Genomic DNA, 230,686 nt, shown 5'->3' with positions numbered 1-230,686 from the left:
CCGGCTCGGCCAGCGCAGCCGCCGCACGCGGCGGCGAAGTGGTCGGGAACGTGGTCAGCACCATGGACGCCATCTCCGCCAGCTCGCGCAAGATCGTCGACATCATCGCCGTCATCGACTCCATTGCATTCCAGACCAACATCCTCGCGCTGAACGCCGCCGTTGAAGCGGCCCGCGCGGGCGAACAAGGCCGCGGCTTTGCGGTCGTGGCGAGCGAAGTGCGCGCACTGGCCCAACGCAGCGCCAGCGCCGCCAAGGAAATCAAGCAACTGATCAGCGACAGCGTCGGCAACGTTGAAGCCGGCTCGAACCTGGTCGGCGAAGCCGGCAGCACCATGAACGACATCGTGACGCAGGTGCGCCGCGTTGCCGACCTGATCGCCGAGATCGGCGCCGCTGCGCACGAGCAGGGACAAGGCATCTCGCAAGTGGGCGATGCCATCAACCAGCTCGACCAGACCACGCAGCAGAACGCCGCCCTGGTGGAAGAATCGGCCGCCGCTGCGCATAGCTTGAATTCGCAGGCGGCGACGCTGGTGAAGTTGGTCAGTGTGTTCCGTCTTGCCGAGGATGATGCGCCGCGTTTTGTAGCGCAGCCGCAGGTTGCTCAGGTGCGGGAGGTGCAGTCTGTAGCAGCCCAGCCCGCAAAGCCGCAACGCACGCTGGCCAAGCCGGCGTCTTCACGTGCGGCCGCTGGCAAGCCGGCAGAGACTCGCCGCGCCGACGCCAAGCCCGCGCCGCAAGCGAAAGCGCCGCTGCGCGTGCCGGGCGACAACAAGCCCGCGCAGTCGAATGATGAGTGGGAGAGTTTCTGATCGGTAGGCGGTGACACCGCGCGCAGGATCGGCGCAAGCCGATCCTGCGCGTTCACCAGGCACCAGCGTGGATTCGCAATGCCAGAGCGCGTATCCCCACGTTGCAAATCGAAGCGCTCTCGCCCGCCCCCTCACCTATGCTGACCTCTCCGGCCCACGCGGCCGCCTTTTCGAGGAGCAGCGTATGTTGGACCACATCGAGATTCACGTCAGCGACTTCGCACGCAGCCGGGCTTTCTAGCTGAGCGCGCTCGCGGCGGTAGGTTATGTGCCGCGCAAGGGGTTGGCGACGGGCATGGGCTTTGGCGTTGGCGAGGCCGACGACGCGGGCGACCCGGGCGGCGAGTTCTGGATTCATGAGGGCACGCCCAGTACGCCGCGCGTGCATGTGGCGTTCCGCGCGCGCAGCCGTGATGAGGTCGACGCCTTTCATCGCGCGGCGCTGGCGGCCGGCGGGCGCGACAACGGCCCGCCGGGGTTACGGCCGAAATATCATCCGCATTACTACGGCGCCTTCATCCTGGACCCCGACGGCTACAACGTCGAGGCGGTGTACCACCGCCCTGTCTGACGCCCTACGCGTGTCCCCATCGGGTTCAAGGCTGGCCGGGCGGGCGCACGCCCAGCGCGCGCATCCACGGGTTGTCCGGCAGGCCCTGAATGGGCGCCATGCCGGGCATCGGAAAACCGACCGGATTAAGGGCGGCGTCCTGCAGCACCTTGGCCCACTCGCGCGGGTCGATCGGTTCGCCCATGCGCGCGCGCACGTCCAGCAGGTCCATCGCCGCGCGCCGGTGCCCGGCCTCGGCGGCATCGCGGAACAGGCGTTCGGCCACGGCGTAGTTCTTGGGTACGCCCCGGCCCATGCCGGTCAGCTCGCCCAGATACGTCTGCGCGGGCGCGAAGCCTTGATCCGCGGCGCGTTGATACCAGCGGGCGGCGACGGGGTAGTTCTGTTGCACGTGCTCGCCGTTCTCGGCGATCAGCCCCAAGGTGGTCATGGCGACCACATCACCCGCCTTGGCGCGCGCCTGCAACGACGCCAGCCGGGGCTCGTCCACATACTGTGCGCCGCGTTCGATTTCGTATTCCCAGGCGCTCATGCGGGCCTTGATCAGATCGCGGCCAAGCGTGGGGGACGGGCCTCTGCCCTGCGCCGTCTGACCGCCGGATGCCCCCGGCGTTGCGGGCGTCTGGCCGTCCGCCAGCGTGGTGAACGTGACGGTGCCGACCAGGCTGCTGGCGTAGTGCGGAATCTGCCGGTAGGAGGTAGCCACCTGCACGTCGGCGGTCAATTGCTTGAAGAAGGTCTCCACCGGCGCGGAACCGGGCAGCGTGCGCAGTCCTTGCGCGAAGTAGTACGCGTAGGGGCTGTGGCGGGGGCCGTCGTTGCCGAAGCCGTCTTCGGCCGTGGCGCCGGGCTGCGTGGAGAAGGCGATAAGCTCCCCGCCCGCAGGAACGGCATGCACCAGTCCCGCGCCGGGCGTGCCCCGCGTCAGGTTGGTGCGGCAGGCGTCCAGCACCATCAGGCGCGCGCGGACATTGGCCCGCCGCAGCGCTTGCGACACGCGCTTGAGGCTCAGCGAACTTTGCTGCGCCGTGCGGATGCGCACCTCGCCCAGCGGCAGCGGCAGGTCCACGCCGAACAGATAGTTCACGTCGTCCACCGCAACAGCGTGTCCGGCGAAGTACATCAGCGCCAGATCTCCGCCCGTGGCGCGAAGGGCGAAGTCGTCGACGGCGGCTTCCATCTGCGCCGTGGTCAGGTCCGTGAGCAGGGTCACATCGACCTGGCGCTGGCGCAGCGAGTCGGCGATGAGGCGGGCGTCGTTGACCGGGTTGACCAGCGCGTTTGCGGGAACGGCGTAGCGCGCGTTGCCGATCACCAGCGCGTAGCGGCGCTTGGCGGGCGTGGCTTGGGGGTCGGCTTGGGGTTCAGCTTGCGCCTTGGCATCCGATTCGGCCTTGCGATCCGTCGCCGCTGCGGAAGGCTCGTCGTCCGGCGCTGGCGCAGGCGTGGTCGGCTGGGGTGCCGGCGCGCCCGAGCGGGCCGGCTCCTCGTCCATCATGTTCCGGTTGTTCAGCCCCCGCGCATTCGCACCCGCCGCGAGCACGGCGCCAGCGTGCCCGCCGCAAAGCCCCGCGCCGACCAGCGCGGCCAGCAAGCGCCGCCGCATCAGAGTTTGCGGCCGCGCATCCGGCATGCTGGCAAGGGCAGGTTCTTTGTTGGGCTTCATACAGAATTGGGGGCCTGACTTTTGTTCGGGAGGGACTGGACGTTATCTCGGGCTTGCGCCGGGCCTTACGGTTTGGGGCACGCGCCCGCTGGCGCCGCCGTGATTGACAGCGCGCCCAGCGCCGTCGCGGCATCGCGCAGCGACGACTCACGCGCAGCGGCCAGGACGTATCGCCCGTCCGCATCAGGCCCGTCGACGATGGACACCGCGTACTGGGACAAGGTATTGCGCAACTGCCGCGCCGTCAGGGCATCGGGAAGATCGACCACCAACCGCGGACAAGATGCACCGCCGCGCGTCAGGACGTCGTCGGACAGGACAACCGCGGGACCTTGCACCGGCGCCTGCTGGATCACTACGACGGACAGCATGATCGCGAGCGCCCAGCCCAGCGGCATCAACGGGCTGGCGGGCGTAGGCCACAGCCATTGCCACAAGCGCCGCACGCGCGATACCGGCGCGTGCGAAGACACCGGCGCGCGCGCAGATGCAGGTTCCGACGATGACGCACGCGCAGACTTGGCAGAAGCAGGCTCAGATGCGGACGCAGATTCGGCAGGCGCCCGCGCAGGCGCCGCCTCCACGCCCTGCCCCAGCGCACGCAAGAAAGCCGCATCGCGCTCCCCCTGCCCAATCTCGTTATGCGCAAGCTGGCGCGCCTCGGCAAGACTTCGCCACGCCTCCAGTTCCTCCCGCAATGCGGGATCCCTCGCGAGATCGGCTTCGAAGGCCCGGCGGGCATCGGCGTCCAGCTCGCCGGACAAATACGACAGCACTCGGTCTTCAGCCATCATCAGTCCATCCCCTTGCGGGTGCATTCCGTCACCAGCTTGCGCGCGGCGTGCAGGCGGCTCTTCACGGTGGGCACGTGCAGGTCCTGCTGCCGGGCGATCTGTTCCATCGGCATGTCGTCCAGGTACAGGAACATGGTGGTTTTCAGCGTGTCGCTGAGTTTGTTCAGGCAGTCGCGCATGCGCTTGACGACCGACAGGTGCTCGTACGCCTGCGCGGGGTCGGCAAAGGGCGAGGCATCCGCCACATCCCGCGCGTCGTCAAACGCCGTGTCGTCCCGATCGCCGCCGTCGTCGGGACCCGCCCACTGCACCTCGTGCCGCGTGCGGCGGTGATACTGGATCAGCTCGTGCAGCGATCCGCGGTACAGGTAGCCGCCCAGCTTGCTGACGGCCAGTTCATGCGCCGTCCATCCGCCCTCGGGCTGGCCGTGCAGCAGGACCTCGTCCTTGAAACTGCGCGTCTGCAGGAACTTCATGAGCGCGTTGTTGAACGCGTCCACCACACCTTCGGGCGGCGTGTTGAAGAACTTTCTGCGCAGTTTCAGCGTGATGTGCTGCTCGGCCTTGTTCCGGAACGCCAGCGCGTAGCGCGGGTCGGCATGCATGATGCGCAACAGCGCGTCGACGTTGTCGATGACGTAGCGCTTGGATTCGAGCGTGTTCATGATTCAGGTTCTTGGGGCTGCGGCACCTTAGCTGCGCAGGGGCGGAAAATCAAGCGCGGCGGCGCAGCGCGGCGACCCCGCGGACAGTGAAGGCCAGCGCGATGGCGACAGACAGATAGAAGCCGAACCCGAACGACAGGCCGCTCCACAGGTTGGACGCCATGTCGCCCGCCAGGCTGCGGCCGGCGCGCGAACTGCCCATGAAACCCGACAACTGGCGCGTCGCACTCATGAACTCCTGCACCTGCGAGACCACGCCAGCCAACGCGATGATCCACAACGCCAGCGGCGCAAAGTAGCCCAGGCGCGCCGCGCGATGGTCCAGCAGCGAAGGCAGCAACTGCCCCACGACGGCCAGCAGCCACAACACGGCATAGAATCCCGCGCCGGCCCCCTGCCCTGCCATCGCCCCCTGCACGCTGCCGCCATTCTGCAAGCGCAGGAGGTCGTAGAAGCTCAGACTGACGCCCGATCCCATCATGCGCACGGAGACCACCGCGAAAAGCGTGGTGCCCAGAAGAAACAGCAACGCGCCCGCCGCGTCGCCCCGGTTGACGCGCTGAACCGCAATGGCTGCCCACCGGGTTGCGTGGGTCTTTGCCTGCGTCAGTACGTCTTGTGCTTTGTCCTGCATGGTGTTTCCTTTTTTGCGTGAGGCGGATGCCGGTAATGACCCCTACGCGCCACAGCGCAAAAGGTTCGATTTTTTTTTCGCCCTTTTTTCGGCCAATTGATTTGCCGGGTTCGGTTTATCCTTCGACGCTAAATTTTTTCGAACCTTTTTCAAGACGGCGCGTAGCAAGGGTCATGGGCTCGTCTTTTTTCCCACTTACCACCAACGGAGCGTTGAATCATGTCCACCCCCACCCCGCTGTCCACCCTGTACCAGACCGTGGTGCAAGAAGAACTGGGCCTCGTCGCCAGCTTTGACGAGCAAGGCGATGTGGTCTTCAAGCATCCCGACATGGGCATCATGTATTTCAGCCTGAGCGATTCGGACCCGGAATTCCTGCGTCTGGTCTACCCCGCCTTCGTGCAGGCAGATGAACTGAACCTGACGCGCGGCCAGTTCCTTGAAGTCATCAACGTCGTGAACAACCGCTGCAAGGCCATCAAGCTGACGCTGCCGCAAGAGGACGCCGATCGCCCCGCGCGCGTGTCGGCCTCGGTGGAAAGCTTCGTGGCCGCGCCCGACACGCTGCCCGACATCGCCCTGCTGCGCGCCACCGTGGCCCGCACCGTGTCCGCCATCCGCAATGGCGTGCACGAACTGGTGAAACTGTCGATGGAACTGAAGCAGGCCGCCAACTGACGCGCCAAACCCGCGCCTGGTTTGCGACGACGCACAGCGCGACGCGCCCGGCGCAATTGAAACAAGTCTGGTCCTGCGCTGTAACTTTGCGATACATTGCAGGGCTTTGACGAAAAAGGCGCCCGTGTGGCGCCCGGTTTTCCGCCTTCCCATGATGTCATTGCGCCTGCACGTATCCCGTTCGTTGATCCTTCGACTTGCGGCCAGCTTCCTCTTGCTGGCGGGCCTGTCCGCCTGCGCCGTCAAGACCAATTCGCGGGGCAACTACGTGTTCGGCGTGGACACCGCCGCCCTGTTCGGCACCGAGATCGGCCAGTTCCCGCTGCAGGACGGCGGACTGGGCACCTTGCGCCGTGAAGGCAAGAACTTCTCGGTGAAGCTATCAGGCAACCAGCGCGTGGTGCCCCTGAACAATGTTGAGTCCGCACGCATCGCCCGGACCGAAAACATTGGCCCGCGCACCGTGGTCGTCATCGAGACCCAGCGCCGCAACTGCGATTACCGCTATACCGTGCTGGCCATCGAGGGGTCCGACGTGTTGTCGTGGGACGTGGGCAATTGCCGTGACCGGCCCGTCGTGCTGGTCCAGGACGACCGCAGCGCGCTGACGTTCGACTTTCCCAAGGGCTCGGCGATCGAGCGCTTTGTTTACACGCAGGATGGCCGGATGCGCCGCGGCAACGTCAAGAGCGTCGCGGGCTTGAATCCGCGCGCCAAGCCGTTTGCCGACGAGTCGCTGTATCCGCCCGGGTACATGGATTCGATCCGGCTGCATGGCGTCTATCCGCCGCCCGCCGCGCCGGCCGCGCGATCGGGCAAGGCGGCTAAGCCGGCCAGCGGCGGCCGCCGTTCGCCACCCAATGCGCCCGCCGCGGTGCAGACACAGACGGCCGGCAGTGACACATCCGCTGGCCGCGTGGTGCCGCCGCCCCCGCAGCGCGTGTCCACGGGCGACGCGCCCGCAACACCCCGCGCGGGCGCGGCATCGCGCACACCCGCCAAGCTGGACCTGCCCGAAGAGGAAATCACCTCGACCCGTCTGGACCTGAGGGATTGATCGTGCGCCAGGCCCAGATTCGCCAGATTTTGTTCCTGATCGTCCTGACGGTCATCTACCTCAGTTTTGAACTCGGCTTCAACGCCCGGTTGCTCGATGTGGTGGGCAGCCGCGCCACGCCGCACGATATCGAGGAACTGGAGTTCTTCGGCCGCACCCTGTCCGGCATCGCTGCCGCGCTGGTGGTGTTGCAGCTGATGCTGACCCGGCGGCTTGCCACCGGCGGCCGGCCGTCGTATCTGAAGATCGCCGTGGCCTGCGTCGTGACCGCGCTGCTCGTCTTCAGCGCCATCAAGATGATGGTGAACGTGCTGGTCGACTCGCGCGACGGCGAATTCCGCCGCATTGCCACCAACGCCGGCCTGCTACAACGCTCGCTGGTACAGGGCGACCTGCATCTGGACGGGCTGGTGGACGACGGCATCTACGCGCGGCCCGAGGGCAAGGCGTTCCTGGCGGTGTTCCAGGTGCTGCTGACCAACATCGACAATCTGGACGAAAAGGTCGAGCCCAAAAAGCGCCAGGTCATCCGCACCGACCTGCAGCGCCAGATGAAGACCTTCACCTTCGATGACCGCGAAGTCCGCATGACGTCCCCGGGCATCCGCGGTTATCACCAGGTCTACACCAGCGTGATGCAGTCCGTGGCCGAGCGTTGGAAGAAATACGCCGGCGTGCCTGTCCCGTCGGACATCGGCCTGGCGCGCGAACAGGATCGCGCGTGGGGTGACTACCGCCGTAACCTGTCGCGCCGTGGCTGGACGCCCGACAGCGTGCCGGCCCGCTACCAAGGCCGTGTGGTGCAGGACGTGCGCAAGCGCATTCCCGTGCCGGCCGGCTGGCAGCCGCACGACCGCGCCACCTTCAATGAAGCGGTCGCGCAGCAATATTGGAAGACCATGCGCAGCCGCACCGTGCATGTCGAGGGCGATGCCATTCCGCCCGGTCTGTCGTACGAAGACTTCGTGGCGCGCCCCGGCGTGCAGAAGCTGCTGCGGCAGACCTTGATGGTGCCGGCCACCATGAGCGTTGCGCCCAATTACACCGACGCCGCCAGCTTCAAGCGGCTGTACGACGGCATGCTGGACCGGGCCGTGGACGAAGCCATGCCGCGCTTTTCCGCCAGCAGCGCGGACTTTGCGCGCGGCGGCCAGCATCAACAGCTGGGCCAGGACGCCGCGCGCGCGGCCATCGTGCCGCCGGTTGCGCTGCTGTTCTCGCTGCTGGGTGCGGTGGGCCACTTCGGCAAGCTGCTTTACCTGATCGTCAAACTCGTCGTCTGGCTGCGCACGCCCGCCGGCCAGCAGCCGGGGCGCACCGCCACGCGCGCGGCGGGTCTGGCGCTGGTGCTGACGCTGGCCTGCGTCTGGACGGCGTTCTCGTTCATGCAGAACGGCGTGACGCAAAGTGAACTCTTCCAGCAGATGTCGCGCGTGGAAGGCGGGCGCGATGACGAGTCGATCGGTCAGGCGCTGCGGCGCCGCGTGCTGGCCAACGTGGCGCACGTGATCGTCGTGGGCCAGGCCTACACCTATCCTTTCAACGAAGCCGTGCGCACGACGGTGCTGGGCGGCTTCCGGTTCGGATACCACGGCGATGCGGGCTAGCCGTCTGATAGCCGCGCTGCTGGCCGCCGCCCTGCCCTGGTCCGGCGCCAGCGCCGCGTGCCTGGGCATGCAGGTGCATGCGCACCGCGGCGCGCCCGCGCTGCCCGAGAACTCGTTGGCCTCGATTCGCGCGGTCTACGCCGGCGCGTGGGATGGCGTCGAAATCGACATGCAGCGCCTGAAGGACGGCGTCTGGGTGCTGCACCACGACCTGCTGACCGGCAGGACGGTAAGCGGCGTCGGACGCCGCGCCGTGCTGCAACTGTCCAGCGACCAATGGCGCGACGCCAAGTTGACGGGTGCCGGCGGCGGAGCGCCCCCGCCCTTCCTTAATGATGCGCTGCGCGTCGCCGCCGCTCAGCCCGCCAAGACCTTCAATGCGGAACTGAAGGTCGTCTACCGCGACTGCGCGCCGGTGTCCAAGCTGGTCGCCGGCATGAAGACCGCGCTGCCGCACGGCAACTGGATGATCACGTCCGCCTTCCCCGAGGCGCTGCGCTGCGTGCGCGGCACCGACCGACAGGGCTATCTGGGCCTGATCGTTTTCGACCCGCGCCACGCGGATTCCCTGGGCGCAAGCCCGCTCGGCAAGTATGTGTCGCAGCGCGCCACCGCGCCCAAGCTGACGCGCCAGTGGCTGGCCAATCTGGCCGCCACCGTCGGCGCGCCCGTGGGCGTGCATGTGGATGCCCTGACGCTGTCCGCCAACCCGCAACTGCTGCGCGACGCCGCCGCGCAATCCGTGCGCGTCTTCGTGTACGCGGTGGGCGGCGATGCGGCGCTGGCGCAGCAACTGCGCGCCACGAAGCAACGCGAAGGCTATCTGCCGTCCGGCGTCATCATCGACGGCGATGCGCAGGCGTTCTGCCGGGCGGTGGGCGGATAGCGTCAATAGGCGGGCGGCTTCGCCTCGCGTCCGGCCGAGGCCGCCTGCGCCAGCGCGCGCGTGATGATGCTGGTCGACACGTTGGCGAAATAGCGCGCGCCCATGGCCCCGTACTTTTCCTCGTCCTGCGGCGTCAGCGCGATGATCCCTGAGCACTTGCCTGCCCCGGCGATCGCGCGCAGCCCGGCCTCGATGGCGCGTTGCACGGGTTCGGCATTCCAGTCGCTGCCGTGGCCCATTGCGTGCGCCAGATCGTTGGGGCCGATGAACACTGCATCCACGCCGTCCACGGCCGCAATCTCGCCCGCCGCCGCAATGGCCTCGGGCGTTTCGATCATGGCGATGAAGCCGATGCCGTCATTGCTGCGCTGCGTGTGCCCGGCGCCGCCGAATGCCCCGTAACCCGCGGCGCGTGTGCTGAAGGCGCTGCCGCGGCGGCCCACTGGCGGATAGTGGATCATGCCGGCGAGGCGCCGCGCCTGCTCGGCGCTTTCCACCATGGGCACCTGCACGGCGCTTGCGCCCATGTCCAGGATGCGCGGCAGGTCCTGCTCGAAGCAGCGGACGATGGGCACGATGCCCGTGGCGCGTGCGGCGCGCAGCATGTGCTCGGTCATGCCGAAATCGGCACTGCCGTGCTCGTTGTCAAGGATGATGAAATCGAAGCCGGCATACGCACACATCTCGACGATGGCCGGGCTGGGCAATCCGTTGAACAGGCCGCGCAGCGGCTTGCCAGTGCGCAGCATGTCCGGCAGACGGCCGTCCAGCGGGAAGCGGGGATCGGTCATGCAAGTCTCCTGTGTCGGGGCGGGGTCAGTCGGCCTGGATGCCGGCGTCCTTGATCACCTTGCCCCACTTTTCGATTTCGCTGCGTTGGAACTGCGAAAACTCCGCCGAGCCGCGGCCGTCGGGCGCCACGCCCAGCGTCAGCAGCTTGGCGCACACGTCGGGGGTGTTGACGATGGCCGCAATCTCGCGTCCCAGGCGCTCCACCACCGGCGCGGGCGTGCCCGCCGGCGCAAAGATGCCTTGCCACGACTGCATCGCAAAGCCCGGCAACCCCAGGTCGGCCAGCGGCTTGACACCCGGCAGATCCGCCAGCGGCGCGGCCGATGTAACGCCCAGCACTTTCACCCGCTTGGCATCAATCATCGGACGCGCGGCCGCGACCGTTTCAAACACCATGTCGATCTGTCCGCCGATCAGGTCCACCATCGACTGCGATCCGCCTTTGTAGACGATCTGGCGCAGGCGCGTATCCGAAATCGATTGAAAGAGCTGCCCCGACAGATGCTGCGACGTGCCCGCGCCGGCCGTGCCGTACGTCAGCCCGTCCGGATCAGCGCGGGCGGCGTCGATCACCTGTTGCACCGTGTTGAACGGGCTGTCTGCCCGCACCACCAATGCGTTGCTGACCATGCCCACCAAGCTGACGGGCGTGAAGTCCTTGACCGGGTCATAGCCCAGCGACTTGATGAAGAACGGATTGACGGCATGCGTGGTGATGGTGCCGCCCACGATGGTGTAGCCATCGGGCTCGGCGCGCGCCACCTGTTGTGTGCCCACAATGCCGGAAACGCCCGGCTTGTTCTCGACGATGACCGACTGCCCGAGACGAGCGCTCAACTGCTCGGCCATCAGGCGCGCGACGCCGTCGGACACGCCGCCCGGCGAGAACGGCACGATGTATCGGATGTTCTTGGTCGGCCAGGCGGGCTCGCCGCCCTGGGCGTGGGCCAAGCCGGCGGTCAACCCGATGGCCGCGACGGCGGTCAGGGTGCGTACAAAAATGCTGCGCATGCGTTTGTCTCCTGGAGTCGATGAGCGCGGTCTGTGCGCGCTTTCATGGGGTAGTGCCGGAAAAAGGGGAATAGCGAATCTTCAGGGCCCCGCCCGGACCGTCGCGCGTTCAACCAGGCAGCAGGGAATGACGATGTCGCGCGGCCGCAGCTCGGCCTGCATCTGTTCGCGCAGCAGGGCGACGGTGGCGTCCACCATGGGTTCGACCTGCTGACGCACGGTGGTCAGGCGATACGCGCCCCAGGCAGCCTGCGGCACGTCGTCAAAGCCCACGACGGCCACGTCCTCCGGCACGCGCAGGCCCAGTTCCTGACGCAGCACGTCAAGCGCCGCAATCGCCATGTGGTCGTTGCCGGCAAACAGCGCGTCCGGCGGGTCGGCGGCAAACATTCGGCGAACCGCAGCCTGCGCCAGATCGAAGTCGTAGTGGCCCACTTCGCGGCAGGCGATGTCGTGGCCGAGTTCGGTCAACGCGTCCCGATAGCCCCGTTCGCGTTCGATGCTGGTCGACGAATCCTCCAGCCCCGCCAGAAATCCAAAGCGCCGGTAGCCGCGGTCCACCAGCAGTCGCGCCACCAGTTGGCCGCCCGCATAGTTGTCGGACGTGACCGAGCTGCTGGCGTGACGTGCCAGGCCGCCCAGGATGGACACCCGATTGAACTGCACCACCGGCACGCCGACTTCTGCGCAACTGCGCGCCACGTTGGACGACAGCATGGCGGAGGCCATGACGATGCCGTCGACCTGGTATTGCAGGATCTCGGCCAGCACGCCGTCGGCCGCCTCGTCCACCTCGGCGATGAACATCAGCACGTGATAGCCCTCTTTCTGCAGCTTTTGCGACAGCCGCTCGATCACCAGCGGATAAAACTGGTTTTCCAGATAGCTCATCACCAATGCGACGATGCGGCTGCGGCGGGTGATCAGGCTGCGTGCCAGCGCGTTGGGCCGATAGCCCAGTTTCTGGGCGGCCGCCAGCACCTTGCGACGTGTCTCTTCGGACACGCTGGCGCCGGGCGTGAACGTGCGGCTGACGGCGGACTGCGACACTTGCGCCAGATCCGCCACGTCCTGCGCGCGGGGCGCGGTCCTCATGCCGCGGTCCATCCTGCGTCCAGCATCAGCGCGCTGCCCGTCATCAGACTGGACGCGTCGCTGGCCAGGAACACGATGGCGCCCATCATTTCGTCCAGACGGCCGACGCGGCCCAGCGCGTTGCGCGCGCAGACCCACTCCCGGAAGCCGGGCTGCTCCAGCATGCCCGCCGTCATGGGCGTTTCGATGAAGGTCGGGCACACGGTGTTCACGCGGATGTTGGCCGCGCCCAACTCCCACGCCAAGGCACGCGTCATGCCTTCCAGCGCGTGCTTGCTGGCGCAATACAGCGTGCGCCGCGGACTGCCCACGTGCCCCATCTGTGACGACACATTCACGATGGACCCTGCACGGCCTTCCTGCAGCAGGCGGCGTGCCACGGCCCGGCTGGTATAGAAAGCCGCCTTCACGTTCAGGTCCAGCACGGCGTCGATGTCCTCGTCGGACTGCTCGACGAGCGGCCTGGGACGATTCATGCCCGCGTTGTTGACCAGGATGTCAAAGGGCTCGGCGCGCGCGACCGCCTGATCCACGGCGGCGGAATCCGTCACGTCCAGCACCAGCGGCGCACATCCGATGCCTTCGGCCCGCAAGGCTTCGCACACTTGCGCCAGTTCCGGCTCGCGCCGGGCCGCCACCGTCACATGCGCGCCCGCGCGGCCCAGCGCGGCGGCCGCCGCCAGTCCGATGCCGCCGCTGCCGCCCGTCACCAGGGCGCGGCGTCCGTCCAGGCGGAAGTCCGGTCCTTTGGGCAGCGCAATCATGCCTGGGCCTCCACCGGCCGATACCACGGCAGGTCGGGGCGATTGCCATAGCGGCGCACGCGGATGTTGGCCTGTTCGCCGTGGCCCGCAAAATTCTCCATGTGGCACAGGCGCGAGCAATACTCGCCCATCGCCGCGCTGGCCTCGTCCGTCAGCACGCGCTGATAGGTGCAGGTCTTGAGGAACTTGCCCACCCACAGGCCGCCGGTGTAGCGGGCGTTGCGGTTCGTCGGCAGCGTGTGGTTGGTGCCGATCACCTTGTCGCCAAAGCTGACGTTGGTGCGCGGTCCCAGAAACAGCGCGCCGTAGTTCGTCATCCGGTTCAGGAAGTAATCGGGATCGCGCGTCATGACCTGCACGTGCTCGAACGCCAGTTCATCGGCCACCTGCAGCATTTCCTCGTCGCTGTCGCAGACGATGACCTCGCCGCAATCGGCCCACGCCTTGGCCGCGATGCCGGCCGTCGGCAGTATCGAAAGCTGGCGCTCGACTTCGGCCAGCGTGTCGCGCGCCAGTTGTTCGCTGGTGGTCAGCAGCACCGCGGGGGACGTGGGGCCGTGTTCCGCCTGGCCCAGCAGGTCGACGGCGCACAGCTCGCCATCCACGCTGTCGTCGGCGATCACCAGCGTCTCGGTCGGTCCCGCAAACAGGTCGATGCCCACCCGGCCATACAACTGCCGCTTGGCCTCCGCCACGAACATGTTGCCCGGGCCGACCAGCATGTCCACCGGCGCCACGCTGGGCGTGCCCACCGCCATCGCCACCACGGCCTGCACGCCGCCCAGCACCAGGATCTCGTCGGCGCCCGCCATGTCCATCGCGGTCACGATGGCCGGATGCGGCTTGCCCTGATACGGCGGCGCCGTGGACACGATGCGCTTCACGCCCGCCACCTTGGCGGTCAGGACGCTCATGTGCGCCGAGGCCAGCAGCGGATACTTGCCGCCCGGGATGTAGCAGCCCACCGCGTTCATCGGCACGTGCTTGTGGCCCAGGACCACGCCGGGATAAGTCTCCACTTCCACGTCGCGCATCGAGTCGCGCTGGATCTGCGCAAAGTTGCGGACCTGGCTCTGGGCAAAAGCGATGTCCTCGATCTCGCGCGCCGACAACTGCTTGCGCGCCGCCTCGATCTCGGCGCGTGACAGCCGGAAGTCCGCCGGGTCCCAGTTGTCGAACTTGCGGCTGTAATCGCGCACGGCGTCGTCGCCACGGGTTTCGATGTCGCGAATGATGTCTTCGACGGTGGCGCGCACCTTGGCGTCGTCGTCGGTCTTGACGGCGGCGGTCCGGCCGCGCTTCAGATAACGGATCATGGTCTCGGGTCCTGCAAGCGTTGAAAGTTCATCGATGGAGGGCACTTTCAAATCCTTGCATACGTATGCAAATAGGGAGAAACCCGGAGATCGCGTACACGCCGACCTTCGCTTCCCCTCGCGCGGGATCGCGGCGCCATCGCGAATGCGCTGCCAGGCTGCTGACAGCCGGGCGCCGAGCGCTTTCGCTACACTCACGGGATTCCGCATCGATGACCGCCGGGCCGGCCCACGCGCAAACGCGAGGCGGACGGCAAGCGGCCGTGCTCACGTCCTCCCCTCATGTCGCATCCCGAATCGTTCAATCTGAAGCAGATCGCCGTGCCGGCGTTCGGCCCGTCGCTGCTATATGGCATCAGCAACGGCGCCATCCTTCCCGTGATCGCGCTCACCGCGCGGGAACAAGGCGCGTCGTTTGCGGCCGCCGGTCTCATCGCCGCGCTCATCGGCGTCGGCTCGCTGCTCTCCAACATTCCGTCCGCGCTGATCACTGAACGCTTCGGCGAAAAGCGCGCGATGGCCGGCGCCGCGCTGTTGAGCGTGGCTGGTCTGCTGCTGGTGATCGGCGTGCCGCATCTCTGGGTGCTGGCGCTGGCCATGCTGATGCAGGGCTGCGCGCAATCGGTGTTCCAGCTGGCGCGCCAAAGCTACATGATCGAGGTCGTGCCGTTGACGTACCGTGCGCGCGCCCTGTCCACGCTGGGCGGCACAACCCGCATCGGCACCTTCATCGGCCCCTTCGCGGGCGCGGCGCTGATTCACTTCATGGGGCTGGACGGCGCGTACTGGATTGCCGTCTGCGCCATGCTCGGCGCGGGCTTCATCGCCATCAAGGCGCCCGACATCGAACCCTCGCACGCCAAGGCCGCAGGCGCGCCGCGCGCACGCATCGGCGAAGTCGCGCGCGACCATCGCGGCGTGTACGCCACGCTGGGCGTCGGCGTGATGCTGATCAGCGCGCTGCGCGCGTCGCGCCAGGTGGTGATACCGCTGTGGGCAGACCATCTTGGGCTGGACGCCACCACCACGTCGCTCGTTTACGGCCTGGTCGCGGCGGTCGACATGTCGGTGTTCTATCCCGCGGGCAAGGTGATGGATCAGCGTGGCCGGTTGTGGGTGGCGCTGCCGTGCACGCTGCTGATGGGCTTGAGCTTGATGGCGATCCCGCTGACAGGCGGCGTGACGAGCTTCATCCTGGTGTCGCTGCTACTGGGCTTTGGCAACGGCATCGGGTCCGGCATCGTGATGACGCTGGGCGCGGATGCCGCGCCGCCCGGCGCGCGCACGCAGTTTCTGGGCATCTGGCGTTTCATGGCCGATCTGGGTGCGAGCGGCGGGCCGGTGGCGCTGTCGGCGCTGACGGCCTTGTTGTCGCTGGGTGGCGCGTCGTTTGGCGTGGGAACGTTGGGGCTGGTGGCGGCGGGGGTGTTTTGGCGGTGGCTGCCGCGGCGGGCGTCGGCATAGCGCCCGCCTTCGCTGGCAAGATGTGCTGGTCCGCCAGGCACCCAGAGCGCGCGATTTTCGCGGACACTGACCAGCTCCCCGCTCAATGTCCGCTCGTCGACGCCATCAATCCAGCGTTGAAAGCCGGCGCGGCCTCGCCAGCCAGCGATACATTGATGCAAGCTGGCAGACCGCTGTCGGCGGCTCCTTTCAGCGCGTAGGCCAGACTATCCACGTCGTGTGCCGCAAACCCCGCGCCGCCCAGCGCAGTCGCCACGTCGTGATACCGCGCGGTCGGTGAAAGCTCGCAGCCGATCAGCCGCTGCGGACCATAGGTACGCATCTGGATCAGATGTTCGGCGTTCCAGCGCAGGTCGTTGCCGATCACCGCAATGACCGCCGCGCCTTCGCGCACCGCCGTATCCAGCTCCATCAAATGAAACCCGGCGGTGCCGTCGCCCATCATGACGACCACCGTGGCTTCGGGCCGTGCGATCTTCGCGGCGATCGCGTAGCAGACACCTGCCCCGATCGCGCCGGACATGCCGTTGATGATGCGTACCGGCGCCTGGCAGAATGCCTGCGCCCACTGGCCGAACTCGCCGCCGTCGCAGATCAGGATCGGATCCGGCGCGGACGTCAGGAATGCCTGCACGGTCTCGCACAGCGCGCGCGGGCCCAGCGCGCCCTCGACAGGCGCGGACGGCGCCTTGATCGTCCGGCTGCGCAGCGCGTCATCCACCTGTTTTTGCCACGCCAGACGTTCAGCCGAAGCTTGCGCCGCCCGTATCGCGGCTAGCGCCGCAACCGGGTCGGCTTGCAACGCCAACACCAGACGCTCGCCGAGAAGACGGCCCGCGCGTTCCAGCATGGCGGGATCCGGGTCGATCACCGCGACGCGTGCATTGTCGCCAAGCGCGCCCGTGCCGCCGAATCCCAGCGTGAAGTCCAGGCACTTTCCCGCCAGAACGATCAGATCCGCGCTTGGCATGATGCCGGCCAACGCGCCCAGCGAAGGATCCTTCAGCCCGCGCGGGCTTTCCATCGGAATGATGCGCAGGCCAAGCGTGGCTTGCGCAGCCGCGCGGGCGGAACGGCCGTGCGATCGCGCGCTTGTCGGTCCCGCCAATACCAGCGGGCGGCGGGCGGCATTCAACAGTTCAGCCAATTGACCCACATGCGCCGCATCCGGCGCGACAGCCAGCCGATCTGCGGGCGCCTCGGGCAGATCCGCGATGCCCGATTCGGCCGTCAGCAGATCAAACGGAAGCGCCACGTGGACAGGGCCGCGACGAGGCGCAAGCGCCTGCGTCATGGCATCTTCAAGCGCGGGGCAAAGTTCTGCCGCGGACTGCGGACGCACCGACAACTTGGTCAACGGCCGCGTGATGGCGACCTGGTCCAGCTCCTGGAACGCACCCGAGCCGTCCTCCGACACCGACGAATCGCCCGAGATAAGCAGAACCGGGCTTTCCGCCTGTAAGGCCGAGTACAGCGGCGCGAGGCCATTGGTCAGGCCCGGCGCCGCCGTAACCATCGCCACGCCGAGCTCGCCCGTGACCTGCGACCACGCATCGGCCATGAAGACGGCGGCCGCTTCGTGCCGCACGTGGACGATGCGAATGCCGGCGTCGATGCACGCGTCGTAGAGCGGCATGATCTGATTGCCGGACAGGCTGAAGATGGTGGTGACGCCCCGTCGGCGCAGCGAGCGAATGATCAGTTCAGAACCCAGCACGTAAGTCTCCTTGAGATTGCGTTTAGGACTTATGCCACCGACAGCGCTTGCGACAGCGCATGCTTGACGAATCGCGCGCCGCCGCTCATGCCTTTTCCCTGCGGCCATACCAGGCTGAGCGAAAGCGTTCTTCCTGCATTCAGGGGAACCGGGACCAAACCCAGGCGACGGGCATATTCCCCCGTCACGCTCTCCAGCACCGCCGGACCGCACCCTGCATCCGTCAGCGCGCACGCCGCGGAGAACTGCATCACTTCAATCGCGGGGCGGCAAGACAGGCCAGCCTCCTCCAGCACCTGCGCCGTCAGCGCGCCGACCGGAAGGTGCCGGCTGTGGCCGATGAACCGTTCCGACGCCAGCATATCTACGGTGATCGCCGGCAGCGACGCCCACGACGGTCCTGGCCTCGGCATGGACTTCACGCCGGAACAGTTCGAACCTTGGACGGTGCGGCACTGGCGCATCGAACCCTGACGCGCCGCCTGCACGCCCCCAATCAAAACCAGAACAGGAGACAACATGCACAACCTCAATGGCAACCGCGCACGGCTGTCGCGCCGCCGCTTTTGCGCAATGCTTGCGGCGCTGGCCCTGCCAGCCGCATTCGCGGCCCCCGTACATGCCGCCGACGCGTGGCCCAGCCAGCCGATCACGCTGATCGTGCCGTTTCCACCAGGCGGCACCACCGACGTCACGGGGCGGATCCTGGCTCGCGCGCTGTCCACGCAGCTCGGCCAGTCGGTCATCGTGGAAAACCGTGCGGGCGCCAGCGGCAATATCGGTTCGGCATTTGTCGCCCGCGCCAAACCGGACGGCTATACCCTGCTGATGTCCGGCGTGGGTACCCACGCGGCCAACGCTGCCCTGTACGCGTTCATGCCGTACGACCCGCTCAAGGACTTCACCCACATCAGCAGCATTACCTCCAGTCCGAACGTCATTGCCGTGAACCCCGAGTTTCCGGCCAAGACGCTCGCGGAACTGGCTAGCTTGCTTCGCCAATCGCCGGACAAATACAACTACGCCAGCCCGGGCGCCGGATCTTCCGGCAACCTTGCCTTCGAACTCCTGAAACAACGGGCCGACCTGAAGGTGCAACACATCCCCTACAAGGGCGCCTCGCAGGCGGTGACCGATGTCATCGGCGGGCAGGTTCCCATCCTGGTCATGGTCGCTGACACCCTGGAGCCGCATGTCCGCGCAGGCAAGCTGCGCGTGCTGGCCTCGACCGGCGCCTCAAGAAGCCTGCTCTTTCCCGATCTGCCAACCGTCGCCGAATCCGGCTTTCCGGATTTCGACGCCGTGTCGTGGACGGGGCTGTCCGCGCCGGCCGGCCTGCCGGATGCCATACGCGACCGGCTGGCGCAGGCCACCCGGGCCGCATTGACCGACCCGGAAGTGGTCAAGCCGCTGAAGGCCACCGGCAACGCCGTCACCTTGCGCAGCCCGCAGGATTTCACCGCGTTCATTACCGGCGAGGTTCAGAAATGGGCAACGGTCGCCAAAGCCGCGGGGTTGAAGATGGACTGATGTGATCCGCGGGAAGTCCTGCCGGGCGCCGGCTGTCGTCTGAGCGCACCGGCGTCAGGCTCCACCTCCGCAAGTTCAAACGCAAAGATGCAGTAGCAGATCGAAATCGTCGTCACGGTGCCGTATCAGTACCGACTCAGCGGGCCGCCTTCAGCAGCGTGCGCACTTCCTCCCGCCGGCCCTCGTCAGCCACTTCGCGACCGGGCCGGGGCGGCGCTTTCAACGCCTTTTCCAGATAAGGAACCGCCTCCGACTTGCGGTTCCGGTACACCAGGTAATCCGGCCTGGCCTTTTCTCCCTCGGAGATCTCGATCGACGACCAGGGGCCGGGCGTCGCGCCCGAAGTGTTGCCGCGGCTGGGCGACCGGTTTCTGCGCGCCGCCGGCAACGAGGAAGCCGGCAGCGGCTTGGGCGTCTCCATCGCCCGCCGCATCGCGCACGCGCACGGGATGCGCATTGCCTTTGCCATGCGCGATGCGGAAAGCGACTTCGGCCCGGGCTTGCGGGTCACGATACGCCGCGGCGCGTAGATGGCAACCCCGCCCGAAGGCACTAGAATCTGCGCTTCACGTTTCCCTTCAGGCCGCCCTGAGCGGCCGCCGCCGGCCTCACCATGCCCCCCAAGCCCGCACCGCCCGCGCCGACGACCGGCGAGCTGCTTTCCCTGCCCGAAGCCCTGCGACAGGCTCACGCCCACTGGAGCGCCGGGCAGGCGGCCCAGGCAGAAATCCTGTGCCGGCGCATTCTGGCCGCGTCGCCGGGACAGGCGGAAGCCTCCCATCTGCTGGGCCTGATCGCGCATACGCATGGCCAGCCGGCACTGGCGCTTGAACTGCTCAAACAGGCATGCCGGGCAGACGCCGCGCCCGCGGTCTACTTTGGCAACCTGGCCGAAGTCTGCCGTCAGCAGGGCCTGCTCGCGGAGGGCGAGGCCGCCGCGCGCGAAGCCACGAAACGTGACCCCGGCTTGGTCATGGCGTGGAACAACCTGGGGATCATTCTGCAGGAAGAGGGCCGCTCGGCCGAAAGCGTCAATTGTCTTGAGCGGGTGGTGGAACTTCAGCCGCACAGCCCGGAAGCGCTCAACAACCTCGGCAATGCGTACGTGGGCGTGAATCGCCTGGACGAGGCGCGCCGGTTGTACGTCCAGGCGCTCACCTTGCGGAGCGACTACGCCGAAGGACACAGCAACCTCGCCTTCGTGCTGGGTGAACTGGGTGACTACGATGCGGCGGCAGACGCGGCGCATCGCGCCATCGCGTGCAACCCGCGCCTGATAAACGCCTACATCAATCTCGCGGGCATCGAAGCGGCGCGGTCGCGTCCTCGCGAAGCGCTGCAGTGGACCGAGGCGCTGTTGACCTTCGCGCCAACCCACCCGCAGGCGCTCGAACTTCGCACGCGCCTGCGGACGGCATGCGGCGCGCAGGCTGCAACAGCCGAAGCACCGGCGGCTTCAACAGACGCGGCGTCCGCCGGGGCGCTCCCGGCCGCAACAACCGCCCCAGCCGCAGCGCAGGCGCAAGACGTGGACGACTTGGCTCACCGCGTCCGCGCGCTGCTGACTGAGCGACAGCACGCCGAAGCCGAGCGTCTGCTGCGCGAGAACATGGACCCCCGCGGCGCGCCCGCCGCACTATGGCGGCTTCTCGGCCTGACGGTGAAATTTCAAGGGCGCGTGCAGGAAGCCGTTGACATTCAGACGATGCTCGCCACAGCCATGCCGGGCGACCTGTCCGCTCGCTTCGACCTGGCTGAAACGCTCTTGCTGCAAGGGGATTTCGACCGCGGCTGGCCGGAATACCGTTGGCGCTACAGCCTTTCCCATACCGCCGCCATGGACCGCAAGGTGCAGCGGCCGCGCTGGGACGGCAGCCGCATCGCGGGTCAGACGCTGCTCATTCATGACGAACAGGGCTATGGCGACACGCTGCAATTCATGCGACTGATCGACGCGGCCCGGACCCGCAGCGGCGCGCGTGTCGTGCTGGAAGTCCATGCCGACCTGCTGCCCTTCGCCCGGCGCCTCGTCGGCGAGGACGCCTTCCCGCGCGGCCAGATCCCCCCGCCATTCGACCAGCACTGCGAACTGATGTCCCTGCCCATGGCGATCGGCCTGCGCATGACCGACCTGCCGTGCCAGGTTGGCTACCTGTCGGCCGACGCGGACCGCGTGGAGAAATGGCGGCAGCGGCTGGCCGGCTTGCCGCGCCCTTGGGTGGCGCTGGCCTGGGCAGGCAGGCCCACGCATTCGAACGATGCCAACCGGTCTCTTGCCTTGGCGGACTTGGCGCCGCTGGCCGTGCCCGGCATTACGTATCTGGCCATCCAGAAGGGGCCGGCGGCTGCACAGGCGGCCGAGGCGCCGCCCGGCATGAACCTCGTGCCGCTGGACGCGGAGATCGCCGATTTCGAGGACACGGCAGCCATCCTGTCCCTGGCCGACCTGCTCATCTCCGTGGACTCCTCGCCGGTGCATCTGGCGGGCGGGCTCAATCGCCCCGCCTGGGTGATGCTCCCCTTCCTGCCCGACTGGCGCTGGTTGTTGCATCGGTCCGACACACCTTGGTATCCGTCGCTGCGCCTGTTCCGCCAGCCCGCTCCGGGCGATTGGAAGACGGTCCTGCACGACGTCGGGCAGGCGCTGGCAAAGCGCTTTCCGGGGTCCGAGGCCTGACCCGCAGGGTTCAGTCGCTGGCCGGGCCGGAGCGCGGACCGCGCCAAGCGAAGTTTAGGCCTGTATTTCGCCCTTATTGCGCGTTTTGAAGATGAGCCTTCGCCGGTAATGTGCGGGGTGAGATCGTGCGCCCACAGAACGGCCGCCAGTCCGACCCCACACTGCCGCCTACCGCGTGGATTCCCCTGCTTCTCCGGTTGCCGCCAGATATCCCATGACATCGCCCCAGCCGGGAGCCTGCCTTGAAGCTGAAACACCAAAAAAAACGTATCAACTCCATTCACATGGCATCCGCGCGGGCCGGCTGGACGGCGATCCCTGCCCGGTCGACGCAAATTCTATCGGGTGTTTCCCTCGTGGCCGCCAGCCTGCTTCCCGGCATGGTCCATGCCGCGCCGTGCGTCGCGCTTAACGACGCGAGCAACTCGACCGTCACAGGCCCCGTCAATTGCAACGATTGGACGCTAGGCAACATTACGATCACCGGCAATGGACGCCTTTCCGGCGAAAACATCGGTTTGCACGCCGCCATCGCCGCCCCTGGCGCCTCACTGGCGAACTCCGGCACCATCGATGGCGCACTGGCGGGCCTGCAGAACGACGGCGTTCTGGCTCAGGTGCAAACCAATGGCTTGATCAGGTCCAACGGAACGGGCGTCACCGTGGCCGGCATTCGGAATACAGGGTCCGGAAGCATCACCAGCGTGGTCAACAATACGGGCGGCTCCATCGCCGGCGCACGTGCCGGCATTTTCAATGAAGGCAGCATCGCCACGATCAGCAATGCCGGGATGATCAACAGCAACAGTTCCTCCGGCGGGACGATTGCAGCCATCTGGAACGATGGCGGAACGATCGGCAACCTGACCAACACCGGCACCTTGCAAAGCGCCGACATGGGCGGTGTCCTCGAGGGATTTGGAGTGGCCACCGAAAACGGGACCATCCAAACATTGGAAAATAGCGGGACCATTGCCGGCATGGTGGGCGTGCTGGTGCAGGAAGGCGGCCGGGTGGGCGCGCTGACCAATTCGGGGACCATCTCGGGCGACAGCGCAGGCATCTCCCTGGAGAACAGCACGGCCGGCGCCATCACCAACACAGGCCTGATCGTGGGCGCGCCCGGCAGTGCCATGGGTGGGACGATCGGTACCGGCATTTACCTTTCCCGCTCCAGCTTCGTGAACCTGCTCGACAATAGCGGCACCATCACCGGTGGCAGAGCGGCGATCCAGATCGACGGCAACAGCTCGATCAGTACGATCACCAACAGCGGTCTCATCGCGGGCGACCTGACCTCCACCAGCAGCGGCTACCTCGGCATCGCGGGCGGCAGCGGCAACGTCGTCGGCACCCTCACCGGCACGAGCGGCGGCCTGGGCGTGGCCGACAAAGGCCTCATCACGGTGACGGGCGCAAACCTGATGTTTTGGCGCGGCAACCTGCTGCTGAACGACGACATCAACGTGGCGGGCCGTTCCGTCATCAACTACGGCGCGAACCTTCAGATCAACAATCCCATCACCGTCACGGGCAACTACTCCCAGACCGGCGGTGGACTGGCCTTCAAAGTCGTCGACACCAGCAGCTACGGCTACATGGATGTGAACGGCTCGGCAGCCATCAGCGGCGCCGCGATCAGCCTGGCCGGCACCGGGTTGGCGTTCGGTCAATCCTATACCGTCGTGCGTCCGACAGGTTCCAGCACCTACGGCAACAACACGGCCTTCGTCTCCGTCAACAATGGCCTGCTCGCACGACTGAGCAATGTGAACGGCGCGCTGACCGTGACGCTCCTCCCCGACCCCAGCACCCACTACTGGGACGGCGCCAACACCGTGCCGGACGGCACAATTGCCGGCGGCTCCGGCACCTGGACGGCGAACGGCACAAACTGGACCACGACCGACGGCACCACCAACTACGAGCTCGACCAGACCTATGTACGCCCCGTGTTCGGCGGGAAGGCGGGTACGGTGACGGTCGATGGCAGCCAAGGTGCAATCGCGGTAAACGGCATGCAGTTCTCCACGGACGGCTACCGCGTCACCGGCGACGACATCGGGTTGGCGGCGGCCTCCTCGGCCATTGAAGTCGATGGCAATGCCACCGCCATCATCGATTCCAGACTGACCGGGACCGGCGCGCTGGCCAAGACCGGCAGCGGCATGCTGATCCTGAACGGCGTGAACACCTACTCGGGCGGCACCTCGGTGTCGGCGGGCACGCTGGAAATCGGCGATGCCGCCCATCCCACCGCCAGCATCCTGGGCGACGTTGCCGTCGGCACCGCCGGCACGCTGCGCGGACATGGCTCGATCGGCGGCAATGTGACCAACGACGGCATCGTGCGTCCCGGCGGCTCCATCGGCACGCTGACGGTCCTGGGCAACTACACGCAGTCCCCCACCGGCACGCTGTTCATCGACGTCAGCCCCACCTCCGCTTCGCAACTGAAGGTGGGCGGCACCGCCACCCTGGCCGGCACGCTGAACGTGCTGTACGGCCCCGGCACCTACAGCCCCACGTCCTTCCGCATCGTCGACGCGGCAAACGTCACGGGGCGGTTCGCTTCCGTCACGAGCAACGCGCCGGCCGAACTGGCGCAGAGCGTGCAGAACCTGGCCGACGGCAGCACCCTCGACCTGGCCGCCAGTGGCACTGACGGCGGCGGGCCGGTCATCATTGCCCCCACCAACGCCTCGATCTTCGGCGCTGTCGCCTCGGCCGCCATCCGCGAAGGCCAGCGTGTGAACGACACGCTGCTCGCGCGACTGGGTCAGGACTGCGCCGACGCCGCGACGGCCGCCAATTGCGCGCGCCCGGGCCGCCAGGCGTGGGCCCAGATCGTCTCCAATACCGCGAACGTGCGGGGCAACGATGAGGCCTCCAGCTACAAGGATCGCCATTACGGCTTTCTGGCCGGCCTGGATCAGCAGGTTGGCGCATGGACGCTGGGCGTCGCGGGAGGCTACAGCCACGTCGATGTGACCGAAGACGCCGCAACCGGCAAGATCGACACCCTGCGCATCGCGGGCTACGGCAGCCGCCGCGTGGGCGCGGTCACCATCGCCGCGACGGTCGGCGCCGCCTACGACTTCCTCCAGACGCGCCGGTCCTTCCCCGGCCCGGGCAAAGCGCGGGACGATTCGGACGGCCAGGAGATCACGGCCGGCCTGCAAGCCAGCCTGCCGCTGGCTGTGGGTCCCGTCACGATCACGCCGCGTCTCGGCCTGCGCTATCAATACCTGCATACCGACCGCTTCAGCGAAACGGGGCCGACCAGCCAGAACCTGGATGTCGGCGCTCAAGACTTCAACAGCTTGCAGCCGTATGCGCAACTCGCTGTGGGCCTGCCCTTCAGCATGAAATCGGACAAACCTGCCCTCGTCGAAGCCCGCGTCGGTTACGCCTACGAAACCCTCGACACCAACCGCGCGTTCCGCGCAACGGCGGGCGATGGCACCGGTTTCACGCTGCCCGGCGTGGCGCCTTCGCGCGGCATGTTCTCGGCAGGCCTGGGCCTGACGCTGCCCGTCAGCAAGGCGATGGACCTGACCGCCAGCTACGACCGTCTGTTCGACACCGGCAACGTGTCGGGGCAGACGTTCCAGCTGCAAGCGGCGTACCGGTTCTAAAGCGCGGCAGCATTCGCGCTTTCAGCCGCGGTAAGCAACAAGGCCCACGCAATTGCGTGGGCCTTTTCTTTGAACTCAGCCAAGCACCTGCTTCGCCGTCCGCCGGCTCCGCCGGCGATACCACCACGTCAGCCCCGCCCAGACCAGCGCCCACGCACCCAGGATCGCCGCATAGAAGGGCCAGAAGATAAAGGTGGAAACGTCCTCCCACCCTGACGCCGTACGCTTCAACCCGATGGGCGCGCTGACTTCCAGTTCGATCTGTTCGCCCTGAAGCGCCGGCCCGGCTTCTTCCACTGTGAAGGTCAGATTGGATGTCCCCTTCGCCAGCATCGGAAAGCCCGGCGCGGTTTCAAGCTGCGTGCCGTCGGCAAAGCTTTCAGGCCACAGCTTGCGATAGAAATGCGTGGCGCTGGCGCCGCTGCGCGGCGCCGCGCTCACCACGACGTCCAGCCCCTTGCCATCGCGCACGCGGATTCGCACCGGTTCTCCGGGGTTGATGATGCGCGGCGTCGCGTCCGGCGCGACGATTCGCGTTGCGGAATCACCCAATTCAGGCCGGTCGCGGCCCATCGGACCGCCAAATCGCGCTTCCATCCACAGCGGCGCTTCGCGGATGCGGTAGATCTCGGCGCGCGCTGTCTGGCCGGGCGTCAGCGTGATGGGCGTCAGCGTCGCATCGGCCGACGGTATGTATCGCGCCATGCCCACCGCAAACCACGCCATGACGGCCCGCCAAAGCACCCAACCCACCGTCAACGACATCTTGAAGAACGTGCGCCACATATCGACTCTTCCCGGATTTGCGAGCGTCAGAGCGTACCTGATTTACCGGGGACAGTCTGACGCGCAATCGGACGACGCATGCTCGCAAACCAGATCGGCCTCCACAACAGAAGCCGATTTACGATATGTTATAACATCTCAATTTAGCGCCGACATCAAAAACCTGCCTTGACGGCAACCGACCCGACATCATGAAAGCAGACACGCTCCTCACCGCCCAACCCAAACTGCCCGTCACCGTGCTGTCGGGTTTTCTGGGCGCCGGCAAGACGACCTTGCTCAATCACATCCTGAACAACCGCGAAGGCCGGCGGGTGGCCGTGATCGTCAACGACATGTCGGATGTCAACATCGACGCATCCCTCGTGCGCGAAGGCGGCGCCGAGCTGTCGCGCACCGACGAAAAGCTCGTGGAGATGAGCAACGGCTGTATCTGTTGCACGCTGCGCGAAGACCTTCTTGTTGAAGTGGACCGGCTTGCCAAGGAAGGCCGCTTCGATCAGCTGGTGATCGAATCGACCGGCATCTCCGAACCCTTGCCCGTGGCCGAAACCTTCACCTTCGAAGGCGAAGACGGACGCAGCCTCGCCGAAGTTGCCCGACTGGACACGATGGTCACCGTTGTCGACGCCTTCAACTTCCTGCGCGACTACGGTTCTCAGGACAGCCTGCGAGCGCGTGGCGAATCGATGGGCGACGAAGACGAGCGCACCGTCGTCGACCTGCTGATCGACCAGATCGAATTCTGCGACGTCATTCTGCTGAACAAGGTGGACCTGGTCTCAACCGAAGAACGCGAGCGGCTGATGGCCATCATGCGCAAGTTCAATCCCCGCGCCCGCATCGAGATCACCGAATTCGGCAAGGTTGCGCTGGACCGCGTGCTGAACACGGGCCTGTTCGACTTCGACGAAGCCTCCAAAGCGCCGGGCTGGCTGCAGGAACTGCGCGGCCAGCACACGCCTGAGACCGAGGAGTACGGGATCCGCAGTTTCGTCTACCGGGCGCGCCGCCCGTTCCATCCCGAACGCTTCTTCGCCTTCGTCGAAGGCGAGTGGCCGGGCGTCGTGCGTTCCAAGGGCTACTTCTGGCTGGCCAGCCATCCCGAGATGGCCGGCTCGTGGTCACAGGCAGGCGCGGTCGCGCGCCACGGCGCGGCGGGCTACTGGTGGGCCGCCATGCCGCCGGAGCGCTGGCCCGAGGATCCCGAGTACGTCGCCATCATCCGCAAGAACTGGGACGAAGGCGTGGGCGACGCACGCCAGGAACTCGTGTTGATCGGCATGGACATGGACGAGGCGGCCCTGCGCGCGCGCTTTGACGCCTGTCTGCTGACCGACGAGGAAATGGCGCAAGGCCCGCAAGCCTGGAAGACCTTGCCCAACCCGTTTCCGGACTGGTCCTGAGACCCAAAACGAATCCCCGCGCGCCGAACCGGGCGGGGATATGTATAAAGCGATTCCGAGCATCATTGTGGACACCGTACTTCCCGACGTTTCGACAACCGAGCATTCCCCCAGCCTGAGCGCGCTGGAATGGGTAGGCATGCAGGGCATCGATCTGCCCATCATGCTTGCCGAGTCCGGCTATCGGCATGCGCTGCATGCCCGCGCCGATGCCCAGGTGGACCTTCCCGCCCGGCACGTCAAGGGCATCCACATGTCGCGGCTATACCGGGAACTGGACCACCTTGCCGACCCGCATGACCTCACGCCCCACGTGCTGCGCGCCGGATCCAGGCCGCCTTGCGTGGCCGCTTTTCGCACGTGCGAACCCATGTCTGCCACATGGAAAGCCTGCATCCGCACGACGCCGTCGCGTGGGCCCGCGAGCAGAGCGACGAGCCGCAATGACCTGGGCGCCTCATCCCTTCCCGCCGCCGCAGATAGCTCGGCACGCGACGGGCTCACGCAATGACCCGGATGCCATGAACCCGCCCTGTTGACACGCTTACCTGTTTAAAGGAACCCATCATGAAAGTGCTTGCCTCCCTGAAGGATGCCAAGACGCGCCACCGCGACTGCCAGGTCGTGCGCCGCCGCGGACGAATCTACGTCATCTGCAAATCGAACCCGCGCTTCAAGGCTCGCCAAGGCGGCGCAAAGAACAGGAACGCGTAATGCATCGCGTGGATGTTGCGGTGGTCGGCGGACACGCTGCCGCCGCTGGAACCGAACCCGTTGTTTGAATTGACGCTGGAACCGGCCACCGGCTCGCCCACCGGCAAGCCGACTGGCCCCATCCAGTTCATCGGGCGAGCGGTAAAGGTGGTAGGACTTGAAAATTCTTGTGACAGGGCTGAATGACTTTGTAGCGTGTTAAGCAAATGGAGGGCATATCATGCGTCCCCTTCATTGCAACCCGTCACAGGAAACAAAGATGTATATGCCGCGCCCCTTGCGCCTGTCCGCCGTTCTGCTCGTCACGCTGGCGCTTGCCGCGTGCGGCGACGATAGCGCCAAGCCGGAAGCGAAAGCGCCCGAGGCCAGCACCGCCCAGGCGGAAATCCTCAAATACAACCAATACGTGGATACCGCCAACAGCATCTCCACGACGTTCGCGCAGGCGCTTGACCGCTACGAGGCCTACGCTGTCCCGGCGCTCAAGAGCAGCAAGCCGCTCAAGGATTTCGTCATCAGCAATGACACGACCATCCTGCGCACCAAGGAGAAACTCGACCGCGCGCTGGCGCTGCCCACACCCATCGCCGAGATCGACGCACCGGCCAAGGCTTTCTCGGACGCGCTGGGCAAGCTGGCGCCGCTGAGCAATGAACTGCAGAACTATTCGGCCGCCAAGACCTTCCTGTCGGACAACGGCGCATTGGCGCGCGAGAAAAGCCCGGCCTACGTCGCGGCGCTGACGGAAGTCGTGAAGGCGGAAGACAGCTTCTACCGCGGCATCTCCGTCAAGGACACAGCCAACACCAAGGCAGCCTTCGAGAAGGCCAAGAAGGACACGGTCGCCTACTACCGTGCCGGCATGGTCTATTACGGCAAGTCCACGATGGACAAGGCGGTGGGCGTGTTCGAGGGCAAGGGCCTGGGCGCCGACCAGGAGGCGTTCAAGCAGCAGTTGGACAAGATGAATGAAATGGCGCTGGGTTTTGACAAGAAGACGCGCGAGGCCGACCCCAAGGGCTGCAGCGGCATGATGATGAACGTCAACGGCTTCCTGGCTTCGGGCCGCAAGATCCTGGAGCACACCGACAATGGCCGCTACAAGGAAGACGCGGCGCGCACCGGCGCGTTCAAGATGATGCGCCCCACGATCGAAAACGACGCCAACGACTTGCGCCAAAACTTCAACAACCTGATCTCCGACTTGAACGTCGGCCGTTGCTGATCGCGTCGCCCCAAGCGCGGATTGCGCGCTGTGCCGTATGATTTCGACGATCAAGCCTGAGATATCCGCATGGCACGCACGCGTCATCCCTCGCTCGCGCATTGGGGCGCCTTCACGGCGATCACCGAAGCCGGCCGCCTGGTCGGCTGCGAGCCTTTTGGTCCGGATCCGGCTCCCTCGCCCATGCTGGATTCCATTCCCGAGATGGTGCATTCGCCATTGCGCGTGCGCCGTCCGTCGGTGCGGCGCGGCTGGCTGGAGGGCCGCCGCGACCGCGAAGGCGACGACTACATTGAAATTCCGTGGTACCGCGCGCTCGACCTCGTGTCTGGCGAGCTGGCGCGCGTGCGCGCCAAGCATGGCGCGGCCGGCGTGTTTGGCGGCTCGTACGGCTGGTCTTCGGCCGGCCGGGTCCACCACGCGCGCAGCCTGATCCGCCGGTTCCTGTTTCTGGGCGGCGGCTGCGTCGATCAGATCGGCAACTACAGCTGGGGCGCGGCGCAATTTCTCCTGCCGTATGTCATCGGCACCACCTCGCCCGTCAGTGGCGATGTGACGGATTGGGATAGCGTGCTGGAACACACCCGGGTGCTGATCGCCTTTGGCGGCATACCCGTCAAGAACAGCCAGGTGACGTCGGGCGGCGCCGGTCTGCACAACCTGCCCGGCTGGTTGGGCGAGGCACAGCGCCGCGGCATCAAACTGGTGGTGATCAGCCCGAGCCGGGCCGACATCCCCGCCGAGATGACCGCTGAGTGGCTGCCGATACGGCCCAACACCGACACGGCGTTGATGCTGGGCATGGCGCACACCCTGCTGACCGAGAACCTCCACGACGCGGCATTCCTGGCCAGCCATTGCACCGGCTTCGAGAAGTGGGCTGCGTATCTGCGCGGCGATACCGACGGCCAGCCCAAGAATGCGGCGTGGGCCTCGGCGATCACCGGCATTCCGGCGGCGCGTATTGCGGCGCTGGCGCGCGAGGCCGCGCAACAGCGCAGCCTGTTGACCGCCGCCTGGGCCTTGCAGCGTGCACAGCATGGCGAGCAGCCGTATTGGGCCGTGATCGGGCTGGCGGCCATGCTGGGCCAGATCGGCTTGCCGGGCGGCGGCTTTGCCTTTGGGCATGCCTCGTTGAACGGCATCGGCCAGCCGCGCCGCCAGGTGCCCGGGCCGGAGGTCCCGGTGCCCAGGAATCCCTCGGGCCTCGCCATTCCCGTCGCGCGCATCGCCGACATGCTGCTGGCGCCCGGCACGGCATATGAGTTCAACGGCGGGCGGCATGTCTACCCGGACGTGAAGCTCATCTACTGGGCCGGCGGCAATCCCTTTCATCATCATCAGGACCAGAATCGCCTGCGGCAGGCCTGGAACAAGCCTGAGACCGTGATCGTGCATGAGTCCTTCTGGACGCCCTTGGCCCGGCGCGCGGATATCGTGCTGCCCGCCACGACGGCGCTGGAGCGCGAGGATGTCGGCGGGTCTTCACATGATCCCTACGTGTTCGCCATGCATCGCGCGGTCGAGCCGCAGGGCGAGGCGCGAAACGATTTCGATATCTTTGCCGAGCTGGCGCGGCGCGCGGGGTTTGGCGAAGCATTCACGGCGGGGCGCGATGTCCCGGGCTGGTGCCGGCATGTCTATGACGGCATGCGGGCGGGATGCCAGGCGCGAGGGGTCGCGCTGCCCGACTTCGACACCTTCTGGGCGCAAGGACATGCCGAAGTGCCGCCGCCGGAAGCGCCTTATGTGCTGTTTGAGCGCTTCCGGCAGGATCCGGCCGCCAACCCGCTGTACACGACGTCCGGCCGGATCGAGCTGTATTCCGAAGTCGTGGCGGGTTATGGCTATGACGATTGCCCCGGCTATCCGGCCTGGCTGCCTCCGACGGAATGGTTGGGCGCGCCAGCGGCGAAACAATGGCCGCTGCATCTGCTGACCAATCAACCGCGTACCCGGTTGCACAGCCAGTTGGACCCGGCCAGCCTGTCACGCGCCGGTAAGGTGTCCGGTCACGAACCCATTGCGATCCATCCGCTGGATGCCGCCGAGCGTGGCATCGGCAATGGCGATGTGCTGCGGGTATTCAACGACCGTGGCGCCTGTCTGGCGGGCGCGGTGCTGGACGAAGGGCTGTCGCGTGGGGTGGTGATCATGGCGACGGGCGCCTGGTCGGACCCCGACGGCGAGCTGGACAGGCACGGCAATCCGAACGCACTCACGGCGGACATCGGCACCTCGCGGCTGACGCAGGGGCCCAGCGCGCAGACCGCACTGGTGCAGGTGGAAAAGCATGTGGGCGAGCCGGTGCGGCATCGGGCGTGGGAGCTGCCCGTGTTGTTGTCGGGAGCGGCGTAGTACCTCGATGGGCCGTTAGGGACGGATCGCAACCGTATACTTCGCGTTCTTCGAAGCCTATCGGAAGCTCATCGCATGTCTTACACGCCCGGCGATATCTACGTCACGTTCAACCGCCGCCTGCAGGCCTACACCGCCTCGCAGATCACGCATGTGAAGGGCGACGGCGCGGGCGCCGAGATCGCCGTGCTGAGCCTGGACTGGGTGGGCAGCGCGTTGCCCGGCGACGCCGACATCGCCGCGATGCGGCCGGCGCACTTCGACTTCTACTTCTGGCGCGACCGCGTGGACCATACGTGGATCAGCGGGCCGGTACCCACGCACGCCAAGCACGTGGGCTGGCGCGAGCCGCTCGTGACCGAGGAGTCACGCTCGTATTCCGGCGGCTGGTCCAGTGGCGACATGCTCTACAACCAGCGCCGCTGGAACGCGATCGACGCCGGCGTCCGTGCGCGATTCAAAGCGGCCGCCCACGCGGATACGCCCGATAACACCGTAGTGCTGGAGCAACCGGGCCGCACGATCACGCGCGCCATGCGCGGCCTGGACAGCGCGGCGCTGCTCGCCGCGCCGTCGCTCGCGACGTTCGACGACATGCCCTTGCTGATCAAGCTGCACGTGGATGCGCCCGTGCCCGGGCTGATCGAATGGGCCCGCACGAAGCCGATTCTCAGCGAACTGGAATACGCCAGTTTCGGCGAGCCGGTCGTCGACCTGCGCGGCACCTCGTTCGGGCGGGTCGCGATTGACGTGACCGGCGTGCGCGAACTCTATTTGAATGACGGGCTGAACACGCTGTCGCTGCGCGGTGAAGTGCATCCCGACCTGGTCGTGCACGCCGAAGACGACGGCATGTGGTTGCGGCTGGAACGCGAAAACGCCATCTGGTCCGGCGCCGGATTGACGCGCCTTGGCGCGATCTCGCTGCGCGGCATGAAGACGCTGGACTGCGCCGAGGTCGCGCGACTCTTTCCGCACCTGCATTCGCTGTATGTATGGGGCGCCCCCGGCGTGGCCACCGGCATCGAGCAGCTGGCGGCCCTGCGCGAGCTGGCGATGATCCTGATCAACGACGTGTTCCCGCCTGCCGAGAGCCGCCTGCCCGGGCCGGACGCCTGGCCCAAGCTGCAATCGCTCTGGCTCACGAGCATGCCCGCTGAGATCCTGGCGCAGGCCAAGAAGGACTACAAGAAAGCCGCAACGGCAGGTCTGGATCTGGAAGTCAGCAAGCCCCGCAAGCCCGAATGGCTGGCCGCGAACCTGGACAATCCGTTTCGCGAATGGGACGGCAGCGAGCACATCACGGCCGCCCAGGCCAAGAAAGCCGCCGCGTTGTACCGCAAGACCCGCGCCGACGCCCTGAAGGCCGCCGCGACCCACGCCGCGGATGCGCAAGCGCTGATGGCGACCCTGTCCGAGATCGTTCGGACATATACCGAAGGCTTCAACGCGCTCGACCGGCGCACCGGCTTCATCGAAACCGTGGAACGCGATCAGATCTACGTGGCGCTGATGGGCATCCTGGATGCCGTCCAGGCCAAGCTCATCGAGGACGCGGGTGAAGGCGCGGCCGTGCTGGATCGCGATGCGCTGGATCGTGCGGTGGATGAGGTGCGGGACTTTTAAGTGCGGCACGCTCATCCTTGTGCGATCTACTGTTCCTTCAACCCCAACGATTTCATCAGCGGCGCGAACAGCTTCTTCTCTTCCTGCACGCGCGCGGCATAATCGGCCGCGCTCAGCGGTATTGCTTCGGCGCCCGCATCCAGAAAGCGCTTCTGGATGTCCGGCCGCGCAAGCACTTTATTGAGTTCGGCGTTCATGCGCTCGACCACATCATCTCGGGTGCCCGAGGCGGCATACACGCCGAACAGGCTGTCCGCGAAAACCCCGTCGATGCCGACCTCGGAGAACGTTCGAATGTCGGGCGCCACGGCAGCGCGCTGCCGGCTTGCCACCGCCAGCACTTTCAACTTGCCCGCTTGCACCATGGGAAAGACCGTCGCAGGGCCAAACGCGAAGTCGATCTGGCCCGCTGCCAGGTCTTGTATCGCCGGCGCCACGCCGCGATACGGCGCATGGGTAGCTTGCATGCCCGTCGCCTGCTTGAGCAGTTCGCCGGCCAGATGCGGCGTCGTGCCGTTGCCGGCCGAACCGTAATTGAACGGATCGGGCCGCTTGCGCGCGAATTCCACGAACTCCTCGAGCGTATTGACGCCGAGCGAGGACCGGACAAACAGGAACAACTGGCTGTTGGCCAGCAAGCCAACCGGCCGCAAATCCTGCTGCGGATCGAACGGCATGTTGGCGAACATCAGCGGGTTGACCGACTCGGTCGTCGAGGGATTGAGCAGGAAGGTGTGGTTGTCCTTTCCGTTGCGCACCACCTCGGCGCCCGCCACGTTGCCGCCCGCACCGCCACGGTTCTCCACGATGACGGTCTGCTTGAAGGCCTCGGCCAAGTGCGGTTGCACGGTGCGCGCCAGCACATCGACCAGCCCGCCTGGCGCCAGTCCCACGACCAGGCGCACAGGTTTGGTGGGCCAGGCCTGAGAAGGCGCTTGCGCATGGCTACCCGTCGTCCAGCCAGTCAGCGCCAGCATCATCACGGCCAGACAACGTCTACGCAGCAGCATGCGATTCTCCAGATGGGGCGTCACCCCGCAATGTCGCGCACGGTGCGTCACGTGCCGCACCACGGTGAGCCGCCTTCATGCCTTATCGGCGGCGGCCCTGCATCCGCCGCCCATTCTTCACAAAAGTTTAAGCATAAAGAATCCCGGAATAACCCTAATTCCCCGGGTAAGAGTGAGGCGCCTCGTGGTCCTGCTGTTCACTGAATTCAACCTTCTGAGCGGACGTGGGCGCAATGTCACGGTATGGCGCGCGTGCTCGCATATACGCCATCGGGCTGCACTTCATCTCCGTGCGAAACGCAAAGATGAACGACGACGTGGAACCATAGCCGAGTTCCAAAGCAGTCCCCGTTACGTCGAGACCACTCTCCAATAGTTCGATGGCTCTGAACAACTTCAGCCGGCGCCGCCAGTCGCGCAGCGTCAACCCGGTTTCCGCAAGGAATTTTCTGGCCAGCGTCCGCCCGGACATCCCCAACTCCCTGCCCCAATCATCCGGGCTTCTTTGATCGGCCGGCCGGTTGTACAAGGCTTCGCAAATGGTCAATAGCGGGCCGCTCGCCGGCCACGCCAGCACCAGTGAAATCGGGGCGGCACGGCACAGTTGGTCGAGCACCAACCGATATATCCGACCGAAATATTCGTCTTCGTCCGAGCGCCCTTGAATTGCCGCCGCCTCAACGATCAACGCTTTCAACAACGCAGACACGCCAAAGACTGCCACCCCGCCCTCGGAAAGCGTTTCTCCGGGATGGTCGGCAAGCCACAGGCTGCGGTACTCGGCGCCGAGAAAAGAACCGACGCTATGGACTGTCCCGGACGGAATCCAGGCGGCCTGGTTTGGGGAGATGGCGAAAGAATGGTCGTCTGCCGTGACCATGAGGACGCCGGAGACGGCATATACGACCTGGTGCCATTCATGCGTATGCGCGGCAAAGTAATCCCGCGCGCCAATGGACTGCACCCTCATGGTCATTGGCGCCGGCGGCCGGACGTCGGCGGGGGCCGTAATGGCTTTCCATTGCATGAGCGCGTTCATATGTCGCCGATTCTATATAACTTGGCAATCTGTCGATAGATCGCCTACGTAACTTTGCGTTGTAATGCCAGCTCACCTAGCCCGTCCCCCACCGTTCACCGCAATGACACAAAGTAGCGCCTCCCCAGGGCATGATCGCCCCGCCGTTCTGCCCGAGGGCGTTCAACAAGGCAATATCTGGCGACTGACCACCGCCCAAGCCCTGGCGGGCGCAAATTCGGTGGTGGTCTATGCAACCGGCTCCATCGTTGGCAACATGCTTGCCCCGACGCCCATGCTCGCGACCCTGCCGATTTCCATCTTTGTCGTCGGCATGGCGACGTGCACGCTGCCGATGGGCGCCGTCGCCAGGCGCCACGGCCGGCGTGCGGCATTTCTGCTGGGCACCGGAGCTGGCGTGCTCACCGGCCTGCTGGCGATGCTGGCGGTCATGATCGGAAGTTTCTGGCTGTTCAGCCTGGCCACGTTCTTTGGCGGTGTCTATGCGGCAGTCGTCCTGTCCTTCCGCTTCGCCGCCGCGGACGGCGTGGAACCCAAGCGACGGGCGCGCGCGCTATCCCTGGTCATGGCGGGTGGCGTCGCCGCCGGGGTCGTCGGGCCACAACTCGTCACCTGGACGATGAACCTGTGGCCACCGCACATGTTTGCCGCCACGTTTCTGGCGCAAGCGGCGGTTGCAGCGATTTCCGCGTTCATTCTTCTCGGCGTCAGATTGCCCGCGCCCACTGCCGCGGAGGTCGCGGGCGGACGCCCGCTTTCCGAGATTGCGCTGCAACCGCGGTTCATCGCCGCAGTGATCGCTGGCGCGGTCTCATACATGCTCATGAACTTCCTCATGACGGCCGCACCGCTGGCAATGCACATCTGCGGCCACTCGCAGGAGTCCGCCAACCTGGGACTGCAGTGGCATGTCATTGCCATGTACGCGCCCAGTTTCTTCACCGGCAGACTGATCTCCCGCTTTGGTGCGGGACGGATCGCAACCATGGGCCTCGTGTTGATTGGCGTGGCGGCTGCGGTAGGTCTCGGCGGTATCGACGTCATGCATTTCTGGTGGTCACTGATCCTGCTCGGCGTGGGATGGAACTTCGGGTTTCTGGGCGCATCCGCGCTGGTGCTGGAATGCCATCGGCCCGAGGAAAAGACACGCGTCCAGTCCCTCAACGACTTCATCGTCTTCGGCCTGATGGCCATCGGTTCCTTTTCATCGGGGGGCTTGCTGTCGGCTTTCGGCTGGAACACGGTGCTGTGGGTGTCATTCATTCCGCTGGCGCTGTCCGTCGCCGCCCTTGGCGTTGCCATGCGGAGAAAGGCCGTCGCACTGAGCCGGTGAAGCCACATGCCACAAGCAATTCGCGCCTGACTGGCGCGAGCTGACATTCGAACGCGGCCCCCGGTTGACGCCCGCCTACTCGGCGGCGAGCGACAGCTCATGCACCAAACCGGCCTCGAGCTGCCGCGCCACACGCCCCAGCCCGCGGTTCAGCGGCCACACGATGTCCAGATCAAGCCCGCCTTCCACATCGACGGGCACGACAATCAGCCCGTGTCGCCGCGCATACAGGCCGCTCATGCTATCCAGGATGGCCACGCCCAGGCCCCGCTCCGCGAAAGCGCAGGCGGCCGAGTACTGATTCACTTCGATCACCGGCAGAAACGGCAAGCGCTCCTGCTCGAACTGCCGCGCCGTCAGCGCCCCCACCTGCAAGTGCCGGCTGAGTGAGATGTAGGGGATGTCCGCCAGGTCGGCCAACGCAAGACGGTGTCGATCCGCCAGCGCGTGGCCTGCCGGCATCACGGCCTGCAGGCTCAGCCGCGCCAGCGTGCGCTGGCCCACGTTCGGCAGCGCCGCAGAACCGATCACGATGCCGATATCGATGCGCTGATCGGCCGCCAGCCCCGCCACGCCCAGCGTCATGTCCGTGCGCACGCTGACGCGCACACCGGCCTCGCGAGCCTGCAACCAGGCCATCGCGCCAGGCAGAATGCTCGCGCCCACCGCCGCCACCGCCCCGACGTCGAGCCGCGCATGCGCCCCGCCCCGCATGCTGGCCGCCACCCGTTCGGCGTTGTCCATCGCCGCCAAGGCATGGACGATCTCCGGCAGCAGCATGCGTGCCTCGGCGGTCAGCGCCAGCCGGCGCTTGTCGCGGTTGAACAGGGCAAAGCCCAGCTTGTCTTCCAACGACTTCAGCATCGCGCTCGCCGCCGGCTGCGACATCCCGGTGGCGGCCGCCGCCAAGGTGACGGAGCCAGTGCGCCCCACCGCTTCGAAAAGCGCCATTTCGCGTTTGTTCATGTGAACCTCGGTGCTCATACACATTCATGTATGAAATGACTCAATTTATATATTTGACTATATCAACTGGCGCATCGGACACTGGCTCCAACATCACAACAGCCGGCCCGGCCTGGATGCGGCGCACGGCAATACAGCGAGGAGACACCGATGCAAACGAAACCTGGGGCACACCCTCGCAGGCTGCTGGCTAGCCTGTTCGCGCCGCTGCTGGGAAGCGCTTTGCTGGCTTGCGCAGCACCCGCGCTGTCCGAGACCCCGGCGGGCGGCACGATCCGGATCGTCGTCGGTGCGCCGCCGGGAGGCGCGCCCGACACCGTGGCCCGCATCGTCGCGCAGCACATGCAGGTGGGCGGGCGCGCCGTGATGGTCGAAAACAAGAACGGCGCCGCCTCCATGATCGCGGCGGCCTACGTGGCCCGCGCGCGGCCCGATGGCAACACCCTGCTGCTCGCCAGCCAGACGACCGTCGCCGTCGCGCCCACGCTGCAGAACGTGACAACGTTCGACCCGATGAAGGACTTCACCGGCGTGGCACTGGTGGGCAGTGCGCCGCAAGTGCTGCTGGCCGGGCCGAAGCTGCGCGCCAACTCCGTCCAGGAGCTCATCGCCCAGGCCAAGGCCGCGCCGGGCGAGATCGATTTCTGCTCGGGCGGCATCGGCACCTCGCCCTACATGGCGGCCGTGCTGTTCGCCCAGACCGCGGGCATCGAATTGCACAGCATCCCGTTTGCGGGCGAACAAGCCTGCATCACCGAAATGCTGGCGGGCCGGTTGCCGTTCATGTTCGCCAACGCCTCGACGGCCCTGCCGTACATGAAGGACCAGCGCCTGCGCGCCCTGGCCGTGACGACCAAGGCGCGCGTTGACTTCGCGCCCCAGTTGCCGACCACAGCAGAGGCGGGCCTGAAGGACTATGAGGTCGCGACGTGGCTCGGCCTGCTTGCGCCTGCCGCCACGCCCCCAGACGTCGTCAACGCGCTGAACGCGGAAGTGCGTCGTGTGCTTCGCCTGCCGGATGTGCGCGAGAAGCTGGAGGCGCAAGGGTACGCGCTGTCGGACGACAGCCCGGCGGCCTTCACCCGCTATTACCAGGCGGATCGCGACAAATGGGTGCGGCTGATCCAGACCGCCGGCATCAAGCAGAACCCCTGAGCGCGGCCGCGTGCCCGCCCTTCCTCACCCTAGGTTTCCCGAGCATCCCATGAGCCGTACGCAGCCCGACTTTTCTTCCGACGACCCGCGCACCGTGCTGGGCGTCCGTCACAGCCCGGTAACCGGCGCGATACCGCCAGGCGCCTGCGATTGCCATGTGCATATCTTCGGTCCCTTCGACCGCTATCCGCTGGCCGAGAACCGCGTGTTCATGCCAGGGCTCGCGTCAACCGACGACTTGCTTGCGCTGCACGCGGCGCTTGGCGTTGACCGCGCAGTGGTCGTGCAGGCCAGCCCGCAAGGCACCGACAACCGCTGCATGACCGATGCGCTTGCCACCCTGAATGCGGCAGGCCATGCGTCGCGCGGCGTCGCGGTCCTGGCGCCCGATATCTCGCGCGATGGCCTGCGCGCGCTGCACGCGGCGGGCGTGAGAGGCGCTCGCGTCAACTTGCAGTCGTTCGGCCAGCACGACCCAGCTATCGCGCGCGATGCGCTGTCGCGCACCGCCGAACAGGTGGCCGACCTGGGCTGGCACGTGCAGATCTACACCACGCTGCCGGTCGTCACCGCGCTCGCCCCCGCGCTGCGCGACTGCCCCGTGCCCGTCGTGATCGATCATTTCGCGCTGGCGAGCGCCGTGGCCGGCACAGGCCAGCCCGGCTTCGATGCGCTGCTGGAGATGGTGGCGACGGGCAATGTGTACGTGAAGCTGTCTGCGCCGTATCGCCTCACGGTCTGGCAGGACGGCCGCCCGCCCATCGAGGCGCGCGAGATCGCACGTGCCCTGATCGATACGCGGCTTGATCGCATGCTGTGGGGCACAGACTGGCCCCATTCGGGGGCCTGGCCCGGCGTGGCGCGCACGCGCGATCGCAGCGAACCGCTGCATCCCATCGACGATGGCGAACAACTGTCGGCCTTCTGCGCGTGGGTGAACGAGACGGAGAAGCAGGCGATCCTGGTCGATAACGCGGCGCGGCTTTACGACTTTTGAGGACGGCGCCAGGCAACATTTGGCGCGGGTCGTCTTCGATCTGGCTGGGCCCTGCGTGTATTGCACCCGGCCGAAGTCACGCATGCCCGACATGTAAACCTTGTCGAACAGGTTGTTGACGTTGGCGCCAATCATCAGATTCCGATCGCCCTGATATCGGGCCATCAAGTCCATCATCCGGAATGGCGGCTGCTTCAGCTTGCCCGCCACGGCCTTGCTCTGCCAACGCGCGGCGGCGGTTTTTTTTTCCGCAGGAATGCTGAATTCGTTTTCGACGAAGACGGAGATGCCATGCCTGAACGCGCGATTATTCGAAAAGGGGATAAAAGCTCGCATGGCGGGACGGTTGCTGAAGGCCTTCCCACCGCGATGCTATTCGGAAGGGAAATCGCCTTGGTGGGCCACAAGGTCGTATGCCCGAAATGCAACGGCGCCTTTCCGATCCTGCCAGATCCGGGCCGCAATCATTCCTTCATGGGCCACGACACCGCCGTAGAAGGAATGCGTACCGCATGCGGAGCAATATTGATTGCTTCGCAGATGATGGCTCGCATCAGTGAGGCTGAAGGCCTGTCTGCCTCCCAACCGGAGACAACCCCACAGAGCGAAACCCTCTGCCAGGAATGCTTGGAGTCGGCAGCACGCACTGCCGCAACGACTGTGGCGCGAGGGTGACGCAGTGACGGCTCAAGTCGAGGAATACCTGCGCTCGCGACAACAGAAAATAGCCTTTCCCCTGCGGTTATATGGTCTGGTGGACGGGTTGCTATATCGAGACCATGCAGGTGGGTCTCCCTTGTCACGGTCCTCCTCCCGCATTGCACTGTTTTACGGCACGCCCGATGAAGCGTTGGCCCATGCCGGCCCTTGGTTGCTAGATTGCTCAGCCGATCACGACAGCTACTTGCCCGCGCTGCATCGGATGGACAACAGCGCGACGGGATGCATCTGGATTGTCAGCGCTTACGCGCCTGAAGACTTGGCGGCAGCGTTACGCGCCCGACTAAATGTGCGCATGCCCAGCGGCGCCATCGCACTATTGCGTTATTACGATGCGAGAATCACGAGCGATATCATCGCGCTACTGACTCCCGTCCAACTAGCTGCCTTTTTTGCACCTGTCCTGGACTGGCTGATTCAACGGGACGGGATACTTACCAGGATTTACCAGAGCCATGGAACTTGAACTCTCAATGGAGCAAGTCGCAGGCCTATGCGCAATTGACGCAAAAGGCTTTGTTCAGGCCATCGAGAAAGATATCGTTCGAGACTATCCTGGTCTTGCCCAGGCGGGCTTGACCGAGCGGCTCGCCGCCGCCTTGACACGATCGCGAGCCATCGGGATTGATGAAGATGTGAATTTGGTTCACTTTCTAAGAACGGAAGCACTGGCGCCGAGTTTTTACAAGCAACCGGGGTTCTGCCGCTGGATGGAAAAGCCTGGCCGTTCGGCCGATCAGCGATTTCATGACTTCCTGCAAGTGATCCACTGGAAATTGCGACACGAAACTCGCCAGCAACAAGCGGAGTAGATCAAGATGCCGGGCCCCTTGGCTTTCCCAATTGCAGGTTGGATAGCAGAAGCTATTGCCGCGGCGACGGCCAGAGCAGCCGCGAGTGCTGCGACGACAGCAGTACTGGGTGGAGTGGCTACCCTGCCTGGCGACACGCCACGCGAGAACAGCGAAGCCAAGCCTACCGATCGTGCGTTACCCCGGACTGAAGAGCCTTGCAAGAAGTGCCCACCGGATTTGGGGATGAAGGTCAGGCGCAGGCATGGAGTGAATTGGAACGCCTATCGATACCAAGCCAGAGTATCGGGATTCGCCTATGACGCCGAATATTGCCAATGGAGCGACGAATGGAACTGGGAGGACACGTACTTTGACGGATTCGTATCCGCAGAGTGCTTACTCCAGGAAACCAAGGGAAACTATGACCAATTCCTGGACGGTTCCATTCGGGGCTCGGAAGATTTTTTTCGAGGTTTTGATGCCATGGAACGGCAAGCGATCATGCAAGGGACGCAAGTGCGGGCGCATCCACCAACCAAGCTGAAGTGGTATTTCCAAACTCACCTTACCCATCAGAGGATGGCTGTCCTGCTAGCGCAATTGGGCGCTCTATCAGAAACCAGACCATAAGGCAGATATGAATATCTCCGCAATGTTCCGCGATGAGAGGCTCGCGTCACGAGATTTTGAAGAAATTCTTGAACGTGAATTCAAAATCGCTTCAGCACTCGCGACGCATAGTCCTTCCATGGCTGCGGCCAATTGGCTGCTCAAGGGAGACAGCGTCGAGGAAGCGAACCTCTACAGGGTATTTGAATCAGACGGCAAAGCGACGCCCGCTGCGCTGGCAGTTCTGAACGAGGAGTTCCGCGGAGACAAAGGAACGTTCTCGTTCGTCGCAATCTGGAATGGCCGGAGGGTCAAAGGTGAAGGAGGGTCAATGGTCTGCCACGTCGGACCGAAAGTTCTTCCTGACAGAATCGACCTGCGGATCGGCGACCCCGCGTGCTTCAGCAGACCAAAAGATCTGGTGGCCACGCTCCAAGTCGTCATCGAGGAATTTCACCCCCTATTTATCGAGGTGTTCCCAGAAGGTTATTTTCCGCTGCGAGTTTTCACGGACAAGCCCGGCGTGGGCTGGATGCTCTACCTTCCCCAAGTGATCACCGCTCAACAGGTTCCGGAAGCTCAGGCGCTGATTCCCTTTCCTGCTGCCGGAAAGGAGCAGACCGGCACGGTCATCGTCAGCGTGGCAGACGAAGTGTTTTCGATTGACAACCCCAAGCATGTCGAATTGGCAAACCGCATTGAAATGCGCCTGGTGGATCAAGACTTGTTGCCGCGCTACGCCGACCTGTGATTCCTGATGCCGTCGGACGGATGGCCGAGCGATTACCCCCGCGATGATACCTACAAGGAGCAGCTGAAGCCGCATGCGGCAGGGACGGCGGCGCCTGCGAATGCATCAAGCCTGCGGAAACCGCACCGTCACGCCCAACCCTTGCCCTTCGAGTCCGGCGCCCACCTCGACCGTGGCGCCATGCAGGCGCGCGATGCGCGCGACGAGCGACAGACCGATGCCGCTGCCGTGGCCGATGGCATTGGGGTCGCGGTAGAAGCGGTCAAGAATGCGCGGCCGTGACGCTTCGGATACGCCGGGGCCGTTATCCGATACCGCCACCACCACCTCGTTTGCGGCGCCGTCGTGGCGGCAACTGAGGACGATACGCCCGCCCGGGCCGCTGTAGCGCAACGCGTTGTCGAGCAAATTTCGCAGCAGAATGCCAAGGCTGTCGAGATGGCCGCGCACTGGGCTAGGCGCGAGATCCGTGTGCAGAATCTGTCCGCGCTGTTCGGCCCTCGACTCGTAGTCACGCGCGACCGCCGCGCCCACGGCCGCGAGATCGATGCGCACGGCCGCGTCCAGCAGGCCGGCGGCCTCCATGCGGGCCATGTCGAGCAACTGCTCAGACATGCGGGCGCTGCGCTGCGTGGCCTCGAAGATCTGGCGCACGGTGGCGCGAATCTCCTCGGGATGGTCGCTGCGCAACGCGTTTTCGGCCTGCACCGTAAGCACTGCCAGCGGCGTGCGCAGCTCGTGCGCCGCATCCTGCAGAAAGCGGCGTTCGTTTTCGATGGAGGCTTCGGCACGCGCGAGCTGCTGATTGAGCGCGCCGACGAGCGGCTGGATCTCGTCGGGCATGCCTGCGTCGGGCAGTGGCTCCAGGTCGAGCGGCCGACGATTGCGCAAGGCGGTGGAAAGCCGCAGCACAGGCGCGAAGGTGGCGTACGTAATGGCCCACGACACCGCGGCGAGCAGCACGAACAGCGCGCTCATGAGGGCCAGCGCGGTACGCAGCCGCTCGCGCAGCTCGTTGCGCAACTGCCAGGTGGCCTTGCCGACTTGCACCTGGATGCGACCTTCGGCGTCGCTGATCGCATAGGTGCGCCATTCCGTTCCCTCGACCATGGCGGAGGCGAGGCCGTCCAGGCCGGATGGGACGAGCGGTGTCTTGGGTGAATTGGGCGAGGCCAGCAGACGGCGGCCATCATCGAGCGCGTAGGCCTGGATCGCCACGTCGGTCTGGTCGGGCGCCATGCGCAACTGATCCGGGATGGTGTAGCCATCCGGCAGACCGGTGAGCTCGAGCCCGCGGGGCAGCGATAGCAGCGCGGTCTGGCCCACGCTTTGCAGGTTGTAGTCCCACTCGCCGGTGCGCTCGCGCGTCATGTCGGCGCGGTACCAGGCCAGCATCGCCACACAGAAAACCAGCAGTACGGCCAGAATGCCCGCCTGCAGCCGCATTCGCAGCGAGCGGTGAGATGACCACCCGATCATGGCGCGTCGGTCCGGATGCGGTAGCCGTAGCCGTGCACGGTTTCTATGCAGTCCTCGCCTAACTTTCGGCGCAACTGGTGCACGTAGACGGCGACCGTGTTGCTGCTGGTGGCCGCGCTGTCGCCATACACCGCGAGCTCGAGCGCGGCACGCGAGAGCGCCTTTCCGGCGCGCTCCATCAAGGGCTGCAACGTGCGGTATTCCTGCGTGCTGAGCGAGACGGGCTCTCCATTGAGCGTGACCTGATGATTGGCGGGGTCCATCACGATCGCGCCACATTGCAACACGGGCGCGACCCGACCGGAGCTACGCCGTAACACCGCGCGCAGCCGCGCCAGCAGTTCGTCGATCTGAAATGGCTTGACGAGATAGTCGTCGGCGCCGGCGTCGAGCCCGGCGATGCGCTCGCTCAGCCGGTCACGTGCCGTCATGATGATGACCGGCGTCACGTCGTAGCGCGACCGCATTTTCGCAAGCACGCCCATGCCCGAGCCGCCGGGCAGGCCCAAGTCGAGCAGCACTAGGTCGAAGTCCTGGCCTATCAGCGCAAGCTGCGCCGCACCGGCATCGCGTGCGAGCGTTACGCCGGCGCCGTCACGCCGCAGGGCCACGGCCAGCGCATCGGCGAGCATGGCGTCGTCTTCGACGAGCAGAATCCGCATGGGGGGCCTTAATGGAAGTGGCGGGCAAGCGCCGCAGTATGCGGCACGGCGCTTTAAGAACTTTTTAATCGCAGGTCCGAAGCGCGAGAACGGCATGCGTGCGTCAGCTATTCGGAGCGGGCCATGGCCATAGCGCTTTCAGCGGCACGCTGCCGCCTGGCATCCAGGCCCAAACAGAAAATTCCTTGCTTTGGCCGTTCTTAAAAAATTCCTAAACGCGCTTCGTCATCATAACGGCCCGATATGGCGGCCGGACGCGCCGCCGTTGGAATCGACAGGAGCCATCATGCTTGGATCAATGTGGTCGCGCGGTGCGGCCGGGCTGGCGCTGCTCGCCGGCGCAGCAGGGGCGAATGCCCAGAGCAATAATTTCATCGGACTGGGCGTGGCTGTCGTGCCGGTCTACGAAGGTTCGCGCGACTATCGCGCCGTGCCGCGGCCGCTGATCAATTATTCGTCAGGCCCGTTCTTCATTTCGCCGCGCGCCGGTCTCCCGGCCATGGGCCTGCGCACCAGCCTCGCCACCGACCTCGAGGCCGGAATTTTCCTGGGCATGGACCTGGGCCGCGATTCCGATGACGCCGATCGCACCAAAGGCATGCGCGATATCGATTTCCATGCGTCGTATGGGGCTTACATCGAATGGACACCGGGCCGCTACGCGCTGGGCGCCGCGTACCGCCAGGCCGCCAAGAGCGGGTACGGCGGCACGCTGGAACTGCGCGCCTCGTATGCCGTGCTGCAGACCGAGCGCCAGCAGTTGCGCCTGGGCGTAAGCACGCAATGGGCCAACAGCGATGCCATGCAGACCTGGTTTGGCGTAAGCGCCCGCGATGCTGCGAACAGCCGGGAAGGATTACCGCAATACTCGGCCTCTTCAGGCTTCAAATCGGCCGCCGTGGCCGCCAGCTGGAACTACAGTCTGACCAAGGACTGGAACCTGATGAGCACGCTGGGCGTGAACACAGTGTTCGGCGATGCGCGTGACAGCCCGCTCAACGAGCGCAAGGCAAACGTGTTTGGAAGCGTGGGCGTGGCCTACCGCTTCTGAGTGGTCGGGGCGGCCTGCATGGCGCATGGAGAACGTGGGCCATGTGGGCCGTGTGGGCCGTGTGGGGGCCGCCCCGAGAAGCCTCACGGCCCTACTTATCCTTTTTCTCGACGACGGAACATCCCTCGAAATTGAAGCTTGCAGGGTCTTTCAGCACGTTGAAATAAGGGCTCAGAGGATTATCGGGAAAGATTCGCGCATACGTAACCGATATGTGCCCCAAATAGACCTCCCTGAAGGCCTCGCATCTGAAATCTCGAATCGAGATACCACCAGCGTCATCAGCCGTCGCGGCTGTCACCTTCTTATACGTGAATCTCTGGCCGAAAAACGTACTGCTTCCCGGCGTCAATCCCTCGTTTTGAGTGACTCGCCATCTCCAGTTGCGAAAAGGCTCGTAGCTGATGCGATAAGGCGCCCCGTATACGGATTCACTGCTCGCATCGAATAGGTGAATGTGCATTCGCGAGGGCCAGAATACATTTAGCAGTACGACAGAGAGCACAACCGCGCCCCAAGCGAGCCACCTCTTGCCACCAAGCAACATGATGAACCAGCCTCCGAGCGCCACCTGGAGTCCAAGCAAATTCAGCCACGGCGGAATCTCGTTATCGCTCCAGGGCCGGTATGTGACGTTATAGAAACCAGCCAGGTTGGCGACGACGGACAGCAACGCTCCAACGACACCAATGCGACTTGCCAACCGCACGGTTTTAATACTGGGTGGAAACAACACAATAAATTAGCCTCCGGGTTTGAGCTTCAGTTGCAGTATTCGCCGTTGCAAATATCGGAGACCGCCAACTCACTCCCGAGAAAGCCAACTCACCTGCCACATCCGCGATGCGGCAACGATATAGAGATCGATTGCGCATTCGAATCAGACGGGTTCGAAACTCGTTATCAAGCAGGAGCGCGGGTGGCATGCGTGGCACATCCGTCCGGCGGCGAGCGCGGGGGATTGAAATGCCCGCCCTTTTCGACGCCGCCACCACCGATGCTGTCGCCCTGAGCGCATTACCCCCGCGCTGGCCCAAATATGTAACAGCGCCCCACCCCCCCTTGAACCTCAGAACATCATCCCTATAATTAGCACTCGACTCCGGTGAGTGCTAACGCCTCCCGGGCAACCGACCACCTCTTTCATTTAGTTAACAGGAGTTCCTCATGGCCTTGCGTCCCCTGGGCGATCGCGTGATCGTCAAACGCCTCGAAAACGAGCGCAAGACTGCCTCGGGCATCGTCATCCCCGACAGCGCCGCTGAAAAGCCCGACCAGGGTGAAGTCGTGGCCGTCGGCCCCGGCAAGAAGACCGAAGACGGCAAGATCCTGCCGGTCGACCTGAAGGCTGGTGACAAGGTTCTGTTCGGCAAGTACGCCGGCCAGTCCGTGAAGGTTGATGGCGAAGAACTGCTCGTCATCCGCGAGGACGAAATCCTCGCCGTGGTTCAGTAAATCTCCCGCCTCAAACGAATTTTCGAAGGAAGCTAAGAAATGGCTGCCAAGCAAGTATTGTTCGGTGATGACGCTCGCGTGCGCATCGTCCGTGGCGTGAACGTTCTCGCCAACGCTGTCAAGACCACCCTGGGCCCCAAGGGTCGCAACGTCGTGCTGGAGCGCTCGTTCGGCGCCCCGACCGTGACCAAGGACGGCGTGTCCGTCGCCAAGGAAATCGAACTGAAGGACAAGTTCGAAAACATCGGCGCCCAACTCGTCAAGGACGTCGCGTCCAAGACCTCCGACAACGCCGGTGACGGCACCACGACCGCCACCGTGCTGGCCCAGGCCATCGTTCAGGAAGGCCTGAAGTACGTTGCCGCCGGTTTCAACCCGATCGACCTGAAGCGCGGCATCGACAAGGCTGTCGCCGCCGCCGTCGCCGAACTGCAAAAGCAATCCAAGCCGGTCACGACCAGCAAGGAAATCGCCCAAGTCGGTTCCATCTCGGCCAACAGCGACACCTCCATCGGCCAGATCATCGCTGACGCGATGGACAAGGTCGGCAAGGAAGGCGTCATCACCGTCGAAGACGGCAAGTCGCTGGAAAACGAGCTGGACGTCGTCGAAGGCATGCAATTCGACCGCGGCTACCTGTCGCCCTACTTCATCAACAACCCGGACAAGCAAGTTGCCGTCCTGGACGACCCGTTCGTCCTGATCTTCGACAAGAAGATCAGCAACATCCGCGACCTGCTGCCCGTGCTGGAACAAGTTGCCAAGTCGAGCCGTCCCCTGCTGATCATCGCGGAAGACGTCGAAGGCGAAGCGCTGGCCACCCTGGTTGTGAACAACATCCGTGGCATCCTGAAGACCACCGCCGTCAAGGCCCCGGGCTTCGGCGACCGCCGCAAGGCCATGCTGGAAGACATCGCCATCCTGACGGGCGGCACGGTGATCTCCGAAGAAACCGGCATGTCGCTGGAAAAGGCTGGTCTGGCTGAACTGGGCCAAGCCAAGCGCATCGAAGTTGGCAAGGAAAACACCACGATCATCGACGGCGCTGGCGACAGCAAGTCCATCGAAGCCCGCGTCAAGCAAGTGCGCGTGCAGATCGAAGAAGCCACGTCCGACTACGACCGTGAAAAGCTGCAAGAACGCGTGGCCAAGCTGGCCGGCGGTGTTGCCGTGATTCGCGTTGGCGCTGCCACCGAAGTCGAAATGAAGGAAAAGAAGGCTCGCGTCGAAGACGCCCTGCACGCCACCCGCGCTGCAGTGGAAGAAGGCGTTGTGGCTGGTGGCGGCGTTGCGCTGCTGCGCGCCAAGCAAGCCATCGCTGACCTGAAGGGCGACACGCCTGACCAGAACGCCGGCATCAAGCTGATCCTGCGCGCTGTGGAAGAGCCCCTGCGCACCATCGTCACGAACGCCGGCGAAGAAGCCAGCGTCGTGGTCAGCAACGTGCTGGGCGGCAAGGGCAACTACGGCTACAACGCCGCGACCGGCGAGTACACCGACCTGGTCGAGCAAGGCGTGCTGGATCCCACCAAGGTGACCCGCACCGCCCTGCAAAACGCTGCCTCCGTCGCCAGCCTGCTGCTGACGGCCGAAGCCGCCGTTGTTGAACTGGCTGAAGACAAGCCCGCTGCTCCGGCCATGCCCGGCGGCATGGGCGGCATGGGCGGCATGGACTTCTAAGTCCCGCTGTTCTTGCAAGGCCTCCCCGGCTTCGGCCGGGGAATGCAGTATCCGAAAAACCCCCGGTCCTTCGCCCCGGGGGTTTTTCTTTTTTGCGCACCGAAATGGCGCCCGATACTTTGCGTGTTGTTTCAGTAGCGGCAAATATCCCGGCGTTTGAAAACGTTTGCCAACAATCTGACCGTATCTGGGGCTTGTACGCGTCCCTACAATGAATGCTCGCCCTACCGAGACATTGCGCCATGCGACTGCCCAGAACCGTTCTGCAAGTACTGCGACCCTCACAGATGGGCGGTTTGCTGATGGACTCAGCCAAGCAATGGTCCAGCCATCGCGCGTCCAGCAAGGGCGCCGCGCTGGCGCTGTACATGGTGTTTTCGCTGGCCCCGATGCTGCTGCTGGTGATTGCTGTGGCGGGCGCTTTCTTTGGCGAAGAAGCCGTGCGTTCCGAACTGTTTGCGCAGTTGCGCGACCTGATCGGCGAGCGCGGCGCCGAGGTGATCCAGACGGTACTTGCCAGTGCGCACGAATCCGGCAGCGGCTGGATTGCGGCCATGGTATCGATTGGCGTGCTGATCTTCAGCGCCACCACCGCCTTTGCGGAATTGCAGGCCAGCCTGGATGAGTTGTGGGAAGTGCAGGCCAACCAGAAGAGCGGCATTAAAGGGCTGGTGCGAAGCCGCCTGCTGTCGTTCGGTCTGGTGCTGGTGCTGGCGCTGTTCCTGCTGGTGTCGTTGACCGTGAACGCCGCGCTCGCTGCTGCGCGCGGCATCTATGGCTCGCTCTGGGCCAATTCGACCTTCTCGATCGTGGCGGAGTGGGCGTCCAACCTGTTTTCGTTTTCGGTCGTGGCGGCGCTGTTCGCCGTGATCTTCAAGCTGCTGCCCAGCGCCAGGATTTCGTGGCCGGACGTCATCCCGGGCGCCGTCGTGACGGCCGCGCTGTTCCTGCTGGGCAAGTGGGGCATCGGGCTGTACTTGAGCCGAGGCGCAGCAGTGTCCGCTTACGGCGCCGCGGGTTCGCTGATCGCGCTGCTGCTGTGGATCTGGTATTCCGCGCAAATCTTCTTCTTTGGCGCCGTGTTCACGCGCCAGTTTGCGTTGCGATTTGGGAAGGTGGAACGGCCGCGGGCTATGACGGCACAGATGCCGCCGCAATCTTCTGCGGAGCCCAGCTCGCAAATGCCCCTGGCAGCGAAATCGGCTATGCAGGCGCCCCGGGAAGATACATGACCCCTCATGGGTGAGGACGACACTGAAATGTGCTCGCCGCTTCGACCCGCGATCTTCAATCGCGGGGCAGGCGCAGCGCCACTACGCCTGGCGCGTCGCCGGCAGCGCGACGCCCAGCCGGCTGCTCCAGGCCTGCATCTCGTCCCACAGCGCGGGCGGCACGGGCAGACCTAGCTGTTGCCGTTCCCGCTCGTGGTCGGCCTCCGGATCACCGGGCATGCGGGGCGCGCCGGGCGCCTGTGACAGCTCGACCGCCATCCCCGCCACCACCGCGGCCAGCGCCGCGCCCCCGGCAAAGCGCGCCGGGTCAATGACGATGAAGAACGCGCCCAGTTCGCGCGGCTGGTCCAGCGCCTCGTACATCGACGAGATGTGCGGGCCGAACGGATTGCCGTTCAGCGGTCCGCACAGCAGCTCGACCATCATCGCAAGGCCATAACCCTTGTAGCCGTATTCCTCGCCGCCCAGCGGTCGCAGGGCGCGTGCGGCCTGCGCGTCGGTGCAGTCCGCGCCGTTCTCGTCCAGCGCCACACCCGCCGGCAACGCGACACCGTCGCGCCGGGCATTCATGACGCGATTCCAAGGAATGGCGGTCGTGGCCATGTCCAGGCATAGCGGCGCGCCGTCCGCACGCGGAAAGGCCAGCGAGATGGGATTGGTGCCGAAGAAGGCTGCACGCCCGCCATAGGGCGCGGCGATCGAATCCGAATGCGTGAAGGCAATGCCGATCAAGCCCTGCCGGGCCGCCGCACGGCTGTACAGCCCGATCGCCCCGCAGTGCGAGGAATCGCTGACGCCGACCGCCGCCACGCCGGCCTCACGGGCCATCTCGATGGCCAACGCATTGGCCCGATGCGCCACCACGATGCCCTGCCCCCGGCCGCCATGCACCTGCGCAGTTCCCGGCCCCGTGCGCGCGATGCGGACGTCGGGCCGGGCCAGGATCGAGCCGTGCGCCACGCGATTCAGGTAATGCGGCAGCCGCGCGATGCCGTGCGAATCGATGCCCCACAGGCTGGTCTGCGCCAGGCTGTGCGCCAGGCACCGCGCGTCGTCGGCGGAAAAGTCCTGCGCCAGCAGGCACACCTCGGCCCAGCGTTCCCAATCATCGGCGGTCACGCGGCTGTCGGCGTCCATGCGGGTCTCCTAGGTGGCTGCCTTCACGGCGTGGAGGACGCCGTGTTCGCGCAGCGCTTCAAGATGCTTGGTCAGGCACTCAACGAACACGGCCGAATCGCCCAGGTCGCCGAACACGGGTTTGAAGCGCGCCAGCACCGTTGCGCGCCGCTGCGCCGCCTGCGACGGCTTGGCGGCGTGCGCGGCGACCTCGGCGCGCGATAGCAGGCGGTCCAGCCGTGCCGCGATCGGATCCTGAATGGCGTAAACGCCGCCCTGCTCGTCTTCGCCGCGCAGGTAGTTCAGCCACGCGGCCACCGCCAGGCACAGGCGATCGATGCCGTGGCCGGCGCGCAGGCGGTCGCGGATCGTGTCCAGCAGGCGTTGGGGCAGCTTTTGCGATCCGTCCATGACGATCTGCGCCAGCGGATGCGGCAGCGCCGGATTGGAAATCCGGTTCAGGAAGCGCAGACGGTATTCGACCAGCCCCGCCTCGGGAATGCCGCGCAGGGTGGGCGCGATCTCCTCGCGCATCATGGCCTCGATGAAGGCGCGCAGCGCCGGGGTGTTGGCGGCGTCGGCCATGGTGTGCAGGCCCAGGGTCGCGCCCAGGTAGGCCAGCGCCGAATGCGGCCCGCTGACCATGCGCAGCTTCAGCCGTTCATAGGGCGCCGCGTTGCTCACGAAGGTCGCACCGCCCTGGGCGTCCCACGCCGGACGGCCGGCGGCGAACTTGTCTTCGATGACCCAGTTCAGGTAGGGCTCGCCCAGCACGGGCCAGGCGTCCTCGACGCCCAGGCGGCCGGCGATCCGCTGGCGGTCCTGATCTTCGGTGGCCGGCACGATGCGGTCGACCATGGAATTCGGGAACGTGCAATTGCGGTCGATCCAGTCGGCCAGCGTCACGTCCACCCGCAGCGCAAACGCCAGCACCAGGCTGCGCAGCGTATCGCCGTTGCCGCGCAGGTTGTCGCATGACATCAGCGTGATCGGCGGCAGGCCGCGCTCGCGGCGCAAGGCCAGACCGTGCACCAGGATGCCGATGGTGCTGCGGGGCCGGATGGGGTCTTCCAGGTCGTGCAGGATGTCGGGATCGTCCCAGCGCAGGTGGCCGGTAGCGGGTTCGTGGCTGTAGCCCTTTTCCGTCACGGTCAGGCTGACGATGCGGGTCTGCGGGTACGCGATGCGTTCGAGGACCGCGTTCGGGTCTTCGTCGGCCACCATCACGCGCAGCACGGAACCGACGATGCGCAGGTGTTCCCGGTCCTGCCCGTCCGGGCCGGCGTCGCGCACGGCAAGGGTATACAGGCCGTCCTGCGGCGTCAGCGCATCGCGCGTGGCGGGATGGCGCAGGGACACGCCCAAAATGCCCCAGCTCAGGTCGCCGCTGGCCTGCATGGCCTGGTCCGTGACCACCGCCTGATGCGCCCGGTGAAAGGCGCCCAGTCCCAGATGGACGATGCCCGGCGTCAGCCGGCTGCGGTCGTAGCTGGGCTTTTCCACGTCGGCGGGCAGACGCGGCAATGACTCGGAATTCAGACGTTCAAGCATTTTTGCGCAATGTCTAAAAGGGGCGACGCCAGGGTATAGCACGCCCCGAGCCGTCTTCGCTACATCACCGCGCCAAGTTGCCACGGAACGAATTCGTTTTGCCCGTAGCCATGCGTCTCGCTGCGGGTGCGACGGCCCGACGCCGTCTGCAGCATGAGCCGAAAAATTCGCTCGCCCATCTGCGCCACGCTCTGCGCGCCGTCGACCACTTCGCCGCAATTGATGTCGATGTCGTCGGCCTGGCGCTGCCACAACGCCGTGTTGGTGGACAGCTTGAGCGATGGTGCGGGCGCGCAGCCATAGGCAGACCCGCGGCCGGTCGTAAAGCAGATCAGGTTGGCGCCCCCGGCCACCTGACCGGTGGCCGAGACCGGGTCGTAGCCCGGCGTGTCCATGAAGACCAGCCCGCGTGTGTGCACGGGCTCGGCGTACTCATAGACGTCAGTGAGGTTGGTCGTGCCGCTCTTGGCGATGGCGCCCAGCGATTTTTCCAGGATGGTGGTCAAGCCGCCCGCCTTGTTGCCGGCCGAGGGGTTGTTGTCCATCTCGGCGTCGTTGCGGGCGCAGTAGTCTTCCCACCAGCGCACGCGCGCCAGCAGCTTGTCCGCCACGGCGGGGGTCTGCGCCCGGCGCGTCAACAGGTGTTCGCCACCGTAGATCTCAGGCGTCTCGGACAGGATCGCCGTGCCGCCGTGGCGCACCAGCAGGTCCACCGCCGCACCCAGCGCCGGGTTGGCGCTGATGCCCGAATAGCCGTCCGACCCGCCGCATTGCAGGCCCACAGTCAAATGGCTGGCGGGCACGGCCTGGCGCTCGACACGGTTGGCCTGCTCCAGCATGCGTTCGACCAGTTCGATCCCGCGCGCCACCGTCTTGCGCGTGCCGCCCGTGTCCTGGATGTTGAACGTGTGCAGCATGCCGCTTTCGCGCAGGTGCTCCTGTTCCATCAGCCCGCCGATCTGGTTGGTCTCGCAGCCCAGCCCCACGACCATCAGCCCGCCAAAGTTGGCATGCCGCGCGTAGCCGCCCAGCGTGCGCCGCAGCACGCGCAGCGGTTCGCCGTCGCTGCCGGTGGCACAGCCCGCGCCGTGCGTCAGCGCCACGACGCCGTCCACGTTCGGACAGGCGGCCAACGCCTCGGGCCGGATGTCGCGGCGGAAGTGGTCGGCGATGGCGCGGGCCACCGTGGCCGAGCAGTTCACGCTGGTCAGGATGCCGATGTAGTTGCGGGTGGCGATGCGGCCGTCGGCGCGCACGATGCCGTCAAACATGGCCGGCGCGTCCACAAAGTCCGTCGGATGCGCATCCTGCCCGACCGCGTAGTCACGCTCGAAATCCGAGAACTCCAGGTTCTGCGTGTGGACGTGCTGACCGGGCGCGATGGCCTGCCGCGCCACGCCGATGATCTGGTTGTAGCGGCGCACCGGCTCGCCGGCCGCGATGGCGCGCACCGCCACCTTGTGGCCGGGCGGCACCAGCCCCACGACCGTCACGCCCTCGCCTTCCAGCCGCGTGCCGCTGACTAGCTGGCGCCGGGCGATCACCACGTTGTCCGCCGGGTGGATGCGTATGACTGCGGTATCGGTCTGCGACATGAGGACTCCGGAAGGCAAGAGGGCGAAGCGGATCAGCCGTCGATCAGCGCGGGATCCCAGGCGTGGACGCGCTGGCGCTGTTCACCCAGGCCGGCGATGCCCAGTTTCATCTCGTCGCCCGCCTTCAGGTAGACGGGCGCAGGCTTCTGGCCCATGCCCACGCCGGGCGGCGTGCCGGTGCTGATGAGGTCTCCCGGATACAGCGTCATGAAGCGGCTGACGTACGACACCAGTTGCGCGACGCCGAACACCATGGTGCGGGTACTGCCGTTCTGATAGCGCTTGCCGTTGACCTCCAGCCACATCTCCAGGTCCTGCGGATTCGGGATTTCATCGGCCGTCGCCAACCACGGGCCGATGGGGCCGAACGTGTCGCAGCCCTTGCCCTTGTCCCAGGTGCCGCCGCGTTCGATCTGGTATTCGCGCTCGGACACGTCGTTGACCACGCAGTAGCCGGCCACGTGCTTCATGGCGTCGGCCTCGCTGACATAGCGGGCCTTCTCGCCGATCACCACGCCCAGTTCGACCTCCCAGTCGGTCTTGACCGAATCCTGCGGCAGCACGACCGCATCGTTGCAGCCCACCACGGCCGACGTCGTCTTCATGAAGATGACGGGCTCGGCCGGCACCGGCAGGCCGGACTCGGCGGCGTGATCCGCGTAGTTCAGGCCGATGCAGATGAACTTGCCCATGCCGCTCCACGGCGGCGCCACGCGGCCCGGTTGCGACACCAGGGGCAGCGATGCCGGATCCAGCGCGCGCAGTTCCGCCAGCTTGGCGGGCACGAGCGTCTGGGCGGTGATGTCGGCAATGACGGACGACAGGTCGCGGACCTGGCCCTGGGCGTCGATCAGCGCGGGCTTTTCTGCGCCCTTGGCGCCATATCGCATCAGTTTCATAGCGGTTTCCTTGTTGCTGGAAAAAGAGGAGTCAGTTGGACCAGCCGCCGTCGATCACTTGCGCGGTGCCGGTGGTGAAGGCGGATTCGTCGCTGGCAAGATACACCGCCAGCGCGGCGATCTCTTCGGCGCGGCCGATGCGGCCCATCGGCTGGCGCGCGGTGAAGGCGGCCTCGACCGCCGCGACAGGCTGGCCGCTGGCCAGCGCCTGCGCCTCGATGCGCTGGCGCAAGGACGGCGACTCGACCGTGCCCGGGCAGATCGCGTTGCAGCGGATGCCCTGGCCCACGTAGTCGGCGGCGACCGCCTTGGTCAGGCCGATGACGGCCGCCTTGGTGGCGCCGTAGGCGCAGCGGTTGGGCGCGCCCTTGATGCTGCCGGCCACGGATGCCATGTTGACGATGGACCCCGAGCCGCGCGCCAGCATCGCCGGCAGGCAGGCGCGGATCAGCAGATACATCGAGCGCACATTCAGGTTGAACGAAAAATCCCAGGCGTCTTCGTCGCAGTCCAGAATGGTGCCGGCGTGCACGAAGCCAGCGCCATTGAACAGCACATCGACCGCCCCCGCGTCCTGCGCCAGCGCGCGCACCGCGCGCGCATCGGTCACGTCCAGCACCTGCGTGCGGCAGCCGGACAGGGTTTCCAGCGCGGCCCCGTTCAGGTCCACGGCCAGCACGTCGGCGCCCTCATTCGCGTAGGCCATTGCCACGGCGCGGCCAATACCCTGCCCGGCGGCGGTGACGATGGCGGTCTTGCCTTGCAGTCTTCCTGACATGTTCGCGGTTCCTTATTTGCCGGCCATGCCCATCGCGGTGGGCAGCCACAGGGTGATCTGGGGGACGTAGGTGATGGCGATCAGGGCCACGAACAGCGGCACCAGCCACGGCAGGATGGCCATCGTGGTGCGCTCGACCGACAGCTTGGCCACCCGCGCCAGCACGAACAGCACCATGCCCATGGGCGGATGCAGCAGGCCGATCATCAGGTTCAGCGTCATGATGAGCCCGAAGTGGATCGGATCGATGCCCAGTTTCAGCACGATGGGCAGCAGGATCGGCACCAGGATGGTGATGGCCGCAATGGTGTCGATGAAGCACCCGACGATCAGGATCAGGATGTTCGCCATCAGCAGGAACACCCACTTGTTTTGCGTCACGCTCAGGATCGCGTCCGTCAGCGCCTGCGCCGCTTGCGTGGTGGTCAGCAGCCATGCAAACACCGACGCGGCCGTCACGATGAACAGGACGGACGCGGTGGTCTCGATGGTGTCGAACGAGGCCTTGGCGAGTGTCTTGAACGTCATGGAGCGATAGCGCACCAGCCCCAGGAACAGCGCCCAGATCACGGCGGCCACCGCGGCTTCCGTGGGCGTGAACCAGCCCAGCGTCATGCCGCCGATCAGGATCACCGGCGCCATCAGCGCCATGACCGCCGAGAAGTTGAACTTCCAGTCCAGCAGCAGCAAGGCCGCGAACGAGATGCCGGTGGCGATGTTGGGCGATACGCCCGCCAGCGTCATCAGCCAGATCGACAGCGGAAACGCCAGCACGATCAGCACTTCCAGCCCCGCGCCGCCCAGCCGCTTCCAGTTAAACGCCACGTCGCCGCCCCAGTTGTTGCGGCGCGCGTAGTAGGCGACGGTGAGCATCATCAGGATGGTCAGCACCAGGCCGGGGATCAGGCCTGCCAGAAACAGCGACCCGATCGACACGTTGGCCATCATGCCGTAGATGACGAACGGCAGCGACGGCGGAATGATGGGACCCAGCGTGGCCGACGCGGCCGTCACCCCGACCGCGAATTCGGTCTGGTAGCCGTGGTCCTTCATGGCCTTGATCTCGATGGTGCCCAGGCCGGCAGCGTCGGCGATGGCGGTGCCCGACATGCCCGCAAACACCACCGAGCCGATGATGTTCACCTGCCCCAGCCCGCCACGCATCCAGCCGACCAGCGCCACCGCGAAGTTGTAGATGCGGCCCGTGATGCCGGCGATGTTCATCAGGTTGCCGGCCAGGATGAAGAACGGCACGGCCAGCAGCGGAAACGACTCGACGCCCGCGATCATGCGTTGGGCAATGACGACGTCCGGCACGCTGCCGGAGATCAGGATGAACAGCAGGGACGCGCCCGCCATCGAGACCGCCACCGGCAGTCCCATGATCATCAACAGCAGAAAGCTTCCTATCAGGGTGCCCATGTATCGCTCCTGGCAAGGCACTGCGGATTGGGGGAGGTTCTGTCCAGCGATTCAGTGCAGCGATTCAATCCAACGACTCATAGGCCGCGGGATTCTCCAGGATCGAATAGCCCTGCCGCCAGTTCTGCCAAGACACCTGCAACGACCGCAGGAACATCATGGCGAAACCGGCCAGCGCCACCCAGTACACGAAGGCCTTGTTCCAGAACAGCGTTGTCATGGGCTCGTCGCCCACCAGCACGATGTAGCGGTACGTCAGCCACACCGCATAGCCAAAAAAGGCCGTGCGCAGGATGTCGATCAGCGTGGACAGCAAGCGGCCGGCGGGCTTGGGCAGGTAGCGGTAAAGAAAGTCCACCTGGATGTGGCGGCACGCGCGCACGCACATCGCCGATCCCAGGAACACCACGCCGATCAGGCAGTACACCGCCAGCTCCTCGGTCCAGGCGTACGAATCGTTCAGCACGTAGCGCGAAAAGAACTGCAGGAAGACCAATAGCGCCATCGCCCAGAACATCGCCAGACAGATCCAGTCTTCCGGCTGGTAGCCGGCCAGGCTGACGTCGTGATGATCGGCTTCCTCGAAACTCTGGACGATCTCGTCCACCGAGGAGACGTGATGCGGGCCGGGCGGCTGTTCCGGCGGATGGCTGACGGCCGCCATCGGCGCGGCCTTCGCGTTGGAGTGCATGGAATTCCCCTCGTGCGGGATCGGTCAAGCTATCGCGTCAGGCGATTGCCGGAAGCGATGCGGTCAGGCGATGCATTCAGGCGCTGCATTCAGGCGCAGCATTCAGGCGCAGCATTCAGGCGCAGCGGGCCGCGGCAACGGCCCGCCCGCCGTGGTTCACTTCACCGCCTGGATTTTTTCCCAGTCCGACTTCTCGTAGCCGTACTGCTTGAACGGCACCTTCTCCAGCACGATATTGCGGAAGTCGTCGATATTGACCTCGGCCACCGTCAGGCCACGCTGCTTGAACACGTCGACCATCTTCTTCTCGGACGCCGCCACCTCGGCCGACGCCTTTTCCGCGGCCTGCTGCGCGACTTCCGCAAAGATCTTCTTGTCTTCGTCCGACAGGCTCTTCCAGAGCTTGCCGGAGATCACCGTGTTCAGGTGATCGACGATGTGGCCCGTGAGGATGATGTTCTTCTGCACTTCGTAGAACTTCTTGGCCTCGATCGTGGTCAGGGGATTTTCCTGCGCCTCGACCGTGCCGTTCTGCAGGGCCAGGTAAACCTCGGCAAACGCAATGGGCGCGGTGTTGGCGCCACAGGCACGCGGCATGGCCAGGTACGCGGCCACGTCCGGCACGCGGATCTTCAGGCCCTTCATCTCGCTGCACTTGGTGAACGGCTTGTTGGACGTCGTCTGGCGCGTGCCGTAATACGTGGTCGCGACGATGTGGTTGCCGCTCTTTTCGTCGTAGCCCCGCGTGAGCTCTTTGTAGATGTCGCTCTTGGTGTAGGCGATCAGGTGCTCGGGGCTGCGGAACGTGTAGGGATAGTAGGTGACGCCGATGCGCGGAAAACTCTTGGCCGCGAAGCTGGACCCGGAAATGATCATGTCCACCGTGCCGAGCGTCAGGCCCTGGTTGATGTCGTTTTCCTTGCCCAGTTGCGAGGCCGGATAGACATCGATGTGATAGCGGCCGTTGGTGCGCTTCTCGATTTCCTGGGCGGCCCACACCGACGAGGTATGGAACGGTTCGGAAGTCTCGTACACGTGCGCCCACTTCAGTTTCGTCTGCGCCAGTGCAGAGCCGCTGACGGCTAGCGCGACGGCGGCAAACAGCACTTTGATAGCGTTGCTCGGCTTCATGTTGTCTCCTCTCTTTGAGGTGGCGGGCTCGGCGGCCACGCGTCATGTTTTACATATGGAGTTCACCTACTGGAGCTGCACCTTCGTACTGCGACTGCGATCTGCCATCGGCGCCCGTAAAGGGCGCCGGCAGCCATTGCTATTCAGCGCGCAACGCTTCGGCCGCGCCGGGCCAGCTGGCCATCAGGCGGTCGTACGAGCAGGAAAGATGGTCACGCATGGCGGCCCGCGCGCCCTGTTCGTCACCGGCCGCGATGGCGTCGATGACGCGGCGGTGTTCGGTGATGGCGACGGCCCAGCTGTCGGAATTCTCGAAGTAATCGCCCAGCTTCACGGAAAGCGGGTTGTGGCGTTCGTCGAAGAGTTCGCCCACGACGCGCACCAGCACGGCGTTGTTGGCCATTTCGGCCACGCGCAGGTGAAACAGCCGGTCGCCGCGGATGGGCACGCTGCCGGCCCGTGCCTCGTCTTCCATGGCGTCGACGGCTTCGCGCAGGCCCTCCACCAGCGCGGGCACCGGATTTAGTGCGGCCTGGGCGGCCAGTTCGCTTTCGATGGTGCGGCGGGCGCGGATGGTTTCAAGGGGGCTTTCGGCGGTGAGGCTGGCGCGCGGTGCGACGCCCGGGCTTTGCACGTACACGCCCGAACCCATGCGCACTTCCACCCAGCCTTCGACCTCCAGCGCGATCAGCGCCTCGCGCACCGACGGCCGCGACACGCCCAGCTTCAGCGCCAGGTCGCGCTCGGGCGGCAGCCGCGCACCGGCCGGAAACTCGCCGGCCTCGATCAGCAGGCGAAGCTGATCGGCGATCTGGCGATACAGGCGGCGAGGTTCGATGGTCTGAATCGGCATGAGGAAGACAGCTCGATGACAGGACGAAACGGTAAAGTGGCCTTACCAATTGACCAGAATCCTGCGCCTGCTGCCGTTGGGTCACAATTAGGGTTTGCCCATAGGCACGCGGTGTGCCACGCGGGCAACCCTTATCTGTTAAAAAGCGGCCACCACGGCTTTCTTCCGATTCCATGACCCACGATCCGCAACACTCGCCCTTCAAGAGCACCGGCGGCGCGCGCCGCATCCTCAATGCGCTGCGCTATTCCTGGCAGGGCCTGAAGGCGGCCGTCAAATACGAGGCGGCCTTCCGGCAGGAACTGGCCCTGGCCGTGCTGATGATTCCGGCGGCGTTCTTTCTGGGCCGCACCACGGTCGAAGTGTTCTTCCTGGTGGGCGTGGTGGTCATGGTGCTGGCGGCTGAACTGCTCAATTCCGCCATCGAAGCGCTTGCCGATGCGCTGTCCGTCGAACGCCATCCCCTTCTGGGGCGGGCCAAGGACCTGGGCAGCGCAGCGGTGATGCTGCTGCTTATATTTGCCGGAACGGTCTGGGTGGGGGTGGCCATCAGCCGTTTCGTCATGCATTGACACGGGTTCGCACCGCGACGGGGATGCGACTCTATTTATACTGGGAGCCATGATGCCTCAATCGACGTCAGCACCCTCCAAGCGCATCGTCATCGTCGGCGGTGGCGCAGGCGGCCTCGAACTGGCCGCCAAACTGGGCCGTACACACGGCCGCGAACACATCACCCTGGTCGACAGCCGCCCATTCCATATCTGGAAGCCTTCGCTGCATGAAGCGGCGGCGGGCACGCTGGACATCCACCAGGAAGGCCTTTCGTACCTGATGCTGGCTCACCTGGACGGCTTCTCGTTCACCCAGGGCCGCCTTGAAAGCATCGACCGCGAACGCCGGTTGATCACGGTGGACGCCGTCAACGACGCGCAAGGCCAGGAAGTCCTGCCGCGCCGCGAACTGGCGTACGACACGCTGGTGCTGGCGCTGGGCAGCACGTCCAATTTCTTCAACACGCCCGGCGCGGCTGAACATGCGGTCACGCTGGACACCACCGAAAACGCCGAGCAATTCCGCCTGACCATGCTCAAGGCCATGGCGCTGGTGGACCAGGCCAAGGTGCGCAATCCGTCCGCGCGCCTGGACCTGGTGATCGTCGGCGGCGGCGCCACCGGCGTGGAACTGGCGGTGGAACTGACCGAAGCCAGCCACGTCGTCAGCGCCTATGGCCTGCCGAACTTCCGCGCGGATCGCGATCTGGCGATCACGCTGGTCGAAGGCGCGCCGCGCATCCTGTCCGCGCTGCCCGAAAAGATTTCGGTCGCGGCGACCAAACGCCTGACCGAACTGGGCATCCGCGTCGAGACCTCCTGCCGGGTGTCCGAGGTAACGGACAACACCGTGCGCACCGCCGACGGCCGCGAGTTTCCGGCGCAGTTGTGCATGTGGGCTGCGGGCATCAAGGGTCCGGCGCTCTTGGCCGACCTGGGACTGCCGCTGAACAAGCTGGGGCAGATCGAAGTCAACGAGCGGCTCGAAACGCCCGACCCGCACATCGTGGCGCTGGGCGATTGCTGCGCGGCGCCGTGGCGCGACGGCCGCACCGTGCCGGCCCGCGCGCAGGCCGCGCACCAGCAGGCCGACTACCTGGCCAAGAAACTGACGGCCCGGCTGCGCAACAACCCCGAGCCCACCGAGCCTTATGTCTACCAGGATCACGGGTCGCTGGTGTCGCTGGGCCAGGACGCCGGCGTAGGCAGCCTGATGGGCAAGCTGGCCGGACGGGGACTGTTCGTAAGCGGTACACTGGCGCGCCTGATGTACATGAGCCTGCACCTGATGCACCACCGCGCGGTGCTGGGCGCCTCGCGTACCGTCTCCCTCGCCCTGGCCCGCCTGCTGATGCGGCGTACGCGCCCGCGGGTCAAACTGCACTGAATCCCATGAATTTCCTGCAAAAACTCGAACACGCCTGGACCACCAGCAACTCGCTCCTGCAAGTCGGGCTGGATCCCGACCCGCAGCGCTTCCCGCGCGAATTGCAGGACAAGCCGGACGCCATCTTCCAGTTCTGCCGCGACATCGTCGACGCCACCGCGCCGTATGCCTGCAGCTTCAAGCCGCAGATCGCGTATTTTGCCGCGCACCGTGCCGAAGATCAGCTCGAAGCGCTGTGCCAGCACATCCGCGACAAGCACCCGGACCTGCCCATCGTGCTGGACGCCAAGCGTGGCGACATCGGCTCCACCGCGGAAAACTACGCCCGCGAAGCCTACGAGCGCTACCAGGCGCACGCGCTGACCGTCAGCCCGTACATGGGCCTGGACTCGGTGGAACCTTACCTGGCGTGGCGCGATCGCGGTGTGATCGTCCTGTGCCGCACGTCCAATCCCGGCGGCTCGGACCTGCAATTCCTGAAGATGGACAATGGCGAGCCGCTGTACCTGCACGTCGCGGGCCTGGTGGCCGACAAATGGAATGCCAACGGCCAATGCGGCCTGGTGGTGGGTGCGACGTTCCCGAATGAACTGGCCGCCGTGCGTCAGCGCATCGGCGACGCCCTGCCCCTGCTGGTGCCGGGCATCGGCGCACAAGGCGGCGACATCACCGCCACCGTGAACGCCGGCGCCAACGCGGCGCGCAACGGCATGATGATCAACTCGTCGCGCGCCATCATCTACGCCAGCGGCGGCGACGATTGGCGCGAGGCCTCCGCTGAAGCCGCCAAGGGCCTGCGCGACGCGATCAACGCGGTCCGCTGATTCGTCAGAAGCGGCAAAAGCCGCTGAACGGTGCGTAAAAGCACGGTGCAGCGGCTTTTTTCATTTCAGCGCCGGAAATTTCTGCGCTGGCTTTTTAGCGCCAGGATTCTGCGCCGGTAAAACCGGCGCGGGATTTCAGCGCCGGTTGATCGGCACGCCGGCAAATTCCAGCACCGCCCGCAGCGCGAACTCCACCGCCGCCTGGCGCACCTGCCCCCGGTCGCCCTGGAACACATGCGTCACCGCGCGGCTGCTGATGCCGTCGCCCACCCGCATGGCAAAGCCGAAGCACACCATGCCCACCGGTTTGCCCGGCGTCGCGCCGCCCGGACCGGCGATGCCGGTGGTCGACATCGCGACGTGCGCATTGGGCACGGCCAGCAGCACGCCGTTGGCCATTTCCAGCGCGATGGGTTCGCTGACCGCGCCAAAGTGATGCAGCGTTTCAGGCGACACCTCCAGTTCGGTAACCTTGGCGTCGTTGCTGTAAGTGACGAAGCCGCGCTCGAACCATTCGCTGGAACCGGCCACCGCGGTAATAGCGCCGGCCAACAGGCCGCCGGTGCAGGATTCGGCGGTGCCCAGCATCCACCCCTGCTGCCGCAGCACGTCGCCCAATCGTTCGGACAGGCCGAGTATCGTCGCTTCCGACAACTGCGCGGCCGACAGATTGGTCCGCGCGCCTTCAAGCTGATCGTTCATCCCAAGACTCCTGTGCGGGCCACCAGCGCCATCACCAGCAAGGCGTAGCCGGCAGCCACGATATCGTCCCACATGACTCCGAAGCCGCCCTTGATATGGGCGTCGAAGAACTTGATGGGTGGCGGCTTGACGATGTCGAACGTGCGGAACAGCACGAACGCCAGCGCCTGCGACAACCAACCGGCCGGCGTCAGCCACAGCACCAGCCAGAACGCCACCATCTCATCCCAGACCATTCCGACATGATCCGGCTGCTGGAGTTCTCGGCCGACGCGATGGCAGGCCCAGCATCCGTAGAGAAATGCCAGGGCCAGAAACACGCCGATGGCCAGGTCCGACGCCGCAGGCGCCGCCGCCACCCAGATGCCCCAAGCAAGCAGCGTGCCCCACGTACCGGAGGCAGGTCGGATCAGTCCGCTGCCAAAGCCGAACGCGATCAGCCGGCCGGGATCACGGCAGACCCAGGACACGGCCGGGTACGCGGCCCGGCTGCGATCGCGCATGGAGGTGGAGTGCTTATCAGTGGAAGACATGGGAGTTGGGTCAGAACGACAGGAGGCCGCGGATCAGTCCGCGGGAAAGTGATCGAAGCCGGCGGGCAGGTCCGCCAGCGGCTGGCCTTGCGCATCGACGACGGTCATGCCGGGCTGCGGCAAAATCTCGCCCACGCGGGTCACCCGGGAGCCGGCAGAGGCGGCGGCCGCCAGCACCGCTTCGCGCCGAGACGCTGGCGCGGTGAAACACAGTTGGTAGACGTCGCCCCCGCCCAGCAGCGCGCGTTGCAGCGGTGCGGCATCCAGGCCCGACAGCGCCGGCGCCATGGGCAAGTCCGCAAACCGCAGGCAGGCGCCCGCGCGGCTGGCGGCCAGGATGTGGCCCAGGTCCTGCAACAGGCCGTCGGACAGATCGATCGCCGCATTCGCGATGCCGCGCAGCGCAAGGCCCAGCGCCACTTGCGGCTCGGGCCACTCGAGCGCGCCACGGGTAGCGGCCAGCAGTGCCGCGTCGGCCGGATACTGCCCATCCAGCAGCCGATAGGCCACGTCGGCCGCGCCCAGTTCGCCGGAAACCCAGATGTCGTCGCCGCCTCGCGCGCCGTCGCGGCGCAGCGCCTGTCCAGCCGGCACCGAGCCGAACACCGTCACGCTGATCGCCAGATCGTGCGCGCTGCGCGTGGTGTCGCCGCCAATCAGCGGGCAGCCATGGGCCGCCGCCAACGCGTGAAAGCCCTCGGCAAACGCCGCCAGCCACGGCTCACGCAAGTGGGGCAACGCCAGGCCCAGCACGCAGCCAATCGGGCGCGCGCCCATGGCAGCCAAGTCGGACAGATTCACCGCCAGCGCCTTGTGGCCCAGCGCTTTGGGATCAACATCGGGAAAGAAATGCCGGCCTTCCAGCAGCAGATCCGTGCTGGTGGCCACCTGTTCACCGGGCGGAACAGGAAACAGCGCGCAGTCGTCGCCAACACCTAACAGGTCGGCCGGCGCGGCACGCGTGAAGTAGCGCGCAATCAGATCAAATTCAGACGCCACCGCGCCTCCTAAGCGGCGTTCAAGAATCGCCGTCGACTTCTAACGGGTGCCCCGCAGCGGGGCCGCGCGGATCCGGGCTCCGCCGGTCCGCAGCGGCGCCCCCTGGGGGGAAGCGCGAAGCGCTGCGGGGGGGGACTCCGCCCCCCTATCGGCGTTGTTGCGCCGCGGCCTGGACTTCGTGCGCGCGAACGTCGGCGGCAAGCTTGTCGAGCACGCCGTTGACGAACTTGAAGCCGTCGGTGCCGCCAAACGACTTGGCAAGTTCCACGGCCTCGTTGATGGCGACCTTGTACGGGACTTCGACGTGATGAATCAGTTCGAAGCTACCGATCAGCAGGATGCCATGCTCAACGGGCGACAACTCGGCCAGCGGGCGGTCGACGTAGGGCGTGAAGCGTTCGCGCAGGGTGGGCGCTTCGCGCAGCACGCCGTGCAGCAAGGTCTTGAACCATTGCGCGTCGGCCTCGGAGAAGTCCTCCGTGTCGCGCAGATGGGCGTCGATCTCGCCGGCGTCCTGCGTGCCTTCGCCGCCGCGCAGCAGCCACGCGTACACGCCCTGCAGCGCGAATTCGCGCGCACGGCGGCGCGCGCTGCGCGCGTTGGCGCGGGCCTGCGCCGCGCTATCAGCGCTGGTCGTCGTCTTCTTCGTCGTCAAAATCTTCGTCCTCGTCGTCTTCGTCTTCGTCTTCTTCCTCGGGTTCCAGCGCTGCCACCAGATTGGCCATTTCGACGGCCACCTGGGCGCAGTCGCGGCCCTTGCCGGCCGCGCGGGCCTGCGCCTGCTCGTCGGTGTCGACGGTCAGCACGCCGTTCGCGACGGGGACGCCGGTTTCGAGGGAGATACGGGTGATTGCCGTGGCCATTTCATTGCTGACCACTTCAAAGTGATAGGTTTCGCCGCGGATGACCGCGCCCAGCGCGATCAGGGCGTCGAACTCGAACGTTTCGGCCATGTGGGACAGGGCCACGCCCAGTTCCAGGGCGCCGGGCACGGTGGCGACCATGACGTCGCGCTCGTCCACGCCCAGTTCGGCCAGTTCCTTCAGGCACGCTTCGAGTTCGGCCTGGCCGATTTCTTCATTGAAGCGGGCGCGTACGATGCCGATGTGCAGCCCTTCGCCGTTCAGGTCGGGGGTAAGGATGTAAGGGTTCATGTGTCGGCCTTCAGTGTGTTGCGGGAGTGTTCTGCGGGTCGCAATCGTAACCCGTAATGGTGAGCGAGAAGCCCGCCATGCTGGGCATCTTGCGCGGCCGGGCCAGGAGCCTCATTTGCCCCACGTTCAGGTCGCGCAGAATCTGGGCGCCGATCCCGTAGGTGCGCAGACCGAAGCGGTCGGCGTTCGCAGGATTGGCCTGCGCCATCGGGTCGTTCCAACCTGCAATCTGGCCAAACAGATGTTCCGTGGAAGACTGGCAGTTCATCAGCACCAGCACGCCGGCCGGGGCGGCGGCGATGGCCTCGAGCGCCTGGGCCACGCCCCAGCTATGCGGGCTGGCGCCGGTATCCAGCACATCCAGCACGGACGCCGGCTCGTGCACGCGCACCAGCGTCTCGGCGTCGGGAGTCACATTACCATGCACCAGCGCCAAATGGGCGGAGCCGGTGGCGGCGTCTTCGTAGGCCACGGCCTCGAACGTGCCCCAGGCCGTCTGCATGGTGCGCTTGCCCACGCGCTTGACGATGGACTCGTGCTCGCTGCGGTATTGGATCAGGTCGGCGATGGTGCCGATCTTCAGGTCGTGCTGGCGAGCGAACTCAACCAGGTCCGGCAGGCGGGCCATCGTGCCATCGGGTTTGAGGATTTCGCAGATGACGGCGGCGGGCGTCAGGCCCGCCATGGCGGTCAGGTCGCAGCCGGCCTCGGTGTGGCCGGCGCGCACCAGCACGCCGCCGGGTACGGCGCGCACCGGGAAGATGTGGCCGGGCTGGACCAGATCGGCTGGCTTGGCGTCGCGCGCCACGGCCACCTGGATGGTGCGGGCGCGGTCGGCGGCCGAAATGCCGGTCTCGACGCCTTCGGCGGCTTCGATGGACTGCGTGAAATTGGTGCCGTAACGGGTGCCGTTGCGGGCGGCCATCATCGGCAGCTCAAGCTGGCGGCAGCGTTCTTCGGTCAGCGTCAGGCACACGAGACCGCGGCCGTGGGTAACCATGAAGTTGATGGCTTCAGGCGTGACGAATTCGGCGGCCATGACGAGGTCGCCCTCGTTTTCGCGGTCTTCTTCATCAACCAGAATGACGATGCGGCCGGCGCGCAGCTCGGCGATGATCTCGGCAACCGAAGCGATGCCGAAGGATTCCGGCTCGGAGCCGGACAAGGAGGACAACTGGACGGACATGGCGTGACACGTAAACCAGGCGGGAAAGCCCGGATTTTACCGCCCTCACGGGCCGAACCCCTATTGGCGTCTTGCCGCCCCGTCCGGACAGGGGCATCCGGTTAAACTTTCGCCCGGAGATCCCCCAGAAAAACGAAGGAAAAACCTCATGCAAGCCCTTGCGGCCATGCCTTTGAACGTCGCGGCAGCCGTCCGCGTCGTCTTGACCGACATCGACGACACGCTGACCACCGAAGGCCGCCTGCCGGCCGACGCGTACGCCGCACTTGAACGCCTGGAACAGGCCGGCATCCAGGTCGTGCCGATCACCGGCCGCCCGGCCGGCTGGTGCGACCACATCGCCCGCATGTGGCCGGTGCGCGCCGTGGTCGGCGAGAACGGCGCGTTCTATTACGCCTACGACCGTCAGGCCCGCCGCATGACCACGCACTACTGGACCGACGCCGCCTCGCGCCAGGAAAGCCGCAAGCGGCTGGACGCGATCCGCGACCGCGTCCTGGCTGAAGTGCCCGGCAGCGCCGTCGCCAGCGACCAGGATTACCGCGTGGCGGACCTGGCCATCGATTTCTGCGAAGACGTGCCCGCCCTGCCCGACGCCGCGATCAGCCGCATCGTCCAGATCTTCCAGGACGCCGGCGCGCAGGCCAAGGTCAGCTCCATCCACGTCAACGGCTGGTTTGGCGACTACGACAAGCTCACCATGACGCGCACGATGTTCCAGCGCGAGTTCGGCATGGACGTGGCCGGCGCCCTGGACAGCACGCTGTTCATTGGCGATTCGCCCAACGATGAGCCGATGTTCGCCTACTTCCCGATCTCGGTCGGCGTGGCCAACATCCAGGCCCAGTTGCACCGCCTGACGCACCGCCCCGCCTTTGTCGCCGCCTTTCATGGCGGCGGCGGCTTCGTCGAAATGGCCGACCGGCTGCTTGCCGCGCGCCAGTCCTCCCAAGTCCAGCCGGCTTAACGGTTTAAGGTCAGCATACCGTGGCAACTTCCAAGACCGCGGCGCCCGCCGCCAACGACGGCCGCCGCAGCATCCAGTCCATCGAGGTCGGCGTGCCGCTGCTGGCCGCGCTGGTCGACGCGGGCAAGCCCCTGACGCTGCGCGACCTGGCAGCCGGCGCGGGCATGACGTCCGCCAAGGCGCACCCGTACCTCGTGAGCTTCATCCGCGTCGGACTGGTGCAGCAGGACGCCGTCACCGGCCAGTACGAGCTGGGTCCCTTCGCCCTGCAGATGGGGTTGGTCAGCCTGCAGCGCCTGGACCCGGTGCGCGTCGCCATGCCGGAAATCGCCAAGCTGCAGTCCGACATCGGCCACACGCTGGGCATCGCGGTGCTGGGCTCGCACGGCCCCACCATGATCCACATGACCGAAGCCAGCTATCCGGTCCACGTGAACATGCGCAAGGGCACCGTGATGTCCATGCTGCACACCGCCACCGGCCTGGTGTTTGCGGCGTGGCTGCCGCCCAAGGTCAGTGAGCACTACATCGCGCGCGAGGAAGGCGACACCGCCGTCATCGCCAGCGTGCCGCCGCCACGCAAGGCCTCCCGCGCCAACATCGAGGCGCAACTGGCCGACATCCGCGTGCACGGCATGGCCCGCGCGCTGGGCAATCCGCTGCCAGGCGTGGACGCGCTGTCGGTGCCGGTGTTCGACAACACGGGCAGCATCGTGCTGGCGCTGACCAGCCTCGGCCCCACCGGTCTGTTCGACGTGTCGTGGGACGGCGCGATCGCGCGTCCGCTTATCGCATGCGCCCAGGAAATCTCCCGCAAGCTGGGCTTTCGGGGCTGAGCGCGTTTTCGCGCAAAAACGAACGCAAAGCGAACAAAACGAACAAAAGACGAAAAGAAAGGCAGGGACTTTCCCGAGTGTGCCGTCCCCCGTTGTGTGTTTGAATTCAGCAAAGATTCAATTCATACCTACACGAGGAGACACACGATGCAAGCCTTGCGTCTTATGCAGGCGGCCGCGCTGGCCGCATTCGCTTTTGGAGCTTCCGCCGCCCAGGCCGCCGACACCTGCTCGAACCGCGGCGATCTTGATCAGATGTATTGCGACTCGAACAAGGACCTGGTGGCCGACACCCCCACCGACGCGTCCAAGCTCAAGACGCCTTCCACGCTGGTGTTCACCTACACGCCGGTCGAAGATCCGGCCGTGTACGAAGACATCTTCAAGCCCTTCACCAAGCACCTGTCCGAATGCACGGGCAAGCGCGTCGTGTTCTATCAGGTGCAGAGCAACGCGGCTGAAATCGAAGCCATGCGCTCGGGCCGCCTGCACGTCGGCGGCTTCTCGACCGGTCCCACCGCCTTTGCCGTGAACATCGCCGGCGCCGTGCCGTTTGCCGTGAAGGGCTATGCCGACGGCTTCCAGGGCTACAACCTGATCGTCATCGTCAAGAAGGACAGCCCCTACCAGAAGCTGACCGACCTGAAGGGCAAGAAGCTCGCGCACACCGCGCCCTCGTCGAACTCCGGCCACATGGCGCCCGTCGCCCTGTTCCCGAAGGAAGGCCTGACGCCCGACAAAGACTACAAGGTCATCTTCTCCGGCAAGCACGACCAGTCGGTCATGGGCGTGAACTCCGGCGACTACGACGCCGCCGCCGTGGCATCGGACGTCTTCAAGCGCATGGTCGAACGCGGCCAAGTCAAGGAAGCCGATTTCCGCATCATCTACACCAGCGAAAAATTCCCGACTTCGTCGTTCGCCTACGCGCATGACCTGGAACCGAAGTTCCGCGACCAGATGCTCAAGTGCTTCTACGACTACCGCTTCCCGCCGGAAATGTCCAAGGCCTTCGACAACGCCGACCGCTTCTACCCGGTGACGTACGAGAAGGACTGGGCCATCGTCCGCCAGGTCGCTGAATCCGGTGGCGAAAGCTTCAACCGCGCGGCCTACGACCGCGAATCCGCAAAGAGCAAGAAGTAATCCAGCATGACGACGTCGCTACGCATTTCCGGCCTGGTCAAGGAATACCGTGCCGGCCGGCCGGTACTGAACGGCATTGACCTGCAGATCGCCGGTCAGGGGCTCACCGCCATCATCGGTCCTTCGGGCACTGGCAAAAGCACGCTCCTGCGCTGCATCAACCGGCTGATCGAACCCACCAAGGGCGAGATCATCCTGCAGTCCCAGGACGGCACCGTGGACCTGGCGCAAGTGCGCGGCGCGTCGCTGCGCCGCGCGCGCCGCCGCATCGGCATGGTGTTCCAGGAATACAACCTAGTCGAACGCCTGACCGTGATGGAAAACCTGCTGACCGGCCGGCTGGGGTACACCTCGGCCATGAAGGCCTGGATGCGCCGCTTCGAGCCCGAGGACATCGAGCACGCCTACAAGCTGCTCGACACCGTGGGCCTGGCCGGGTTTGCCGACCAGCGCGCCGATGCGCTGTCGGGCGGCCAGCGCCAGCGCGTGGGCATTGCCCGCGCGCTGATGCAGCGCCCGCAGGTGCTGCTGGCCGACGAGCCGACGTCGTCGCTGGATCCCAAGACCTCCGTCGAAATCATGGAACTGCTGTCCGCGCAGGGCAGCGCCTCGGGCATTCCCGTCATCGTCAACATCCACGACGTCGAACTGGCGCGCCGCTATGCCACGCGCATCGTGGGCATGTCGGGCGGCCACGTAGTCTACGACGGCGACGGCCAGGGCCTGGACGCGACCATGCTCAAGACCATCTATGGAGGCGAGTCTTGGCTGGAATGACGCAACCCCGGGGCGGCATCCGCCCCTTCGCCATGTCAGGGCGCGCCAAGGCAGGCGTGCTGCTGCTGGTGCTCTACACCGTCTATGCCGCCGCACAGCTGGACTTCAGCTGGTCGCGCTTCGAAGCCGGCATGGGCCATGCGTCGACGTTCCTGGCGCGCATGTTCCCGCCCAATTTCGAAAAGCCCGCCACCTTGTGGAAGGGCATCGCCGAAAGTCTTGAAATCGCGGTCCTGGCGTCGATGCTGGGCATCTTCCTTGCCCTGCCCGTGGGCCTCCTGGGCGCGCGCAACCTGATGCCCGCCTGGATTTCGTGGCCCGCGCGTTCAATCGTCGCGCTGTGCCGCGCGCTGCACCCGGTCATCGTCGCCATCCTGTTCGTCAAGGCCGTGGGCTTTGGCGCGCTGGCCGGCATCCTGGCGCTGACCGTCGCGTCCATCGGCTTCATCGGCAAGCTTTTCACCGAAGCCATCGAGGAGATCTCGCTCAAGCAGGTCGAAGCGGTGCGCGCGACCGGCGCGTCGTTCTCCAACGTCATCGTGTTCGGCGTGCTGCCGCAGGTGTTCGCGCGTTTCATCGGCTTTGCCACCTATCAGTTCGACTCCAACCTGCGCAACTCCACCATGGTGGGGATCGTGGGCGCGGGCGGCGTGGGCGGCACGTTGTTCTCGGCCTTCCAGCGCTTCGATTACGACTTCGTCAGCGCCATCCTGCTGACCCTGATCGCGATCATCATGCTGGGTGAAATCCTGGCCGGCTTCGTGCGGGCGGTGTTCCTGGACAACCTGGGCTTTGACCGCATCCTGCAAAGCCGCTTCGCTGGCGCCCGCGGTCTGGGCAGCGGCAAGCCGACGGCCGCGCGCAAGGCGGAGGTGGAAGAATGAACGCCCACGTCTCCCCCTTGAACCCCGCCGGCCAGCCGCGTGTCTGGCAGCGCTACAGCATGGGCCAGCGCCTGCTGCGCTTTGCGCTGTACTTGCTGCTGGTGGCGGCGGTCGTGCAAGCAATACGCGGCGTGGAGGTCATCCCCGAGTTCCTGTACGACGCACCGGAACAGATGGCCGACCTCTTCCGCCGGATGTGGCCGATCGATTGGGCCTACTACCCCGATGGTGTACACGCGGCCCTGATCGAAACGTTGCACATCGCCACCTTGGGCACCATTCTTTCGGTGTTCATGGCGGTCCCGGTGGGTCTGCTGGCGGCCAACAACCTCACGCCCAGCAAGACCATCAACATGCTGGCCCGCCTGATCCTGGTGTCCAGCCGTTCGGTCAACTCGCTGGTGTGGGCGCTGCTATTCATCGCCATCTTCGGACCGGGCGCCCTGGCCGGCACGCTGGCCATCGCCTTCCGCTCGATCGGCTTTGTCGGCAAGCTGGTCGGCGAAGCCATCGAGGAAGCCCAGCGCGGCCCCATCGAAGCCGTCACGGCCACCGGCGCAAGCAAGGCCTCGGTGATCTGGTACGCCTACTGGCCGCAGATCCGCCCGGCGTTCTGGTCCATCGTGCTGCTGCGCTGGGACATCAACGTGCGCGAATCCGCGGTGCTGGGACTGGTCGGCGCCGGCGGCATCGGCATGGCGCTGGATACCGCGCTGAACCTGTTCCAGTGGGACCGCGTCGCGCTGGTGCTGGCCGCGATCTTCGTAGTCGTCGTGCTGGCCGAAGTCATCATCACCCAGGCGCGCAAACGCATCCTGTAGCGCCCCCGCACCGCTTTACGCCTGTCGGTTTCCCCTGACTCGCGCTCCCTTCGCCGCCCCACATGGGGCGGCGTTTTCTTTGAGCGAGCGCGTTCCGGTGACTGACATCCGCACTTTCCTTTCTGTTCGCAAGCAACGCAAAAGCGCCTCCTCGCCCTTGATGGGCCGCCTTGTTTTTGCGCCGCGATCACGTCTATGCTCAATGTGAACAAAATATGAACGGTCATCAAAACGCACCCCCGCCTTGATTAACATCTTGGCTTTTGCCGTTGGACACCCGCTGCCATGTCGGAACAGGAATTGAAACTGCACGTGCCCACGGCTTCACGCCAGGCCGTGCTGCGTGAAGTCAAGCAACGCGAGGCCACGCGCATTCGCTTGCATGCCATGTATTTCGACACGCCGGAACGCGAGCTTGCGCGGGCGCGCATCGCCATCCGGCTGCGGCAGGAAGGCTCCGATTGGGTGCAGACGCTGAAGATGCCCGGCGCCGATGCGATCTCGCGCATCGAGATGAACCACCCGCGGCCCGGTCCCGTGCTCGACCTGTCCGTCTATGCCGGCACCGACGTCGAGGGCCCGCTGTCCGCCATCAAGGGCGAACTGGGCCTGCGCTACGAAACCGACGTGCAGCGCCTCTTGCGCAAGATCCGCACGCGCTTCGGCACGGTCGAGCTGGCCTACGACACCGGCATCCTGCGCGCCGGCGCGCTGGAATTGCCGATCTCCGAACTGGAATTCGAACTGGTGTCGGGCCGTCCCGCCGCCATCTTCGCGGCGGCGCGCGGCTGGCAACAGCGTCATGCGCTGATCCTGGACCCCCGCAGCAAATCCGAACGCGGCGACGCGCTGGCCCAGTTGGCGAATCGCCTCGCCGAGGTCGACGCCGCTGCCGGCGATGACCACGAAGCGCGCCGCGCGCAGGCCATCGCCCAGTTCTGGGCCCCGCGCGGTGCGTCGTCCGTGAAGCTGCGCGACGACATGACGCCGCCGCAGGCCATGGGCGCGATCGCGGCCGAATGTCTGGACCAGATCTGCCGCAATGCGGCGGTGCTGGCCGAGGTCGACACGGAAGGCGTCTACCGCGCCGGCAACTCCGAACACGTGCATCAACTGCGCGTCGGCGTGCGCCGGCTGCGGTCGGCCTGGAAGCTCTTCGACGGCTGGATCGCCCCGGTGCCCGACGCGTTGCTGCAGGGCGTGCGCACGCACTTCGCGGCCTTCGGCGCCAACCGCGATCAGGACGTGCTGAACGAGACCGTTGCCCCCGCGCTGCTGCGCGCCGGCATGCCCGTGATCCCGATGGAAGCCGCGCCGCCCGACGAAGACGCGCAGACCATCGCGGGCGGCCAGGCCTTCCAGGCATGGTTGCTCACGCTACTGGAATGGTCGCTCGACGTGCCGCCCGTGCAACCTGACACGGACAGCCAGACCATCGCCAACGGCACCCCCAGCGACGCCGCGCCCGAGCCCGCCATCCGGCTGGAAGGCGGTGTGGCCGGTCCCATCGTCAAGCCCACCATCATCCCGATGCTGACGCCGGAACCCGAGCCGCAGCACCTGCACAAGCTGCTCGCCCGCCGCCTGCACCGCTGGCACGACAAGGTGGCCGACCAGGGTACGCATTTCGCGGCACTGGACATCCCCGCCCGCCACGATCTGCGCAAGCGCGGCAAGCGCCTGCGCTATGGCCTGTCGTTCGCTGAATCGCTGCTGCCCGCCAGCAAGCTGCGCGGCTATCGCAAGCTGCTGTCCCGCGTGCAGGACGTGCTGGGCGAAATCAACGACCTGGCGATGGCGAAGGACTACTACCAGTCGTGTACGGCGACGCATCCGCAAGCCTGGTTCGCGCTGGGCTGGATCAGCGCACGCTTGGACGAACTGGTCGTCGAAGCGCAGCAGGCCTTCGACGACCTCGCGCGCAGCAAACCGTTCTGGAAGTAGCGCGCATCGCGCGCGTTTAACCCATGCGAAAGTCCCGCGTTGAATTCGATTTCACCTGGACACGCATCTAGCATGGCGTTTCAAAAAAGGGGCGCCTGACAGCTTCGCGTCAGGCCCCTGTCAATTCGTCGACATCCGGCGTGCCAATACTCATTGGCTGTCGTCCGGACACACTGCCGGGCGCATTCGTGGCCCGCAGCTTCCGCCCGACACTCGTCCTGTGTGACGGCGCAACGGCCAGCGCGGGCCGTCCGCCCATCCACGCACTCAGAGTCATGCAAACCATTTCCCCCTTCCTGGTCATTGCCAGACGCGGCCTCGCGGCCTGCTGCGCGCTTTCGCTGGTGTTCTCGCTTGCCGCATGCGGCGGCGACGACGACGACACGGACGAACCGGCGCCGCCCCCCACCACGACGCCCACTACGCCCACCACGCCCGCCCCGACTACCTGCGCGGCGCATTGTGCGCCATGATGCCGGCAGTGCTGCCGTTTCCTGCAAACTCCAGACAGAACAGCCAATGACGATCGACGCCTCCAAGAGAAAGTTCTTCACGACCACGCTCGGCGCCACCGCCGCGATGAGCGCCTTGTCGATGTTTCCGCCCAGCATCCGCCGCGCCCTCGCGATTGAAGCCGACAGCCCCACCGGCACCATCCAGGACGTCAAGCACGTCGTGATGCTGATGCTGGAAAACCGCTCATTCGACGGCTACTTTGGCACCTTCCCGGGCGTGCGCGGCTTCGGCGACCGCTTCCCCATTCCGCTCGCCAACGGCAAGTCGGTATTCCATCAAACGCGCAGCGACGGCACGCTGGAACTGCCTTATCACCTGGACGCGCGGCTGGGCAACGCGCAGCGCGCGGGCAGCACGCCGCACTCGTGGCCGAACTGTCAGGCCGCCTGGGACCACGGCCGCATGAACCGCTGGCCCAGCGCCAAGCAGCCGTTGTCGATGGGCTACTACGAGACCGCCGAAGTGCCGTTCCACCGCGCGCTGGCCGACGCCTTCACGCTGTGCGACAGCTACCACTGTGCGATGCACGCGGGCACGATCCCCAACCGCCTCTTCTTCTGGACAGGCACCAACGGCCCCAGCGGCGACAACGTGTCGGTCGTGATGAACGAGATGAACGACGGCGCCGACGTGGGGCCTTCGACCGAGGGCTGGACCTGGACGACATACGCCGACCGCCTGCAGCAGGCCGGCGTGATCTGGAAGGTCTACCAGAACATCCCCGACAACTTCGGCTGCAACGAGATGATGAGCTTTCGCCACTGGCGCGCCGAGATCGAAAAGATGCCGACGGACCGCCAGGTCACGAACCAGGGCGGTCCCGCGTACAACCCGGCCATCGACGACCAGTTCAGCCCATTTGCCAAGGGCTTTGGCAACACCATGCCGGACGGCGGCTTGCTGCAAAGCCTGCGCGACGACGTGATGAACGGCACGCTGCCCGAGGTGTCGTGGATCATCCCGCCGGCGGCGTATAGCGAGCACCCCGGCCCGTCGAGCCCCGCAAAGGGTGCGTGGTACATCCAGGCCGCGCTGGACGCGCTGACGCAGTCGCCCGAGGTCTGGAGCAAGACCGTGTTCCTGGTCACGTACGACGAGAACGACGGCTTCTTCGACCACATGCCCACACCCAGCGCGCCGTCCCGCAACGACGACGGCACGCTGGCCGGCAAGTCCACGCTGACGGACGCCGAGATGGCCTTCGAGTACAACACCTACACGCCCGCCACGCCCAAGCAGTTGACCGCCGATGGCAAACCCTACGGTCCCGGCATGCGCGTGCCGATGTGGGTGATCTCGCCGTGGAGCCGTGGCGGCTGGGTCAATTCGCAGGTGTTCGACCACACCTCGGCGTTGCGCTTTCTCGAACAGCGCTTCGGCGTCATGGAACCCAACATCAGCGCATTCCGCCGCGCCGTGTGCGGCGACCTCACGTCCACGCTGAACTTCGTGTCGCCCAACGGCGCGCCGCTGCCCACGCTGTCCGGCCGCACCACCAAGACGGACGCCGACGGCCTGACCACTTGGCAGGAGGCACAACCGGCTATCGCCATCCCGGCGCAACAGACGCTGGCCCCGCAGGCGCAAGGCACACGGCCCTCGCGTGCGTTGCCGTATGAACTGCACACCAGCGCCCGCGAGGACGTGCGTGAGAACCGGGTCCGGCTGCTGTTCGCCAACGCCAGCTCGGCCAAGACGGCGGCGGTGTTCCATGTGTACGACAAGCTGCATCTGGACCGCATCCCGCGCCGTTATGTGGTTGAAGCGGGCAAGTCGCTGGACGACGCGTGGGACGTGTCAGGCGACGCGGGCAAGTACGACCTGTGGGTGCTGGGGCCGAACGGTTTTCACCGCGCGTTCGCAGGCGATCTGATGCAGGCGGGCGGCGCTCAGCCGGAGATACAGGTGTGCTACGTGCCGTGTGATGATCCGCAGGTGCAGGTCAAGCTGCACAACAATGGCGCGACGGCTTGCACGTTCACCGTCAAGGCGATGGCGTACCGCGGCGACGGGCCTTGGACTGCGACGGTCGAACCTGGACAGACCGGCGAGCTTGCGTGGCCGGTCAGCGACAGCGGCCAATGGTATGACTTCGCGGTTGCTTGCGAGGGGTATGCGGCGTTCCAGCGGCGCTTTGCCGGTCGGATGGAGACGGGCAAGGATCTGATCAGCGATCCGGCGATGGGTCAGATCGGGTAAGGCGGACGCCGGCGCTGCGGGTGGCGCTGGCGGCGCTGCGCCTGGCGCCGTTGGTGGACGCCGCTGACCGCGCCGTTCGCAGCGCTATTCGTGGCTGCGCGTGCCCCGGAAACGACAACGGGACGGCGCTTTCGCGTCGTCCCGTCAGATGGGTCTTCCTGGGCCTTTACGGCCTCTTGCAAGACAGCGATGAGTTCCGAATGAACGGACTCAGTCGGCCAGCAACGCCGCCGCGAACTCGTCCGCCACGAAGGGCTGCAGGTCTTCCAGGCTTTCGCCGACGCCGATCCAGTACACCGGCACCGGGCGCACGCCTTGGCTGCCGGCTGCGACGGCGGCCAGCGTGCCGCCCTTGGCGGTGCCGTCCAGCTTGGTCACGACCAGGCCGGTCAGGTTGATCGCGGCGTCGAAAGCGCGGATCTGCGCCAGCGCATTCTGACCCGTGTTGCCGTCCACCACCAGCAGCACCTCGTGCGGCGCGCTGACGTCCGCCTTGCCGATGACGCGTCGGATCTTCTTCAGTTCTTCCATCAGGTGCAGCTGCGTGGGCAGACGGCCGGCCGTATCCACCATCACCACGCCCATGCCGCGCGCGCGACCGGCATTGACCGAGTCGAACGCCACGGCGGCGGGATCGCCGCCATCCTGCGAAATCACGCTGACGTTGTTGCGGCTGCCCCATTCCACCAACTGCTCGCGAGCGGCGGCGCGGAACGTGTCGCCGGCGGCCAGCAGCACGCTGGCGCCCTGGCGCTGGAACGTATGCGCCAGCTTGCCGATGGACGTGGTCTTGCCCGCGCCGTTCACGCCGGCAATCATGACCACCAGCGGTTGCGTGCGCTTCAGATCAAAGGCGCGCTCCAGCGGACGCAGATGATCGGCCAGCAGTTGGCGCAACGCCGTCTTCACCTTGGCCGGGTCTTCGATGCGTTCCTTCTTGACGCGCGCGCGCAGCGCGGTCAGAAGCTTCTCGGTGGCCTCAAGGCCGGCATCGGCCATAATGAGGGCCGATTCGAGTTCCTCGAACAGGTTCTCGTCGACCTTCACGCCGACAAAAATGCCGCCGATGCTTTGGCCCGTGCGGGACAGTCCTTGCTTCAGGCGCGACAGCCAGGAGGCCTTCTTGGGCGCCTCGGCGGGTGCGGGTTCCGGGACAGCTGGGACAACCGGCGCAGGCGCCGCGACAGGCGCAAGCGTTGATACCGGCGCAGGTGCCGGGGTCGCAGGAGCAGGTGCCGGGACTACAGGCGCAGGTGCCGGCACGGGCGCGACCACCGGTGCAGGCGCCGGGACGGGCGGCTGCGGTGCACGGAACGGCTCAGTGGCGGGAGCGGCGCCAGCGGCTGCTGCAGACGCCGCGACCGGTGCGGAAGCCGGCGCGGTACGCGTGAGGGACGGCGCGGCCGGAGTCGGAGTCGGAGTCGGAGTCGGCGCAGGCTGTGCAGACGTCGTGACCGGCGCAGGCGTTGCCGAGACGGACGGTGCTGGCATAGGCGCCGCCGGAACGGGCGCCGTCACAGGCGCAGTGACCGGCGCTGCAACCGGCGCAACCGGTTCCTGACGAAGCTCGGGAGCAGGCGACGCAGGCGTCGGGCTGGACGGAGCCGAAGACGGCTCCGCGGGCGCGACTGGCGCGTCGACAACCTCCGGCGGCGACGCGGGCTGAGCCGGCGTGGCGGGCGGAGGGGATTTTTTCTTGAAGAAGCGGCTAAACATGGGTAACAAGTATATTCGTATCGTCGGGGGCCAATACAGGCGCACCCCCATCGCCGTGCCCGACGTGGAGACGCTGCGTCCCACGCCCGACCGGGTCCGCGAAACGCTTTTCAACTGGCTTACACACCTGTGGGGCGGCGAATTCGCCGACAAGCAGGTGCTGGATCTTTTTGCCGGCAGCGGCGCCCTGGGCTTCGAGGCGGCCTCGCGCGGCGTGGCGCATGTGCAGATGGTCGAGCGGGACAGGACCGCCGCGTCCGCGCTGCGGACACTGCGCGACAAGCTCAAAGCCGACATGATACGCATCCATGTGGGCGATGCGATGCAGGTCGCCGAACGGATGGATGCGTCCCGGTTTGACCTCATCCTGCTGGATCCGCCCTTTGGACAGGGCTGGCTGCCGCGCCTGTGGCCGATCCTGCCGGGCATTCTGACCGATCATGGACTAGTCTATGTCGAGGCGGAATCCGCCATCGAAGCGCCCGAAGGATTCCAGATTCTGCGGCAGGACAAGGCCGGCGCCGTCCACTTCCATCTTCTGGAATTTGCTGCGTTGCGCAAATCGATCAATAATCCGGCTTCGGAGGATGGTGTACACCACTAATAACGGTACGGAGCTCGCATGATCATCGCTGTTTATCCCGGCACTTTCGACCCGCTGACCAGGGGCCACGAGGACCTGGTTCGCCGTGCAGCCACGCTTTTCGACAAAGTCGTGGTGGGGATCGCCACTAGCCGCAACAAGAAGCCCTTCTTCAGCATCGACGAGCGCGTGGATATCGCGCGCGAAGTGCTGGGGCACTATCCCAACGTGGAAGTGCAAAGCTTTGGCGGCCTGCTCAAGGACTTCGTGCGCGAACAGAATGGGCGCGTCATCGTGCGCGGGCTGCGCGCCGTGTCCGACTTCGAATACGAATTCCAGATGGCCGGCATGAACCGCCACCTGCTGCCCGACGTCGAGACGCTCTTCATGACGCCGTCCGACCAGTACCAGTTCATCTCGGGCACCATCGTCCGCGAAATCGCCCAGCTTGGCGGCGACGTCAGCAAGTTCGTGTTCCCGTCGGTCGAGCGCTGGCTGCAGGAAAAGGCCAAGGAACGCCGCGAACAGTCCTGGCCGGGCTGAAGCCCCGTCTGCAACATCCCCGAAAGGGCGCGCAAGCGCCCTTTTCGCGCTTTCCGGGCCCCGGCCGCCCGGCGCTACAATGGCCGGGCCAATCGCCTTTCCGTTGCCCATCATGGCCCTGACCATCACCGAAGAATGCATCAATTGCGACGTTTGCGAGCCCCAGTGCCCGAACGACGCGATCTCCATGGGCGAGGACTACTACGTCATCGACCCCGACCGGTGCACGGAATGCGTCGGCCATCACGACGAGCCCCAATGCAAGGTGGTCTGTCCCGTGGAGTGCATCGAGCTGCACCCGCAATGGAATGAAGGCCAGGAACAGCTCATGGCCAAGTACCGCCGCCTGACCGGTGCCGCATGAGCGACGCGGCGCCGCCCAGCATCAACCTTTCCCCCTCCCCGCACCACGCCCGCCGCGACATCTCCGCGTCCGCGGTCGCTGCCGGACTGGTCGCCGTCCTGGTCAGTTTTGGCGGCACCGCCGTGCTGATGGTGCAGGCGGGTCATGCCGCGGGCCTGGATGCCGCACGCATCGGCTCGTGGATCGGCTCGCTAAGCCTGGTGCTGGGCCTGGGCGGCGCGTTCTACAGCCTGCGCACGGGCCTGCCCGTGGTCATGGCGTGGTCCACGCCCGGCGCGGCGCTGCTCGTCACCGCGCTGGCAGGCGTCCCCTTCAATGAAGCCGTCGGCGCCTTCGTGCTGGCAGCCGGCCTGACGCTGGCCTGCGGGCTGTTCGGCTGGATCGATCCAATCTTGCGCCGCATTCCCGGCGAGGTCGCCGCCGCCATGCTGGCCGGCGTGCTGCTCAATTTCGGCATGGGCATCTTCAGCAACATCAACAAGCAGCCCGCGCTGGTGTTGGCCATGTGCGCCGCCTACCTGCTGTGCCGCCGCTGGGCGCCGCGTTACGCGGTGCTGGTGGTGATGGCCGTGGCGGTCGCCATGGCGGCGGGGATGGGCCTGATGCAGGTCGACCAGCTGGATTGGCGCCTGACCGAATTCGTCTGGACCACGCCCGCCTTCAGCGCGCAGGCCGCGGTCAGCCTGGGCATTCCGCTCTTTGTCGTGGCCATGGCCTCGCAGAACCTGCCCGGTCTGGCCATCCTGCAGGCCGCAGGCTACCGTCCGCCCGCATCGCGCCTGGTCGCCGCGACCGGCCTGCTGGGCCTGGTGGCCGCCCCCTTTGGCGCGCATAGCGTCACCATGGGCGCGATCAGCGCGGCCATCTGCACCGGGCCCGAAGCGCATCCCGACCCGGGCAAGCGCTACATCGCCGCCGCCACCTACGGCGTCAGCTACGTCGCGCTCAGCATCGTCGCGGGCGCGGTTGCAGTCTTCTTCCAGGCACTGCCCGCCGCGCTGCTGGCCGCGCTGGCCGGACTGGCGCTGCTGGGCACCATCATGGGCGGCATGGCCGCCGCCATGGCCAACCCGCAACGGCGCGAAGCCGCGCTCATCACACTGCTTGCGACGGCGTCGGGATTCAGTTTCTGGGGAATTGGGTCGGCCTTCTGGGGCCTCGCGGCGGGCCTCGTGGCCCACACCGCTTTCGAATACAAGCGAGCCCGAGCGGGCGCTTGAAAACCGGCGCTGGCCGCGTTCAGGCCGGCCAGGCGGACACGGGCGTTTCCGGGTGCACCTTCATGATGCGGCAAGGCACCTGCACGAAGTTCGAGATCCAGGCCGCGGCCAGCTCGCCTTCGTCAACGACGTCGATGGTCTGCTCGCCCACCATCATGCTGTAACGCACGCTGTCGTCGTCTTCGATCACATCCAGCGGAATGTCCATGCGCAGCATGCCTGGCGCCTTCAACACCAGGTAGCCCAGACGCAGCTCCACCGACACCTCGGCCAGGCGGGGGCACAGCTCGCGGTTCAACCACTGCCCCGAATCATTGGCCACCAGCCACTGGCGATGGTAGCCGGCCGCCTGGGCCTGCGTCGTCACGCCGCATTCGGCGATCGGCTGGAACTGTTCTGCGCTCATTTGCCCAGCAATCCTTTCAAGGCCTTGTCCACCGCGGCGCCGCTCTTGCCCTTGCCGGAGACCGCTTCCTTGAGCTTGTTCTCCAGGCTGCGCTTCAGAATGCCGCCGATGGCGTCCTTCCAGAGCAGCGTGTACGAGGGGTTGTCGAACGGACCCTTGAAATGGACAGGAATGGTCACGTCCTTCAGGTCGATCAGTTCCTTGCCATCGGGATTCGCAGCCGGGTTGATGACCCGCGCGCGCGCCACCAGATCCAGCTCGCTCTTGACGAAGTCGATGGTGGCGGGATCGCCCTGCGTGACGCGCAGCAGCGGCGACACGAAGTTCAGGCGCTTCACGGTAGCAATGCCCTTGGCGATGGCGAAGTCCGCGTCCAGTTCCGAGAACTGCGTCTGCTTGCCCGTGTCCGCAGCCACCGTTTCGTTCTGCGCATCCGGCGAGAAGCGGGCTTTCAGGTCGCGCAACGTCTGCGTCAGATCGATGCCCTTCACGGCGCCATCCCGCAGCTTCAATTGCAGCGTGCCACCCAGGCCGCTCTTCATCGCGTAGACGTTGGCGCCGCCGGTCTTCAGGTCCAGCGACAGGTTGCCCGTGCCGCTCAGCACGTTGCGCTTGGCCAGATCCACCAGCAGCGGTTCGATCGCGATGCCGGCCAGCGTCATCTTGGTGGCGATCTGATTGCCCTGCGCCGCGTCCACGGACAGCGCCCCCGCCAGCTTGCCGCCGTAGAGGCCTGCCGCGAGGTCGGAGATGTCGAGCTTGCCCTTGTCCAGCTTGACCGAGGCCGAGACTTCGTCGGCCTTCAAGCCGCGCACGACCAGCTTGCCGACCTTCAGCGTGCCGTTGACGCTGGGGCCGACCAGCGCCGACAGGTTGATCGTGTCATCGACCGGTGCGGCGGGGGCCGGGGCCGGCGCGGGCTTGCTGTCGTCCTTCTTGCCGTCCGCGGGCGGCTTGGGCGGCGCGGCCACCACGGGCGGCACCAGCTTGTCCAGATCCAGCGTGTCCACGACCAGCGCGAACTTCATCTGCGGCGTGTCGGTCAGTTTCGTGATGTCGGCGCTGAGATCGAACTTGCCGCCTTCCAGCACCGCATTGATCTTGCTGGTGGCCTGATCCTTGAGCAGGTCCACCGTCAGGCTGCCGATCACCGGAATCTGCAGGCTGCCCTTGGGCAGGCCAGGATCGGTGATGTTCACGTCGCCACGCAACGCCGACATGGCGCCGCTGCGCATCAGCAGGTTCAGGCTGAGCGGTGACGCGAAATTCAGCTTCACCACACGATCGCCCTTCTTGGACGTGCTGTCCAGCTTGGCTTCCTTGATATCCAGTTCGCCGGCGTTTCCGCTGATGCCGTTCAGACCGAAGCTGGCATCCAGGCCGCTGATCCGCACCCGGCCCGTCAGGGCCTCGCCGGTAGCCGACGCGGGGGAAATATTGAGCGCCGGCGCATCGACAGCCAGTTCGAATGGGCCATCAACCACGCCGCCCTTGGCGCGCACGGCAAGCTTTTCGATCTGGAGTTGGCTCTTGTGCGGATCGATCGCCAGCTTGGGGATCGCCACGCTGGCTTCCACATTGGTCGCCTTGACCGAGGGTTCGGTCACGTCGCCCTGGAACAGCAGTTCCAGGCCACCGACGTCCAGCGCGGACTTCTGGCCGTTGAACGCCAGGTTGCCGCGCATCACCAGGCTCTTGGCCTCGGCGCCGGGCAGCTTGCCGTCCATGCGCAGGTCCAGCCGCTGTGCGGCATAGCGCTTGGCGGAAGGGTCCAGCGTCAGCAGCGCCTGGCCGGTCAGGTTGGCATCCACGCGCGGATAGCCGCCTTCGACGCGCGCCGTCATGCGCACGTCGAACGGCTGATTGAACGTGACGCGGCCGGTGTTGGCGTTGATGCGCGTGAACGCGACCGCCATGCCCGTTATCGCGTCCTGCAGCTGCACTTCGCCGTCCTTCAGGTCCAGGCCGGCGATGTCGATCTGCATGTTGTTGCGCGTCGGCGGCATGTTGCCGCTGGTGATCGCCTGCGCGGCGGTCTGGGCCGCACCTACCAGGGCTTCGGCCGGGTTGCTGGGCGCATCGGTGACCGGCTGCGTGCCGCCCACCAGATTGCTGAAATTGAATTGGCCCTGCTTGTCCCGCACCACACGCGCTTTCAGCCCGCTGATGGCGACGTGGTCCACGACAAAGCTGTTGGACAGCAGCGGCCACACGGCCACGGCAAGCCGCGTGCTCTCAATGGAGGCAAATGTGTCGGTGCTATTGGGTTCGGACAGGGACACGCCCTGCACGTACAGGCCGATCCGCGGGAAGAGCGATAGCTCGATCTCGCCGTCGATCGTCAACGTGCGTTGATAGCGTTCCTGGACAAGCTCTTCCAGCTTGTACTTGTACGCGTTGGGGTCGAATGTCAGCAAGAAGATGGCCAGGCCGACGACGGCCACGACAACCAACACTACCAGGCCTATCAAAATGCGCTTGAACCACGTTTTCATTGCTGCCCCGTCGGTACCTCGACTGGAAATCCTTGATACCGCCCACCGCGCCACGCGCGGGGAAGGTGCGTTGCCGGCGGAAGACCGCTGGCCTATTGAACTGTCTGCATTCCTGGGCTTGCCTGTCAGGTTTGCCTGTCAGGTTTGCCTTGCCGGGCTTGCCTTGACCGACTTGCCATTCAGAGGCTTGCCTTTCAGGGCGTGTCCTCGCTCCTGCCGAGCCTGCGGCATGGGCGCCAAAGGAAGGTGCTACCGAGGAAGGCCTGTTGAAGACGCCGGTAACCCAGCGTGCAGATAACCGCTATCGTAACAAATCAGGCCGATCAGCGGGATCGGCCAAGCTGACGACTTCCTGACCGGTGGATTGTAGGACTAGAATAATTGATCAATCAATTATTGATGCGTCCAACAATGACCGCCCCCGCCCCCACCTCTCCACACTCGCCCGGCCAGATCCTGCCCTTCCGGCAAACCCTGCTGGCCATGCTGGGCATGTGCTTCGTGATGATGCTGGTCGCCATCGATCAGACCGTGGTGGGCACCGCGCTGCCCACCATTGTGGCGGAACTGCGCGGCTTCGAACTGTATGCATGGGTAGCGACGTCTTACCTGCTGACGTCCGTCATCACCGTGCCGATCTTCGGGCGGCTGGGCGATTACTACGGCCGCAAACCCTTCGTCGTGGCCGCCATCGTGCTGTTCACCCTGGCCTCGGTCCTGTGCGGCGCGGCCGACACGATGCTCGAACTGGTGCTGGCGCGGGCGCTGCAAGGCATCGGCGGGGGCATGCTCGTCGGCACCGCTTTTGCCTGTATTCCCGATCTATTCCCGGATCCCCATGTACGTCTACGCTGGCAGGTCATGCTCAGCGCCGCCTTCGGCATCGCCAATGCGGTCGGTCCCACGCTCGGCGGCGCCCTGACGGAACACTACGGCTGGCGCTCCGTCTTCTACGTCAACCTGCCCATCGGCATCCTGGGCCTGTGGTTCGTCGCCCGCTACCTGCCGCACCTGCGCAACCAGAGTCCGGGCAAGGTCCGGCTGGACTGGCAGGGTGCGATCTTGATCGCCGTGGCGCTGGGGACCATGCAGCTGCTCGTGGAACTCCTGCCCAAGGACGGCTTCACGCCTTCCCTCGTGATGCTGGGCGCCAGCAGCATCGCCGCCTTCGCCGCCCTGATCTGGTGGGAACGCCGCTGCCCGCATCCGCTCCTGCCCCTGGATATGTTCCGCAACCGCGGCCTGGCCATGCTCTTCACCCTGGCCCTGCTGGTCGGCGTGACGATGTATTCCCTGCTCTTCTACGCGCCCCTGCTCCTGCAAGGCGGCTTCGGGCTATCGCCCCAGCAGGCAGGCCTGCTCATCACGCCCATGGTCGTCTTCATCACCGTCGGCAGCATCGTCAACGGCCGCATCATCACGCGCATCCGCAACCCCAACCGCATGCTGTACGCCGGCTTCATTCTCATGGCGTTCTCGTGCCTGGGCATCGTCACGACCCACAGCTACACGTCGCACCTGCTGATCGGCGCCTACATGACGATGGCGGGCCTGGGCATGGGCTTCATCATGCCCAACCTCACCGTCTTCGCCCAGCAGACCGCGGGCCGCAGCCACCTGGGCATCGCCACGGCGCTGCTGCAATCCCTGCGCATGATCGGCGGCATGCTGGGCACCGCCGTCGTCGGCACCATGGTCAGCCACAGCTACTTCAGCGGCGTCGAATCCACGCTGCGCGGCGCCTCCGCCCAGTGGCTGCCCAAGCTCAACGACCCGCAGATGCTGGTCAACCCGGCGGCCCAGACCGAGTTCCTGGCACAATTGGCCCATCAAGGCCAGGACGGAACGTCGCTCATTGAAATCGCGCGCATCGCGCTGGTGGGCGCCATCCACGAAGGGCAACTCATCGCCCTCGCCGTCGCCGTCTTCGCACTCTGGTGCGTGCGGCGCGTGCCCCTGGTGCAACTGGTCCGGCCATCCAAACCGGAGCCCGCCGGCGTCGGAGAGTAGCTTTTGCCCAAACAACAACAAGGCCTGCAAGTCATCCAGCACATGGGCCAGACGTATCGCGTGATGCAGAGCGCCTTCAGCAGCAAGGTCGGTCATGCGTTGCCGCGGTGGCGGATATTGCTGGCGTTGCATGAAAACGGGCAGTGCTCGCAAAAACATCTGGCCGAGCGCTGCCGGCTGGATCCGGCGTCATTGACGCGGCAATTGCAGGCGATGCAGAAGCTGGGATGGATTTCGCGGGCGGTGGATGCGGACGACAACCGGTTGACGAACGCGACGTTGACGGCTGCGGGGCAGGCGGTGGTGAATGAGGCATTGCCGAAGCGGGCTCAGTTTTTCGAGGAGTCGCTTAAAGGGCTGTCAGCCGCGGATGTGGATACGTTGAATCGGGTGTTGAGTGCGTTGGAGGAGAATTTTGTAAGGGCGGCGGGGGAAAGGAACACCTGACGGACGCCCCCCTCCTGGCGCGCAGCACTTTATTCATAAGTCCCTTCCATTGGTTATCAGGTCTTGACGACAAGCCTCGTGCAGATCGCTGGGGCGCGAGCACTTCAGCGCCAAGCGCTAGATTCCTTAGAAGCGACGCCACCGTGACCACCCCGGTGAACATTCCGACTGCGCGAAATCGTCGTGCGGCGTCGCACCGTACCGTGTTCTTCTTCTCTGCGGAAAAAGGCTGCACAAGCGAAAATGCGGCGGCATTCATCAACATCAGTAGCACCGGCGATGACACGCGAACGATGACTTCAAGTGTCTCGGCCCGCTCTCGAGTGTGTTCATAATCGCCACTCCCCCGGCAATCCCTCCCGTAAAAGCGATGTATTCAGAAGTAGAATTTTCTCGTTGAGGAGTTCTACCGCATGAAGAAGTCGAGACGTACGGATAACACGGAAGATGGAAAGGCGATGGCCGACAGACCAACCTCGCTCACCCCTGCTCCACAAGGCTACGCCGGCTGGCTGGCCGACCTGAAGGGGCGCATCCACACCGCACAGCAACGTGCGGCGCTGGCGGTCAACCGGGAACTGGTAAGCCTGTACTGGCAAATCGGCCACGACATTCTGGCGCGACAGGCAGAACAGGGTTGGGGAGCCAAGGTGATCGATCGGTTGGCGCATGACTTACGCACCGCCTTCCCGGAGGTGAAAGGCTTCTCGCCGCGCAATCTCAAGTACATGCGGGCGTTTGCCGAGGCCTGGCCGGACGCCGAAATTGTGCAGCAGGTTGCTGCACAATTGCCCTGGGGGCACAACCTGGTATTGCTGGATCGCCTGAAAGCGCCGACAGAGCGCCTAGCGTATGCCCGCGCGGCCATCGAATATGGTTGGTCGCGCAACGTGTTGAACATCCATATCGAAACCCGCCTGCTGGAGCGCACCGGCAAAGCCGTCACCAATTTCGATCAGCGCCTGCCTGCACCGCAGTCCGATCTGGCTATCGAGTCGCTGAAAGACCCGTACCGCTTCGATTTCCTTGGGCTGGGGGAGAAAGCACAGGAACACGAGATCGAAAAGGCGCTGGTGCAGCACGTCACCGATTTCCTGCTGGAGTTGGGCGCGGGCTTCGCTTTCGTCGGGCGGCAGGTGTTGCTGGACGTGGGTGGCGAGGAGTTCTTCATCGACCTGTTGTTCTACCACCTCAAGCTGCGCTGCTATGTGGTGATCGAACTGAAGGCGGGCAAGTTCCGGCCCGAACACCTGGGGCAATTGGGCTTTTACCTGACGGCGGTGGATCGGCAGGTGAAGCACGCGCAGGACAATCCGAGCATCGGCCTGCTGCTGTGCAAGAGCAAGAACAAGGTGGTGGCCGAGTACGCCCTGGGTGACAAGTCGCAGCCAATGGGCATCGCCGAATACAAGCTGGTGGAGTCCCTGCCGCAAGAGCTGCAAACTGGCCTGCCGACGATCGAACAGATCGAGCGAGAGCTGGGAAAGCCGCTGGATGATGGCGCCGAGGAATGATGTGCTGACCCTCGCGGTGGATGTCACCGGCATCCCTACCTATCAGGCCAACCTAAGCACCTAACAGTTGCTGCGCTATGGCGTGCCGGCGCAGATCGCGGCGGGCCAATCGCATCAGACTGTGCAGTTGATATGGGCAACGGCAACCCATTTCCAACTTCGGAGGCAGCCGCCCGGGCGCGGCCCGAGCGACTGCCATGCGCTTAACAGCACATCCAAACGTACGAAGAAAGATCAGAAGTTGAACAAACGTTTAAACGTTGATCGGTTGGCAAAGTATCGTGAATGCTAGGTTTCGCGGGGAAATCAGGCCATGGCCTTTGCGGGAATCGCTGGGAGTACCCCCAGTTGTACCCCCAAGGGGGTTATCGGGATGATAGATCAGTCTGGATGTGGGTGCCAGCGCTGCGCCTGCCGGATAAAACGGTTATGGCGCAGACCGCATTGTTGGCTGACGCCTGGAACGGTACGCGATGAGGTGCAAGGGAACGGGCCGCCGTGGCCATACCTTGGAGAACTCTCATGGCAGACCACCACACCCGCCCCAACCCGCTGGGGCAAGACATCCTGTTCACCACGCCCGCCTCGCTCATGCTCGATGCTCGCCTCACGCCGCTGGAGCGCAATGGCTGGCAGGTGCTGCGCATGCTGCGCTCTGCCGAGGGCATCAGCCTGCTGGCGAACCTTGGGCAGTTGCGTTCAAGCGAGGCAGCCGACCCACTGCCATTGTCTGGCGATTCCGCTGGCAGCACGCTTGTTCCGCAACAGACCGGACACGCTCGCCACATGACGGCTGAGCAGGGCAGTATGCATAAGACGTATATGTATAGAAAAGAACGTACGTACCGCGCGCGCGAAGGTGACGGCGATCCGGCATCGCAGTCGGTGAGCTTGCCGCCCTGCCTGAGCAATGCCCAGGCAGATCAGCAAAGGGACGTGCAGGCCGCCTTGCGGCGGCTGCCGCCACCGCATCGCCAGGAAGTACTCGACGAGTTGCAGGCACGCAGCCAAAGCGGCACCGTGCGCAATGTCGTGGCCTACTTCTTCGCCTTGGTGAAGCGCGTCTTTGCGGGCGAGTTCCGCTTGTGGGCAGGTCGTAAGGAGACATCTGCCGCACCACAGGCTGCCGAAAATCGGCCTGCTGGGGTGCCACGCACCGAACACCGCCCAGAACCGACTGCGCCACCGGCATCGCGTGAAACCGCCCTGGCGCACATCGCCAACATCCGCGAGATGTTGAATGCCCCGCGACGAACGCTGGGGACATCGCAGCACAGGCAATGCAGGCCAGGGGATGGCAGCCGCATTCTGCTTAGCAAATGCTGCCGCGAAATGGGTCGTCACTGCGCGGCGCAGTGACGACCTCGCCCACGCCAGCAACAATGCGGGCGCATGCCGACTCCTATTGCGTGCGGCAGACATGATGATGGCCGCCCTACACTGACCGGGCAGTTGCCACGACCGATGGGCCTCATACATCGGCAACCCCAACAGCGCAGATTCCTGCAAGCGCTGGCCCGTCAGGGCGGAACCACCCCGGTATGCCCAGGCTCCGACCGCATACCGGCCCTACCCAAGGGCGGAGCCCTCTTCGTCTGTTTGAACTCATCCCTATCACGCCACCTGGCGCGCAGTCTTTTGCAGCAATTCCTTGTGTGCAACGCACAGGGCTCCCGCTGCATTTCTAATCTCACTCACGTCATAGGAGGACTCGTCCACGTTCGCATAACTTTAGTCTTGTTGTACCTCCGTCCGGGCTTCCAACAGGGAGCAAGACGGACGCCTCATCCGAGGCTCTGGTGTCTCCTGAACACTATGCCCTTGCCCTCACGGGATCTCGCCTCAGCGAGTTGGCACCAACACTAATCATTGATTTTCAGGACAACGCATCACGGCGCTTTGCTTGGAGGCCGGAAGATGGACGACTTGACCTATACCCTGCGGCAGCTTTGCCAACGCAACCGTGACGGCAGTCACAACACACTGGCCGACCGGATGCGTTCGCTGTCGCTGGCCGCGCGGCAACTGCGCGAGGCCGTTTCCGGCAGATGAAGGCGTCGTCACTCAAGGGCAAGCATGCCCAGGCGCTGCTGGATCGCTGGCAGGAAGAAGGCTTGTCGTCCGGAACCATCAAGAATCGGCTCTCTCACTTGCGCTGGTGGGCCGAGAAGATCGGCAAGGCCGGCATCCTGCCGGCGGACAACACGCAACTCGGCATGGCCGAGCGCCGCTATGTGACCAACATCAACACGGCCCGTGAGCTGGGCGTGAACCTTGAGCGAGTCACCGATCCCCACGTGCGCATGAGCCTTCAGATACAAGCCTCCTTCGGATTGCGCCGAGAGGAAGCGATCAAGTTCCAGCCCAGTTATGCGGATCGGGGTGACCACATTGCCCTCAAAGGATCTTGGAGGAACGGCGGGCGTGAACGCATTGTGCCCATCACCACCGCCGAGCAACGCGACGTGCTCCACGCAGTGCACCGCCTGGCGGGCACAGGGTCACTGATCCCGGGAGACAAGACCTTCACCCAGCAGCGGGCGTCTACGATGGACAGTGCAAGGCGGCAGGTCTAAGCCACATGCATGGGCTGCGGCATCGGTATGCACAGATGCGATATGAAACATTGACGGGGTGGAGGTCACCGGCAACAGGCGGTGCTGGCACGGCACAACTCGACCTATCACAACGCCTTACCGACCAACATGTCGGCAGCAAATCAGTCGCGAACTTGGGCACGGGCGAGTCAAGGTGACGGCGATATATCTGGGAAGTTAAGGTTTACTTTGCCGGACCTGCCACTGTATCCAACCTCGCGACTCTAGAATCAGCCGCCCGCTTGTCAGCGAGCGAATAAGCCATCAAACCATACCGACCTGTCGGCAGGTGTCGAAAAAGGCGCCTTTAAGAAAATTGCTCTCATGCCAAGGAAAGCTCTCACATTGTTCCAGCTCTTTATTTAAAGCATCCTGAGAAAACTGCTGGTAATTTTTATTTTCATCGAGTATACGCTGCAGCCAGTATTTCGCACCGGAAGAAGACAAGCACTTGGCCGTATAACGCTCGCGTATTTTGTAGAGCCGATCCCAGGTTTCGATTTCCTCATCGTACCCTGCGCATTTTAGAGAAATGCGAATATTCTGCTCCTTTTCCGGGAACTGAGCAGCTGATTTGAAATGCACGGACACTTGGATTTGATAGCCGTCAGCGGCATATGGATAAAAAGCTTTTCTCCTGATCCCAGCTTCATCTTGCAGGGGATCTTTTGCACCTTTATTTTGCGAGTTGCATTTATAGCATGCAGGTGCCAGATTTCTTAAATTCACAGAATTAAATGGATACTTGCTAGCGGGCAAATAATGATCATAAGCCTCCCGAGTTGGATCATATTCGGAATCCATCGGCAAAAGGCCGCAAAACGGGCAGCAAGGCATGTCGTTCAGAGAGGCAAATTCCTTGTAGTGCTCTTTCAAGCCGGCACTAATGTGTTCCTTGACTATTGCCAGCTCAAAGAATCCGCAGCTGTAGAGCTTGCTGAAAAAGGCTTCTATCATTTTCATCAGTGCATTCTGAGTGCCCGCGATGTAGCGGCTGGGTTCCTTTTTTCCCTCGCAAAGCGCCTTGATATTATTGTTGTCCCTGAACATTTTTCGATAAAACTGGATGTCCTCGGGACCAAGCTGTTTGAACTCTTGGAATATTTGGTTGACGTAGCGATAAAAGAACGCTCCAGCTCCCTTCTCTGTGCCAGCCAAATCCGCCCGACGTAATTCATCCATGATGGCATATAGGGGCGGCAACCCCTTGAACAGTTCGAGGCTGTATTCCTCATTTGGCGCACGGCACCAGACCTTGGCAAAGACATAAGTGACAAAACCGTGCATGGCCCGCATCGGGTGACGAGGCCGTTTATAGGGAAATAACATCAGCCCGGCTCCTTGTCGGCTCTTGGCGTCTGTAGCAAGGCATGCACGGCTAACGTGCGTTCCACAGAGTCCCCCATGGTATCCATAATCTTGCGAGCAAGGCCATGGGGGTCGGCTTTCGATATAGGGTCAGCCAGTAGTTGCTCCAGCACTTGTTGAGCCCCACCTCCGATAGTTTCGCGCTTACCGAAAGTTTCATGTGTGATTTTGTTGATCGAAGCACCCAGCGTGTTGTACGGCGGGTGGCTGATACTGACCTTACTGCTGGCTTTGTCCTTGGCAAACACCAGCACCTTGTCCGGCTTGCTGTCGGAGATCAGAAATGGTGTGTGGGTGGTGACCAGCATTTCCTGCACGAATTCACCCGGGCCCGACAGGCACTGGCGCAAGCGGCTGATGAAGTTTGCGCGCCAGTCGGGATTGAAGTGCGTTTCTGGCTCATCTAGAAGGAACAGGCTGTTAGTCGTCCGAAACAGCAGGCACAGGCCAAGGCTGTGCAGCAACTGATGCTCACCGTCCGACAATTCCTTGAGCATCATCGGCTCGGCCACCCCCTGCTTGGTGAAGCGCACGAACTTGAAGCGCATGATGCGCTGGTCGGATGCCAGTGTTGGCACCGTCTCGCTGACGTAGTGGCTGGTCGAGGTGTAGAGATCAGCCTTCAGAGCATCGCTGACGGCATACAGGTTGAGCGTCAACAGTACTTGAAATGCCTGGAACAGCGCCAGTGCCGAACCATCGAAGTTCTCGCGGAATGCCTGCCGGGTTGCCTCATTCACCCAGTAGTCGAGCACCAGCGTGTCGGCGCTCTCATCTTCATAAACTAGCGTTGCGCATCGTTTAAGTCGCGTAATCGCAGGATCAAAATTCTGATATTGCGCCACCGACGAGTTTTGCTCCGATTTCAATTCCTGTTGAAGTTTTTCATTTGCTTCTAACGCGTGTAGCAAATTTAGTCGATATCGCGTGTTGCCCAGTTCATCAGTTTCGGCATATAGGGCTGGATTGTTTTTGACAATATCCTCCAGCGACCGGGGCGCGTTTTCGTCCTCGCTGGCGAGGGCGACCAATTGGTCCGACCGCAACTCGATGCTGCGGCGTAAAACTATGCGAAATTCCCGTAATGCATCGATACCCACATCCTCGCGGAATGGCTGCAGTGTGGCCTCGTCCTGAAACAGCAGGTTGCACAGTAGGATGGCCTGGCTGAATCCGCTGTCCAAGTAGACCAGCCGTGTCTCCGGGTGGCCGGGGTAACTCAGTTGCCGAGTTAATGCATTCCAGTACTCGTCGAACTGCACGAAGCGCATCTTGAAGAAGGGCAGGCTGAGGATTTCGTTTTCGCCAGATGAATAACTCAACACAAAATCGGGCAGCAAGCGACGCAAATCAGTGCGTCCCAGCTTTATCTCGATGGGCTTATCAGAATCTGCATCATTTAGCAGCCACCATTTTGGCGATTCGCCGGGCACCTTTTGGATGAGAACCCTTGCTTTATTGCCGTGGCCTCTTACTTTAAAAAATTCTTGTGGTTCTGTTAGATACTCAATATCGAAGCCATCAGGCAGGCCTTTGCTTCCTCTAAAGCCATTGGGACTGTGCTCTTCATCGTAGCGAAAACTATCGGGAAGATTTTCTAGATAAATGCACTCCATATGATAGAAAATCGCCGCCAGCACTTCGAGCAAGTTGGACTTGCCGCTGCCATTGGGCCCGGCGCAGACGAAGGGCCCAAAATTATTCGCTTGCTCCAGCTCATTTTGCAAGTTCCATTCGGTTCGGAAGTGATGCTCGAAGCCACAGGCCAGGCTGCGAAAACCGATTGGATCAGTGATCTTCAGGCGTAGCAACTTCATTGCTGAGCAAGCCTCCTGGCACGCAACAATATCTGATTACCGAACTGCCGCCTGCCGTCAATATAAATTATGTCCCGAGTTTGTTTGAGCTTTCTATTTTTAATTTCATCGAACACCCAGGCCTTGATGGCTTCGTAGTCGTCGGCACTAAGTGCGAAATCATGGTCCGGGTGCTGATTGCCCAGCCGGGTTTGCGCGGCGGCGATGAAGCGTTCGAGGGAGAAAGCCGCACTGCCCAACTGCGCGCGATAAGCCTCCAGCCAGAAACGCAGTAGCGGCGCAAGGTGCGTGCGGTCTTTCAGTGCGGGCAGCAGTAAATCGGTTTCGGGCAGTGCAATCACCTGCGTGGTGACGGGCGCATGCCCGGCAGCAGCCACCGGGCTTTCTCCTTTGATGGGGGCGGCAGGCACGGCCACCCGCGACAAATCCAGTTCACCCTTGAAGGCCTGCTGGCTCAGGGCACCGAAGAGGGCTTCGAGATCGGTGAGGCTTTGTCGGTAGCGGGATTTGAGGGCTTCGACCTTTTCGACGATCGCGGCGAACTGTTTCTGCAGAGCTTCGTCTGGAATTGGGATAGGTAGGCCAGAAAGAATCTGTTGATTGATATTCTGAATGTTCGCCCCTTGCCCGCCGTAAAAAAGAACACGGCGAAATACTGCGGAGCGGAAAAGGTGAGCCACGTAAACTGCGAGCAGAGAAGCATCAGTAATGCGGTACCGAATGCAAAAGCCACTGTAAGTCGCTCGCTCCTTCCCGGGATACACCGCCATGCAGCGGCCTACAAGCTCCCTGTTTCCATTGGATCGAACAAAGAGGAGATCGCCGTCATGGAGGAAATAGTCCTCTGCAGGCGGTTCATTGAGTTCAATGAATCCGAGGCTATCAAAATCATCTAACGCCGCCTTGGATTTGAAATCGCCCACGCCCAGATAGCGAACAGTCACGCCACTCTCGCCCTTGCCGAAGTTAAGGCCATTCTTGAACGAGCCATATGAACCAAGGGAGCCGATCTTCCACCCCCTCTCATTCCGCACGGGGTCGCCAAACTTCTCCAGAAACACACTCTTGAGCAGGTCGTCGAGTTGTTGCAGGTGCTGCTTGTATTGGGCGATCAGCCCTTCCACTTTGCTGAGCAGATGGGCAATGCGGATTTGGTCGTCAAGCGGCGGGACCGGTATCTCAATTTCGGCCAGTGATTTTGAATTGAGTGTCTTGCCCATCACGGCTTGGTTTGAACCGCCATAGGTTGCCGACTGCAATGCGTAGTAAAGAAATTCGGGGCGCAGCTCTTTCTCATCTTTGATTGCAAAGGCTGCAATCGCTTCGTTTGTGAAGAGATCACAACCAGCAAATGCCATCTTGCCGATGGTTAGTTTGAAGCTGAAAAGCAAAGTCCCCTTCTTGACGACTTTACAGCGGGCGTGTGTGACAGCTCGATCCGTGATTTGCTCTTTTGTCTCTGTAACGACTTTCGCGTCCAAATCGCGAATTGAAACCCAGCGATGCCCCTTGCCCCAATAGCTCGGCTCGTTTCTCGACGGTGTTCTGCCAATGGAGATATCCAAAAGCTTGGACAGCCTTTCCTGCCTCATCCCACCATCCCCTTCAAGTCCAGCAGCTCGCGCACGATACCGCTCTGCACCTTGGCGAGTTCCGCTTCATCGACATCGCCCACCTCCGCCAGAATCAACCGATCCAGAATCACGCCCGGCGCGTCGTAGTTAACTTCCTCGAAAACATCCTGCTTGTAGCGGGAGAGCGAGAGGTCATAGTTGTTCTTCTCGTCGGCAATCTCGCTGCGCGGCACCATGAAGCACTTGGCGGTGCGGATGGTGTCGGTCGCCGCGTCGCGGGCGTGGAATTGGTCGATGATGTCTTGCAGGTCGCCAAAGCCTTCCTGCTTGCTGCGCTTGTCGTCCAGCGAATAGCCATCGGTGGCCATTTCGTAGAACCAGACATGTTCGGTAGCGGGTTTGGCAAACTTGTCCTTCGCCCCCCAGACCTTGGTGAACAGCAGAATGGCGGTGCTGACCCCGGCATAGGGTTTGAACACCCCGCTGGGCAGGGTGACGACGGCCTTGAGGTCGCAGCGCTCCACCAGCAACTGACGCAGCGTCCTGAATGCCCCGCCAGAGCCGAACAGAACGCCCTGCGGCACGATCACGCATGCAGTGCCGCCTTTCTTGAGAAGGCGATAGATGTTCTCAACAAACAGCAGCTCGGTCTTGGTCGTGGCCAGTTGAAGGTTGTCGTTGATATCACCCTTATCGATGCTGCCGGTGAAGGGCGGGTTGGCCAGCACGATGTCGTATTCGGCCTCCTCGGTGTAGCTCTTGCTAAGGGTGTCCTTGTAGTCGATGCGCGGCTCGTCAATGCCGTGCATCATCAGATTCATTAACCCCAGGCGCACCATGGTGGCATCGATATCGTAGCCGTACAGGCTTTCTTGCAGGACGAATTGACGCTTTTCATCGAATGTTGCAGCGACTGAGGTGCGGATAAAACCGTCTTCATCGGGATTGAGGTTCTTGGCACCGGCGTTAATAGCCAACTGTGTAACGATGTACTGATAAGCCCCCAGCAGGAAGCCACCAGTACCGCACGCCGGGTCGGCGATCTTGTGACCCAGTTGGGGCTGCACCAGTTCGGCCATCAGCTTGATGATGTGGCGCGGGGTACGGAACTGGCCATTCTTGCCAGCGGTAGCGATTTCTGCCAGCAACATTTCATAGACATCGCCCTGGATGTCCTGAAAGGCCTGGCCGTTTTCCCGTGAGTCCTTCTCCATCACCTCAAAGATTTCGTCGATGGTCTTCACCGCTTCGACCAGCAGGGCGGGCTTGGGGATGATGAAGACCGCGTTCTTCATATGGTGGGTGAAGTTCGATTCGGCACCGTTCAGGTCCTTGAGAAAAGGGAACACTTTGCCCTGCACGTGCTGCAGCATCTCTTCGGCTTGCATGCGCTTAAACTCATTCCAGCGTAGCGTGCGTTTGTCGATGGGACGCTGTTCCGCCACAGGCCAGTTGCGCTCCTCGGGTGGAATCCAGGAGCCTTCAAACTTGGAGATGTATCTCTCGCCGGTCCACTCGGCATCGGCCTGTCTCTTTTGATCCAGTTCGTCCAGCCGCTTCATGAACAGCAGGTAGGTGATCTGCTCGATGGCGGTGAGCGGGTTGCTGATGCCGCCGCTCCAGAACTTGTTCCAGAGCTGGTCGATCTTGCTTTTGAGTTCGGGATTATTTTGAAGCATGGTGTGCTCTGCTATTTAGGCTGCCAACCGTTCGGTCAGTTGCAGGATCGCGTTGATTTCTGGTGGGCTGAACACGCCACGGATGCCTTGCGGATGGATGACCGTGAAGGGGGCGTTGATCAGATCTTTCTTCTCCACCTTTTCGCGCTCGATGATGAAGCCCTTCAGCAGATTGAGGAATTCCATCTGCCGGCTGCTGAGCGTGGTGTGGGCTCGGATGAATTGGTCAAAGGCGGCGCTGACCTCGTCCGGGAAGCTCTTGAGCACTTCAATACCCAGGATGTGGCGGATGAACTGGATGAAGCGCGCCTTGCGGTTCTTGTAAACCTGACGCAGCAGGTCTTCGGTGATGTGAGGGTGTTCTTCGTGCAGCAGTTCGGCCAGTTCTTTGGCCTCTTCGCTGCTCACTGTCTCGCCATTCTTGATCTTCTGCAGCACCGGGTTGTGCGCGGTGAGTTCCGCGATCAGGTTTTCCACCATTTCGCGGTAGCGGGTGATGCTGACCGCCTCGTGCTGTGGGCCGAACTCCACCCATTCCTTCTTGTGCAGCTCATCGGCCAGATCGAGGTGGGTTTGCTCCTGGCCGCTGGATTGCTCGCGGAATTTCATCAGCGGGCCGAGCTTGGCGATCAGCTCGTCGAAGGCGTCCTCATCCGCCTTGGCCCAGTAGTGACTGGTTTGCGCGCCGCAGATCAGGGCCTCTTCCTGCTTGACGAAGCCGACCGAGAGTGGCAATTCGCCGATCTGCTCGACGATGCCTTCCTTGAGGGTGTCGGCTTGTTCCTTTTCGTCACTCAAAACGGCCAGCGAGTACTCCAGCAGGTCGCGCTCGAAGCGCATGGCTTTGAAGTCGGCCTCGGACACAGTGCGGAACAGCGGCTTGATGTCAGCACGGAGGAACTCCAGCCGGTCGTGGCTGAGGCTGATCCAGAAGTTGTCATCGTCCAGCCGCGCCAGCGCGGCGGCGGCTTCCTTGATCACCACCGACTCTTTGGGTAGCGCGGCAATCTGCAGGCGGAGCTTGGCGACTTCACGCGTGGCGATGTCGGCATGGCCGCCGTCCTTGGCCTTTTCGATCTTGTCGAGGCGCAGGCCCACCAGCCGCACCGGGAGCGACAACTGTGGTTTAAGCTCTTTGCCCTTGGGGTTGAGCTTGAAGTATTCGAAGTTGTCCCAGCAGTCGAGGATCAGGAACACATCCTTCTCAAGGCACCAGGGCTTGGGCTTGCTGGTTTCCAGCAGGCGTGTGCCGCGCCCGACCATCTGCCAGAACTTGGTGTAGGAGTAGACCGGCTTGGCGAACACGAGGTTGACGATTTCACGCACGTCGATGCCGGTATCGAGCATGTCCACGCTGATGGCAATGCGAGGCATGTCGTTGTTGGTGAACTGATCGAGCAGGCCACCTTTGCCGTAGACGCGCGGATCGTCTGACACCAGCACCTTGGCCAGCTCACCGTGGTGTTGCGGGTAGAGCTTGTCGAAGATTTCTTCCATGCGCCGGGCGTGGGCCTTGGTGGCGCAAAAGAAGATAGTCTTGCCAGGCAGCACACCGTTGGCGTCCTTGATGGCCTCTTCCATGAACTCGCGGACGATCAGGGTGTTGGTGCCCTTATTGATCACCTGCTTTTCAAGCTGAGTGCCCTCGAAGTTGATGTCTTCAACTTCCTTGCCCTGGAGGATCAGCTTCTTCTGGTCTTCCAGCGAAATGGTGCGCTTGCTGATGCCCTCCATCTGGAACTTGGTCTGAATCTTCATGACCTGGAAGTTGCAGAGGTAGGGCGGCACGTTGTTCACGGCTTCTTCATAGGTGTAGGCAAACGTGGGAATGCCATCTTCGCAATGAAAAAGCTGGAAGGTGTTGTGGTCGATGATGTCGGTCGGCGTGGCCGTGAGGCCCAGCGTGATGGTCTTGAAGTAGCCCAGCACTTCGCCAAAGGTGTTGTAGATGGAGCGATGGCTTTCATCGACGACGATGAAATCGAAGAAGTGCGGCGACAGGTGCTGTGCCTCGTCCCGGATAATGTTGAGCATCGTCGGGTAGGTGGCAACATACACACGACGATCCGTCGCGATCAGCTTTTCACCCACATTGGGCCAGCGCGGCTCGTTGGGCATGTGCTCCTTGAAGGCGGCCAGCGCCTGTTCACGCAACGCTATACGGTCGACGAGGAACAGCACTTTTTCTGCATGGCCAGCCCGCATCAAGGCATCAACCATGGCGATGCAGGTGCGGGTCTTGCCGGTGCCGGTGGCCATCACCAGCAGGAAATCGCGCTTCTTCTGTTCGATGCCTTCGAGCACCGAGCGTATCGCGCGAATCTGGTAATCACGTCCGGCAATCGAAGTGTTGATGAATTCCTGCGTCAGCGGCTTGCGATTGCGACGGATGTAGGCGAAGCGTTCGAGATCGTCGCGGGTGGGAAAACCAACCACCTTGCGCGGCGGCGCGTTCTCCAGATCCCAGAAATAGAGCTCGTGGCCGTTGGTGTAGAAGCAGAATGGCAGCTCACCACCCAGCTGAGTCTGGATGTTGTAGCAATATTGCTTGGCCTGCTCGCGGCCAATGGCAGCATCGCGGCTGGTCTTCTTGGCCTCGATCACTGCCAGGGGTTTGCGGTCTTTGCCGAGCAGGACGTAGTCGCTGAACTGGTGGCCCTCGTAGGGCGTGCGCGGCTCGGTCACGCCCACTGGCAAGGCAGTGAGGATGTCGAATTCCTCGACAACCTGGGTGGGGTCTTTGACGTTCCAGCCTGATAACGCGAGTTGCCGGTCAATCAAGTCGGCTCGTGTCTGTGCCTCGGATTTAGACATGCCTAGCCTCCCTGGCGATGCGGAAGCGTTGGCTACCTGCTGCCATTTCCTCGTTCTGGAACGCGGGCACGTTGCCGCAAGTGTGATCGTCGCGGATGTCGATGCTGAAAATACTTTTTCTAGTCTTCATTTTCACCGCCTTGATTGATGCGGAGCCACTTTGCTCCGCGCCCCTTGCCGGTCGATTTGATCAGTCCCTCTGACTTCATCGCTCGCAATACCAGCCGTACCATGTCCCGGCTCACGCCCGGGCAGGCCTCTTCAATCTCGGAAATCGCGAACGGCAGGGTGCGCCCCAGAACTTCCGTCCGCACCCGGTCACCCTTGCTGCCACGGCCACGCTCAATGGTGCCGACACGCTCCTCGAACTCACGGTAGGCCCGTAGCAAGGCCCCCCAGAAGTAATCGAGCCAGGGCTTTACGTCGTGCTGCCCCTGGTGCCAGCCCTGAGAACTGGCTTCCAGCGTCTCGTAATAGCCTTCCTTGGTGTCCTCGAAGATGCGTTCCAGACTGATGTAGCGACCCACTGCGTAATCGAAGTGGTAGAGCAGCAGCAGGGTCAACAAGCGGGACATGCGACCGTTGCCGTCCGGGAAAGGATTGATGCACAGGAAGTCGAGCATCGCCAGTGGCACAAGCACCAGCGGGTCGGCCAGGTGCTGATCCAGCGCGGTGGCGTAGCGCCCGGTCAGATCGGTCATGGCCATGGGCGTGAGGTGCGCAGCAACTGGCTGGAAGCGCAAACGCGACGTGCCGTCAGGATGGCGTTCGATGATGTCGTTGTTGGTAGCCTTCCAGCGCCCGCCCGCCTGAGGCATATAGCGGTACAGCAGGGTGTGCAGTTGCAGCACCACGCTTTCGCTGAAGGGCATGTGTGCAGCGGACTCGTGGATCAGCGGCAGGGCATCACGGTAGCCGGCGATCTCCTGTTCGGAGCGGCTTTTTGGTGTTGCATTGCGGATGACCAGAGACTTCAGCCGCGAGGGCGCTACGACAACACCTTCCAGCCGATTGGATGACTCGGTGGACTCCACCACCGCGATCTGGCGCAGGCCCTTGAGGGCTTCGGACGACTGCGCGGCGTAGAGTTGCTGCTTACCCTGGTACTCACCTAACGTGCGCAACGTGGCCGCCTGGATGCCATCGAAACGAAGCGCGGCAAGGTACTCGGGTGTGAGCGAGTGCATGGAAATGTAAGCCAAGGCTGTCTAAACGGGGTAATCATAGCTGCTAAATGGGGTATTGTCTAAAAAAATGCCTCATTAATTGCGTTTGACCACCCCTTTCCTGAACATTGGACCGGTCGTGAGGGGCTGGCTTGGCCGAGCAAGAAGGAAATGAAAAGCATGAATCTAAATGGGGCAATCAATTCACAATTACCCCATTTACTCAATTGTTTACCCCATTCCCAGCGCCCAGCCTTGGCAAAGCAAAACGGCAAGGGAACCGCACTCAACAGGCCTATCCAGAAAAGGAAAAGGCCGCCCCTGTCGATTCTCAGCAACACCCAGCCAAATCGCCCCTATGCTGTGCCGCTGCCCTCCGCCGCACTCAGATAGTCCGCCCAGTCCTGCAACAGCGTCCTTCTCTGATCCAGCAGCAGCGCCTTGTTGTATGTCGCCCGAACCTTGTTGCTTTCCACGTGGGCAAGCTGCCGCTCAATCGCATCAGGCGGTATCCGTTCTCGTTGGCCCAGGTAGAAAGGGCGTCCGCCAGCAATGCTGGCGTCGTACTCCGGCCCAGATTCATGTCGCGCATCGCGTAGGTGAGCCGATTGGGCGTAGTGAAGCCCTTGCCGCTTCGGTGCGGAAACAGATAGCGCCCGCCACCCGTGATGCGCTGCAAGTCTTTCAGCACCGCTATGGCCTGCGTGGACAACGGACTGACATGGTCACGCCGCGCCTTCATCTTCGCCGCAGGCCGCCGCCACAGCGCATCCTCAAAGTCGAACTCATCCCACTCGGCAACCGCAGCTTCCCCTGGACGGCAAGCCGTCTGAGCAATCAACCGCAGACACAAAGAGGTTTCCGGATAGCCCCGGTAGCCGCGCAACTCCTGATAGAACTTCTGGATTTGCTCTCGCGTCATCGCCGCCTTGCTCTCGCTGAACGGTACTCGCAGCAGCCCGCGCAGGCTGGGGATCGGATTGGCCTCGACCAGACCCCGCACTACCGCAAAGTCGAAGATCGCCGACAGATCGCCTTTAACATGGATGGCCGCCCACTCCCCATGGGCCTTGCATTCCTCCAGCAACGGGAGAATCTGCTTCACGCCTATGTCGCTCATCGGCATCCCGTCGAACTTCGGCGACAGGTACGCTTTCTCGCGGGCAGCGCGAGCCTCCGCAAGGCATACCCGGGGAAAGCCGCCAATGGCAAAGAGGTTCTTCTTACCTTGCAGCCGGTACTTCCACCGCCAGAGCTTGCCGCCCGGTGGGCTCGATCAGCAGGAACAAGCCCCCGCCGTCTGAAAGTTTCCAGTCTCGATCAGTCGATTTGGCCGACCTGACCTTGAGGTCGGTGAGTAGATTCTCGGGCGTCGTTGGACTCCACTGCGGGGAGACGTACCCCCACGGTTGAACACGAGTACCCCCAACGCTACCCCCGAATTTTCTGGACCTCGATGAACAATAGGAACGCTCAGCAGAGCGTATTGCTTACGCACTCCATTGATTTCAAATGGGCCAACCTGTCCACCAAGCGCTACTGAGCGCCACCGAGATCCAGCAAAAATCGTCAGACGTTAAACAAGAAATTCATCACATCGCCGTCCTGCACGATGTATTCCTTGCCTTCCGCGCGCATCTTCCCGGCTTCCTTCGCGCCTTGCTCGCCCTTGTACGTGATGTAGTCCTCGTACGAGATCGTTTGCGCGCGGATGAAGCCGCGTTCGAAGTCGGTGTGGATGACACCGGCAGCTTGGGGCGCGGTGGCGCCGATGGCCACGGTCCAGGCACGGACTTCCTTCACGCCGGCGGTGAAGTAGGTTTGCAGGCCCAGCAGCTTGAAGGCGGCGCGGATCAGGCGGTTCAGGCCTGGTTCTTCCATGCCCATGTCTTTCAGGAAGGCTTCGCGGTCGGCGTCGTCGAGGTCGACGATTTCGGATTCGATGGCGGCGCAGATGGCCACGACGGGCGCGTTGCGGGCGGCGGCGAATTCGGTCAGGCGGTCGAGCAGCGGGTTGTTGGTGAAGCCGTCGTCAGCGACGTTGCCCACGTACATCGCGCGCTTGGCGGTGATGAAGCACAGCTGGGCGATGTCGGCCTTTTCTTCGGTGGTCAGGTCCAGCGCGCGGATGGGCTTGGCTTCGTTGAGCTGGGCGATGCACTTTTCCAGCACGGCGACGATGCGTTGCGATTCCTTGTCGCCCGAGCGTGCGGTCTTCTGGTGGCGTTGCAGGGCCTTTTCGGCGGTCTGCAGGTCGGCCAGGGCCAGCTCGGTTTCGATGACTTCGATGTCGGCGATCGGGTCGACCTTGCCGGCCACGTGGATCACGTTGGGATCTTCGAAGCAGCGCACGACGTTGACGATGGCGTCGGTTTCGCGGATGTGCGAGAGGAACTGGTTGCCCAGGCCTTCGCCCTTGCTCGCGCCGGCGACCAGGCCCGCGATGTCGACGAATTCGACGGTGGCGGACAGGATGCGTTCGGGCTTGACGATTTCAGCCAGCTTCTGCAGGCGCGGATCCGGCACTTCGACGACGCCGACGTTGGGCTCGATGGTGCAGAACGGATAGTTCTCGGCGGCGATGCCGGCGCGGGTCAGAGCGTTGAAGAGTGTCGATTTGCCAACGTTGGGCAGGCCGACGATGCCGCATTGCAGAGCCATGGGAATCCTGTGTAAGTACGGTATTGAGCGTTAACGGCGTAGTTTACCCCGGCGGGGTGAAACGACGCCTTGTGGGCGGGGGTGATGCGGCCCCGAAGTGACCTCGAGGCGATCCTGCTGCGGTACGAAGAACGGAGCCGCGAGTTGCCGTCATCAGACCGCCCAGCCCCCTACCCTTCGGACCGGGCGCCGCGCGTCGGGCGCCGCGTGTCGGGCGCCGCGCACCGCGGACCGAAGCCTTAACCCGCAGCCGTCGGCGCGTAGCGCATGACCAGCCAGATCATCAAGATCGGCCCGGCATTGAACAACGAGTGCAGCAAAATCGCCGCCCCGATGCCGCGCCGCACGCGCATCCACCCCAGCACCAGCCCGGTCAGCCATTGCGGCAGCACCAGCAGCGGCAGCAGCCAGTACGGGGTCTTGTTGTAGACGAAGTTGGTGAGGTGAACCGCCGCAAACGTCAGCGCGATCAGATGGAACACGACGCCATAGTGCTGCAGGTAATACCTGCGCCAGCTCGTGTCCCAGCCTTTCAGGGGCTCGGGGCGTGCGCGCAGCCCCCACACCGCCAGCAGAATGAACGCAGCCAGCAGCAGCCCCGTCCAGAGCTTCGGCCCCCACACGACGGGCACCAGCGCGGGAATCAGCCACAGCGCCTGACGCGGCCGGCGCAGGCCGTAGCGGAACAGCATCTCTTCGACGAGCGGCGCCCACAGCACTGCGGTCAGCCACGGAATGTTGTGGGGATCCAGGCGATGCGAGACGCCGCCCAGTCCGGCCGCGACGACGGCCACGGGCCCCAGCGCAAAAAGATTGATGACCCACAGCACGGCGGCCCAGGCCAACAGGCGTCCCGGTCCGATACCCGGCCACCAGTCGGCGACCAGCCCGCTGCCACCTGCCCGGTTCGGCAGGCGCGACAGCGGATGCGGATGGCGGATGAAGCGCCAGAAGTCGGCGATCTCGCTGCGAAAACGCATCTTCCCGTTGGGCTGGCGTTTTGTCATCAGGACTCGTTGCCACTATGCAGCTGCCGGGTGGCGAGTGCGAAGTCGCCGGCCAGCATGGACGGCACGACGGCGCGGCAGCGGTCGATGACGGCTTCGATTTCCTTTTGCTCTTCGCGGCGCGGCGGGTGCAGGACGAAGTCGGCGACTTGCTGTGCCAGCCCCAGCGTGCGCGGGTGGCCGATGCCGATGCGCAAACGCCAGAAGTTGGGGCTGCCGAGCGCAGCCTGGATGTCCTTCAGGCCGTTGTGGCCGGCGTGGCCGCCACCCTGCTTGAGCTTGACCTGACCGGGCATGAGGTCCAGTTCGTCGTGCAGCACCAGCACTTCTTCGGGCGTCAGCTTGTAGAAGCGCGCCAGCGCGCCGACCGCCTGGCCGGAACGGTTCATGTAGGTGTTGGGCTTGAGCAGCAGGACGTTGTCCGCGCCCAGGCGCGATTTGGCCACCATGCCGAAAAAGGATTTCTCGAGCGCAAAAGAAGTGCGCAGATCGTCCGCCAGATGGTCGGCGAGCCAGAAGCCGGCGTTGTGCCGGGTGGTTTCGTAGTCGGGACCTGGATTACCCAGTCCCACGATGAGGCGTATGGGAGTAGACATGATGGGGGTGTTTAAACCAAAAAACCCTGCGCATGCAAATGCACACGCAGGGTTTCGGGCGTAAGCCGCGGGAAAGCCGCAAGGGCTTTCCTGCAGGACTTAGGCAGCCGGAGCAGCTTCTTCGGCGTCGTCGGCGGCGGCAGCGCCACCCTTGGTGACCGCAGCGGCCAGCAGGGGGTTGTCTTCACCGCCGTGGGGGACGTACGTCACGCCCATGGGCAGCTTGATGTCGGCCAGGTGGATCGAACCGCCGGCCAGGACGTCAGCCAGGTTCACTTCGATGAACTGGGGCAGAGCCGACGGCAGGCAGGTGATTTCCAGTTCGGTCGTCACGTGGCTGATGATGGCGCCGCTCAGCTTCACAGCCGGCGAGATTTCAGCGTTCACGAAGTGCAGCGGCACCTTGGTACGCAGGGCTTGGTTGGCGTCAACGCGCTGGAAGTCCACGTGCAGGACTTGCGGCTTGTAGGCGTGCCATTGAACCGAACGCAGCAGAACTTGCTCATCCTTGGCGCCTTCGAGCTGCATTTGCAGGATCGATGCGTGGAATTCTTCCTTACGCAGCGCGTGGTAGATCTCGTTGTGGTCGAGTTCGATGTTCAGGGGGGCAGCCGTACCACCATAAACAATGGCGGGAACGCGGCCCGCGCGGCGCAGGCGGCGGCTCGCACTCGAACCCTGGACGCTACGCGCAGTGGCAGTAAATTTCATGGATAACTCCGAAACGATAAAGGTGAAGAGACTTCACCGGTTGAATTCACGGCGCGCAAAGGGCGCGCCGTGCTTGTTTGCGCCTTGCCGCGACCAGCGAGGCGCAAAGAACTGCAAATGTGGGCTGTGGCCCGATCAACGCCTACGCGTCAATCGACGAACAGCGAGCTGACCGATTCGGCGTTGGAAATACGCAGGATGGTCTCGCCCAGCAGCGCGGCGCACGACAGCTGGCGGATCTTGCCGCTGGCCTGGCCTTGCTCGGACAGCGGGATAGTGTCGGTGACGACGAGTTCGTCGAGTTCCGACGCTTCGATGCGGTCGATGGCGCCGCCCGACAGCACGGGGTGCGTGCAATAGGCGTAAACGGCGCCGGCGCCGCGGTCTTTCAGGGCCTGGGCCGCCTTGCACAGCGTGCCGGCGGTGTCGACCATGTCGTCCATGATGATGCAGGTGCGGCCATCGACTTCACCGATGATGTTCATCACTTCCGACACGTTGGCGCGCGGACGGCGCTTGTCGATGATGGCCAGGTCGGCTTCAAGCTGCTTGGCCAGCGCGCGGGCACGAACCACGCCGCCGATGTCCGGGGACACCACGACCAGGTTCGAGAAATTGCGGCGCCAGATGTCGCCCAGCAGGATCGGACCGGCGTAGATGTTGTCCACGGGAATGTCGAAGAAACCCTGGATCTGGTCAGCGTGCAGGTCCATGGTCAGGACGCGGTCAACGCCAGCCACTTGCAGCATGTTGGCCACGACCTTGGCCGAGATGGCCACGCGCGCCGAACGCGGGCGGCGGTCCTGGCGGGCATAGCCAAAATAGGGAATCGCGGCGGTGATGCGGCCGGCCGACGCGCGGCGCAGGGCATCGACCATCACCATGATTTCCATCAGGTTGTCGTTCGTAGGCGCACAGGTGGGCTGCAGGACGAAGACGTCTTTACCCCGCACGTTCTCGTTGATCTCGACCATCACCTCGCCGTCCGAAAAACGACCGACGGTCATCTTTCCCAGGGACATGTCGAGGTGGTTGACTACGTCCACGGCCAGCCGAGTGTTGGCGGTGCCCGTGAAAATCATGAAGCTATCGTTTGCCATGATGGATGATGCGATGGTCGTTTGAGACACTAACGATTGATGCGAATGATGCGGGGTGATACCCGGGGTGACTTGGACAAGCACGTTCAACTTGCACCAGCGAATCCGGAAAATAAAAAAGCTGCTGAACCCGGGCCAGTGTCTTACAGGCGTGTTCAACAGCTTTTTTATGTATTCGGTTGGCTGGGGAGGAAGGATTCGAACCTTCGCATGCCGGAATCAAAATCCGGTGCCTTAACCAGCTTGGCGACTCCCCAACTATCTTGCAATCCAATTCCGCAACGGATGTTCAGCTAACCCAGTACATGCCTGCACTAACCGAAACCGTGGATGCGTTTGGCTGAATGTTTTATCAGCGCCGCGCATTATAGCGGTAATTTCTTGTTCTGCCAAAACGGCCTGCGATGTTTCGGAAAATTCGGCGAATAAACACGCGCCTGATCCCGACATGCGAACAGGGAGACCCCGCTCAGCAAGCCACCGCGATGCCCCAAGTACTTCAGGATAAAGACGGTAGACCACCGGCTCCAAATCATTTTTTCCGTAAAGCGCGCATCCTTTGGCAACTTCACCGCCGGATCCGCTTGGCAAAAATGTTTGCGAAGCAAGAAAGTCCGCTATTGTGATGTAAGAAGAATCCCTTGTCAAATCGGGTGCGGAAAATATTCCAACAGTCGGCACGCTGGCATCCGGTTGCGCCACCAGATAGGCGCGTTCGGGCAGCGACATGGCGGTGAGATCTTCGCCGATGCCTTGCGCAAATGCCGACTGTCCAAAGACGAAGACGGGCACGTCCGCGCCCAGCGGCAACGCCAGCGCCATGAGTTCCTGACGCGACAGTCCCGTGTTCCACAGCTTGTTCAAGGCGATCAGCACCGATGCCGCATCGCTCGATCCGCCGCCTAAGCCCCCGCCTTGCGGAATGCGCTTTTCAAGGCTGATCTGCGCGCCCTGGCGCGTGCCCGTGGCCTTCTGCAGGACGCGCGCGGCGCGCACGGTGAGGTCCTGGTCTTCGGGGACACCCGGCAGATCGGTGGCGCGGCTGATGACGCCGTCCGAACGCACATCGAAGTGCAGCGTGTCGCACAGGTCGATGAAGCGGAACACCGTCTGCAGCAGGTGATAGCCGTCGTCGCGGCGGCCCACGACGTGCAGGAAGAGATTCAGCTTGGCGGGAGCGGGAACGTCGTAGAGGGTCACGAAAGACAACCGGTGCGGATCAATCCGTCATTCTAGCGAGACGGGCCGGCGCGCCGTGGCGCCTTTACGCCAACTGCGGCGTCACGCTGCCGCCAAGGCGTGCAGCAGGCGCGTCGATGACCTGTCCGTCCGGCAGCTTGAACACCGACACGGCGCCGGCCAGTTGGCGCGCCTGTTCTTCCAGGGCGCCAGCAGCAGCGGCGGCTTCTTCGACCAAGGCCGCGTTCTGCTGCGTCACGCTATCCATCTGCGACACCGCGCGGTTGACCTGGTCGATGCCGGTGGCCTGCTCTTCCGAAGCGGCCGAGATCTCGGCCATCAGGCTGGTCACGCGCTGCACGGATTCGACGATCTCGCGCATCGTGGCGCCGGCATTTTCAACCTGCTCCGAACCCACACCGACCTTCTGCGCGGAGTCTTCGATGAGCTGCTTGATTTCCTTGGCGGCGGCGGCGCTGCGCTGTGCCAGCGTGCGCACTTCGCTGGCCACGACCGCAAAACCCTTGCCCTGCTCGCCGGCGCGCGCGGCTTCCACCGCGGCGTTGAGCGCCAGGATGTTGGTCTGGAAAGCAATGCCGTCGATCACGCCCACGATGTCGGCGATGCGCGACGAGCTGCCCGAAATCGCATGCATGGTTTCGACCACGCTGGACACGGCCTCGCCGCCGCGCTGTGCAACCGCCTGCGACGCAGCCACCATGCGATTGGCCTCGCGGGCGGTGTCGGCATTCTGCTTCACGGTGGTGGCCAGCTCTTCCATGCTGGCCGCGGTTTCTTCGAGCGACGCAGCCTGCTCTTCGGTTCGGCTGGACAGATCGGTGTTGCCCGAAGAAATCTCGCGCGCACCGACGTTGATCTCGTCAACGCCGCGGCGCACGGCCGACACGGTGCGCACCAGGCTGTCCTGCATGGCCTTGAGGGCGCCGATCAGCGCGCCGATTTCGTTCTTGCCCATGTCCGCCACGCGGCGCGTCAGGTCGCCTTCGGCGATGCGGCGGAAGACTTCGCCCGCTTCCAGCAGCGGACGCACGATCATGCGGCGGATCAACACATGCGCGCCGACGGCCATCAACAGGCCCAGCGCCAGAATGCCGGCCAGCAGCGAACTGAACAGCGTGTGGAACATGGAGATTTCATCCATGACCGTCTGCCCGGTGCTCTCGGCACGCAGCACGAAGGCGTCGCGCTCGCTTACGAGACGCTCCTGCACGGCCTGCGTACCCTGCTTGAAGTAGGCGTCCATGTCGCCGGCTTCGAGGACGCGGCCCACGTTCTGCAGGTTGGTGCTGAGCTTGGTGTAGGCGTCGATGATGGCGGCGGACTCGGCCTTTTCCTCGGCGGACAGGCTGCCGGAGAACCCTTGGAAGGCGCGATCGGCGGACACGATGCGCTGGCGCGCGGCCTGGAGCGAGCTCTTGTCGTCGGTATTGCCCTGCGCGACGCGCGTGGCGTAGCGGCTCAGGTCCGTGCGGGCCGCAACGAGCGACAGCGACGCGGAATTGACCGCATTGACCTGTTGCGCCGACAGGCGATAAAGCTGCTCGACATCGTGGTTGGTCTGCCGCAGGGCAACGAAGCCCATGCCGCCAATCACCAACTGGAAGGTGAAAAATATCGCGATGATTCCCAATAGCACCGTCGCGATGCGTGTGTTCCTGAACATTGGCCATTCTCCAAAAGGGTGGCGGCAGACGAGCGTCGACCCCGAATTGCTGCGCCGCGCACGAACCGGGCGCGGGTAGGGAGAATTATTCAGTGAAGTCAATATATTTCAAGCGGTAACACGCCCGGATTTGCGGCGGTTATTCGCTTGATTGGAATCAAGGCGATGTGATAAGGGTTTACCCGAATCGCCCAGCGCGGCGCCTGACGCCGCGCGCGCTCACGACTGGTTGACGACCAGCCGAACGAGGATGCGGCGTCCGGGTTCCTGGCGCTCCAGCACCAGCAGTTGCGGGCCTTTCTCGTCGTAGCGGGAAAGCTTGGCGCGCCAGCCGCCCTGTTCGAATGCCACGGGGCGGCCCAGTTCGTCACGGGTGACGTCGGTGGCCTCGGGGTCTGCGGGCACCTTGCCGCGCAGCCAGTCGCGCAATCCGGACACCGGCATGCTGCTGCCCAGTGCGTCTTCGGCAAGCGCATCCGGGTTGTCGGCGACCAGCCGGGTGCCGTCTGCCTTGGTGAGGCTGGCGGCGCCGGGGGTGCCTTCCACGCGGGCTTCGGTCGAGCCCAGCGGGTTGGTCAGGTCCAGCACATAACGGCGGCCATCGTCGGACCACGAAAAACCGCCCTGCACCGCGTTTTGCTTGCCGCTTTCTTCGTTGACGGTAATGGCAAAGCGCCCGATGCGGGAAAACGCATCGGCGCTGGCGCCTTCGATCGGCTTGGGCAAGGACGTGCATGCCGCCAGGGTGAAGGCCAACAGCGCCATTGCCATCCAGCGCACGCTGGCCGCGGCGCCGCGCAATCCTGTAAATACTGCCGTCACAGGCTGACCCCCAGACGCTTCACGACGTCCTGAACCGTCTTGTTCTTGGGATCTTTCTGCAGGGCCGCGCGCAGCAGGTCCATGGCCTGATCGCGCTTGCCTTGCGCCCAAAGCACCTCGGCCAGATGCGCGGCGATGTCGGCTTCGGGACGCACGCTGTAGGCGCGGCGCAGATAATCCGCGGCGGCGGTGGTGTCGCCCATGCGGAATTTGACCCAGCCCATGCTGTCGAGAATGAACGGATCGTTGGGCGACAACTCCAGCGCCTGCGTGATCAGGTCCAGGGCCTCGGGCAGGCGCTGGTTGTGGTCCGCCAGCGTGTAGCCCAGCGCGTTGTACGCATGGGCGTGGTCCGGATCCAGCGCGATGACCTGACGCAGCATGCGCTCCAGGTCAGCCAGGCGGTTCTGGCGTTCGTACAGCATCGCCAGTTCGTACTTGATTTCGACCGTGTCCGGCAGCGCCTGGTCGGCGACTTCCAGGGCGGTGACCGCCTGGCCGATGCGGTCGGCGTCGCGCAGGATCTGCGCCTTGGTCAGCGCGCCCAGGGCGCGCTCTTCTTCGTCCTGCGGGCCGGCCGAGTCGATCATGGCCAGCGCGTCATCCACGCGGCCGCTCTTTGCGCGCAGCGCAGCCTGGCGCATGCGCACGGAATAGCGCAGCGTGGGGTCATCGATGCGGCCGAGTTCGGCGATGGCTTCGTCGTATTGGCCCTGGTCTTCGGCGATGCGCGCCAGCAGCACGTGGGCATCGGCGGCGGCGGCGCCGGCGTCGGTGGCGCCCGGGACCGTGGCCCGCTGGCGCTGGTTCTGGACGTCCAGATACTGCTGCAGCAAGGTCTTGGCCTGCGGAAGCTGCCCGGACTTGTACGCCAGTTGCGCCTGCATGAAGAGCAGGTCGAAGTCTTCAGGCGACCGGCGCGACATGGCTTGCAGTTCGGCCAGCGCGGCGTCGTAGTCGCCGCTGTCGGCCAGTTGACCGGCCAGCATCAGGCGCACCTTGCGGGCGCCCGGATTGCGGTTGATGAAAGTGCGGGCTTCAGTCTGCGCGCGCTTGGGGTCGACCTTGGAACCGTACTCCAGCACGCGTTGGGCGGCGCCTTCGGATTTGGGATCGGCGGCCAGCGCGGCGCGGGATTCCTGCGCGGCACGTTCGTAGTCGCCGGCGGCGGAGGCCACATCGGCCAGCGCCAGATGGGCGGCCGGCAGCTTGCGCACGCTGTCGCTCAGGGATTCGTCCAGGATGCGCAGCGCCAGGCGCCGGTCGTTCAGGCGGCTGAGCACGGCAAGCGCCTGGCCGATGGCGGCGGGCTTGTCGCGCGAGGAATCGATGCGTTTGCGCAGCGCCTGGGCCAGGCCCTTGGTCTGGCCATTGGCGGCCGCCAGCGCCAGTTCGGTGGAGCTGGCTTCGACGTCGTTGGGCGCCAGGCGGGCCCAGACGCGGGCCGCGTCCAGCGCGCCGGGCAGGTTGCCGCCGGCAAGCTGGAATTCAAGGCCGCGGCGGGCAAGACGGGGATCGCCGGTGTCACGGGCCAGACCGACCATGGTGGTGGCGGCGGTGCCGTACATGCCCCGCTGGGCGGCGATTTCGGAAGCCAGTACGCGGTAGAAGATATCGCCGGTCAGCGACACATAAGGCAGTTGACCTGGGCGCAGGCGGATGACTTCGGTTTCAGGCTGGCGGCTTTGGGGGGCCATCCGGGGGCCCGTCGCGTCACGCGTCCGGCCGTCGGCGGCCTGGGCCGGCGGGGCCATGATTGCTGCCAGCGCAAGCCCCAACGCGGCGATCCCGATATTCATTTGTTTAAAAGACGACTTCACGCGGCCCGTCCGGTTGATGGCACAATCTTCGTACACGCAATTGATGATCTTACACTGGCTCATGCCGGAACTGCCTGAAGTCGAAACCACGCGCCGAGGAATCGACGCCATCATCACCGGCCAGACGCTCTCGCGACTGGTCGTTCACGAACCCCGCATGCGTTGGCCCATCCCGCCGGAGCTGCCGTCCCTGATCGGCGGACGCACAGTGCTGGAATGCGCGCGGCGCGGCAAGTACCTGCTCCTGCGCTTCGAACATGGCACCCAGATCGTGCATCTGGGCATGTCGGGCTCGCTGCGCAGCGTGGCGCCCGGTGAATTCCTGCGCAAGCACGATCATGTCGAATGGATCTTCGACGGCGCAGTCCTGCGCCTGCACGATCCGCGGCGCTTCGGCGCGGTGCTGTGGCACGACGCCGAAGCGGGGCCCATCGAGGCGCACCCGTTGCTGGCCAAGCTGGGCATCGAACCCTTCGATCCGCGGTTCGACGGGGCCTGGCTGCACCGGCATTTCCAGAACCATTCCGCCGCCATCAAGCAGGTGCTGCTGGCCGGTATGGCGGTGGTCGGCGTGGGCAATATCTATGCGTCCGAAAGCCTGTTCCGCGCCCGGATCAATCCCAAGACGCCCGCAAACAAGCTGTCGCTGGCCCGCTGCGAGCGGCTGGCAGACATGGTGCGCGCCACGCTGGCCGACGCACTGACCTCCGGCGGCAGCACGCTGCGCGACTACGTGGGCGCCAGCGGCGAGCCGGGGGCCTATTTCGAGATCCACGCGGCCGTGTACGAACGCGAAGGCCTGCCCTGCCGGGTCTGCGCCACCCCCATCCGCCGTTTCGTCCAGGGACAGCGGGCCACTTACTACTGCCCAAAATGCCAGCGGAATTGACCCGGACCGGCCCACCGCGCCTGGGGAAATCGCCGTTACAACTCGGGAATTCGTTTATAGCAAACGTATTGCACGAAAACTAACGCGGGACTATATTTCCTTCCACACACCCTATTCCTATAAAAGTGGAAGGAGCCTCCATGAGCAAGCAATTCGCCTCGCACGCGGACATGGACGACAAGGTCGTCTCGTTCGAAAAACTGTCCGACAACGCCTATGCCTACACCGCCGAAGGCGACCCCAACACGGGTGTGATCATCGGCGACGAGGCCGTCATGGTGATCGACACCCAGGCCACCCCCGTCATGGCCCAGGACGTGATCCGCCGCATCCGCGAAGTCACCGACAAGCCCATCAAATACATCCTGCTGTCGCACTACCACGCCGTGCGCGTGTTCGGTGCGTCGGCCTACAACGCCCAGGAAATCCTGGCCAGCCGCGACACCTACGACCTGATCGCCGAACGCGGCGAACAGGACAAGGCCAGCGAAATCGGCCGTTTCCCCCGCCTGTTCCGCAACGCCGAATCGATTCCGCCGGGTCTCGTCTGGCCGACCATGACGTTCAAGGGCGAAATGACGGTCAACCTGGGCAACCTGGAAGTCAAGCTGCTGCAGGTCGGCCGCGGCCACACCAAGGGCGACACCATCGCCTGGCTGCCCGAGCAGAAGATCCTGTTCGCGGGCGACCTGGTCGAATACCAGTCCACGCCCTACTGCGGCGACGCCTACTTCCGCGACTGGCCCACCACGCTGGACGCACTGTCGGGCTTTGAAGCCGAGAAGATGGTGCCCGGCCGCGGCCCGGCGCTCAAGAACGCCACCGAAGTGCGCCAGGGCCTGGCCGGCACACGCGCCTTCCTGACGGACCTGTACGGCGCCGTGAACCGCGGCGTGTCCGAGGGCAAGGACCTGAAGACGATCTACCGCGAGGTCTACGACTTCATGAAGCCGCGCTACAGCGACTGGGTCATCTTCGACCACTGCATGCCGTTTGACGTGTCGCGCGCCTATGACGAGGCCTCGGGCCACACGCATCCGCGCATCTGGACGGACAAGCGCGACCTGGAGATGTGGGCCCAGCTGGAAGGCTGACCCTATCCCTGACCTGACAAGCAAGAACCGGACACGCGCGGCCCTTGCGGCGCAGCGTGTCCGCATAAATAAAAAAATGACCCACACAGGAGACAACCGTGGGAGACATCGACTTTCAGGCGATGGAGTTCGCCTATGAAAAGCACGCGGACCAGACGGCGGCCGACCCGGCGCGCCATCAGGTCGTGGTGGTGGGCGCCGGCCCCGTCGGCCTGACTACGGCGCTGGACCTGGCGCGCCAGGGCGTGCGCGTGGTGGTGCTGGACGACGACTACCGCTTGTCCACAGGGTCGCGCGCCATCTGCTTTTCCAAGCGCACGCTTGAAATCTGGGATCGCCTGGGCGTTGGCCAGCGCATGATCGACAAGGGCGTGTCGTGGAACGTCGGCAAGATTTTCTTCCGCGAGCAGGAGGTCTGGCGCTTCGACCTGCTGCCCGAACCCGGCCACCGCCGGCCGGCATTCATCAATCTGCAGCAGTACTACGCCGAAGGCTATCTATACGAGCAGGCCCGCCAGCAGCCCAACATCGAGCTGCGCTGGAAGAACAAGGTCGCCGGCGTCATGCAGGGCAATGACGGCGTGACGCTGACCGTCGAAACGCCCGAAGGCCCCTACACGCTGCATGCCGATTGGCTGATCGCCTGCGACGGCGCACGATCGCCGGTGCGCAAGCTGATCGGCCAGGAAAGCCACGGCCGCATCTTCCGCGACCGCTTCCTGATCGCCGACGTCAAGATGACCGCGGATTTTCCGTCCGAACGCTGGTTCTGGTTCGATCCGCCCTTTCACCCGAATCAATCCGTGCTGCTGCACCGGCAGCCCGACAACGTCTGGCGCATCGATTTCCAGCTCGGCTGGAACGCCGACCCCGTTGAAGCGGTCAAGCCCGAGAACGTGCTGCCGCGCATCCGGGCGCTGCTGGGTCCGGATGCGCAGTTCGAACTGGAATGGGTCAGCGTCTACACGTTTGCGTGCGAACGCATGGACAAGTTCCGCCACGGCCGCATCGTGTTCGCGGGCGACTCCGCGCATCGCGTGTCGCCGTTCGGTGCGCGCGGCGCCAACAGCGGCGTGCAGGATGCCGAGAACCTGGCGTGGAAGCTCAAGCTTGTCGTGGCCGGCCTGGCACCCGATACGTTGATCGACAGCTACAGCGCCGAGCGTGAATTCGCGGCCGACGAGAACATCCTGAACTCGTCGCGCGCCACCGACTTCATTACGCCCAAGAGCGACATCAGCCGCAGCTTCCGCAACGCAGTGCTGAACCTGGCGAAAGACCACCCATTTGCGCGATCGCTCGTGAACAGTGGGCGGCTTTCGCTGCCGGCCACGTACGCCGGATCGCCCCTGAACACGCCGGATGCCGACGCCTTCACCGGCCGCATGATGCCGGGCGCGGTGGCGCTGGATGCGCCGTTGCAGGTTCAGGGCGAAGCGGGCTGGTGGCTGTCGCAACTGGATGGCGAGTTCGTGCTGGCGGTGTTCTGCGGCGGTGCGCTGCCTGGCCGCGACACGCTGATGGCGTTGCAGGCGCTGCGGATGGCGCCGGTGCCCGTCAAAGCCGTGCTGGTGGCCGATATGCAGTGCGACCTGTCCGCCGTGGCCGCGGACGTGCCCGTGGTGCGCGACAGCGAAGGCTGCTTGGCCAAGCGCTACGACGCGCAGGACGGCACCGCCTACCTGATCCGCCCCGACCAGCACATCGCCGCGCGCTGGCGCGTTTTCAATCCCGACGCCGTTGCCGCCGCCGTTCAGCGCGCAACGGGCCGCGCGTGATTCCAGAGGTTGTCACCATGCTTATCACCGAAACCAACCTGAGCGCGCCGGACGACTTCTATGAAGCGCTGATCGACGCCCATCGCGACCTGACGAACGAGCAGAGCCAGGAGCTGAATGCGGCGCTGATCCTGCTGCTGGCGAACCACCTGGGCGACCTGCCCCTGCTGAAGGAAGCGCTGCAACATGCGCGCGCGTCCGTGACGCAGGCGGTTTAAGGCGGCAATTCAAGACAAGGCGTCCGATTCAAGCGGCGCGGGTCCGCGTCGGCGTCAACGCGCCGCGTGGACCTTCATGAGCCCACCGCGAAGGTGTTGACGATCAACGCGCGCAGCCACTGATTGCCGCCGTCGCGATCCACCCTGCGCTGCCAGTACATGTTGGTCTGCAGCGCGGGCACTTTCAGCGGCGGGGTCATGAAGCGCAGGCCGAACGGTGCGGCGGCGCTGGCCGCCAGTTTCTCCGGCACGGTCGCCAGCAGATCCGTCGCGCTGACGATATAGGGCACCGCGGAGAAATGCGGCACGCTGAAATGCTCGGCCAGGTCCACCCCGGCCCGCTCCATCGACTGATTCACCTGGCCATAAGGCGCCGCGCGCGACACGATCAGATGACGCTCCGCGCGAAACGCCTTGATCCCCATGCCCGCATGCGCGGTGGGATGCGCCTGGCGGAAGAGCGTGGCGTAGCCCTGGCGAAACAGCATCCGCTGCAGCGTGCCGGCTCCCATTTCATCGAACGCGCCGATTGCCAGGTCCACCCTGCCCGACTCCATCTCGCGCGGCAGATCCGGCCCCAGCACCCGCACAGAGTCGATGCGCACGTGCGGCGCCTTCTGCACGCAGACTTCCATGAGGCGCGGCATGAAGTGGATTTCGCCGACGTCGGTCATGGCCACACGAAAGCGCCGCGTGCTGGTCGTCGCATCGAACTCGTCCTGGTCCTGCAAGGCCTGCGAAAGCAACCCCAGCGCTTCACTGACGGGTCCGGCCAGGCGCTGGGCGCGCGGCGTCGGCAACATGCCGTGCGCGGTGCGCACGAAGAGTTCATCGCCGAATGCCACGCGCAGGCGCCGCAGCGCATTGCTCACCGCGGGTTGCGACAGGTCCATGCGCCGCGCCACCGCTGACAGGTTGCGGTCCTCCAGCAGGTGTTGAAACAGCAGCAACAGGTTCAGATCGACATCGCGCAGTTCGGCCATCGGCGCCCCCCTACTATTCACGAAATTTATAGTCGCTATTTTTTCATTCCCGTAGCCGCAACAGGGATTTTTTCCGACAATGGCACATCGGTTCGGGCGGCGCCCGTCCCGCCACCACACCAAGCTGCGCGGCCAAGCACCGCGCCAGCCACCCAGGAGGATTCCATGGAACTGCAATATCAGTCCGGCTTCGGCAACGAATGCGCAACCGAGGCCTTGCCCGGCGCCCTGCCCGCCGGCCGCAACTCACCGCAGCAATGTCCTTACGGCCTGTACGCCGAGCAGCTGTCCGGGACCGCCTTCACGGCGCCGCGCGCGGAAAACCGCCGCTCGTGGCTGTACCGCATCCGTCCGGGCGCGCAGCACAAGCCCTTTGAAGCGTTCGGCGGCGCCGCCGGCTGGCTGAGCACCTTCGGCCACGGCCCGGTCACGCCGAACCAGCTGCGCTGGAGCCCGATGCCGATTCCCGATGCCCCCACGGATTTCCTGGAAGGCGTGAAGACATGGGGCGGCAATGGCGGCCCCGACGAACAGGGCGGCGTGGGCATCCATCTGTATGCCGCCAACCGCTCGATGCAAGGCCGCTTCTTCTACAACGCCGACGGCGAACTGCTGCTGGTGCCGCAAGAGGGGCGCCTGCGCCTGGCCACCGAACTGGGTCTTATCGACCTGGAACCGCTGGAGATCGCCGTCATTCCCCGCGGCGTGCGATTCCGCGTGGAACTGCTGGACGGCACGGCGCGCGGCTACATGCTCGAGAACTTCGGCGCGGCGCTGCGCCTGCCGGAACTGGGTCCCATCGGCTCGAACTGTCTGGCCAACGCGCGCGACTTCAAGACGCCCGTGGCCTGGTACGAAGACGTGGACGGCGACTTTGAACTGATCGCCAAGTTCACAGGCGGCTTCTGGCGTGCCGCGATCGACCATTCGCCGCTGAACGTGGTGGCCTGGCATGGCACGCACGCCCCCTACAAGTACGACCTGCGCCACTTCAACACCATCGGATCGATCAGCTTCGACCACCCCGATCCCTCGATCTTCACGGTGCTGACGGCGCCGTCGGACACCCCGGGCACGGCCAACATGGACTTCGCCATCTTCCCGCCGCGCGTCCTGGCCATGGAGAACACGTTCCGTCCGCCCTGGTTCCATCGCAACATCGCCAGCGAATTCATGGGCCTGATCCAGGGCGTGTACGACGCCAAGGCCGACGGGTTCGCGCCCGGCGGCGCCAGCCTGCACAACTGCATGAGCGGCCACGGCCCCGACGCCGAAACGTTTGAAAAGGCGTCGCACGCGGACACCAGCAAGGCGCATTACATCCGCGACACGATGGCGTTCATGTTCGAGACCCGCCGCGTGATCCGCCCGACGGAGCAGGCGCTGGCGTCGGTAGAATTGCAGGGCGATTACTACCGGTGCTGGCAGGGCATCGCAAAGCACTTCGATCCCAGGAAGGCGTGACGCGACCGCGTCAACCTTTGTTGCCGGCGGCGATGCGCGAACAGCGCATCGCCGTTTGGCGTTTGATTCATCCGGCGCACGAACCGCTCGAGCGCCCGGCCAGCCCCCCATAACCACACTGACCGAGACACGCAGCCATGACCACCACGATCAACGAAACCCACGACCCGTCCTTGAAGAGCTGGGTCGCCAGCGCCAATTCGGACACGTCGGATTTCCCCGTGCAGAACCTGCCCTACGGCGCATTCCGCCGCAAGGGCTCGCAGGAATCCTTCCGCCCCGGCGTGGCCATCGGCGACCAGATCCTGGACCTGGCCGCGCTGGCCGGCAAGCAGCCGTTCGAAGGCCTGGCCGCGGATGCCCTGGCCGCCTGCGCCACCGACAGCCTGAATGCGCTGATGGCCCTGGGCCAATCGCACTGGAGCGCGCTGCGCCTGGCCCTGTCGCGCGCGCTGCGTGAAGGCGCCGCCCTGCGCGCCACGGTGGAACCGCTGCTGGTCGCGCAGGCCGACGCCGAATACACCACGCCCGCCCGCATCGGCGACTACACCGACTTCTATATCTCGGTGCATCACGCCACCGCCGTGGGCAAGCAGTTCCGTCCCGACACCCCCCTGCTGCCCAACTACAAGTGGGTGCCGATCGGCTATCACGGCCGCGCCTCCAGCATTGGCGTGGACCAGAAATTCCCGCGCCCGGTCGGCCAGACGCGTCCCGCCAACGAAGGCGAAGCGCCGCAATTTGGCCCCTGCGCGCGTCTGGACTATGAACTGGAGCTGGGCATTTTCGTGGGCACCGGCAACGCGCAGGGCGAACGCATCACGCTGGCCGACGCGGATTCGCACGTGTTCGGCCTGTGCATCCTGAACGATTGGTCGGCGCGCGACATCCAGGCCTGGGAATACCAGCCGCTCGGCCCCTTCCTGTCCAAGAACTTCGCGTCCACGATCTCGCCGTGGATCGTCACGATGGAAGCGCTGGAGCCGTTCCGCACGCAATGGACCCGTGGCGCGGGCGAGCCGCAGCCGATGCCTTACCTGGCCTCCGACGCCAATCGGGCCAAGGGCGCGTATGACGTCCAAATGCAGGTGCTGATGACCACCGAACAATCGCGCGCCGACAGCAAGCCGCCGGTGAAGCTGTCCAGCAGCAATTTCCGCGACGCCTACTGGAACGTTGCGCAGCTCATCACGCATCACACGGTCAATGGCTGCAACCTGCAGCCGGGCGACATGCTGGGCACCGGCACGCTGTCCGGCCCGCAGCCTTCGGAAGCGGGGTCGCTGCTGGAACTGAGCAATGGCGGCAAGGCGCCGATCGAACTGCCGTGGGGCGAGAAGCGCACCTTCCTGCAGGACGGCGACCAGATCATCATCCGCGCCGAATGCGTGAAGGCGGGCTATCCGCGTATCGGCTTCGGCGAGTGCTCGGGCGTGGTGCTGCCCGCGCGCGTCTGACGCTCAGGCGGCATGGACAAAGCCACGCAGCGGCGCGACCGCTGCGTGGCTTTTTTTATTTAGTTGACGGGCGGGTTTGTGACGGCCGGCGACCCCGCGGCCGGCGACCCGGCGGCGGGCGATCCCGCGACCGGCGATCCCGCATCTGACGCCCCCGCACCCGGCGCCCCCGGGCGCGCCACCAGCGCCTCGATCTCGTCGTCCTTGGCCTGCCATTGCTGCCCAAGCCACTGGTGGAACGTGGTGCGAAACGCCTTGTCGCGCGAGTAATCGGCTTCGCAGAACGCCGGCGGCACCGGCAATTGCCGCATGCGCACCAGCACTTGTCCTGCGCGTCCGCAGGCGAAATCCCAGAAGCTCGGCGCGCCATCCGGATAGGCGATGGTGACGTCGATCATCGACCGGAACTGCGCCCCCATCGCATTCAACGACACCGCCAAACCGCCCGCCTTGGGCTTGAGCAGATGGCGGTAAGGCGAGTTCTGCGCCGCGCGCTTGGCTTGGCTGAAACGCGTGCCTTCGGCAAACAGCATCACGCTGGTGGGCACCAGCGAAAACTTGGCGCAGGCGCGCCGCGCGGCCTCCTGGTCCTGGCGCCCCAGGTCGGGGTTCTTGCGCAGGGCCGCCTTGCCGTGCCGTTTCATGAAGGGGAAGTCCAGCGCCCACCACGCCAGGCCGATGACCGGCACGTAGATGAGCTGCTGTTTGAGGAAGAACTTGAGCAGCGGAATGCGTCGGTTCAGCGAGTACTGCAGCACGAAGATGTCGACCCACGACTGATGGTTGCAGTTGACCAGATACCAGTCGGCATAGCGCAAGTCCTTGTTGCCCTGGATGTCCCAGGCCTGCGGCTGGATGCGTACGAACCAGCCGGAATTGCACGCCACCCACGCGGTGGCGATGCTATTCAGAATGGGATCGATGCGGCGCCTGACTGCGGCAAAAGGCAACGCCAGCTTCAGCAGCGAGACCGGAAACAGCAGCAGGCACCAGAACAGTGTGTTGGCGGCCAGCCAGACCGAGCTGATGACACCGGTGATCCAGGCAAAACGGCCACGCGGCACGGGAATCGCCATACGGGGACGCTGGCGCTGCGCGGCGTGTTGGACACTGGAAAGCGCCGGAGATGCGGGGCGGGAGGCTCCCGAGGACGTGTTGGGCGTTGTCATGGGCGCCAGTGTGCTATTGGCCCGCGGAATGCGGATTGAGCAGGATCAAGGCAGGCGGCCGGGGGGGCCGCCTTGGTCGTCATATGCGTCACGGCAGCCGGTACTTCTCTTCGCGATACGCCCAGCTTGCCCACAACGCGTGCGCCAACGCCTCCTGCGTCAGCGCGGGATCCGCCGGCTCGACCGGCGCATACGTCTCGTCCTGTCCCACCGGCGCGGCCCCGTAACGGAACTGGCGCGGCGCCTTGGAAGGCTCCAGCACCAGCAGTTGATCGCCTTTCAGATAACCGAAGTTGTCCGCGTATTGCATCATCGCGCGGTTCGGATCGCGCTGCGTCAGGTCGGCGCCCAGCATGGGGTTCACATTATCCAGGCCGATCAAGGACAGCAGCGTCGGCGCCATGTCGATCTGGCTGACCAGCCGATCGTCCTGCCGCGGCGCGATGCCCGCGCCCAGGATCAGCGCCGGAATCTGGAAATGCCGTACCGGCACGGGAATGGAGCCGTACACGCGCGAGTCGTGGTCGGCGATGACCAGGAACACCGTGTTGTCCCAATACGGCGCCTTGCGAGCCTTGTCGAAGAACTGGCCCAGCGCCCAGTCCGCATAGCGCACCGTGTTGTCCACCGTGGCCGGATCGCCCACGGGCTGGATGCGCCCGGGCGGGTATTCCCACGGCGAATGGTTGGTCACCGAGAACGCCAGCGTGAACACCGGCTTGTCGCCATCCGCGCGCAGCAGGCGGTCGACCTGATTGAACATGTCTTCATCCGAGGCGCCCCACGATCCCTCGAACACGGGGTCGACGAACTTGGGCCGGTCCACGATCTCGTCAAAGCCGTTGCCCAGGAAGAAGGCGCGCATGTTGTCGAAGTGGGACTCGCCGCCATACACGAAGCGCGAGTGATAGCCGTGCTTGCCCAGCAACTGCGCCAGTGTGAAAAAGCCCGTCTGCGAACGCGGCAGCTTGACCACGGCATCGGCCACGCTGGGCAGAAAGCCCGCGGTGACGGCTTCGATGCCGCGCACCGAGCGCGTGCCGGTGGCGTAGGCGCGGTGGAACATCCAGCCTTCCTTGCCCAGCCGGTCGATGTTCGGCGTGAGGTCGCGGCCCCCCAGGCTGCCCACGTACTGCGCGCCCAGGCTTTCCTGCAGGATGATCACCACGTTCAGCGGCTTGTCACGCCGCACGGTTGCCTTCTGCTCATGCAGGCTGGGCAGCGTCGGATCTATTGGCGCACCGGTCATGCCGGCCTTCTCGCGCACGATGGCGTTCATCTCGTCCACGGCCATCTTGGGATACATCGCGGCCGACGAGCGTTCGTCGCGCATGCGATAGGCCGCGTCGAACACGCTGTACAGCGAATTGAGCGCCAGCGCGTTCACCATGGCGTCCGAGCTGAAGGCCACCTTGGCGGGATTGATGGGCCGATGCTCGAGCGTGCCGCGCGCGCCCAGGAACACCAGCGCCAGGATCACAAAGGATGCGACAGGCCGCTTCCACCATCCCATGAACGGATCGCGCGTGCGCGTCGGGAACAGCTTGACCGCAAGCCAGGCCGCCAGGACCAGCACCACGAAGGCGGCCAGCAGCACGCCCTTGTAGCCCTGCCACAGCATCGAGCCCACTTCCTTCGGATTGAGCAGGTAGATGAAGTAGAGGCGGTTGGGCCGGGTGTCGTATTCCGCGATGAATTGCGGGGTGGACACTTCCAGCAGCACGTACAGCATCCACCACACGCGGAACCACCACGCGGTAATGCGCGCGGCAAGCGGACGGTGACCGAACCACGGCGAAAACACCGCCGGCAGCGCGATCACCATCGACAGCAGGCACACGTCGATGCGCAGTCCGCCAAAGAGGAGTGGCCCGAGGCCCCCGGCCGCTTCGACGCGGTCCCACATCCAGAAGGCCAATCCCAGCCGCGACAGTGTCAGCAGCACCAGGATGGCGATGATGAATCGAAGTGTCAGGCGACGCATGCCGCGACCCTCCGAGCAACGGGACATGCCTGTCCCAACGAAGAATGCGTATTGCCTGATGTGCCGCGCAGAACCATGCCGTTTCGAGAACCAAAAAAATAACCGCGCCAAGAGTAACGCGGTTTCGGGCTTATCGACGGCGGCGCGAGGCGGTTCAAACGTTGTACGACATCACACGTGACCAGATCGCCTTCAATACGATGACTATTGCGCGCGCCGCAGGCGTTCGCGGCTGTTGCTCAGGTGCGTGCGCATGGCGGCGCGGGCGGCCTCGGGGTCCTGGCGCGTGATTGCGCTGTAGATGTCTTCGTGTTCGAGATTCACGCGCGCCAGATAGGCGGCGCGGTCTTCGAGGGCGAACTTGGCGGAGTTGATGCGGGTGCGGGGAATGATGGCCGAGCCCAGGTGCGCCATGAGGTCCGCGAAGTAACGGTTGTCGGTGGATTGGGCCACCAGCAGATGGAATTGAAAGTCCGGCGTGATCGTGTCGCCGCCGGCATCCAGCGCCTGTTTGAAGGCATCCAGCGCGCGACGCATCGCCTGCAATTGTTCGTCGCTGCGGCGGATGGCAGCCAGCCCGGCGGCCTCGCTTTCCAGGCAGATGCGCAGTTCCAGCAGCACCAGCACGTCGCGCACGGTGGCGATGTCGGCCGGGTCGACGCGGAAGTCGCCGCCGCCGCTGGGCTCCAGCGCATACGTGCCCACGCCGTGATGCGTTTCGACCAGACCCGAGGCCTGCAGACGCGACAGCGCCTCGCGCACGACGGTGCGGCTTACGCCGAACTGACGCATGATGGCGGACTCGGTGGGAAGCTTGTCGCCCGGGCGGATTTCGCCGCTGCGGATGCGTTCGGAAATATTTTCAACCAGGCCTTGCGCCAGGTTGCGGGGACGACGCTGCGGCAAAACAGGGGTATCGGCGGGAGCGTTCATCAGGGATTATCCGGAAGCGGTTGCGCAGCGCTTGACGCTGAAAAATGGCGTTCATTATACTTTGCGACAGTTGTACGATAACGTACCAGACAAGTCCACTCCACCGCGCCATTCACAGAGCGTTGCGTCATGAGCCGAGCTGTCAACAACATGCCTGAATCCCTTCGGTGTCATCGTTTGTTATTGACCGGCGCCGCCGGCAACCTGGGCCTGGTACTGCGTCCCCGATTGAAAGCTCATGCGGACATCCTGCGCGTCTCGGACGTGGCGGCGATGGCCCCCGCACAAGACGGCGAAGAGGTCGTGCAATGCAATCTGGCCGACGCGTCCGCCGTGTCGGAACTGGTGCGCGGCACCGACGCCATCGTGCATCTGGGCGGCGTGTCGGTCGAGCGCCCCTTCGAAGAAATCCTGCCGGCCAACATCCAGGGCGTCTACAACGTCTACGAGGCGGCCCGCCTGCACGGCGTGCGGCGCGTGGTGTTTGCCAGCTCCAACCACGTCATCGGCTTTTATGAACAGGGACAGACCCTGGACGCCGACGTGCCGCTGCGACCGGACGGCTATTACGGCCTGAGCAAGGCCTACGGCGAAAACCTGTCGCGCTTCTACTTCGACCGTTACGGCATCCAGACCGTCTGCCTGCGCATCGGTTCATCGTTTCCCGAACCCAAGGACCGGCGCATGCTGGTCACCTGGCTCAGCCACGACGACCTGACCGATCTGGTCATCCGATCCCTTTTCACCCCCGAAGTCGGCCACCTCATCGTGTATGGCGTGTCGGCCAACCGCGACAGCTGGTGGGACAACAGCGGCGCGGCCGTGCTGGGGTTTGCGCCCAAGGATTCCTCAGAGCGGTTCCGCGCGCAGGTCGAGGCGCAGCCCCCGCTGGCCGCGGACGATCCCGCGGCGCGTTATCAGGGCGGCGCCTTCGTCAAGGCCGGCCCCTTCCCCTTCCCGAACGCCTGAAGCCTTTCATGTCCATCACCGCCGAACGTCTGGGAACCTTGTTGTGCGGCGTCGGAGAAAGCCCTATCTGGCGGCGCGCGGACAAGGCGTTCTACTGGACCGACATCCCCGGCAAGACGCTGTGGCGCTGGACGCCCGAAACCGGCGCGTTCGCGCACTGGGCGCTGCCGCAAATGGCGGGCTGCATTGCGATGCGCGGCGACGGGTGGCTGCTGGCCATGGAAGACGGCCTCTATGCCTGCGACGCCCTGCGCGAGGGCGAGGCCTGCGCGCCCCGGCAACTTGCCGCCGTGGCTCACAACGCGCCCGGCATGCGGTTCAACGATGGCCGCTGCGACCGGCAGGGCCGGTTCCTGGCCGGCACCATGGTGATGGACACGGGCCTTGCCTGGCCCGCCGGCGCACTGTACCGCCACGATGCGCGCGGCACCTCCGTGTTGCTGGACGATCTGATCGTGCCCAACGGCCTGGCCTTCAGTCCCGATGGCCGGACAATGTACCTGTCCGATTCGCACCCGTCGCGCGCGACCGTCTGGGCCTTTGACTACGACACCGATGCCGGCGTGCCGTCCCACCGCCGCGTCTTCATCCCCGCCCTTCCCGCCGGCCGCCCGGACGGCGCCGCCGTGGACGCGGCGGGCTGCTACTGGATCTGCGGCAACGACGCCGGCAAGGTGTACCGCTACACCCCCGACGGCCGTCTGGACCGCACCCTGGACGTGCCCGCCGCGAAGGTCGCCATGTGCGCCTTCGGCGGCGCCGGCATGGACACCCTTTTCGTCACGTCGATCCGTCCCGCGAATGCCGCTCCCGGCGCGCTGGATGGCGCGGTATTCGCCCTGCACCCCGGCGTGCAGGGCCTGGAGGAAACCGCCAGCGCCGGTTAGCACCCGACGGGCGGCTTCGCGCTCGCCCACCCCGAGCAGGCAGTGCATATCAAAGAGCTTCGGGGCCATCACGGCCCTCAACGAAACGCCGTACCCCATCCGGAGGTAGACATGCTGCACCCTCACCTGAGCCGCGCCGTTCTGGCCGCGGCCGCCTTGCTGACGCTGATTCCCGCCACCCACGCCGCGGAGCTGCGCTCCGCGGACATCCATCCCGACGATTACCCCACTGTGCAGGCCGTGCGCCACTTCGGCGAACTGGTCAAGCAACGGACCAACGGCCGCATCACCGTGAAGGTGTTTTCCGGCGGCGCGCTCGGCAACGAAGACGATTCGATCGAGCAGGTGAAGCTGGGCGCGCTGGCCATGTCCCGCGTCTCCAGCGCGGCGATGCACAACATCTGCCAGACCACGCGCGTGCCGTCGCTGCCGTTCCTGTTCCGCTCCAAAGAGCATCTGCACAAGGTGCTGGACAGCGAGATCGGCGACCAGATCCTGCGCTCGTGCGAGGCTGCGGGCTTCGTCGGACTGGCTTGGTACGACAGCGGATCGCGTTCCATGTATACGACCAAGAAGCCGATCAAGACGCTGGCCGACGCCAAGGGCCTGAAAATCCGCGTGCAGCAGTCGGACCTGTCCGTCGCGATGGTGGAAGCGATGGGCGGCAACGCCACGCCGATGCCGATGGGAGAGGTCTACACGTCGCTCAAGACCGGACTGGTGGATGCGGCCGAGAACAACTTTCCCAGCTACGAGAGCGCGCATCACTACGAGGTCGCGAAGTTCTATTCGCTGACCGAGCACACGATGACGCCCGAGATCCTGATCTTCTCCAAGCGCCAGTGGGACAAGCTGCCGCCGGACGACCAGAAAATCCTGCGCGAGGCCGCGCGCGAATCGGTGCCGTACATGCGCAAGCTGTGGGACGAACGCGAGCAGAAGTCGCGCGCCGTGGTCGAGAAGGCCGGTTCGCAGATCTCGCAGGTCGATAAACCCTCGTTCCAGGGTGCGATGAAGCCGGTGTACGAACGCTTTGTCACCACCCCTGAAATGAAGGATCTGGTCGCCAAGATCCAGGCCGTGCAGTGAGGACATCATGTTGGCCACACCCACGAATGAACCAGATGTCGCCGCGGGGGGCCGGGAAGAAGCCCTGGCTGCCCCGCTGGATGCCTACTCCCGCGCCTGCGCCCGGCTGGCGCGAATCTGCATGTGGACCAGCGTCTTCGGGCTGATCTGCCTGATCGTCGCTGTCTCGTTGCAGATCTTCGGCCGCCACGTCCTGAACAGCACGCCGACCTGGGCAGAAAGCCTGGCCCTGTTGCTGGTGCTGTACGTCACCATGCTGGGCGCCGCGGTCGGCGTGCGCGACGCCGGACACATCGGCTTCGAGTCCCTGCTGGACGCCCTGCCCGCCGCCGGGCAGCGGCGGCTGCGCATCTTCATCCATCTGCTCGTGCTGCTGTTCGGCGTGCTGATGGCCTGGAATTGCGGCGTGCTGGCCGAGTCCGTCGCGGCCTACAAGATTCCGAACCTGGGCATCTCCAACGCCTGGAAGTACGTTCCTGCAACCCTGTCGGGCACCTTGATCGCGCTCTTTTCCATCGAGCACATCATCGCGATCCTGCGCAACCAGAAGGTGGTCCCGGCATGGCGCTGACACTGCTTTCCTTCACCTTCATGGGGTTCCTCGTGATCGGCGTGCCGGTGGCCTTTGCCATCGGGCTGTCGTCCATCACGGCCATCATGTACGAGGACCTGCCGCTCGCGGTGGCCTTCCAGCAGATGACCTCGGGCATGAACGCGTTTTCGTTCCTGGCCATCCCCTTCTTCATCTTCACCGGTGAACTGATGCTGTACGGCGGCATCGCCGACCGCATCGTGAACTTCGCCAAATCGCTGGTGGGCCATGTGCGGGGCGGCCTGGGCATGTCCAACGTGGTGGCCTGCACGCTGTTCGGCGGGGTGTCGGGATCGCCCGTGGCGGACGTATCGGCGATGGGGTCTGTGATGATCCCGATGATGAAGCGCGAGGGCTATCACGCCGACTACGCGGTGAACGTCACGACCCACGCGGCGCTGGTGGGCGCGCTGATGCCGACCAGCCACAACATCATCATCTACACGCTGGCGGCGGGCGGCAAGGTGTCCATCGCGGCGCTGATCGCGGCAGGCGTGGTGCCCGCCCTGATCCTGACCGTGTGCAACCTGGCCGCCGCCTACTTCGTGGCGCGCAGCCGCGGCTATCCGGCAGGCACCTTTCCGGGCTGGCACATCGTGTTCCGCTCGCTGGTCGCCGCGGCGCCCGGGTTGTTCGTGGTGGTGCTGATCATCACCGGCATCCTGAGCGGCGTCTTCACCGCGACGGAATCCGCGGCGGTGGCGGTGCTTTACGCCCTGGCGCTGACGATCTTTGTCTACCGCTCGCTGACCTGGGACCAGTTCGTGCGCGCCGCCAGCAAGGCCGTGAAGACCACGGGCGTGGTGCTGCTGCTGATCGGCATTTCGGCAACGTTCGGCTACCTGATCAGCTTCTATGGCGTGGCCGAAAAAACCGGGCAGCTGATGGCGTCCATCTCGACGGAGCCGTGGGCCATCTTCCTGATGGTCAACATCATCCTGTTCGTGCTGGGAACGTTCCTGGACATGGCCGCCACCATCCTGATCTGCACACCGATCTTCCTGCCGATCTGCATGCAGTACGGCATGGGGCCGGTGCAGTTCGGCATGGTGCTGTTGCTGAATTGCGCGCTGGGGCTGAACACGCCGCCGGTGGGCACCACGCAGTTTGTGGGGTGCGCCATCGGCGGGGTATCCGTGGGGACGGTCATGCGCACCATCTGGCCGTTCTACGGCGCGCTGCTGGCCGCGCTGGCGCTGGTGACCTATGTGCCGGCGTTCTCGCTATGGTTGCCGGGCGTGCTGCTCAACTGACGCGGTGCGGGCGGGGCGGGCATCCGGGCGCCCGCCCCGCGATCAGCGGATAGAAGAACACCGATGCCAGCAGCCACATCAGGGCGGCGGACCATAGCGTCTGGCTGAGAAAATGCGCGCCCTGCAGAATGCGCACCGCCGAAAACCCCACCCCGGCCGCCACGCCGATCGCCAGTCCGCTCCAGCGCCACGCCGGGCGGCCCAACGCCCACCCCGCGAAGTAAAGGGTCAGCAAGGCGTAGCCGGCGCCGGCATGGCCGCTGGGCAACGCGCCGCCGGCGCGCGCCTTTGCCCAGGTCCACCAGTGCACCGGATAAGGCGTATAGCCGCCCAACGTCTCCAGATCGTAGGGGCGCGGCAGCATGGTGTGATGCTTGAGTTGCGTAATGAGCAGTTGCCCCGTCAGGCACGTGATCGCGACGGCATAGGCCACCCCGCGCCAGCGCCGCCACGCCGCGATGCGGTAGCTGCCCGCCGCAACGCCCGCCGCGGCCAGACCCACGCTGATCGGCAGCGCCAGCACCATCCGGTGGCCCAGCATTTCAAGCCACCGGCTGCCATGCAGCGGAAAGTCGTCCAGCAGCGGATCGAACAGCGCGCGCGCGATGCGCATGTCCAGTCCCGACACCTGAGACCACCAGGCCATACAGGCCAGCAACAGCGTCACGCCCCCGACGTGGGTCAGCAGATAACGGGTTCTTGTCGGCGCATGCAGCGCCGGCGCCAGGGAGGACTGCAGCAATGGGGACGGCATGGAGACGAAGATCCGGACGTTTCGAGCCACCGCACTTTACGGTCCCGCCAGTCGAAAATTCGTCAAATTTGCACCGTCGGGCCGCCCCGCTCGTCGGGCTCGAAACGCAGCAGGAAGCGCGTGCCACGCGCCGGGCCTTCTGCTTGCGAGGATTCGACGCTGAGCGACCAGCCCTGCATGTCGCAGACGCGCTTGGCGATCGCCAGGCCCAGCCCGCGCGCCGTCTCGTCGCCGCCCGCCACGCCGGAATCGCGCAGGCGGCCGCTGAAATAGCGGCGGAACAGAAAAGGCAGATCGCTGGCAGCAATGCCCTTGCCGTTGTCGCGCAACGCCAATCCGCCCTCCGCGTCCAGCGCCACGGTCAGCGTGGCCGGTGCGGCGTGCTCGATGGCGTTGCGCACGAGGTTGCGCAGCACGGTCAGCAAGGCGTAGCGGTCCAGCGTCAGCACCTGGCCGGCGGGCAATTGATTGTCAAAGCGCAGGTCGGCCAGGCTGGCCTGGGCGGCATGGCCCCGCCACGCATCTTCCATGCATTCGGCGATGTCCACCGGTTCCGGCGCGCGCAATTCGTCGCGCGCCATTGCCCGCGCGCTTTCCAGGCTGACGATGACGTCGTCCACGTTGTCCACCACGCGTGTCAGGCGTTGCTGCTGATCCGGCGTCAATGCCTGCGTCAGCAGCATGAGTTCGCTGTCCGAGCGGATCGCCGCCAGCGGCGTGCGCACCTCGTGGCTGAGGTTGCTGGCGAACTCGCGTTCGCGGGCGATGGACCGGTCCACCTGGTTCTGCACGCGGTTGAAGGCTTCAATGAGACGCCCGGCCTCGTCGTCGCGCGTGACGGCCATGTCAGGCGAGCCCGGCGCCCAGGTCGACAGCCGGTCCGTCAGATCCAGCAACGGGCCGACCGCCACCCCCGCCACACGACGCGCCAACCCGTAGGCGAGCACGACGCAGATGGCGCCCACGCCCAGCACGATCAGCCCGAAGTCGTGCACCCGCTCTTCGTTGTCGGTGGCGTCGTACAGCAGGTACACGGTGCCCCGGCCCGTCTCGGCCACCATCACGTGCCAGGTGTAGGCGCCAGGTTCGATCAGGTGCAGTCCGTTTTCCAGCGAAAGCAGTTCCGGCGGCATGCCGGCGGGCGGCTGGCCGTCCACGCTGAGCCACGCCCGCATGGATCCGCCGAGTTCGCGCGCGCCGTGGCGCGGCAGGAACTCGTCGCTGCTGCGCGCATGCTGGACCAGGCGGTCCATCTCCGTGTTCAGGATGTCGTTGACCAGATCGTCTTCCATCTGGTCGAACGTCAGGTAGGCCAGGAGGGCAAGCGCCGTGACGAACAGCGCGACCGTGCCCGTCAGCGCCCAGACCACGCGCTGGGTCAGCGTGCCGGCGGCGGCGCGGCTCATGATGCGGCGGCGGGCAGCGTCAGGCGCCAGCCGGTGCCGTGCACGGTCTCGATGCCGTCAAAACCCGCGTCGGCCAGCGCGCGCCGCAGCAGATGGACCTGGCTGCGCAGCGCATCGGACGAGGGCGGTTCGTTGCCCCACAGGACCGATTCCAGTTCTTCACGCGTCACCACGCGGCCCGGGTCGCGCAGCAGCACCTCGATGATGAGGCCCGCCTTGCGGGTCAGGTGGACCGGCACGCCGCTGACCGACACGACGCGGCTGCGCGCGTCGAACTGAAGCGGGCCGAAGGTGCGCTCCGCATCGACCGTCGACCCTTTGGCGCGCTGGATCAGCGCCAGCAGCCGCGCTTCCACTTCCAGCAGCGCGAACGGCTTGGTGAGATAGTCGTCGGCGCCATGGGAAAAGCCCGCCAGCTTGTCTTCGAGGCTGTCGCGCGCGGTCAGCATCAGCACCGGCACGGCCAGCCGCCGTTCCGTGCGCATGTCATGCAGCACGGCGTTGCCGTCCATGCCGGGCAGGCCGATGTCCAGCAGCACGGCGTCAAAACGCTGTTCCTGCAACCGTTGAAGGGCCGCGGATCCGCTGTACGCCACATCGGGCAGAAAGCCCCGCGCCTCCAGAAAACTGTACAGATTGCCGGCGATGACATGGTCGTCTTCGACGATCAGCACCCGGTGGTTCGCGCCCGCTGCGGGAGGGGTTTTCATGGTCTGCGATCCTGGCCGCGTTATGCCTGCAGCACCTTGCCGGGGTTCATGAGACCCTGGGGATCCAGCGCCCGCTTGATCCGGCGCATCAACGCCAGTTCGACGGGGTTCTTGTAGCGCGGCAGTTCGTCACGTTTGAGCTGACCCACGCCGTGTTCGGCGCTGATGGATCCCTTGTGCGCGTGCACGCTGTCATGCACGACGCCATAGATCTCGCCTTGCAGCGCCAGCAGCTCGGCTTCGGTCTGTCCGGGTGCATGGGCCACGTTGTAGTGCAGGTTGCCGTCGCCCAGGTGGCCGAAGATCACGTGGCGCACGCCCGGAAAGCGCGCCTGCAGCAAGGCGTTGGTCTTGTGCACGAACCCGGCGATCGACGAGATGGGGATCGAGACATCGTGCTTGACCGACTTGCCCAGCTCGGCCTCGGCCAGCGGAATGCTTTCACGCAGATGCCACAGCGCCTTGCTTTGCGACACGTTGGCAGCGATGGCTGCGTCGTTCACCAGGCCGGCTTCGATGGCGTCGCCCAGCACGGCCTCGAAGCGCTCGCGGGCGTGCGTTTCGCTTTCGCTGTCGGACAGTTCCAGCAGCGCGAACCACGGCGAAGCCGCCGACTCGCCTTCAAAAGGCAAGCGCTGCTGCGGAAACAGCCGCACCACGCCTTGCAGGCAGGCGCCGCTCATGAGTTCGAACCCGGTCAGCGACGCGCCAAACCCGGAGCGGGCGCGCGACAGGACCTCGACGGCGTTGTCGATGCTGTCCAGCGTGAGCAGCGCCGTGCAGGACGCCACGGGACGCGGATACAGCTTGAGGGTGGCGGCCGTGATGATGCCCAGGGTGCCTTCGCTGCCGATGTACAGGTCGCGCAGGTCGTAGCCGGTGTTGTCCTTGCGCAGGCCGCGCAGGCCGTCCCAGATCTCGCCTTCGGCGGTCACGACCTCCAGGCCCAGGGTCAGGTCGCGCGTGTTGCCATAGCGCAGCACCTGCGTGCCGCCGGCGTTGGTGGCCAGGTTGCCGCCGATCGTGCAGCTGCCTTCGGCCGCCAGGCTCAGCGGGAACAGCCGGTTGGCTGCCGCTGCGGCCTCCTGCACGGCCTGCAGGATGCAGCCGGCCTCGACCGTGATGGTGTCGTTGTCGGTATCCAGTGCGCGCACCGCGGTGAGCCGGGCCGTGGACAGGACGACCGCGGTGCCGGTGTCGTCAGGCGTGGCGCCGCCGCACAGGCCGGTATTGCCGCCCTGCGGCACGACGGGCACGCCGTGCTGCGCGCACAGCTTGATCGCGGCGGCCACGTCCGCCGTGGAACCGGGGCGGATCACCGCCAGGGCCGCGCCGCGATAGCGGCGGCGCCAATCCAGCACATAGGAATCCGCGTCCGCGCCGGTCAGCACGTGGGAATCGCCCAAGAGGGCCTGGAGATCGCTCAGCAGTGTCATGGGTGCCGCACAGAGAGTCGGCCCGGCCGCCGAGGGCCGGGCGCTGTTCATCGGATGTGCGGACTATTGTAGGGGCTGGGCGGCGCCCGCCGAAGCCCCCTGCGGGTTTCTGTTGGACCTGTCAGCCGACCGCCTGGTCCAGCCGGGTGCCCGTCATGCCCGAGCAGAAGGCGCGGGAGGCGATGCGCTCCATCAGGAAGGCGCGGTCCACGCCGGCGGGGCCGGGCAATTCGGACAAGGCGCGGTAGGCGCGGCGCAGGACTTCGCCACGGGTGGCGCCGCAGACCATGAGGTGAGTGCATGGCAGGCGGCGATCGCCGCAACCGTCGATGCGCACTTCCAGCACGTGCGGCGCGATGGGATCGTGTTCGGCAACCGGCATGTCCGGCGTGCGGGCCCGCGCCTGCGCGTCGATGACGTGGAAGACGCCGCTGCGGTCGTCGAGCGAGAAGGACACGGTGCCTGCGGCCTGCCAGCCACGGTCGCGCGCCACGCTGGCGGCAACCGTGCGCAGCGCGCTTTCGATCGATGCCGCCAGATGCGGCGCCGGGCATTCGGCGATGAGGACGCGCGCATCGCGCCAGACGCTGCGCTCCCAGGCGCGGCCAGCGGCCAGATCGCCCGTTGCCGCGGCAAAGACGTGGATATCAAGCCTGCGTTCGCGGCCGGCCGCCGGACCGGCAAAGTCCGTGGGTGGTCCCCGCCTGCTTGTGGCGCCGCCCGATGACATGACTGTGGATACTTTGGCGCCCATGGCCCCTCCTGGTCTTTCTGCTTGCCCGGCAAGCGTATCACCTTCGGATGACGAGCAACTTTTGTGCCATGCGCGCCCGCCCGGCAAGCGGCTTTTTTGCCTGCGGACGTGCACCGGAAACAGGCGGCGCCGCCCCATCCGCCGCACCATGGCGGGGCAGGCCGGCACCGGGTAAATGCCCTACTCCGCCCGAAGGATGAAGCCCCCCGCGCCGATGGGGGATAATCCAGCTTTGGCCCTTGCCATAGCGGTTTGGATGTGCGGGTTTACCATTACCCGGCAGCCGCCGCGCTGTCCCCCTCAACAAGGAACCGTCGTGGGCAACAATACACAATTTCCGGCCTCTGTTTTCAAGGCATATGACATTCGCGGCACGGTGCCGGACCTGATCGACGCGGCCTTCGCCCGGTCTCTCGGCGTGGCGCTCGCCGCCCGCGCCCGCGAACAAGGCGTGCAGACGCTCGTGGTCGGCCGCGATGGCCGCCTCAGCAGCGAGATGCTGTCCCTCGCGTTGCAGGAAGGCATGCTCGAAGGCGGCGTGGATACGCTGGACGTCGGCATGGTTCCCACCCCGCTCGTGTACTTCGCGGCCAACATCATGCAAACCGGGTCCGGCGTTGCCATCACCGGCAGCCACAACCCGCCCAAGTACAACGGCTTCAAGATGATGATGGGCGGCCGCGCGCTGTACGGCGACGACGTCCAGCAACTGGCGCAGGCCATGAATGGCGATGCCCCGGCGCCCGCGGCCGAGGCCGGCACGCGCCGCCAGCTCGACCTGGCGCAGACCTACATTGCCCGCGTGGCCTCCGGCGTCAAGCTGGCGCGTCCCATGAAGATCGCCATCGATTGCGGCAACGGCGTGGCCGGCGCGGTCGCGCCGCAGCTGTTCCGCGCGCTGGGCTGCGAGGTCGACGAACTGTTCTGCGAGGTGGATGGCAACTTCCCCAACCACCATCCCGACCCCGCTGAACCCAAAAACCTGCAGGACCTCATCAAGCACGTGGCCGAGACCGATTGCGAACTTGGCCTGGCCTTTGACGGCGACGGCGACCGCCTGGGCGTGGTCACCAAGTCCGGCCAGATCATCTGGCCCGACCGCCAGCTCGTCCTCTTCGCGCGTGACGTGCTCGAGCGCAATCCCGGCGCCACCATCATCTATGACGTCAAGTGCAGCCGCCACGTCGGCCTGTCGGTCGAAGCGGCCGGCGGCAACGCGCTGATGTGGAAGACGGGCCACTCGCTGGTCAAGGCCAAGCTGGCCGAAACCGGCGCACCGCTGGCCGGCGAAATGAGCGGGCATATCTTCTTCAAGGAACGCTGGTACGGCTTTGACGATGGCCTCTACACGGGCGCGCGCCTGCTGGAGATCGTGTCGCGCTTTGCCGACGCCTGCGAGCCGCTGGAAGCCCTGCCGCAGGACGTGTCCACGCCGGAACTGAAGCTCGAAATGGAAGAAGGCCAGCCGTTCACGCTGGTCAAGGCGTTGCAAGACCAGGGCCAGTTCCCCGACGCCAAACGCGTGATCACGATCGACGGCGTGCGCGCCGAGTACGCCGATGGCTTTGGCCTGGCGCGGCCGTCGAACACCACGCCGGTCGTCGTGCTGCGTTTCGAGGCGCAAAGCGAAGCGGCGCTCGCGCGCATCCAGGCCGACTTCCGCCGCGAACTCGGCAAGCTGGCGCCGAACGCGACACTGCCCTTCTGATCCGCCCATGTCGTTAGCCAACAGCCCCGCGTGGCAGCAGTTCATCGCCGCAACACGTACGGCATCCCGGGACGGCCAGAAGCTGCGCCTCATCAATGCGCCCGGGCTGCGTCTGGATCTGAGTGCCCAGGCGCAGTCGCCCGACCTGCTGGCGGCCTCGCAGGCGCTGCTGGTGCAGCAGGACTTCGAGGCCAGCCGCGCGCGGCTGTTTGACGGCGGCCAGGCCAACTGGACGGAAGGACGCGCCGCCTGGCACACCGCCCTGCGCGCGGCCGAGCCGCCCGCCATGGTGGCCAAGGCGGTGCTGGCCGAGCGCGAACGCATGCGCGAGTTCGTGCGGGCGGCCGACGCGGCGGGCCGATACAGCGGCGTGCTGCATCTGGGCATTGGCGGCAGCGACTGGGGTCCGCGCCTGGTCACCCGTGCCCTGCGCCACGAGGGCGTGCGGCGCGAAGTGCGCTTCGCCTCCAACGTGGATTCGCACTCGGTCGCCGATGCGATGAGCCGCCTGGATCCGCACAACACGCTGGTCATCGTCGCGTCCAAATCGTTCACCACGACCGAGCCGCTGGCCAACGCCGAAGTGGCGATGAACTGGCTGCGCGACGCCGGCGTCGCCGACCCCATCAAGCAGGTCGTCGCGATCACCTGCAATGTCGAGGCGGCACTCAACCTGGGCATCCTGCCCGATCACATCTTCCAGATCTGGGACTGGGTGGGCGGTCGTTATTCGCTGTGGTCCGCCATCGGCCTGCCGGTCGCGCTGGCGCTCGGCAACGACACCTTCGACCAGCTGCTGGCGGGCGCCGCGGCCATGGACGACCATTTCCGCACCGCGCCGCTGGCCGAGAACGCCCCCGTGCAGATGGCGCTGGCCGGCGTGGCCAACCGCAGCGTACTGGGCTACGACTCGCTGGTCATCACCCCATACGATTCGCGGCTGTATCACATCGTGCCGTGGGCCCAGCAGCTTGAAATGGAATCGCTGGGCAAGGTCGCGACCGCCGACGGCAGCCCCGCTGGCGTGGCGACCGGCCCCGCGGTGTGGGGCATGTCGGGCACCGATTGCCAGCACACGTTCTTCCAATGGCTGCATCAGGACACGACGGGCGCGCCCGTGGATTTCATCCTGTGCGAGCAGCCCGACCATGCCTATGCCCGGCACCACGAGCTGCTGGTCGCCAACTGCCTGGCGCAGCGCTCGGCGCTCCTGCGCGGCAAGACCTTTGAAGAAGCCCTGGCGGAAACCTCCGCCACGGAACGCGACCCGGCGCGTGCGCGCCTGCTGGCGCAGCACCGCGTGCATCCGGGCGGCCGGCCGTCGTCGCTGATCGTGCTGCCGCGCCTCGAAGCCTTCACGCTTGGCGCGCTGCTGGCGCTGTACGAGCACAAGGTGTTCACGCAGGGCGTGATCTGGGGCATCAACCCGTTCGATCAGTGGGGCGTGGAGTTCGGCAAGGTATTGGCCAAGAACATCATGCGCGAGCTGGACGCGCCCCAACCCAGCCAGCAGGACCCGTCCACGCGGTTCTGGATCGACGCGATCAGGCGCTGAGCGCGTCGTACAGCGCGACGTGGATGCGAGCGACCTGGTTGATGTCGAACTCGCGCTCCGCCAGCGCCCTGCCCGCCGTGCCCATCGCCTGACGCAACGCCGCGTCTTGCGCAAGGCGCGCAATGGCGTCAGCCAGCGCCGCCGCGTCGCGCACCGGCACCAGGAGGCCGGTCACGTTGGGTTCGATGGCATCGCGGCAGCCGGGCACGTCGGTCGTCACGACCGCCCGGCCGCAGGCCGCGGCCTCGATCAATGACTTCGGCAGGCCTTCGCGGTAGGACGGCAGCACCGCAATGTGCGCGGCCGCGTACAGCGCCGCCACATCCGAACGCTCGCCCAGCGCCTGCACGCAGCCGTCCTGCTGCCAGGCATCGACGTCGGCCTGCGTGGCGGATGTCGGATTTCCAGCGTCCAGGCCGCCCACCAGTTGCATCGTCACCGGCACGCCGCGTTCACGCAGCAGTTTGGCCGCCTGCACGAACTCCTGCACGCCCTTGTCGCGCAGCAGGCGCGCCACCATCGTGACGACAACGGGCGGCGCGGGCGGCTCCGGGGTGGGCCGATAGGCGTCGAGGTCCACGCCCGCGCCGCGGATGATGACCACCTGGTCTTCGCGCACGGCGCCCAGCGACTTGAGCAGGTCACGGTCGTTGGCGTTCTGGAAGATCACGCGGCTGTTCGGATGGCCCAGCGCAACGCGGTACAGGCGCGCCACCACGGCGCGCACCAGCCGCATCTTCAGCGAGTTCGACAGGAACACGAATCCCAATCCGGAGATCGCCGCCACCATGCCGGGCACACGCGCAATGCGCGCGGCGATGCCGCCGTACAGCACGGGCTTGATGGTGACCAGGTGCACCACATCGGGACGCAGCCGGCGGAACAGGCGCACCAGCGCCAGCAGCGTGCCCAGCTCCTGCAGCGGATGTTTTCCGCTACGCGTCATGGGAATCGCGTGATGGGTCATGCCCAGCGCCTGGATGTCAGCCACCGCCGGACCGTCCATCGTCGCGACGTGGACGTCGTAGCCTGCCTTCTGCGCGGCCAGGGCGACCGGCACGCGGTGCGACATGAAGAACGCCGGATTGTTGACGACAAACAGCAGGCAGCGTCCGGCGCTCATGCTTGGACTCCAGAAATACGGCGCCAGACGGCGATGTAGCTTTGCACCATCCGTGCAAGATCAAAGTGTTCCAGGACGCGCGCGCGCCCAGCCTCGCCCGCGCGCTCGCGGCCGCGCGCGGCCACATCGCCCAGCGCGGATTCGATGCCGCGGGCGAGGGCCTCGGCCTGCTCGGGCGGCACCACCACGCCGGTGTCGCCGACGATGTAGGCGGCATCGCCCACGTCGGTCACCACGCAATACACGCCGCACGCCATGGCTTCGGCCACCACGTTCGGAAAGCCTTCGGCGCAGCTCGACAGCACGTGCACATCCAGGCCGTTCATGACGGCGGGCACGTCGTCGCTGGGACCGTTGAGCACCACGCGGTCGCGCAGGTCCAGCTTGTCGAGCAAGGCGCCCAGCTGGGCGTTACCGGCGGTCATGTCGCGGCCGATCAGCACGCAGCGCAACCCCGCGTCGCGTCCATCGCGCACCAGCGCGGCCACGGCGCGCAGCAGGTTGGCGTGGTCCTTGAGCGGATCCCACCGCGCCACGCAGCCGATCACGGGAGCGTCTTCGGACAGTCCCCATGCGGCGCGAACGCGCGAGCGCGCCTGCGGATCCGGCGCGTAGCGCGACAGATCATAGCCGTTGGCGATCACGACCATGCGGTCGCGGCGGTAGCCTTTTTCGGCGTGGCGCTCGGCCGCGTTCTGCGCCGCGCAGACGATCGCGCGCGGTACGCTGCCCGAAAGCATCGCGCACGCGCGCAGCACCAGCCGCGCCGACCGGCTGCTGCGCTCAAGGTGCGCGCCGGAATTGCGGATGCCCCACGCAATGGCGCGAACGCCTGCCAGGCGGGCGGCCAGGCCGCCAATCAGGTCGGCGTGATACATCCAGGTTTGAACGGCATCGGGACGGTTCGTGGCGATCAGGCGGCGCAGCGCCAGGAAGCCGCCCAGGCTGACGCGGCCGCGCTTCATGCCCAGGGCATGCACCGCAACGCCCGCCGCGCGCAGGCGCTCGCCATACAAACCTTCATCGGTCAGCGACACGACTGTGTGCTCGACGTCCGCGTCCGGCCAGGTCGCCAGGCGCGTCAGCACCGATTCGGCGCCGCCCTGGCCCAGCCCCGTAATGACATGCAGAATGCGCAGCGGCCGGGTGCTCATCGTCCCTCCCGCACCGCTTCGAACAGTTCATCCCATTCGGTCAGCACGCTGGACAGCGCATAACGCTGGCGCACGGCCGCGGCGGCGCGCGCACCCAACTGTTCGCGCAGCGACACGTCGCCCATCAAACGATGCAGGGCATCGGTCATCGCGACCCGGTCGCCCGCCGACACCAGCAGCGCATCCTGGCCGTCTCGCGTCATCTCGCGCGGACCGCTGGGGCAATCGAACGCCACGCAGGGCAAGCCCAGCGACATCGCTTCCAGCAACACATTGGGAAAGCCCTCGACCAGCGAACTGAGCACGAAGGCCTGGCCGCGCGCCAGTTCTTCCCACGGCGCCTCGGTGCGCCCCGGCAAACTGACGCGCGATTGCAGGCGCAGACGCGCCACCTGCTGCTGCAGCGCCTCGCGCTCGGGGCCTTCGCCCCAGATGCGCAGGTTCCAGTCGGGAAATTCCGGCGCAAGCTGCGCAAAGATGTCGATCAGAAGGTTGAACTGCTTGTCCGGCACCAGCCGCCCCATCGCGATCAGCTCGCGCGGGCCGGCCTCGTGACGCTGCTGCACCAGCGGCGCATCCAGCAGCGGCGCGGGCAGCGGATTCGGGATGACGGCCAGGCGCCGGATGCCGGGCACCTGGCGCGCAAACGGACCGGCGGTGTCTTCCGCCTGCACCGTCACCATGTCGGCGCGCGGGTACAGCACGCGGCGCAGCTTGCGCCAGACGGTTCCCGTGGTGGTTTCAGCGACCGGATTGGTGCGCTCGCAGACGATGAGCGGCACGTTCAGGCCGCGCGTGGCCAGAATGGCGGCCACGTTGACGTTGGTCAGGAAGGACACCACCACGTCGGGCCGCGAATCGCGAATGTGCTTGCGCAGGGCCAGCAGCCGCTTGAAGGCCGCCATCCCGCCCGACACCCGGGTGCCGGCCAGATCGGCCAGCCACGACAGCTGGACCTTGTCCGACAGGGGATAAAAGCAGGTGCCCTTGGATGAGTAGGTGGGCGTCAGGATGACGGTGTCGCCGCGCTCTGACCATGCGTTGACCAGGGTCGCCGCGACGCGTTCCGCGCCGCCGGCGTGCATGGAGCTGACCAGCATCAGTATTTTCATTCGTCAACGGTCCTCAATCGGTCCCCCTTGGTCCATTCCCGCACGGTAGCGGTCCAGCCAGGCCTGCATCATCAGCACGCCCCACAGATGGCTGTCCCAATTGCGATGCCCCGACGTGTGCTCACGCCATTTGCGCAGGATGGGTTCGGGTTCGAACCAGCCCTCCTGACGCAGGCGTGCCGGATCCAGCAGCGCATCGGCCCATTCGCGCAACGGACCGCGCAGCCACGCGGCCAGCGGCACGGCGAAGCCGCGCTTGGGGCGGTCGACCAGCGCCTGCGGCACGTGGCGATGCAGCACCTGCCGCAGCAGCCACTTGCCGGTGTTGCCGCGCACCTTGTACTGGTGCGGCAGGCTCCAGGCGAATTCATAGACACGGTGGTCGATCAGCGGCACGCGGGTTTCCAGGCTGACGGCCATTGCGGCGCGGTCCACCTTGACCAGGATGTCGTCGGGCAGGTAGGTCACCGTGTCGAGCTTCATCATCGACTCGAAGAACGATCCCTGCATGGCGCGTTCGAACACCGACTGGGGTTCGACGCCGCCCTTCACGACGCTGGCCGGGTCCGACCAGTACGACACGAACCCGCGGTAGAACTCGCCGCGCGTGTCGGCGCGCAGCAGTTCGCCCAGCTTGCCGACCTTGCCGCGCCATGCGCCGCGGCCGGGCAGATGGGTGGACGCGCTGAGCATCGCGCCGGCGGGCTTGCGCAGCAACCCGGGCACGCGCTCGAACTGGCGCCACCAGTTGTCCACGCGGAAGTAGCGCGAATAGCCGCCGAACAGTTCGTCGCCGCCGTCGCCCGACAAGGCCACCGTCACGTGCTGGCGCGCCATGCGCGTGACCAGCGACGTGGGGATCTGCGACGAGTCGGCAAAGGGTTCGTCGTACATGTCGGCCAGCGTGGGCACGACCGCCAGCGCATCGTCCGCGGTGACGTAGAGTTCGGTGTGATCGGTGCCCAGGTGCGTGGCCACGGCCTTGGCGTGCTGCGCCTCGTCGTAGCCCTTCTCGTGAAAACCGATGGCAAACGTGCGCACCGGCTGCGAGCTTTGCGCCTGCATCAGCGCCACGATGGTCGACGAATCGATGCCGCCGGACAGGAACGCGCCCAGGCTGACGTCGGACAGCATCTGGCCGCCCACGGCTTTGGACAGCACCTTTTCCAGCGCGTCGGTGGCTTGTGCATCAGAGTCGAACGAGAGCCGGGCGTTCGACGCCGCATCCGCGGCCTCGCGCGCGGACCAGTACACCCGCGGCTCCGGCATGCGGCGGTTGCGCGCGTCGTCGGCCGAGAATTCGATCCACGTGCCGGGCGGCAGCTTGGCGATGCCTTCGTAGATGGATTGCGGCGCGGGAATGTAGTTGTGCCGCATGAACGACGCCAGCGCGTTGCGGTTCAGGTTGCGCCCAAAGCCCGGAATCGGCATCAGGCCCTTGAGTTCCGACGCAAACACCAGCTCCGAATTGGAATAGCCGTAGTACAGCGGCTTCTCGCCCATGCGGTCGCGCGCCAGCACGAGCTTGCGCGAGGCCTTGTCCCACAACGCGATGGCGAACATGCCGACCGAGGCTTGCAGCGTGGCTTCGATGCCCAGCGCGGTAAAGCCGGCGAGGAGCGTCTCGGTGTCCGAATGCCCGCGCCAAGCCGGCGCCAACGCCGATTCCTCGAGCTGCTTGCGGATGTCCAGGTGGTTGTAGACCTCGCCGTTGAACACCATGACGTAGCGGCCGCAGGCGGACGTCATCGGCTGATGGCCCGCTTCGGTCAAGTCCAGGATCGCCAGGCGCACGTGCGCCAGCGCGATTCCCGCGTCGGCGTCTTCCCAGAAACCATTGCTGTCCGGCCCGCGGTGGCGGATGCGGCGGCAGCTATCGGCCAGCACCTGCGCCTTGTTCCCCAGGGGACCCCAAATTCCGACTATTCCACACATGATGTTGTTCTCGTGTTCACCGTGGCAACGGCGCGCGCGGGGCCCTAGCGGCCCGACGCCCGCACGCCGTCAAAAAGTTCCTGCCATTTCTGCAGCACGCGCACGGCCGAGAATCGGTCGCGCACGTCGGTGGCCGCCCGCGCCATGCGCGCGCGGCCCTTGTCATCGGCCATGACCGCGTCCAGCGCCTTGCACAGCGCCGGCACGTCGCCATTGGGCCGCACCAGCACGCCGTCGATGCCTTCGCGCACGATCTCGCGCGGGCCGGTATCGCAATCGAACGACACGGCCGCCAAGCCGCTGGCCATGGATTCGAGCAGGGTATTGGACAATCCTTCGAAGCGCGAGGTCAGTACATAAAGATCGGCGCTGTCGTACCAGTCGCCCACATTGCCGGCGCGTCCCGGCATCGAGACGCGCGATGCCAGGCCGGCCTCGCGCACCTGCGCTTCGAGCGCCTGGCGTTCGCTGCCTTCGCCCAGAATAACCAAGTCCCAGCCGGGATGCGACGGCGCCAGGTGCGCAAAGGCCTGGATCAGCAGATCAAAACCCTTGTCGCCATGCAGCCGGCCGACCGCCAGCAGACGCTTGCGGCCGTCTTGCGGCGCCGGCGTCAGGACGGGCTCGGCGCGCGGCAACGGAAAGTGGACGGGATTGGGAATGACCGCGAGCCGCGAGCCAGGCACATGCTGTTCGAGCCAGTCGGCGGTGCCGCGGGTCAAAGCGACGACGCGCGCGGCACGCGGATAGGTCAACCGGCGCAGCCGCTGCCAGAAACCCGACAGGGTCTGCGACGGCGGATGGGTGTGTTCCGTGGCGATGACGCGGCAGTTCAGTCCCGCGCAGGCCAGCACGGACAGCACGGACGCCGTGGTCATCATGCCCAGCACGATGTCGGGCCGGAACGATTTGACGACGCGGCGCAGCGCACGCACGCGCTGCAGGTTGCTGAGGATGCCGCGCAGCCCGCCGCCCTCGCCCGCCGTGTGCAGGACTTCGCGCCGGACCTTGGGATGCAGCGCGTAGACGTCGCCATCGGCGCTGGCCTGCGTGACCACCATGACCTCGCTGCCTTCGGCGGCCCAATGGGCGCTGAGGTCCGCGGCGACGCGCTCAGCGCCCCCGCCATGCAGGGAATGGATGAACAGCAACACGCGCGCCGGACGAGCGGAGTCGGCAACGGACATTCAATCGGTCCCCTTGGGTTCAGCCTTGCGCATCGCCACCACCAGGTAGCACGCGAAGGACAGCACATACATGAGGCTGGTGGCCAGCATGATGCCGGCCGCGCCCATGCGGGGCGCGAGCACGGTGTTCAGCACGGCCTTCAGCGCAAAATTGGCGACCGCAATGGCGGCCATGATGCGATATCGGTTCTGGCTGGCCAGCAGTTGCACCAGGATCAGCACGCCGAAGTAGAACGGCAGTTGCAGCAGCCCCCAGCGCAGCACGTGCGCGACGGCTTCGGTGTTTTCCGCGGTGAACGCGCCGCGCTGGAACAGCACCGACACGCCCCACGGCGCCAGCACCCAGCCCAGCGCCACGGCGGCGGCGCCCGCCACCACCATCAGCAGCGACCACTTGAGCGCCATGCTGCGCGCGCGCGCCGTATCGCCGCGGGCCTGCACGTCGGCCAGCACGGGCAGCGCGGCACGGCCCACCGACACTGCCCCGATGCCCAGCAGCAGCGACAGCAGCCGGCTGGCGTAGCCCAGCGTGGCGTTGGCATTGGCGCCCAGGTTGGCGGCGGCATATTGGTCCAGCGGGCCCACGAAGCTCATGGCGACCTGGCCGATCAGCATCACGCCGGCCGCGCTCATCAGCTCGGGCCAGTGCGGCGACTTCAGCGACAGGCGCGGCGCGCCCCAGAAACCGCCGTCGGCGCGCGCGGCCAGCCAGGCCAGCCAGACAGTCTGAATCGCGTAGCCGACGAGCGTGCCCCACAGCAAGGGTCCGACGCCCTCGGCGCTGACGGCCAGCATGACCCAAGCCAGCGTCGCCACGGCAGGCACGCTGTCCAGCAGCGTGTTGACGTGACGTTCCTGTGCGCGCAGCCGCGCGGCGCTGATGCCCGCGATCAGCAGCAAGGCCGACACGGGTGCGAAGGCGATAAGCAGGTCGCCCGTCATGGCGCGCACTTGCGCCGACAGGCCCTGCCCCAGCCGATCCACCACATATGGCCAGGCAAACCAAGTCAGCAAAGCGAGGGCGACGCCGGCGGCGGCGACCCAGCCTTGAAGCTCGCGGATGAAGAGTTCTTTCTCGGCCCCGCCGGTGCGCGCCAGGCGCACCAGCACCGGGATCAGCACCACCGACAGCACGCCCACGATCGTGACCGGCAGCCAGGTGCCCATGGTCATCGTGAACTGGTAGGCGTCGACGGCGTCGCTGACGCCGTAGCGGTACGCCACCGCCATCTCCTTGATGGCGCCGGCGGCCTTGCCCAGCAGCAGAAACACCGCCACCCGGAACGCGCCCTTGAAGATGCGCTGATGATCCGGGTGGATGTTGCCGAGTTTTCGGACGAGTGCTTTCAACGCAGGAATTGCGTGTACCAGGGCATGGCGACTTCCAGGCCTTGCAGCACCGTGTGCGTGGGCGCGTAGCCCAGCAGGCGGCTGGCCTTGCCGATGTCGGCCTGCGAGTGGCGCACATCGCCCGCGCGGAAGTCACCGTAAACCGGCTGCTTGCCGTAGTCCACGCCCTGGTTGCCCAGGGCCTGCACCAGGAAGCTGAACAGCTGGTTCAGCGTGCTGCGGCCGCTGACGGCCACGTTGTAGACCTGGTTGCGGGCTTCGGGCGCGGCCAGCGCGCCCAGGATGTTGGCCTGCACCGCGTTTTCCACAAAGCAGAAGTCGCGGCTGGTCTCGCCGTCGCCATTGATGGTGACGTCCTTGCCCTGGATCATCGCGGCGGTCCACTTCGGGATCACGGCGGCGTAGGCGCCGTCCGGATCCTGCCGCTTGCCGAACACGTTGAAGTAGCGCAGGCCCACCGTCTCGAAGCCATACGAACGCGCAAAGACGTCGGCGTACAGTTCGTTGACGTACTTGGTCACGGCGTACGGCGACAGCGGCTTGCCGATGTTTTCCTCGACCTTGGGCAGCGCGGGATGATCGCCGTAGGTGGAGCTGGACGCCGCATAGACGAACGACTTCACCTTGGCGTCGCGCGCCGCCACCAGCATGTTCAGGAAACCGCCGATGTTGACGTCGTTGGTCGTGATGGGGTCGTTGAGCGAGCGCGGCACCGAACCCAGCGCGGCCTGGTGCAGCACATAATCCACGCCTTCGGCCGCGCGGCGGCAGGCGTCCAGATCACGGATATCGCCTTCGATGAAGGTGAAGCGCGACCATTGCTCCGGCGACACGGACGCCTGGACTTCGTCCAGGTTGCGCTGGTGACCGGTGGCGAAGTTGTCCAGGCCGGTGACGGACTGGCCGAGCTTGAGCAGGGTTTCCAGCAGGTTCGAACCGATGAAGCCGGCGCAGCCGGTCACCAGCCACTTGCGCGGCGAGGCGGCCAGTTCCTGGGTGACAGTTTCGAATCGTGTGGTCATGGCGAAATCCTTTTACAGACGCAGGTCGGATTCAGCGGGCGACAGCACGTACTTCAGGTCGTACAGGATGTGTTGCGGCTTGCCGAGCTTGCGGATGCCTTCGGCGCCCATGTCCTTGAACTGGTTGTGCGCCACGGCCAGGATCACGGCGTCGTACTTGCCCTCCTCGGGCTTGGCCACCGGGGTCAGGCCGTACTCGTGCATGGCTTCTTCGGTGTCGACCCACGGATCGTAGATGTCCACGTCGACGTTGTAGTCGCCCAGTTCGCGAACGATGTCCACGATGCGCGTGTTGCGCAGGTCGGGGCAGTTTTCCTTGAAAGCCAGACCCATCACCAGCACGCGGGCGCCTTGCACGTGGATGCGGCGCTTGGTCATGCACTTGACCAGCTGCGACACCACGTAGCTGCCCATGGAGTCATTCAGGCGGCGACCCGCCAGGATGATCTCGGGGTGGTAGCCGATGGATTGCGCCTTGTGCGTCAGGTAGTAGGGGTCCACGCCGATGCAGTGGCCGCCGACCAGGCCCGGACGGAACGGCAGGAAGTTCCACTTGGTGCCGGCGGCCTGCAGCACGGCTTCGGTGTCGATGCCCATCTTGTTGAAGATCAGGGCCAGTTCGTTGATCAGGGCGATGTTCACGTCGCGCTGCGTGTTTTCGATCACCTTGGCGGCTTCGGCCACACGGATGCTGGACGCCTTGTGCGTGCCGGCGGTGATGATTTCCTTGTAGAGCTGGTCGACCAGGGTGGCGACTTCCGGCGTGGAGCCGGAGGTGACCTTCTTGATCGTGCTGACGCGGTGTTCCTTGTCGCCCGGGTTGATGCGCTCGGGGCTGTAGCCGGCGAAGAAGTCGACGTTGTACTTCAGGCCAGACACGCGCTCCAGGACGGGCACGCAGTCTTCTTCGGTGGCGCCGGGGTAGACGGTGGATTCATAGATGACGATGTCGCCGCGCTTGAGCACCGCGCCGATCGTTTCGCTGGCCTTGACCAGCGGGGTCAGGTCCGGCTGCTTGTACTCGTCGATGGGGGTGGGCACGGTCACGATGAACACGTTGGCCTCGCCCAGTTCGGCGCGTTCAGCGGTGTAGCTCAACTGGCTGGCCTCGGCCAGCTCGGCGTCGCTGACTTCCAGCGTATGGTCGTGGCCCGCCTTCAGCGCGTCGATACGGCGCGTGTTGATGTCAAAGCCAATGACCGGGCGCTTCTTGCCGAACTCAACGGCCAGGGGCAGACCGACGTAGCCAAGGCCGACGACAGCGAGTTTCACATCCTGGATTCGCAACATAACTCTCCCTTCACCGTAGAACGTTTACGGCATTTTAAAGATGGTCTGGTGATGGATACCGAGCCCCCGGCGGCGATCGCCGGGGCACTCGAACTATTCGGTGGTTCGCAGCACGGACGGCAACAACAGCCAGCCCGGGCGGCGCCAGGAGACCAGGCGTGCATACAGCCAGATATAGACGCTGGCAAAGACAACCAGGCTGGCGCTCAGGGCCCAGGCGTTGTCCCACCAGATCGTGGCCGGCACCAGCCCGATCAGCGCCAGCACCCACATGTACGGGGACGCCAGCGCATTGCAAAGCGCGGGGACGGCGTGGCGCCGGCCGCGGCTGAAGGTCACCCGGACCAGACGGCGGAACACGAGCTGGTGCAGGTGCAGCGCATCGGGCTGGTCAACCGGCACGCCGCGTTTGAAGCGGCGCCGCCAGATCGAGAAACCAGTTTCGAATACGGGGTAGAACAGGACCGCCAGGGCGTAGAACGGCGACACGGACGGGTTGCGCACGACCAGCAGCACGGCCAGTTCGGCCAGCATGAATCCCAGGAAGTACGCGCCGCCATCGCCCAGGAACACGCGTCCGAACGGGAAGTTCCACACCAGGAAGCCCAAGGTCGCCGACGCCAGCGCCGCGGCCACCAGGAAGATCGGCACATCGCCGACCTGCAAGGCAACGAGGCTGATCGAGACCGCCATCAACGTGGCGACCATGCCGGCCAGGCCGTTCATGCCGTCAACGATATTCAGCGCATGGGTACAGCCACCCACGGCGAACATAGTGAACAGCAGCGACACGGGCCAGTACGACAGCACGTAATCCACAGGCGCCATGCCGACGCGGCTGACGCCGCCCAGCAGCCACCACGCGATGGCTGCAGATAGAAAAGCAGCCAGCAAACGCTTGCTGGCGCCGATGTCCTTGGTAATGTCTTCAAGCAGGCCGGCCACGAAAACGGGCAACGCCGCGACGAAGAGCGCGGGCCACAGCCAGGTCAGGGTCATGTTGCTGGGTCCGAGGACCAGCAGGCCAGCCAGCGTACCGGCAAGCACCGCCAGACCGCCGACGCGGGGCGTCGCGCGGGAGTGATTGGCTTGGGGCTTGTTGAGGTCGCTATCGCCGGTGAAAGCGCCATGCCAGCGCTCGGACGCCACGATGAGTCCCCCCACCATGAACGCGACCACGCATATATACAGCCAGGTCACTGGATCACCTCAGGTTGGTCTATCGAGACAGGCCCGCCATTATCGGAGGCAGGTGTAACGCCCATATATGGGAGGGATAAGGAAGTGCAATTCCGAGGCACAGAACGTAACGCGCGCAGGCGGGTTATCCGTCCGCCGCGCATGTGACTGGAACGCGCTGGCGCGCGAGCGCCTGGCAGTGCTGGTTTCATGTGGGGGATTGTAGAGCGTTCCGCCTCTGGGCACGCGAAATATGCAAGGGAAAACGCGGAGGCCCCGAGGGCACGCGCGCCGTCGCGCTGCGCGGTTTTTTGCCGACATCGCTTACAAATAGGGACGCAACGATTCGGGACAAAAAAAAGCCCGAGATCGTGAGATCTCGGGCTAAATCCACCAAAGGAGGAGGGTGGAGGAGACAACCGTGGCATGTTGGGAGCGGGACTTCAACTCGCTGCGCTTCCGGGGTTTTCACCGCGCCGTCTGCGTTTCAACATCCAATGACTGAATAGTACCTACGTTTTTTGTGCGTTGCAAGATTTTTTTTGATCTATTTTCAGAGGCGTTTGCCGCGTTGCTTTTTTGCTGCAAGATTCGCGGCGCCCCTCTGGAAACCCGCACCAGGCAATGCCCTGACCAAAAACGGGGTTTTTGCCGAAGGGGTTTTCCCCTTTCGGACTAACCCTGAACAATAGCGGGTATTCCCACCCTGGCCGCCGCACCAGAATGGTGCTTCACGCACCACGAGGCGGCCAAATTTGCGCATTGCAACATTTTTATCAGATGCGGTTTCAAGAGGCCGGTCAGATCCAATAGGCGGTGGTCGTCATCACCTTGGACATGGCGCGCATGGCCATTTTCACGGGTGCTGGGAGCGGCACGCCCCCGGCCTGCTCTGCGCTGGCGCGGTGCTGGGCCTCGTCGTCCTTCATCTTTTGCACGATCTGGCGCGAGCGTTCGTCCTGCACCGGCAAGGTGCGCAGGTGCTCGTCGAGATGGGCTTCGACCTGCTTTTCGGTTTCGGCCATGAAGCCCAGATTGCGCGGCACGCCGGCCACGCTGGCCATGACGCCCAGGGCAAACGAGCCCGCGTACCAGACCGGATTGAGCAGGCTGGGCCGGCTGCCCAATTCGTTCAGGCGCTCGTTGCACCACACCAGATGGTCGACTTCTTCGGTGGCGGCATTCAGCAGCAGCGCGCGCGGGCCGGGTTCCTTGCAGACCGACGCCTGGCCGCGGTACAGCGCCTGGGCGCAGACCTCGCCGACGTGGTTGACGCGCATGAGGCCCGCCGCGTGGCGTTTTTCTTGGACGGACAGGGTTTGCGGCGATTCCTGGGCGGTTGCGGGATAGGCGCGGCCGGCGCTGGCGTTGCCCGAAAGCACCCGCAGCGCACGGTCGGTTTCGGCCAGCAGGGCGTCCAGGGGACCGTGGCGGCGGCGCAGGGAAACGGGGCCGGATTTGGACAACGTGGTGGACATGGCAACTCCTAGGCAAAGCGGACGCCCTGCACCCCTGATGCGGGGTGGGGTTCTCCTGCCCGGGATTGTACGCAACGGGTATCATCAGCCATTGACTGCGCTCAAGCTCAAGGACTCACTGAAATGGAATGCACGATCGACTGGGGCGGCCCGAGCGGCATGCTCTTTACCGCCAGCACGGGCAGCGGCCACGTGGCCGTGATGGACGGCGCCGTGGATGGCGGCGGCCACAACCTGGCGCCCCGCCCCATGGAAATGCTGCTGGCCGGCACGGGCGGCTGCACGGCCTATGACGTGGTGCTGATCCTCAAGCGCGGCCGCCACGCGGTCACGGGCTGCAGCGTCAAGCTGCAGGCCGAGCGCGCCGGCACCGACCCCAAGGTCTTCACGAAGATTCACTTCGCGTTCACCGTCACCGGCGCCAATCTGCCGCGCGCGGCCGTCGAACGTGCCGTACAGCTTTCCCACGAGAAATACTGCTCGGCGTCGGCCATGCTGGAAAAGACCGCCGAAATGACGTTCTCCGTCGACATCGTCGACACGCAGGAAGCAGCCGCTACCGCCTGAGCCGCTCGCGCGGCCGTGGTGTAATTCGGCATTCACCATATATAGGCGCCGCCGCGGCACGTCCGCGGCGGCGCGCTTGCTTCCCGACCCGGGACCGCAGGCACAAGGATCGTCATGAAACAATACCTGGACCTCGTTCAATCCATCCTCGACACCGGCTCGTGGCAGGAAAACCGGACCGGCATCCGCACCCTCAGCATGCCGGGCGCCTCGCTGCGCTTTGACCTGCAGAAGGGCTTTCCCGCCGTCACTACCAAAAAGCTGGCGTTCAAGTCGGCCATAGGCGAAATGGTGGGTTTCCTGCGCGCCTCGCGCAGCGCGGCAGAATTCCGGGAACTCGGCTGCAAGGTCTGGGACCAGAACGCCAACGAGAACGCGCAGTGGCTGGCCAACCCGTACCGCGAAGGTCCTGACGACCTGGGACCGGTCTACGGCGTGCAGTGGCGCCAATGGCCGGCCTACAAGATGCTGGACGCCAGCCGCCCGGCGCAAATCGAAGACGCGCTGTCGCGCGGGTACGCCAAGGTGGCCGACCTTGAAGAAGGCGGCGTGCCGAAGGTGCTGCTGTACAAGGCGGTCGACCAGCTGCGGCAATGTCTGGACACCATTCACGAACGCCCGGGCGACCGGCGCATCCTGTTCCACGGCTGGAACTGGGCGCAGATCGAGGAAATGGCGCTGCCGCCTTGCCACCTGCTTTATCAGTTCCTGCCCAACGCAACGACGCGCGAGATTTCGCTGTGCCTGTACATCCGGTCCAATGACGTGGGCCTGGGCACGCCGTTCAACCTGACCGAAGGCGCGGCGCTGCTGCACCTGGTCGGGCGCCTGACCGGCTACACCCCGCGCTGGTTCACCTACTTCATCGGCGATGCGCATATCTATGAGAACCACCTGCCGATGCTGCGCGAGCAACTGACGCGAACGCCGTATGAATCGCCACGCCTCGTGCTGTCGGACCGCATTCCCGATTTCGCCGTGACCGGCCGCTACGAACCCGAGTGGCTCGAGAAGGTCGAACCCGGCGACTTTTCGTTGTCGGGCTACACGCACCACGCGCCCCTGACGGCCGCGATGGCCGTCTGACCCCTGCGCCGGCAGCGCCGGCGACCGCCTTTCAGGTCATATCAGCAACACGCCGGACGCCCGTCCGGCGTCCGATTCCTTGCACGCCCCGCAGCAGGTGAAGATTGGTGAGCTTCTGGAAGCGCGATTTCGGTATAACCCATCCCTTAGCCACGGACGCGCGTCCAGCATGCCGCGCGCCCCGTTGCTTTCGACCGGCCCTTCGGGCGCGCCATGCCGAGCGCCCGAACCGCGCCGACCGCTGGCGTTGCCGCGCCCAATTCCCCATCCCTATAAATAGAGTGTGAGAAAAGCCAGCGACGAGAGCAGGATTCTCCTTGCGACCGGACTGCAACTGTTGACTACCAATTGAATTGAAAATCGTGCCCCGCGCCGCGGCTGTATGCGCTTAGGACAGGACCCCACAAATGCTCGTTGGAACTTATAACCCTTCGCTCGTCCTCGTATCCTTAGGGGTCGCCATCCTGGCGTCGTATACGGCGTTGGGCATGGCCAACCGCGTGAAGGCGTCGAGCGGGCTGCCCGCCGCGAAGTTCTGGCTGGCGGGCGGCGCGTTCGCGATGGGCATCGGCATCTGGTCGATGCACTTCGTGGGCATGCTGGCATTCAGCCTGCCCATCCCCATGGGCTACGACCTGCCCCTGACCGTGCTGTCCCTGGCCATCGCCATCGGTTGCTCGGCCTTCGCGCTGTGGATGGTCTGCAAGGACGAACTGCCGTGGGGCCGGCTGGCCGCGGGCGCGCTGCTGATGGGTTCCGGCATCGCGGCGATGCACTACATCGGCATGGCCGCCATGCGCATGTCGCCGGGCATCGACTACGACCCGACATGGTTCGCGCTGTCCGTGGCGATCGCGATTGCCGCGTCCGGTGCAGCCCTGTGGATCACTTACCGGCTGCGTCAGGACGCGCCGCGCGTGGCGTTGTCGCGCCCCTTGGCCGCCGGAGTCATGGGCCTGGCGATCGTGGGCATGCACTATACGGGCATGGAAGCCGCAAGTTTTCCGGCGGGCAGCATCTGCATGGCTGCCGACCAAGGCATTTCTGCCGGCTGGCTGGCCATCGCCGTGACCGCGGTCACGCTGAGCGTGCTGGCGATCGCACTGGTGGTGGCCGTGCTGGACAACCGGCTTGAGGCGCGCACGTCGGCGCTGGCCTCTTCGCTGGCCGAAGCCAACGAAGAGCTGGTGCAACTGGCGCTGCACGACACGCTGACCAAATTGCCCAACCGCATCCTGCTGGAAGACCGGATGGAGCAGGCCATCGAAAGCGCCAGCCGCCGCCGAGGCCATTTCGCGGTGCTGTTCTTTGACCTGGACGGTTTCAAGGCGGTCAACGACGCGTACGGACACCACACCGGCGACGCGCTGCTGATCGATCTGGCGCAGCGCATCCGCCTGGCCTTGCGCACGCAGGACACGGTCGCGCGCCTGGGCGGCGACGAGTTCATCGTGCTGAGCGAGGTGATCGAACCCACGGACGCCGCGAACGTCGCGGATCGGCTGATCGACGCCATCGCACGCCCCGTCACGGTCTACGGCCACGAAGTGCTGGTGACGTCCAGCGTGGGCATTGCGGTCTATCCGAACGACGGCCAGGACACCCACGCCCTGCTGACCAATGCGGACGCGGCGATGTACCACGCCAAGCGGCTGGGCGGCACGGGCTACAGCTTCTTCGAACCGTCCATGAACGCGGACGCGCACGAGCAGATCGAGCTGCTGCACGACCTGCGGCTGGCGCAGGAGCGCGGCCAGTTCGTCCTGCATTACCAGCCCAAGTACGAAGCGCCGGCCGGCCCCATCATGGGCGCCGAGGCGCTACTGCGTTGGAACCACCCGACGCGCGGCCTGGTCGGCCCGGACCAGTTCATTCCCACGGCGGAAAAGACGGGCCTGATCCTGTCGATCGGCGAATGGGTCATCAACGAAGCCTGCCGCCAGATGCGCGAATGGATCGACGTCGGCCAGGGCCACTGGACCATCGCCGTCAACATCTCGGCGCTGCAGTTCTCACATGCCAACCTGGTCGAGACGGTGCGCTCGGCATTGGCCAAGCATGGCGTCCCGCCCGCCTGCCTGACGATCGAAGTGACCGAATCGACCGCCATGCGCGACGCGGAAGCCAGCCTGACGGTGCTCAAGCGCCTGTCCGATCTGGGCGTCACGATCTCTATCGACGATTTCGGCACCGGCTATTCCAGCCTGCTTTATCTCAAGCGGCTGCCGGCGACCGAACTGAAGATCGACCGCGGCTTCGTGAACCAGCTGGACAACGACAACGAAGATGCGGCCATCGTCTCGGCCATCGTGGCGCTGGCGCAGCAGCTCAACCTGCGCATCGTGGCCGAAGGCGTCGAGACCGCGGCGCAGCAGAAGTTCCTGACCGGACTGGGCTGCGACTCGCTGCAGGGCTTTCTGCTGGGCAAGCCCATGCCGGCCACCGAATTCCTGGAACACGCGGGGACCTGACAGGCGAGCGGTCTTTCGCAATTTGCTACGCTTACGGGTCGTTCCGGCTCAACCCTTACCGTTGCAAGCACCGCATGCCCGCCAGCCTTACCCTGATCGTCGCCTATTCCACCAACCGCGCCATCGGCCGCGACAACGCCCTGCCCTGGAAGCTGCCGGGCGATCTGGCGCATTTCAAGCGCAGCACGCTGGGCCACCCCATCATCATGGGCCGCAAGACGTGGGACTCGCTGGGCCGTCCCCTGCCCGGCCGCAGCAACATCGTCATCAGCCGCAATCCCGATTTCAGCGCCGCCGGCGCCATCCTGGCGCCCACGCTGGAGGCCGCGGTGGCCGCCTGCGGCGACATCGATGAAGCCTTCGTGATCGGCGGCGCGCAAATCTATGCGCAGGCCCTGCCGCTGGCCCGGCGCGTGCTTGCGACCGAGGTCCATGCGGATGTCGAAGGCGACGCGTTCTTTCCGCTGCTGCCGTCGTTCCAGTGGAAGGAAACCGCGCGCGAGCCGCAGCCTGCCGAAAACGGCTACGACTATGATTTCGTCACGTACGAACGGGTCTGACGATTCAGGCCTGACGTATCAGCCGTAACGCGTCCGCCGTAACGCGCCGGCCGTAACGCATCGGCCGTAATGCAGCGGGCCGGCCTACGCCGCGCCCGCATTGCGCATGAACCGCCACAGCGCGGGCGCCGCCGAGTACGCCACGTTGAAGCGCACCCACGCCGTGTCGGCCTCGTCCGCTTCGAAGTACGAACCGGGCGCCAGCCAGATGCCGTCCTTGAGCGCCAGCTCCGCCAGGCCATTGGCGCCCCGTTCGCGCCACTGCCCGGCCACCTTCGCCCACAGGAACAGGCCGCCCTGCGGCTTTCCATAGACTTCGAATCCGTGCTGGCGCATCTGCTCGGCGACTTCGGTGTGCGCCTCGGCCAGCCGCTCGCGGGTGCGCGCGATGTGGGCGCGGTAGCGGCCCTCGCGGATGACCTGGTGCACGATGCGCTCCATGATCTCGGGCGTCGTCAGGCCCACCGCCATCTTGGTGCGCGCGATGTCGCGCACCAGATCCCGATGCGCCACCACGTAGCCCACCCGTACCGACGGGCTGATGACCTTGGAATAGCCGCCCAGGTAGACGACGCGGCGCGCGCCGTCCAGCGCGGCCAGCATCGGCGTCACGCCCGGCGCCAGTTCGCGCGAGATGTCGTCTTCCACCACCCACAACCCATGCCGCTCCGCCGCCTGCAGAATGCGGAAGGCATTCGCCATGGTGATGCTGGCGCCCGAGGGATTCTGCAGCGCCGTATTGATGAAAAGCGCGCGCGGCCGATGCTGGGCGGCCACGCGCTCCAGCGCGTCGCAGTCCAGGCCGTCGACAGTGCGCGGCACCGCGATCACGCGCAGACCGGCCAGGCGCAGCATCTGCAGCAGATTCGCGTAGGCCGGCTGCTCGACGACCACCGTGTCGCCCGGCCGCAGCAGCGTGCGGATCACCGTGTCCAGTCCGTGGGTCACGCCCTGCGTCAGCAGCACCTGCGACGCCTCGACTTCCATGCCCTGCGCGCTCAGGCTGGCCGCGATGGTCTCGCGCAGCGGCGCGTAGCCGTAGGGATGGCCGTAGTTGGCGATTCGCATCGCGGGCACGCGCCCCATGTGGCGCAGCGCCAGGTGCAGCCCTTCTTCATTCAGCCACTCGCCGGGCAGCCAGCCGCAACCGGATTTGATGGGGATGGAGTGGTCGGCAAAGATGTCCGACAGCAGCCAGCCCGCGTTCAGCCGCGGCGGTTCCCAGGACAGGGGTTCGACCCGGCGGGCGGGCGCGTCGGGCGACGCCACCCGGTAGCCCGCGCCCGGCCGCGCCGCCAGCCAGCCCTGCGACACCAGCCGGCTGTAGGCGCTGGCCACGGTGAAGGTGCTGACGCCGTACTGGCGCGCGAACTCGCGGACCGAGGGTAGGGACATACCCGGACGCAGGGTCTGCGCCTCGACGGCGCGCAGAATGGCCGCGACGAGCTGTTCGACGAGGGTGGGCGCGGCCCCACGGCCGCGGACGGGTTGGAAGTCGATCACGGGCTAACTGTACAGTTGCAACGCTCTCAACTATACAGTTAGCGGCAAATGCGCGGATTGTATATTTTCATTCCCTGCGGGACGTTCCAGAATCGTCCGAATCCCGCTGCCCGCGCGCGTTTCGCGGCGGCTGCGGTTGTCCCCCTTCTGGAGTCACCATGAACGCCCCCGCCCAGTTGCCCGACCTGTCCCATCTCTGGATGCCCTTTACGGCCAACAAGCAGTTCAAGGCCCAACCGCGCATGCTGGCCAAGGCCAAGGGCATGTACTACACGTCCACGGACGGCCGCCAGATCCTGGACGGCACGGCGGGCCTGTGGTGCGTCAATGCCGGCCACGGCCGCGAAGAGATCGTCGAAGCCATCGCCCGCCAGGCCGGCGTCATGGACTACGCCCCGGGCTTCCAGCTGGGCCACCCGCTCGCCTTCGAGGCCGCCACCGCCGTCGCGGGCCTGATGCCGCAGGGACTGGACCGCGTGTTCTTCACGAACTCGGGCTCCGAATCGGTCGACACCACGCTGAAGATCGCCCTGGCCTACCACCGCGCGCGCGGCGAAGGCCAGCGCACGCGCCTCATCGGCCGCGAGCGCGGCTATCACGGCGTGGGCTTTGGCGGCATCTCGGTGGGCGGCATCTCGGCCAACCGCAAGACGTTTTCGGGCGCCCTGCTGCCCGCCGTGGACCACCTGCCCCACACCCACAACATCGAGCAGAACGCCTACTCGAAGGGCCAGCCCGCGTGGGGCGCGCACTTGGCCGAAGAGCTGGAACGCATCATCGCCCTGCACGACGCCTCGACCATCGCCGCCGTGATCGTCGAGCCCATGGCCGGCTCCACCGGCGTGCTGATTCCGCCCAAGGGCTACCTGGAAAAGCTGCGCGAGATCACCGCCAAGCACGGCATCCTGCTGATTTTCGATGAGGTCATCACCGCGTACGGCCGTCTGGGCGCCGCCACGGCCTCCGAATTCTTCGGCGTGACGCCGGACATCATCGCCATGGCCAAGGGCGTCAGCAACGCGGCCGTGCCGGCCGGCGCGGTCGCCGTCAAACGCGAAGTGCACGACGCCATCGTCAACGGCCCCGCGGGCGGCATCGAGTTCTTCCACGGCTACACGTACTCGGCGCACCCGCTGGCCGCCGCCGCCATCCTGGCCACGCTGGACATCTATCGCCGCGAGGACCTCTTCGGCCGCGCCCGCAAGCTGTCGGGCGCGTTCCAGGAGGCTGCGCACAGCCTGAAGGGCGCGCCCAACGTCATCGACGTGCGCAACCTGGGCCTGGTGTCCGGCATTGAACTGGCGCCGCGCGCGGGCGCCCCTGGCGCACGCGCCGCCGAAGTCTTCCAGCGCTGCTTCGACAGCGGCCTGATGGTGCGCTACACGGGCGACATCATCGCCGTCTCGCCGCCGCTCATCATCGACGAGGCGCAGATCGGCCAGATCTTCGAGCAGATCGGCAAGATCCTGAAAGAGGTAGCCTGATCCTTCCCCGCCGCACGCCCGCATGGCGCGCGGCGCAACAGACCCGCACATGGGCGGCCCAGGCCGCCCAGCCGCATTTTTGACGAATCACCGAGCCTTGCATCCATGAAGAAGATTCCCCATTTCATCAACGGCCAACCCTACGACGGCGGCAACAGCCGCTACGCCGACGGCTTCAACCCGGCCACCGGCGAGATCTCCTCGTCGATCCCGCTGGCGTCCAATGACGACGTGGCGCTGGCCGTGGCCGCCGCCAAGGCGGCGTTTCCGGCCTGGTCCGAGACCCCGGCGCTCAAGCGCGCTCGCATCCTCTTCAACTTCAAGGCGCTGCTGGACCAGCACCAGGATGAACTGGCCGAACTGATCACGCGCGAGCACGGCAAGGTGTTTTCGGACGCCAAGGGCGAAGTGATGCGCGGCATCGAGATCGTCGAGTTCGCCTGCGGCATTCCGCAACTGCTCAAGGGCCAGTATTCCGACCAGATCGGCGGCGGCATCGACAACTGGAGCATGCGTCAGGCGCTGGGCGTCGTGGCCGGCATCACGCCGTTCAATTTCCCGATGATGGTGCCGTGCTGGATGTTCCCGGTCGCCATCGCCTGCGGCAACACCTTCGTGCTCAAGCCGTCGGAACGCGATCCGTCCGCGTCCGTGCGCCTGGCCGAGCTGCTCACCGAAGCCGGCCTGCCCCCCGGCGTCTTCAACGTGGTTCACGGCGACAAGCAGGCGGTGGACGCGCTGATCTCGCATCCCGATGTCGAGGCGCTGTCCTTCGTCGGCTCCACGCCGATTGCCGAATACATCTACGCCGAAGGCACCAAGCGCGGCAAGCGCGTGCAGGCGCTGGGCGGCGCCAAGAACCACCTGGTGGTCATGCCCGACGCGGACCTGGACCAGGTGACCGACGCGCTGATGGGCGCGGCCTACGGTTCGGCAGGCGAGCGCTGCATGGCGATCTCGGTGGCCGTGGCGGTGGGCGACGTGGCCGACAAGGTCGTCGAACGCCTCACGCCGCGCGTCAAGGCGCTGATCGTCAAGGATGGCATGCAGTCGGACGCCGAAATGGGTCCGCTGGTGACCGCGCAGCACCGCAAGAAAGTGATGGGCTACATCGAGGACGGCATCGCCAGCGGCGCCGATCTGGTGGTGGACGGCCGCGACCTGAAGGTGGCAGGCAACGAGAAGGGATTCTTCCTGGGTGGCACGCTGTTCGACAACGTCAAGCCCGCCATGAACATCTACCGCGAAGAGATTTTCGGCCCGGTGCTGTGCATCGTGCGCGTGCCCGACTTTGCCAGCGCGGTGGAGCTGATCAATGCGCATGAATTCGGCAATGGCGTGGCGTGCTTCACGTCCGACGGCGGCGTGGCGCGCGCGTTTGCCCGGCAGATCAAGGTCGGGATGGTGGGCATCAACGTGCCGATCCCCGTGCCGATGGCGTGGCATTCGTTCGGCGGCTGGAAGCGCTCGCTGTTCGGCGACCACCATGCGTACGGCGAGGAAGGCATCCGTTTCTACTCGCGCTACAAGAGCGTGATGCAGCGCTGGCCCGACAGCATCGCCAAGGGCACCGAATTCACCATGCCCGTGGCTAAGTGAGCCCCCCCCCGAGGCGCGCAGCGCCTCCCCCCCAGGGGGGCGTCGCAGCGGACCGGCGGAGCCCGGATCCGCGCGACCCCGCTTGGGGAGGGCGTGCATGAATTGGGGCGCGTCGTTCTTGCCTCGGGACTGAGGGGCGTCGCTTGAAGCATTGACACTGCGCGGCGCTTCGCCGCGCCTTCCGAATATCTGTACGACAAGGGGAAACCTGATGCGCATCGGGATCGGCGGCTTTCAGCATGAGACCAATACGTTCGCGCCGTCGCGCGCGGCGTGGGAGGATTTTGCGGACAAGGGTGGGGGGTGGCCGAAACTGGTCAGCGGGCCCGCGATGTTTGAGGCAGTGGCGGGAGCCAATATCCCCGTGGCGGGGTTTATCGAGGCCATGGGGCAGCATGCGTTGATTCCCACGACGTGGGCGGCGGCGAGTCCTTCGGGGCATGTGACCCGTGATGCGTTCGAGCGCATCAGCGCATTGATTCTGCAAGGGCTATCGCAGGCGATGCCGCTGGATGGCGTGTATCTGGATCTGCACGGCGCCATGGTCACCGAGCATCTGGATGACGGTGAAGGCGAGCTGCTCAAGCGTGTGCGTGAACTGGTGGGCCCCAACGTGCCGATCGTGGCCAGTCTGGACCTGCACGCCAACGTGACGCGCGCGATGGTGCGCCATGCCGATGCGCTGGTCTGTTATCGCACCTATCCCCACATCGACATGGCCGAAACCGGGCAGCGCGCCGCCGGCCTGCTGGCGCAGCGGCTGGGCGGCATGCCTCGGCATTACGTGGCGCTGCGCAGCCTGCCCTTTTTGATTCCCCTGTGCTGGCAGTCCACCGACATCGAGCCGGCGCGCAGCCTGTATCAGTTGGTGGGCGATCTTGAAGCGCGGGGCGCGGCCAGCGTTTCCTTTGCGACCGGGTTTCCGGCCGCGGACTTTCCCGAATGCGCGCCCACGGTCTGGGCCTACGGCATGACGCAGGCCGAGGCCGATGCCGCCGCCGACGAGATGACGCGCGCGGTGATGAATGCCGAACAGGACTTCGGCGGCAAGCTCTACACGCCGGACGAAGCCGTGCAGGAAGCGTTGCGGCTGGCGCGCGATGCCTCCAAACCCGTCGTCATCGCCGACGCGCAGGACAACCCCGGCGCGGGCGGCAGTTCCGACACCACCGGCGTGCTGCGCGCGCTCATCCGCCACGATGCGCGCGATACGGCCATCGGTCTGATTGTGGACCCCGCCGCCGCGCTGGCCGCCCACCGCGCTGGTGCAGGCAACACGGTGCGCATTGCACTGGGTGGACATTCGGGTATTCCCCACGACGAACCGCTGGACACCGAGTTCATCGTCGAGAAAACTTCGGAAGGACGCTTCGATACGCATGGTGCGTTCTATCGCGGCTTTCACATGGATCTGGGGCCCAGCGCGTGCCTGCGCATCGGCGGCGTGCGCATCATCCTGGCCTCGAACAAGGTGCAGATGGCCGACCAGGAGATGTTCCGGTTTGCGGGCGTGGAGCCCACGCGCGCCGCCATCCTGGTGGTCAAGAGTTCGGCGCATTTTCGCGCCGATTTCACGCCCATCGCGCACACGATTCTGGTCTGCGCGGCGCCCGGTTCCATGCTGATGGATGCGGCAAAACAACCATGGACACGGTTGCGTCCCGGCATCAGAATGGCGCCTTGCGGGCCGGTGTTTGACGGCCGGTCCGCTGCGACAGCCTGACCCTCGCGCGCCGCTTGAACGCGGCGCGTCAACGACGTAGCGGCCCACGCGCCGCTCACTACGCTTCAAGGGGAAATACATGCTCAAGTTTGTCCGAGCGGCCGCGCTCGCCGGCGTCACTCTCGCCATGGCACATGGGGCCTATGCCGAGACCGTCATCAAGACGGTGATGCACTCACCGCTGCGCCTGACCGATCCGCACGCCACCACCGCCTACATCACGACGTGGCACGGCTACATGATCTACGACACCTTGCTGGCCACCGATGCCGACAACAAGGTACAGCCGCAGATGCTTGAGAAGTGGGAAGTCTCGCCCGACGGCAAGACCTACACCATGACGCTGCGCCCCGGCCAGAAATGGCATGACGGCCAGCCGGTGACCGCCGAGGACTGCGTGGCGTCGATCAAGCGCTGGGCCGCCGGCGACGGTATGGGCCGCACGCTGCTCAAGTTCACCGACAAGATCGAAGTCATCGACGACAAGAGCTTTCGCATCGTCATGAAGGAACCCACGGACCTGGCGCTGCGCGCCCTGTCCAAGCCCACCGGCACCGCGCCGTTCATGATGCCCAAGCGCATCGCAGAACAGGCCATCGGCAAGCCCATCACCGACATGACGGGCTCCGGCCCGTTCAAGGTCGCGGAATTCAAGCCGGGCGTGAAGACCGTCTACGTCAAGAACGCCGATTACGTGCCGCGCAAGGAGCCCGTCAGCGGCCTGGCTGGCGGCAAGGTCGTGCACGTCGACAAGGTCGAATGGGACGTGATGCCCGATGCGCTGACCACCGCCAACGCGCTGCTTGGCGGCGAGATCGACTTTGTCGAGCAGTTCCCGTACGACCTGCTGCCGATGATCGAAGGCAACTCGGACCTGAAGGAAGAGTCGCTCAGCCCGGTCGGCTACTTCACGATGTACCGCTTCAACTTCAAGTACCCGCCCTTCAACAACAAGAAGATCCGCCAGGCCGCCATGTACGCGATCGGCCAGGAAGACGTGATGAAGGCGCTGGTCGGCAATCCCAAGTACTGGAAGACCTGCGCCTCGCTGTGGGGCTGCGGCACGCCGCTGGAAAGCGATATCGGCAAGGACATGGTCGTCCCGTCGAACATCGAAAAGGCCAAGGCGCTGCTCAAGGAAGCGGGTTACGACAACACGCCCATCCTCGTCATGCACGCCACCGACGTGGGCACGCTGTCCGCGCAACCGGTCGTGATGGCCGCGGCGCTGCGCAAGGCGGGCTTCAACGTCAACCTGGCGGCGATGGACTGGCAAAGCGTGGCCACGCGCCGCGCCTCCAAGGCTGCGCCGGCCGAAGGCGGCTGGAACGTTCACAACACCAACTGGTACGCCACTGACGTGATGGACCCGGTGCGCTCCGCCCCCGCGGCGGCAAACGGCGACAACGCGTGGTTCGGCTGGCCCGAGTTCCCGCAGATCGAAGAGCTGCGCACCAAGATGGCGTTGACTTCGGATCCGGCCGAGCAGAAGAAGATCTCCGAGGAAGTGCAGCGCATCGGCATCGACGAAGGCCTGTACGTGCCGCTGGGCCAGATGTCCGTGCCCACCGTCTACTCGACCAAGCTGTCGGGCCTGGTGCACGCGCCGGTCTTCGCGTTCTGGAACGTCAAAAAGGCCCCTTGATGGGCTCGGGGCCTGCGCGCCGCAGCAAGCAGTCCGCGCAGGCCTAATTGGTACAGGGGGAAATACATGCTGGCATTTGTCTCACGCCGGCTCCTCGCAACCATCCCGGTTCTGGTGATGGTTGCGGTGGTGGTCTTTGCGATATTGCGTTTCAGCCCCGGGGATCCGGCCATCATCATGGCGGGCGACGGCGCCACGCCCGAACGTATCGTCCAGATACGGCAGACGATGGGCCTGGACCAGCCGGTGGTCAAACAGTTCTTCATCTGGGGCGGCAAGCTCCTGCAGGGCGACCTGGGCACCTCGCTCATGTCCGGCGTGCCGGTCACCAAGCTGATCGCGCAGCGCCTTGAACCGTCGATGAGCCTGGCGGTGCTGACGCTGGTCTTCACGCTGCTCGTCGCCATTCCGCTGGGCGTGCTGGCCGCGTGGCGGCAAGGCAAGCTGCTGGACCGCGCCGTCATGGGTTTCTCGGTGCTGGGGTTCTCGGTGCCGGTGTTCGTCACCGGCTACCTGCTGATCTGGGCCTTCGCCATCAAGCTGGGCTGGTTCAACGTGCAGGGCTACGTGCCGCTTGAAAAAGGATTCTGGCCGTTCCTGCACCGGCTCATCCTGCCCTCGCTCGCTTTGTCCACCGTGTATGTGGCGCTGATCGCGCGCATCACGCGCACCAGCGTCATCGAGGTCATGGGCGAGGACTTCATCCGCACCGCGCGCTCCAAGGGCCTGGGCGAAACCGGCGTGCTGCTTGGCCACGCGCTGCGCAATGCCGCCGTGCCCATCGCCACGGTCGTTGGCGTGGGCATCGCGCTCTTGATCAGCGGCGTCGTCGTCACCGAATCGGTCTTCAACATCCCGGGCCTCGGCCGGCTGGTGGTGGAAGCCGTGCTGGCGCGCGACTACCCGGTCATCCAGGGCCTGACGCTTTTCTTCGCGTTCGTCTACGTGTTCATCAATCTGGTTGTCGATTGCGCCTACACGGTGTTCGACCCGCGTATCCGGTACTGACGCCATGAGCATGCAAACGCCAACCGACGCCGCCGCGCAGGCGGCCGCCGACCTCCCCGGAGGCGGCACGCCCCACATCACCGCCTGGCGGCAGATCCGCCAGGGACTCAAGAGCTGGCCCGTCATGCTGGCGCTGGTGGTGCTGGCGGCGATTGTCTTCATCGCCATTTTTGCGCCGCTGCTGGGCACGGTCGATCCCACCCAACTCAATCCGGGCGGGCGCCTGAAGCAGCCCTTCACCGACTATTTCCTGGGCACCGACGCGTTCGGGCGCGACGTGTGGTCGCGCGTGGCCTACGGCGCGCGCATCTCGCTGATCGCGGGCCTGGGCGCCGCCTTGGTCAGCGTGGCCCTCGGGCTGGTCATCGGCGTCATCGCCGGCTGGTTCCGGTCGCTGGACGGCCCCATCATGCGCACGATGGACGCCATCATGGCGATCCCCGGCATTCTGCTGGCGATCGCGCTGGTGTCGGTCACCGGCGCCAGCATCACGACCGTGCTCGTAGCCATCACCATTCCGGAAATCCCGCGGGTGGTGCGGCTGGTGCGCGGCCAGATCCTGAGCGTGCGCGGAGAGCCCTACGTGGAGGCCGCCCTGGCGCTGGGCACCCCGCTGCCGCTGCTGCTGTGGCGGCACATGGTGCCCAGCACCATCGCGCCGCTGACGGTGCAAGGCACGTACGTCTTCGCGTCCGCCATGCTGACCGAAGCCATCCTGAGCTTCCTGGGCGCGGGCATCCCGCCCGAGATCGCGTCCTGGGGCAACATCATGTCCGAAGGCCGCATGTACTTCCGCATGCTGCCCGGCCTGATCCTGTTCCCCGGACTGTTCCTGTCGCTGACCGTGCTCAGCGTGAACATCCTGGGCGACGCCTTGCGCGACGCGCTGGACCCGAAAATGGTGCGCAGGATCTGATGCCGATGAACTATTCCCCCAATCCCCCCGCGGGCGACACTTCGTCCGCCATCCTGGCCATCCGCAATCTATCGGTCGAAGTCGCCGGCGCGGGCAACCGCGTCGTGCGCAACCTCAGTCTGGACGTGCACGCCGGAGAAACAGTGTGCGTGGTCGGCGAATCCGGTTCGGGCAAGTCCGTCACGTCGCTGGCCGTCATGGGCCTGCTGCCGCAAGGCATCCTGAACATCAGCGCGGGTTCGATCCGCGTCGAGGGCGAAGACGTCGCCACGGCCACGCAGCGCCGCCTGCGCGAGCTGCGCGCCACGCGCATGGCCATGGTCTTTCAAGAGCCCATGACCGCGCTGAATCCCGTGCACACGGTGGGCAAGCAGGTCGACGAGGTGCTGCGCCTGCACCGCAAGAACATGTCGGCGGCCGAGCGCCGCGCCAAGGTGCTGGACATGTTCCAGTCGGTGCACCTGCCCGACATCGAACGCATCTACGACGCCTATCCGCACCAGCTCTCCGGCGGCCAGCGCCAGCGCATCGTCATCGCGATGGCGCTGATCCTGGAACCCAAGCTGCTGATCGCCGACGAGCCCACCACGGCGCTGGACGTCACCACGCAGAAGCAGATCCTGGCGCTGATCAAGGAACTGCAGGTCAAGCACCAGACGGCCGTGCTGTTCATCACGCACGACTTCGGCGTGGTGGCCGAGATCGCGGACCGCATCGTCGTCATGAACCGCGGCGACCTGATCGAAAGCGGCACGCGCCACGAGATCCTGGCCGAACCCAAGCAGTCCTACACGCGCCGGCTGGTCTCGTCGGTGCCCAGCCTGGTGCCGTCGCGCCGCGAGCCGCCGACGGGAACGCCGGTGCTGCACGTCAAGGGGCTGGGCCGCACTTATGGCGGCAAGGGCTCGCTGTTTTCGCGCAAGGCGGCGCAGCACGTCGTCGCCGCCACGGACGTCAACCTGACGCTGCGCAAGGGCGAGATCCTGGGCATCGTCGGCGAATCCGGGTCGGGCAAATCGACAGTGGCGCGCTGCATCGTGCGGCTCATCGAGCCCACGGCCGGCCACATGATGATGGGCGGCGAAGACCTGAGCACGCTGTCCGGCTCGGCGCTGCGCCCGGTGCGCCGCCGCATCCAGATCGTGTTCCAGGATCCGTACCGGTCGCTGAATCCGCGCCGCACGGTGGGCGAATCCATCATCGAGGGGCTGCTGAACTTTGGCGTGGCTCGCGAACAGGCGCTCAAGCGCGCCAGCGAAACCCTCAGCGTGGTGGGCCTGAGCCCCGACGCCATGCGGCGTTATCCGCACCAGTTCTCTGGCGGACAGCGCCAGCGCATCTGCATCGCGCGCGCGCTGGTCATGGACCCGGAGATCCTGGTGGCCGACGAAGCCGTCTCGGCGCTGGACGTGTCCGTGCAGGCGCAGGTGCTGGAGCTGCTGGAACAGGTGCGCGAACGTACGGGCGTGGGCGTGCTGTTCATCACCCACGACCTGCGCGTGGCCGCGCAGATCTGCGACACCATCATGGTGATGCAGCGCGGCCAGGTGGTGGAAACCGGGTCTGCCGAAACGGTGCTGACCGAACCGCGCCACCAATACACGCGGGCCCTGATCGACGCCGCCCCCGGCCGGGATTGGGACTTCCGCAACTTCCGGCCCATTGCGCCCGGCTTGTTGCCGTCCGCCTCCCCGGCCGTCTGACGCCTTTTCCGACCCACTGGAACCGAGATGCCGCAACCGCATGAAATGTCCGCCCAGGAACTCCTTGAGGCGTATCGCAGCAAGACCCTGTCGCCCGTCGAGGCGACGCGGTCGGTGCTGGACCATATCGAGCGCTGGGAGCCCCGGCTGAAAGCCACCTACGCGCTGGATCCGGAAGGCGCGCTGGCGATGGCCCGCGCGTCCGAGGCCCGCTGGATGAAGGGTGAGCCGCAGGCCTGCGGCGGGTACTCGCTGGACGGCGTGCCCGCCACCATCAAGGAAAACATCGCCACGCGCGGCGTGCCCGTGCCGCTGGGCACCGCCGCCACCGACCTGACCCCGGCCGCCGCCGACGCCCCGCCCGCGGCGCGCATGCGCGAGTCCGGCGCCGTGCTGCTGGGCAAGACCACCATGCCCGACTACGGCATGCTGTCGTCCGGGTTGTCGAGCTTTCATGAACTGACGCGCAATCCCTGGGATCTGACCAAAAACCCCGGCGGCTCCAGCGCGGGCGCCGGCGCCGCCGCAGCAGCCGGTTATGGCCCGCTGCACATCGGCACCGACATCGGCGGCTCGGTCCGCCTGCCGGCCGCCTGGTGCGGCATCGCCACGCTCAAGCCCAGCCTGGGGCGCATTCCCATCGATCCGCCCTTCATGGGCCGATGCGCTGGACCCATGACGCGCACCATCACCGATACGGCGCTGATGATGGGCGTGCTGTCGCAGCCCGACGCGCGCGACCACATGAGCCTGCCGTTCCAGGAGATCGACTGGCTGAATTTGGATCGCGACGTGCGCGGCCTGCGCATCGGCCTGCTACTGGACGCCGGCTGCGGACTGCCGCTGGATCCCGAAACGCGCGACGCCGTCGAAGCCGCCGCGCGCGCCTTCGAGGCGGCGGGCGCCATCGTCACGCCGATGCAGCCGTGGATGACGCCCGGCATGCTGGAAGGCGTGGACAAGTTCTGGCGCACCCGCTCGGCCATCGACCTGGGCGCGCTGTCCGAGGAGCGCCGCGCCAAGATCCTGCCCTTCATCCGCGCGTGGGCCGAAAGCGGCGGCGGGCATAGCGGCGAAGACGTTTTCCGCAGCTACTACGAAACGCTGAACGTGCGGGCGCGCACCGTCGCGGCCTGCGCGCCGTACGACTACGTGCTGTCGCCGGTGGCGCCCGTCGTGGCCTACAACGCCGAATGGCCCTCGCCCACGAACGAGGTCGCCACGACCATGCACCACATCGGGTTCACGCTGCCCTTCAACATGAGCGAGCAGCCCGCGGCCTCGGTCAATTGCGGCTACACCAAGGCTGGCCTGCCCATCGGCCTGCAGATCGCGGGCGCGCGCTTTGACGACCTGGGCGTGCTGCGCGTGGCGCGCGCCTGGGAACGGATGCGTCCCGCCCAGCTCCCCTGGCCCCAGCCGCCCTCAGCACACTGACCCTCCCCGGCAACCCACAGGAACTTCCCATGCGTTGGCTTTTGGCAATGATCAAGCACGAGACGAACACGTTTTCGCCGGTGCCCACCCCACTTGAACGTTTCTTTCGCGGCAGTCCCGAGATCCTGGCTGGCGATCGCGCCATCAAGGCCTACGAGAACACCGACAGCGGCCTGGGCGGCTACATCGAGGTCGCCCGCCGCGAGGGCGCCGAGATCGTGCTGCCGGTCGCGGCCGAGTCCTGGCCCAGCGGCCCCACCAGCGCGCAGACGCATGAACGCCTGTGCACGCTGATCCTGGACGAGGTCAAGCGCGGCGGGTTTGACGCCATTCTGCTGGATCTGCACGGCGCGATGGTCGCCGAAGGCGTGGAAGACGCCGAGGGCGACCTGCTGCGCCGCCTGCGCGAGATCGATCCCAACACGCCCGTTGCCGTGACGCTGGACATGCACGCCAACATCTACGACGACATCGTGCGCAATGCCACGGTCATCAGCGGCTTTCACACCTATCCGCACGTGGATATCCGCGATGCGGGCGTGCGCGCCGCGAACGTCATCGTCCGCACGCTCAAGGGCGAGATCAAGCCGGTGATGACCTGGGCCAACAAGCCCATGCTGCCGCACATCATGTGCCAGGGCACGCACGCCGCGCCCAACAAGCCGCTGCAGGAACGGTGCAAGGAGCTTGAAGCCAGCGGCGTGCTGGCGGCGTCCGTCTTCGTGGGCTTTCCCCATGCAGACATTCGCGAAGCGGGCCTGAGCGCCGTCGTCTGTACGGACGGCAACCTGGCCGCCGCCGAACAGCATCGCGACGAATTGCTGGACCGCGCGTGGCAGGGCCGCGCCGACTGGGTGTTCCATTCGGAACCGCTGGCGCCGACCATCGCGCGCGCCAAGGGCATCGAACAAGGCCCGGTCGTGCTGCTGGACCACTACGACAACACCGGCTCGGGCGGCACGATGGACACAACGGCCGTGCTGGCCGAAGTGCTGCGCCAGGAACTGGACAACGTGGTCTTCTACGCCATCTGCGATCCACAGGCCGCGAAGGAAGCCGCCGCCGCGGGCGTGGGCAACACCATCACGCTCAAGCTGGGCGGCAAGCTGCCCATGCCGGCCATCAAGCAGCCCAGCGAACCGCTTGAAGTCACCGGCCGCGTCAAGCTGGTGTTCGACGGCGTCTACCTGAACCGCGGCCCGATGTACCGCGGCGTGCGCAACGACACCGGCCTGACGGTGGTCATCGACACCGGCCGCGTGGAAATCGTGGTCGTCTCGCGCCACCAGGAACCCTTCGACATCAACTGCCTGCTGTCGGCCGGCATCGACCCGCTGCAAAAGCGGTATGTCGTCCTGAAAAGCCGTATCCACTGGCGCGCGGGCTTCTCTGACATGGCGACCGAGATCATCGAATGCACCGGCGTGGGCGTCACGACGTCCGACTACAGCCAGATCGAGTTCAAGCACGTGCGCCGTCCGATCTATCCGCTTGATCCGCTCTGAGACCAGGCGTTTTGTCGACAAAAGCCGGCGCCTCGGGCGCCGGCTTTCATTTTGAAATCTTCGGTAACTGCGCGCGCGTTCAGCGTGACACGCGTCTCGGTATACTCCGCCGCGGGCCTGACAGGCCGATGAACACGCGTATCCAGGACGCTTGCGCTTCGCGCGGACGAGCGTGGCGCCGTAGGCCGCTGCCGGATATGACTCGACAATCAACGATATAAGCAGAACGATGAAAAAGAGCGTAGCGATCACCCTGGGCGTGGTCATAGTGGGAGCGGGAAGCTGGGTCGGGGCCACGTGGTACACCGGCAAGCGCATTGAAGAAGACGCGCAGCGTCATCTGGCACAGGCCAACGAAAAGCTCGCCAAGATCACGCCGCTGTTCGGCCTGCGCATCGATCAGCTCAAGTACGAGCGCGGCCTGTTCTCGACGCAGGCGCGCTATGGCGTGTCGCTCGTCAAGAACGACAAGGGCCTGGACGACCTGCCCGCGGGCATGATCGAGTTCGACGCGAACATCGAGCACGGCCCTTTCCCCAAGAGCGCCCTGTCGCGCGGCGCCATTGCGCCCAAGCTCGCGTTCATCCACACCGAGATCGCCAAGACGGACAACATCAAGCCCGTCTTCGAACTGACCAAGGACGTCTCGCCGCTGATGGGCGACGCCATCGTCAGCTACAGCGGCAACGCCACGTCCACCGCCGCGATCGCGCCGGTCGTCATCACGCATGAGGGCACTGCGCTCGACTTCAGCGGCATGCGCATGGAAGGCACCTTCGACCGCGCCACGCAGGCCGTCACCGCGCACGGCTTGATGGACAAGCTGTCGGTGGACGGCAGCAAGAGCCACGACCCCGTCAAGATGACCATCGCGGGCCTGACCATGGACGTCGACAGCCGCATGGGCAAGTTCGGCATCTCGATGGGCAATTCGGACCTGAAGATCAAGCGCGTGGACGTGTTGCGTCCCACCGACGACATGAAGGTCGGGCTGGACAACTTCAGCTACGGCGTGAAGCTGTCCGAAGACGACAAGTCCATCAACGTGCAGGCTGCCTACCAGACGGGCGACCTCACCGTGAACGACGCAGTGCTGGGCAATGGCCAGGCCGTGATCAAGCTGGCCCGGCTGGACGGCCAGGCCGTCAAGCAACTGTCGGACACCTACAACCAGCTCATGCGCCAATACATGCTGGGCGCCAGCGACGAAGGTCTGAAGGACGAGCAGTTTGACGTCCTGCTGGACAACGCCGGCAAGCTGCTGGCGGGCAACCCGTCGTTCAGCATCGATCCGCTGAGCTGGAAGACGGCCAAGGGCGAAAGCAAGCTGACCTTCACGCTGGACCTGGCCAATCCGGCCAACGCCAAGGATCTGACCCCGCAGGAAATCGCGGTGCAGGCGATCAAGAAGATCGACGCCTCGCTGGTGATCTCCAAGCCGATGGTGCAGGACCTGATGGTGCAGTACGCCATGAAGAAGGAAGGCCTGACCGCCGAGAAGGCCGCGGCCGACGCCGACGAGAGCATCCGCCAGATGGCCGGCATGGCCGAAATGATGAACGTGGGCAAGAACGACGGCGACAACATCGTCGGCAAGTTCACCTTTGCCGACGGCATGGGCGACCTGAACGGCCAGAAGATTCCTGCCGAGGAACTGTTCAGCGGCCTCTTGGGCGCGACCGGCATGAATGACCTGGACGACGACGATGAGCTGTCCGGCATCGGCATGGACCCGGACGCCGAACCCGTCGCTCCGGCACCGGTTGCCGGCGTCATGCAGGACTTCAACCTGGAAGACGTTGCCAACATGCTGGACGACATGGGCTACACCGTGACCCGCAGCGACGGCACCGACGGCCCCGTGCTGGTCCTGAACCCGGGCACCACCGGCGCCACCGACCTGCGCCTGGAGTTCCTGTGCAACGACTTCACGGAAAAGTGCCTGGACCTGGTCGCGACCGCCACGTACGCCACCAAGAAGCCGATGACGCTCAAGGCCATCAACGCCTGGAACCAGGAATACCGCTGGAGCCGCGCCTACCTCGATGAAAAGAACCAGGCCGTGCTGCAGATGGACATGAACGCCGAAGGCGGTCTGGGCAAGGACAACTTGCAGATCCTGCTCAACACGTTCATCAGCATCGCCGAAGACTTCGGCGCCGCGGCCAAGGCGCCTGCCAAGTAATACGCGGCCGGCCTGACGCCGGTCCCGAAAAAAAGCCCCCGCCTGTCAAGGTCGGGGGCTTTTTTCATGCTGATTGCCTAGGTGGCTGACACCTGCTGAGGCTGCTGCCAAGGTGTCTGACACCCACTGAGACGCTGCGACAGGCTGAAGCGCATCTCCCCAGGGTGTCAGACACCTTCCAATCAAGGATTACGCATACGCCTCGATCGGGAGGCACGCGCACACCAGATTGCGGTCGCCGTAGGCGTTGTCCACGCGGGCAACCGGCGGCCAGTACTTGGCGTCGCGCAGCGTTGCCACCGGGTAGGCGGCCTGCTGGCGCGGGTAGTCGTGCAGCCATTCCTCGGCCAGCAGCATCTGCGCGGTGTGCGGCGCGTTCTTCAGGACGTTGTCGTCACGATCGCGTTCGCCGCGTTCGACCTGGGCGATTTCTTCGCGGATGGCGATCATCGCGTCGATGAAACGGTCCAGTTCGGCCACGCCCTCGGATTCCGTCGGTTCGACCATCAACGTGCCCGCGACCGGGAAGCTCATGGTGGGCGCATGGAAGCCGTAATCCATCAGGCGCTTGGCGATGTCTTCAGCGCTGATGCCGCTGGTTTCCTTGAGCGGACGCACGTCCAGGATGCACTCGTGCGCCACGCGGCCGTTGCGGCCCGCGTACAGGACCTCGTAGTGGCCGCGCAGGCGGGTCGCGATGTAGTTGGCGTTCAGGATGGCGACTTCGGTGGCGCGGCGCAGGCCGTCGGCGCCCATCAGCGCGATGTACACGAACGGGATCGGCAGGATGCCGGCCGAGCCGAACGGCGCGGCCGAGACCGGGCCGACCTTGGCGTCGCCGGGCAGCTTGCCCTGTTCGTTCACCACGCCCGGCAGGTAGGGCGCCAGGTGCGAGCGCACCGCCACGGGACCCACGCCGGGTCCGCCGCCGCCGTGCGGGATGCAGAAGGTCTTGTGCAGGTTCAGGTGGGACACGTCCGAGCCAAACTTGCCCGGCTTGGCCACGCCGACCATCGCGTTCATGTTGGCGCCGTCCAGGTACACCTGGCCGCCGGCCTGGTGGACCAGATCGCAGATTTCGGTGACGGCTTCTTCAAACACGCCGTGCGTCGACGGGTACGTGATCATCAGCGCGGCAAGCTTGTCGCCGACCTGTTCGATCTTGGCGCGCAGGTCCGCGAGATCCACGTTGCCGTTGGCGTCCGACGCCACGACCACCACGTCCATGCCGGCAAGCTGCGCCGAGGCGGGGTTGGTGCCGTGCGCGGAAGACGGGATCAGGCAGATGTTGCGCTGGTGCTGGCCGTTGGCCTGGTGGTAGCCGCGAATGGCGAGCAGGCCCGCGTATTCGCCCTGCGCGCCCGAGTTGGGCTGCAGGCTGATGTTGTCGTAGCCGGTGATTTCGCACAACGCGGCGGACAGACGATCGATCAGCTCGACGTAGCCCTGGCTTTGCGAGGCCGGTGCGAACGGGTGGATCAGCGCGAACTCGGGCCAGGTGATGGGGATCATCTCGGCCGTGGCGTTCAGCTTCATGGTGCACGAACCCAGCGGGATCATCGTGCGGTCCAGCGCCAGATCCTTGTCGGCCAGCTTGCGCAGGTAGCGCAGCATGTCGGTTTCGGACTGGATGCTGGAGAAGATGGGGTGCTTCAGGATCGCGCTTTCGCGGGCGACCGAGGCGGGAATGCCGCCGGGGGCCGCGGCGTCCAGCGCGTCGATGTCCAGTTCGACGTCATCGCGCTCCAGACCGGCGGCGAAGACGTTGACCAGCGCTTGCAGGTCGGCCACGGTGACGGTCTCGTCCAGCGAGATGGCCAGGCGGGCGCCGTCGACGCGGCGCAGGTTGATGTGCGCGCAGTCGGCAGCCGTCAGGATGGCGGGCGTCGCGGCGCCGGTTTCCAGCAGCAGCGTGTCGAAGAACGTGTCGTTGGCGACCTTGACGTCCAGCTTGATCAGCTCGGCGCGCAGGATGGCGGTGGCGCGCTGCACGCGCTCGGCGATGCGGCGGATGCCGGCCGGGCCGTGCCACACCGCATACATGCCGGCCATCACGGCCAGCAGCACCTGCGCCGTGCAGATGTTGGAAGTGGCCTTCTCGCGGCGGATGTGCTGTTCACGCGTCTGCAGCGCCAGGCGCAGCGCGGGATTGCCTTGCGCGTCCTTGGACACGCCGACCAGGCGGCCCGCCATGTTGCGCTTGAATGCGTCCTTGCAGGCCATGAAGCCGGCGTGCGGGCCGCCAAAGCCGAACGGCACGCCAAAGCGCTGGGCCGAACCGACGGCGATGTCGGCGCCCCACTCGCCCGGCGCGGCCAGCACGGCCAGCGCCAGCAGATCGGTCGCGCACGCGACCACGGCGCCTTGCGCGTGGGCGGCTTCGGCCAGCTTGCGGTAGTCGGACACCGAACCCGTGCTGTGCGGGTACTGCAGCAGCACGCCAAAGCACTCGGGCAGGCCTTCGGCTTCGTCGCCGATGCGGATCTCGATGTCCAGGCCTTCGGCGCGCGTGCGCACGACTTCGATGGTCTGCGGGTGCACGTGGCGCGAGATGAAGAACACCGGGCTCTTGGACTTGGCGCTGCGGCGCGCGAGCGTCATCGCTTCGGCGGCGGCGGTGCTTTCGTCCAGCAGCGAGGCGTTGGAGATGTCCAGGCCGGTCAGGTCGGCGACCATCGTCTGGTAGTTCAGCAGGGCTTCCAGGCGGCCCTGCGAAATCTCGGGCTGGTAGGGCGTGTAGGCCGTGTACCAGGCGGGATTTTCAAGAATGTTGCGCAACACCACGTTGGGCGTCTGCGTGCCGTAGTACCCCTGGCCGATGTAGCTGCGGTAGACCTTGTTGCGGCCCGCCACCTGCTTCAGTTCGGCCAGCACGTCGGCTTCGCTGCGCGACGCGGGCAGCGCCAGCGGCTCCTTGCTGCGGATCTTGGGGGGCACGACTTCTTCGATCAGGGCGTCCAGGCTGTCGCTGCCGATCACGGCAAGCATGGCGGCCTGGTCGGCGTCGGAGGGGCCGATGTGGCGGGGGATGAAGTCGGTATGGGTGTCTAGGGCGCGCGACATGGGGGGATCTCGGGGGTAGCGGGTGTCGTCCTGCGAACGGACGGTATTGCGTCTGGCGAGGGAGGCGGCGCCGCCGCTCCCCCGCGTGCGGCATCAGCCGTTGGCGACGGCTTCGTAGCCGGCGGCGTCCAGCAGCTTGTCGGCGTCGGCGGCGTTGTCCGGCTTGATCTTGAAGATCCAGGCGGTGAAGGCCGATTCGTTGATCAGGTTGGGGTTGCTTTCCAGCTCTTCGTTGAAGGCAACGATTTCGCCGGACACGGGCGCGTAGATGTCCGAGGCGGCCTTGACCGACTCGACCACGCCAGCGGTTTCACCCGCGCTCAGCTTCGCGCCGACGTTCACGTCGCCAACGAAGACCAGATCGCCCAGTTGCTCCTGGGCGGTGTCGGTGATGCCGACGACGAACACGTCGCCCTCGGTTTTGACCCATTCATGGGACTCGGTGTACTTGCGATCGGTGGGCAGACTCATGGGAACTCCTGAGGGAATGCGGGTAGATGAATGGTGTTGCGCGCCTCGCGCGGGCGGCCGTTGCCCTGACTGGGCCGGTGCACGCGCGAGGTTCGAGTTTACGAGTGTTCGACGGCTTTGCCGTTACGCACGAAAGGCAGCTTGCACGCCACGGCGGGCACCCACTTGCCGCGGATGTCGACCTCGACCTTGTCGCCCGGCGCCACGCCTTGCGGCAGGCGGGCAAAGCCGATCGACACGCCCAGCGTGGGCGACATGGTGCCGCTGGTCAGCTCGCCCACGCCCTGCGCGGTGCGCACTGCCATGTGCGCGCGCATGACGCCGCGTTCCTGCAGCTTCAGGCCGATGAAGGTGGCGGGCATGGCGAATTGTTCGATCGCGTCGCGGCCGATGAAGCGGCGCTCGGCGTTCTTGCCGGACACGGTCCAGGTCAGGCCGGCTTCGCCGGGGTGGGTCAGTTCGTCCATGTCCTGGCCGTACAGGTTCATGCCGGCTTCCAGGCGCAGCGTGTCGCGCGCGCCCAGGCCTGCCGGACGCACGCCCTGGGCGATCAGGTCGCGCCACAGTTGCACGACTTCAGCAGCGGGCAGGACGATTTCGAAACCGTCTTCGCCGGTGTAGCCCGTGCGGGCGACCAGCGTGTCGTCGCCCACGCGGGCGGCGACGAAGGGAGTCAGCGGTTCGCTGGCGGCTTGCCAGGCCGGGCGGGCGGCCCAGACCTTGGCGCGGGCGTTGGGGCCCTGCACAGCCACCATGGCCAGATCGCGGCGCGGGGCGATGGTCACGTCGAACGCGCCGGCCTGCTTGACGCGCTGCATCCAGGCCACGTCCTTGTCGGCCGTGCCGGCGTTGACCACCACACGCCATTCGTCGGCAGCGAAGAAATAGATGATGAGGTCGTCGATGACGCCGCCCTGCGGGTTCAGCATGCAGCTGTAGAGCGCCTTGCCCGGGACCGTCAGCTTGGCGACGTCGTTGGCGACCAGGCGCTGCAGGAAGGCGAAGGCATCCGGTCCCGTCACGTCGACGTTGAGCATGTGCGAGACGTCGAACATACCGGCGTCCTGGCGCACGGCATGGTGCTCTTCGATCTGCGAACCGTAGGCCAGCGGCATGTCCCAGCCGCCGAAATCGACCATGCGGGCGCCGGCGGCGATGTGTTCTTCGGCGAGCGGGGTGCGTTTGAGGGATGCGGACATGCGGGGGAACTCCGGGACGGCAGCGATGCCAGGGTTACGGAATGCCGCTGGTTGCGGGCGGACGGCGCCCGCGCAACGGCTGAATCTTCCGCCCCTCTGTCCTTTTGCCTGAGAGTTGCCCCGCGTGGCGGGTTTGCACCTTCGGCGCCTGGGCTGCTCGCAGTGTCCCTGTTCAGGGCGCGGCGCCAGGTCTCTCCAGAGTGCTGTTTTGCCACGTCTGCGTAGCCGGCAATGGCGGCAAATGCGGGACGGGACAAGCCTGCGCGGTATCGGTTACCTGAGCGATTCTGGGCGAATTGCGCCTTCGGCGGCGGCCGGGCTTGACGCCTTCGGCCGCTCTCTCCCGCAGCATGCGTGACAGCGCCGAAAGCATACAACGAAAGCCCGGGGTAAGCCTAGGCCTGTTGCACGCCCGGCGGCGCTATCCCAGCGCGGTATCCAGCAGCATCATCAGCACGAAACCGATCATGAGGCCGCAGGTGGCGTAGACCTCGTGCCCCTTGCGGTGCGATTCCGGGATGATCTCGTGGCTGATGACGAACAGCATGGCGCCCGCGGCAAAACCCAGGCCCCACGGCAGGAGCGGCGCCGACCAGCCCACCACGGCGGCGCCCAGCACAGCGCCCACGGGCTCGATCAGCCCCGACAGCATGCCCAAGGCCACGGCAAACGTGCGCTTGTAGCCGGCGGCCAGCAGGGCCACCGCCACGACCAGCCCCTCGGGAATGTCCTGGATCGCAATGCCGGTGGCCAGCGCTGTGCCGCGCACGGGGTCGCCGGCTGCATAACCCACGCCGATCGCCAGGCCCTCGGGCAGGTTGTGCAGCATGATCGCGAACACGAACAGCCAGGTGCGGCGCAGGCGGTGCGCCTCCATCCCTTCCCTGCCCTTGATGAAATGCTCGTGCGGCAGGATCCGGTCCATCAGCAGCAGCACGGCCGCCCCCAACAGCAGGGCGGCGCCGACCGTCAGGCCGGCGCCCCAGGGGCCGTACCCCAATTCCTCACCCGCCGCGATGCCCGGCGCGACCAGCGAAAACGCGCTGGCGGCCAGCATGACGCCGGCGCCAAAGCCGAACATGCTGTCCTGCGCCTTCTGCGGAATAGTGCGGGCAAAGAGAATGGGAAGGGTGCCAAGGGCGGTGGCGGCGGCCGCGACAAGACCGCCCAGCAGCGCGTCGGCCACGTGCGGCGCCCGCACGTCCAGGTAGACCCAGAGCTGGTACAGGGCCAGGCAGGACACCATCACGGCCAGCGTCCAGACGCTGATGCTGGTGGCCGCCGGCCGCACGCGATGACGGCTGAAGGTATTCATATGCGGCTGCGCTCCTTTGGGGAGATGCGCTTAGCCCTTTGCCGCAGCGTAGCGGCGCGAGACCTCGGGCCAGTTCACCACGTTGTAGAAAGCGCCGATGTATTCCGGCCGGCGGTTCTGGTACTTCAGATAATAAGCGTGTTCCCAGACGTCCAGGCCCAGGATCGGCGTATTGCCGTCCATCAGCGGGCTGTCCTGGTTGGCGCTGCTCTCGACCACCAGCTTACCGGCCGGCGTCACGCTCAGCCAGGCCCAACCGCTGCCGAAGCGCGTCAGCGCCGCCTTGGTGAAGGCTTCCTTGAAGGCGGGCAGACCGCCCAGCTCGGCGTCGATGGCCGCAGCCAGCGCCCCATCCGGCTCGCCGCCGCCCTGCGGCGACATGACGGACCAGAACAGGCTGTGATTGGCGTGGCCGCCGCCGTGGTTGCGCACCGCGCCGCGCACGGCTTCCGGCAATTCCTTGATGCGCGCGACCAGCGCTTCCACGGGTTCGTCCGTGGCGATGCCGGCGCCTTCGAGCGCGGTGTTCAGGCCGGTGACATAGGTCTGGTGATGCTTGGTGTAGTGGATCTCCATCGTCATTGCGTCGATGTGAGGTTCCAGCGCGTCATAGGCGTACGGCAGGGGCGGAAGGGTGTAGGCCATGCGAGTCTCCGGCTGATCCGTCCCTCGCGGGACGGCTTTGATAAAGATCAAAACATAAATGATATGTATTTTTATTTGACATCACAATGCCGGAATGCCGGAAAGGCGCAATGGCGGCCACGCAGGTTGCTTCGGGAGTTTTCAGGATCTGGGGTGAAAGCGGCCAGTGCCTAACCAGCGCGCCTGGCCGCAGCTACAGCGCCTGGCCGCAGGCGACGCCGGAGGCCCACGCCCACTGGAAGTTGTAGCCGCCGAGCCAGCCGGTCACGTCGACGGCCTCGCCGATGAAATACAGGCCCGGCGCGGCCTTTGCCTGCATGGACTTCTGGTCCAGGCCGCGCGTGTCCACGCCGCCGCGCATGACTTCGGCCTTTTTGTAGCCCGCCGTGCCGCTGGGCACGAGCGTCCACTGATGGATGTCCTGCGCCAGCCCGCGCAGCGTCTTGTCCGGCGCGTCGGCCAGGCGCAGCGCGGCCAGGCCCGGCTTGCCGCCCTGCTCGGCCAATTGCAGCCAGCGGTCGGCCAGCCGTTTGGGCCATAGCCCGCCCAGCACCGTATGAAGCTGCTGGCGGTTGCCGGACTTGGACGCCAGCAGTTCCTGCGCCAGATCGCGCCCCGGCGCCAGGTCGATGACGATGGGCTCGCCCGGCTTCCAGTAGCTGGAGATCTGCAGGATCGCCGGCCCCGACAGACCGCGGTGTGTGAACAGCAGGTCTTCAAGGAATTCGCCGCGCGTCTTGCCCTGCCCCGTCTGCAGGTTCACTTCCAGCGCCACGCCGGACAGCTCGGACAGCGGCTGCCACTGCGCGGGGTCGAAGGTCAGCGGAACCAGCGCGGGGCGCGGCTCGACGACCTTCAGGCCGAACTGACGGGCAATCTTCAGCCCGAAGTCCGTTGCGCCCAGTTGCGGAATCGCCATGCCGCCGGTCGCGACGACCAGCTTGGCGGCCCGGATGACGCCCTGGCTGGTGCGCAGCTCGAAACCTTCGGCCCCATGCGCGACCTCGGCCACCGAACAGCCCATGCGCCATTGCACATTGCCCGCGTCGCACTCGGCGCGCAGCATGTCGATGATGTTTTCGCTGGAGTCGTCGCAGAACAGCTGGCCTCGATGCTTCTCGTGCCAGGCGATGCGGTGGCGCTTCATGAGCGCCAGAAAGTCCTGCGGCGTGTAGGCCGACAGCGCCGACCGGCAGAAATGGGGATTTTCAGACAGGAAATTGGCGGGCCCGGCCCCGATGTTCGTGAAGTTGCAGCGCCCGCCGCCCGAAATGCGGATCTTCTCGGCCAGGCGCTGCGCGTGGTCGACCAGCACCACGCGCAGGCCGCGTTGACCCGCGACCGCCGCGCACATCATGCCCGCGGCGCCCGCGCCTAGCACTGCAACATCGAACATCAAGATTTCCGGCCCGCCCGTGCTTACTCTTCGATCAGGCAGTCAACGTAGTAACGCTTTTCGCCGTCCGGGCCCACTTCGTCGGCCAGGCCGTGGATGTAGGTTTCGAAGCCGGGGAAGCGTTCGTTGAACTCGCGCGCGAATTGCAGGTACTGCACGATGGTGCGGTTGAAGCGTTCGCCCGGGATCAGCAGCGGAATGCCCGGCGGGTACGGCGTCAGCAGCACGCCCGTGACGCGGCCTTCCAGCTTGTCGATGTCGACGCGCTCGACTTCGCGGTGCGCCATGCGGGCAAAGGCGTCCGACGGTTTCAGCGCCGGCACCATGTCGCTCAGGTACATCTCGGTCGTCAGGCGGGCGACGTCGCGCTCGCGGTAGGCCTCGTGGATCTGCTGGCAGAGGTCACGCAGGCCCATGCGCTCGTAGCGGCGATGGTCGCGGCAGAACTCCGGCAGGATGCGCCACAGCGGCTGGTTGCGGTCGTAGTCGTCCTTGAACTGCTGCAGCGCAGTCAGCAGCGTGTTCCAGCGGCCCTTGGTGATGCCGATGGTGAACAGGATGAAGAACGAATACAGGCCGGTCTTTTCAACCACCACGCCGTGCTCGGTCAGGTACTTGGAGACCAGTGCCGCGGGAATGCCGGTTTCGCCGAAGCTGCCCGACATGTCCAGCCCCGGCGTGATGACCGTGGCCTTGATCGGGTCCAGCATGTTGAAGCCTTCGGCCATTTCACCGAAGCCGTGCCAGTGATCGTTGGCTTCCAGGATCCATTCGTCGCGATTGCCGATGCCTTCGGCCACCAGGCGGTTCGGGCCCCAGACCTTGAACCACCAGTCGTTCTTGCCGAACTCGGATTCCACCTTGCGCATGGCGCGGCGGAAGTCCAGGGCTTCGCGGATGCTTTCCTCGACCAGCGCGGTGCCGCCCGGGGGCTCCATCATGGCCGCGGCCACGTCGCAGGACGCGATGATCGCGTATTGCGGCGACGTGGACGTGTGCATCAGGTACGCCTCGTTGAAGACGTTGCGGTCCAGTTTGCGGGTCTCGGATTCCTGCACGATGATCTGCGAGGCCTGCGAAATGCCGGCCAGCAGCTTGTGCGTGGAGTGCGTGGCAAACACCATGGCGTCCTGGCTGCGCGGGCGGTCCTGGCCGATGGCGTGCATGTCCTGGTAGAACTCGTGGAACGACGCGTGCGGCAGCCAGGCTTCGTCAAAGTGCAGCGTGTCGACATAGCTGCCGAGCTGCTGCTTGATCATTTCGACGTTGTAGATGACGCCGTCGTACGTGCTCTGCGTCAGCGTCAGGATGCGCGGGTTCTTGTTCACCGCTTCGCGCGCGAAGGGGTTCGCTTCGATCTTCTTGCGGATGTTGTCCGGGTGGAATTCTTCGAGCGGGATCGGGCCGATGATGCCCAGGTGGTTGCGCGTGGGGCGCAGGAACACCGGAATCGCGCCCGTCATCGTGATGGCGTGCAGGATCGACTTGTGACAGTTGCGGTCCACCACCACGACGTCGCCAGCGGCGACGTTGGCGTGCCACACGACCTTGTTCGAGGTCGACGTGCCGTTGGTCACGAAGAAGCAATGGTCCGCGTGGAAGATGCGCGCGGCGTTCAGTTCGGATTCGGCGACCGGGCCGGTGTGGTCCAGCAGCTGGCCCAGTTCGTCCACGGCGTTGCAGACGTCGGCGCGCAGCATGTTTTCACCGAAGAACTGGTGGAACATCTGGCCGACCGGGCTCTTCAGGAACGCCACGCCGCCCGAGTGCCCCGGGCAGTGCCAAGAATAGGAACCGTCCTGCGCGTACTTCACCAGCTCGCGGAAGAACGGCGGCGGCAGGCTGTCGACGTAGCTGCGGGCTTCGCGGATGATGTGGCGCGCCACGAACTCGGGCGTGTCCTCGAACATGTGGATGAAGCCGTGCAGCTCGCGCAGGATGTCGTTCGGAATGTGTTCCGACGTGCGCGTTTCGCCGTACAGATAGATGGGAATGTCCGCGTTGCGAAAGCGCAGCTCGCCAATGAAGGCGCGCAGGTTCTTGATTGCGCTGGCCACGTCCTCGGGCGAGTCCACGTCGAACTCTTCATCGTCGATCGACAGGATGAAGGCGCTGGCGCGGCTCTGCTGCTGCGCGAACGAACTCAGGTCGCCGTAACTGGTCACCCCGATCACCTCGACGCCCTCGGCCTCGATTGCTGCGGACAAGGCACGGATACCCAAACCGGACGCGTTCTCGGAACGGTAGTCCTCGTCGATGATGAAGATGGGGAAGCGGAATTTCATGCAGGCGCTCCTGGGGGCATGGCGGATCGGACGCGTATCGCGGCGCGAATGTACTGCGAGTAAAAAACCGTCTGATGACAGACGGCACGAGCACCCGCCGGCCGGCGGGAATTGCGGAATTGTAGGGCTGTTTTTCTTACAGCCCTAAGGGAAATCCCCAGAAGCGCCAGATCAGCCTACCGGATGGTCTGCGCTTCGCCCGTCTGGAGGGCTGTCATGAAGCGTTCAAAGTAGGCGGGGATGGCCTCGGCGGCCCCGTAACGGATGCGCCGCTCGACCTTGGCGATGGCGCCAAAGCACACTTCGGACCCGGGTTCTCCGCAGACGAGGACCACGGGATCTTCGTCGTCGCAGACCTCGTACAGCCCGCCATGCGCGCGGCGGCCAACCTCGTAGAGATAGGCGGCAGCACCGACGGTTTGCATGGGGGTCAGAGGCAGGGTGCCCAGATGGGCGGCCTCCAGTGCGTCATCCAGCGCATGGACGCTGGACGGGGAGTAGTCCAGCACGGCGCCGGTTGAACCGGCCGCCTCCACGAAGTCCTGCGCTGCACCCGCGACACGGGCCACGAACTCTTCCTGGACTTCGTGGCGCGTCGCATCCTGGTTTGTCTTGAGGAAACCGAACATCAATGGCTCCTTGTTGAAAACCGCAAGCGGCGTTGGGGCCATTATAGGCAAGCCCATCCCCCTATACTCCTCAAACGTTACCTAATCCCAACACTCTCAAAGCCGCCATGAACGAGCCTGTCGTCCGACGACTGATCGCTGCCGATGCCGCGCCCCTGCGGCAATTGCGTTTGAATGCGCTGGTCGAAACGCCCGAGTCCTTTGGATCGAGTTACGAAGAGGAACACACGCTGACATTGGCGGACATCCGCGAATGGATTTCGCCGGCCAACGATGGCGCGATGTTTGGCGTGTTCCTGGGCGAGGTGTTGGCCGGGATCGTCGGCGTGGGACGCCAGCGCAAGCTGAAGGTGCGGCACAAGGCGCACATCTGGAGCATGTACGTCGCACCCGCCGAGCGCGGCCGGGGCTTGGGCCGGATGCTGATGCACGCGGCGATCGACCATGCGCGCACCATGCGCGGCATCCGGCAGGTGCAGCTGAGCGTCACCGCCAACAACGTCGCGGCGTCCGCGCTTTACGCCAGCCTGGGATTCACCGTGTATGGCCACGAGCGCGAGGCGCTATGCGTCAACGGCAAGCTGTACGACGAAGCGCTGATGGCGATGCCGCTGGCCGACCGGTAGGCACTGGCCTCAAGCAGCGCCCGCGCGGCGGCGCGCGCCGAAGGCACACACCTGATTGCGACCGCCGTCCTTGGCCTTGTAGAGCGCCTGGTCGGCCGCCTTGATGACGGCGTCCGGGGCGCGCAGCGCATCGCTGCGTTCCGCCACCCCGATGCTGACCGTCACGCGCAAGGGCCGGGCGCCGCGCCCTCCCCGTCCGCCGCGGCGGCGCTGGCCGATCTGGTCCGCCTTGGGCCGGGCCGGCTTGTCGCGCAGGCGCATCTGGTAGGCCTCGATGGCGCGCCGCACCGTTTCCAGGTGCGGCATGGCCTCGGCAGCGGTCTTGCCGGGAAACACCAGCGTGAATTCCTCGCCGCCGTAGCGGTAGGCCTGGCCGCCACCCGGCACGCGCCGCAACTGCGAGGCGACCATGCGCAACACCTGATCGCCCACATCGTGGCCGTGCGTGTCGTTGAAGGCCTTGAAGTGGTCCACGTCGGCCATTGCCAGCGTGTAGAGGCGGCCCATGCGTTGCAGCCGCTCGTTCAGTGCGCGGCGGCCGGGCAAACCGGTGAGCTCGTCGCGGAACGCCATGTGAAAGCCTTCGTGCGCCAACGAGATGCACAGGGCCGTCAGCGCCGCGGCGGACATCAGCGCCAGTTCGAGCGGATGCGCCGCGCCGCGCGGCAGCGCCCAAGCCATGCACACGAAGCCCAGCCACTGCCCTGCCTGCTGCGGGCGCCCGTAGCGCAACAGCAGCAGCGTCAACGTCAGGCCGGTGCCCAGCAGCGCGATCAGCGCCTCGGCCGGTACGCCCAGGCGCGCCAGCATGCCCTGCAGCGCGACGGTGCTGAAGATTTCGCCCACGCCGTCCTTGCCCACCAGCGCAATCACGGCCACGCCCGCGGCGATCAAGCCGATGCGCAGCGCCACGTCGATCAGCATGCTGGATCGTTCGGACCACAGGGCATTGATGGTGTAGACGAGCGACCACCAGGCCAGCACCGGCCCCATGGCCCACGGGGCTTCCCGGGCAAGCGTAGGCCAGGCCGCCGTGACGGCCAGCACGCACAGCATCAGCGCCATGGTCTGCGAGCGTTGATACATCAGGCAGATCGCCGATCCGATCAGCGCCATGACCCATGGCACGAACGGCACGATCAGGCTGAGCGCGGGCGGCCAATCCCGCCAGAACAGCAGCCCGACCGCTGCGGCCACCGGCAACGCGGGATAGAACAACAGGGGCAGCCAGGGAATATGGGGGTAACGCACGGATTGGGCCTTGCTAACGCTTGCAGAAATGACGTCGCCAAATCGGCAAACACATGTAATCTTTTTACGGACGCGGCATAAGGTTCTTTAGCGCAGAATGTCCCCATGAGAATCCTGGTCAATATCGATGTTCCCGATCTCGAACACGCGATCGGTTTCTACCAGTCTGCCTTCGGCTTGAAGCTGAACCGGCGGCTGGGTTCCACGGGGGCCGAACTGCTGGGCGCCGACGCTCCCATCTACCTGCTCGAAAAAGCTGCGGGCACGGCTGCTGCGGGGGCCGTGCGTCAGCCCCGCGACTACGCCCGGCACTGGACGCCCGTGCATCTGGACTTAGTGGTGGAGGACGTGGATCAGGCGGTGGCCCGGGCGGTCGCCGCGGGCGCGCGCCTGGAGGATCCGCCCGTCACGCATGACTGGGGCCGCATTGCGCATCTGGCTGATCCTTATGGCCACGGCATCTGCATCCTGCAGTTTTTGGGCCGGGGGTATGACGAACTGGCGCCTGCGTCGCTGCGCTTCACGCCTGCAGCCGAGACCGACTTCGAAGCGCTGCTGGCGCTGCGGATCGAGGCCATGCGCGACAGCCTGGAACGTTTGGGCCGCTTTGATCCTGACCGCGCGCGCGCCCGGCTGCGCGGCACGTTCCGCCCCGAGTGCACCTGGCACATCGAAGAAGCCGGCAAACGCATCGGGTTCTATTGCCTGCGGCCCGAGGGCGAGGGATTGCGGCTGGATCATCTGTACGTGCATCCCTCTGCGCAGGGGCGAGGCGTGGGCGGCCAGGTGCTGCGCCGGATCTTGCAGGACGCCGACCGCCGCGGCGTCGGGGTGACATTGAGCGCGTTGCGCGGCAGCGATTCGAACCGCTTCTATCGCCGGCACGGCTTCGTGCAGACCGGCGAAGGCGAGTGGGATATCGACTACCGGCGTGACTGCCCGAGCGATAACCCGCGCCCGGCGCAGCCAGGCTGAACGATCAGGTGCGTGGCAGCGTGACGCCGCGCTGGCCTTGATATTTGCCGCCGCGATCGCGGTACGAGGTTTCGCAGACCTCGTCGCTTTCCAGGAACAGCATCTGTGCGCAGCCTTCGCCGGCGTAGATCTTGGCGGGCAGCGGCGTGGTGTTGGAAAATTCCAGCGTGACGTGGCCTTCCCATTCGGGTTCAAGCGGGGTCACGTTGACGATGATGCCGCAGCGCGCGTACGTGCTCTTGCCCAGGCAGACCGTCAGGACGCTGCGCGGGATGCGGAAGTATTCCACGGTGCGCGCCAGGGCGAAGGAATTCGGCGGGATGATGCAGACGTCGCCCTTGAAATCCACGAACGAGCCTTCGTCGAAGTTCTTGGGATCGACGATGGTCGAATTGATGTTGGTGAAGATTTTGAATTCGTCGGCGCAGCGCACGTCGTAGCCGTAGCTGCTGGTGCCGTAGCTGACGATGCGCCCGCCATTGGCCGTACGAACCTGCCCCGGTTCGAAGGGTTCGATCATGCCGGCTTCGGCCTGGCGGCGGATCCAGCGGTCGCTTTTGATGCTCATGGTGGGTGTGGTGCTAGGGATTTGGAATGGGCATCATTTTATCCCGAGCGCGCCGGACCCGATTCCGGCCGGGCGGGACAGACTTGTCCCGCCGCAAGCCGGGCGCCGGATCAATTGCCGAACAGGGTGCGGTACACCAGGGAAATCCCGTTGACCGAGCCGCCCTTCAAATCCAGGGACAGACCACGAGCCAGCCGGTAGCTGGCGCGCCCAACGGTATCGCTGCCGGACAGCGCCTGCTCGACGCTCAGCGTGATGCCGTTGGCGAAGTTCTTGCTGGCCACCAGGAATTGCGTGGACAGGTCGCTGCCGATATCGCGGTTCACATTGCCGGCCACCGTACGGTCCGGCAGGATGCTGCCCGAACTGCCCATGTTGCCGGTGCGCACCGCCACGTCGTCCAGGCCGAACTGCTTGTAGAACGGCTGCCCGCCCCCCAGCAGCGCGGTGCCGATCGACACCAGCAAGGCCGCGTCGCCGCCGCTTTCATCCGGCCCGCGGCCCAGCAGCAGCCACGACAGCTTTTCGACGTCGCTGACTTCCGGATAAGACACCAGGTCGATGCGCGGACGCTGGGCCGTGCCCACCACGCGCACGCCGGCCTCGACCAGTTCACCCGTGCGCAGCGCCTCGATATCCAGGATGGGGTTGTCCAGACGGCCCTGGAACGTCAGGGTTCCGCGGCTCAGGCGCAGCCGCTGGCCATAGGCCTCGATGCCGCCGCCGCGCGTGCGCAACTGGCCCCAGCCTGTCAGCCGGCCCTCGTTCAGCCGGATCTGGATGGAACCGAGCAGGCCGGCGTCCAGCCCCATGCCCGTGATGTAGAAGCGCGGCCCCATGTCGAACTTCAGGTCCATGCTGGTCTGCAGCGGCGTCGAGACCTTGTTGGGATCGTCGCCCGCTCGGATCACGCGCACGTCGTCATCCAGCGTCGGCACGCCCTGCAGGATCTCCAGGCTGAACCAGCCCGCGTCGGCGCTAAGGTTGCCCACGATCTCGAGGCGCGGCATGGCCGCCCGCACCTCGACCGTGCCGGACACCATGGCGTAGCGGTCCGATCGCTGCAGGGCCGGGAATCGGAACAGCGTCAGCTTGATCGCGCCGCCGCCGTCCATGATGTTCCAGTCGCCCTTCGCTTCGGCGTAACCGCCCTTGGCGCCCGCGTTGGTCGTGATCCATTCCTTGGTGCGCCATTCGGCAGGCATCACGCGCAGCGACGCCGGAAAGCGCAGGCTGTCCAGAATGAGCCGCTGGCCGTCCAGGCGGGCGGACAGCGTGCCATCGATCAGCCGCACGCCATCGTCGATGCGCACCAGCCGCAGCTTGTCGCCCCGGATCGAGCCGGTGGCGCCCCATTGGCCGGCAAGCGTGCCCTGCACGTCGATATTGGCCTTGAGCGTACCGCCCACTTCCATGGCGTCGCCCACGAACAGGCCAACCCACGCCAGGTCGGCGATGTCCGCATTCAAGCGCGCCCGCAGCGGCTGGCGCGAATCCAGCGCCATCCCGCCCTGCGCGTCCACCAGCAGGACCGCCGTGCCGGTGCCGTTGATCGACCCCATCTTTTCCGTCGACAGGTCCAGGCGGGCGTCCAGCCGGCTGGCGTTGGCTGAGGTGGGCGTGGCGGTCACGTCGACGACCAGCGCCTTCACGCCCAGCGGCACCGGGGGATCGCCCGGAATCAGCAGGTCGCCCGCACGGCGCGCGATGCGGGCCCGGCCGGCCAGGCGTCCGTCGAATTTCAAGTCCCACAGCAGGTCGAGCGCGATGCGGCGCTGGCCGTCGGGAACCATCGCGTTCACGCGGCCGGCGTTGCGGCCCAGCTTGGCCGCGGCTTCCGGATCGAACGCGCCGACCACCTGGCGCGCCACGCCAGCCGTGATGACCAGGTTGTCCGACTGCCCGGCGGTTTCCCAGCGCTTGCCGCCGCCGCGCGATCCCTGGTGCGCCACGGACAGGCGCTCCTTGCCCGGCAGGGTCAGGCTCACGCCGGTCTGGCCGACCTGCCACTGCCATTGCGGCGCAACGGCAGCGGGCAGGAAGGACAGCGTGACCGGGCGATCCAGGGACACGGCGAATCCGGCGGTATCCGCGCTCAGCCGTGAAAACGTGCCGCGCCAGCCCACCAGCGCCGCGTCGGGCTGGCCTGCCGGGCCCCTGCCCCAGCCGCCGTTGAAGGTCAGATTGGCCTGCGCGCGGGATTGCCCGATGATGCCGGGCCGGGGCCGGGGCGGCGTATAGCTGGCGGTGAGCTCGCCGCGGTGCGCGGCCACCGTGCCGTCGATGCGGGCCTTCACGTCGGCACCGCCGGGTATGTCTGGCCAGAAGGCGTCCAGTTGCGGCGCCTGGGCATCCAGCGTGATGGCGCCGCTGGATGCCCCCAGTTCGCCCGTCGCGCGGACGCGATTGCGCCCCAGCCGCAGGTCCACGTCCAGGCCGTGGATGCGCAGGCCGGCCAGCGGGTCCACCGCCGGGTCACGCGCGGCCGTCCCGGCAGGCGCCACTGCGGCGCCTGCCGCAGCACCGGCTGCCGCAGCATCGGCTGCCGCAGCACCGGCTGCCGCAGCATCGGCTGCCGCAGCACCGGCTGCCGCACCGTCCCCCGTCCCAGTCACATCCACCTGCGCCTTCAGATCCCCGCTCAGCGGCTGGCGGTTCCAGCGGCTGCCCTCTTCAAAACGCAGGTTGACGGCGGCATGGCGCAGCGTGCTCAAGTTTTCGATGTCGGCCTGCACGTCGGCGCGAACGGTCAGCAGCGCGGGCGGAATGGCATTGCCCGTCCACGGCGCCAGATCCAGGCGCTGCGCGTCCAGCGATCCGACGATGCGGTCGCGGCCGGGCGCGTCGCCCGCCTGCAGGTCGAATTGCGCGGCCAGCGTGGACTTGTCCGGCAACTGCGCTCGCGCCCTGGCACTGCGCAGCACCAGCGCCGTGCGCGGCGCCAGATCGGCCACCACATCGAGCACGAAATTGGACCCCGTGCCGTCGATCTTGGCCTGGATGCCGTCCAGCGATCCCGCGGCGTCGGCGTGCAGCACGACAAGGCACGCGGGCACGGGCGGCCCCATCGGCGCGGCCGCGGTGGCGGCAGGCTCTGCCTTGCCCTTGGAAGCTGCTGCGGCGTCGGTGCGGCCCTTGGCCGTCTCCGCCGGCTTGGAGGCATTTGTGCCCTTGGCGGCGGCCTCGGCCTTGCGAGCGCCTGCGCGGTTGGCCGGAGCCTGGGCCTTGGCCGCAGCCGATTTCTTGGCCGCAGCGGGCTCCTTGGCCGATTCTTCGGCCTTGTCCTTGGCCGGCGCCTGCCCCGCCACAGGACCGAACACGCCGCTCAGCCGATCGGCCTGGCACAGGGGAGAGTCGGGACCCGCGCCGCGCGCCGTCACGTCCAGGCGCGCCGCGAAGGGCCAGGGGTCGGCCAGACCCTGCAGATCGGCCTGGCCAGTCACATCGGCCTCGCCCACCTCGTGGCCAACGCGCAGGCTGGCGATGCGCAATTGCGCGCCCTGTTGGCTGGCGGCAAAGGTCGCGTTCAGGTCATTCAAGGTGACGGGCAGCGGCTCGCCGTCCTGGGTGAACTGGAAGTCGCCCAGCGCCAGCCGGTCCACGGCGATAGTCACAGGCAGCTTGGGCAACGTGAAGGGTTCGCTGCTTTCCTCGGCAGGCGGCGTCTCGGGCGACGATTCCATGTCCACGCGGACCGAGCCGGCGGACAGATTGCGCACATGCAAGAGCCGGTCGCCCAGCGCGCTCCAGCGCACGGACAAATCCAGGTCGTGGATGTCGACGTGCGTGCCGCCGGCCGTCAGCTCCAGACGCCCCACGGTGACCCCGTGCAGCAGTGAGCCGTTCACGTCCAGCGCCTGGCCTTCGAGTTGCTGCGCGGCGGTCGTCAGCAACAGGCGCGTGCCGTTCTGCGAGGCCACCAGCCAGAAGATGAAGCCAGCCGCCAGCGCAACCAGCATGGCAAGCCCGGGCAGCCACCACACCAGCACATGGCGCAGAAATTTACGCACGAACTTCAAAACGCGATCCCCAGCGAGAAATGCAGGCGCAGGTCACGTTCGCGCTGGCCATAGGCCACGTCCAGGAACAGCGGCCCGGCGGGCGTGCGCACGCGCGCGCCGACGCCGTAGCCTACGGACATCTTCATGTCGCCGAACGATTCGGCGGCATCGCCCGCGTCCACGAACACGCCCATGCCCCAGCGCTCGTCAAAATAATGGTCGTACTCGATGCTGCCCACGAGCAGCGTGGGCGCGCCGACGACAGCGTTGTCGCGGTGCACGCCGATGCTTTGATAGCGATAGCCGCGGATCGACCGCGCACCGCCCGTCCGGAAACCGAAGTCGTCCGGCACCTGCACGTCGCCGTTGGACCACACGCGGCCGACCTCGCCACGGATCGTCAGCACGTCCCATTTACCGAAAGGCCACCATTTCTGACCGCGCAGCCGCAGGCGGGTGTAGGGCTCGCCGGTATCCAGCGTCACGCCGACACCGCCGCCCACGGAAATCAGGTTGCCCTCGCGCGGATCGTATTTGTTGTCGACATCGCGCCGCAGCCATTCGGCCGTGGTGGTGATGGTGGGCAGCGTGTAGCTGTCGCCGCCGTCGATCTTGACGTGGTCTTGCGCCAGCAGCACGCCGTAGCGCGTTTCATATTCGACGCGGCTGTCGCCCGCGCCCTTGCGCTCTTGCGTGCGCGTCGCGCCCAGCGCGTAGCGGGTCACTTCCAGCCCCTGGATGTCGGAACGGTCCGCCAGGATCCCGACGGAATCGCGGTAGCCGCGCTCGGAAGGCGGCAAGAGGATGTCCATGAAAACGCGCTGGCGCAACCGGTCCACGCCAAAGCCTGTTTCCATGGTGACTGGTTGGCCGAACACGACGTTCTGGCGATACACCGATTCCACCCGTACGCCGGCCTCGTCGTCCACGCCGATCGACGCGGAAAACCGCTTGGGCGGCGCCTCGACCACGCGCACCTGCACCGGCAGCGTGATCTCGCCGTCGGAATCGAACTGCGCCGGCGGCGGGGGCATGCCGCCCGACACCGTGGGATCGCCCGCCGGTGCGGCGGCAGCGGCGTCTTCGGATCCGGGGCCGCGGGCGCGGTCGGAAATGGGATCGGTGGGCTGATCGTTCTGGCCGGGCGGCTCCTGCAGCGAAACGAACGCGCCGCGGAAAAACGCGGTCGATTGCAGGTCCTGCTGCCACTGGTCCAGCCGGTTCTGGTCGAATGCGGCACCCACGTTGTAGCGCACGTAGCGGTCGATCAGCGTCTCCGGCACGCGCTTCAGACCCTGGGTGTTGAGCTCGCCCATGCGCACCTGCGGCCCGCTGTCGATGGTGACGTGCAGATGCGCCGCCGCGTTGTCCGCGTCGATGTCGGCGCGCGAGGACGTCATGCGCGCCAGCAGGAAGTCGCGCGTGGACACGTCGTCCAGCAGCGTGGCCTTGGCGCGGTTCCAGTCGCTATTGATGAACGGCTGCCCCTTCCTCAGGCTCCAGTCGTCGCGCAGCTTCTGCACACGCTGCGCGTACTCGGGGCGCGTGATGCGGCCCGAGAACTCCAGATTCACGGATTCGACGGTCGTGCGCTTGCCCGGCACGATCGCGATGTCCCAGGTTTCGCCGCCGATATCCGTACCGGCTTCGAGCGTGACCTTGGGCGAGAAATACCCCTGCGTGGCCAGCGCCGCCAGCGTCGCGTCGCGCGCGCGCCGGCGCAGGCGATTGATTTCACCGCCGTCCTGGTCTTCGGCCAGACGCGCGATCGCATCGACCGCCTGGGTGATCGCCTGCAGCGCGGCCGGGGGCACGCCCCCGGGGTCGACAATGACCTCCGGGCGCTTGGCCAACGCCTCGCCCGCCATCATGCAAAGTCCTGCCAATAAGGCGCGGGCAGCCCACCGCATGCGTCAGGTCGGTTGTTGAACGACGATGGAGGGAAACTTTCCGGCCATGTCGCGCGGAAGCGCCGCAACGCCCGCGGCCAGCTTTCGAGCGATCGCACGGTACAGCGACGCGGCTTCGCTGCCCGCGTCCGACACGACGGTCGGCGTGCCGGCGTCGGTCTGTTCGCGAATGGCAAGCGTCAGCGGCAGGCTGCCCAGCCAGGGCGTCTGGTATTGCTCGGCCATGCGCTGGCCGCCGCCCTCACCGAAGATGTGCTCGGCGTGACCGCACTGCGAGCAGATGTGGATGGCCATGTTCTCGACCACGCCCAGAATCGGCACCTCCACCTTCTGGAACATCTTCAGGCCTTTGCGCGCGTCCAGCAGCGCCACGTCCTGCGGCGTGGTGACAATGACCGCGCCAACGACCGGCACCTTCTGCGCCAGCGTCAGGGCCACGTCGCCCGTGCCGGGCGGCATGTCGACGATCAGGTAATCCAGGTCGCGCCAATTGGTCTGGCGCAGCAGCTGTTCCAGCGCCTGCGTCACCATCGGGCCGCGCCAGATGGCGGGCGAGTCCGCGTCGATCAGAAAACCGATGGAGTTGGCTTGCAGGCCGTGGCCGGTCAGCGGCTCCATGCTCTTGTTGTCCCGGCTTTCGGGACGGCCGGAGATACCCAGCATCGTCGGCACGCTGGGGCCGTAGATGTCGGCGTCCAGCACGCCGACCGTTGCGCCCTCGGCGGCCAGCGCCAGGGCCAGGTTCACGGCGGTGGTGCTCTTGCCCACGCCGCCCTTGCCGGAAGCGACCGCAATAATGTTGCGCACGTTGGGCAGCGGCTTCAGGCCCTTCTGCACGGCGTGCGCGGCGACTTTCCAAGTGACAGTGACTTGCGCATCGGGCGCGCCCGCTTGCGCCAACGCACGCACGGCGATGTCGCGAATCTGGTCGCGGACGGCGTCGGCGGGATAGCCCAGCTCCAGCGTCAACGCGACGCGGCCGCCGGCCAGTTGAATGTCACGATCTTTTACAGAAACGCCCAAATCCAATCCGGTATTCGGGTCTTGCGCGGCGCGCAGTGCGGCGCGGATGTTTTCTATCGTTATACTCATGTCACTATGGTTCCGTAGGCAGCGCGGCGTCTGCGGGCCGCCATCCCCTAAAGGATAGCGGATACACGGGAACCTTTCGCTGCGTTTTGCATCCGACCATTCATGACCAACACACTTATCCGCTTCTTTCGTGCCGTCTTATTCGCCGCCCTGGCCTTGATCGGCATGGCGATGGCGCTGGTGTTCATGCTTTCCACGGCATTCGCCGTGGCGATCCTTTATGTGGTCGCCAAGGTGCGCGGCAAGCCCTTCGGCGTTCGCGCCTATTGGAGCCAGCGCCAAGGCGCCCGCCCTGGACCCTTCCAGTCCGCCACTGCCCCGTTCGCCACGCAACCGCGTGGCGATGTGATTGACGTCGAGGCCCGCGAAATCCGCTGACGGCGGTTTTCAACCTGGCTTGCGCATGATTCCGCGCAAGCCGGCCAATGCGTGCTGCGCTGAAATCGCGCTCATCGCCTGGCCACGCTTCCCTCAACCCGCCTGATTCGCGTCACTGCGATGGGCGGGTTGTGTACTTTCCGGGTCCATCTCCGGAACCCTGTCCGGGACCACATCCGGGGCCGCATCAGCGGCAGGCGCGCGCGCTTGCCCTAAAATGGCCGGCCAAATCCCTTTTCCCCTCAACCTCAGTCGACAACCATGTCTCGCACCCTCTTTGTCACCACTGCGCTGCCCTACGCCAACGGATCTTTCCACATCGGCCACATCATGGAGTACATCCAGGCCGATATCTGGGTTCGTTCGATGCGAATGGCGGGCCACACGGTGCACTTTGTGGGCGCCGACGACGCGCACGGCGCGCCGATCATGCTGAAGGCCGAAAAGGAAGGCATCACGCCGCAGGCGCTGGTTGCGCGCTACGCGGCCGAGCGTCCGCAATACCTGAACGGTTTCCACATCCGTTTCGACCACTGGCATTCCACCGATTCGGCGGAAAACGTCGCGCTGTCGCAGGACATCTACCGCGCGCTCAAGGCCCAGGACCTGATCGAAACGCGCTCCATCGAGCAGTTCTACGATCCGGTCAAGGGCATGTTCCTGGCCGACCGCTACATCAAGGGCGAGTGCCCCAAGTGCCACGCCAAGGACCAGTACGGCGATTCGTGCGAGGTCTGCGGCGCGGTGTATGCGCCCACCGAACTCATCAATCCGTACTCCGCGCTGACGGGCGCCACGCCCGTCCTGAAGTCGTCCGACCACTTCTTCTTCAAGCTGTCCGATCCGCGCTGCGTGGAATTCCTGCAGCAGTGGACCACGGGTTCGAACAAGGCAGGCGCCAAGCATCTGCAACCTGAAATGCTGGCCAAGACGCGCGAATGGTTGGGCGGCGAAGACGGCGAGGCCAAGCTGGGCGACTGGGACATTTCCCGCGATGCGCCCTATTTCGGCATCGAGATCCCGGACGCGCCGGGCAAGTATTTCTACGTCTGGCTGGACGCGCCGGTCGGGTATCTGGCGTCGCTCAAGTCCTATTGCGCGGTCAAGGGCATGGATTTTGACGCCTTGCTCGACCCCAACGGCGACACCGAACAGGTCCACTTCATCGGCAAGGACATCGTGTACTTCCACGCCCTGTTCTGGCCCGCCATGCTGAAGTTCGCCGGCCGCAAGACGCCGGACGCGGTCAACGTGCACGGCTTCATCACCGTCAGCGGCGAAAAGATGTCCAAGAGCCGCGGCACCGGCATTTCGCCGTTGCGCTATCTGGAACTCGGCATGAACGCCGAATGGATGCGCTACTACATCGCCGCCAAGCTGAACGCGCGCGTCGAAGACGTGGACTTCAATCCCGAGGACTTCATTGCCCGGGTGAACAGCGATCTGGTCGGCAAGTACGTCAACATCGCCAGCCGCGCCGCCAGCTTCATCACCAAGCATTTCGACGGCGTCCTGGGTTATTCCGGCGACACCAGCGCGTTGTCCGCTGAATACGCCGAGCAGGCCGAGTCCATCCGCGCCGCGTTCGAGGCCCGCGAGTACAACCGCGCCATCCGCGAGATCATGGCTTACGCCGACCGCATCAACCAGGCGTTCGACACCGCGCAGCCGTGGGTGCTGGCCAAGGGCATCGCCACCGCCGACGACGCGCAGAAGGCCGCGCTGCAGGACATCTGCTCGCGCTCGCTGGCCGGCTTCAAGGCGCTGTCGGTGATGCTGGCGCCGGTGCTGCCCCAGCTGGCCGAACGCGTTGCCCTGGAACTGTTCGGCGCGCAGGCGCCCTTCACGTGGGCCGATGCCTCGGTCCTGCCGCAGCGCGTGGCGCCGTTCAAGCACCTGATGCAGCGCGTCGAACCGCAGATGCTGGAAGACCTGTTCGAGCCGCCCGCCGCGCCCGTCGTGGTGCCCGGCGGCGAGCCGCTGGCCGAGACCATCTCCATCGACGACTTCGCGCGCGTCGACCTGCGTATCGCGCAGATCGTCAATTGCGAGCACGTCGAAGGTTCGACCAAGCTGCTGCGCCTGACGCTGGACGTGGGCGAAGGCCGCCACCGCAACGTGTTTTCGGGCATCAAGTCGGCCTACAAGCCGGAAGACCTGGTCGGCAAGCTGACCGTCATGGTCGCCAACCTGGCGCCGCGCAAAATGAAGTTCGGCGTGTCCGAAGGCATGGTGCTGGCCGCCAGCCATGCGGATGAAGCCGTCGACGCCGGCATCTACGTGCTGGAGCCGTTCCCCGGCGCCAAGCCCGGCATGCGCGTGCGCTGAACCGCGTCACCGCCAATGCAAAGCGCCCGCAAATGCGGGCGCTTTTTTGTTTCTGCGGGAAATCCGATCAGGCGTTGCTGGGCGCCAGCGCCGGGTCGAGCGAGACGCGCTCGTCGAACACGAAGCACTTGCCTTCGTAGCCGGGGCCGCCCGTTTCCTCGAAGTATTTCAGAATGCCGCCGTCGAGCTGGTAGACGTTTTCGATGCCAGCCTCGTTCATGAAGATGGCGGCCTTTTCGCAGCGGATGCCGCCCGTGCAGAAGCTGACGACGGTCTTGCCCTCGAGTTGCGCCCGGTTTGCCTCGACCGCGGCGGGAAACTGCGTGAAGCGGTCGATGCGCCAGTCGATGGCGTTCTTGAACGTGCCTTCGTCCACCTCGAAGGCGTTGCGCGTGTCCAGCATGACCACGGGCCGGCCATTGTCGTCCACGCCCGCCGCCAGCCAGCGCGCCAGCGTGTGCGCATCGACGCCGGGCGCGCGGCCCGCTGCCGGCCGGATGGCAGGGTGGTTCATGCGGATGATCTCGCGCTTGATCTTGACCAGCAGCTTGCGGAACGGCACGTCGTTGCTGTGGCTGAACTTGACCTCCAGGTCCGCGAACCGCGCATCGGCGCGCAGGCCCAGCAAGAAGGTGTCGATGCCGCCGGCCGCCCCCGCGAGGAACAGGTTGATGCCTTCCCCGGCCAGCAGGATCGTGCCCTTGAGCCCGGCGGCGCCGGCCTCGGCGAGCAGGCGCTCGCGCAACGCAGGCAGGTCATCCAGCGGAACGAATTTGTAAGCGGCGATATTGACGACGGAAGTCATGGCAAAGCGATAGAAAACAGGCGGCGAAGCCCGTAATCATAATCGCTGGGCCATTTGCGCCGCAGAAGGGAATACCGCTGGGCGGCCGGTGCCCAGATCGCCTGCCGTCCCTAGCGGGTGACGACCTGCTGTTCGACCACCGCGTCCAGCACCCAGCGCAGCGGGGCAGCTCCCAAAGTGGCATTCGGGTCATTGATCTCGACCACGCGCAGGCGGTAGTGCACGCCGGGCTGGAAATTGAACCCGGTGATTTCGCCCGGCCAGGCCTGCCAGGGCTGCGAGGCGCTGTCCCGCACCTGATAGCACATGCCGCGGCCACCGGCCGTGTCGCAGGGCACCCGCTCGGCGTTGACGTAGACCAGCTTGGTGGGGCCGCGTTGGCCGCCCGCCACGGGATCCGCGCGGCGCCCGAAGTCCAGCGTGTCGCCGGTGCTGAGCTTCCAGGTCATGCGTTGCGGATTGTTGGCGTTATCGAAGGAACTGGCCGTGATCCGGGTGAGCGACGCCAGGAAATCGTGCTCGAGCGCCATCGTCTGCGGCGCGCAGGCCATGCGGGTCGACACCGGATCGGCGCGCACGATCAACTGGCCATTGGCGATGGTGTACGGCGCGTTGTAGGTATTGCATCCACTGAATCCCATCATCCGGGGCGAACCCTGATCGTGGATGAATGCAGCCGTGATCGGGCGCGTGGACGACGACGGATGCGGCACGGGGCGCAGCGCGCCGCCGGGGAGCGTCCAGCGCGCCAGATCCCAGTTCGTCTGCACCAGGATGTCGGAAGCCGAGGCAGGCTGGAAACGCGGATCCTGGCCATCGGCCGCGCGCATCGGCGGCGACGAGCAGGCAACGAGACCCGCGCACAGCAGGACGGACGCCAGGCGGCGCTGGAAAAGGGATAAGCGCATGCAGGTCTCTCGGATCGTTCAGCGAAGCGGGAATCAGGGGGTCGGCGGATCCTGGCGGCGCTCGAACTCCAGCACGTCGCCGCCCCGAAGATTGAACGTCAGGTGACGCGGCGCGCCGCCGCTATCCAGCGTGAACGTGTCGATGGCGCGCAGCGCGCGCAGGTAGTCGGCTTCCAGCTTTGCGCGCTCGGGCGGCACGCAGGCCATGCGCGTGGTGGCGGGCGCGTCGATGACGAGCTTGTTGCGCTCGAGCTTGTACGTGCCCGTGTAACGGTTGCAGCCGGAGAATCCGTTGACCTGGTATTGCTTGCCTTGCGCCAGGAACGTCAGGCGGATGGGCTCACCGTTGTCGCCGTGCGGAATGTCGCGCAGCGCGCCGCCGGGTTGCGCCCAGCGGACCAATTCCCAGCTCGTCTGCGCCAGCGAATCCTTGCTGGTGGCCGCGCTGGCCGCAGCGGCGCCTTCGGGACGCGCGCCGCCGGTCATGCCGGCGCATCCGGCCAGGGCCGCGGTCAACAGTCCCAGGCAGAGCATTCTGCTGGGCGTGGACATGAAATTGGGCATGAGCAAGCCTCCAATTGATGCGTATCGTCGTAATGTAACCGGCCCGTGCGTCATCACGCGATTTTCTCCGTCTGTCAGCCGTATCCAAAAGATGCACGCTTGAGCCGGAGGTTCTAGCTCCGATGAACGCGGGTTCTGCATCGAATGCCGCATGGCGGGGGTGGGTGGCCGCGAGCAGAATCAATGACAGTTGATGACTCCGGCCTAAAAAGTAATACAGGGAAAGAGGAGCGGAGCCCGCGACAACCGCATGCGCAGTGTCCGGCCCATCGGGGCTGAGAACAATATCGACCGGGGAGATGCGCGATGGGCTTCTTGAGAACCTTACTGGCATTGTCAGTGGTGCTGGACCACCTGGGCGGCGGCTACGCCGATCAGCTTGTCGGCGGCAGGCTTGCCGTGCAGCTCTTCTATGTGATTTCCGGCTTCCTCATTTCCTACGTGCTGACGGCGACGGACCATTATCAGGGCGCCACCGGCAAGTTCTACGCCAATCGTTTCCTGCGGCTTTTCCCGATCTATCTGGCGGTGGCGGCCCTGACCCTGACGGCCCACATCGTCAGCGGCGGCTCGTTCTTCCGCATCTACGAAGCCCTGCCCTTCAGCGCCGAAGTCTTCCTGTTCCTCTCCAACCTCTTCATCTTCGGCCAGGACTGGCTGATGTTCTTCGGCATCCGCGATTCGGCGCTGGCCTTCACGGGCAGCTTTGCGAACAGCGACGTGCCGCTCTACAAGGGTCTGCTGGTGCCGCAAGCATGGACGCTTGGTGTGGAAATGAGCTTCTACCTGGTTGCGCCCTTCATCCTGCGCTCGCCGCGCCGGTTGCTGGCGCTGCTGGCCGCCTCGCTGGCCCTGCGCGCGATCCTGATCTGGACGGGGGTCGGCCGCTCGGATCCTTGGACCTATCGCTTTTTCCCCACGGAGCTGGCGCTGTTCCTGATCGGTTCGCTGTCGCATCAGGTGCTGCTGCCGCGCATGAAGGCCTGGACGCAGCGCGTGAAGCGCCTACCTGAACTCGGCACCGGCATCCTGTTCCTGTATACGGTTGCGCACTTCTCGATCGGCATCAATCCCACCGTGCGCGATGGCCTGGCGGTCCTGCTGTTTGCCGCACTGCTGCCGCTGGCATTCCTGTTCCAATCGCGCCACAAGCTGGACAAGGCCATTGGTGAACTCAGCTATCCCCTGTACATCTGCCACATGCTGGTCATCATGGCGTTCAGCTGGCTGATGCACGATGTGCAGGAGCATCAACCCATGCTGTTCGCCGCCATGGCCATCACGGGATGCATCGGGGTCTCGGCGGTGCTGAACTACCTGATTGCGGATCCCGTGGAACGCCTGCGCAGCCGGCTGCGCACCGATCCCCGCGGCACCGGCGCCGTCGCGCCCGCCGATGTCCGGCCGCGCCCGCAGGTTCCTGCGCAACCGATGGGGACTATTCGCCGCGTGCCTTGATGTAGGCGCCCAGCACCAGCTCGATCTGCCGTTTTTCCTGGTGCGAAAGCCGCGCGTAGGCCGCGTAGGAGATGGTTTCGAAGGGCCAGGCGGGCGGGTCGGGGATTTCGCCCAGTCTGCCCGCAGCAACATGGCCGGACGGCGTGTCGAGCATGGGTCCTTCGCCGGTACTCAGCCACAGGGGGTTGACGCGCAGGGCGCGCGTCAGCTTGATGAGCGCCTCGCTGGACGGCTGCTGGCGCTGTCCGCTTTCGTAGTTGCCAATAGCGCTTTGCGACAGGTTGCTTGCGACCGCCAAGTCTTTTTGAGTCCACCCCTGAAGCATTCTTGCGTTGCGCAGACGATGGCTAAACGTGTCCAATCGATCAACCTGAGACATTAATTTGTATGGTTTTTTTGGATTAAAGCATTTCAAATCTGCGGCCAAATAAAGGGATTAGACCCCAATTTCCGGGCTAATCCATAAATCGCCGCTTGACCCCCCCTGGCCTTGCGCGCATGCTGCCGCGCGCCCTCGCTTCACGCCGCAGTCCGCCCCGTTAAAAGTCATATCTTTCATCGGCTTGCAGCGCCTTGCCCGCCAGTCCCACCGCTGCCGTCGCGCGACGTTGCAGCAAAATCGGAGCAAAAAAAGCCGCATGAGTTTATGGGCAGAAATCGGCCGAAAGAGAAAATAATGTATCGGTAATACATAATATTTTTCTGACGCAAATCGGGGATCAAACGCTGTTTCAATGGATGCCGGACTATTTCCCCCTGGACGGCTGTTACCGTCCGAAACCATAGAAACGTATCTTCACAAAAAAACACGCCCGTGTTTAAATGCAACACAGGCGTGACTCTGGAACGACAAGCGCCGCAACGGCCGGAAACGGCATGGCTCTGCCAGACGTCCGGCTTTTTCAAGGCGCCAGCGCCCCGTCGCGGCGCCTCATTGGAAGCATCAATGAACAACACGCTGGATGTCATTTTTCTTGGCAATGACGACGCCAGGCATGCCAGACTCGTCGAGTCCCTTTCCCACCTGGGATTCAACGTCCGCCGCTGCCACGATCTCGTGGATGTCTACGACCGATTTTCCCGCCGGCCCAGCCCGCTGGTCGTCCTGGAAGCCCCGCTTACCGATGTGCATAACGCCGCCGTGCGTCTGCGCGCCATCGATCGCAGCCTGGGCATCGTGGCCATCGCCCCATTCACCGATCCCGAAAGCCGTATCCGCACCTTGCTCTGCGGCGCGGACGCCTGCCTGCCGCCGGACGTGACCGGCCTGGAGCTTGCGGCGGTGCTGCAGGCGCTGGTGCGACGCGCGGTCGGGCTGGACGGCATGGAGCCGGGCGCGGGCACGGAAGCCATAGAAGAACCGGCCCAGGAAGGCTGGCGGCTGGCAAACAAGGGATGGACGCTCATCAGCCCCAAGGGCCGGACGCTGGGCCTGACGACCGGTGAACGCGATTTTCTGTCGCGGCTGGTGAAGTCGCCCGACCGCAAGATCAGCCGCGACGCCTTTCTGGCCGATGGCGCGGACGAAGCCGACAGCGGCATCACGCGCCGCCGCTTCGTGGATGTGATGATCAGCCGCCTGCGCCGCAAGGCGGCGGCCAATCAGATGACGCTGCCGATCCGTGCGGTCCACGGATGGGGCTACATGTTTGCAGCCGACATCACGCTGGATCTGGACTATCGGGTGTCAACGCCAACCGCGCGCACGGACGGGCAACAAGCCTGGCGCAGCGAAGAAGCGGACGCGAACGCGTCTGCCTGAAATCGCCCGGCGCAAGACCGCCAGGCGAAAAAAACGCGGCGCTGCCCCCGAAGGGTAAGACGCCGCGCTAAAACAACACGTGAACCCGGAGTCATCGGCCGGCACCGATGCCTTCTACCTGGATCACGCGATTCCAACATTCGTGCCTCATACTACTCACGCACGGTCCGACCGTGGCCTGCGCCGGGTCTCTAGTCCCTGCACGGGCTGCAACGTGATCAACGCCTGGCAATGCGTCCACCCGTGCTGCTGGGGGGCGTTACTGCCATATCGGCGGTGTTCCTTCCGGATAGCCGCCTGATGAGGAAAGTTTAGGACCTCGGACGCGTTTCCAGTAATTCTTTGTTGATAGTCTTCCATACCAGATTGATATAGCAAGCCCCTCCCCTCCATGCCCCTGCCCCAGCCATCCCTGCGCCATCGCCTCCGCAAGATACTGGCGTTTTTCCCGCCGAACTGGTGCCTTGCCATCCTGGTGGCGCTGGACGGATACGCGTTCATGCACCCGGTGCTGCGCGAAGTCCGTGCCCGCGAGTATTCGTTCTGGCTCGCGCTGGACAACTGGCACGAGATCATGCGCGTGGTCGGTCTGCTGGAGATTCCACGCCTGGTGCTCGGCGTCGGTTTGCAGGTGATCGCGCTGGGCTTGATCCTGAAGGCGCGCATCGCGTGGGCGTTCTCGCTGGTGCTGCTGATCGGCATCGGCACGTTCGCCATCATGGGCGACGGGGGCCGCGCGGGGCTGGGCATCTACACGCTGGTCTTGGTGATTGCGCTGGTGGCGTACTGGCGGCGCTTTGACCGCGCCAGCGTGACGGCCGGGTCGCTGTTTGCGCTGGTCAGCGTGCTGTCGCTGATGATCTACGCGGTGTTCGGCACGCTATACCTGGGCAACGAATTCAACCCGCCGATTCTGGACGCGAGCACCGCGCTGTACTTCTCGATCGTCTCGATGTCCACGGTGGGCTACGGCGACATCGTGCCGCATAGCGGCACGGCGCGCCTGTTCACGGCGTCGATTATCATCCTCGGCATTACCGTGTTCGCCACCTCCGTCAGCGCGATCGCCGGACCGGTGATCGGCGGCAATCTGAAACGGCTCGTCAAAGGCAGGTTTTCTTCGGCCATGAGAAAAAACCACATCATCATCGCCGGCGCGACGCCCCTCGCGCTGAGCGTCTACCAGGGCCTGCGCAGCCGCAACGAAGAAGTCACCGTCATCGTGCCAACGGGCATGGCGCACGACTATCCCGCCGCCGCCGACCTGATCGAAGGCGACCCCTCCAGCGTGGACGTGCTGCACGTAGCGGGCGTGGCGCGGGCGCGTTATGTACTGGCGCTGCGCGACGACGACGCAGAAAACGCATTCATCGTGCTGGCCGCAAAGGAAGCGACCGGCGCGGACGGCGCCAAGACGGTGGCGCTGGTCAACACCAGCAAGCATCTGGAGAAGATCCGCCGGGTGCAGCCCGATCTGGTGTTTTCGGTGCAACTGCTGGGCGCGGAAATGCTGACGCGCGCGATCAACGGCGAACCCATGGACAGCCAGGCCATCACGGATCTGTTCTTTGCCAAGCCGTCATCCAACGCCAAGACCACTTGAACGCGATTGCGGCTCGCCCACCGGTGCGTTCGGTGGCACGTGCCCGGCGTACCACGTCACGAACTGATCCGACGGCATGGGCCGCGCAAACAGGTAGCCCTGGATGAACGCGACGCCGCGCCCGGTGAGATAGCGGAACTGCAGATCCGTTTCAACGCCTTCGGCCAACACCGCCAGGCCCAGGCGATGCGCAAGCGTGATGATCACGTCCAGCACTGGCGCGTCTTCGCCAGTGGGTTCGATGGCATGCACGAAGCCCTTGTCGATCTTCAGATAATCCACTGGAAATCGCTGCAGATACGACAGCGAGCAGTGGCCGGTGCCGAAGTCGTCGATGGCAACACGCACCCCCTGCTCACGCAGCGTGTCGATGTTGCGCCGCGCCTGGCCGTCATCGGTGATCAGGCTGCGTTCGGTGATCTCCAATACCAGGGTCGGGTCACGATGGGCGATGTTGGCGGCGAAGCGCTCGACGTCGGTGGTGAACTCGGCGCATGACAAATGCTCGGCGGCAATGTTGACTCCGACGTGAAACCCCGGCGGCGTGGTCCAGCCGCGCATGTCGCGTTCGATCAGCGTAAACAGATGGCGCGTCAGCGGGGCGATCATGCCATCGGCCTCGGCCGCCGCAATGAAGACGTCCGGCCGCACGGATCCCACCCCGGGCCGCTCCCAGCGCAGTAGCGCCTCGACGCCGCTGCACTGGCCCGTTGCATGACCGTACACGGGTTGGTAATGCACCCTGAATTCATCAGCCCGGATCGCGCGGCGCAACTGCTCTCTGAAGGAACGGCGGTTCGCCTGCTGGCGGTACGCCACTACGGCCAGACCGAGTCCGAGCAGCGCGGCGGCGGGCAGGTAAGTCATCATCAATTGCTGCCACGCCTGCACGACGGCTTCAGCCGGCGCATTGACGCGAATGGTCAGCGGTGTGGGCCCATCGTAGCCCGTGGTCTCGTGGTAGACCAGCTCGCGCGACGCTCCCGCCGCACCCTTGAAATCGTTGTGGATGAACGCCCCGCCCTCGCCTACCTGCAGTTCGATGCGGTAATCGCGCAGGCTTGCCACGGCGTCCAGCAGATCCTGCACGTACCGTCCGTCGACCACCACGACGCCGCTGTGTCCCTCGGCGCCGGGCCGGCCCAGGAGGATCGCCGGCCGTTCGGGCGCCAGCGGCGAGCCGGTCACGGTAAAGCGCCAGCGGTCGGGCGGCTGGTCGGATACCCACTTGCGAAACTCCGAGACCGGATAGTCGATCTTGCCGACCGCCGACGAACAATAGATGCGATCGCCGCGGACCAGGAACAGGGACCGCAGATACGGGTTCAGTGCGCCCCAGCGTTGCAGGTCGGGCAGCGCTTCGTCGCAGGACAGCGCCGTCAGCGCCGCCACCCGGTCCGCCAGCGTCCACGTCTGCGTCAGGACGTGCTGCGTCTGCACCCGCACGATGCGCGCGGCCGACTCGGCTTCAAGGCGCTGTTCCTTCTGCGCGTGCCACCACGTCCAGGCGACGCAGGCGATCACCGGCAGCACCAGCGCCAAGGCCACGGGCAGATAACGCCACGAGGGAACACGATCCATCAGGCCTGGTGTCGGCAAGGGGTCTCCGCGGCAGTGGGGGCCATTAGTACAGCTGCATCGTTGCGATGGGACACCATGTGCGGCGCTGCGTCAAGAACTGCGTGTGCGCTTGCGCCTTGCGCAAGGTTTGCGTCCGCAACGCTGGCCGTACCGCCGCTCGCTGGGCTATCGTTGACGGGCAAGCCCCTCTGCCGACGGCATGAGGCTCGTGTGTATTCGTTTCCCCTTAGCACGCCATTTACAAGGACGGATGATGAAGAAAGCAAATGCCTCCCTGCCCGCCGGCCTGACCGGCGCCAACGTCGCCTTCTGCCAGCGCCTGGCCCAGCTTGCGCAGGAAAGCCAGCAGCGCTGGCTCGAAATGGGCCAGCGTCTGGCCGGCGACAGCTCCGGCCAGGTCCTCGCCGCCCTCTCCCCCTTGAACCCCACCGCCAACTGGCAGGATGTCATGCCCGCCATGGGCGAGCTCGCGCGCAAACGCTGGCAGGCGCAACTGGAAGCCAGCCAGGCCCTCACGCACGCCGCGCTGCAGGAACAGGCCACCATGGCCGCCGGCGTGGGCGAAGCGATGTGCGAATGGTTCAAGCAGGCCAACAGCGCGGCCGCCGACAACTCGCCCTTTGCGCAGATGTGGTCCACGATGACCAACCAGATGGCGGCCGCCTGCGCGGCCATGCAGGACGCCCACCAGCAGGGAGGCCGTCATGACCGCTAAACGAACCGCCCTCATCACGGGCGGGACGGGCTGCCTGGGCCGTGCCATCGCCGTCGCACTGCACGATGCGGGCCACAATGTCATCGTCACCTACCATTCCAGCGAAACCGCCACGCGCGAATGGATCAAGGAAGAGGCCGCCAAAGGCCGCACCTTCGCCATGTACAAGGTGAACGTGGCGGACTTCGACGCCTGCCAGGCGCTGGCGCGCAAACTGGAAGAAGACGGGCGCCAGATCGACATCCTGATCAACAACGCCGGCATCACGCGCGACGCCAGCCTGCGCAAGATGAGCGCGCAGAATTGGGCCGAGGTCATGCACAGCAACCTGGACTCCATGTTCAACATGACGCAGCCGCTTTGCGGGCCGATGGCGGATCGGGGCTGGGGCCGCATCGTGAACATTTCTTCGGTGAACGGCAGCAAGGGTGCATTCGGGCAGACCAACTACGCCGCCTCCAAGGCGGGCATCCACGGCTTCACCAAATCGCTGGCGCTGGAAGTCGCCCGCAAGGGCGTGACGGTGAACACCGTGTCGCCCGGCTATCTGGCCACGCGCATGGTGCAGGCCGTGCCGCCGGAGGTCATGCAGGAAAAGATCCTGCCGCAGATTCCCGTAGGCCGGCTGGGCGAGCCCGATGAGATCGGCGCGCTGATCGCGTTCATCTGCAGCGATGCGGCGGGGTTCATGACAGGCAGCAATGTGGCCATGAACGGCGGGCAGCATATGTATTGAAGGCGGCGGCCAGCGCTGCGCGCGCTGGCCGGCCGCTTCCCTTTGATTCATGTCCCGCAACACCGACCTCCTCCTGACCGCGCTCGCCCCCACGATCTGGGGCAGCACCTACGTCGTCACCACGCTGATGCTGCCGCCGGGCTATCCGCTGACGGTCGCCCTGCTGCGCGCCCTGCCCGCGGGCATCCTGCTGCTGTTGTGGGGCCGTGCCCTGCCGCACGGCATCTGGTGGCTGCGCGTGTTCGTGCTTGGGGCGCTGAATTTCTCGGTGTTCTGGGCGTTGCTGTTTGTCGCCGCGTACCGCCTGCCGGGCGGGGTGGCGGCCACGCTCGGTGCGATCCAGCCGCTGGTTGTGATCGCGCTGGCCCGGCTGCTGCTGGGATCGCCCGTTCGCGGGCTGTCCGTCGTGGCGGCGTTGGCGGGCCTGGCTGGCGTGGCGCTGCTGGTGCTGACGCCGAAAGCGGCGTTGGACCCGGTCGGCATCGCGGCCGGATTGGGCAGTGCGGCGTCCATGGCGCTGGGCACCGTCCTGAGCCGCCGGTGGCAACCGCCTGTCTCTGCGCTGACTTTCACATCCTGGCAGTTGACGGCGGGCGGCATTCTTCTCGTGCCAGCCGCGCTGCTGCTTGAAGCGCCGCTGCCGCATTTCACGCTGGTCAATGTCATGGGCATCGCCTGGCTGGGATTGGTCGGCGCGGCGCTGACCTACGTGCTCTGGTTCCGCGGGGTGGCACGACTGGAGCCCGCGGCCGTGTCGTCGCTGGGCTTTCTCAGCCCGCTCTCCGCGACGATTCTGGGCTGGGCAATTCTGGACCAACGGCTGTCGGCGCTGCAACTGGCGGGCATGGCGATTGTGGTGGGCAGTGTCTGGTTGAGCCAGCGTGCGCAGCGTTTGGCCGCGCCGGCGCTTGCGCCGCGGGCTGCGCCTCGAAACTGATCCGCTTTTTTTTGCTTTCTCTGAATCTGTACTGATCGCCGCCAAAAGCCTAACTTGGCGAGGCAGTTCAAACACCCGTCAGCGCCCGCCGCCTCGTGGCGATCCGTCCGCGCTGACAGAGAAAGTCAGGAATACCGCCATGGACAGCGACGCGCTATTGCTCGCACGAATTCAGTTCGGCTTCACCATCTCGTTTCACATCGTCTTTCCCGCCATCACCATCGGACTGGCCAGCTACCTGGCCGTGCTCGAGGGCTTCTGGCTGCGCACGGGCAAGACGGTCTACCGGGACCTCTATCACTTCTGGACCAAGATCTTCGCCGTCAACTTCGGGATGGGCGTCGTGTCGGGGCTGGTCATGGCCTACCAGTTCGGCACCAACTGGAGCTTTTTCTCCGATTTCGCGGGCAGCGTCACGGGTCCGTTGCTGGCCTACGAGGTGCTGACCGCGTTCTTCCTGGAAGCCGGATTTCTGGGCGTGATGCTGTTCGGCTGGTCGCGCGTGGGGCCGGGGCTGCATTTCTTTTCGACGATCATGGTGGCACTGGGCACGCTGGTGTCCGCGACCTGGATCCTTGCGTCCAACAGCTGGATGCAGACGCCCGCGGGATACGAAATCCTGGACGGACGAGTCGTGCCCACCGACTGGTTCGCCGTGATCTTCAATCCGTCCTTCCCGTATCGTCTGGCGCACATGGGCATCGCCGCGTTCCTGGCCACCGCGCTGATGGTCGGGGCTTCGGGCGCCTGGCATCTGCTGCGCGGGGACCGCAGTCCTGCCGTGAAGAAGATGTTCGCAATGGCGATGGGCATGCTGCTGCTTGTCGCGCCGCTACAGGCCGTGGTGGGCGACTTTCATGGCCTGAACACGCTCAAGCATCAGCCCGCCAAGATCGCCGCCATCGAGGGCCATTGGGAGAACGAGCCCGGCGCGGGCGTGCCGCTGACGCTGTTCGGCATACCGGACATGGCGCGCGAGGAAACGCGCTACGCCGTCAACATCCCGCGGCTGGGCAGCCTGATCCTCACGCACAGCTGGGACGGGCAGTTTCCGGGCCTGAAGTCCTATCCGCCCGAGGACCGCCCCAATTCCACGGTGGTCTTCTGGTCCTTCCGCATCATGGTCGGGCTGGGCCTGCTGATGATCGCCCTTGCCGTCTGGGCGCAATGGGCGCGCTGGCGCGGCCGCCTGTACGAGTCGCGCTGGCTGCACCGCGCCGCGTTGTGGATGGGGCCGTCGGGCCTGGTCGCCATGCTGGCCGGGTGGTATGTCACCGAGATCGGGCGGCAGCCGTGGATCGTGTATGGCGTCATGCGCACCGCGGACGCCGCCACGCCGCACGGCCTGGGCGAGCTGACGCTGACGCTGGCGCTTTTTGTCGTGGTGTACCTGCTGGTGTTCGGCGCGGGCGTCTCGTACATGCTGCGCCTCATCCGCATGGGTCCCAGCCCCGCGCCCGGTCACGCGCCGCTGTCGGGTGGACCGGGCGAACCGCGCCAACCTTCGCGTCCGCTGTCCGCCGCCTCAACCCTGGCGGGCGTCGCGCCCGCGCAACCCAAGCATTCCGGAGCCTGACGCCATGGGTGTGGATCTTGCATTGATATGGGCCGTCGTCATTCTGTTCGGCGTCATGATGTACGTCATCATGGACGGCTTCGACCTGGGCATCGGCATTCTCTTTCCGCTGGTGACCGACGGCCAGGAGCGCGACGTGATGGTCAATACCGTCGCGCCGGTCTGGGATGGCAACGAAACCTGGCTGGTGCTGGGCGGCGCCGGCCTCATGGCGGCGTTTCCGCTGGCCTACTCGGTCATCCTGAGCGCGCTGCATCTCCCGCTGGTGTTCATGCTGCTGGGACTGATCTTCCGGGGCGTGGCGTTCGAATTCCGCTTCAAGGCGGATGCGCATCACCGGCCGCTGTGGGACAAGGCCTTCGTCCTGGGCTCGGTATGCGCCACGTTCTTCCAGGGCGTCACGCTGGGCGCCTACATCGAGGGCATTCCGATGGTGGGGCGCGCCTACAGCGGTGGCCCCTGGGATTGGATCAGCCCGTTCTCGATGTTCGCTGGCGTCGGGCTCGTGGCGGCCTACGCGCTGCTGGGCTGCACGTGGCTCATCATGAAGACCGAAGGCCGGCTGCACCGCCACATGTGCCGCCTGGCGCGGCCGCTGACGGTGGCGCTGCTGGCCGTGATTGCCGTGCTGAGCGCGTGGACGCCGCTGACGCAACCGATCATCGCGCAGCGCTGGTTCAGCCTACCAAACATGTTCTGGTTCTTTCCCGTGCCGGTGCTGGTCGCCGCGGCGGGCTTCGAACTGATTCGCCGCGTCAAGGGCACGCCGGCCGCGGGCCCCTTCGTGCTGTCGCTGGCGCTGGTCTTTCTGGGCTACAGCGGCCTGGGCATCAGCATCTGGCCCGCCATCATCCCGCCCGGCGTGTCGATCTGGGCGGCATCCGCGCCGCCGCAAAGCCAGGGTTTCGCACTGGTCGGCGCCCTGGCGATCATTCCGATTATCCTCATGTACACCGCCTGGTCGTACTACGTCTTCCGGGGCAAGGTACGCACGGGCGAGGAGTTCCACTGATGAACCCTTCGCAATCTTCCTCGTGGCTCACGCGCCTGATGTGGCTGGCGATGATCTGGACGTGCAGCGTCGCGGCGCTGGGCGCGGCGGCCGGCGTGCTGCGCCTGGTCATGCGGTCCATCGGCATGTCCACCTGACTCCGCACCACGCATCCGGACGCCCTCATGAAGCGCTACGAACGCCTGACCGAAGAAATCACCGCCTCGATCCTGTCCGGCCTGTTGCAGGTTGGCGACCGTCTGCCGTCGGTGCGGCAGACCAGCGCCAGCCGCGGCGTCAGCCCGTCCACCGTGTTCAAGGCCTATTACCTGCTGGAAGCGCGCGGTCTCATCCGTGCCCGTGACCGGTCCGGCTATTACGTGCAGCGGGCGCCGCGCGCCGCACTGCCCGAGCTGGACAGCGTGTCCAGCGCCCGCGCGGACCGCCATCCGGTGGATGTCAGCGATAACGTGCTGCGGGTGCTGAACGCCACCCTGCGCCGCGACATGCTGCCCTTCGGCTCGGCATTTCCCAGCCCGTCGCTGCTGCCGTACGGCCGGCTGGCGCGGTACATGGCCTCGACAGTGCAGAAACTGAATCCGTGGGGTTCCATCGATGACTTGAGCCCGGGTGACGCAGCCCTGCGCCGCGCCATCGCGCTGCGCTACCTGGCCGATGGCCTGAGCGTGCCCGTGGATGAGATCGTCGTCACGAACGGCGCGCTGGATGCATTGAACCTGAGCCTGGCGGCGGTGACCCAGCCTGGTGACGCCGTCATCGTGGAATCCCCAACGTTCTACGCCGCGCTGCAATCGCTGGAACGCAACGGCCTGCATGCGATCGAGGTGGCGACACATCCACGCGTGGGCATCGATCTGGAGGCGCTTGAAGACGCCATCCTGCGGCACCGGCCGCGCGCGTGCTGGCTGATGACCACGTTCCAGAATCCGCTCGGCAGCCTGATGCCCGACGAGAAGAAGGAGGCGCTGGTCAAGCTGCTGACACGCCACGACGTGGCGCTGATCGAAGACGACGTGTACGGCGAACTGTATTTCGGCGAGACCCGCCCGCGGCCGGCGAAGGCGTTCGATACCGATGGCATCGTCATGCACTGCGCGTCGTTTTCAAAGACGCTGGCGCCGGGGTATCGCGTCGGCTGGGTGGCGGGCGGGCGCTACACCCGGCAGATCATGCGCAACAAGCTGACCACCAGCCTTGCCACGGCCGCCCCCACGCAGGCTGCCATCGCGGCCTATCTGGAAAAAGGCGGGTTCGACCGCCACCTGCGTCAGTTCCGGCAGGCGCTCGCGCTGCAGCAGGGCGAATTGCTGCAAGCCGTGGCGCGCTACTTTCCGAAAGGCACGCGCGCCACGCGGCCGGCCGGCGGCTACTTCGTCTGGGTGGAACTGCCCGCGCACATCGACACGTTGAAGGTGCACCGCGCCGCGTTGGACCACGGCATCAGCATCGCACCGGGCCCGCTCTTTTCGGCGACGGGCGCGTTCGGCAACTTCCTGCGCCTGAACCACGGCCATCCCTGGGGTGACGCCATGGAGCAAGGCATGGCGACATTAGGCAAACTGCTGGCGGGCGGATAACGCGATTGTCTTGGGCGGCGATCCAAGTTATAAATAAGAGTTATTCCTATTACCACCTGTCGCCGCCCGTCCATGGATTCCCCCGCGTACCAGAACATTCAACGGCTTTACGCGGAACACCACGACTGGCTGCTGGGCTGGCTGAACCGCCGCGTCAACAATCGCGCCGACGCCGCCGACCTGACGCAGGACACGTTTTGCCGCGTGCTGACCTCGCCGTCGGCCACGCCCATCGCCGAACCTCGCGCCTACCTGCTGACGCTGGCCCGCCGCCTGACCATCGACCTGTGGCGCGCCCGCGACGTCGAGGCGCGCTATCTGGACGCGCTGGCGCACGAGCAGGAGCCCGTCGCCGCCTCGCCTGAATTGCTGATGATGCTGAAGCAGGCCGTGCAGGAGATCGATGCGCTCCTTGACGGACTGCCCGTGCCGGTCAAGCACGCGTTCCTGCTGAACCGGCTGGACGGCATGACGCATCCCGCCATTGCGCAAACGCTGGGGCTGTCGCTGGCGACGGTCGAGCGTCACGTGAAGCGCGCCTTCCTGCACTGCCTGGCCGCGCGCCGCGCCGCGGACGCGTCATGAAGCCGCTGTCCGCCGGTGACGCGCTGACCGATCGCGCGGTCGACTGGATCGTGCTGCTGACCTCCGGCCAGGCCTCTGACCGCGACCGCCAGCGCTTTGAACACTGGCTTGCCAGCCACCCCGACAACGCGCGCGCCTGGGCCGAAGTCGACGGCCTGATGCAGCAACCCCTGTCCCGGCTGCGTGACGCGACGCGCGACGCCCCGGGGCCGGCACGCGCGGCCCGCACCGCGCTGTTGCAGGCCAGCGGCCTGAACCGCCGGCGCGTACTGAAGCTGGCCATGCTGATGGCGGGCGTCGGCGTGGGCGCGCTGGTCACCGACCGCTACGTGCCGCTGGCCGGCCTGTCCGCCACCTATTCCACGCGCACCGGCGAACGTCGCACGTTCGCACTGACCGACGGGTCCGTCCTGACGCTGAACGCGCGGTCGGCCGCCGATGTGCACTACGACGACGCGCAGCGCACCGTCGTGCTGCGCCAGGGCGGGCTGTATGCGGACGCGCATGCCGAAGCGCGGCCGTTCGTGGTGCGCACGCGGCATGGCGAGGTCTCGGCGGGCGCGGCCCGCCTGAGCATCAGCCAGTTCGACGGCTACTCCGTCGCGGGGGCCCTGCAGGACACCCTGACGCTGCGGCCCCACCGCGGCGACGCGATGGACCTGCCGCAAGGCGCCTCGGCGGCGTTCGACGGCGACCGCGCGTGGGCTCGCGAAGACGTCGCGCAGGCCGGATGGCGCAGCGGCATCCTGAGCGTGCGGGATACGCGGCTGGAAGAGGTGGTGGAACAGTTGCGCGCCTATCAGGCCGGGCTGATCCGGGTCTCTCCCGAGGTGGCGGCGCTGCGCGTCTTTGGCGTGTTTCCGCTGGACGATCCGCGTCGGGCGCTGGAAGCGTTGGGCGACACGCTGCCCATCCGCGTGCATCGCTACGGCCCCTGGCTGACGCTGGTGGACGCCGCCTGAAAAAAAATCGGCTGGCAGTGAGGGGATTTCAGATCGGTCGCCGTCATGACTTATGACGCAACCGAAATCCACTCACTGCTTCCCTGCCAACATGAAATTTCCCCTGCCCCCCGGCGCCGCGCTCGTCGCCTGCGCGCTCGCCGCCTGCGTGCTGACCCGGCCGGTCCACGCCCAGAACACGACAGCCGCCGCGCAACTGGCCACCCAGGCCTACGACCTGCCCGCCGCGCCGTTGGCCGATACCCTTAGCCGCATCTCGCTGCAGAGCGGCAAACCCATTTCCGCCGGCGCCGAATTGGTGGCCGGCAAGCAGGCCGCGCCCGTGCGCGGCGTGCTGAACGCCGAAGCGGCCGCAAGACAGGCGCTGACCGGCACCGGGCTGGAACTCGTCGTCACCCGCAGCGGCGTGCTGTCCGTGCGGCCGCTGCCGGCGGTCAGCGCGGTGACCGCGCTGGAACCCGTGGTGGTCACCGCCAACGGCGTGATTCCGCCCAGCGAAGGCACCGGTTCGTACACGATGCCGGAGTCTTCGTCGGCCACGCGCATGCGCCTGACGATGCGCGAAACGCCGCAATCGGTCAGCGTCATCACGCGCCAGCAGATGGATGACCAGGGCATCGTGAGCGTCGCGGGCGCGCTGGAACAGACGCCCGGCATCACCGTGGTCCAGGACAACTCGGAGGGCTACAGCTTCTACTCGCGCGGCTTTCAGCTGCAGAACTTCCAGTTCGACGGCCTGCCCAGCTTGTCCAGCGACGGCGGCAACGTCCGCGACAACTACAGCATCACCAATACGGTCATCTATGACCGCATCGAAATTCTGAAAGGCGCGACCGGTCTGGTGAACGGCGCAGGCTATCCGTCCGGCGTCGTCAATTTCATCCGCAAACGGCCCACGCAGGAATTTCAAGGCAGCCTGAGCGCGGGCGCCGGTTCATGGGACCGCTACCGCAGCGAAGTCGACCTGGGAGGCCCGCTGACTGAGAACGGCAAGATTCGCGGCCGCGTGGTCGGCGCCGCCGAGACCCGCGGCAGCTACATGGATTACGCCAGCGGCAAAGAGTATGTCGGTTACGGCATCCTGGAAGCCGACCTGACGCCCCGCACCAAGGCGTCCATCGGCGTGGACTATCAGCAGAACAAGAACGACGGCACCAGCAACACCCATCTGCCGGCATTCTTCTCGGACGGATCGCAGGTCCGGTTCTCGCGATCGACCAACCCCGCAGACAAATGGGCGTGGCGCGACCAGGACACGACCCGCGTCTTCGCGGACATCGATCACCAGTTCGACAGCGGCTGGCGCGTCAAGCTGGCCGCGGCGCATCGCAACTACCGTTCGCGCGAACTGATCTCCGGCATGAGCAGCGCACTGATCGACGTGGACACGCACAGCATCGATCACGGCTTCTACACGGGCGGCGCGGCGCGCTTCAACACCGACTCGCGCGAGAACACCATCGACTTCCAGGCGTCCGGTCCCTACACCCTGTTCGGCCGCCAGCATGAACTGGTGCTGGGCTATAACGCCGCGCGCACGCATTCGCAATCGAACCGCTACGACGGCAATACCGATTCGCTGATCGACGACGCCTTCAACTGGAACAACAACGCCGCCGAGCCCGATATGTACGAATGGTGGCTGACGCACAACATTCTGGTGAACCAGAAGATCCTGTACGGCGCGACCGTGCTGCGTCCCACGGATCGGCTTGGTGTCATTCTGGGCGGCCGCTGGACGGATTACGAATGGAGCCTGGACGGCAGTCTGGGCAACGGCCGCACTTCGCATTACGCCACCACCGTGGACAACAAATTCATCCCCTATGCGGGCATCACTTACGACCTCGATAGGCACCACACGGTGTATGCCAGCTATACCGACGTCTTCAAGCCGCAGGCCTACAACTTCGATGCCAACGACCGCCAGCTGGATCCGCTGACCGGCAAGAGCTACGAAATCGGCGCCAAGGGCGAATACCTGAACGGCCGGTTGAACGCCAGCATCGCGCTGTTCCAGCTCAAGCAGGACAACGTCGCCGAGCTGGATCCTAGCGGCGCGTCCACGCCGTCGGGCGGCACCGCCTACATCGCGATTCCGGGCGTGACCACGCGTGGCGTCGAACTGGAGGTGTCGGGCGAAGTCATGCCGGGCTGGCAGGTGAACGCGGGCTACACCTACAGCCGTTCGCGCGACCGTGACGGCAAGCGGGTCAGCACCACGCAGCCCGAACACCTGTTCAAGCTGGCTACGGCGTATCGTCTGCCGGGCGACTGGCACCGCCTGACCGTAGGCGCGAACATGCTTTGGCAGAGCAACACGTATTTCTCGCAGGACATCGGCGACAACAACCATCGGTTCACGCAGGACGCCTTTGGCGTGCTGGGGCTGATGGCGGGCTATGACTTCACCAAGGACCTGCGCCTGACCGTGAACCTGAACAACGTGCTGGACAAGCACTATTACTCGGGCATGGGCAGCTACAACTCGGTCTTTTACGGCGCGCCGCGCAACGTGTACGCGCAACTGCGCTACAAGTTCTGAGGCTGATTTATTGCGGGTGAGGCGCGCTGCTGGGCGCCCCGCGCGCCGTCTCCATCTCTGCCCGCAACGACATCGCATCCGGCCGCATGGGCAGCGCCAGCCGCCCTTCGCGGTCGATGGCGCCCCATTCTCCGCCCGTGACGTAACTGTGTTCGCCGTCGCGCGTGCGTTCGATGCGGCAACCCTTGCACACCGCGGCGAGACCGCCCTCGAAGCGGTCGACCCAGTCGTAAGGCGTGGCCAGCACGCGGTTGAGTTGCCTGTCGTAGTAGGCCATGCCGCCCGCCCACGGTCCGCGCGTCAGGCCTTCCTCGAAATCGTCGGCGCCGTTATCGAACGTGACCACGGCGACGGCGCGTCCGTCGGGCCGCACCCAGTGCCACGAGCCATTGGCCGTTGCGGGTGACAGGCCATCATTGCTGAAACCCATGCGCGCCATGACGGCGGGACGGAACTCGACGCTACCGTTCGTGGCGCGGGCGCAGTGCTGGACGTGTTCGAGGGAGCCTTCCGCTTCCTTGTCCGCGAAGAAGCACGGAAGGTCGTATTCAATGGCAGGGCCCGAGGTCAGGGCCAGCGAGGTAAGCAAGGCGGCAATCAGCATGCGGGGCATCCTAGCATGGCGGATTCGCGCTCATCCGCCCGTCTGATGCCCGGCAAATCCCGTCGGTCTTCAGAAATCCTCAAAGGCTGAAAGAAGCCGCGCGACCGCCTGCCGCCTCAATTCGCCGTGGCGCCAGAGTCCTTGACCGCCTTCGCCCACGCCGCGATCTCGGTCTGGATGAACTTGCCGAATTCGGCGGTGTTCACGCTGGAGGCGCGCGCGCCCTCTTCCAGCAGGCGCTGCTTGACCTCGGGCGAGGCCAGCGCGCCGGTCAACGCCTGATTCAGCTTGGCCACCACCGCGTCCGGCGTACCGGCCGGCGCAACGATGCCGTGCCAGGACACCGCCTGAAAGCCAGGCAAGCCGGATTCGGCCATCGTCGGCACGTCGGGCATCGCGGATGAGCGCTCGGGCGACGTCACGGCCAATGCGCGCAATGTGCCCGCCTTCACATGCGGCAGGACGCCCGGAATGGTGGTGAACATGAAGTCGATCTGGCCGCCGATCAGGTCCGTGATCGCGGGGCTGCCGCCCTTGTACGGCACGTGCGTGAATTCCAGCTTCGCTTCGCTCTTGAACATCTCGCCCGCCAGGTGCCCCGGCGTGCCGGCGCCCGCCGAGCCGATGTTGGTCTTGTCGCCCTGCGAACGGATGAACGCGATCAGCTCCTGCACATTCTTGGCCTTGACGTTGGGACCGACGACCAGCACGTTCGGCACGGTGGCCAGCAGCGTGACGGGCGTGAAGTCCTTGACCGCGTCGTACGAAATGCGCGAATACAGCGACGGGTTGATGCCGTGCGTGCTGGCGGTGGCCAGCAGCAGCGTGTAGCCGTCCGGCGCGGCCGTGGCCACCTGCTTGGCAGCGATGGTGCCGTTGGCGCCCCCCTTGTTGTCGATCACGATCGTCTGGCCGAGCGTCTTGGCGGCTTCGGCGGCGACGGTGCGGGCGAGGATGTCGGACGTGCCGCCCGCCGAATGCGGGACGGCCAGCGTGATCGGCTTGGCGGGAAAGGTCTGGGCGTGCGCGGCCGGCAGGGCCGGCGACAGACAGGCGGCCAGCGCGCAGCGCGCCAGCAAACGAGTGCGGAACATGGGAGTCTCCAGGGTTGTGGCCGGCTGCGGCGCCTCGAGCGGGCGCCGTCAGGCCGGCGATAAGGGCGGTCCGGTCAGTCCGAACCGAGCTGCAGCTTGTTGGGCTGGCGTTTTTCGATGGACCACTTCAAGAGCGCGGCCGAGCGGTAGATGCCATGGGCGAACTTGCCGTAGGGCAAGGTCAGGAACAACGCCATCACGACGCCAAGATGGATCGCCAGCAGTAGCGCCATCGCGCTGCCGTCGCGGCCGGCCAAGAGCGCCAGGCCCGTCGCGCTGGTCAGGAACAACAGCACGATGAAGCCCCGGTCCATCGGTTTCTGCGCCGCGTCGCCCTGCAGGGGATGGCGCTTGACATTCAGCCACAGCAAGCCGGCTGGCCCGATCAAGAGGCCGATGCCGCCCGCGGTGCCCAGCAGCACCGGCGCGCTCAGGATCGGATACGGCGCCTGCTGGTCCAGCAGATAGTGGTAAAGCGTGGCGACACACGTGGCTGCGAAACACAGCATGAAGCCGTAGAACGTGAAGTGGTGGAACCGCCGGCGCCACAGCGTGAAGGCGTCGTCGGCGTTGTTGCAACCCTTGCCGTGGCCGCCGTCCAGATAGCGCAGGCGCAGCGCGTCGTGCGCCGCCTCGGCCACCGCTGCGCCGGATGCCGCCCCCGGGCTGACGTTGCGCCAGAACCGCGTCACACCCACCGCCAGCGCCAGCATCGAAAAGCCGAACACCACGCCAAACATCAGCGCCAGCGTGTTGTGCGGGAACACGGCGTAGAAATTGCCCGCCATCGGCTCATGGAAAAGGCCGCCCGCCATCACCACCGCCAGCACCAGGAACAGCGCCAGTCCGGCGGCCGTGGCCAGCGACAGCGCCAGGCCATTGCGCTTGTACAGCGTGCCCAGCGCCGCGGGCCACGCATAGTCGGTGTAGGTCTGCATCCGCACCTTGGCCATGGCCTGCGGCACGTTGACGGCGAACTCGTGCGGCGGCGCGTACTGGCACGCGTGCAAACAGGCGCCGCAGTTATGGCACAGGTTGGCCAGGTAGTTCAGGTCGGCCTTGCCGAATTCCAGGCGGCGCGTCATGGCCGGAAACACCGCGCAGAAGCCTTCGCAATAGCGGCAGGCGTTGCAGATCTGCATGACGCGCGCCACTTCGGTCTCATCATCGGTCAGCGATTCCGTCAGCGGCTTGGCGCCCCTTGCATGAAAATGCACGGGCTGCTCGGTGGGCGCCGGAGTCGGGATAGGTCCGGACTGGCTGGTGGAAAAGGACTGCGCCTCGCGGGCCAGGGCTTCAAGCTGCTTCACGGTGTGCTCCCGCAGGGTTCCGGCCGAGCGCGGCGGCGGCGGCGCGGGTGCCGGCAATGCGGCCGAAGGCCGTGCCGATGGACATGCCCACGCCCGCCGTGTATCCCTTGCCCAGCACGTTGCCGGCCATCATTTCGCCCGCGACAAAGAGGTTGTCGCTGGGCTGGTCGTTGAACCGGACCGCGGCGGTGTCGTCCACCTTCAGGCCCAGATAGGTAAAGGTGATGCCGGGCCGCAGCGCATAGCCGTAGAACGGCGCGGTGTCGATGGGCCGCGCCCAGTGCGTCTTGGCGGGCGTCAGGCCTTCGGTATGGCAGTCGTCCAGCGCGGTGTGGTCGAACTTGCCCACGCGGCAGGCCGCGTTGTAGTCCCCGACCGTCTTCTCGAAGGTGGCCGCATCCAGCCCCAGCTTTTGCGCCAGCTCGGGCAGCGTGTCGGCCTTCACGCCCGGAAACACCGGCGGCATGAAGCGGCCGATAGCCTTGGCGTCGATGATGGAATACGCAATCTGGCCGGGCTGCATGGCGGTCAGGCGCCCCCAGATGGCGTAGCGCTTGGGCCAGAAGTCCTCGCCCTCGTCGTAGAAGCGCTCGGCGTCGCGGTTGACGACCACGCCCAGCGACACGCAATCGATGCGCGTGCAGATGCCGCCGTCGTACAGCGGTGCGCGGGCGTCGATCGCCACGCAGTGCGATTGGGAGGGGTCGCCGATGCCATCGGCCCCGGCGTCCAGCATGAATTTCAGCAGCACGCCCATGTTGAAGCGCGTGCCGCGGATCAAAAAGTTGTCGGCTGGCCATTCGCCGCGCTCGTTCTGGCCCCAGGCTTCGCGCAGCCATTCGCGATTGGACTCGAAGCCGCCCGCGGCCAGCACACAGGCGCGGGCCTCGATGCGCTCGTCGCCAATGCGCGCGGCCACGAAGCGGCCGTTGTCCAGGTCCAGCGAATCGACCGGCGCGTTGTAGCGGATCTGCACACCCAGCGCTTCGGCGCTGCGGTAATAGGCGTTCACCAGCGCCTTGCCGCCGCCCATGAAGAACGCATTGGTGCGCGCCACGTGCAGCGCGCCCGACAGCGGCGGCTGGAAGTTCACGCCGTGGCGGCGCATCCAGTCGCGACAGGTGGAGGACTCGCGGATGACCAGCCGCGCCAGGTGTTCGTTGGTCAGCCCGCCCGTCACCTTGAGCAGGTCCTGCCAGTATTCTTCCTCGGGATACGCGTCGATCAGCACGTCCTGCGGCGCATCGTGCATGCAGCGCAGGTTGCGCGTGTGCTGGGAATTTCCGCCGCGCCATTCCTTTGGCGCCGCTTCCAGCAGCAGCACGCTGGCGCCGGCTTCGCGCGCCATCAGGGCCGCGCACAGCGCCGCATTGCCCCCACCAATCACCAAGACGTCAACCATGCCATCTTCCCCAATTCAAGGGGCAGACTCTACGCAGCGGCGCGCCGCTGCGATATCAGGCAGGCGTCAACGGGTATTCACGATTCGTGAAGAGCGACCACCGCCCATTTGCCTTCGCGGGCCAGGGTGCGGGACACGTCGGCCATGACCAGCCGGGCCGCCAGCGCCGCGGGTGACAGTTCTTCGTCCGACAGGCTGGCCAGCAGGTTGGAGCGGAACAGGTGGGCATCGTCGATGCGCGCCATCTGCAACTGACCGGGCGCGATGCGCGCGGTGGCCGAACTGGGCTGGATCGTCGCCGCGCCGCCCTGCTGCACCACGTCCATCAGCAGGGACAGGCCATCGACCTCGGCCACCACCCGGGGCGTGCGTCCCAGTTGCTGGAAGGCGTTGTTGACCAGCGCGCGCAGGCCGTGGCGGCCGCTGGGCAGCACCAGCGGCAGGTCGGCAATGGCTTCCAGCCGTGTCGTGTCACCAGCCGGCACGCCGGGCATGCCGGGCCGGGCAAAAAGGAACAGAGGCTCGTCCAGCAGCGGCATCACGCTCCAGCGGCGCGCGGATTCGGCATGGAACACGATGGCCAGATCCAGCAGGCGGCCGTTGAGCATGTCGGTCAGGTGCCCGGACAGCGCTTCGACTAGATGCAGCCGGATGTCGGGATAACGCGCATGCATGGCCTGAAGGAACGGCGCGCCCAGCACCGCCGCCGTCGTGGACGGCAGGCCGACGCTGACGTGCCCGGCCAGCCGGGCCTGTTGCGCAGCCTGGACGGCGTCGTCGGCGTGGCGCAGGGCCAGTTGCGCCTGCCGGAAAAACGCCAGCCCCGCGTCCGTGGGCACCACGCCGCTGGCGCTGCGCTGCAACAGCCGCGTGGACAGCTCGCCTTCGAGACGGCTGATCTGCTGGCTGAGCGCCGACGTGACCATGCCGATCGACATGGCCGCCCGGCCGATGCTGCCGGCCTCGACCACGCGCACGAAGTAACGGAGCTGGCGCAGTTCCATCGATCAGCCCGGAATGGTCAGACCCTTGGCGACCGCGGGCCGCGCCACGAACGCGTCCAGCACGCGCGCGACGTTCTTGAACGACGAAAAGCCGACGAGGTCGCCGGCGTCATAGAAGCCCACCAGGTTGCGCACCCACGGGAAGATGGCGATGTCGGCGATGGTGTACTGGTCGCCCATCACCCAGTCGCGCCCTTCCAGGCGCTGGTCCAGCACGGCGAGCAGGCGCTTGGACTCGTCCACATAACGGTCGCGCGGGCGCTTGTCTTCATAGTCCTTGCCCGCGAACCGATGGAAAAAGCCCAGTTGGCCAAACATCGGTCCGATGCCGCCCATCTGGAACATCACCCATTGCAGCGTCTCGAAGCGACCCGCCGTGTCCGCCGGGATGAACTGGCCGGCCTTGCTGGCCAGGTAGACCAGGATCGCGCCGGACTCAAACAGGCCCAGCGGCTTGCCGTCCGGCCCGTTCGGGTCGAGGATGGCCGGGATCTTGTTGTTCGGACTGAGCGACAGGAACTCGGGCGTGAACTGGTCCTTGGTATCGAAGGCGACCCGGTGGACTTCGTAGGGCAGACCGGTTTCCTCGAGCATGATCGACGCCTTCACGCCGTTGGGCGTCGGCAGCGAATAGAGCTGGATGCGGTCGGGATGCTGGGCGGGCCACTTCTTGGTGATGGCAAAGGCGTCTAGGGAGGACATGCAGGGTATCTCCGGGGGAGGCGGGGTTGGGTGACGACAATCCTAGCGCAAAAGCCGGCGCAAACCCCACCGCAGCGCGGTCGCCGCGACGGCGATGGGCAGGACCAAGCGCCATTGCGCCAGAAACAGTTCGCGCATGGCCTCGCCGGGGGCCCAGGTGTTGCCGAACACTTGCGGGGAAGGCGGCGCGAGGTACAGGACGAGCAGCGCGGCCGCAAACGTCGCCGCGAGGCCCCAGGAGGAGGACTGGCGCAGCTTGGCCGGGCGCTCGGCCACGACCAGCATCAGCACACCAGCCAGGCCGGCCAGAACTGCCTGGGCGTAGAAATCGCGCGCCGAGAACATGTACGGCGCGTCGGGGACCACCCAGCCGAGGTCACCGGTCTGCAGCAAGGACGTCAGGCACGCGCCGAAAAGCGCGGCGGCAAAGGACAGGATGGACAGGTCCAGGGCACGCAGAATGAGTTTGGACATGGGGCACGGCGGGGAAGGCGAAGGCGAAGGCGCGAGGATGCCACACGTTGACGCGGGCGCGGGGCTGTCAGCGGCGCGAAGCCGCCACGCGCATCGGATCCCGCGGCCCGCTACGCATTCGGTTTGTGATGCACAATCCGGCTCGCGCTTGCGTCGCAGCGCCCTGCTTAGGCAGGCCTTCTCCCCTACCGCCGTGGCAGCCCGCCGCGCCCGGCGCCACTGGCAGTCCCCATGAAGCACCCGCAGCAACGTTCCGGACAATCCGCCTCACCCGCACTTCCCGACGCCGCATCGCGCCCCGCCTGGTTCGCATCGGCCTCTGCGTCATGCCTGGCGGCCGTGCTGGGACTGGCCGCGGCGGCCGCGCATGCAGCGGCTCCGGCAGGCACGGCGGCCGCGCAGGTGTCAGACACCCCAAGCCGCACGCGCAGCCTGACGTTGACGCTGATGGATGGCAATGGCCCCGCCCCCGCGCCGCATACGCCGTACCGCGTTTTCGTGACCGGCTCGAACGACGAGATTCTCGATACCCCCTCCGGCGATGGCATCCTGCATGGCGTCACCGACGCCGAAGGCCGCACGGCGCAGATCCGGACCTCGCTGCCGCATACGGAAGACGACTTCACCCTGATCCGCCGCATCGGCGACGGGCCTTGGGGGCACTTCTTCCAGTTGCAGCGCAGCGGCAGCACCGAGCCCTTGCCGGCCTGGCCGTACATCATGACCATGCCCCAGCGCTGGGGCGAACAATGGGTGGACCTGGGCTACACCACCCGGCAAGGCGCGACAGCCTACTTCAGCCACGATGTGCCGGCGGGTTCGGTGTCGCTGCATATCGATGCGGACGTCACGCGCGACAGCAAATGCTTTGCGGAGCTGGACGCCGTCAACCGCAAGTTCGCGCAGAACGATGCGGACGGCGCCCGCGCGCTGATCGGCGCCATGCGCTGCACCCGCAGCGCCGAGCAGAAGCTGGATCTGGCCCGGTTGCTGCTGGCCGCGGGCCAGGCCGATCTGGCGCGGCACTGGCTGCTGCAGACACGGCAGCGGCCGTTTCCGGACATTTTCAAGCCGGTCGACGATGCCGACCGGCGCAAGCGGCTGGAAGTGGAACGCCTGCTCGGCATGCCCGATCTGGTGCTGGAGGATTCGAACGTCTTGCAGGCCCGGCCATCGAAAAAACGCGCCGCCGACGCAACGGACCTGGCGAACAACACCGCCTACTTCCTGGCGGACTTCCCCGACTACCTGCCGCAAGCGGAGGAGCAGGCCCGCCGCTCGCTGGAACGCGTCGGCCCGCGGCCGTACAACCAGGGCACGCTGGGCTGGATTCTGGCCCTGCGCGGTCAGACCGACGAAGGCCTGCGCCTGATGCGTCTTGCCTACCGCGACCTGCCACGCGACGAAGAAATCGCGGCCGATTACGGCCTCACGCTGTGGCGCAGCGGTCAAAAAGACCTGGCCGCGCGGCTGTGGGACCAAGCGCAGCGCGAATGCGTGTGGGGCGTTCGCCTGCATGCGGCGCTGCGCGAAGCAGGCTACCCGCACCCGTACTTTCATCCCGCGGATTCCGACCCGGTGAACGCGTACCGCGCGCGTTGCGCAAAACCCCGGATCAAGGCGAAGAATGCGGGCCTATAATCCGCGCATACGCTGCGAGCCACGCGCCTGCTGAGGGGCAGACGCAGGAGACCTCCATGACATCCCCCCTGAAGCGCCTGCTTACTCTCCTTGCCGCCACGCTGCTCTTGGCGGGCTGCGGCAGCGGCCCCGGCGGACCGCCGCATCCCGGCGCGGCCAACCCGTACAGTTCTGGCGGCTTCAGTGACGCCGGGCCCAATTATCCCGACACGGGACGCTGAAGCCGGAAATCCATCCTGCCCTCGGGCCCGCGCCTGACCGGCGCGGACCGAACCGCATAACAGCTTTGCGCCTGCGGGCCCCTCCCGCAGCGCCCGCCAACTCCTAGACTGCCTGCACATACCGCAGTCAAGGAGAAGGCTTTGCAGCCGCTGTTATCGAATCTCAAAGTGCTGGACCTGAGCCGCATCCTGGCCGGTCCCTGGGCCAGCCAGATCCTGGCCGACCTGGGCGCTGACGTCATCAAGGTCGAGCGGCCGGGCCAGGGCGACGACACGCGCTCCTGGGGCCCCCCGTTCCTGAAGGACGAGCAAGGCCAGGACACCAAGGACGGCGCCTACTTCATTGCCACCAACCGCGGCAAGCGCTCCATCACGCTGGACCTGCAGATGCCGGAAGGCCAGGCGCTCGTCAAGGAACTGTGCCGCGATGCGGACGTGGTGCTGGAGAACTACAAGGTCGGCACGCTGGCGCGCATGGGGCTGGATTACGACACGCTTTCCAAGATCAATCCGCGCCTGGTGTACTGCTCTGTCACCGGATTCGGGCAGACCGGGCCACGCGCCGCCGAACCCGCCTACGACTTCCTGATCCAGGCCATGGGCGGCCTGATGAGCGTTACCGGCGAACGGGACGACAAGCCCGGCGGCGGTCCCCAGAAGGTCGGCGTGCCGATCGTGGACCTGACCACCGGCGTGTATGCCGCGCTGGGCATCGTGGCCGCGCTGCTGCGCCGCGCACAGACCGGCCAGGGCGAATACATCGACGTCGCGATGCTGGACGTGCAGGTGGGCCTGCTGGCCAACCAGGCAATGAACTTCCTGTTGGGCAACAAGGTGCCGCGCCGCACCGGCACCGCGCATCCCAACATCCAGCCGCAGCGCACCTTCGCGTGCGCCGATGGCGACATCGTGATCGTGGTGGGCAACGACGGGCAGTTCGCCACGCTGTGCGACATGCTGGGCCAGCCCGCGCTGGCGCAGGACCCGCGTTACATCACCAACAGCCAGCGCGTGCGCAATCAGGACACCCTGGACCCGATCCTGGACGCCATTTTCGTCACCCAGCCACGCGCGCACTGGCTGGCGGCGCTGAAAAAGGCCGGCGTACCGGCGGGCTCCATCAATACCGTTCCCGAAGTCTTCGAAGACCCGCAGGTCGTGCATCGCGCCATGCTGCGGCGCCTGCCGCATCCGGCCGCGGGGTCGGTGCCGCAGGTGATGAACCCGCTGCGCTTTGGCAGCGCCGCGCTGCGCGCCGACGCCGCGCCGCCGCTACTGGGCCAGCACACCGCCGACGTGCTGGCGGAGCTGGGCCTGTCCGCTGAACAGATCCAGGATTACCGCGACCGCAAGATCATCTGAACAAAAAAGGAGAGAGACATGAGCATGCCGGAGAACCTGGCTGGACCCTACCGCGCGCTGGACGTCACGATCGCCGACGGGGTCGCCACCATCCTGCTGGCCAATCCGCCCGTGAACGCGCTCAGCACCGACATGATGAACGAGCTGTCGTGGGTGCTGGACCGCATTTCGGAGACGCCCGAGGTGCGGGCGGTGGTGCTGTCGGGCCAGGGCAAGATCTTCTGCGCCGGCGCCGACCTGAAGATCCGTGGCGAGACGATCAAGGGGCCGGGCGACCTGCCGCAGCATTCACGCCGCACGCGGGAGTGCTTTCATGCCATCCGTGAATGCGCCAAGCCCGTGGTGGGCGCGATCAACGGCGCGGCGCTGGGTGCGGGGCTGGCCATCGTGGCCTCTTGCGACATCCTGATCGCCGCGTCCACCGCCGTCGTGGGACTGCCGGAGATCAATGTCGGGCTGCTGGGCGGGGGCCGCCATGGCATGCGGCTCTTCGGCCACTCCCGCCTGCGCCGGATGATGCTGACCGGCCTGCGCGTCGACGGCGACGAGCTTTATCGCCTGGGCATCGTCGAAGCCGCCGTGCCCGCCGATGCGTTGATGGACCGCGCCATGGAACTGGCGCGCGAGCTGGCTTCCAAGAGTCCGCTGGCGACCGTGCTGGCCAAGCAGACCCTCAACGCCATCGAAGACATGAGCCTGCGCGACGGCTACCGCTACGAACAGGACATGACGGCGGCCATCGCCAAGACCGAGGACGCGCAGGAGGCGCGCCGCGCGTTCCTGGAGAAGCGCGCGCCGGTGTTCCAGGGCAAATAAGGGAGCCGACATGACCAGTGCATTGGAAGGCGTAAAGGTCCTGGACCTGAGCCGGGTTTTTTCCGGGCCGTGGGCCGCGCAGATGCTGGCCGACTTCGGCGCCGAGGTCATCAAGGTTGAGCGCCCCGGCCGCGGCGACGACGTGCGGCACCAGGGCTATCCCATGCCGGACCGCGACGGCAAGCCCAGCCGGGAAACCTCGTCGTTCGTCGCGATGAACCGCGGCAAGAAATCCGTGACGCTCGATATCTCGCGGCCCGAAGGCCAGGCGCTGGTGCGCCAGCTTGCGCAGAAGGCCGACATCGTCATCGAAAACTTCAAGGCGGGCGACCTGAAGCGCTACGGACTGGACTACGCCTCGCTGTCGGCCCTGAACCCGCGGCTGGTGTATTGCTCCATCACCGGCTTCGGCCAGACCGGCCCCTACAGCCACCTGCCGGGCTACGATCCGATCTTCCAGTCCATGAGCGGGCTGATGAGCGTGACGGGTGTGCCGGACGGAGAGCCGGGCGCCGGGCCGGTCAAGGCGGGTTATTCCGTTTCCGACCTGACCGCGGGCTTCTATGCGGTGTCGGCCATTCTTGCCGCGCTGCGGCACCGCGACCAGATCTCCGGCGTGGGTCAGCACATCGACCTGGCGCTGCTGGACGCGCAGATCGCGGCCATCTCGCACATCGGCATGAACTATCTGGCCAGCGGTCAGCTGCCCGCCCGCATGGGCTCGGCCTCGCAGATCACCGCGCCGTTCCGCGCCTTCGAATGCCGGGACGGACACCTGATGGTCGCCGTGGGCAACGACTCGCAATTCCGCAGCTTCTGCCTGGTCATCGGTCTGCCCGCGCTCGCCGACGACCCACGCTTTGACACGAATCCCAAGCGCGCAGCGGCGCAGGCCGATCTGTCGCGGCTGATCGAGCCCGCGATGCTGGCGCGAACCGTTGCGGACTGGAACCAGGCCCTGGCGGCCGCCAACGTGCCCTGCGGCCCGATCTACACCATGGATCAGGTGTTCGAGGATCCGCAGGTGCGCCATCGGCAGGTGCTGGGCAGCGTGGAGCATCCCGCGCTGGGCAGCATGCCGATCGTCCGCAACCCGATTCACTTTTCCGCCACGCCGATCGCCGCCGGTCTGCCCCCGCCCATGCTGGGCGAGCACACGGCCGACATCCTGCGCGCCGAACTTGGCCTGTCCGCCGAAGCGATCGAGCGCCTGCATGCCGAGGGCATCGTATGAGCGCCGCCGACCACGAACTGATCGAGGAAATCCGCGACAGCGCGCGCGACTTCCTGCAACGCCGCGACCAGCGGCAGCGCAAGCGCCGCACCCCGGGCGGCGAGCGCGCGTACTGGCAGGAGATTGCCGCCGTCGGCTGGCTGGGCATGAGCGTGCCCGAAGCACTGGGCGGTTTGGGACTGGGCTGGCACGCGATGGCCGCCGTGCTGGAAGAAGCGGGCCGCGCCCAGTTGCCCGAACCGCTTGTCGGGGCGGGTGTGCTGAGCACGGCGCTGCTGGCGCGCATCAATCCGGCGGGCGATGGCACCGTCCGAGACGCGTTGCTGCAAGCCTTGTGCGCCGGTGAAAAAAGGGTTGGCCTCGCCTGGCAGGAAACCGAAGGACAGCTCGAAGCCGGCGAATCCGCCGGGGCGTTTGGCGTCACGGTCACCGCGCGCGAAGGCGCCTATGTGCTGAACGGCGAAAAGCGCCACGTCGTCCCCGGTGCGGATGTGGACGGCTGGCTTGTCACGGCCGATGGCGAAACGGGGTCTGCGCTGTTCTATCTGCCGGCCGGCACGCCCGGCGTCACGGTGCAGACGCACGAACGCGCGGATGGCTCACCGGCCTGCCATTTGACGATTGAGTCCGCGGTGGTTGGCGGCGAAGCGTTGCTGGCGCGCGAGGGCGTGCTGGACGCCGTTGACGAGGCGCTGGACTACGGCCGCCTGATGCAGTCCGCAGAACTCGTGGGCGTCGCGCGGCAGGTGCTGGCCGATTCGGTCGCCTACTTGAATACGCGCAAGCAGTTCGGCCAGACGCTCTCGTCATTCCAGGCGCTGCAGCACCGCCTGGTCGACGCGACGCTGCAGGTCGAGCTGGCGTCCAACAGTCTGCTGGACGCACTGAACGCCATTGCCGCGGCGCCGGACGACGCCAAGGCCCGCAAGGCGGCGGCCAGCCGGGTCAAGGCCCGTGCAGCGCGCGCCGGCATCGATGCGGCGCGGCTGGCCATCCAGCTGCACGGCGCCATCGGCTACACCGACGAATGCGACGTCAGCCTGTACTTCCGCAGCGCCCTGCACCTGGCCGCCTGGCTGGGCAACGCCACGGCGCATCGTCAGCGTTATGGCGTGCTGGCAGCCGACCCGGCGCCGGAGGCGGACGATACGGCAGAGGACGCACCGGAGGGTTCAACGCCAGGCCTGGACGCCATGGAGTTCCCGCGCGAGGCAGACTGGAACGCCATGCCGGAAGCGGCGTTCCGCAAGCTGCTGCGCCGCTTCTTCCGCGCGCATTACCCCGATCACCTGCGGCACGTGCCGTGGCGGCTGCATTGGGATGAGATCAAGGCGTGGTACTTCACCTTGTCGCGCCAGGGCTGGATCGCACCGTCGTGGCCGCGCGAGCATGGCGGCATGGCACTGTCTCCCGCCCGGCAGATCGCGTTCATCGAAGAAGCCGAACGCTACGGCGTGGCGCGCGCGCCGGACCAGGGCCTGGTCATGCTGGGCCCCATCCTCATCCGCCACGGCACGGACGCGCAGCGCGCGCGCTTTCTGCCGGGCATCCTGTCCGGCGAAGCGGTGTGGGCGCAGGGCTACTCGGAACCCGACGCGGGATCGGATCTGGCCTCGCTGCGCTGCGAGGCAGTGATCGACGGCGACGAACTGGTCGTCACCGGCCAGAAGACCTGGTCCACGCTGGCGCAGGACGCGACGCACATGTTCATGCTGGTGCGCACCGACAAGACCGTCAAGAAGCAGGCAGGCATCAGTTTCCTGCTGGTCGATCTGAACAGCCCGGGAGTCAGCCGCCGGCCGATCCGCACGCTGTCGGGTCACGAGGAGTTCTGCGAGGTCTTCTTCGACCAGGTCCGCGTGCCGCGCGGCAACGTGGTCGGCGAACTCAACGCGGGCTGGGGAATTGCCAAGGCCCTGCTGGGCTTCGAACGGCTGTTCAGCGGCAGCCCCAAGCACGCAAGCCACGCCCTGCAACAGATCTTCAGTCTGGCGCGGCAGCGCGGCCTGCTGGCCGATCCGGCGTTCGCCGACCGGCTGGCCGAGTTGCGGCTGGACAGCGCCGACCTGACCGCGATGTACCGCGTGTTTGCGGACATGGCCAAAGCCGGACTTCCGCTGCCGCCGGAACTGTCGCTCCTGAAGATCTGGGCCACCGAAACCCACGAGCGGCTGGGCGCCCTGCTGATCCAGATCGCCGAAGAATATGGCGGCGCGGCAATGCGCCTGAGCTATGGCGGCGGCGGCGTGCAGGCGCTGGCGCCCTATACCAACGCCC

At 65.6% G+C, this 230,686-nt stretch carries 199 protein-coding genes, 1 tRNA gene, 2 pseudogenes and 2 riboswitches (2 of these 204 running past the window's edge); of the genes and pseudogenes, 100 read left to right on the top strand and 102 right to left on the bottom strand.

All coding sequences use genetic code 11. From position 1 onward, the window contains the following. Both B3098_RS15760 and B3098_RS15755 read left to right on the top strand, forming a co-directional pair. On the top strand, positions 1 to 815 hold the end of the coding sequence (locus tag B3098_RS15760) for a methyl-accepting chemotaxis protein (RefSeq protein ID WP_286897607.1). The gene continues 982 nt to the left of window position 1, outside the view; the window shows 815 of its 1,797 coding nt (coding positions 983-1,797); its start codon lies off the left edge, out of view; it ends in the stop codon at positions 813 to 815. Between the two features lie 241 nt (positions 816 to 1,056). Beyond that, a complete protein-coding gene (locus B3098_RS15755; protein ID WP_286898186.1) occupies positions 1,057 to 1,386 on the top strand; it encodes a VOC family protein in 330 nt (109 codons plus the stop codon). Between the two features lie 25 nt (positions 1,387 to 1,411). On the opposite strand, the gene B3098_RS15750 is transcribed toward B3098_RS15755, so the two are convergent. The 4 genes from B3098_RS15750 to B3098_RS15735 form a co-directional block, all read right to left on the bottom strand. Continuing rightward, positions 1,412 to 3,052, bottom strand: coding sequence for a caspase family protein (locus B3098_RS15750; RefSeq protein ID WP_286897605.1), 1,641 nt, complete (start codon positions 3,050 to 3,052; stop codon positions 1,412 to 1,414). Between the two features lie 65 nt (positions 3,053 to 3,117). Next, positions 3,118 to 3,846 (bottom strand): anti-sigma factor family protein, encoded by a 729-nt coding sequence (locus B3098_RS15745; RefSeq protein ID WP_286897604.1) that lies wholly within the window; start codon positions 3,844 to 3,846, stop codon positions 3,118 to 3,120. After that, positions 3,846 to 4,511 (bottom strand): RNA polymerase sigma factor, encoded by a 666-nt coding sequence (locus tag B3098_RS15740; protein WP_191577826.1) that lies wholly within the window; start codon positions 4,509 to 4,511, stop codon positions 3,846 to 3,848. The genes B3098_RS15745 and B3098_RS15740 overlap by 1 nt, the downstream gene beginning before the upstream one ends. A 49-nt stretch (positions 4,512 to 4,560) precedes the next feature. Next, on the bottom strand, positions 4,561 to 5,145 hold the full coding sequence (locus B3098_RS15735; protein WP_286897602.1) for a hypothetical protein: 585 nt from the start codon (positions 5,143 to 5,145) through the stop codon (positions 4,561 to 4,563). 219 nt (positions 5,146 to 5,364) lie between these two features. Between B3098_RS15735 and B3098_RS15730 the strand changes: the two genes are divergently transcribed. The 4 genes from B3098_RS15730 to B3098_RS15715 all read left to right on the top strand — a co-directional run bounded on the left by B3098_RS15730 (position 5,365) and on the right by B3098_RS15715 (position 9,373). Continuing rightward, the gene (locus B3098_RS15730; RefSeq protein WP_175122654.1) at positions 5,365 to 5,823 is read left to right on the top strand and encodes a hypothetical protein; all 459 of its coding nucleotides are present in this window, start codon (positions 5,365 to 5,367) and stop codon (positions 5,821 to 5,823) included. A gap of 151 nt (positions 5,824 to 5,974) precedes the next feature. Further along, on the top strand, positions 5,975 to 6,880 hold the full coding sequence (locus B3098_RS15725) for a hypothetical protein (RefSeq protein ID WP_286897600.1): 906 nt from the start codon (positions 5,975 to 5,977) through the stop codon (positions 6,878 to 6,880). 2 nt (positions 6,881 to 6,882) lie between these two features. Then, complete coding sequence (locus B3098_RS15720) at positions 6,883 to 8,487, top strand: hypothetical protein (protein ID WP_286897598.1); 1,605 nt, start codon at positions 6,883 to 6,885, stop codon at positions 8,485 to 8,487. Continuing rightward, entirely contained in the window at positions 8,477 to 9,373 is an 897-nt protein-coding gene (locus B3098_RS15715; protein WP_286897596.1) for a glycerophosphodiester phosphodiesterase, read from the top strand. The genes B3098_RS15720 and B3098_RS15715 overlap by 11 nt, the downstream gene beginning before the upstream one ends. Positions 9,374 to 9,375: 2 nt before the next feature. Here B3098_RS15715 and B3098_RS15710 read toward each other — a convergent pair whose 3' ends face one another. The 5 genes from B3098_RS15710 to hisD all read right to left on the bottom strand — a co-directional run bounded on the left by B3098_RS15710 (position 9,376) and on the right by hisD (position 14,351). Continuing rightward, entirely contained in the window at positions 9,376 to 10,164 is a 789-nt protein-coding gene (locus B3098_RS15710; RefSeq protein WP_286897594.1) for an HpcH/HpaI aldolase family protein, read from the bottom strand. Between the two features lie 25 nt (positions 10,165 to 10,189). Next, positions 10,190 to 11,176 carry a Bug family tripartite tricarboxylate transporter substrate binding protein gene (locus B3098_RS15705; protein ID WP_286897592.1) on the bottom strand — a complete coding sequence of 329 codons (987 nt, stop codon included), beginning with the start codon at positions 11,174 to 11,176 and terminating at the stop codon, positions 10,190 to 10,192. A gap of 81 nt (positions 11,177 to 11,257) precedes the next feature. Then, on the bottom strand, positions 11,258 to 12,271 hold the full coding sequence (locus B3098_RS15700) for a LacI family DNA-binding transcriptional regulator (protein WP_286897590.1): 1,014 nt from the start codon (positions 12,269 to 12,271) through the stop codon (positions 11,258 to 11,260). After that, the gene (locus tag B3098_RS15695) at positions 12,268 to 13,035 is read right to left on the bottom strand and encodes an SDR family NAD(P)-dependent oxidoreductase (RefSeq protein ID WP_286897588.1); all 768 of its coding nucleotides are present in this window, start codon (positions 13,033 to 13,035) and stop codon (positions 12,268 to 12,270) included. The genes B3098_RS15700 and B3098_RS15695 overlap by 4 nt, the downstream gene beginning before the upstream one ends. Continuing rightward, positions 13,032 to 14,351, bottom strand: coding sequence for a histidinol dehydrogenase (gene hisD / locus B3098_RS15690; protein WP_286897586.1), 1,320 nt, complete (start codon positions 14,349 to 14,351; stop codon positions 13,032 to 13,034). The genes B3098_RS15695 and hisD overlap by 4 nt, the downstream gene beginning before the upstream one ends. A 282-nt stretch (positions 14,352 to 14,633) precedes the next feature. On the opposite strand from hisD, the gene B3098_RS15685 reads away from it, so the two are divergent. Then, complete coding sequence (locus B3098_RS15685; protein ID WP_175122647.1) at positions 14,634 to 15,815, top strand: MFS transporter; 1,182 nt, start codon at positions 14,634 to 14,636, stop codon at positions 15,813 to 15,815. Positions 15,816 to 15,897: 82 nt separating this feature from the next. Here the strand turns inward: B3098_RS15685 and B3098_RS15680 are convergent, their stop codons facing one another. Together B3098_RS15680 and B3098_RS15675 are read right to left on the bottom strand one after the other, a co-directional pair. Then, entirely contained in the window at positions 15,898 to 17,532 is a 1,635-nt protein-coding gene (locus B3098_RS15680) for a thiamine pyrophosphate-binding protein (protein ID WP_286897583.1), read from the bottom strand. 29 nt (positions 17,533 to 17,561) lie between these two features. Further along, positions 17,562 to 18,053, bottom strand: coding sequence for a LysR substrate-binding domain-containing protein (locus B3098_RS15675; RefSeq protein ID WP_286897581.1), 492 nt, complete (start codon positions 18,051 to 18,053; stop codon positions 17,562 to 17,564). Between B3098_RS15675 and B3098_RS15670 the strand changes: the two genes are divergently transcribed. Continuing rightward, positions 18,052 to 19,062: a Bug family tripartite tricarboxylate transporter substrate binding protein gene (locus tag B3098_RS15670; protein WP_286897580.1), complete on the top strand. Its 1,011-nt coding sequence runs from the start codon at positions 18,052 to 18,054 to the stop codon at positions 19,060 to 19,062. The two genes, B3098_RS15675 and B3098_RS15670, sit on opposite strands and share 2 nt — an antisense overlap. A gap of 136 nt (positions 19,063 to 19,198) precedes the next feature. Here the strand turns inward: B3098_RS15670 and B3098_RS29160 are convergent, their stop codons facing one another. Continuing rightward, the gene (locus tag B3098_RS29160; RefSeq protein ID WP_313065275.1) at positions 19,199 to 19,333 is read right to left on the bottom strand and encodes a hypothetical protein; all 135 of its coding nucleotides are present in this window, start codon (positions 19,331 to 19,333) and stop codon (positions 19,199 to 19,201) included. Between the two features lie 73 nt (positions 19,334 to 19,406). Here B3098_RS29160 and B3098_RS15665 point away from each other — a divergent pair, with 73 nt between their 5' ends. From B3098_RS15665 to B3098_RS15655, 3 genes are all read left to right on the top strand, one after another. Then, positions 19,407 to 19,592 carry a hypothetical protein gene (locus tag B3098_RS15665; RefSeq protein ID WP_414631284.1) on the top strand — a complete coding sequence of 62 codons (186 nt, stop codon included), beginning with the start codon at positions 19,407 to 19,409 and terminating at the stop codon, positions 19,590 to 19,592. A gap of 83 nt (positions 19,593 to 19,675) precedes the next feature. Then, the gene (locus B3098_RS29155) at positions 19,676 to 21,739 is read left to right on the top strand and encodes a tetratricopeptide repeat protein (protein ID WP_286897579.1); all 2,064 of its coding nucleotides are present in this window, start codon (positions 19,676 to 19,678) and stop codon (positions 21,737 to 21,739) included. 356 nt (positions 21,740 to 22,095) lie between these two features. Next, the gene (locus B3098_RS15655; RefSeq protein ID WP_286897578.1) at positions 22,096 to 25,377 is read left to right on the top strand and encodes an autotransporter outer membrane beta-barrel domain-containing protein; all 3,282 of its coding nucleotides are present in this window, start codon (positions 22,096 to 22,098) and stop codon (positions 25,375 to 25,377) included. Positions 25,378 to 25,452: 75 nt separating this feature from the next. Here the strand turns inward: B3098_RS15655 and B3098_RS15650 are convergent, their stop codons facing one another. Beyond that, positions 25,453 to 26,163, bottom strand: coding sequence for a hypothetical protein (locus B3098_RS15650; RefSeq protein WP_286897576.1), 711 nt, complete (start codon positions 26,161 to 26,163; stop codon positions 25,453 to 25,455). Positions 26,164 to 26,354: 191 nt separating this feature from the next. On the opposite strand from B3098_RS15650, the gene zigA reads away from it, so the two are divergent. The 3 genes from zigA (at position 26,355) to ykgO (ending at position 28,283) form a co-directional block, all read left to right on the top strand. Further along, positions 26,355 to 27,569 carry a zinc metallochaperone GTPase ZigA gene (zigA, locus tag B3098_RS15645; RefSeq protein WP_279970745.1) on the top strand — a complete coding sequence of 405 codons (1,215 nt, stop codon included), beginning with the start codon at positions 26,355 to 26,357 and terminating at the stop codon, positions 27,567 to 27,569. A gap of 67 nt (positions 27,570 to 27,636) precedes the next feature. Further along, complete coding sequence (locus B3098_RS29150; protein WP_376784610.1) at positions 27,637 to 28,080, top strand: GTP cyclohydrolase, FolE2/MptA family; 444 nt, start codon at positions 27,637 to 27,639, stop codon at positions 28,078 to 28,080. 56 nt (positions 28,081 to 28,136) lie between these two features. Continuing rightward, the gene (gene ykgO / locus B3098_RS15635) at positions 28,137 to 28,283 is read left to right on the top strand and encodes a type B 50S ribosomal protein L36 (RefSeq protein ID WP_175136481.1); all 147 of its coding nucleotides are present in this window, start codon (positions 28,137 to 28,139) and stop codon (positions 28,281 to 28,283) included. Here the strand turns inward: ykgO and B3098_RS15630 are convergent. Further along, entirely contained in the window at positions 28,214 to 28,414 is a 201-nt protein-coding gene (locus B3098_RS15630; RefSeq protein ID WP_286898223.1) for a hypothetical protein, read from the bottom strand. The two genes, ykgO and B3098_RS15630, sit on opposite strands and share 70 nt — an antisense overlap. A 128-nt stretch (positions 28,415 to 28,542) precedes the next feature. Between B3098_RS15630 and B3098_RS15625 the strand changes: the two genes are divergently transcribed. The 3 genes from B3098_RS15625 to B3098_RS15615 all read left to right on the top strand — a co-directional run bounded on the left by B3098_RS15625 (position 28,543) and on the right by B3098_RS15615 (position 33,492). Then, the gene (locus B3098_RS15625; RefSeq protein ID WP_286897573.1) at positions 28,543 to 29,508 is read left to right on the top strand and encodes a DUF3829 domain-containing protein; all 966 of its coding nucleotides are present in this window, start codon (positions 28,543 to 28,545) and stop codon (positions 29,506 to 29,508) included. 69 nt (positions 29,509 to 29,577) lie between these two features. Beyond that, the gene (locus tag B3098_RS15620) at positions 29,578 to 31,866 is read left to right on the top strand and encodes a molybdopterin-dependent oxidoreductase (RefSeq protein ID WP_286897571.1); all 2,289 of its coding nucleotides are present in this window, start codon (positions 29,578 to 29,580) and stop codon (positions 31,864 to 31,866) included. 75 nt (positions 31,867 to 31,941) lie between these two features. Continuing rightward, the gene (locus B3098_RS15615; protein WP_286897570.1) at positions 31,942 to 33,492 is read left to right on the top strand and encodes a hypothetical protein; all 1,551 of its coding nucleotides are present in this window, start codon (positions 31,942 to 31,944) and stop codon (positions 33,490 to 33,492) included. A 26-nt stretch (positions 33,493 to 33,518) separates the two neighbouring features. Here the strand turns inward: B3098_RS15615 and B3098_RS15610 are convergent, their stop codons facing one another. Beyond that, positions 33,519 to 34,502, bottom strand: a complete 984-nt coding sequence (locus B3098_RS15610; protein WP_286897569.1) for a Bug family tripartite tricarboxylate transporter substrate binding protein — start codon at positions 34,500 to 34,502, stop codon at positions 33,519 to 33,521. Positions 34,503 to 34,656: 154 nt separating this feature from the next. After that, positions 34,657 to 35,529, bottom strand: a complete 873-nt coding sequence (locus B3098_RS15605; RefSeq protein ID WP_286897567.1) for an AraC family transcriptional regulator — start codon at positions 35,527 to 35,529, stop codon at positions 34,657 to 34,659. 115 nt (positions 35,530 to 35,644) lie between these two features. Here B3098_RS15605 and B3098_RS15600 point away from each other — a divergent pair, with 115 nt between their 5' ends. Beyond that, positions 35,645 to 36,874 carry an MFS transporter gene (locus B3098_RS15600; RefSeq protein ID WP_279970942.1) on the top strand — a complete coding sequence of 410 codons (1,230 nt, stop codon included), beginning with the start codon at positions 35,645 to 35,647 and terminating at the stop codon, positions 36,872 to 36,874. Between the two features lie 75 nt (positions 36,875 to 36,949). On the opposite strand, the gene B3098_RS15595 is transcribed toward B3098_RS15600, so the two are convergent. Further along, the gene (locus B3098_RS15595) at positions 36,950 to 37,840 is read right to left on the bottom strand and encodes a LysR family transcriptional regulator (protein ID WP_286897566.1); all 891 of its coding nucleotides are present in this window, start codon (positions 37,838 to 37,840) and stop codon (positions 36,950 to 36,952) included. 150 nt (positions 37,841 to 37,990) lie between these two features. On the opposite strand from B3098_RS15595, the gene B3098_RS15590 reads away from it, so the two are divergent. The 7 genes from B3098_RS15590 to B3098_RS15560 all read left to right on the top strand — a co-directional run bounded on the left by B3098_RS15590 (position 37,991) and on the right by B3098_RS15560 (position 42,866). Further along, entirely contained in the window at positions 37,991 to 38,995 is a 1,005-nt protein-coding gene (locus tag B3098_RS15590) for a tripartite tricarboxylate transporter substrate-binding protein (RefSeq protein WP_286897565.1), read from the top strand. Positions 38,996 to 39,044: 49 nt separating this feature from the next. After that, the gene (locus tag B3098_RS15585; protein WP_286897564.1) at positions 39,045 to 39,992 is read left to right on the top strand and encodes an amidohydrolase family protein; all 948 of its coding nucleotides are present in this window, start codon (positions 39,045 to 39,047) and stop codon (positions 39,990 to 39,992) included. A 291-nt stretch (positions 39,993 to 40,283) separates the two neighbouring features. Beyond that, on the top strand, positions 40,284 to 40,667 hold the full coding sequence (locus B3098_RS15580) for a PAAR domain-containing protein (protein WP_286898183.1): 384 nt from the start codon (positions 40,284 to 40,286) through the stop codon (positions 40,665 to 40,667). Between the two features lie 4 nt (positions 40,668 to 40,671). Next, the gene (locus tag B3098_RS15575; RefSeq protein WP_286897562.1) at positions 40,672 to 41,178 is read left to right on the top strand and encodes a DUF4123 domain-containing protein; all 507 of its coding nucleotides are present in this window, start codon (positions 40,672 to 40,674) and stop codon (positions 41,176 to 41,178) included. Continuing rightward, a complete protein-coding gene (locus B3098_RS15570) occupies positions 41,168 to 41,524 on the top strand; it encodes a hypothetical protein (RefSeq protein ID WP_286897561.1) in 357 nt (118 codons plus the stop codon). Before B3098_RS15575 ends, B3098_RS15570 begins: the two co-directional genes overlap by 11 nt. A 6-nt stretch (positions 41,525 to 41,530) precedes the next feature. Then, positions 41,531 to 42,136 carry a restriction endonuclease fold toxin 5 domain-containing protein gene (locus B3098_RS15565; protein WP_286897560.1) on the top strand — a complete coding sequence of 202 codons (606 nt, stop codon included), beginning with the start codon at positions 41,531 to 41,533 and terminating at the stop codon, positions 42,134 to 42,136. A 7-nt stretch (positions 42,137 to 42,143) separates the two neighbouring features. Continuing rightward, positions 42,144 to 42,866, top strand: coding sequence for an immunity 52 family protein (locus B3098_RS15560; RefSeq protein ID WP_286897559.1), 723 nt, complete (start codon positions 42,144 to 42,146; stop codon positions 42,864 to 42,866). 105 nt (positions 42,867 to 42,971) lie between these two features. On the opposite strand, the gene B3098_RS15555 is transcribed toward B3098_RS15560, so the two are convergent. Both B3098_RS15555 and B3098_RS15550 read right to left on the bottom strand, forming a co-directional pair. Then, on the bottom strand, positions 42,972 to 44,345 hold the full coding sequence (locus B3098_RS15555) for an ATP-binding protein (protein ID WP_286897557.1): 1,374 nt from the start codon (positions 44,343 to 44,345) through the stop codon (positions 42,972 to 42,974). Further along, positions 44,342 to 45,007 carry a response regulator transcription factor gene (locus B3098_RS15550; protein WP_286897555.1) on the bottom strand — a complete coding sequence of 222 codons (666 nt, stop codon included), beginning with the start codon at positions 45,005 to 45,007 and terminating at the stop codon, positions 44,342 to 44,344. The genes B3098_RS15555 and B3098_RS15550 overlap by 4 nt, the downstream gene beginning before the upstream one ends. A 286-nt stretch (positions 45,008 to 45,293) precedes the next feature. Here B3098_RS15550 and B3098_RS15545 point away from each other — a divergent pair, with 286 nt between their 5' ends. Beyond that, positions 45,294 to 46,058 carry a MipA/OmpV family protein gene (locus tag B3098_RS15545; RefSeq protein WP_286897553.1) on the top strand — a complete coding sequence of 255 codons (765 nt, stop codon included), beginning with the start codon at positions 45,294 to 45,296 and terminating at the stop codon, positions 46,056 to 46,058. A 91-nt stretch (positions 46,059 to 46,149) separates the two neighbouring features. On the opposite strand, the gene B3098_RS15540 is transcribed toward B3098_RS15545, so the two are convergent. Then, entirely contained in the window at positions 46,150 to 46,794 is a 645-nt protein-coding gene (locus B3098_RS15540) for a hypothetical protein (protein WP_286897551.1), read from the bottom strand. 431 nt (positions 46,795 to 47,225) lie between these two features. Here B3098_RS15540 and groES point away from each other — a divergent pair, with 431 nt between their 5' ends. The 3 genes from groES (at position 47,226) to B3098_RS15525 (ending at position 50,425) form a co-directional block, all read left to right on the top strand. Further along, complete coding sequence (gene groES / locus B3098_RS15535) at positions 47,226 to 47,513, top strand: co-chaperone GroES (RefSeq protein ID WP_006221616.1); 288 nt, start codon at positions 47,226 to 47,228, stop codon at positions 47,511 to 47,513. Between the two features lie 39 nt (positions 47,514 to 47,552). Then, positions 47,553 to 49,193 carry a chaperonin GroEL gene (gene groL / locus B3098_RS15530; protein ID WP_175122591.1) on the top strand — a complete coding sequence of 547 codons (1,641 nt, stop codon included), beginning with the start codon at positions 47,553 to 47,555 and terminating at the stop codon, positions 49,191 to 49,193. Between the two features lie 242 nt (positions 49,194 to 49,435). Further along, the gene (locus tag B3098_RS15525; protein ID WP_286897537.1) at positions 49,436 to 50,425 is read left to right on the top strand and encodes a YihY/virulence factor BrkB family protein; all 990 of its coding nucleotides are present in this window, start codon (positions 49,436 to 49,438) and stop codon (positions 50,423 to 50,425) included. A gap of 81 nt (positions 50,426 to 50,506) precedes the next feature. Here B3098_RS15525 and B3098_RS15520 read toward each other — a convergent pair whose 3' ends face one another. The 9 genes from B3098_RS15520 to B3098_RS15480 all read right to left on the bottom strand — a co-directional run bounded on the left by B3098_RS15520 (position 50,507) and on the right by B3098_RS15480 (position 60,461). After that, positions 50,507 to 51,562 (bottom strand): Ldh family oxidoreductase, encoded by a 1,056-nt coding sequence (locus tag B3098_RS15520; protein ID WP_286897536.1) that lies wholly within the window; start codon positions 51,560 to 51,562, stop codon positions 50,507 to 50,509. 9 nt (positions 51,563 to 51,571) lie between these two features. Beyond that, the gene (locus B3098_RS15515; RefSeq protein ID WP_286897535.1) at positions 51,572 to 53,092 is read right to left on the bottom strand and encodes a mannitol dehydrogenase family protein; all 1,521 of its coding nucleotides are present in this window, start codon (positions 53,090 to 53,092) and stop codon (positions 51,572 to 51,574) included. A gap of 59 nt (positions 53,093 to 53,151) precedes the next feature. Beyond that, entirely contained in the window at positions 53,152 to 54,687 is a 1,536-nt protein-coding gene (locus B3098_RS15510; RefSeq protein WP_279970722.1) for a UxaA family hydrolase, read from the bottom strand. Positions 54,688 to 54,719: 32 nt separating this feature from the next. Next, positions 54,720 to 55,586, bottom strand: a complete 867-nt coding sequence (locus tag B3098_RS15505; RefSeq protein ID WP_218342910.1) for a fumarylacetoacetate hydrolase family protein — start codon at positions 55,584 to 55,586, stop codon at positions 54,720 to 54,722. A 31-nt stretch (positions 55,587 to 55,617) separates the two neighbouring features. Next, positions 55,618 to 56,364 carry an SDR family oxidoreductase gene (locus B3098_RS15500; RefSeq protein WP_286897534.1) on the bottom strand — a complete coding sequence of 249 codons (747 nt, stop codon included), beginning with the start codon at positions 56,362 to 56,364 and terminating at the stop codon, positions 55,618 to 55,620. A 12-nt stretch (positions 56,365 to 56,376) separates the two neighbouring features. Beyond that, the gene (locus tag B3098_RS15495; protein ID WP_175122573.1) at positions 56,377 to 57,786 is read right to left on the bottom strand and encodes a TRAP transporter large permease; all 1,410 of its coding nucleotides are present in this window, start codon (positions 57,784 to 57,786) and stop codon (positions 56,377 to 56,379) included. A gap of 64 nt (positions 57,787 to 57,850) precedes the next feature. Next, positions 57,851 to 58,477 (bottom strand): TRAP transporter small permease, encoded by a 627-nt coding sequence (locus B3098_RS15490; RefSeq protein WP_279970721.1) that lies wholly within the window; start codon positions 58,475 to 58,477, stop codon positions 57,851 to 57,853. Positions 58,478 to 58,633: 156 nt separating this feature from the next. Next, positions 58,634 to 59,608, bottom strand: a complete 975-nt coding sequence (locus B3098_RS15485) for a sialic acid TRAP transporter substrate-binding protein SiaP (RefSeq protein WP_286897533.1) — start codon at positions 59,606 to 59,608, stop codon at positions 58,634 to 58,636. A 139-nt stretch (positions 59,609 to 59,747) separates the two neighbouring features. Next, complete coding sequence (locus B3098_RS15480; protein ID WP_175122570.1) at positions 59,748 to 60,461, bottom strand: FadR/GntR family transcriptional regulator; 714 nt, start codon at positions 60,459 to 60,461, stop codon at positions 59,748 to 59,750. 173 nt (positions 60,462 to 60,634) lie between these two features. Here B3098_RS15480 and B3098_RS15475 point away from each other — a divergent pair, with 173 nt between their 5' ends. The 3 genes from B3098_RS15475 to pyrF are packed head-to-tail and all read left to right on the top strand — an operon-like array spanning position 60,635 to position 63,226. Beyond that, a complete protein-coding gene (locus tag B3098_RS15475; protein WP_056325453.1) occupies positions 60,635 to 61,033 on the top strand; it encodes a diacylglycerol kinase in 399 nt (132 codons plus the stop codon). A gap of 49 nt (positions 61,034 to 61,082) precedes the next feature. Further along, complete coding sequence (locus B3098_RS15470; RefSeq protein WP_175137539.1) at positions 61,083 to 62,402, top strand: NAD(P)/FAD-dependent oxidoreductase; 1,320 nt, start codon at positions 61,083 to 61,085, stop codon at positions 62,400 to 62,402. 5 nt (positions 62,403 to 62,407) lie between these two features. Then, positions 62,408 to 63,226 (top strand): orotidine-5'-phosphate decarboxylase, encoded by an 819-nt coding sequence (pyrF, locus tag B3098_RS15465; protein WP_175122568.1) that lies wholly within the window; start codon positions 62,408 to 62,410, stop codon positions 63,224 to 63,226. 135 nt (positions 63,227 to 63,361) lie between these two features. On the opposite strand, the gene B3098_RS15460 is transcribed toward pyrF, so the two are convergent. The 6 genes from B3098_RS15460 to ribBA form a co-directional block, all read right to left on the bottom strand. Beyond that, positions 63,362 to 63,928 (bottom strand): CinA family protein, encoded by a 567-nt coding sequence (locus tag B3098_RS15460; RefSeq protein ID WP_175137538.1) that lies wholly within the window; start codon positions 63,926 to 63,928, stop codon positions 63,362 to 63,364. Beyond that, positions 63,925 to 64,431 (bottom strand): phosphatidylglycerophosphatase A family protein, encoded by a 507-nt coding sequence (locus B3098_RS15455; protein ID WP_056558833.1) that lies wholly within the window; start codon positions 64,429 to 64,431, stop codon positions 63,925 to 63,927. The genes B3098_RS15460 and B3098_RS15455 overlap by 4 nt, the downstream gene beginning before the upstream one ends. Positions 64,432 to 64,494: 63 nt before the next feature. Beyond that, entirely contained in the window at positions 64,495 to 65,460 is a 966-nt protein-coding gene (thiL, locus tag B3098_RS15450; RefSeq protein WP_286897531.1) for a thiamine-phosphate kinase, read from the bottom strand. Positions 65,461 to 65,605: 145 nt separating this feature from the next. After that, positions 65,606 to 66,115, bottom strand: a complete 510-nt coding sequence (nusB, locus tag B3098_RS15445) for a transcription antitermination factor NusB (RefSeq protein WP_175122565.1) — start codon at positions 66,113 to 66,115, stop codon at positions 65,606 to 65,608. Beyond that, a complete protein-coding gene (gene ribH, locus B3098_RS15440) occupies positions 66,084 to 66,614 on the bottom strand; it encodes a 6,7-dimethyl-8-ribityllumazine synthase (protein WP_175122564.1) in 531 nt (176 codons plus the stop codon). Before ribH ends, nusB begins: the two co-directional genes overlap by 32 nt. 10 nt (positions 66,615 to 66,624) lie before the next feature. Next, positions 66,625 to 67,800, bottom strand: a complete 1,176-nt coding sequence (gene ribBA, locus B3098_RS15435; RefSeq protein WP_286897529.1) for a bifunctional 3,4-dihydroxy-2-butanone-4-phosphate synthase/GTP cyclohydrolase II — start codon at positions 67,798 to 67,800, stop codon at positions 66,625 to 66,627. 148 nt (positions 67,801 to 67,948) lie between these two features. On the opposite strand from ribBA, the gene B3098_RS15430 reads away from it, so the two are divergent. The 9 genes from B3098_RS15430 to B3098_RS15390 all read left to right on the top strand — a co-directional run bounded on the left by B3098_RS15430 (position 67,949) and on the right by B3098_RS15390 (position 77,890). After that, positions 67,949 to 68,767 (top strand): HAD-IIB family hydrolase, encoded by an 819-nt coding sequence (locus B3098_RS15430; RefSeq protein ID WP_175122562.1) that lies wholly within the window; start codon positions 67,949 to 67,951, stop codon positions 68,765 to 68,767. A 20-nt stretch (positions 68,768 to 68,787) separates the two neighbouring features. Next, positions 68,788 to 69,603 carry an IclR family transcriptional regulator gene (locus B3098_RS15425; protein ID WP_105240545.1) on the top strand — a complete coding sequence of 272 codons (816 nt, stop codon included), beginning with the start codon at positions 68,788 to 68,790 and terminating at the stop codon, positions 69,601 to 69,603. A 147-nt stretch (positions 69,604 to 69,750) separates the two neighbouring features. After that, a complete protein-coding gene (phnD, locus tag B3098_RS15420) occupies positions 69,751 to 70,749 on the top strand; it encodes a phosphate/phosphite/phosphonate ABC transporter substrate-binding protein (protein ID WP_056558855.1) in 999 nt (332 codons plus the stop codon). A gap of 6 nt (positions 70,750 to 70,755) precedes the next feature. Continuing rightward, positions 70,756 to 71,526: a phosphonate ABC transporter ATP-binding protein gene (gene phnC, locus B3098_RS15415; protein WP_175122561.1), complete on the top strand. Its 771-nt coding sequence runs from the start codon at positions 70,756 to 70,758 to the stop codon at positions 71,524 to 71,526. Further along, the gene (gene phnE / locus B3098_RS15410) at positions 71,523 to 72,410 is read left to right on the top strand and encodes a phosphonate ABC transporter, permease protein PhnE (protein WP_286897524.1); all 888 of its coding nucleotides are present in this window, start codon (positions 71,523 to 71,525) and stop codon (positions 72,408 to 72,410) included. The genes phnC and phnE (B3098_RS15410) overlap by 4 nt, the downstream gene beginning before the upstream one ends. Further along, on the top strand, positions 72,407 to 73,231 hold the full coding sequence (gene phnE, locus B3098_RS15405) for a phosphonate ABC transporter, permease protein PhnE (RefSeq protein WP_175122559.1): 825 nt from the start codon (positions 72,407 to 72,409) through the stop codon (positions 73,229 to 73,231). The genes phnE (B3098_RS15410) and phnE (B3098_RS15405) overlap by 4 nt, the downstream gene beginning before the upstream one ends. 285 nt (positions 73,232 to 73,516) lie before the next feature. Next, positions 73,517 to 75,175 carry a CYTH and CHAD domain-containing protein gene (locus B3098_RS15400; protein WP_286897522.1) on the top strand — a complete coding sequence of 553 codons (1,659 nt, stop codon included), beginning with the start codon at positions 73,517 to 73,519 and terminating at the stop codon, positions 75,173 to 75,175. Between the two features lie 275 nt (positions 75,176 to 75,450). Then, positions 75,451 to 75,648 carry a hypothetical protein gene (locus tag B3098_RS15395; protein WP_286897520.1) on the top strand — a complete coding sequence of 66 codons (198 nt, stop codon included), beginning with the start codon at positions 75,451 to 75,453 and terminating at the stop codon, positions 75,646 to 75,648. A 46-nt stretch (positions 75,649 to 75,694) separates the two neighbouring features. After that, positions 75,695 to 77,890, top strand: coding sequence for a phosphocholine-specific phospholipase C (locus B3098_RS15390; protein ID WP_286897519.1), 2,196 nt, complete (start codon positions 75,695 to 75,697; stop codon positions 77,888 to 77,890). 210 nt (positions 77,891 to 78,100) lie between these two features. Here the strand turns inward: B3098_RS15390 and ftsY are convergent, their stop codons facing one another. Further along, complete coding sequence (ftsY, locus tag B3098_RS15385) at positions 78,101 to 79,381, bottom strand: signal recognition particle-docking protein FtsY (RefSeq protein WP_286897517.1); 1,281 nt, start codon at positions 79,379 to 79,381, stop codon at positions 78,101 to 78,103. Between the two features lie 223 nt (positions 79,382 to 79,604). Between ftsY and rsmD the strand changes: the two genes are divergently transcribed. The 4 genes from rsmD to B3098_RS15365 all read left to right on the top strand — a co-directional run bounded on the left by rsmD (position 79,605) and on the right by B3098_RS15365 (position 82,316). Next, entirely contained in the window at positions 79,605 to 80,210 is a 606-nt protein-coding gene (gene rsmD, locus B3098_RS15380; RefSeq protein WP_191578044.1) for a 16S rRNA (guanine(966)-N(2))-methyltransferase RsmD, read from the top strand. A gap of 18 nt (positions 80,211 to 80,228) precedes the next feature. Further along, complete coding sequence (gene coaD / locus B3098_RS15375; protein ID WP_056325406.1) at positions 80,229 to 80,732, top strand: pantetheine-phosphate adenylyltransferase; 504 nt, start codon at positions 80,229 to 80,231, stop codon at positions 80,730 to 80,732. A gap of 112 nt (positions 80,733 to 80,844) precedes the next feature. After that, positions 80,845 to 81,096, top strand: coding sequence for a YfhL family 4Fe-4S dicluster ferredoxin (locus B3098_RS15370; RefSeq protein ID WP_006391351.1), 252 nt, complete (start codon positions 80,845 to 80,847; stop codon positions 81,094 to 81,096). Continuing rightward, a complete protein-coding gene (locus B3098_RS15365) occupies positions 81,093 to 82,316 on the top strand; it encodes a benzoate/H(+) symporter BenE family transporter (protein WP_175184641.1) in 1,224 nt (407 codons plus the stop codon). The genes B3098_RS15370 and B3098_RS15365 overlap by 4 nt, the downstream gene beginning before the upstream one ends. Before the next feature lie 19 nt (positions 82,317 to 82,335). Here B3098_RS15365 and B3098_RS15360 read toward each other — a convergent pair whose 3' ends face one another. Further along, positions 82,336 to 82,722, bottom strand: a complete 387-nt coding sequence (locus tag B3098_RS15360; protein WP_286897513.1) for an MOSC N-terminal beta barrel domain-containing protein — start codon at positions 82,720 to 82,722, stop codon at positions 82,336 to 82,338. Beyond that, positions 82,719 to 85,217 (bottom strand): AsmA family protein, encoded by a 2,499-nt coding sequence (locus tag B3098_RS15355; RefSeq protein ID WP_286897511.1) that lies wholly within the window; start codon positions 85,215 to 85,217, stop codon positions 82,719 to 82,721. Before B3098_RS15355 ends, B3098_RS15360 begins: the two co-directional genes overlap by 4 nt. 411 nt (positions 85,218 to 85,628) lie before the next feature. On the opposite strand from B3098_RS15355, the gene B3098_RS15350 reads away from it, so the two are divergent. From B3098_RS15350 to B3098_RS29145, 5 genes and pseudogenes are all read left to right on the top strand, one after another. Beyond that, positions 85,629 to 87,227, top strand: coding sequence for an MDR family MFS transporter (locus B3098_RS15350; RefSeq protein WP_191577955.1), 1,599 nt, complete (start codon positions 85,629 to 85,631; stop codon positions 87,225 to 87,227). Between the two features lie 3 nt (positions 87,228 to 87,230). Continuing rightward, positions 87,231 to 87,674 (top strand): MarR family winged helix-turn-helix transcriptional regulator, encoded by a 444-nt coding sequence (locus tag B3098_RS15345; RefSeq protein WP_286897509.1) that lies wholly within the window; start codon positions 87,231 to 87,233, stop codon positions 87,672 to 87,674. Positions 87,675 to 88,132: 458 nt separating this feature from the next. Beyond that, positions 88,133 to 89,188 (top strand): PDDEXK nuclease domain-containing protein, encoded by a 1,056-nt coding sequence (locus B3098_RS15340; RefSeq protein ID WP_286898177.1) that lies wholly within the window; start codon positions 88,133 to 88,135, stop codon positions 89,186 to 89,188. A gap of 522 nt (positions 89,189 to 89,710) precedes the next feature. Further along, entirely contained in the window at positions 89,711 to 90,547 is an 837-nt protein-coding gene (locus B3098_RS15335; protein ID WP_286897507.1) for a hypothetical protein, read from the top strand. Positions 90,548 to 91,105: 558 nt separating this feature from the next. Further along, positions 91,106 to 91,966, top strand: a pseudogene (locus B3098_RS29145) (phage integrase N-terminal domain-containing protein). A gap of 83 nt (positions 91,967 to 92,049) precedes the next feature. Here the strand turns inward: B3098_RS29145 and B3098_RS15320 are convergent. The 18 genes from B3098_RS15320 to B3098_RS15235 all read right to left on the bottom strand — a co-directional run bounded on the left by B3098_RS15320 (position 92,050) and on the right by B3098_RS15235 (position 113,846). Next, on the bottom strand, positions 92,050 to 93,114 hold the full coding sequence (locus tag B3098_RS15320) for a hypothetical protein (protein WP_286897501.1): 1,065 nt from the start codon (positions 93,112 to 93,114) through the stop codon (positions 92,050 to 92,052). Further along, positions 93,114 to 94,970, bottom strand: coding sequence for a restriction system-associated AAA family ATPase (locus B3098_RS15315; protein WP_286897499.1), 1,857 nt, complete (start codon positions 94,968 to 94,970; stop codon positions 93,114 to 93,116). Before B3098_RS15315 ends, B3098_RS15320 begins: the two co-directional genes overlap by 1 nt. Then, a complete protein-coding gene (locus B3098_RS15310; protein ID WP_286897497.1) occupies positions 94,967 to 96,562 on the bottom strand; it encodes a restriction endonuclease subunit S in 1,596 nt (531 codons plus the stop codon). Before B3098_RS15310 ends, B3098_RS15315 begins: the two co-directional genes overlap by 4 nt. Next, positions 96,559 to 98,223 (bottom strand): type I restriction-modification system subunit M, encoded by a 1,665-nt coding sequence (locus tag B3098_RS15305; protein ID WP_286897495.1) that lies wholly within the window; start codon positions 98,221 to 98,223, stop codon positions 96,559 to 96,561. Before B3098_RS15305 ends, B3098_RS15310 begins: the two co-directional genes overlap by 4 nt. A 15-nt stretch (positions 98,224 to 98,238) precedes the next feature. Beyond that, a complete protein-coding gene (locus tag B3098_RS15300; RefSeq protein ID WP_286897493.1) occupies positions 98,239 to 101,037 on the bottom strand; it encodes a DEAD/DEAH box helicase family protein in 2,799 nt (932 codons plus the stop codon). Next, positions 101,030 to 101,167, bottom strand: coding sequence for a hypothetical protein (locus tag B3098_RS15295; protein WP_286897491.1), 138 nt, complete (start codon positions 101,165 to 101,167; stop codon positions 101,030 to 101,032). Before B3098_RS15295 ends, B3098_RS15300 begins: the two co-directional genes overlap by 8 nt. Continuing rightward, the gene (locus B3098_RS15290; RefSeq protein ID WP_286897489.1) at positions 101,157 to 102,224 is read right to left on the bottom strand and encodes a Fic family protein; all 1,068 of its coding nucleotides are present in this window, start codon (positions 102,222 to 102,224) and stop codon (positions 101,157 to 101,159) included. Before B3098_RS15290 ends, B3098_RS15295 begins: the two co-directional genes overlap by 11 nt. A gap of 364 nt (positions 102,225 to 102,588) precedes the next feature. Next, positions 102,589 to 103,323: a tyrosine-type recombinase/integrase gene (locus B3098_RS15285; RefSeq protein WP_286897487.1), complete on the bottom strand. Its 735-nt coding sequence runs from the start codon at positions 103,321 to 103,323 to the stop codon at positions 102,589 to 102,591. Between the two features lie 449 nt (positions 103,324 to 103,772). After that, a complete protein-coding gene (ychF, locus tag B3098_RS15280) occupies positions 103,773 to 104,864 on the bottom strand; it encodes a redox-regulated ATPase YchF (RefSeq protein WP_175122546.1) in 1,092 nt (363 codons plus the stop codon). Between the two features lie 239 nt (positions 104,865 to 105,103). Further along, positions 105,104 to 105,871: a type II CAAX prenyl endopeptidase Rce1 family protein gene (locus B3098_RS15275; protein WP_286897485.1), complete on the bottom strand. Its 768-nt coding sequence runs from the start codon at positions 105,869 to 105,871 to the stop codon at positions 105,104 to 105,106. Beyond that, entirely contained in the window at positions 105,871 to 106,467 is a 597-nt protein-coding gene (pth, locus tag B3098_RS15270; RefSeq protein ID WP_175122544.1) for an aminoacyl-tRNA hydrolase, read from the bottom strand. Before pth ends, B3098_RS15275 begins: the two co-directional genes overlap by 1 nt. A gap of 99 nt (positions 106,468 to 106,566) precedes the next feature. After that, positions 106,567 to 107,178, bottom strand: a complete 612-nt coding sequence (locus tag B3098_RS15265; protein ID WP_175122543.1) for a 50S ribosomal protein L25/general stress protein Ctc — start codon at positions 107,176 to 107,178, stop codon at positions 106,567 to 106,569. 149 nt (positions 107,179 to 107,327) lie between these two features. After that, positions 107,328 to 108,278 carry a ribose-phosphate pyrophosphokinase gene (locus tag B3098_RS15260; protein WP_006227587.1) on the bottom strand — a complete coding sequence of 317 codons (951 nt, stop codon included), beginning with the start codon at positions 108,276 to 108,278 and terminating at the stop codon, positions 107,328 to 107,330. Between the two features lie 180 nt (positions 108,279 to 108,458). Next, positions 108,459 to 108,535, bottom strand: a tRNA-Gln gene (locus tag B3098_RS15255). Position 108,536: 1 nt separating this feature from the next. After that, a complete protein-coding gene (gene ispE / locus B3098_RS15250; protein ID WP_286897454.1) occupies positions 108,537 to 109,478 on the bottom strand; it encodes a 4-(cytidine 5'-diphospho)-2-C-methyl-D-erythritol kinase in 942 nt (313 codons plus the stop codon). 64 nt (positions 109,479 to 109,542) lie between these two features. Beyond that, on the bottom strand, positions 109,543 to 111,141 hold the full coding sequence (locus B3098_RS15245; RefSeq protein WP_191577961.1) for a methyl-accepting chemotaxis protein: 1,599 nt from the start codon (positions 111,139 to 111,141) through the stop codon (positions 109,543 to 109,545). A 219-nt stretch (positions 111,142 to 111,360) separates the two neighbouring features. Continuing rightward, a complete protein-coding gene (gene lolB, locus B3098_RS15240; RefSeq protein ID WP_217467838.1) occupies positions 111,361 to 111,912 on the bottom strand; it encodes a lipoprotein insertase outer membrane protein LolB in 552 nt (183 codons plus the stop codon). A gap of 47 nt (positions 111,913 to 111,959) precedes the next feature. Further along, entirely contained in the window at positions 111,960 to 113,846 is a 1,887-nt protein-coding gene (locus tag B3098_RS15235; protein WP_286897452.1) for a tetratricopeptide repeat protein, read from the bottom strand. Here B3098_RS15235 and mutM point away from each other — a divergent pair. The 4 genes from mutM to B3098_RS15215 all read left to right on the top strand — a co-directional run bounded on the left by mutM (position 113,845) and on the right by B3098_RS15215 (position 117,762). After that, positions 113,845 to 114,672: a bifunctional DNA-formamidopyrimidine glycosylase/DNA-(apurinic or apyrimidinic site) lyase gene (gene mutM, locus B3098_RS15230; RefSeq protein ID WP_175122538.1), complete on the top strand. Its 828-nt coding sequence runs from the start codon at positions 113,845 to 113,847 to the stop codon at positions 114,670 to 114,672. The two genes, B3098_RS15235 and mutM, sit on opposite strands and share 2 nt — an antisense overlap. Before the next feature lie 140 nt (positions 114,673 to 114,812). After that, positions 114,813 to 115,766, top strand: coding sequence for an MBL fold metallo-hydrolase (locus tag B3098_RS15225; protein WP_175137521.1), 954 nt, complete (start codon positions 114,813 to 114,815; stop codon positions 115,764 to 115,766). A gap of 98 nt (positions 115,767 to 115,864) precedes the next feature. Next, the gene (locus B3098_RS15220; protein WP_286897449.1) at positions 115,865 to 117,544 is read left to right on the top strand and encodes an FAD-dependent oxidoreductase; all 1,680 of its coding nucleotides are present in this window, start codon (positions 115,865 to 115,867) and stop codon (positions 117,542 to 117,544) included. Positions 117,545 to 117,561: 17 nt separating this feature from the next. Beyond that, positions 117,562 to 117,762 carry a DUF2783 domain-containing protein gene (locus tag B3098_RS15215; protein ID WP_175122535.1) on the top strand — a complete coding sequence of 67 codons (201 nt, stop codon included), beginning with the start codon at positions 117,562 to 117,564 and terminating at the stop codon, positions 117,760 to 117,762. A gap of 74 nt (positions 117,763 to 117,836) precedes the next feature. On the opposite strand, the gene B3098_RS15210 is transcribed toward B3098_RS15215, so the two are convergent. Beyond that, positions 117,837 to 118,745 carry a LysR family transcriptional regulator gene (locus tag B3098_RS15210; RefSeq protein WP_286897447.1) on the bottom strand — a complete coding sequence of 303 codons (909 nt, stop codon included), beginning with the start codon at positions 118,743 to 118,745 and terminating at the stop codon, positions 117,837 to 117,839. Positions 118,746 to 118,910: 165 nt separating this feature from the next. On the opposite strand from B3098_RS15210, the gene hmgA reads away from it, so the two are divergent. Together hmgA and fahA are read left to right on the top strand one after the other, a co-directional pair. Further along, positions 118,911 to 120,209, top strand: coding sequence for a homogentisate 1,2-dioxygenase (gene hmgA / locus B3098_RS15205; protein ID WP_175137519.1), 1,299 nt, complete (start codon positions 118,911 to 118,913; stop codon positions 120,207 to 120,209). Positions 120,210 to 120,346: 137 nt separating this feature from the next. Beyond that, positions 120,347 to 121,666, top strand: coding sequence for a fumarylacetoacetase (gene fahA, locus B3098_RS15200; protein ID WP_286897445.1), 1,320 nt, complete (start codon positions 120,347 to 120,349; stop codon positions 121,664 to 121,666). A 59-nt stretch (positions 121,667 to 121,725) separates the two neighbouring features. Here fahA and B3098_RS15195 read toward each other — a convergent pair whose 3' ends face one another. From B3098_RS15195 to B3098_RS15185, 3 genes are all read right to left on the bottom strand, one after another. Beyond that, positions 121,726 to 122,730 carry an acyltransferase gene (locus B3098_RS15195; RefSeq protein ID WP_286898171.1) on the bottom strand — a complete coding sequence of 335 codons (1,005 nt, stop codon included), beginning with the start codon at positions 122,728 to 122,730 and terminating at the stop codon, positions 121,726 to 121,728. Positions 122,731 to 122,923: 193 nt separating this feature from the next. Next, positions 122,924 to 124,819, bottom strand: coding sequence for an LTA synthase family protein (locus B3098_RS15190; protein WP_286897444.1), 1,896 nt, complete (start codon positions 124,817 to 124,819; stop codon positions 122,924 to 122,926). A gap of 204 nt (positions 124,820 to 125,023) precedes the next feature. After that, a complete protein-coding gene (locus tag B3098_RS15185; protein ID WP_175122529.1) occupies positions 125,024 to 125,752 on the bottom strand; it encodes a FadR/GntR family transcriptional regulator in 729 nt (242 codons plus the stop codon). Between the two features lie 129 nt (positions 125,753 to 125,881). On the opposite strand from B3098_RS15185, the gene B3098_RS15180 reads away from it, so the two are divergent. The 5 genes from B3098_RS15180 to B3098_RS15160 all read left to right on the top strand — a co-directional run bounded on the left by B3098_RS15180 (position 125,882) and on the right by B3098_RS15160 (position 130,542). Continuing rightward, a complete protein-coding gene (locus B3098_RS15180; protein ID WP_279970701.1) occupies positions 125,882 to 126,721 on the top strand; it encodes an NAD-dependent epimerase/dehydratase family protein in 840 nt (279 codons plus the stop codon). An 8-nt stretch (positions 126,722 to 126,729) separates the two neighbouring features. Next, positions 126,730 to 127,608: an SMP-30/gluconolactonase/LRE family protein gene (locus tag B3098_RS15175; RefSeq protein WP_286897442.1), complete on the top strand. Its 879-nt coding sequence runs from the start codon at positions 126,730 to 126,732 to the stop codon at positions 127,606 to 127,608. A 111-nt stretch (positions 127,609 to 127,719) separates the two neighbouring features. Beyond that, complete coding sequence (locus B3098_RS15170) at positions 127,720 to 128,697, top strand: TRAP transporter substrate-binding protein (RefSeq protein WP_175122526.1); 978 nt, start codon at positions 127,720 to 127,722, stop codon at positions 128,695 to 128,697. A 7-nt stretch (positions 128,698 to 128,704) separates the two neighbouring features. Then, on the top strand, positions 128,705 to 129,268 hold the full coding sequence (locus tag B3098_RS15165; RefSeq protein ID WP_175122525.1) for a TRAP transporter small permease: 564 nt from the start codon (positions 128,705 to 128,707) through the stop codon (positions 129,266 to 129,268). Continuing rightward, the gene (locus B3098_RS15160) at positions 129,259 to 130,542 is read left to right on the top strand and encodes a TRAP transporter large permease (protein ID WP_175122524.1); all 1,284 of its coding nucleotides are present in this window, start codon (positions 129,259 to 129,261) and stop codon (positions 130,540 to 130,542) included. Before B3098_RS15165 ends, B3098_RS15160 begins: the two co-directional genes overlap by 10 nt. Here B3098_RS15160 and B3098_RS15155 read toward each other — a convergent pair. The 5 genes from B3098_RS15155 to B3098_RS15135 all read right to left on the bottom strand — a co-directional run bounded on the left by B3098_RS15155 (position 130,535) and on the right by B3098_RS15135 (position 135,602). After that, positions 130,535 to 131,296, bottom strand: a complete 762-nt coding sequence (locus tag B3098_RS15155) for a phosphatase PAP2 family protein (RefSeq protein WP_286897439.1) — start codon at positions 131,294 to 131,296, stop codon at positions 130,535 to 130,537. The two genes, B3098_RS15160 and B3098_RS15155, sit on opposite strands and share 8 nt — an antisense overlap. Positions 131,297 to 131,358: 62 nt before the next feature. After that, positions 131,359 to 132,702, bottom strand: a complete 1,344-nt coding sequence (locus B3098_RS15150) for a sensor histidine kinase (protein ID WP_286897438.1) — start codon at positions 132,700 to 132,702, stop codon at positions 131,359 to 131,361. Then, complete coding sequence (locus tag B3098_RS15145; RefSeq protein WP_286897436.1) at positions 132,699 to 133,412, bottom strand: response regulator transcription factor; 714 nt, start codon at positions 133,410 to 133,412, stop codon at positions 132,699 to 132,701. The genes B3098_RS15150 and B3098_RS15145 overlap by 4 nt, the downstream gene beginning before the upstream one ends. 20 nt (positions 133,413 to 133,432) lie before the next feature. Beyond that, positions 133,433 to 134,848, bottom strand: coding sequence for an FAD-binding oxidoreductase (locus tag B3098_RS15140; protein WP_239211565.1), 1,416 nt, complete (start codon positions 134,846 to 134,848; stop codon positions 133,433 to 133,435). A gap of 121 nt (positions 134,849 to 134,969) precedes the next feature. Beyond that, positions 134,970 to 135,602, bottom strand: a complete 633-nt coding sequence (locus B3098_RS15135; protein WP_279970696.1) for a BPTD_3102 family carboxylase-like protein — start codon at positions 135,600 to 135,602, stop codon at positions 134,970 to 134,972. A 316-nt stretch (positions 135,603 to 135,918) separates the two neighbouring features. Here B3098_RS15135 and B3098_RS15130 point away from each other — a divergent pair, with 316 nt between their 5' ends. Both B3098_RS15130 and pgi read left to right on the top strand, forming a co-directional pair. Then, positions 135,919 to 137,310, top strand: coding sequence for a phosphomannomutase/phosphoglucomutase (locus B3098_RS15130; protein WP_175137792.1), 1,392 nt, complete (start codon positions 135,919 to 135,921; stop codon positions 137,308 to 137,310). A gap of 7 nt (positions 137,311 to 137,317) precedes the next feature. Next, positions 137,318 to 138,865 carry a glucose-6-phosphate isomerase gene (gene pgi / locus B3098_RS15125; protein WP_239211559.1) on the top strand — a complete coding sequence of 516 codons (1,548 nt, stop codon included), beginning with the start codon at positions 137,318 to 137,320 and terminating at the stop codon, positions 138,863 to 138,865. On the opposite strand, the gene B3098_RS15120 is transcribed toward pgi, so the two are convergent. The 10 genes from B3098_RS15120 to coq7 form a co-directional block, all read right to left on the bottom strand. Then, positions 138,855 to 139,988, bottom strand: coding sequence for a glycosyltransferase family 4 protein (locus tag B3098_RS15120; RefSeq protein ID WP_191577980.1), 1,134 nt, complete (start codon positions 139,986 to 139,988; stop codon positions 138,855 to 138,857). The genes pgi and B3098_RS15120 overlap by 11 nt on opposite strands. Continuing rightward, complete coding sequence (locus B3098_RS15115) at positions 139,985 to 141,142, bottom strand: glycosyltransferase family 4 protein (protein WP_279970693.1); 1,158 nt, start codon at positions 141,140 to 141,142, stop codon at positions 139,985 to 139,987. The genes B3098_RS15120 and B3098_RS15115 overlap by 4 nt, the downstream gene beginning before the upstream one ends. After that, on the bottom strand, positions 141,139 to 142,254 hold the full coding sequence (locus B3098_RS15110; RefSeq protein WP_286897431.1) for a glycosyltransferase family 4 protein: 1,116 nt from the start codon (positions 142,252 to 142,254) through the stop codon (positions 141,139 to 141,141). The genes B3098_RS15115 and B3098_RS15110 overlap by 4 nt, the downstream gene beginning before the upstream one ends. A 3-nt stretch (positions 142,255 to 142,257) precedes the next feature. Then, entirely contained in the window at positions 142,258 to 144,189 is a 1,932-nt protein-coding gene (gene asnB / locus B3098_RS15105; protein ID WP_279970690.1) for an asparagine synthase (glutamine-hydrolyzing), read from the bottom strand. 44 nt (positions 144,190 to 144,233) lie between these two features. Next, a complete protein-coding gene (locus B3098_RS15100; protein WP_279970689.1) occupies positions 144,234 to 145,376 on the bottom strand; it encodes a glycosyltransferase family 4 protein in 1,143 nt (380 codons plus the stop codon). Further along, positions 145,377 to 146,726 (bottom strand): murein biosynthesis integral membrane protein MurJ, encoded by a 1,350-nt coding sequence (murJ, locus tag B3098_RS15095; protein WP_175122512.1) that lies wholly within the window; start codon positions 146,724 to 146,726, stop codon positions 145,377 to 145,379. It abuts the gene before it with no gap. After that, positions 146,723 to 147,748, bottom strand: coding sequence for an SDR family oxidoreductase (locus tag B3098_RS15090; RefSeq protein ID WP_175122511.1), 1,026 nt, complete (start codon positions 147,746 to 147,748; stop codon positions 146,723 to 146,725). The genes murJ and B3098_RS15090 overlap by 4 nt, the downstream gene beginning before the upstream one ends. 12 nt (positions 147,749 to 147,760) lie before the next feature. Next, positions 147,761 to 149,038, bottom strand: coding sequence for a Vi polysaccharide biosynthesis UDP-N-acetylglucosamine C-6 dehydrogenase TviB (tviB, locus tag B3098_RS15085; protein WP_175122510.1), 1,278 nt, complete (start codon positions 149,036 to 149,038; stop codon positions 147,761 to 147,763). Between the two features lie 93 nt (positions 149,039 to 149,131). Further along, complete coding sequence (locus B3098_RS15080) at positions 149,132 to 150,238, bottom strand: MraY family glycosyltransferase (RefSeq protein ID WP_175122509.1); 1,107 nt, start codon at positions 150,236 to 150,238, stop codon at positions 149,132 to 149,134. A gap of 779 nt (positions 150,239 to 151,017) precedes the next feature. After that, complete coding sequence (gene coq7, locus B3098_RS15075; RefSeq protein WP_175122508.1) at positions 151,018 to 151,695, bottom strand: 2-polyprenyl-3-methyl-6-methoxy-1,4-benzoquinone monooxygenase; 678 nt, start codon at positions 151,693 to 151,695, stop codon at positions 151,018 to 151,020. A 123-nt stretch (positions 151,696 to 151,818) separates the two neighbouring features. Between coq7 and B3098_RS15070 the strand changes: the two genes are divergently transcribed. The 4 genes from B3098_RS15070 (at position 151,819) to B3098_RS15055 (ending at position 156,379) form a co-directional block, all read left to right on the top strand. Further along, the gene (locus B3098_RS15070) at positions 151,819 to 152,262 is read left to right on the top strand and encodes an OsmC family protein (protein ID WP_175122507.1); all 444 of its coding nucleotides are present in this window, start codon (positions 151,819 to 151,821) and stop codon (positions 152,260 to 152,262) included. A gap of 114 nt (positions 152,263 to 152,376) precedes the next feature. Then, positions 152,377 to 153,348 (top strand): thymidylate synthase, encoded by a 972-nt coding sequence (locus B3098_RS15065; RefSeq protein ID WP_286897424.1) that lies wholly within the window; start codon positions 152,377 to 152,379, stop codon positions 153,346 to 153,348. Between the two features lie 407 nt (positions 153,349 to 153,755). Beyond that, a complete protein-coding gene (locus B3098_RS15060; protein WP_286897422.1) occupies positions 153,756 to 155,819 on the top strand; it encodes a putative bifunctional diguanylate cyclase/phosphodiesterase in 2,064 nt (687 codons plus the stop codon). 74 nt (positions 155,820 to 155,893) lie between these two features. Continuing rightward, complete coding sequence (locus B3098_RS15055) at positions 155,894 to 156,379, top strand: dihydrofolate reductase (RefSeq protein WP_286897420.1); 486 nt, start codon at positions 155,894 to 155,896, stop codon at positions 156,377 to 156,379. 84 nt (positions 156,380 to 156,463) lie between these two features. Here B3098_RS15055 and B3098_RS15050 read toward each other — a convergent pair whose 3' ends face one another. Further along, entirely contained in the window at positions 156,464 to 157,882 is a 1,419-nt protein-coding gene (locus B3098_RS15050; RefSeq protein ID WP_175122503.1) for a PLP-dependent aminotransferase family protein, read from the bottom strand. A gap of 158 nt (positions 157,883 to 158,040) precedes the next feature. Here B3098_RS15050 and B3098_RS15045 point away from each other — a divergent pair, with 158 nt between their 5' ends. The 10 genes from B3098_RS15045 to B3098_RS15000 all read left to right on the top strand — a co-directional run bounded on the left by B3098_RS15045 (position 158,041) and on the right by B3098_RS15000 (position 173,087). Further along, positions 158,041 to 159,366 carry an aspartate aminotransferase family protein gene (locus B3098_RS15045; RefSeq protein WP_286897418.1) on the top strand — a complete coding sequence of 442 codons (1,326 nt, stop codon included), beginning with the start codon at positions 158,041 to 158,043 and terminating at the stop codon, positions 159,364 to 159,366. A gap of 105 nt (positions 159,367 to 159,471) precedes the next feature. After that, positions 159,472 to 160,965, top strand: a complete 1,494-nt coding sequence (locus B3098_RS15040) for a CoA-acylating methylmalonate-semialdehyde dehydrogenase (RefSeq protein ID WP_286897416.1) — start codon at positions 159,472 to 159,474, stop codon at positions 160,963 to 160,965. Positions 160,966 to 161,176: 211 nt separating this feature from the next. Next, positions 161,177 to 162,688, top strand: coding sequence for a M81 family metallopeptidase (locus B3098_RS15035; RefSeq protein ID WP_286897414.1), 1,512 nt, complete (start codon positions 161,177 to 161,179; stop codon positions 162,686 to 162,688). Between the two features lie 79 nt (positions 162,689 to 162,767). Next, positions 162,768 to 164,333 carry an ABC transporter substrate-binding protein gene (locus B3098_RS15030; protein ID WP_286897412.1) on the top strand — a complete coding sequence of 522 codons (1,566 nt, stop codon included), beginning with the start codon at positions 162,768 to 162,770 and terminating at the stop codon, positions 164,331 to 164,333. Between the two features lie 66 nt (positions 164,334 to 164,399). Next, positions 164,400 to 165,341, top strand: a complete 942-nt coding sequence (locus B3098_RS15025; RefSeq protein ID WP_175122498.1) for an ABC transporter permease — start codon at positions 164,400 to 164,402, stop codon at positions 165,339 to 165,341. Between the two features lie 10 nt (positions 165,342 to 165,351). Continuing rightward, entirely contained in the window at positions 165,352 to 166,257 is a 906-nt protein-coding gene (locus tag B3098_RS15020; protein ID WP_175137806.1) for an ABC transporter permease, read from the top strand. A gap of 5 nt (positions 166,258 to 166,262) precedes the next feature. Then, complete coding sequence (locus tag B3098_RS15015; protein ID WP_286897409.1) at positions 166,263 to 167,960, top strand: ABC transporter ATP-binding protein; 1,698 nt, start codon at positions 166,263 to 166,265, stop codon at positions 167,958 to 167,960. 27 nt (positions 167,961 to 167,987) lie between these two features. After that, entirely contained in the window at positions 167,988 to 169,397 is a 1,410-nt protein-coding gene (locus B3098_RS15010) for an amidase (RefSeq protein WP_286897407.1), read from the top strand. A 29-nt stretch (positions 169,398 to 169,426) separates the two neighbouring features. Beyond that, complete coding sequence (locus B3098_RS15005) at positions 169,427 to 170,902, top strand: M81 family metallopeptidase (protein WP_286897405.1); 1,476 nt, start codon at positions 169,427 to 169,429, stop codon at positions 170,900 to 170,902. A gap of 229 nt (positions 170,903 to 171,131) precedes the next feature. Then, positions 171,132 to 173,087: a DUF945 family protein gene (locus tag B3098_RS15000; protein ID WP_286897403.1), complete on the top strand. Its 1,956-nt coding sequence runs from the start codon at positions 171,132 to 171,134 to the stop codon at positions 173,085 to 173,087. A 189-nt stretch (positions 173,088 to 173,276) separates the two neighbouring features. Here B3098_RS15000 and gcvP read toward each other — a convergent pair whose 3' ends face one another. The 8 genes from gcvP to B3098_RS14960 form a co-directional block, all read right to left on the bottom strand. Continuing rightward, on the bottom strand, positions 173,277 to 176,150 hold the full coding sequence (gene gcvP, locus B3098_RS14995) for an aminomethyl-transferring glycine dehydrogenase (protein ID WP_286897401.1): 2,874 nt from the start codon (positions 176,148 to 176,150) through the stop codon (positions 173,277 to 173,279). A gap of 93 nt (positions 176,151 to 176,243) precedes the next feature. Next, on the bottom strand, positions 176,244 to 176,621 hold the full coding sequence (gcvH, locus tag B3098_RS14990) for a glycine cleavage system protein GcvH (RefSeq protein ID WP_286897399.1): 378 nt from the start codon (positions 176,619 to 176,621) through the stop codon (positions 176,244 to 176,246). Positions 176,622 to 176,719: 98 nt separating this feature from the next. Continuing rightward, positions 176,720 to 177,820: a glycine cleavage system aminomethyltransferase GcvT gene (gene gcvT / locus B3098_RS14985; protein ID WP_286897397.1), complete on the bottom strand. Its 1,101-nt coding sequence runs from the start codon at positions 177,818 to 177,820 to the stop codon at positions 176,720 to 176,722. 86 nt (positions 177,821 to 177,906) lie between these two features. Next, positions 177,907 to 178,029, bottom strand: a riboswitch (glycine riboswitch). Between the two features lie 45 nt (positions 178,030 to 178,074). Next, positions 178,075 to 178,176: riboswitch (glycine riboswitch) on the bottom strand. 65 nt (positions 178,177 to 178,241) lie between these two features. After that, positions 178,242 to 179,135, bottom strand: a complete 894-nt coding sequence (locus B3098_RS14980; RefSeq protein WP_105240605.1) for a ZIP family metal transporter — start codon at positions 179,133 to 179,135, stop codon at positions 178,242 to 178,244. A gap of 30 nt (positions 179,136 to 179,165) precedes the next feature. After that, entirely contained in the window at positions 179,166 to 179,780 is a 615-nt protein-coding gene (locus tag B3098_RS14975) for a superoxide dismutase (RefSeq protein WP_175122490.1), read from the bottom strand. A gap of 193 nt (positions 179,781 to 179,973) precedes the next feature. After that, positions 179,974 to 181,176, bottom strand: coding sequence for an NAD(P)/FAD-dependent oxidoreductase (locus B3098_RS14970; RefSeq protein WP_286897394.1), 1,203 nt, complete (start codon positions 181,174 to 181,176; stop codon positions 179,974 to 179,976). Between the two features lie 23 nt (positions 181,177 to 181,199). Next, positions 181,200 to 183,461 (bottom strand): arginine/lysine/ornithine decarboxylase, encoded by a 2,262-nt coding sequence (locus tag B3098_RS14965; RefSeq protein WP_062839975.1) that lies wholly within the window; start codon positions 183,459 to 183,461, stop codon positions 181,200 to 181,202. 176 nt (positions 183,462 to 183,637) lie between these two features. Further along, positions 183,638 to 184,090 carry a hypothetical protein gene (locus B3098_RS14960; protein ID WP_175122488.1) on the bottom strand — a complete coding sequence of 151 codons (453 nt, stop codon included), beginning with the start codon at positions 184,088 to 184,090 and terminating at the stop codon, positions 183,638 to 183,640. 107 nt (positions 184,091 to 184,197) lie between these two features. Between B3098_RS14960 and B3098_RS14955 the strand changes: the two genes are divergently transcribed. After that, on the top strand, positions 184,198 to 184,716 hold the full coding sequence (locus B3098_RS14955; RefSeq protein ID WP_279974447.1) for a GNAT family N-acetyltransferase: 519 nt from the start codon (positions 184,198 to 184,200) through the stop codon (positions 184,714 to 184,716). 9 nt (positions 184,717 to 184,725) lie between these two features. Here the strand turns inward: B3098_RS14955 and B3098_RS14950 are convergent, their stop codons facing one another. Then, positions 184,726 to 185,967, bottom strand: coding sequence for a GGDEF domain-containing protein (locus tag B3098_RS14950; RefSeq protein WP_175184670.1), 1,242 nt, complete (start codon positions 185,965 to 185,967; stop codon positions 184,726 to 184,728). Positions 185,968 to 186,072: 105 nt separating this feature from the next. On the opposite strand from B3098_RS14950, the gene B3098_RS14945 reads away from it, so the two are divergent. Next, entirely contained in the window at positions 186,073 to 186,942 is an 870-nt protein-coding gene (locus tag B3098_RS14945; RefSeq protein ID WP_286897390.1) for a GNAT family N-acetyltransferase, read from the top strand. A 4-nt stretch (positions 186,943 to 186,946) separates the two neighbouring features. Here B3098_RS14945 and dcd read toward each other — a convergent pair whose 3' ends face one another. The 4 genes from dcd to apbC form a co-directional block, all read right to left on the bottom strand. Then, a complete protein-coding gene (gene dcd / locus B3098_RS14940; protein ID WP_008166733.1) occupies positions 186,947 to 187,510 on the bottom strand; it encodes a dCTP deaminase in 564 nt (187 codons plus the stop codon). Positions 187,511 to 187,620: 110 nt separating this feature from the next. Then, a complete protein-coding gene (locus B3098_RS14935) occupies positions 187,621 to 191,469 on the bottom strand; it encodes a translocation/assembly module TamB domain-containing protein (protein WP_286898169.1) in 3,849 nt (1,282 codons plus the stop codon). Between the two features lie 56 nt (positions 191,470 to 191,525). Beyond that, positions 191,526 to 193,421, bottom strand: coding sequence for an autotransporter assembly complex protein TamA (locus B3098_RS14930; protein WP_414631283.1), 1,896 nt, complete (start codon positions 193,419 to 193,421; stop codon positions 191,526 to 191,528). A 3-nt stretch (positions 193,422 to 193,424) separates the two neighbouring features. After that, on the bottom strand, positions 193,425 to 194,513 hold the full coding sequence (apbC, locus tag B3098_RS14925; RefSeq protein WP_175122482.1) for an iron-sulfur cluster carrier protein ApbC: 1,089 nt from the start codon (positions 194,511 to 194,513) through the stop codon (positions 193,425 to 193,427). Between the two features lie 102 nt (positions 194,514 to 194,615). Here apbC and B3098_RS14920 point away from each other — a divergent pair, with 102 nt between their 5' ends. After that, positions 194,616 to 194,891 carry a hypothetical protein gene (locus B3098_RS14920; RefSeq protein ID WP_056325207.1) on the top strand — a complete coding sequence of 92 codons (276 nt, stop codon included), beginning with the start codon at positions 194,616 to 194,618 and terminating at the stop codon, positions 194,889 to 194,891. A 228-nt stretch (positions 194,892 to 195,119) separates the two neighbouring features. Beyond that, positions 195,120 to 197,219: pseudogene (gene metG / locus B3098_RS14915) on the top strand (methionine--tRNA ligase); the annotation flags it as partial. 67 nt (positions 197,220 to 197,286) lie between these two features. Here the strand turns inward: metG and B3098_RS14910 are convergent. From B3098_RS14910 to B3098_RS14900, 3 genes are all read right to left on the bottom strand, one after another. Further along, entirely contained in the window at positions 197,287 to 198,024 is a 738-nt protein-coding gene (locus B3098_RS14910) for a sulfurtransferase (RefSeq protein ID WP_175184674.1), read from the bottom strand. 110 nt (positions 198,025 to 198,134) lie between these two features. After that, positions 198,135 to 198,932, bottom strand: coding sequence for a DUF4377 domain-containing protein (locus B3098_RS14905; RefSeq protein WP_376784630.1), 798 nt, complete (start codon positions 198,930 to 198,932; stop codon positions 198,135 to 198,137). 33 nt (positions 198,933 to 198,965) lie between these two features. After that, positions 198,966 to 199,496: an META domain-containing protein gene (locus B3098_RS14900; RefSeq protein ID WP_286897378.1), complete on the bottom strand. Its 531-nt coding sequence runs from the start codon at positions 199,494 to 199,496 to the stop codon at positions 198,966 to 198,968. Between the two features lie 306 nt (positions 199,497 to 199,802). On the opposite strand from B3098_RS14900, the gene B3098_RS14895 reads away from it, so the two are divergent. Continuing rightward, on the top strand, positions 199,803 to 200,954 hold the full coding sequence (locus tag B3098_RS14895; RefSeq protein WP_279974451.1) for an acyltransferase family protein: 1,152 nt from the start codon (positions 199,803 to 199,805) through the stop codon (positions 200,952 to 200,954). Here the strand turns inward: B3098_RS14895 and B3098_RS14890 are convergent. Together B3098_RS14890 and B3098_RS14885 are read right to left on the bottom strand one after the other, a co-directional pair. Beyond that, positions 200,935 to 201,333 carry a helix-turn-helix domain-containing protein gene (locus B3098_RS14890; protein ID WP_175137991.1) on the bottom strand — a complete coding sequence of 133 codons (399 nt, stop codon included), beginning with the start codon at positions 201,331 to 201,333 and terminating at the stop codon, positions 200,935 to 200,937. The genes B3098_RS14895 and B3098_RS14890 overlap by 20 nt on opposite strands. A 176-nt stretch (positions 201,334 to 201,509) precedes the next feature. Then, entirely contained in the window at positions 201,510 to 201,911 is a 402-nt protein-coding gene (locus B3098_RS14885) for a hypothetical protein (protein WP_279974453.1), read from the bottom strand. Here B3098_RS14885 and B3098_RS14880 point away from each other — a divergent pair. Continuing rightward, positions 201,901 to 202,716 carry a response regulator transcription factor gene (locus B3098_RS14880; RefSeq protein ID WP_286897374.1) on the top strand — a complete coding sequence of 272 codons (816 nt, stop codon included), beginning with the start codon at positions 201,901 to 201,903 and terminating at the stop codon, positions 202,714 to 202,716. The two genes, B3098_RS14885 and B3098_RS14880, sit on opposite strands and share 11 nt — an antisense overlap. Before the next feature lie 391 nt (positions 202,717 to 203,107). Beyond that, positions 203,108 to 204,319: a voltage-gated potassium channel protein gene (kch, locus tag B3098_RS14875; RefSeq protein ID WP_286897373.1), complete on the top strand. Its 1,212-nt coding sequence runs from the start codon at positions 203,108 to 203,110 to the stop codon at positions 204,317 to 204,319. Here the strand turns inward: kch and B3098_RS14870 are convergent. Continuing rightward, the gene (locus B3098_RS14870) at positions 204,296 to 205,900 is read right to left on the bottom strand and encodes an EAL domain-containing protein (protein WP_279974553.1); all 1,605 of its coding nucleotides are present in this window, start codon (positions 205,898 to 205,900) and stop codon (positions 204,296 to 204,298) included. The two genes, kch and B3098_RS14870, sit on opposite strands and share 24 nt — an antisense overlap. 250 nt (positions 205,901 to 206,150) lie before the next feature. Here B3098_RS14870 and B3098_RS14865 point away from each other — a divergent pair, with 250 nt between their 5' ends. The 10 genes from B3098_RS14865 to B3098_RS14820 all read left to right on the top strand — a co-directional run bounded on the left by B3098_RS14865 (position 206,151) and on the right by B3098_RS14820 (position 216,545). Then, a complete protein-coding gene (locus tag B3098_RS14865; RefSeq protein WP_175122471.1) occupies positions 206,151 to 206,615 on the top strand; it encodes a hypothetical protein in 465 nt (154 codons plus the stop codon). Beyond that, the gene (gene phbB, locus B3098_RS14860; RefSeq protein WP_286897371.1) at positions 206,605 to 207,351 is read left to right on the top strand and encodes an acetoacetyl-CoA reductase; all 747 of its coding nucleotides are present in this window, start codon (positions 206,605 to 206,607) and stop codon (positions 207,349 to 207,351) included. Before B3098_RS14865 ends, phbB begins: the two co-directional genes overlap by 11 nt. A gap of 49 nt (positions 207,352 to 207,400) precedes the next feature. Further along, positions 207,401 to 208,288: an EamA family transporter gene (locus B3098_RS14855; protein ID WP_286897369.1), complete on the top strand. Its 888-nt coding sequence runs from the start codon at positions 207,401 to 207,403 to the stop codon at positions 208,286 to 208,288. A gap of 139 nt (positions 208,289 to 208,427) precedes the next feature. Further along, the gene (locus tag B3098_RS14850) at positions 208,428 to 209,864 is read left to right on the top strand and encodes a cytochrome ubiquinol oxidase subunit I (protein WP_286897367.1); all 1,437 of its coding nucleotides are present in this window, start codon (positions 208,428 to 208,430) and stop codon (positions 209,862 to 209,864) included. 4 nt (positions 209,865 to 209,868) lie between these two features. Beyond that, positions 209,869 to 210,876, top strand: coding sequence for a cytochrome d ubiquinol oxidase subunit II (cydB, locus tag B3098_RS14845; RefSeq protein ID WP_175184680.1), 1,008 nt, complete (start codon positions 209,869 to 209,871; stop codon positions 210,874 to 210,876). Beyond that, on the top strand, positions 210,876 to 211,013 hold the full coding sequence (locus tag B3098_RS14840; RefSeq protein WP_286897364.1) for a DUF2474 family protein: 138 nt from the start codon (positions 210,876 to 210,878) through the stop codon (positions 211,011 to 211,013). Before cydB ends, B3098_RS14840 begins: the two co-directional genes overlap by 1 nt. 27 nt (positions 211,014 to 211,040) lie before the next feature. Continuing rightward, the gene (locus tag B3098_RS14835; protein ID WP_286897362.1) at positions 211,041 to 212,453 is read left to right on the top strand and encodes a PLP-dependent aminotransferase family protein; all 1,413 of its coding nucleotides are present in this window, start codon (positions 211,041 to 211,043) and stop codon (positions 212,451 to 212,453) included. 72 nt (positions 212,454 to 212,525) lie between these two features. Further along, on the top strand, positions 212,526 to 213,038 hold the full coding sequence (locus B3098_RS14830) for a sigma-70 family RNA polymerase sigma factor (protein WP_286897360.1): 513 nt from the start codon (positions 212,526 to 212,528) through the stop codon (positions 213,036 to 213,038). Continuing rightward, the gene (locus B3098_RS14825; RefSeq protein ID WP_286897358.1) at positions 213,035 to 214,000 is read left to right on the top strand and encodes a DUF4880 domain-containing protein; all 966 of its coding nucleotides are present in this window, start codon (positions 213,035 to 213,037) and stop codon (positions 213,998 to 214,000) included. Before B3098_RS14830 ends, B3098_RS14825 begins: the two co-directional genes overlap by 4 nt. A 91-nt stretch (positions 214,001 to 214,091) precedes the next feature. Next, positions 214,092 to 216,545 carry a TonB-dependent siderophore receptor gene (locus B3098_RS14820; protein ID WP_286897356.1) on the top strand — a complete coding sequence of 818 codons (2,454 nt, stop codon included), beginning with the start codon at positions 214,092 to 214,094 and terminating at the stop codon, positions 216,543 to 216,545. 7 nt (positions 216,546 to 216,552) lie between these two features. Here the strand turns inward: B3098_RS14820 and B3098_RS14815 are convergent, their stop codons facing one another. From B3098_RS14815 to B3098_RS14785, 7 genes are all read right to left on the bottom strand, one after another. Next, positions 216,553 to 217,149 (bottom strand): WG repeat-containing protein, encoded by a 597-nt coding sequence (locus B3098_RS14815; protein WP_286897355.1) that lies wholly within the window; start codon positions 217,147 to 217,149, stop codon positions 216,553 to 216,555. 116 nt (positions 217,150 to 217,265) lie between these two features. Then, positions 217,266 to 218,243, bottom strand: coding sequence for a Bug family tripartite tricarboxylate transporter substrate binding protein (locus B3098_RS14810; protein ID WP_286897353.1), 978 nt, complete (start codon positions 218,241 to 218,243; stop codon positions 217,266 to 217,268). Between the two features lie 74 nt (positions 218,244 to 218,317). Further along, a complete protein-coding gene (gene tcuB, locus B3098_RS14805; RefSeq protein WP_286897352.1) occupies positions 218,318 to 219,553 on the bottom strand; it encodes a tricarballylate utilization 4Fe-4S protein TcuB in 1,236 nt (411 codons plus the stop codon). Continuing rightward, positions 219,540 to 220,955, bottom strand: a complete 1,416-nt coding sequence (gene tcuA, locus B3098_RS14800; RefSeq protein WP_286897351.1) for an FAD-dependent tricarballylate dehydrogenase TcuA — start codon at positions 220,953 to 220,955, stop codon at positions 219,540 to 219,542. Before tcuA ends, tcuB begins: the two co-directional genes overlap by 14 nt. A gap of 77 nt (positions 220,956 to 221,032) precedes the next feature. Next, positions 221,033 to 221,959 carry a LysR family transcriptional regulator gene (locus B3098_RS14795; protein ID WP_286897349.1) on the bottom strand — a complete coding sequence of 309 codons (927 nt, stop codon included), beginning with the start codon at positions 221,957 to 221,959 and terminating at the stop codon, positions 221,033 to 221,035. Positions 221,960 to 221,962: 3 nt separating this feature from the next. Beyond that, complete coding sequence (locus tag B3098_RS14790) at positions 221,963 to 222,661, bottom strand: glutathione binding-like protein (protein ID WP_175122464.1); 699 nt, start codon at positions 222,659 to 222,661, stop codon at positions 221,963 to 221,965. Positions 222,662 to 222,703: 42 nt separating this feature from the next. Next, a complete protein-coding gene (locus B3098_RS14785; RefSeq protein ID WP_286897347.1) occupies positions 222,704 to 223,135 on the bottom strand; it encodes a hypothetical protein in 432 nt (143 codons plus the stop codon). Between the two features lie 231 nt (positions 223,136 to 223,366). Here B3098_RS14785 and B3098_RS14780 point away from each other — a divergent pair, with 231 nt between their 5' ends. From B3098_RS14780 to B3098_RS14755, 6 genes are all read left to right on the top strand, one after another. After that, complete coding sequence (locus tag B3098_RS14780; protein ID WP_286897344.1) at positions 223,367 to 224,776, top strand: hypothetical protein; 1,410 nt, start codon at positions 223,367 to 223,369, stop codon at positions 224,774 to 224,776. 56 nt (positions 224,777 to 224,832) lie between these two features. Next, positions 224,833 to 224,997: a hypothetical protein gene (locus B3098_RS14775; RefSeq protein ID WP_191578032.1), complete on the top strand. Its 165-nt coding sequence runs from the start codon at positions 224,833 to 224,835 to the stop codon at positions 224,995 to 224,997. 141 nt (positions 224,998 to 225,138) lie between these two features. Then, complete coding sequence (locus B3098_RS14770) at positions 225,139 to 226,359, top strand: CaiB/BaiF CoA transferase family protein (protein ID WP_286897337.1); 1,221 nt, start codon at positions 225,139 to 225,141, stop codon at positions 226,357 to 226,359. Positions 226,360 to 226,377: 18 nt separating this feature from the next. Next, the gene (locus B3098_RS14765) at positions 226,378 to 227,175 is read left to right on the top strand and encodes an enoyl-CoA hydratase/isomerase family protein (protein WP_414631282.1); all 798 of its coding nucleotides are present in this window, start codon (positions 226,378 to 226,380) and stop codon (positions 227,173 to 227,175) included. Between the two features lie 10 nt (positions 227,176 to 227,185). Continuing rightward, positions 227,186 to 228,409: a CaiB/BaiF CoA transferase family protein gene (locus B3098_RS14760; protein ID WP_218342864.1), complete on the top strand. Its 1,224-nt coding sequence runs from the start codon at positions 227,186 to 227,188 to the stop codon at positions 228,407 to 228,409. Continuing rightward, positions 228,406 to 230,686, top strand: the 5' portion of a protein-coding gene (locus B3098_RS14755; protein WP_286897335.1) for an acyl-CoA dehydrogenase. It continues 83 nt past the right edge of the window; only the first 2,281 of its 2,364 coding nucleotides appear in the window; the start codon lies at positions 228,406 to 228,408; the stop codon falls past the right edge of the window. The genes B3098_RS14760 and B3098_RS14755 overlap by 4 nt, the downstream gene beginning before the upstream one ends.

This window comes from Achromobacter sp. UBA2119 (genome assembly GCF_002331005.1).
Taxonomy (GTDB): Bacteria; Pseudomonadota; Gammaproteobacteria; order Burkholderiales; family Burkholderiaceae_B; genus Achromobacter; species Achromobacter animicus.
The sequence above is the reverse complement of the archived record's forward strand: the minus strand, read 5'-3'. Positions and strand labels throughout refer to the sequence as shown.

Coding starts and splice junctions, on each gene's coding strand:
- B3098_RS15615 (WP_286897570.1), top strand. CDS start 31,942: ATGTCTTACACGCCCGGCGATATCTACGTCACGTTCAACCGCCGCCTG.
- B3098_RS15090 (WP_175122511.1), bottom strand. CDS start 147,748: ATGACCACACGATTCGAAACTGTCACCCAGGAACTGGCCGCCTCGCCG.
- B3098_RS14815 (WP_286897355.1), bottom strand. CDS start 217,149: ATGCTGATTGCCGCCTTGCTTACCTCGCTGGCCCTGACCTCGGGCCCT.
- zigA (WP_279970745.1), top strand. CDS start 26,355: ATGAAAGCAGACACGCTCCTCACCGCCCAACCCAAACTGCCCGTCACC.
- B3098_RS15630 (WP_286898223.1), bottom strand. CDS start 28,414: ATGAACTGGATGGGGCCAGTCGGCTTGCCGGTGGGCGAGCCGGTGGCC.
- B3098_RS15675 (WP_286897581.1), bottom strand. CDS start 18,053: ATGTTGTCTCCTGTTCTGGTTTTGATTGGGGGCGTGCAGGCGGCGCGT.
- apbC (WP_175122482.1), bottom strand. CDS start 194,513: ATGAGTATAACGATAGAAAACATCCGCGCCGCACTGCGCGCCGCGCAA.
- B3098_RS15115 (WP_279970693.1), bottom strand. CDS start 141,142: ATGAGCACCCGGCCGCTGCGCATTCTGCATGTCATTACGGGGCTGGGC.
- B3098_RS14820 (WP_286897356.1), top strand. CDS start 214,092: ATGAAATTTCCCCTGCCCCCCGGCGCCGCGCTCGTCGCCTGCGCGCTC.
- B3098_RS15735 (WP_286897602.1), bottom strand. CDS start 5,145: ATGCAGGACAAAGCACAAGACGTACTGACGCAGGCAAAGACCCACGCA.
- B3098_RS15110 (WP_286897431.1), bottom strand. CDS start 142,254: ATGAAAATACTGATGCTGGTCAGCTCCATGCACGCCGGCGGCGCGGAA.
- B3098_RS14930 (WP_414631283.1), bottom strand. CDS start 193,421: ATGCGGTGGGCTGCCCGCGCCTTATTGGCAGGACTTTGCATGATGGCG.
- B3098_RS15235 (WP_286897452.1), bottom strand. CDS start 113,846: ATGAGCCAGTGTAAGATCATCAATTGCGTGTACGAAGATTGTGCCATC.
- B3098_RS15695 (WP_286897588.1), bottom strand. CDS start 13,035: ATGATTGCGCTGCCCAAAGGACCGGACTTCCGCCTGGACGGACGCCGC.
- B3098_RS15485 (WP_286897533.1), bottom strand. CDS start 59,608: ATGAAGCCGAGCAACGCTATCAAAGTGCTGTTTGCCGCCGTCGCGCTA.
- B3098_RS14890 (WP_175137991.1), bottom strand. CDS start 201,333: ATGTCTCAGGTTGATCGATTGGACACGTTTAGCCATCGTCTGCGCAAC.
- B3098_RS15035 (WP_286897414.1), top strand. CDS start 161,177: ATGCGCATCGGGATCGGCGGCTTTCAGCATGAGACCAATACGTTCGCG.
- B3098_RS15065 (WP_286897424.1), top strand. CDS start 152,377: ATGAAACAATACCTGGACCTCGTTCAATCCATCCTCGACACCGGCTCG.
- B3098_RS15355 (WP_286897511.1), bottom strand. CDS start 85,217: ATGAAAACGTGGTTCAAGCGCATTTTGATAGGCCTGGTAGTGTTGGTT.
- B3098_RS14865 (WP_175122471.1), top strand. CDS start 206,151: ATGATGAAGAAAGCAAATGCCTCCCTGCCCGCCGGCCTGACCGGCGCC.
- B3098_RS15260 (WP_006227587.1), bottom strand. CDS start 108,278: ATGGCAAACGATAGCTTCATGATTTTCACGGGCACCGCCAACACTCGG.
- B3098_RS15060 (WP_286897422.1), top strand. CDS start 153,756: ATGCTCGTTGGAACTTATAACCCTTCGCTCGTCCTCGTATCCTTAGGG.
- B3098_RS15245 (WP_191577961.1), bottom strand. CDS start 111,141: ATGTTCAGGAACACACGCATCGCGACGGTGCTATTGGGAATCATCGCG.
- B3098_RS14970 (WP_286897394.1), bottom strand. CDS start 181,176: ATGTTCGATGTTGCAGTGCTAGGCGCGGGCGCCGCGGGCATGATGTGC.
- B3098_RS15225 (WP_175137521.1), top strand. CDS start 114,813: ATGAGCAAGCAATTCGCCTCGCACGCGGACATGGACGACAAGGTCGTC.
- B3098_RS15215 (WP_175122535.1), top strand. CDS start 117,562: ATGCTTATCACCGAAACCAACCTGAGCGCGCCGGACGACTTCTATGAA.
- B3098_RS15175 (WP_286897442.1), top strand. CDS start 126,730: ATGTCCATCACCGCCGAACGTCTGGGAACCTTGTTGTGCGGCGTCGGA.
- B3098_RS14870 (WP_279974553.1), bottom strand. CDS start 205,900: ATGGATCGTGTTCCCTCGTGGCGTTATCTGCCCGTGGCCTTGGCGCTG.
- B3098_RS14935 (WP_286898169.1), bottom strand. CDS start 191,469: ATGCTGGTTGCGCTGGCGGCTGGCTTCATCTTCTGGCTGGTGGCCTCG.
- B3098_RS15150 (WP_286897438.1), bottom strand. CDS start 132,702: ATGAGCCGCGCCGCCGCCGGCACGCTGACCCAGCGCGTGGTCTGGGCG.
- B3098_RS15040 (WP_286897416.1), top strand. CDS start 159,472: ATGAAGAAGATTCCCCATTTCATCAACGGCCAACCCTACGACGGCGGC.
- B3098_RS15365 (WP_175184641.1), top strand. CDS start 81,093: ATGAGCGACGCGGCGCCGCCCAGCATCAACCTTTCCCCCTCCCCGCAC.
- B3098_RS15745 (WP_286897604.1), bottom strand. CDS start 3,846: ATGATGGCTGAAGACCGAGTGCTGTCGTATTTGTCCGGCGAGCTGGAC.
- B3098_RS15025 (WP_175122498.1), top strand. CDS start 164,400: ATGCTGGCATTTGTCTCACGCCGGCTCCTCGCAACCATCCCGGTTCTG.
- B3098_RS15400 (WP_286897522.1), top strand. CDS start 73,517: ATGTCGGAACAGGAATTGAAACTGCACGTGCCCACGGCTTCACGCCAG.
- B3098_RS15350 (WP_191577955.1), top strand. CDS start 85,629: ATGACCGCCCCCGCCCCCACCTCTCCACACTCGCCCGGCCAGATCCTG.
- ychF (WP_175122546.1), bottom strand. CDS start 104,864: ATGGCTCTGCAATGCGGCATCGTCGGCCTGCCCAACGTTGGCAAATCG.
- B3098_RS15515 (WP_286897535.1), bottom strand. CDS start 53,092: ATGCTTGAACGTCTGAATTCCGAGTCATTGCCGCGTCTGCCCGCCGAC.
- B3098_RS15000 (WP_286897403.1), top strand. CDS start 171,132: ATGAAAAAGAGCGTAGCGATCACCCTGGGCGTGGTCATAGTGGGAGCG.
- B3098_RS15715 (WP_286897596.1), top strand. CDS start 8,477: ATGCGGGCTAGCCGTCTGATAGCCGCGCTGCTGGCCGCCGCCCTGCCC.
- phnE (WP_286897524.1), top strand. CDS start 71,523: ATGACGCAACCCCGGGGCGGCATCCGCCCCTTCGCCATGTCAGGGCGC.
- B3098_RS15320 (WP_286897501.1), bottom strand. CDS start 93,114: ATGTTATTTCCCTATAAACGGCCTCGTCACCCGATGCGGGCCATGCAC.
- cydB (WP_175184680.1), top strand. CDS start 209,869: ATGGGTGTGGATCTTGCATTGATATGGGCCGTCGTCATTCTGTTCGGC.
- ribBA (WP_286897529.1), bottom strand. CDS start 67,800: ATGTCCGTCCAGTTGTCCTCCTTGTCCGGCTCCGAGCCGGAATCCTTC.
- B3098_RS15505 (WP_218342910.1), bottom strand. CDS start 55,586: ATGAAACTGATGCGATATGGCGCCAAGGGCGCAGAAAAGCCCGCGCTG.
- B3098_RS15470 (WP_175137539.1), top strand. CDS start 61,083: ATGATGCCTCAATCGACGTCAGCACCCTCCAAGCGCATCGTCATCGTC.
- B3098_RS14825 (WP_286897358.1), top strand. CDS start 213,035: ATGAAGCCGCTGTCCGCCGGTGACGCGCTGACCGATCGCGCGGTCGAC.
- B3098_RS15620 (WP_286897571.1), top strand. CDS start 29,578: ATGGCACGCACGCGTCATCCCTCGCTCGCGCATTGGGGCGCCTTCACG.
- B3098_RS15480 (WP_175122570.1), bottom strand. CDS start 60,461: ATGCCGATTCAGACCATCGAACCTCGCCGCCTGTATCGCCAGATCGCC.
- B3098_RS15545 (WP_286897553.1), top strand. CDS start 45,294: ATGCTTGGATCAATGTGGTCGCGCGGTGCGGCCGGGCTGGCGCTGCTC.
- B3098_RS15455 (WP_056558833.1), bottom strand. CDS start 64,431: ATGCGCGATCGCAGCCGGGCCGCGTACCCGGCCGTGTCCTGGGTCTGC.
- B3098_RS14980 (WP_105240605.1), bottom strand. CDS start 179,135: ATGAATACCTTCAGCCGTCATCGCGTGCGGCCGGCGGCCACCAGCATC.
- phbB (WP_286897371.1), top strand. CDS start 206,605: ATGACCGCTAAACGAACCGCCCTCATCACGGGCGGGACGGGCTGCCTG.
- B3098_RS15310 (WP_286897497.1), bottom strand. CDS start 96,562: ATGAGGCAGGAAAGGCTGTCCAAGCTTTTGGATATCTCCATTGGCAGA.
- B3098_RS15740 (WP_191577826.1), bottom strand. CDS start 4,511: ATGAACACGCTCGAATCCAAGCGCTACGTCATCGACAACGTCGACGCG.
- B3098_RS14880 (WP_286897374.1), top strand. CDS start 201,901: ATGAACAACACGCTGGATGTCATTTTTCTTGGCAATGACGACGCCAGG.
- B3098_RS14795 (WP_286897349.1), bottom strand. CDS start 221,959: ATGGAACTGCGCCAGCTCCGTTACTTCGTGCGCGTGGTCGAGGCCGGC.
- B3098_RS15285 (WP_286897487.1), bottom strand. CDS start 103,323: ATGAGCGACATAGGCGTGAAGCAGATTCTCCCGTTGCTGGAGGAATGC.
- B3098_RS15210 (WP_286897447.1), bottom strand. CDS start 118,745: ATGGCCGAACTGCGCGATGTCGATCTGAACCTGTTGCTGCTGTTTCAA.
- kch (WP_286897373.1), top strand. CDS start 203,108: ATGCCCCTGCCCCAGCCATCCCTGCGCCATCGCCTCCGCAAGATACTG.
- phnE (WP_175122559.1), top strand. CDS start 72,407: ATGAACGCCCACGTCTCCCCCTTGAACCCCGCCGGCCAGCCGCGTGTC.
- B3098_RS15180 (WP_279970701.1), top strand. CDS start 125,882: ATGAGCCGAGCTGTCAACAACATGCCTGAATCCCTTCGGTGTCATCGT.
- B3098_RS15430 (WP_175122562.1), top strand. CDS start 67,949: ATGCAAGCCCTTGCGGCCATGCCTTTGAACGTCGCGGCAGCCGTCCGC.
- B3098_RS14790 (WP_175122464.1), bottom strand. CDS start 222,661: ATGTCCTCCCTAGACGCCTTTGCCATCACCAAGAAGTGGCCCGCCCAG.
- B3098_RS15460 (WP_175137538.1), bottom strand. CDS start 63,928: ATGAACGATCAGCTTGAAGGCGCGCGGACCAATCTGTCGGCCGCGCAG.
- B3098_RS14945 (WP_286897390.1), top strand. CDS start 186,073: ATGAGAATCCTGGTCAATATCGATGTTCCCGATCTCGAACACGCGATC.
- B3098_RS15295 (WP_286897491.1), bottom strand. CDS start 101,167: ATGAAGACTAGAAAAAGTATTTTCAGCATCGACATCCGCGACGATCAC.
- B3098_RS15020 (WP_175137806.1), top strand. CDS start 165,352: ATGCAAACGCCAACCGACGCCGCCGCGCAGGCGGCCGCCGACCTCCCC.
- B3098_RS15190 (WP_286897444.1), bottom strand. CDS start 124,819: ATGCGTCGCCTGACACTTCGATTCATCATCGCCATCCTGGTGCTGCTG.
- B3098_RS15315 (WP_286897499.1), bottom strand. CDS start 94,970: ATGAAGTTGCTACGCCTGAAGATCACTGATCCAATCGGTTTTCGCAGC.
- B3098_RS14960 (WP_175122488.1), bottom strand. CDS start 184,090: ATGTTCGGTTTCCTCAAGACAAACCAGGATGCGACGCGCCACGAAGTC.
- B3098_RS15305 (WP_286897495.1), bottom strand. CDS start 98,223: ATGCTTCAAAATAATCCCGAACTCAAAAGCAAGATCGACCAGCTCTGG.
- tcuA (WP_286897351.1), bottom strand. CDS start 220,955: ATGGTTGACGTCTTGGTGATTGGTGGGGGCAATGCGGCGCTGTGCGCG.
- B3098_RS15670 (WP_286897580.1), top strand. CDS start 18,052: ATGCACAACCTCAATGGCAACCGCGCACGGCTGTCGCGCCGCCGCTTT.
- ribH (WP_175122564.1), bottom strand. CDS start 66,614: ATGAACCCTTACATCCTTACCCCCGACCTGAACGGCGAAGGGCTGCAC.
- B3098_RS15070 (WP_175122507.1), top strand. CDS start 151,819: ATGGAATGCACGATCGACTGGGGCGGCCCGAGCGGCATGCTCTTTACC.
- fahA (WP_286897445.1), top strand. CDS start 120,347: ATGACCACCACGATCAACGAAACCCACGACCCGTCCTTGAAGAGCTGG.
- B3098_RS15580 (WP_286898183.1), top strand. CDS start 40,284: ATGCCTGAACGCGCGATTATTCGAAAAGGGGATAAAAGCTCGCATGGC.
- B3098_RS15045 (WP_286897418.1), top strand. CDS start 158,041: ATGAACGCCCCCGCCCAGTTGCCCGACCTGTCCCATCTCTGGATGCCC.
- B3098_RS14920 (WP_056325207.1), top strand. CDS start 194,616: ATGACCAACACACTTATCCGCTTCTTTCGTGCCGTCTTATTCGCCGCC.
- B3098_RS15030 (WP_286897412.1), top strand. CDS start 162,768: ATGCTCAAGTTTGTCCGAGCGGCCGCGCTCGCCGGCGTCACTCTCGCC.
- B3098_RS15550 (WP_286897555.1), bottom strand. CDS start 45,007: ATGCGGATTCTGCTCGTCGAAGACGACGCCATGCTCGCCGATGCGCTG.
- gcvP (WP_286897401.1), bottom strand. CDS start 176,150: ATGTCGCGCGCCCTAGACACCCATACCGACTTCATCCCCCGCCACATC.
- asnB (WP_279970690.1), bottom strand. CDS start 144,189: ATGTGTGGAATAGTCGGAATTTGGGGTCCCCTGGGGAACAAGGCGCAG.
- B3098_RS15705 (WP_286897592.1), bottom strand. CDS start 11,176: ATGCGCAGCATTTTTGTACGCACCCTGACCGCCGTCGCGGCCATCGGG.
- groL (WP_175122591.1), top strand. CDS start 47,553: ATGGCTGCCAAGCAAGTATTGTTCGGTGATGACGCTCGCGTGCGCATC.
- B3098_RS15395 (WP_286897520.1), top strand. CDS start 75,451: ATGCAAACCATTTCCCCCTTCCTGGTCATTGCCAGACGCGGCCTCGCG.
- B3098_RS14765 (WP_414631282.1), top strand. CDS start 226,378: ATGAGCATGCCGGAGAACCTGGCTGGACCCTACCGCGCGCTGGACGTC.
- pyrF (WP_175122568.1), top strand. CDS start 62,408: ATGAATTTCCTGCAAAAACTCGAACACGCCTGGACCACCAGCAACTCG.
- B3098_RS15510 (WP_279970722.1), bottom strand. CDS start 54,687: ATGTCGCAGACCGATACCGCAGTCATACGCATCCACCCGGCGGACAAC.
- B3098_RS15360 (WP_286897513.1), bottom strand. CDS start 82,722: ATGAGCGCAGAACAGTTCCAGCCGATCGCCGAATGCGGCGTGACGACG.
- B3098_RS15685 (WP_175122647.1), top strand. CDS start 14,634: ATGTCGCATCCCGAATCGTTCAATCTGAAGCAGATCGCCGTGCCGGCG.
- B3098_RS15055 (WP_286897420.1), top strand. CDS start 155,894: ATGCCCGCCAGCCTTACCCTGATCGTCGCCTATTCCACCAACCGCGCC.
- B3098_RS15335 (WP_286897507.1), top strand. CDS start 89,711: ATGGCAGACCACCACACCCGCCCCAACCCGCTGGGGCAAGACATCCTG.
- groES (WP_006221616.1), top strand. CDS start 47,226: ATGGCCTTGCGTCCCCTGGGCGATCGCGTGATCGTCAAACGCCTCGAA.
- B3098_RS14775 (WP_191578032.1), top strand. CDS start 224,833: ATGACATCCCCCCTGAAGCGCCTGCTTACTCTCCTTGCCGCCACGCTG.
- B3098_RS15520 (WP_286897536.1), bottom strand. CDS start 51,562: ATGGACGCCGACAGCCGCGTGACCGCCGATGATTGGGAACGCTGGGCC.
- dcd (WP_008166733.1), bottom strand. CDS start 187,510: ATGAGCATCAAAAGCGACCGCTGGATCCGCCGCCAGGCCGAAGCCGGC.
- B3098_RS15750 (WP_286897605.1), bottom strand. CDS start 3,052: ATGAAGCCCAACAAAGAACCTGCCCTTGCCAGCATGCCGGATGCGCGG.
- B3098_RS15590 (WP_286897565.1), top strand. CDS start 37,991: ATGCAAACGAAACCTGGGGCACACCCTCGCAGGCTGCTGGCTAGCCTG.
- B3098_RS15120 (WP_191577980.1), bottom strand. CDS start 139,988: ATGAGCGCCGGACGCTGCCTGCTGTTTGTCGTCAACAATCCGGCGTTC.
- mutM (WP_175122538.1), top strand. CDS start 113,845: ATGCCGGAACTGCCTGAAGTCGAAACCACGCGCCGAGGAATCGACGCC.
- B3098_RS15300 (WP_286897493.1), bottom strand. CDS start 101,037: ATGTCTAAATCCGAGGCACAGACACGAGCCGACTTGATTGACCGGCAA.
- B3098_RS14975 (WP_175122490.1), bottom strand. CDS start 179,780: ATGGCCTACACCCTTCCGCCCCTGCCGTACGCCTATGACGCGCTGGAA.
- B3098_RS15475 (WP_056325453.1), top strand. CDS start 60,635: ATGACCCACGATCCGCAACACTCGCCCTTCAAGAGCACCGGCGGCGCG.
- phnD (WP_056558855.1), top strand. CDS start 69,751: ATGCAAGCCTTGCGTCTTATGCAGGCGGCCGCGCTGGCCGCATTCGCT.
- B3098_RS14965 (WP_062839975.1), bottom strand. CDS start 183,461: ATGAAATTCCGCTTCCCCATCTTCATCATCGACGAGGACTACCGTTCC.
- B3098_RS29155 (WP_286897579.1), top strand. CDS start 19,676: ATGCCCCCCAAGCCCGCACCGCCCGCGCCGACGACCGGCGAGCTGCTT.
- B3098_RS14895 (WP_279974451.1), top strand. CDS start 199,803: ATGGGCTTCTTGAGAACCTTACTGGCATTGTCAGTGGTGCTGGACCAC.
- B3098_RS15390 (WP_286897519.1), top strand. CDS start 75,695: ATGACGATCGACGCCTCCAAGAGAAAGTTCTTCACGACCACGCTCGGC.
- B3098_RS15005 (WP_286897405.1), top strand. CDS start 169,427: ATGCGTTGGCTTTTGGCAATGATCAAGCACGAGACGAACACGTTTTCG.
- B3098_RS15730 (WP_175122654.1), top strand. CDS start 5,365: ATGTCCACCCCCACCCCGCTGTCCACCCTGTACCAGACCGTGGTGCAA.
- B3098_RS14785 (WP_286897347.1), bottom strand. CDS start 223,135: ATGTCCAAACTCATTCTGCGTGCCCTGGACCTGTCCATCCTGTCCTTT.
- B3098_RS14810 (WP_286897353.1), bottom strand. CDS start 218,243: ATGTTCCGCACTCGTTTGCTGGCGCGCTGCGCGCTGGCCGCCTGTCTG.
- B3098_RS15340 (WP_286898177.1), top strand. CDS start 88,133: ATGGCCGACAGACCAACCTCGCTCACCCCTGCTCCACAAGGCTACGCC.
- B3098_RS14955 (WP_279974447.1), top strand. CDS start 184,198: ATGAACGAGCCTGTCGTCCGACGACTGATCGCTGCCGATGCCGCGCCC.
- gcvT (WP_286897397.1), bottom strand. CDS start 177,820: ATGTCCGCATCCCTCAAACGCACCCCGCTCGCCGAAGAACACATCGCC.
- ftsY (WP_286897517.1), bottom strand. CDS start 79,381: ATGCCAGCACCGTCCGTCTCGGCAACGCCTGCGCCGGTCACGACGTCT.
- B3098_RS15605 (WP_286897567.1), bottom strand. CDS start 35,529: ATGCAATGGAAAGCCATTACGGCCCCCGCCGACGTCCGGCCGCCGGCG.
- hmgA (WP_175137519.1), top strand. CDS start 118,911: ATGGAACTGCAATATCAGTCCGGCTTCGGCAACGAATGCGCAACCGAG.
- B3098_RS15500 (WP_286897534.1), bottom strand. CDS start 56,364: ATGTCAGGAAGACTGCAAGGCAAGACCGCCATCGTCACCGCCGCCGGG.
- pth (WP_175122544.1), bottom strand. CDS start 106,467: ATGTCTACTCCCATACGCCTCATCGTGGGACTGGGTAATCCAGGTCCC.
- B3098_RS15170 (WP_175122526.1), top strand. CDS start 127,720: ATGCTGCACCCTCACCTGAGCCGCGCCGTTCTGGCCGCGGCCGCCTTG.
- B3098_RS15610 (WP_286897569.1), bottom strand. CDS start 34,502: ATGCTGCTGCGTAGACGTTGTCTGGCCGTGATGATGCTGGCGCTGACT.
- B3098_RS15570 (WP_286897561.1), top strand. CDS start 41,168: ATGGAACTTGAACTCTCAATGGAGCAAGTCGCAGGCCTATGCGCAATT.
- B3098_RS15700 (WP_286897590.1), bottom strand. CDS start 12,271: ATGAGGACCGCGCCCCGCGCGCAGGACGTGGCGGATCTGGCGCAAGTG.
- B3098_RS14830 (WP_286897360.1), top strand. CDS start 212,526: ATGGATTCCCCCGCGTACCAGAACATTCAACGGCTTTACGCGGAACAC.
- coq7 (WP_175122508.1), bottom strand. CDS start 151,695: ATGTCCACCACGTTGTCCAAATCCGGCCCCGTTTCCCTGCGCCGCCGC.
- B3098_RS15650 (WP_286897576.1), bottom strand. CDS start 26,163: ATGTGGCGCACGTTCTTCAAGATGTCGTTGACGGTGGGTTGGGTGCTT.
- B3098_RS15185 (WP_175122529.1), bottom strand. CDS start 125,752: ATGAACGCTCCCGCCGATACCCCTGTTTTGCCGCAGCGTCGTCCCCGC.
- hisD (WP_286897586.1), bottom strand. CDS start 14,351: ATGATCCGTTATCTGAAGCGCGGCCGGACCGCCGCCGTCAAGACCGAC.
- B3098_RS15160 (WP_175122524.1), top strand. CDS start 129,259: ATGGCGCTGACACTGCTTTCCTTCACCTTCATGGGGTTCCTCGTGATC.
- B3098_RS14835 (WP_286897362.1), top strand. CDS start 211,041: ATGAAGCGCTACGAACGCCTGACCGAAGAAATCACCGCCTCGATCCTG.
- ykgO (WP_175136481.1), top strand. CDS start 28,137: ATGAAAGTGCTTGCCTCCCTGAAGGATGCCAAGACGCGCCACCGCGAC.
- B3098_RS15015 (WP_286897409.1), top strand. CDS start 166,263: ATGAACTATTCCCCCAATCCCCCCGCGGGCGACACTTCGTCCGCCATC.
- B3098_RS15275 (WP_286897485.1), bottom strand. CDS start 105,871: ATGACAAAACGCCAGCCCAACGGGAAGATGCGTTTTCGCAGCGAGATC.
- B3098_RS14840 (WP_286897364.1), top strand. CDS start 210,876: ATGAACCCTTCGCAATCTTCCTCGTGGCTCACGCGCCTGATGTGGCTG.
- B3098_RS14850 (WP_286897367.1), top strand. CDS start 208,428: ATGGACAGCGACGCGCTATTGCTCGCACGAATTCAGTTCGGCTTCACC.
- B3098_RS15525 (WP_286897537.1), top strand. CDS start 49,436: ATGCGACTGCCCAGAACCGTTCTGCAAGTACTGCGACCCTCACAGATG.
- B3098_RS15490 (WP_279970721.1), bottom strand. CDS start 58,477: ATGCACTCCAACGCGAAGGCCGCGCCGATGGCGGCCGTCAGCCATCCG.
- B3098_RS15290 (WP_286897489.1), bottom strand. CDS start 102,224: ATGCACTCGCTCACACCCGAGTACCTTGCCGCGCTTCGTTTCGATGGC.
- pgi (WP_239211559.1), top strand. CDS start 137,318: ATGTCGTTAGCCAACAGCCCCGCGTGGCAGCAGTTCATCGCCGCAACA.
- B3098_RS15145 (WP_286897436.1), bottom strand. CDS start 133,412: ATGAAAACCCCTCCCGCAGCGGGCGCGAACCACCGGGTGCTGATCGTC.
- B3098_RS14760 (WP_218342864.1), top strand. CDS start 227,186: ATGACCAGTGCATTGGAAGGCGTAAAGGTCCTGGACCTGAGCCGGGTT.
- phnC (WP_175122561.1), top strand. CDS start 70,756: ATGACGACGTCGCTACGCATTTCCGGCCTGGTCAAGGAATACCGTGCC.
- B3098_RS15370 (WP_006391351.1), top strand. CDS start 80,845: ATGGCCCTGACCATCACCGAAGAATGCATCAATTGCGACGTTTGCGAG.
- B3098_RS15495 (WP_175122573.1), bottom strand. CDS start 57,786: ATGGGCACCCTGATAGGAAGCTTTCTGCTGTTGATGATCATGGGACTG.
- B3098_RS15710 (WP_286897594.1), bottom strand. CDS start 10,164: ATGACCGATCCCCGCTTCCCGCTGGACGGCCGTCTGCCGGACATGCTG.
- coaD (WP_056325406.1), top strand. CDS start 80,229: ATGATCATCGCTGTTTATCCCGGCACTTTCGACCCGCTGACCAGGGGC.
- B3098_RS15725 (WP_286897600.1), top strand. CDS start 5,975: ATGATGTCATTGCGCCTGCACGTATCCCGTTCGTTGATCCTTCGACTT.
- B3098_RS14900 (WP_286897378.1), bottom strand. CDS start 199,496: ATGCCCAATTTCATGTCCACGCCCAGCAGAATGCTCTGCCTGGGACTG.
- B3098_RS15155 (WP_286897439.1), bottom strand. CDS start 131,296: ATGCCGTCCCCATTGCTGCAGTCCTCCCTGGCGCCGGCGCTGCATGCG.
- B3098_RS14905 (WP_376784630.1), bottom strand. CDS start 198,932: ATGCGCTTATCCCTTTTCCAGCGCCGCCTGGCGTCCGTCCTGCTGTGC.
- tviB (WP_175122510.1), bottom strand. CDS start 149,038: ATGTTGCGAATCCAGGATGTGAAACTCGCTGTCGTCGGCCTTGGCTAC.
- B3098_RS15555 (WP_286897557.1), bottom strand. CDS start 44,345: ATGATCGGGTGGTCATCTCACCGCTCGCTGCGAATGCGGCTGCAGGCG.
- lolB (WP_217467838.1), bottom strand. CDS start 111,912: ATGGCAATGGCGCTGTTGGCCTTCACCCTGGCGGCATGCACGTCCTTG.
- B3098_RS15010 (WP_286897407.1), top strand. CDS start 167,988: ATGCCGCAACCGCATGAAATGTCCGCCCAGGAACTCCTTGAGGCGTAT.
- B3098_RS15560 (WP_286897559.1), top strand. CDS start 42,144: ATGAATATCTCCGCAATGTTCCGCGATGAGAGGCTCGCGTCACGAGAT.
- gcvH (WP_286897399.1), bottom strand. CDS start 176,621: ATGAGTCTGCCCACCGATCGCAAGTACACCGAGTCCCATGAATGGGTC.
- B3098_RS14780 (WP_286897344.1), top strand. CDS start 223,367: ATGAAGCACCCGCAGCAACGTTCCGGACAATCCGCCTCACCCGCACTT.
- B3098_RS15600 (WP_279970942.1), top strand. CDS start 35,645: ATGACACAAAGTAGCGCCTCCCCAGGGCATGATCGCCCCGCCGTTCTG.
- B3098_RS15100 (WP_279970689.1), bottom strand. CDS start 145,376: ATGTCCGTTGCCGACTCCGCTCGTCCGGCGCGCGTGTTGCTGTTCATC.
- B3098_RS15165 (WP_175122525.1), top strand. CDS start 128,705: ATGTTGGCCACACCCACGAATGAACCAGATGTCGCCGCGGGGGGCCGG.
- B3098_RS14855 (WP_286897369.1), top strand. CDS start 207,401: ATGTCCCGCAACACCGACCTCCTCCTGACCGCGCTCGCCCCCACGATC.
- B3098_RS15140 (WP_239211565.1), bottom strand. CDS start 134,848: ATGACACTGCTGAGCGATCTCCAGGCCCTCTTGGGCGATTCCCACGTG.
- rsmD (WP_191578044.1), top strand. CDS start 79,605: ATGGGTAACAAGTATATTCGTATCGTCGGGGGCCAATACAGGCGCACC.
- B3098_RS14910 (WP_175184674.1), bottom strand. CDS start 198,024: ATGACTTCCGTCGTCAATATCGCCGCTTACAAATTCGTTCCGCTGGAT.
- B3098_RS15565 (WP_286897560.1), top strand. CDS start 41,531: ATGCCGGGCCCCTTGGCTTTCCCAATTGCAGGTTGGATAGCAGAAGCT.
- B3098_RS15595 (WP_286897566.1), bottom strand. CDS start 37,840: ATGAACAAACGCGAAATGGCGCTTTTCGAAGCGGTGGGGCGCACTGGC.
- B3098_RS15135 (WP_279970696.1), bottom strand. CDS start 135,602: ATGGGCGCCAAAGTATCCACAGTCATGTCATCGGGCGGCGCCACAAGC.
- B3098_RS15625 (WP_286897573.1), top strand. CDS start 28,543: ATGTATATGCCGCGCCCCTTGCGCCTGTCCGCCGTTCTGCTCGTCACG.
- B3098_RS15585 (WP_286897564.1), top strand. CDS start 39,045: ATGAGCCGTACGCAGCCCGACTTTTCTTCCGACGACCCGCGCACCGTG.
- B3098_RS15265 (WP_175122543.1), bottom strand. CDS start 107,178: ATGAAATTTACTGCCACTGCGCGTAGCGTCCAGGGTTCGAGTGCGAGC.